192 protein-coding genes, 1 tRNA gene and 5 pseudogenes (2 of these 198 cut by a window edge) are annotated in these 230,686 nt (G+C 63.1%); 97 read left to right on the forward strand and 101 right to left on the reverse strand.

Annotation, left to right across the window (positions count from 1 at the left end; translation table 11 throughout):
* The 4 genes in view from BCV67_RS18285 to pdeM are tightly spaced (each overlapping or abutting the next) and all read left to right on the forward strand, a layout consistent with a single transcriptional unit that may run on beyond the window.
* Window positions 1-656, forward strand: partial view of a ligase-associated DNA damage response exonuclease gene (locus BCV67_RS18285; RefSeq protein ID WP_062171570.1) — the 3' portion only. It extends 340 nt beyond the left edge of the window; 656 of the gene's 996 nt are visible here — the last part of the coding sequence; its start codon lies beyond the left edge, outside the window; the stop codon is at window positions 654-656.
* Complete coding sequence (locus BCV67_RS18290) at window positions 656-2,260, forward strand: ATP-dependent DNA ligase (RefSeq protein ID WP_062167727.1); 1,605 nt, start codon at window positions 656-658, stop codon at window positions 2,258-2,260. Before BCV67_RS18285 ends, BCV67_RS18290 begins: the two co-directional genes overlap by 1 nt.
* On the forward strand, window positions 2,257-4,746 hold the full coding sequence (locus BCV67_RS18295) for a ligase-associated DNA damage response DEXH box helicase (protein ID WP_062167726.1): 2,490 nt from the start codon (window positions 2,257-2,259) through the stop codon (window positions 4,744-4,746). The genes BCV67_RS18290 and BCV67_RS18295 overlap by 4 nt, the downstream gene beginning before the upstream one ends.
* Window positions 4,739-5,377 (forward strand): ligase-associated DNA damage response endonuclease PdeM, encoded by a 639-nt coding sequence (pdeM, locus tag BCV67_RS18300; RefSeq protein WP_062167725.1) that lies wholly within the window; start codon window positions 4,739-4,741, stop codon window positions 5,375-5,377. Before BCV67_RS18295 ends, pdeM begins: the two co-directional genes overlap by 8 nt.
* Window positions 5,378-5,401: 24 nt before the next feature.
* Here pdeM and BCV67_RS18305 read toward each other — a convergent pair whose 3' ends face one another.
* Window positions 5,402-6,670: an amino acid permease gene (locus BCV67_RS18305; RefSeq protein ID WP_062167723.1), complete on the reverse strand. Its 1,269-nt coding sequence runs from the start codon at window positions 6,668-6,670 to the stop codon at window positions 5,402-5,404.
* Between the two features lie 218 nt (window positions 6,671-6,888).
* Between BCV67_RS18305 and BCV67_RS18310 the strand changes: the two genes are divergently transcribed.
* A complete protein-coding gene (locus tag BCV67_RS18310; protein WP_062167722.1) occupies window positions 6,889-8,706 on the forward strand; it encodes a DUF885 domain-containing protein in 1,818 nt (605 codons plus the stop codon).
* A gap of 626 nt (window positions 8,707-9,332) precedes the next feature.
* Window positions 9,333-10,490, forward strand: coding sequence for a metallophosphoesterase (locus tag BCV67_RS18315; RefSeq protein WP_062167721.1), 1,158 nt, complete (start codon window positions 9,333-9,335; stop codon window positions 10,488-10,490).
* A gap of 132 nt (window positions 10,491-10,622) precedes the next feature.
* Here the strand turns inward: BCV67_RS18315 and BCV67_RS18320 are convergent, their stop codons facing one another.
* The 6 genes from BCV67_RS18320 to BCV67_RS18345 form a co-directional block, all read right to left on the reverse strand.
* Window positions 10,623-11,132, reverse strand: coding sequence for an MgtC/SapB family protein (locus tag BCV67_RS18320; protein WP_062167720.1), 510 nt, complete (start codon window positions 11,130-11,132; stop codon window positions 10,623-10,625).
* A 208-nt stretch (window positions 11,133-11,340) separates the two neighbouring features.
* The gene (gene mtnC / locus BCV67_RS18325; RefSeq protein WP_062167719.1) at window positions 11,341-12,039 is read right to left on the reverse strand and encodes an acireductone synthase; all 699 of its coding nucleotides are present in this window, start codon (window positions 12,037-12,039) and stop codon (window positions 11,341-11,343) included.
* 146 nt (window positions 12,040-12,185) lie between these two features.
* Entirely contained in the window at window positions 12,186-12,740 is a 555-nt protein-coding gene (locus BCV67_RS18330) for a 1,2-dihydroxy-3-keto-5-methylthiopentene dioxygenase (RefSeq protein WP_062167717.1), read from the reverse strand.
* A 23-nt stretch (window positions 12,741-12,763) separates the two neighbouring features.
* Window positions 12,764-13,411: a methylthioribulose 1-phosphate dehydratase gene (locus BCV67_RS18335; RefSeq protein ID WP_057628707.1), complete on the reverse strand. Its 648-nt coding sequence runs from the start codon at window positions 13,409-13,411 to the stop codon at window positions 12,764-12,766.
* 295 nt (window positions 13,412-13,706) lie between these two features.
* Window positions 13,707-15,152, reverse strand: coding sequence for an amino acid permease (locus tag BCV67_RS18340; protein ID WP_062167716.1), 1,446 nt, complete (start codon window positions 15,150-15,152; stop codon window positions 13,707-13,709).
* Window positions 15,153-15,229: 77 nt separating this feature from the next.
* Entirely contained in the window at window positions 15,230-16,705 is a 1,476-nt protein-coding gene (locus BCV67_RS18345; RefSeq protein WP_062167715.1) for an amino acid permease, read from the reverse strand.
* Between the two features lie 187 nt (window positions 16,706-16,892).
* On the opposite strand from BCV67_RS18345, the gene BCV67_RS18350 reads away from it, so the two are divergent.
* Window positions 16,893-17,438 (forward strand): NUDIX hydrolase, encoded by a 546-nt coding sequence (locus BCV67_RS18350; protein WP_082746551.1) that lies wholly within the window; start codon window positions 16,893-16,895, stop codon window positions 17,436-17,438.
* 300 nt (window positions 17,439-17,738) lie between these two features.
* Here BCV67_RS18350 and serA read toward each other — a convergent pair whose 3' ends face one another.
* Complete coding sequence (serA, locus tag BCV67_RS18355) at window positions 17,739-18,980, reverse strand: phosphoglycerate dehydrogenase (protein ID WP_057628650.1); 1,242 nt, start codon at window positions 18,978-18,980, stop codon at window positions 17,739-17,741.
* 202 nt (window positions 18,981-19,182) lie between these two features.
* Here serA and BCV67_RS18360 point away from each other — a divergent pair, with 202 nt between their 5' ends.
* Window positions 19,183-20,571 carry an FAD-binding oxidoreductase gene (locus tag BCV67_RS18360; RefSeq protein ID WP_062167714.1) on the forward strand — a complete coding sequence of 463 codons (1,389 nt, stop codon included), beginning with the start codon at window positions 19,183-19,185 and terminating at the stop codon, window positions 20,569-20,571.
* Between the two features lie 63 nt (window positions 20,572-20,634).
* On the opposite strand, the gene BCV67_RS18365 is transcribed toward BCV67_RS18360, so the two are convergent.
* Window positions 20,635-21,702 carry an ATP-binding protein gene (locus BCV67_RS18365; protein ID WP_062167713.1) on the reverse strand — a complete coding sequence of 356 codons (1,068 nt, stop codon included), beginning with the start codon at window positions 21,700-21,702 and terminating at the stop codon, window positions 20,635-20,637.
* Window positions 21,702-22,448 carry a response regulator gene (locus BCV67_RS18370; RefSeq protein WP_082746550.1) on the reverse strand — a complete coding sequence of 249 codons (747 nt, stop codon included), beginning with the start codon at window positions 22,446-22,448 and terminating at the stop codon, window positions 21,702-21,704. The genes BCV67_RS18365 and BCV67_RS18370 overlap by 1 nt, the downstream gene beginning before the upstream one ends.
* Before the next feature lie 177 nt (window positions 22,449-22,625).
* Here BCV67_RS18370 and BCV67_RS18375 point away from each other — a divergent pair, with 177 nt between their 5' ends.
* The 5 genes from BCV67_RS18375 (at window position 22,626) to BCV67_RS18395 (ending at window position 30,256) form a co-directional block, all read left to right on the forward strand.
* Entirely contained in the window at window positions 22,626-23,723 is a 1,098-nt protein-coding gene (locus BCV67_RS18375; RefSeq protein ID WP_231732475.1) for an efflux RND transporter periplasmic adaptor subunit, read from the forward strand.
* Between the two features lie 9 nt (window positions 23,724-23,732).
* Window positions 23,733-26,861, forward strand: a complete 3,129-nt coding sequence (locus tag BCV67_RS18380) for a multidrug efflux RND transporter permease subunit (RefSeq protein WP_065868172.1) — start codon at window positions 23,733-23,735, stop codon at window positions 26,859-26,861.
* A 94-nt stretch (window positions 26,862-26,955) separates the two neighbouring features.
* On the forward strand, window positions 26,956-27,255 hold the full coding sequence (locus tag BCV67_RS18385) for a DUF2388 domain-containing protein (protein ID WP_062167710.1): 300 nt from the start codon (window positions 26,956-26,958) through the stop codon (window positions 27,253-27,255).
* Window positions 27,255-29,132 carry a DUF4105 domain-containing protein gene (locus BCV67_RS18390; RefSeq protein WP_062167708.1) on the forward strand — a complete coding sequence of 626 codons (1,878 nt, stop codon included), beginning with the start codon at window positions 27,255-27,257 and terminating at the stop codon, window positions 29,130-29,132. Before BCV67_RS18385 ends, BCV67_RS18390 begins: the two co-directional genes overlap by 1 nt.
* Window positions 29,129-30,256: a two-component system sensor histidine kinase NtrB gene (locus tag BCV67_RS18395; RefSeq protein ID WP_062167706.1), complete on the forward strand. Its 1,128-nt coding sequence runs from the start codon at window positions 29,129-29,131 to the stop codon at window positions 30,254-30,256. The genes BCV67_RS18390 and BCV67_RS18395 overlap by 4 nt, the downstream gene beginning before the upstream one ends.
* A gap of 177 nt (window positions 30,257-30,433) precedes the next feature.
* Here the strand turns inward: BCV67_RS18395 and yeiP are convergent, their stop codons facing one another.
* From yeiP to BCV67_RS18420, 5 genes are all read right to left on the reverse strand, one after another.
* A complete protein-coding gene (gene yeiP, locus BCV67_RS18400) occupies window positions 30,434-31,000 on the reverse strand; it encodes an elongation factor P-like protein YeiP (RefSeq protein WP_062167704.1) in 567 nt (188 codons plus the stop codon).
* 58 nt (window positions 31,001-31,058) lie between these two features.
* Window positions 31,059-31,829: an SDR family NAD(P)-dependent oxidoreductase gene (locus BCV67_RS18405; protein WP_062167703.1), complete on the reverse strand. Its 771-nt coding sequence runs from the start codon at window positions 31,827-31,829 to the stop codon at window positions 31,059-31,061.
* A 300-nt stretch (window positions 31,830-32,129) separates the two neighbouring features.
* Entirely contained in the window at window positions 32,130-34,682 is a 2,553-nt protein-coding gene (locus BCV67_RS18410) for a sensor domain-containing protein (RefSeq protein ID WP_062167701.1), read from the reverse strand.
* Window positions 34,679-35,572, reverse strand: coding sequence for a hydroxymethylglutaryl-CoA lyase (locus BCV67_RS18415; RefSeq protein ID WP_062167700.1), 894 nt, complete (start codon window positions 35,570-35,572; stop codon window positions 34,679-34,681). Before BCV67_RS18415 ends, BCV67_RS18410 begins: the two co-directional genes overlap by 4 nt.
* A gap of 31 nt (window positions 35,573-35,603) precedes the next feature.
* On the reverse strand, window positions 35,604-36,392 hold the full coding sequence (locus BCV67_RS18420; protein WP_062167699.1) for an enoyl-CoA hydratase-related protein: 789 nt from the start codon (window positions 36,390-36,392) through the stop codon (window positions 35,604-35,606).
* A gap of 125 nt (window positions 36,393-36,517) precedes the next feature.
* Here BCV67_RS18420 and BCV67_RS18425 point away from each other — a divergent pair, with 125 nt between their 5' ends.
* From BCV67_RS18425 to BCV67_RS19810, 16 genes are all read left to right on the forward strand, one after another.
* Window positions 36,518-36,766: a FeoA family protein gene (locus tag BCV67_RS18425; protein WP_057628640.1), complete on the forward strand. Its 249-nt coding sequence runs from the start codon at window positions 36,518-36,520 to the stop codon at window positions 36,764-36,766.
* Window positions 36,763-38,619, forward strand: a complete 1,857-nt coding sequence (feoB, locus tag BCV67_RS18430) for a ferrous iron transporter B (protein ID WP_062167698.1) — start codon at window positions 36,763-36,765, stop codon at window positions 38,617-38,619. Before BCV67_RS18425 ends, feoB begins: the two co-directional genes overlap by 4 nt.
* 1 nt (window position 38,620) lies before the next feature.
* Window positions 38,621-38,881: a DUF6587 family protein gene (locus BCV67_RS18435; RefSeq protein ID WP_062167696.1), complete on the forward strand. Its 261-nt coding sequence runs from the start codon at window positions 38,621-38,623 to the stop codon at window positions 38,879-38,881.
* Window positions 38,882-39,084: 203 nt separating this feature from the next.
* Window positions 39,085-39,591 (forward strand): hypothetical protein, encoded by a 507-nt coding sequence (locus tag BCV67_RS18440; protein WP_062167694.1) that lies wholly within the window; start codon window positions 39,085-39,087, stop codon window positions 39,589-39,591.
* Between the two features lie 50 nt (window positions 39,592-39,641).
* Window positions 39,642-40,373: a 4-hydroxy-tetrahydrodipicolinate reductase gene (gene dapB / locus BCV67_RS18445; RefSeq protein WP_062167693.1), complete on the forward strand. Its 732-nt coding sequence runs from the start codon at window positions 39,642-39,644 to the stop codon at window positions 40,371-40,373.
* A gap of 237 nt (window positions 40,374-40,610) precedes the next feature.
* Window positions 40,611-41,741 carry a glutamine-hydrolyzing carbamoyl-phosphate synthase small subunit gene (gene carA / locus BCV67_RS18450; protein WP_062167691.1) on the forward strand — a complete coding sequence of 377 codons (1,131 nt, stop codon included), beginning with the start codon at window positions 40,611-40,613 and terminating at the stop codon, window positions 41,739-41,741.
* Between the two features lie 50 nt (window positions 41,742-41,791).
* Window positions 41,792-42,181: a DUF6973 domain-containing protein gene (locus tag BCV67_RS18455; protein WP_428999530.1), complete on the forward strand. Its 390-nt coding sequence runs from the start codon at window positions 41,792-41,794 to the stop codon at window positions 42,179-42,181.
* Between the two features lie 8 nt (window positions 42,182-42,189).
* Complete coding sequence (gene carB / locus BCV67_RS18460) at window positions 42,190-45,432, forward strand: carbamoyl-phosphate synthase large subunit (protein WP_062167689.1); 3,243 nt, start codon at window positions 42,190-42,192, stop codon at window positions 45,430-45,432.
* A complete protein-coding gene (gene greA, locus BCV67_RS18465) occupies window positions 45,429-45,905 on the forward strand; it encodes a transcription elongation factor GreA (protein ID WP_062167688.1) in 477 nt (158 codons plus the stop codon). The genes carB and greA overlap by 4 nt, the downstream gene beginning before the upstream one ends.
* Window positions 45,906-45,907: 2 nt before the next feature.
* Window positions 45,908-46,831, forward strand: coding sequence for a hypothetical protein (locus BCV67_RS18470; RefSeq protein WP_062167686.1), 924 nt, complete (start codon window positions 45,908-45,910; stop codon window positions 46,829-46,831).
* Entirely contained in the window at window positions 46,824-48,551 is a 1,728-nt protein-coding gene (recJ, locus tag BCV67_RS18475; RefSeq protein WP_062167684.1) for a single-stranded-DNA-specific exonuclease RecJ, read from the forward strand. Before BCV67_RS18470 ends, recJ begins: the two co-directional genes overlap by 8 nt.
* A gap of 714 nt (window positions 48,552-49,265) precedes the next feature.
* Complete coding sequence (locus tag BCV67_RS18480) at window positions 49,266-51,512, forward strand: type VI secretion system Vgr family protein (RefSeq protein WP_062171566.1); 2,247 nt, start codon at window positions 49,266-49,268, stop codon at window positions 51,510-51,512.
* Window positions 51,513-51,530: 18 nt separating this feature from the next.
* Window positions 51,531-53,150 (forward strand): hypothetical protein, encoded by a 1,620-nt coding sequence (locus BCV67_RS18485; protein WP_062167683.1) that lies wholly within the window; start codon window positions 51,531-51,533, stop codon window positions 53,148-53,150.
* Between the two features lie 146 nt (window positions 53,151-53,296).
* The gene (locus tag BCV67_RS18490; RefSeq protein ID WP_172837763.1) at window positions 53,297-57,787 is read left to right on the forward strand and encodes an RHS repeat-associated core domain-containing protein; all 4,491 of its coding nucleotides are present in this window, start codon (window positions 53,297-53,299) and stop codon (window positions 57,785-57,787) included.
* Between the two features lies 1 nt (window position 57,788).
* Window positions 57,789-58,454 (forward strand): hypothetical protein, encoded by a 666-nt coding sequence (locus tag BCV67_RS18495; protein ID WP_062167682.1) that lies wholly within the window; start codon window positions 57,789-57,791, stop codon window positions 58,452-58,454.
* A 248-nt stretch (window positions 58,455-58,702) separates the two neighbouring features.
* A protein-coding gene (locus BCV67_RS19810) for an IS3 family transposase (protein ID WP_156455811.1) occupies window positions 58,703-59,810 on the forward strand; the annotation gives its coding sequence in 2 pieces (ribosomal slippage) (window positions 58,703-58,959 and window positions 58,958-59,810; 1,110 coding nt in all).
* A gap of 301 nt (window positions 59,811-60,111) precedes the next feature.
* On the opposite strand, the gene BCV67_RS18510 is transcribed toward BCV67_RS19810, so the two are convergent.
* The 5 genes from BCV67_RS18510 to tssJ all read right to left on the reverse strand — a co-directional run bounded on the left by BCV67_RS18510 (window position 60,112) and on the right by tssJ (window position 68,322).
* On the reverse strand, window positions 60,112-60,756 hold the full coding sequence (locus tag BCV67_RS18510; protein WP_156455810.1) for a hypothetical protein: 645 nt from the start codon (window positions 60,754-60,756) through the stop codon (window positions 60,112-60,114).
* On the reverse strand, window positions 60,753-65,342 hold the full coding sequence (gene tssI / locus BCV67_RS19815) for a type VI secretion system tip protein TssI/VgrG (RefSeq protein ID WP_082746549.1): 4,590 nt from the start codon (window positions 65,340-65,342) through the stop codon (window positions 60,753-60,755). Before tssI ends, BCV67_RS18510 begins: the two co-directional genes overlap by 4 nt.
* Window positions 65,343-65,352: 10 nt before the next feature.
* Window positions 65,353-66,144: a type IVB secretion system protein IcmH/DotU gene (gene icmH, locus BCV67_RS20595; RefSeq protein ID WP_062167678.1), complete on the reverse strand. Its 792-nt coding sequence runs from the start codon at window positions 66,142-66,144 to the stop codon at window positions 65,353-65,355.
* Window positions 66,144-67,478 (reverse strand): type VI secretion system baseplate subunit TssK, encoded by a 1,335-nt coding sequence (gene tssK, locus BCV67_RS18525; RefSeq protein ID WP_062167677.1) that lies wholly within the window; start codon window positions 67,476-67,478, stop codon window positions 66,144-66,146. The genes icmH and tssK overlap by 1 nt, the downstream gene beginning before the upstream one ends.
* Before the next feature lie 220 nt (window positions 67,479-67,698).
* Window positions 67,699-68,322, reverse strand: coding sequence for a type VI secretion system lipoprotein TssJ (gene tssJ, locus BCV67_RS18530; protein WP_428999487.1), 624 nt, complete (start codon window positions 68,320-68,322; stop codon window positions 67,699-67,701).
* A gap of 135 nt (window positions 68,323-68,457) precedes the next feature.
* Here tssJ and BCV67_RS18535 point away from each other — a divergent pair, with 135 nt between their 5' ends.
* The 16 genes and pseudogenes from BCV67_RS18535 to BCV67_RS19820 form a co-directional block, all read left to right on the forward strand.
* A complete protein-coding gene (locus BCV67_RS18535) occupies window positions 68,458-69,180 on the forward strand; it encodes a hypothetical protein (RefSeq protein ID WP_231732474.1) in 723 nt (240 codons plus the stop codon).
* Between the two features lie 32 nt (window positions 69,181-69,212).
* Window positions 69,213-69,713, forward strand: coding sequence for a type VI secretion system contractile sheath small subunit (tssB, locus tag BCV67_RS18540; protein WP_057628618.1), 501 nt, complete (start codon window positions 69,213-69,215; stop codon window positions 69,711-69,713).
* Between the two features lie 3 nt (window positions 69,714-69,716).
* A complete protein-coding gene (gene tssC / locus BCV67_RS18545) occupies window positions 69,717-71,207 on the forward strand; it encodes a type VI secretion system contractile sheath large subunit (protein WP_062167676.1) in 1,491 nt (496 codons plus the stop codon).
* 146 nt (window positions 71,208-71,353) lie between these two features.
* Window positions 71,354-71,851: an Hcp family type VI secretion system effector gene (locus BCV67_RS18550; RefSeq protein ID WP_057628616.1), complete on the forward strand. Its 498-nt coding sequence runs from the start codon at window positions 71,354-71,356 to the stop codon at window positions 71,849-71,851.
* Between the two features lie 120 nt (window positions 71,852-71,971).
* Window positions 71,972-72,463 carry a type VI secretion system baseplate subunit TssE gene (gene tssE / locus BCV67_RS18555; protein WP_057628615.1) on the forward strand — a complete coding sequence of 164 codons (492 nt, stop codon included), beginning with the start codon at window positions 71,972-71,974 and terminating at the stop codon, window positions 72,461-72,463.
* Window positions 72,463-74,298: a type VI secretion system baseplate subunit TssF gene (gene tssF, locus BCV67_RS18560; RefSeq protein WP_062167675.1), complete on the forward strand. Its 1,836-nt coding sequence runs from the start codon at window positions 72,463-72,465 to the stop codon at window positions 74,296-74,298. The genes tssE and tssF overlap by 1 nt, the downstream gene beginning before the upstream one ends.
* Window positions 74,262-75,347 carry a type VI secretion system baseplate subunit TssG gene (gene tssG / locus BCV67_RS18565; RefSeq protein ID WP_062167674.1) on the forward strand — a complete coding sequence of 362 codons (1,086 nt, stop codon included), beginning with the start codon at window positions 74,262-74,264 and terminating at the stop codon, window positions 75,345-75,347. Before tssF ends, tssG begins: the two co-directional genes overlap by 37 nt.
* A gap of 66 nt (window positions 75,348-75,413) precedes the next feature.
* Window positions 75,414-78,164, forward strand: coding sequence for a type VI secretion system ATPase TssH (gene tssH, locus BCV67_RS18570; protein ID WP_062167672.1), 2,751 nt, complete (start codon window positions 75,414-75,416; stop codon window positions 78,162-78,164).
* Window positions 78,165-78,185: 21 nt separating this feature from the next.
* Complete coding sequence (locus BCV67_RS18575; protein WP_062167671.1) at window positions 78,186-78,536, forward strand: hypothetical protein; 351 nt, start codon at window positions 78,186-78,188, stop codon at window positions 78,534-78,536.
* Between the two features lie 125 nt (window positions 78,537-78,661).
* Window positions 78,662-81,388 (forward strand): type VI secretion system Vgr family protein, encoded by a 2,727-nt coding sequence (locus BCV67_RS18580; protein ID WP_062167670.1) that lies wholly within the window; start codon window positions 78,662-78,664, stop codon window positions 81,386-81,388.
* Window positions 81,385-82,356 (forward strand): DUF4123 domain-containing protein, encoded by a 972-nt coding sequence (locus tag BCV67_RS20270; protein WP_156455809.1) that lies wholly within the window; start codon window positions 81,385-81,387, stop codon window positions 82,354-82,356. Before BCV67_RS18580 ends, BCV67_RS20270 begins: the two co-directional genes overlap by 4 nt.
* Window positions 82,349-85,849, forward strand: coding sequence for a T6SS effector BTH_I2691 family protein (locus tag BCV67_RS20275; RefSeq protein WP_156455808.1), 3,501 nt, complete (start codon window positions 82,349-82,351; stop codon window positions 85,847-85,849). Before BCV67_RS20270 ends, BCV67_RS20275 begins: the two co-directional genes overlap by 8 nt.
* 52 nt (window positions 85,850-85,901) lie before the next feature.
* Window positions 85,902-86,870, forward strand: coding sequence for a DUF6708 domain-containing protein (locus tag BCV67_RS18595; RefSeq protein WP_156455807.1), 969 nt, complete (start codon window positions 85,902-85,904; stop codon window positions 86,868-86,870).
* A 145-nt stretch (window positions 86,871-87,015) separates the two neighbouring features.
* Complete coding sequence (locus tag BCV67_RS18600) at window positions 87,016-88,110, forward strand: hypothetical protein (protein ID WP_062167665.1); 1,095 nt, start codon at window positions 87,016-87,018, stop codon at window positions 88,108-88,110.
* 460 nt (window positions 88,111-88,570) lie between these two features.
* Window positions 88,571-89,248, forward strand: a pseudogene (locus tag BCV67_RS20280) (DUF6708 domain-containing protein); the annotation flags it as partial.
* A gap of 104 nt (window positions 89,249-89,352) precedes the next feature.
* Window positions 89,353-89,723, forward strand: a pseudogene (locus BCV67_RS19820) (integrase core domain-containing protein); the annotation flags it as partial.
* Here BCV67_RS19820 and BCV67_RS19825 read toward each other — a convergent pair.
* Together BCV67_RS19825 and BCV67_RS18610 are read right to left on the reverse strand one after the other, a co-directional pair.
* A pseudogene (locus BCV67_RS19825) lies at window positions 89,698-90,654 on the reverse strand (formylglycine-generating enzyme family protein). The pseudogenes BCV67_RS19820 and BCV67_RS19825 overlap by 26 nt on opposite strands.
* A 265-nt stretch (window positions 90,655-90,919) precedes the next feature.
* Complete coding sequence (locus BCV67_RS18610) at window positions 90,920-91,405, reverse strand: hypothetical protein (RefSeq protein WP_062167664.1); 486 nt, start codon at window positions 91,403-91,405, stop codon at window positions 90,920-90,922.
* Window positions 91,406-91,861: 456 nt separating this feature from the next.
* On the opposite strand from BCV67_RS18610, the gene BCV67_RS18615 reads away from it, so the two are divergent.
* The 6 genes from BCV67_RS18615 to BCV67_RS18635 all read left to right on the forward strand — a co-directional run bounded on the left by BCV67_RS18615 (window position 91,862) and on the right by BCV67_RS18635 (window position 100,085).
* Complete coding sequence (locus BCV67_RS18615) at window positions 91,862-92,746, forward strand: M15 family metallopeptidase (protein ID WP_062167663.1); 885 nt, start codon at window positions 91,862-91,864, stop codon at window positions 92,744-92,746.
* A 101-nt stretch (window positions 92,747-92,847) separates the two neighbouring features.
* Window positions 92,848-93,108: a PAAR domain-containing protein gene (locus BCV67_RS19830; protein ID WP_082746547.1), complete on the forward strand. Its 261-nt coding sequence runs from the start codon at window positions 92,848-92,850 to the stop codon at window positions 93,106-93,108.
* A gap of 79 nt (window positions 93,109-93,187) precedes the next feature.
* Window positions 93,188-94,576: a hypothetical protein gene (locus BCV67_RS18620; protein WP_065868177.1), complete on the forward strand. Its 1,389-nt coding sequence runs from the start codon at window positions 93,188-93,190 to the stop codon at window positions 94,574-94,576.
* A gap of 15 nt (window positions 94,577-94,591) precedes the next feature.
* Window positions 94,592-98,311 (forward strand): type VI secretion system membrane subunit TssM, encoded by a 3,720-nt coding sequence (gene tssM / locus BCV67_RS18625; RefSeq protein WP_062167660.1) that lies wholly within the window; start codon window positions 94,592-94,594, stop codon window positions 98,309-98,311.
* Window positions 98,308-99,291 (forward strand): type VI secretion system-associated protein TagF, encoded by a 984-nt coding sequence (tagF, locus tag BCV67_RS18630; RefSeq protein ID WP_062167659.1) that lies wholly within the window; start codon window positions 98,308-98,310, stop codon window positions 99,289-99,291. Before tssM ends, tagF begins: the two co-directional genes overlap by 4 nt.
* 2 nt (window positions 99,292-99,293) lie before the next feature.
* A complete protein-coding gene (locus BCV67_RS18635; protein WP_062167658.1) occupies window positions 99,294-100,085 on the forward strand; it encodes an OmpA family protein in 792 nt (263 codons plus the stop codon).
* Window positions 100,086-100,121: 36 nt separating this feature from the next.
* Here the strand turns inward: BCV67_RS18635 and tssA are convergent, their stop codons facing one another.
* Window positions 100,122-101,183, reverse strand: a complete 1,062-nt coding sequence (gene tssA / locus BCV67_RS18640; protein ID WP_062167657.1) for a type VI secretion system protein TssA — start codon at window positions 101,181-101,183, stop codon at window positions 100,122-100,124.
* A gap of 523 nt (window positions 101,184-101,706) precedes the next feature.
* Complete coding sequence (locus tag BCV67_RS20285; protein ID WP_156775327.1) at window positions 101,707-101,964, reverse strand: hypothetical protein; 258 nt, start codon at window positions 101,962-101,964, stop codon at window positions 101,707-101,709.
* A gap of 113 nt (window positions 101,965-102,077) precedes the next feature.
* Between BCV67_RS20285 and BCV67_RS18645 the strand changes: the two genes are divergently transcribed.
* A complete protein-coding gene (locus tag BCV67_RS18645) occupies window positions 102,078-102,638 on the forward strand; it encodes a DoxX family protein (protein ID WP_197430092.1) in 561 nt (186 codons plus the stop codon).
* Between the two features lie 93 nt (window positions 102,639-102,731).
* On the opposite strand, the gene hutU is transcribed toward BCV67_RS18645, so the two are convergent.
* The gene (gene hutU, locus BCV67_RS18650) at window positions 102,732-104,399 is read right to left on the reverse strand and encodes a urocanate hydratase (RefSeq protein WP_062167656.1); all 1,668 of its coding nucleotides are present in this window, start codon (window positions 104,397-104,399) and stop codon (window positions 102,732-102,734) included.
* Window positions 104,396-105,247 carry an N-formylglutamate deformylase gene (gene hutG / locus BCV67_RS18655; protein ID WP_065868178.1) on the reverse strand — a complete coding sequence of 284 codons (852 nt, stop codon included), beginning with the start codon at window positions 105,245-105,247 and terminating at the stop codon, window positions 104,396-104,398. Before hutG ends, hutU begins: the two co-directional genes overlap by 4 nt.
* Window positions 105,248-105,367: 120 nt before the next feature.
* Here hutG and BCV67_RS18660 point away from each other — a divergent pair, with 120 nt between their 5' ends.
* Window positions 105,368-105,931, forward strand: coding sequence for a hypothetical protein (locus BCV67_RS18660; protein WP_156455804.1), 564 nt, complete (start codon window positions 105,368-105,370; stop codon window positions 105,929-105,931).
* A gap of 81 nt (window positions 105,932-106,012) precedes the next feature.
* Here BCV67_RS18660 and hutH read toward each other — a convergent pair whose 3' ends face one another.
* Both hutH and hutI read right to left on the reverse strand, forming a co-directional pair.
* Window positions 106,013-107,560 (reverse strand): histidine ammonia-lyase, encoded by a 1,548-nt coding sequence (gene hutH / locus BCV67_RS18665; protein ID WP_062167653.1) that lies wholly within the window; start codon window positions 107,558-107,560, stop codon window positions 106,013-106,015.
* 22 nt (window positions 107,561-107,582) lie between these two features.
* Entirely contained in the window at window positions 107,583-108,788 is a 1,206-nt protein-coding gene (gene hutI, locus BCV67_RS18670) for an imidazolonepropionase (protein WP_062167652.1), read from the reverse strand.
* A 66-nt stretch (window positions 108,789-108,854) separates the two neighbouring features.
* On the opposite strand from hutI, the gene BCV67_RS18675 reads away from it, so the two are divergent.
* Window positions 108,855-110,219, forward strand: coding sequence for a formimidoylglutamate deiminase (locus BCV67_RS18675; RefSeq protein ID WP_062171557.1), 1,365 nt, complete (start codon window positions 108,855-108,857; stop codon window positions 110,217-110,219).
* Window positions 110,220-110,259: 40 nt separating this feature from the next.
* Window positions 110,260-110,988: a histidine utilization repressor gene (hutC, locus tag BCV67_RS18680; protein ID WP_062167651.1), complete on the forward strand. Its 729-nt coding sequence runs from the start codon at window positions 110,260-110,262 to the stop codon at window positions 110,986-110,988.
* Window positions 110,989-111,079: 91 nt separating this feature from the next.
* On the opposite strand, the gene BCV67_RS18685 is transcribed toward hutC, so the two are convergent.
* The 4 genes from BCV67_RS18685 to BCV67_RS18700 form a co-directional block, all read right to left on the reverse strand.
* A complete protein-coding gene (locus BCV67_RS18685; protein ID WP_062171555.1) occupies window positions 111,080-112,084 on the reverse strand; it encodes a restriction endonuclease in 1,005 nt (334 codons plus the stop codon).
* Window positions 112,085-112,181: 97 nt separating this feature from the next.
* On the reverse strand, window positions 112,182-113,000 hold the full coding sequence (locus tag BCV67_RS18690) for a YggS family pyridoxal phosphate-dependent enzyme (protein WP_062167650.1): 819 nt from the start codon (window positions 112,998-113,000) through the stop codon (window positions 112,182-112,184).
* Between the two features lie 224 nt (window positions 113,001-113,224).
* Window positions 113,225-113,689 (reverse strand): phasin family protein, encoded by a 465-nt coding sequence (locus tag BCV67_RS18695; protein ID WP_062167648.1) that lies wholly within the window; start codon window positions 113,687-113,689, stop codon window positions 113,225-113,227.
* A gap of 79 nt (window positions 113,690-113,768) precedes the next feature.
* Complete coding sequence (locus BCV67_RS18700) at window positions 113,769-114,044, reverse strand: polyhydroxyalkanoic acid system family protein (protein WP_062167647.1); 276 nt, start codon at window positions 114,042-114,044, stop codon at window positions 113,769-113,771.
* A 117-nt stretch (window positions 114,045-114,161) separates the two neighbouring features.
* On the opposite strand from BCV67_RS18700, the gene BCV67_RS18705 reads away from it, so the two are divergent.
* From BCV67_RS18705 to aroA, 4 genes are all read left to right on the forward strand, one after another.
* The gene (locus tag BCV67_RS18705) at window positions 114,162-114,974 is read left to right on the forward strand and encodes an FHA domain-containing protein (RefSeq protein WP_062167645.1); all 813 of its coding nucleotides are present in this window, start codon (window positions 114,162-114,164) and stop codon (window positions 114,972-114,974) included.
* A gap of 141 nt (window positions 114,975-115,115) precedes the next feature.
* Entirely contained in the window at window positions 115,116-116,201 is a 1,086-nt protein-coding gene (gene serC / locus BCV67_RS18710; protein ID WP_062167644.1) for a 3-phosphoserine/phosphohydroxythreonine transaminase, read from the forward strand.
* Window positions 116,202-116,251: 50 nt separating this feature from the next.
* Window positions 116,252-117,490 (forward strand): prephenate dehydratase, encoded by a 1,239-nt coding sequence (gene pheA / locus BCV67_RS18715; protein WP_062167643.1) that lies wholly within the window; start codon window positions 116,252-116,254, stop codon window positions 117,488-117,490.
* A gap of 141 nt (window positions 117,491-117,631) precedes the next feature.
* Window positions 117,632-118,945: a 3-phosphoshikimate 1-carboxyvinyltransferase gene (aroA, locus tag BCV67_RS18720; RefSeq protein WP_062167641.1), complete on the forward strand. Its 1,314-nt coding sequence runs from the start codon at window positions 117,632-117,634 to the stop codon at window positions 118,943-118,945.
* Here the strand turns inward: aroA and BCV67_RS18725 are convergent.
* Both BCV67_RS18725 and BCV67_RS18730 read right to left on the reverse strand, forming a co-directional pair.
* The gene (locus tag BCV67_RS18725) at window positions 118,929-119,429 is read right to left on the reverse strand and encodes a TonB family protein (RefSeq protein WP_082746546.1); all 501 of its coding nucleotides are present in this window, start codon (window positions 119,427-119,429) and stop codon (window positions 118,929-118,931) included. The genes aroA and BCV67_RS18725 overlap by 17 nt on opposite strands.
* 108 nt (window positions 119,430-119,537) lie before the next feature.
* The gene (locus BCV67_RS18730) at window positions 119,538-120,188 is read right to left on the reverse strand and encodes an energy transducer TonB (RefSeq protein WP_062167639.1); all 651 of its coding nucleotides are present in this window, start codon (window positions 120,186-120,188) and stop codon (window positions 119,538-119,540) included.
* A gap of 113 nt (window positions 120,189-120,301) precedes the next feature.
* Here BCV67_RS18730 and serS point away from each other — a divergent pair, with 113 nt between their 5' ends.
* From serS to BCV67_RS18790, 12 genes are all read left to right on the forward strand, one after another.
* Window positions 120,302-121,579, forward strand: coding sequence for a serine--tRNA ligase (serS, locus tag BCV67_RS18735; RefSeq protein WP_062167638.1), 1,278 nt, complete (start codon window positions 120,302-120,304; stop codon window positions 121,577-121,579).
* Between the two features lie 497 nt (window positions 121,580-122,076).
* A complete protein-coding gene (locus tag BCV67_RS18740; protein WP_062167637.1) occupies window positions 122,077-123,069 on the forward strand; it encodes a LysR family transcriptional regulator in 993 nt (330 codons plus the stop codon).
* Window positions 123,070-123,136: 67 nt separating this feature from the next.
* Window positions 123,137-123,226, forward strand: a tRNA-Ser gene (locus tag BCV67_RS18745).
* 227 nt (window positions 123,227-123,453) lie between these two features.
* A complete protein-coding gene (locus BCV67_RS18750; RefSeq protein WP_197430090.1) occupies window positions 123,454-124,992 on the forward strand; it encodes a sensor domain-containing diguanylate cyclase in 1,539 nt (512 codons plus the stop codon).
* 171 nt (window positions 124,993-125,163) lie between these two features.
* Complete coding sequence (locus BCV67_RS18755) at window positions 125,164-125,829, forward strand: hypothetical protein (protein WP_156455803.1); 666 nt, start codon at window positions 125,164-125,166, stop codon at window positions 125,827-125,829.
* A gap of 260 nt (window positions 125,830-126,089) precedes the next feature.
* Window positions 126,090-126,554 (forward strand): tRNA adenosine(34) deaminase TadA, encoded by a 465-nt coding sequence (tadA, locus tag BCV67_RS18760; protein ID WP_231732494.1) that lies wholly within the window; start codon window positions 126,090-126,092, stop codon window positions 126,552-126,554.
* A gap of 89 nt (window positions 126,555-126,643) precedes the next feature.
* Entirely contained in the window at window positions 126,644-127,219 is a 576-nt protein-coding gene (gene orn / locus BCV67_RS18765) for an oligoribonuclease (protein WP_062167632.1), read from the forward strand.
* Between the two features lie 5 nt (window positions 127,220-127,224).
* Window positions 127,225-128,079: an EcsC family protein gene (locus tag BCV67_RS18770; RefSeq protein WP_062167631.1), complete on the forward strand. Its 855-nt coding sequence runs from the start codon at window positions 127,225-127,227 to the stop codon at window positions 128,077-128,079.
* Between the two features lie 104 nt (window positions 128,080-128,183).
* The gene (locus BCV67_RS18775; RefSeq protein WP_062167630.1) at window positions 128,184-128,744 is read left to right on the forward strand and encodes an NADPH-dependent FMN reductase; all 561 of its coding nucleotides are present in this window, start codon (window positions 128,184-128,186) and stop codon (window positions 128,742-128,744) included.
* A 213-nt stretch (window positions 128,745-128,957) separates the two neighbouring features.
* Entirely contained in the window at window positions 128,958-130,388 is a 1,431-nt protein-coding gene (locus BCV67_RS18780; protein ID WP_062167627.1) for a replicative DNA helicase, read from the forward strand.
* A gap of 14 nt (window positions 130,389-130,402) precedes the next feature.
* Window positions 130,403-131,812, forward strand: coding sequence for a cryptochrome/photolyase family protein (locus tag BCV67_RS18785; protein ID WP_062167625.1), 1,410 nt, complete (start codon window positions 130,403-130,405; stop codon window positions 131,810-131,812).
* 137 nt (window positions 131,813-131,949) lie between these two features.
* Complete coding sequence (locus BCV67_RS18790; protein WP_062167624.1) at window positions 131,950-132,648, forward strand: OmpA family protein; 699 nt, start codon at window positions 131,950-131,952, stop codon at window positions 132,646-132,648.
* Window positions 132,649-133,178: 530 nt separating this feature from the next.
* On the opposite strand, the gene BCV67_RS18795 is transcribed toward BCV67_RS18790, so the two are convergent.
* Entirely contained in the window at window positions 133,179-134,180 is a 1,002-nt protein-coding gene (locus BCV67_RS18795) for a GGDEF domain-containing protein (RefSeq protein ID WP_082746545.1), read from the reverse strand.
* 102 nt (window positions 134,181-134,282) lie between these two features.
* Between BCV67_RS18795 and lexA the strand changes: the two genes are divergently transcribed.
* From lexA to BCV67_RS18815, 4 genes are read left to right on the forward strand one after another with little or no spacing between them, the layout of a single operon-like run.
* On the forward strand, window positions 134,283-134,891 hold the full coding sequence (lexA, locus tag BCV67_RS18800) for a transcriptional repressor LexA (RefSeq protein WP_062167621.1): 609 nt from the start codon (window positions 134,283-134,285) through the stop codon (window positions 134,889-134,891).
* Window positions 134,891-135,511, forward strand: a complete 621-nt coding sequence (imuA, locus tag BCV67_RS18805) for a translesion DNA synthesis-associated protein ImuA (protein ID WP_057628156.1) — start codon at window positions 134,891-134,893, stop codon at window positions 135,509-135,511. Before lexA ends, imuA begins: the two co-directional genes overlap by 1 nt.
* A gap of 3 nt (window positions 135,512-135,514) precedes the next feature.
* Window positions 135,515-136,936 carry a Y-family DNA polymerase gene (locus BCV67_RS18810; RefSeq protein WP_062167620.1) on the forward strand — a complete coding sequence of 474 codons (1,422 nt, stop codon included), beginning with the start codon at window positions 135,515-135,517 and terminating at the stop codon, window positions 136,934-136,936.
* Window positions 136,933-140,022: an error-prone DNA polymerase gene (locus BCV67_RS18815; protein ID WP_062167618.1), complete on the forward strand. Its 3,090-nt coding sequence runs from the start codon at window positions 136,933-136,935 to the stop codon at window positions 140,020-140,022. The genes BCV67_RS18810 and BCV67_RS18815 overlap by 4 nt, the downstream gene beginning before the upstream one ends.
* Before the next feature lie 35 nt (window positions 140,023-140,057).
* Here the strand turns inward: BCV67_RS18815 and fliP are convergent, their stop codons facing one another.
* The 5 genes from fliP to BCV67_RS18840 all read right to left on the reverse strand — a co-directional run bounded on the left by fliP (window position 140,058) and on the right by BCV67_RS18840 (window position 143,143).
* Entirely contained in the window at window positions 140,058-140,780 is a 723-nt protein-coding gene (gene fliP, locus BCV67_RS18820; RefSeq protein ID WP_428999531.1) for a flagellar type III secretion system pore protein FliP, read from the reverse strand.
* Window positions 140,781-140,854: 74 nt separating this feature from the next.
* Window positions 140,855-141,265, reverse strand: coding sequence for a flagellar biosynthetic protein FliO (gene fliO / locus BCV67_RS18825; RefSeq protein WP_062167616.1), 411 nt, complete (start codon window positions 141,263-141,265; stop codon window positions 140,855-140,857).
* On the reverse strand, window positions 141,262-141,609 hold the full coding sequence (fliN, locus tag BCV67_RS18830) for a flagellar motor switch protein FliN (protein ID WP_062167614.1): 348 nt from the start codon (window positions 141,607-141,609) through the stop codon (window positions 141,262-141,264). Before fliN ends, fliO begins: the two co-directional genes overlap by 4 nt.
* Window positions 141,602-142,618, reverse strand: coding sequence for a flagellar motor switch protein FliM (gene fliM / locus BCV67_RS18835; RefSeq protein WP_062167613.1), 1,017 nt, complete (start codon window positions 142,616-142,618; stop codon window positions 141,602-141,604). The genes fliN and fliM overlap by 8 nt, the downstream gene beginning before the upstream one ends.
* 9 nt (window positions 142,619-142,627) lie before the next feature.
* The gene (locus BCV67_RS18840) at window positions 142,628-143,143 is read right to left on the reverse strand and encodes a flagellar basal body-associated FliL family protein (protein WP_062171553.1); all 516 of its coding nucleotides are present in this window, start codon (window positions 143,141-143,143) and stop codon (window positions 142,628-142,630) included.
* Between the two features lie 155 nt (window positions 143,144-143,298).
* Here BCV67_RS18840 and BCV67_RS19835 point away from each other — a divergent pair, with 155 nt between their 5' ends.
* A complete protein-coding gene (locus BCV67_RS19835) occupies window positions 143,299-143,820 on the forward strand; it encodes an REP-associated tyrosine transposase (protein WP_231732473.1) in 522 nt (173 codons plus the stop codon).
* A gap of 115 nt (window positions 143,821-143,935) precedes the next feature.
* Here BCV67_RS19835 and BCV67_RS18845 read toward each other — a convergent pair whose 3' ends face one another.
* From BCV67_RS18845 to BCV67_RS19025, 37 genes are all read right to left on the reverse strand, one after another.
* Complete coding sequence (locus tag BCV67_RS18845; protein WP_062167612.1) at window positions 143,936-145,006, reverse strand: flagellar hook-length control protein FliK; 1,071 nt, start codon at window positions 145,004-145,006, stop codon at window positions 143,936-143,938.
* Window positions 145,003-145,455, reverse strand: a complete 453-nt coding sequence (fliJ, locus tag BCV67_RS18850; protein WP_062167611.1) for a flagellar export protein FliJ — start codon at window positions 145,453-145,455, stop codon at window positions 145,003-145,005. Before fliJ ends, BCV67_RS18845 begins: the two co-directional genes overlap by 4 nt.
* Complete coding sequence (locus tag BCV67_RS18855) at window positions 145,452-146,843, reverse strand: FliI/YscN family ATPase (protein WP_062167610.1); 1,392 nt, start codon at window positions 146,841-146,843, stop codon at window positions 145,452-145,454. Before BCV67_RS18855 ends, fliJ begins: the two co-directional genes overlap by 4 nt.
* Window positions 146,840-147,481, reverse strand: coding sequence for a FliH/SctL family protein (locus BCV67_RS18860; protein ID WP_062167608.1), 642 nt, complete (start codon window positions 147,479-147,481; stop codon window positions 146,840-146,842). The genes BCV67_RS18855 and BCV67_RS18860 overlap by 4 nt, the downstream gene beginning before the upstream one ends.
* Window positions 147,478-148,464: a flagellar motor switch protein FliG gene (fliG, locus tag BCV67_RS18865; protein WP_062171551.1), complete on the reverse strand. Its 987-nt coding sequence runs from the start codon at window positions 148,462-148,464 to the stop codon at window positions 147,478-147,480. The genes BCV67_RS18860 and fliG overlap by 4 nt, the downstream gene beginning before the upstream one ends.
* 10 nt (window positions 148,465-148,474) lie before the next feature.
* Window positions 148,475-150,118, reverse strand: coding sequence for a flagellar basal-body MS-ring/collar protein FliF (fliF, locus tag BCV67_RS18870; protein ID WP_062167607.1), 1,644 nt, complete (start codon window positions 150,116-150,118; stop codon window positions 148,475-148,477).
* Between the two features lie 12 nt (window positions 150,119-150,130).
* Window positions 150,131-150,487 carry a flagellar hook-basal body complex protein FliE gene (fliE, locus tag BCV67_RS18875; RefSeq protein ID WP_062171549.1) on the reverse strand — a complete coding sequence of 119 codons (357 nt, stop codon included), beginning with the start codon at window positions 150,485-150,487 and terminating at the stop codon, window positions 150,131-150,133.
* Between the two features lie 231 nt (window positions 150,488-150,718).
* Complete coding sequence (locus tag BCV67_RS18880) at window positions 150,719-154,216, reverse strand: glycosyltransferase (RefSeq protein ID WP_065868180.1); 3,498 nt, start codon at window positions 154,214-154,216, stop codon at window positions 150,719-150,721.
* Window positions 154,216-155,511: a CDP-glycerol glycerophosphotransferase family protein gene (locus tag BCV67_RS18885; RefSeq protein WP_062167605.1), complete on the reverse strand. Its 1,296-nt coding sequence runs from the start codon at window positions 155,509-155,511 to the stop codon at window positions 154,216-154,218. The genes BCV67_RS18880 and BCV67_RS18885 overlap by 1 nt, the downstream gene beginning before the upstream one ends.
* Entirely contained in the window at window positions 155,508-156,638 is a 1,131-nt protein-coding gene (locus tag BCV67_RS18890; protein ID WP_062167603.1) for a DegT/DnrJ/EryC1/StrS family aminotransferase, read from the reverse strand. The genes BCV67_RS18885 and BCV67_RS18890 overlap by 4 nt, the downstream gene beginning before the upstream one ends.
* Window positions 156,639-156,720: 82 nt before the next feature.
* Window positions 156,721-158,235, reverse strand: a complete 1,515-nt coding sequence (locus tag BCV67_RS18895) for a glycosyltransferase (RefSeq protein WP_062167602.1) — start codon at window positions 158,233-158,235, stop codon at window positions 156,721-156,723.
* Complete coding sequence (locus tag BCV67_RS18900) at window positions 158,232-159,512, reverse strand: ATP-grasp domain-containing protein (RefSeq protein ID WP_062167600.1); 1,281 nt, start codon at window positions 159,510-159,512, stop codon at window positions 158,232-158,234. Before BCV67_RS18900 ends, BCV67_RS18895 begins: the two co-directional genes overlap by 4 nt.
* A complete protein-coding gene (locus BCV67_RS18905) occupies window positions 159,509-161,599 on the reverse strand; it encodes a CDP-glycerol glycerophosphotransferase family protein (protein WP_062167598.1) in 2,091 nt (696 codons plus the stop codon). The genes BCV67_RS18900 and BCV67_RS18905 overlap by 4 nt, the downstream gene beginning before the upstream one ends.
* Window positions 161,599-162,051 carry an adenylyltransferase/cytidyltransferase family protein gene (locus BCV67_RS18910; protein ID WP_062167596.1) on the reverse strand — a complete coding sequence of 151 codons (453 nt, stop codon included), beginning with the start codon at window positions 162,049-162,051 and terminating at the stop codon, window positions 161,599-161,601. Before BCV67_RS18910 ends, BCV67_RS18905 begins: the two co-directional genes overlap by 1 nt.
* A gap of 69 nt (window positions 162,052-162,120) precedes the next feature.
* Window positions 162,121-162,756: an acyltransferase gene (locus BCV67_RS18915; RefSeq protein WP_197430087.1), complete on the reverse strand. Its 636-nt coding sequence runs from the start codon at window positions 162,754-162,756 to the stop codon at window positions 162,121-162,123.
* Window positions 162,757-162,833: 77 nt separating this feature from the next.
* Complete coding sequence (locus BCV67_RS18920; RefSeq protein WP_062167594.1) at window positions 162,834-164,312, reverse strand: sigma-54 dependent transcriptional regulator; 1,479 nt, start codon at window positions 164,310-164,312, stop codon at window positions 162,834-162,836.
* On the reverse strand, window positions 164,305-164,685 hold the full coding sequence (locus BCV67_RS18925) for a response regulator (RefSeq protein WP_062167592.1): 381 nt from the start codon (window positions 164,683-164,685) through the stop codon (window positions 164,305-164,307). The genes BCV67_RS18920 and BCV67_RS18925 overlap by 8 nt, the downstream gene beginning before the upstream one ends.
* 14 nt (window positions 164,686-164,699) lie before the next feature.
* Complete coding sequence (gene rpoN, locus BCV67_RS18930) at window positions 164,700-166,109, reverse strand: RNA polymerase factor sigma-54 (RefSeq protein WP_062167590.1); 1,410 nt, start codon at window positions 166,107-166,109, stop codon at window positions 164,700-164,702.
* A gap of 261 nt (window positions 166,110-166,370) precedes the next feature.
* Window positions 166,371-167,003: a response regulator gene (locus BCV67_RS18935; RefSeq protein WP_062167588.1), complete on the reverse strand. Its 633-nt coding sequence runs from the start codon at window positions 167,001-167,003 to the stop codon at window positions 166,371-166,373.
* 78 nt (window positions 167,004-167,081) lie between these two features.
* Window positions 167,082-167,654, reverse strand: coding sequence for a PilZ domain-containing protein (locus BCV67_RS18940; protein WP_062167586.1), 573 nt, complete (start codon window positions 167,652-167,654; stop codon window positions 167,082-167,084).
* Entirely contained in the window at window positions 167,651-167,962 is a 312-nt protein-coding gene (locus tag BCV67_RS18945; RefSeq protein WP_062167584.1) for a hypothetical protein, read from the reverse strand. The genes BCV67_RS18940 and BCV67_RS18945 overlap by 4 nt, the downstream gene beginning before the upstream one ends.
* Window positions 167,962-168,384 carry a flagellar export chaperone FliS gene (fliS, locus tag BCV67_RS18950; protein ID WP_062167582.1) on the reverse strand — a complete coding sequence of 141 codons (423 nt, stop codon included), beginning with the start codon at window positions 168,382-168,384 and terminating at the stop codon, window positions 167,962-167,964. The genes BCV67_RS18945 and fliS overlap by 1 nt, the downstream gene beginning before the upstream one ends.
* Before the next feature lie 93 nt (window positions 168,385-168,477).
* The gene (gene fliD, locus BCV67_RS18955) at window positions 168,478-169,836 is read right to left on the reverse strand and encodes a flagellar filament capping protein FliD (protein WP_062167580.1); all 1,359 of its coding nucleotides are present in this window, start codon (window positions 169,834-169,836) and stop codon (window positions 168,478-168,480) included.
* Window positions 169,837-170,065: 229 nt separating this feature from the next.
* Window positions 170,066-171,253 (reverse strand): flagellin, encoded by a 1,188-nt coding sequence (locus BCV67_RS18960; protein ID WP_062167578.1) that lies wholly within the window; start codon window positions 171,251-171,253, stop codon window positions 170,066-170,068.
* Between the two features lie 355 nt (window positions 171,254-171,608).
* Complete coding sequence (locus BCV67_RS18965) at window positions 171,609-172,835, reverse strand: flagellin (RefSeq protein ID WP_062167576.1); 1,227 nt, start codon at window positions 172,833-172,835, stop codon at window positions 171,609-171,611.
* A 66-nt stretch (window positions 172,836-172,901) separates the two neighbouring features.
* On the reverse strand, window positions 172,902-174,104 hold the full coding sequence (flgL, locus tag BCV67_RS18970) for a flagellar hook-associated protein FlgL (protein ID WP_062167574.1): 1,203 nt from the start codon (window positions 174,102-174,104) through the stop codon (window positions 172,902-172,904).
* Complete coding sequence (gene flgK / locus BCV67_RS18975; protein WP_062167572.1) at window positions 174,104-175,981, reverse strand: flagellar hook-associated protein FlgK; 1,878 nt, start codon at window positions 175,979-175,981, stop codon at window positions 174,104-174,106. The genes flgL and flgK overlap by 1 nt, the downstream gene beginning before the upstream one ends.
* 11 nt (window positions 175,982-175,992) lie before the next feature.
* Entirely contained in the window at window positions 175,993-177,186 is a 1,194-nt protein-coding gene (flgJ, locus tag BCV67_RS18980; protein ID WP_062167570.1) for a flagellar assembly peptidoglycan hydrolase FlgJ, read from the reverse strand.
* Between the two features lies 1 nt (window position 177,187).
* A complete protein-coding gene (locus tag BCV67_RS18985; protein WP_062167567.1) occupies window positions 177,188-178,303 on the reverse strand; it encodes a flagellar basal body P-ring protein FlgI in 1,116 nt (371 codons plus the stop codon).
* Window positions 178,304-178,311: 8 nt separating this feature from the next.
* On the reverse strand, window positions 178,312-179,001 hold the full coding sequence (flgH, locus tag BCV67_RS18990) for a flagellar basal body L-ring protein FlgH (protein WP_062167565.1): 690 nt from the start codon (window positions 178,999-179,001) through the stop codon (window positions 178,312-178,314).
* Between the two features lie 22 nt (window positions 179,002-179,023).
* The gene (gene flgG, locus BCV67_RS18995; protein WP_057628083.1) at window positions 179,024-179,809 is read right to left on the reverse strand and encodes a flagellar basal-body rod protein FlgG; all 786 of its coding nucleotides are present in this window, start codon (window positions 179,807-179,809) and stop codon (window positions 179,024-179,026) included.
* A gap of 300 nt (window positions 179,810-180,109) precedes the next feature.
* Complete coding sequence (locus BCV67_RS19000) at window positions 180,110-180,859, reverse strand: flagellar basal body rod protein FlgF (RefSeq protein WP_062167563.1); 750 nt, start codon at window positions 180,857-180,859, stop codon at window positions 180,110-180,112.
* A 172-nt stretch (window positions 180,860-181,031) separates the two neighbouring features.
* Complete coding sequence (gene flgE, locus BCV67_RS19005; protein ID WP_062167561.1) at window positions 181,032-182,252, reverse strand: flagellar hook protein FlgE; 1,221 nt, start codon at window positions 182,250-182,252, stop codon at window positions 181,032-181,034.
* A 31-nt stretch (window positions 182,253-182,283) separates the two neighbouring features.
* Window positions 182,284-182,958: a flagellar hook capping FlgD N-terminal domain-containing protein gene (locus BCV67_RS19010; RefSeq protein WP_062167558.1), complete on the reverse strand. Its 675-nt coding sequence runs from the start codon at window positions 182,956-182,958 to the stop codon at window positions 182,284-182,286.
* A 26-nt stretch (window positions 182,959-182,984) separates the two neighbouring features.
* Window positions 182,985-183,392 carry a flagellar basal body rod protein FlgC gene (gene flgC, locus BCV67_RS19015; protein WP_057628076.1) on the reverse strand — a complete coding sequence of 136 codons (408 nt, stop codon included), beginning with the start codon at window positions 183,390-183,392 and terminating at the stop codon, window positions 182,985-182,987.
* Window positions 183,393-183,403: 11 nt separating this feature from the next.
* On the reverse strand, window positions 183,404-183,808 hold the full coding sequence (gene flgB, locus BCV67_RS19020) for a flagellar basal body rod protein FlgB (RefSeq protein WP_062167556.1): 405 nt from the start codon (window positions 183,806-183,808) through the stop codon (window positions 183,404-183,406).
* A gap of 280 nt (window positions 183,809-184,088) precedes the next feature.
* Window positions 184,089-185,039, reverse strand: a complete 951-nt coding sequence (locus BCV67_RS19025) for a chemotaxis protein (protein WP_062167554.1) — start codon at window positions 185,037-185,039, stop codon at window positions 184,089-184,091.
* A 114-nt stretch (window positions 185,040-185,153) separates the two neighbouring features.
* Here BCV67_RS19025 and flgA point away from each other — a divergent pair, with 114 nt between their 5' ends.
* The 4 genes from flgA to BCV67_RS19045 all read left to right on the forward strand — a co-directional run bounded on the left by flgA (window position 185,154) and on the right by BCV67_RS19045 (window position 187,805).
* Window positions 185,154-185,798 (forward strand): flagellar basal body P-ring formation chaperone FlgA, encoded by a 645-nt coding sequence (flgA, locus tag BCV67_RS19030; RefSeq protein ID WP_062167552.1) that lies wholly within the window; start codon window positions 185,154-185,156, stop codon window positions 185,796-185,798.
* Window positions 185,799-185,860: 62 nt separating this feature from the next.
* Window positions 185,861-186,163 (forward strand): flagellar biosynthesis anti-sigma factor FlgM, encoded by a 303-nt coding sequence (gene flgM, locus BCV67_RS19035; protein ID WP_062167550.1) that lies wholly within the window; start codon window positions 185,861-185,863, stop codon window positions 186,161-186,163.
* Window positions 186,160-186,498, forward strand: a complete 339-nt coding sequence (locus BCV67_RS19040; RefSeq protein ID WP_062167548.1) for a flagella protein — start codon at window positions 186,160-186,162, stop codon at window positions 186,496-186,498. The genes flgM and BCV67_RS19040 overlap by 4 nt, the downstream gene beginning before the upstream one ends.
* A gap of 86 nt (window positions 186,499-186,584) precedes the next feature.
* Window positions 186,585-187,805: a sensor histidine kinase gene (locus BCV67_RS19045; RefSeq protein WP_062171545.1), complete on the forward strand. Its 1,221-nt coding sequence runs from the start codon at window positions 186,585-186,587 to the stop codon at window positions 187,803-187,805.
* 218 nt (window positions 187,806-188,023) lie between these two features.
* Here BCV67_RS19045 and BCV67_RS19050 read toward each other — a convergent pair whose 3' ends face one another.
* Window positions 188,024-189,760 (reverse strand): EAL domain-containing protein, encoded by a 1,737-nt coding sequence (locus tag BCV67_RS19050; RefSeq protein ID WP_062167546.1) that lies wholly within the window; start codon window positions 189,758-189,760, stop codon window positions 188,024-188,026.
* Window positions 189,761-189,780: 20 nt separating this feature from the next.
* A pseudogene (locus tag BCV67_RS19055) lies at window positions 189,781-190,761 on the reverse strand (ATP-binding protein); the annotation flags it as partial.
* 391 nt (window positions 190,762-191,152) lie between these two features.
* Here BCV67_RS19055 and BCV67_RS19060 point away from each other — a divergent pair.
* Window positions 191,153-193,942 carry a bifunctional diguanylate cyclase/phosphodiesterase gene (locus tag BCV67_RS19060; protein WP_428999488.1) on the forward strand — a complete coding sequence of 930 codons (2,790 nt, stop codon included), beginning with the start codon at window positions 191,153-191,155 and terminating at the stop codon, window positions 193,940-193,942.
* Between the two features lie 379 nt (window positions 193,943-194,321).
* On the opposite strand, the gene BCV67_RS19065 is transcribed toward BCV67_RS19060, so the two are convergent.
* From BCV67_RS19065 to BCV67_RS19090, 6 genes are all read right to left on the reverse strand, one after another.
* Window positions 194,322-194,582 (reverse strand): hypothetical protein, encoded by a 261-nt coding sequence (locus BCV67_RS19065; protein WP_156455799.1) that lies wholly within the window; start codon window positions 194,580-194,582, stop codon window positions 194,322-194,324.
* A gap of 77 nt (window positions 194,583-194,659) precedes the next feature.
* Entirely contained in the window at window positions 194,660-195,850 is a 1,191-nt protein-coding gene (locus BCV67_RS19070; RefSeq protein WP_062167542.1) for a methyl-accepting chemotaxis protein, read from the reverse strand.
* A gap of 127 nt (window positions 195,851-195,977) precedes the next feature.
* Complete coding sequence (gene hflD / locus BCV67_RS19075; RefSeq protein ID WP_062171543.1) at window positions 195,978-196,592, reverse strand: high frequency lysogenization protein HflD; 615 nt, start codon at window positions 196,590-196,592, stop codon at window positions 195,978-195,980.
* Window positions 196,593-196,601: 9 nt separating this feature from the next.
* Complete coding sequence (gene mnmA, locus BCV67_RS19080; RefSeq protein WP_062167540.1) at window positions 196,602-197,723, reverse strand: tRNA 2-thiouridine(34) synthase MnmA; 1,122 nt, start codon at window positions 197,721-197,723, stop codon at window positions 196,602-196,604.
* On the reverse strand, window positions 197,720-198,184 hold the full coding sequence (locus BCV67_RS19085) for an NUDIX hydrolase (protein WP_062167538.1): 465 nt from the start codon (window positions 198,182-198,184) through the stop codon (window positions 197,720-197,722). The genes mnmA and BCV67_RS19085 overlap by 4 nt, the downstream gene beginning before the upstream one ends.
* 2 nt (window positions 198,185-198,186) lie before the next feature.
* Complete coding sequence (locus tag BCV67_RS19090) at window positions 198,187-198,663, reverse strand: hypothetical protein (protein WP_062167536.1); 477 nt, start codon at window positions 198,661-198,663, stop codon at window positions 198,187-198,189.
* 121 nt (window positions 198,664-198,784) lie between these two features.
* Between BCV67_RS19090 and clpS the strand changes: the two genes are divergently transcribed.
* Both clpS and clpA read left to right on the forward strand, forming a co-directional pair.
* Window positions 198,785-199,105 carry an ATP-dependent Clp protease adapter ClpS gene (gene clpS, locus BCV67_RS19095; protein ID WP_062167534.1) on the forward strand — a complete coding sequence of 107 codons (321 nt, stop codon included), beginning with the start codon at window positions 198,785-198,787 and terminating at the stop codon, window positions 199,103-199,105.
* Between the two features lie 311 nt (window positions 199,106-199,416).
* Window positions 199,417-201,696, forward strand: coding sequence for an ATP-dependent Clp protease ATP-binding subunit ClpA (gene clpA / locus BCV67_RS19100; protein WP_062167532.1), 2,280 nt, complete (start codon window positions 199,417-199,419; stop codon window positions 201,694-201,696).
* 306 nt (window positions 201,697-202,002) lie between these two features.
* On the opposite strand, the gene infA is transcribed toward clpA, so the two are convergent.
* The 5 genes from infA to trxB form a co-directional block, all read right to left on the reverse strand.
* Window positions 202,003-202,221: a translation initiation factor IF-1 gene (infA, locus tag BCV67_RS19105; protein WP_005409596.1), complete on the reverse strand. Its 219-nt coding sequence runs from the start codon at window positions 202,219-202,221 to the stop codon at window positions 202,003-202,005.
* Between the two features lie 98 nt (window positions 202,222-202,319).
* Window positions 202,320-203,054 (reverse strand): leucyl/phenylalanyl-tRNA--protein transferase, encoded by a 735-nt coding sequence (aat, locus tag BCV67_RS19110; protein WP_062167531.1) that lies wholly within the window; start codon window positions 203,052-203,054, stop codon window positions 202,320-202,322.
* A complete protein-coding gene (locus BCV67_RS19115) occupies window positions 203,051-204,184 on the reverse strand; it encodes a GNAT family N-acetyltransferase (RefSeq protein ID WP_062167529.1) in 1,134 nt (377 codons plus the stop codon). Before BCV67_RS19115 ends, aat begins: the two co-directional genes overlap by 4 nt.
* Window positions 204,185-204,216: 32 nt before the next feature.
* A complete protein-coding gene (locus tag BCV67_RS19120; protein ID WP_156455798.1) occupies window positions 204,217-205,068 on the reverse strand; it encodes a hypothetical protein in 852 nt (283 codons plus the stop codon).
* 32 nt (window positions 205,069-205,100) lie between these two features.
* Window positions 205,101-206,069: a thioredoxin-disulfide reductase gene (trxB, locus tag BCV67_RS19125; RefSeq protein ID WP_062167524.1), complete on the reverse strand. Its 969-nt coding sequence runs from the start codon at window positions 206,067-206,069 to the stop codon at window positions 205,101-205,103.
* 288 nt (window positions 206,070-206,357) lie between these two features.
* Here trxB and BCV67_RS19130 point away from each other — a divergent pair, with 288 nt between their 5' ends.
* The 8 genes from BCV67_RS19130 (at window position 206,358) to BCV67_RS20290 (ending at window position 215,764) form a co-directional block, all read left to right on the forward strand.
* Window positions 206,358-208,724, forward strand: a complete 2,367-nt coding sequence (locus BCV67_RS19130) for a DNA translocase FtsK (protein ID WP_062167522.1) — start codon at window positions 206,358-206,360, stop codon at window positions 208,722-208,724.
* 93 nt (window positions 208,725-208,817) lie between these two features.
* Window positions 208,818-209,456: an outer membrane lipoprotein chaperone LolA gene (lolA, locus tag BCV67_RS19135; RefSeq protein ID WP_062167520.1), complete on the forward strand. Its 639-nt coding sequence runs from the start codon at window positions 208,818-208,820 to the stop codon at window positions 209,454-209,456.
* Window positions 209,457-209,582: 126 nt separating this feature from the next.
* A complete protein-coding gene (locus tag BCV67_RS19140) occupies window positions 209,583-210,878 on the forward strand; it encodes a replication-associated recombination protein A (RefSeq protein WP_082746541.1) in 1,296 nt (431 codons plus the stop codon).
* Between the two features lie 37 nt (window positions 210,879-210,915).
* Window positions 210,916-211,302: a fluoride efflux transporter CrcB gene (gene crcB, locus BCV67_RS19145; RefSeq protein WP_062167517.1), complete on the forward strand. Its 387-nt coding sequence runs from the start codon at window positions 210,916-210,918 to the stop codon at window positions 211,300-211,302.
* Between the two features lie 89 nt (window positions 211,303-211,391).
* A complete protein-coding gene (locus BCV67_RS19150; protein WP_062167515.1) occupies window positions 211,392-212,432 on the forward strand; it encodes a glucokinase in 1,041 nt (346 codons plus the stop codon).
* 31 nt (window positions 212,433-212,463) lie between these two features.
* The gene (locus tag BCV67_RS19155; protein WP_062167513.1) at window positions 212,464-213,471 is read left to right on the forward strand and encodes a N(4)-(beta-N-acetylglucosaminyl)-L-asparaginase; all 1,008 of its coding nucleotides are present in this window, start codon (window positions 212,464-212,466) and stop codon (window positions 213,469-213,471) included.
* Window positions 213,468-214,205 (forward strand): copper homeostasis protein CutC, encoded by a 738-nt coding sequence (locus tag BCV67_RS19160; protein WP_062167511.1) that lies wholly within the window; start codon window positions 213,468-213,470, stop codon window positions 214,203-214,205. Before BCV67_RS19155 ends, BCV67_RS19160 begins: the two co-directional genes overlap by 4 nt.
* 1,154 nt (window positions 214,206-215,359) lie before the next feature.
* Entirely contained in the window at window positions 215,360-215,764 is a 405-nt protein-coding gene (locus BCV67_RS20290; protein WP_156455797.1) for a hypothetical protein, read from the forward strand.
* Between the two features lies 1 nt (window position 215,765).
* Here the strand turns inward: BCV67_RS20290 and BCV67_RS19170 are convergent, their stop codons facing one another.
* The 9 genes from BCV67_RS19170 to BCV67_RS20300 all read right to left on the reverse strand — a co-directional run bounded on the left by BCV67_RS19170 (window position 215,766) and on the right by BCV67_RS20300 (window position 221,672).
* The gene (locus tag BCV67_RS19170) at window positions 215,766-216,929 is read right to left on the reverse strand and encodes a zonular occludens toxin domain-containing protein (RefSeq protein ID WP_062167507.1); all 1,164 of its coding nucleotides are present in this window, start codon (window positions 216,927-216,929) and stop codon (window positions 215,766-215,768) included.
* Window positions 216,926-217,240, reverse strand: coding sequence for a DUF2523 family protein (locus BCV67_RS19175; protein ID WP_062167505.1), 315 nt, complete (start codon window positions 217,238-217,240; stop codon window positions 216,926-216,928). Before BCV67_RS19175 ends, BCV67_RS19170 begins: the two co-directional genes overlap by 4 nt.
* A gap of 1 nt (window position 217,241) precedes the next feature.
* Window positions 217,242-218,747: a hypothetical protein gene (locus tag BCV67_RS19180; RefSeq protein ID WP_065868184.1), complete on the reverse strand. Its 1,506-nt coding sequence runs from the start codon at window positions 218,745-218,747 to the stop codon at window positions 217,242-217,244.
* Between the two features lie 112 nt (window positions 218,748-218,859).
* Window positions 218,860-219,117 carry a hypothetical protein gene (locus BCV67_RS19185; RefSeq protein ID WP_062167501.1) on the reverse strand — a complete coding sequence of 86 codons (258 nt, stop codon included), beginning with the start codon at window positions 219,115-219,117 and terminating at the stop codon, window positions 218,860-218,862.
* Between the two features lie 203 nt (window positions 219,118-219,320).
* Entirely contained in the window at window positions 219,321-219,611 is a 291-nt protein-coding gene (locus tag BCV67_RS19190; RefSeq protein ID WP_062167499.1) for a single-stranded DNA-binding protein, read from the reverse strand.
* Window positions 219,612-219,624: 13 nt separating this feature from the next.
* Window positions 219,625-220,653, reverse strand: coding sequence for a replication initiation factor domain-containing protein (locus tag BCV67_RS19195; RefSeq protein ID WP_062167497.1), 1,029 nt, complete (start codon window positions 220,651-220,653; stop codon window positions 219,625-219,627).
* A gap of 64 nt (window positions 220,654-220,717) precedes the next feature.
* Window positions 220,718-221,029, reverse strand: a complete 312-nt coding sequence (locus tag BCV67_RS20385) for a hypothetical protein (protein WP_172837765.1) — start codon at window positions 221,027-221,029, stop codon at window positions 220,718-220,720.
* 86 nt (window positions 221,030-221,115) lie between these two features.
* Entirely contained in the window at window positions 221,116-221,313 is a 198-nt protein-coding gene (locus tag BCV67_RS20295) for a hypothetical protein (protein WP_156455795.1), read from the reverse strand.
* A 221-nt stretch (window positions 221,314-221,534) separates the two neighbouring features.
* A complete protein-coding gene (locus tag BCV67_RS20300; protein ID WP_156455794.1) occupies window positions 221,535-221,672 on the reverse strand; it encodes a hypothetical protein in 138 nt (45 codons plus the stop codon).
* 133 nt (window positions 221,673-221,805) lie between these two features.
* On the opposite strand from BCV67_RS20300, the gene BCV67_RS19210 reads away from it, so the two are divergent.
* Entirely contained in the window at window positions 221,806-222,177 is a 372-nt protein-coding gene (locus BCV67_RS19210; RefSeq protein ID WP_062167492.1) for a DUF3693 domain-containing protein, read from the forward strand.
* 761 nt (window positions 222,178-222,938) lie between these two features.
* Here the strand turns inward: BCV67_RS19210 and BCV67_RS19215 are convergent.
* Complete coding sequence (locus BCV67_RS19215; protein ID WP_062167490.1) at window positions 222,939-223,829, reverse strand: DNA-binding protein; 891 nt, start codon at window positions 223,827-223,829, stop codon at window positions 222,939-222,941.
* A gap of 104 nt (window positions 223,830-223,933) precedes the next feature.
* Between BCV67_RS19215 and BCV67_RS19220 the strand changes: the two genes are divergently transcribed.
* Together BCV67_RS19220 and BCV67_RS19225 are read left to right on the forward strand one after the other, a co-directional pair.
* Window positions 223,934-225,022: a site-specific integrase gene (locus BCV67_RS19220; protein ID WP_062167488.1), complete on the forward strand. Its 1,089-nt coding sequence runs from the start codon at window positions 223,934-223,936 to the stop codon at window positions 225,020-225,022.
* Between the two features lie 243 nt (window positions 225,023-225,265).
* Entirely contained in the window at window positions 225,266-226,606 is a 1,341-nt protein-coding gene (locus BCV67_RS19225) for an adenylate/guanylate cyclase domain-containing protein (protein WP_082746538.1), read from the forward strand.
* Between the two features lie 385 nt (window positions 226,607-226,991).
* Here BCV67_RS19225 and BCV67_RS19850 read toward each other — a convergent pair whose 3' ends face one another.
* Window positions 226,992-228,680 (reverse strand): IS3 family transposase, encoded by a 1,689-nt coding sequence (locus tag BCV67_RS19850; RefSeq protein ID WP_231732492.1) that lies wholly within the window; start codon window positions 228,678-228,680, stop codon window positions 226,992-226,994.
* A gap of 286 nt (window positions 228,681-228,966) precedes the next feature.
* Between BCV67_RS19850 and tsaD the strand changes: the two are divergent.
* From tsaD to BCV67_RS19245, 3 genes and pseudogenes are all read left to right on the forward strand, one after another.
* A pseudogene (gene tsaD, locus BCV67_RS19235) lies at window positions 228,967-229,854 on the forward strand (tRNA (adenosine(37)-N6)-threonylcarbamoyltransferase complex transferase subunit TsaD); the annotation flags it as partial.
* Window positions 229,855-229,920: 66 nt separating this feature from the next.
* Window positions 229,921-230,289: a dihydroneopterin aldolase gene (gene folB, locus BCV67_RS19240; RefSeq protein WP_062167484.1), complete on the forward strand. Its 369-nt coding sequence runs from the start codon at window positions 229,921-229,923 to the stop codon at window positions 230,287-230,289.
* Window positions 230,290-230,686, forward strand: the 5' end (the start) of a protein-coding gene (locus BCV67_RS19245) for a mechanosensitive ion channel family protein (RefSeq protein WP_062167482.1). It continues 884 nt past the right edge of the window; only the first 397 of its 1,281 coding nucleotides appear in the window; the start codon lies at window positions 230,290-230,292; its stop codon lies off the right edge, out of view. It begins immediately after the preceding gene.

Genomic DNA, 230,686 nt, shown 5'->3' on the forward strand with positions numbered 1-230,686 from the left:
GCCAGGCAGACCCGACCTGCACGCCCTTCGAGCCGGTTCCCTGTGATGTCTTCATCACCGAGTGCACGTTTGGCCTGCCCATCTACCGCTGGCCGGACGCGGCGCAGGTGGTGGCCGACATCGCTGCATGGCGTGACGAATGTGCAGCACAGGGGGAAACCGCAATTCTGTACTGCTACGCGCTGGGCAAGGCACAACGCGTGTTGGCGGAACTGCTGGCGCTGGGCAAAACCTCACCGGTATGGCTGCATGGCGCGGTTGACGCGGGCGTGCAGGTCTACCGCGATGCCGGCGTGCAGATGGTGGAGACGCATCGCGTCGCCGACGCGGCAGCGGATGTCGATTTCGCCGGGCAGCTGGTGATTGCGCCGCCTTCGGCCGCCGGCAGCCGCTGGCTGCGCCGTTTCCGGCATGCGCAGCAGGGCTTTGCATCAGGCTGGATGCAGTTGCGCGGCAACCGCCGTCGTGGCAACTACGACCGCGGCTTCATCCTGTCCGACCATGCCGATTGGCCGGCCTTGCTGGAAACGGTACGCCAGTCGCGCGCACGGCGGGTGATCGCCACCCATGGCAACACCGATGCGCTGGTCCGCATGCTCAACGAGCAGGGCATCCACAGCACCACGTTTGCGTTGACGCGCGGCGAGGAAGACTGATGCAGGGCTTTGCCGCGTTGTACCAGCGTTTGGATCGCAGCACGTCGCTGTTGGAAAAACGCGCGGCGCTGGTGGACTACTTCAAAAACGCAACCGCAGAGGATGCCGCATGGGCGCTGTGGCTGCTGGTGGGTGGCAAGGTGGGCGGTGCCAAGGCGCGGATCGCCAACAGCCGCGAGCTGCGCGAATGGGTGGCGCAGGAGAGCGGCCTGCCGGATTGGTTGGTGGAAGCAAGCTATGACCAGGTAGGTGACCTGGCCGAGACGCTTGCCTTGCTGCTGGACGAACCGGCCGTGGCCGGCGCTGATACGGGTTTGGCGGAGTGGATCGAACAACGCTTGTTGCCGGTGGCCAACGCCGCGCCTGACGTTCGGCGGGATGTGATCGTCGATGCGTGGCGCCAATTGCCGATGAATGAACGCTTCGTGTTCAACAAGGTGTTGACCGGTGCGTTGCGGGTGGGCGTGTCACAGGGTCTGGTGCAACAGGCATTGGCCCAGTTGTCCGGCTTGGATGTGTCCCTGCTGGCGCAGCGTATGCTCGGTTTCAAGGCGCCCACGGCTGTCTGTTTCAACAGCCTGCTGGCCGCGCAGGGACAGGCCGGCGATGCCGCCTTGCCCTATCCGTTTTTCCTCGCCTCATCGTTGGAAGTACCACCGGACAGTCTGGGTGGCATCGCCGACTGGTTGCTGGAATGGAAGTGGGACGGCATCCGCGTACAGCTGATCCGGCGCGGCAACGACATCGTGTTGTGGTCACGCGGCGAGGAGCGCATGGATGGGCGTTTTCCCGAGATAGAAGCAGACCTTGCGCGGCTGCCGCATGATGCGGTGATCGACGGTGAGCTGCTGGCCTGGGCCGACGGCCAGACCACGCCGATGCCTTTCACCGCACTGCAGACCCGCATCCAGCGGCGCAAGCCTGGGCCGAAGATTCTGGCGCAGACGCCGGCCCGCGTGGTGGCCTACGATCTGCTGGAACTGGATGGACAGGACCTGCGCCAACACAGTCTGCAGCAACGCCGCGCCGCCCTGCAGCAGTTGCTGGACGAACATGGCTCGCCGTTGTTGCAGCTCTCGCCGCAGGTAAGGGTGGCGGATTGGGCGGAAGCAGCGGGCCTGCGCGTGCAGTCGCGCGAACGCGGCGTGGAGGGCTTCATGCTCAAGCGCCTTGACTCACCGTATCGGCATGGGCGCAAACGTGGCGACTGGTGGAAGTGGAAAGTGGATCCACTGACCATCGATGCGGTGCTGCTGTACGCACAGAGCGGGCACGGCCGGCGCAGCACCTTGTACACGGACTACACCTTCGGCCTGTGGGACCAGGACAAGCTGGTGCCGGTGGCCAAGGCGTATTCCGGTCTTGATGACAAGCAGATTCTCGCGCTGGACCGCTGGATACGTGGTCACACCACCGAACGCTTCGGGCCTGTGCGGGCGGTGCAGCCCTTGCAGGTGTTCGAGCTTGGTTTCGAGGCGGTGAATCGTTCTGCCCGCCACAAATCCGGCGTGGCGGTGCGTTTCCCGCGCATCCTGCGCTGGCGGCAGGACAAGCTGGCCGGCCAGGCGGATGTGCTGGAAACCCTGCGCAAGGTTGCAAAATGAGCAGCGCAGGCGGTGCAAGGGCTGCGCGCGCGCAGGCCGATGCCCGTTGGCTGCAATGGTTTGCCAGTCGCGGCTGGAAGCCGGCTGCGTTTCAGCGCGAGGCGTGGCGCCGCTACCGCAACGGCGAGTCCGGTTTGCTGGTCACGCCAACCGGCAGTGGCAAGACCCTGGCCATGATCGGCGGCCCATTGCTGGAGGCCGCGGCGACGTTGCCGCTGGCGGTGGCTGCGGGTGGACGGCGCGCTGCGGCCACGGCACAGGTACGGATCCTGTGGGTTACCCCTTTGCGGGCGCTGGCCACTGACACGGCGCGTGCGTTGCGTGAGCCGATTGCCGCGCTCGGGCTGCCCTGGACCGTTGCCATGCGCACCGGTGATGCCAGTGCGCGCGACAAGCGCCTGGCCCGACAGGGGCGCGCCGAAGTGCTGGTGATTACTCCTGAATCGCTGGCCTTGCTGCTGAGCTATCCGCAGACGCAGGCGCAGTTTGCCGGCCTGCAGGCGATCGTGGTCGACGAATGGCATGAGTTGCTGGACAACAAGCGTGGTGTGCTGTTGCAGCTGTGCCTGGCCAGGATACGCGGCTGGGTGCCGCAACTGCGTCTGTGGGGGTTGTCGGCAACGCTGGGCAACCTTGAGCAGGCGCGGCAGGTGCTGCTTCCACAGATACCCGATGCAGCCCTGGTGCGCGCCGCCTCGCCGCGACGGCTGGTGCTGCAGACGGCATTGCCAAAGGCAGGGGAGCGTTTTCCGTGGGCCGGGCATCTGGGTCTGTCACAGATGCAGGCGGTGATTGAGCATCTGCAGCAGGCGCGCAGCACCTTGCTGTTCACCAACACCCGCGCGCAGGCCGAGCTTTGGTACAAGGCACTGCAATCGGTATGGATGGACGCGCCGCAAAGCCTGGCACTGCATCACGGCTCGCTCGACCCGGCATTGCGTGCCGAGGTGGAGCAGGGGCTGCGTGATGGCGCCATCCGCTGTGTGGTGGCAACGTCCAGCCTGGATCTCGGGGTGGATTTCCCGACCGTGGACCAGGTGATCCAGCTGGGCAGCCCCAAGGGCATGGCGCGCCTGCTGCAGCGTGCCGGCCGCGCCCGCCACCGCCCCGGTGAAGCCGGGCACATCCTGTGCGTGCCCACGCATGCGTTTGAACTGGCCGAATATGCGGCGGCCCGGCTTGCCCTGCGCAGTGGTCACGTGGAGGCGCGGCGCCCGCTGACGCTGTCACTGGATGTGCTGTCCCAGCACTGCGTTACCTTGGCGTTGGGCGGTGGTTTCGATGCCGGTCAACTGTTCGCCGAAGTGCGTTCCACACATGCCTTCGCCGCGTTGAATGCGGAGCAGTGGACACAGGTCTTGCAGTTCATCGAACGCGGCGGCACCGCCCTGCAGCAATATCCGGATTTCTGCCGGGTGAGCCGTGATGCTGACGGTCGGTATGTGGTCAGTGAGCGTCGCGTTGCGTTCCGCCACCGTCTGTCCATCGGCACCATCACCAGTGATGGCGCCATGCTGGTACGGATGGCGCGTGGCGGCAGCCTGGGCAGTGTGGAAGAAAGCTTCCTGTCGCGGCTGCGCCCGGGCGACAACTTCCAGTTTGCGGGCAGAACCCTGCGGCTGCTGCGCCTGCAGGACATGACCGCCTACGTGCGGCCGGCCAAGCAGGGCAGCGGCATCGTGCCGCGCTGGCAGGGCGGGCGCATGCCCATGTCCAGCGAACTGGCAGCACATGTCGCCGCCGTTCTGGCTGACCCGCCGCGGACGCCGGAGCTGCGCGCGTTGGCACCGTTGTTGGCCCTGCAGGCCCGGTTGTCCGCGTTGCCCGCCGCCGGTGGCCTGTTGGCCGAAGTGCTCAAGACCCGCGAGGGTTGGCACCTGTTCCTGTATCCGTTCGCAGGGCGCGCGGTGCATGAGGGGTTGGCGGCCTTGATCGCGCTGCGCTGGAGCCGCCTGTTGCCCAATACGTTCGCCTTCGCGGTCAACGATTACGGCTTGGCCTTGACCGCCGCTGCCGAGGTGGAGCTGGATGTGGCGACATTGCGCACCCTGCTGTCACCCCAGTCACTGTTGCCTGACCTGGCGGCCAGCGTGAATCTTGCCGAATTGGCACGGCGTCAGTTCCGCGACATCGCTCGGGTAGCGGGCCTGCTGCCGCCATCGCTGCCTGGCCGGGCGGCGCGCAGCCTGCGTCAGCTGCAGGCCTCCAGTGGGCTGCTGCATGACGTGCTCAGGCGGTACGATCCGCAACACATGCTGCTGCAGCAGGCCGAGCGCGAGGTGCTGGAGCTGCGTCTGGACCTGCCCTCGTTGCAGCGGGAACTGCAGCGGTGCGCCGATGCCCGCATCGACTTGAAGCGGCCACGCACGCTGACCCCGCTGTCCTTCCCGCTCTGGGCCGAAGCCAAGCGCGGCAGCCTCAGCAGCGAACAATGGAGCGTGCGCGTGCAGCGCGCGGCGCAGCGGTTGGAGCAGCGCTATGGTTGAGCAACTGGAGCTGGAGATCGCTGGCGAACCCGTCATCCTGCTGGCCGACCGCGCGTTGTACTGGCCTGCCCAGCGCCGGCTGGTGATTGCCGACCTGCATCTGGGCAAGGGCAGCATCATGCGCAGAGGCGGCATCCCTGTGCCCGGCGGTGGCACCGCGGCGGATCTGCAGCGGCTGACGGCGTTGTTGGCCGGCACCGGCGCCCATTCCCTATGGGTGTTGGGCGATTTCCTTCATGGCCCGCACGCTGCACGCAGCGACGCGCAATGGCAGCAGTTCCGTGCGGACCACGCCGCGATTGCCATCACGGTGGTGCCAGGCAATCACGATCGCCACTTCGATGCCGTGCAGGCCCAGGTAACGCTGGCGTCGGAAGGCCATCGGGATGGCCCATTTGTCTTCCGCCATGCCCCGGCAGCAGGGCCGGATACAGCGGCGCATGTGATCTGCGGCCATCTGCATCCGGTGGTGAAGCTTCCCGGCATGGGCGCCCATCCCGTGTTCTGGCGGCGCCCGTCGATGACGGTACTGCCGGCGTTCTCACTGTTCAGCGGCGGCATACGCATTGCCCCCGCGGATGGCAGGGGCAGCGTGCTGTGCAATGGCCGCGAGTTGGCGGTGATCGGCTGAGCGGATCTGCCGTGGGCTTGCGGCTCAGCGCCGGCGTAGCCAGAAGTAGATCGGCAGGCCGGCCAGGATCAGGGCCACACCCCACAGCAGCGCTTCGGCGCCGATGCCACCGATGGCATACAGGCTGAAGGCCAAGGCACCTGCGGCGGCAAGCCGCGAGGGGATGCCGCTGCCGCGCCACAACCAGGCGGCAGCGCCAGCGAGGTAGGGCAGCAGGGTGGCCGCAGTGGACAGCAGCACCGAGAATTTGAACAGGTCCACCAGCGAGCGGTTGTAGTTGCAGATCACCAGTACGGTGGCCAGCAGGCAACTCACGATCACCCCGAATACCGGCGTGCCGCGCTTGTTTTCATAGGCAAAAGCCCGTGGCAGCACGCCGTCGCGGGCGGCCGCCATCGGCAGCTGCGCCGACAGCAGGGTCCAGCCGTTGAGGGCGCCAACGCAGGAAATGGCCATCACCACCGCCAGCAGCATGCCGGCGGTCGGGCCCCACAGCGCGGCGGCGGCATCGGCCATCGGCGCGCCGGACCTGGCCAGCACATCAGCCGGCAGCAGGCCGAGCACGGTGGTACAGGCCAGCACGGTGGCGATGCCGGCGATCAGCGTGCCGGTGACCGTGGCGCGGGCGATCGTGCGCGGCGCATCATCAACCGAGTCGGCCGGGACGGTCGCCGCTTCCAGCCCGATCATCGCCCACAGGGTCAGCGCCACGGTGGCGCCGGCCACACTGCCCAGGGATTCGCCGGAAGGGTTGAAGGGCACGTAATGGCTGGTATCCACCAGCCACAGCGCGACCAGGCCGAACATCAGCAGCGGCACCACTTTCAATACGGTGGTCAGCAGCTGCAGGCGGCCGGCCTCGCGCATGCCGACCAGGTTGACGCCGGCACAGGCCCACAGCGCGATCAGGCCACAGGCGGCGGCACGCACCGGGGTGGCGGTGAGTTGCGGGAAGATGGCACCGATGCTGCCGGCAAAGGCCACCGCGATGGCGGCGATGGCACACCACATCGAGATCCAGTAGCTCCAGGCGACCAGGAACCCCGGCAGTTCGCCAAACGCATTGCGGGCGAACACATAGGGGCCGCCGGTCTGCGGCCAACGTTTGGCCAACTGGGCAAAGGTGATGGCCAGCAGCAGTGCGCCGACCAGGGTGATGCCCCAGCCGATCAGGGTGGCAGCGCCATAGGGGGCGAGGGTGGCGGGCAACAGGAAGGTGCCCGAGCCGATCATGCTGCCCACGACCAGGGCAGTAGCGGACCAGAAGCCCAGCGGGCGACGCGAAGTAGTCATAAATACAGCAACGGCAAAGGCTCACGCCGGGAGAGGTGCCCCGGGAGAGCGTGAATACAGGGGAGGCGGACGCCGGTGGCGACCGCAGCAGGGGACGGATTATGACGGTTTGCGGGCCAGGCCGCGATGTTGGTGGCCCGGCAATGACCTTTGGCCCTTACGGCAAGGGGCTGTTGCGCTGACGCTGGCGGCCTTGTTCCCCTTGCTGGAAACCCCTGATGACCGTCCGACCGTTGGCGCTAGCCGTTTCGTTTTCCCTGGCCACCGTGCTGGCCGCCTGTTCACCCTCCTCGCAGCCGGCAGCAGGCGACAGCAGCGCCCAGGCGCCGCAGGCCGACAAGGCCGCGCAGCTGAACCAGCTGTACGCCGACTACTGGGAAGGCGTGCTCAAGCTGAACCCGTTGCAGGCGACCTTCCAGGGTGACAACCGCTACAACGACCAGCTGCCGGATTTCGGCTCGGCCGAATTCCGCAAGCAGAGCCATGACTTCACCCAGGAATGGCTGGGCAAGGCCGAGAAGATCGGCGATGCCGGCCTGGCGGGGCAGGACCTGCTCAGCTACCGCATCTTCGTCGAAGAGCAGAAGCAGTCACTGGAAGGGGAGAAGTTCCCGACCTGGATGATGCCGGTCAACCAGATGGGCTCCACCGTCAGCTATGCGGTGATGCTGGGTTCGGGCCAGGTGGCGCAGCCGTTCAAGACGGTCAAGGATTACGACAACTGGCTGGCACGTGCCGCGCGCATCCCGGTGCTGCTGGAAACCGAAAACGCCAACATGCGCGAAGGCATGAAGGCCGGCGTGGTGCAGCCGCGTGTGCTGATGGAAAAGGTGGTGCCGCAGTTCGACGAGATCATTACCGCCAAGGCCGAGGACAGCCAGTTCTGGGGTCCGATCAAGCTGCTGCCAGCCGATTTCTCACAGGCCGACAAGGACCGCCTGACCGAGGCGTTCCGCAGCGTGATCAACGACAAGCTGATGCCTGCCATCAAGCAGCAGCGTGATTTCATCGCCAACGAGTATCTGCCGGCCACGCGTGACACGGTAGGCCTGGATTCGCTGCCGGACGGCAAGGCGTGGTACGCCTTCAACGCCAAGCAGAGCACCACCACCGCACAGACGCCGGAGCAGATCCACGAGATCGGCCTGAAGGAAGTGGAGCGCATCCACGGCGAAATCCAGAAGGTGATGGCCGAGGTGGGCTTCAAGGGTTCGCTGCAGGACTTCTTCAAGTTCATGCAGAACGACAAGCAGTTCGAGTTCAAGTCCGAACCGGAGCTGCTGGAGCATTACCGCGGCCTGGAAGCCAAGATCAACGCCAATGTGCCCAAGCTGTTCTCGCTGACCCCGAAGGCGGGCTTCGAGATCCGTCCGATCGAGGCGTTCCGCGCCAAGTCGGCCGCCGGCGGCGAATACATGCAGCCCAGCGAAGATGGCAGCCGCCCGGGCATCTTCTACGTGAACACCTATGACCTGCCGACGCGCAAGACCTGGGACGCTGAAGACCTGTTCCTGCACGAAGCCATTCCGGGCCACCACTTCCAGCTGGCGCTGCAGCAGGAGTTGAGCGGCGTGCCGGCGTTCCGCCGCTTCGGTGGCGAGACCGCCTTCATTGAAGGCTGGGGCCTGTATGCCGAAAGCCTGGGCAAGGACCTGGGCGTCTACACCGACCCGTACAGCTACTTCGGCCGCCTGCAGGGTGAGCTGTGGCGCGCGGTGCGGCTGGTGGTGGATACCGGCCTGCATTCCAAGAGCTGGACCCGCCAGCAGGTGCTGGATTACATGTTCGCCAACTCCTCGGTGAGCGAGCCCGATGCCATTGCCGAAGCCGAGCGTTACATCGCCTGGCCGGGCCAGGCACTGGCCTACAAGACCGGCGAGCTGAAGATCCAGGAGCTGCGCAAGCGCGCGCAGGACAAGCTGGGTGCCAAGTTCGACATCCGCGAGTTCCACGCCGAAGTGCTGAAGGATGGTTCGGTGCCGCTGGACGTGCTGGACGAGAAGCTCAACGCCTGGATCGCCGAAAAGGCCAAATAATCGGCAACGCCGGTTACCGGTAGTGCCGAGCTATGCTCGGCAGAGGCATTACCGCAAAAGGCTAACCCCTCCCCAACCCTCCCCTTGGCCGCTGGCCAAAGGGAGGGAGCAGGAGCGTAGTGCCGAGCCATGCTCGGCAGAGGAATTACCGCAAAAGGCTAACCCCTCCCAAACCCCCCCTTGGCCGCTAGCCAAAGGGAGGGAGCAGGAGCGTAGTGCCGAGCCATGCTCGGCAAGGGGCGTTCCCAGCATTGCCGGGAAAGCCCCAACCGACCCAGCATTGCTTGGCAAGCCCCAGCCGAGCATGGCTCGGCTCTACAAGGGGCCTGCTTGTGGGAGCGGCGTCAGCCGCGAAGCTGGCAATAATGAAACTGCAGAAAGGCTCGCAATCAGAACGATTGCGGGCTTCGCGGTGCAGATGGCTTCAAGAATGGTATTGCCTGGAAAGCCTCAGCCGAGCATGGCTCGGCTCTACAGGTGAATTTCCGGCGAGCGCGGCAGTTACGTACTGTTCCGGCAATGACTACGCGATCTGCCATCGCGCCATGGCAAAGTAGCCGGTCTTCGTTCAAACCCTTTGGTGGCGTGCCTGCGGCTGTTCCGCGCGCCCGCCGCTGCTGTCGCCCATGACTCTATTCGTCTCGCTGATCCTGCCGTTGCTGGCCATCTGGTTGTGGTGGCCAGTCACTCCCTTGTCCAAGCGCCAGCGTCGTTGGCGGACCGGTATCAGCGTTGGCCTGGCGCTGGTGGGGTTGGGCTTTGCCACGCTGTGGCGGCTGGATGTCTTCAGCTACTCGGTCGAAGCGTGGATCCAGCTGGTATTCGGTTGGGTGCTGGTGATGTTCGTTTTGCTGCTGGCCTTCCTGCTGCTGCGCGAGGCCGGCTGGCTGTTGTCACGCCTGCTGCCGCGCAGCGCGCGTTTGGCGACGCTTTGGCACGGTGCCGGCTTCAACCATGGCGCGGCGACGGTGATCGTGCTGCTCGCCACGCTGGGCATCTACAACGGACTCAAGCCGCCGCAGGTGCACGAGCGCGACCTTGTCGTTCCGCACCTGCCCAAGGAAATGGACGGGCTGCGGGTAGCGGTGCTGGCCGACCTGCATATCAGCCCGGTCAAGCGCGCCTGGCGTACCCAGCGCATTGTCGATGCAACCCTGGCGGCCAAGCCCGACATGATCGTGCTGCCCGGCGACATGGCCGACGGTGGCCTGGAGGACAGCGGCCGTTTCGCCGAGCCGCTGGCACAGCTGAAGGCGCCTTACGGTGTCTGGTTGGCGCCGGGCAACCATGAGTACTACTACGACTACAGTGCGTGGATGGCGCATTTTCGCCAGATGGGCCTGGGCGTGCTGGAGAACCAGAGCGCGCTGTTGACCATCAATGGGCGCAAGCTGGTGGTCTCGGGCATAGGTGACCTGGCGGCGCTCAAGCCGACATCGTATATGCACGGTGGCCTGGCGCCGGACATGCAGGCAGTCGTTGACGGCGGTCGGGGTGGCGACGTGCATGTGCTGCTGGCCCACCAACCCAAACAGGCACGCGCGGCTGCGGCAACCGGCGCGATCGACCTGCAGATATCCGGTCATACCCATGGCGGGCACATGCTGGGATTTGATCGTTGGGTGGTGGCGCCTTTCAACCACGGCTATGTACGTGGCGAATACCGCGTGCGCGGGATGGCCTTGTTCGTCAGCAGTGGTGTGGGCCAATGGGACGGCTTCACCGCGCGGCTAGGTGTGCCTTCGAGCATCGATGTGCTGGTGCTGCGCAGCCCGGCGTTGTAGGAGCGGCGTAAGCCGCGAAGCTGGTATTGCTCAACGCTGTCACCTTCTTCTATCTGATGATGTACATGCTTCGCGGCTTACGCCGCTCCTACAAGGGTTGGAGCGCTGATGTCGGTGGGTAATGCAGGCCGATCAGGTGTCCAGATCGGCTTCGTTGGCTTCGACGTTTTTGCGCTTTTCCGGCATCAGCTTCGGCAGCGTGCTGACCACTGCAAGCGCGGCCAGCGTGGTGATGAAGGCGACCATTTCCAAGCCCATGCCGGCGGCCATGCCGATCGCGGCCGTCGCCCAGATGCCGGCCGCGGTGGTCAGGCCCTGGATGCGCTCCTCGGCGTCCAGTTTGAGGATGGCGCCGGCGCCAAGAAAACCGATGCCGGAGACGATGCCCTGCATCACGCGGGTGACGTCGGCACCGGAGATTCCCATCTGCAGGGGGGCAAGCACGAACAGCGCGGATCCCACCGAGACCAGGATGTGGGTTTTCAGTCCTGCCGCGCGTCCCTTGCGTTCCCGTTCCAGGCCGAGCAGCCCGCCCAAAATGATGGCGGTGCTCAGGCGCGAGACGATGGCGGTCAGTGTGCGGACATCCGGAATGGCGAATTCGGCGGCCAAGGCCTGGCCGATTTCTGCAGTGATGCTCATGCGGGAACGTTCTCCATTGCGGGATGATCGGCAGCCATCAAGGCTGTGTGACAGCTGGCTGATCCTGCGTTGGTGTCCCTTTACCGGTGGTGATGCCGGTGTGCGATTGGCGTGAAATCCGTAAGTGGTTCAGCCGCCAGCGCATGGCGCGGCGTGCACAGCAAGACGGCCCCATCAGGGGCCGTCTTTGTATGCGCGGGTGAGTCGATCAGAGCGTGATCTGATCGAAGCGCTCGACCCGGGTATGGCCGTGTGTGGCTTCGCCGGTGCGCGGCTGCGGGTAGTCGTTGAGACGGTCCAGCAATACGGTCTGCAGGCCGGCGTCGCGGGCGGCATCCAGTTCTTCGACGATGTCGGACAGGAACAGGATCTCGCCGGGTGCGATGTTGATGGATTTGGCGATATGCGCATAGCTTGCCGCTTCGCGCTTGCCGCCGACTTCAGTGTCGAAGTTGCCGGAAAACAGGCTGTTGAGATCGCCCGCGTCGCTGAAACCAAAGAACAGCTTCTGCGCCGGCACCGAGCCGGACGAGTACACGTACAGCGGCAGGCCACGGGCGTGCCAGCTGCGCAGCACATCGGCGACTTCCGGGTACATATGCGCGGTGTAATCACCATTGCGGTAGCCGCTGTCCCAGATCATGCCCTGCAACGCCTTGAGCGCGGTGTGCTTGCGGTCCTGGTCGATCCAGCCCTGCAGGGTTTCAACGATGACCTCGTCCTCGCAGGCGCTGGCGGCGATTTCGGTGGCCACGGCGTCTAGCCATTGGCGCACCTGCGGCTCTTGGCCGTGGGCCTGGACGAAGCCGGGCAGGGCGTTGCGGGCGTAGGGGAACAGCACTTCCTTGACGAAGGAGATGCTGGAGGTGGTGCCCTCGATGTCGGTGAGGATGGCGTTGATGGTCATGCGTTGGAGTCCTGCGCGGTGCTTATGGGCTCGCGCGTTGTGCGGGTGGTTTGAGGCATGAACTGCGTAGAGCTGCCCTAACCCCAACCCCTCTCCCGCAGGCGGGAGAGGGTCAAGCAGAGCTGGGGCTCCGGGCAAAAGGGGGCTCAGGCCGCGCTGGGCTGGTAACGCGGGAAGCGCTGGGCGATGTCGGTGCCGGTGAAGTGGCCGACCCAGCCGTCCGGCTCGGTGAAAAAGCGGATGGCGACGAAGCTGGGTTCCTCACCCATGTCGAACCAGTGCTTGACGCTGTCCGGTACGGCGATCAGGTCGTCCTTCACACACTCCACTTCGTAGACCTTGTCGTCCACGTGCAGGGTGAACAGGCCAGAGCCGGCAACGAAGAAGCGGACTTCGTCTTCCTTGTGGTAGTGCTCGTCGAGGAACTTCTTGCGGATATCGGCGCGTGCCGGGTTGTCCGGGGCGATCGAGGCCACGTCCACGCTCTTGAAGCCGTGCGCGGCGACCAGGCGGTCGATGTCTTCGCGGTAGGCGGCAAACACCTCATCCTGGCTGGCGCCCGGTGCGACCGGGTGCTTGGCCTGCCAGCGTTCGAAAGTGACGCCGATCTTGTTCAGTTCGGCAGCGATGACCTCGCCGTCGCGGCTGTCGAACAGCGGCGCGTCCGGGGCGGTTTCATTGAAAATGCGCAGTCGGCTCATGGGGGACTCGACGTGGGAAGGGGTCAGGCGTTGCCGCGCAGGCGGCGCAGCTCCAGCTCACAATGCAGCAGAAACTCGAAGGCTTCCAGGTGGCGACGGGCTTCGGCCATGTCGCGGCCCCAGGCGTACAGGCCGTGGCCATCAATCAGATAACCCCACATCGGTCCCTTGTCGAGTTCGGCCTCGACCTGGGCGGCCAACACATCCATGTCCTGGGTATTGGGGAATACCTTCAGGTCCACGGCGGTTTCGTGGGTGGTGTTGCCGTGCAGGGCCTTGAGCAGCTCGTAGCCTTCCAGGCGGATATGGCCGTCGCTGCCATACAGGCGCGAGGCGATGGTCTGCACTGGCGAGTGGGTATGCAGCACGCAGCCGACTTCCGGGAAGCGGGCGTACAGCTGGGTGTGCAGCAGGGTTTCGGCTGACGGGCGCAGCGGGCGGCCTACGGCCTTGCCATCGAAATCCACAACCATGATGTCGCTTTCGATCAGCCGGCCCTTGTCCTTGCCGGACACGGTGATGGCCGCGTGCCGGTCATCCAGGCGGTGCGAGAAGTTGCTGCTGGTGGCAGGTGTCCAGCCGGCGTGGGCCAGCTCGCGGATGTTGTCGATCAGCAGCTGGGCCAGTTCGCTCAGCCGCTGGGCGTCGTAGGGGACAGTAGGCGCGTTCATGGCGCCCATTCTACTAAGAACAGTTGCACGTTCATGCATGCATCCGGATGGAACTGATACCTGTGCGGAATATGGGTGTCATCGCGACGCAGGCGCGGGTGCAAGTGCAGCCGGGTAAGCCGTTGTAGCCCGGGTACGCGCAGCGCACCCGGGAGAGTGGGGCCAGGATTCGCGCGAAAGGCCCCGGGTGCGCATTCGCTTACCCGGGCTACGATTCTACGCGGTTCGGGTATCGCTCTGCAAAAGAAAAGCCCGGGACCAGGCCCGGGCTTCAAGTTGGCTTCTGGCCGGCGACTCAGCCGTTCTTGGCCTTGTTTTCCGCGTTCAGCTTGCTATGGCGCACGCCGTACAGGAAATAGATGATGAAGCCGGTAGCCGTCCAGACGCCCATCAGCATCCAGTTGTGCAGGGTCATGGCGGTCAGCAGGGCGATGCAGCTGAGCACGCCCAGGCTGCAGATCAACCAGGCCATCGGAATGCGGAACGGGCGCGGCAGGTCCGGTTGGGTGCGGCGCAGTACCAGTACGCCGGCGCAGACCGCGGCAAAGGCGATCAGCGTGCCCATCGAGGTCAGCTCGCCGAGGATGTCCAGCGGGAACAGTGCCGCCAGCAGGGCAATGCCGATACCGGTGATGACGGTATTGATGTGCGGCGTGCGGTACTTGGGGTGGATCTTGGTGAACACCGGCGGCAGCAGGCCATCACGGCCCATGATCATGAAGATGCGCGGTTGCCCGATCACCATCACCAGCACCACCGAGGCCAGGCCGATCAAGGCGCCGATCTCGACGATGATGCGCAGCCAGTCCAGCTGCGGGTGGGCAGCTACCGCGGTGACCACCGGCTCGGCCGTGCCCAGCAGCTGGTACGGCACCAGACCGGTCATCACTGCCGCCATGGCGATGTACAGAATCGTGCAGATCACCAGCGAGAGCAGCATGCCGATCGGCAGGTCGCGTTGCGGGCGATGCGATTCCTGCGCCGCAACCGACACCGCTTCAAAGCCGATATAGGCGAAGAACACCATCGCCGCGCCGCGCAGCACGCCCTCGAAGCCGTACTTGCCCGGGCCTTCGTTGGCCGGGATGAACGGGGTCCAGTTGCTGGTGTCCACGTATTTCCAGCCAGCAATGATCACCAGGATGATCAGGCCGGTCTTGAGCACCACCATGGCCATGTTCATCGCTGAGGACTTGCTGATGCCAACGTAGCACAGCCAGGTCAGCAGCAGCACCAGGATCGCGGCTGGGATATTCGCGATTGCCCCGGTCGGCTTGAGCTGGGCGTCCAGCGGCGCATTGACCAGCGCCGCCGGCAGGTGGATGTCGAAGTGGTTGAGGAAGCTCAGGAAGTAGCCGGTCCAGCTGACTGCCACGGCCGACGCCGAAACGCCGTATTCCAGCACCAGCATCCAGCCGATGAACCAGGCCGAAAGTTCACCGAAGGTGGCGTAGGTATAGGTGTAGGCGCTGCCGGACACCGGCACCATCGAGGCGAATTCGGCATAGGCCAGCGCGCAGAAGGCGCAACAGACCGCCGCCAGCACGAAGGACAGCATGATCGCCGGGCCGGCGTGGTTGGCCGCGGCCTGGCCGGTGATGACGAAGATGCCGCCACCGATCACCGCGCCGATGCCCAAGGCGGTCAAGCCCCACGGGCCGAGGGTGCGCCGCAGGCTCAAGCCATTGGCCTCCTGGTGCGCGGCGTGCGGGTGTTTGGTGGCCCAGAGTTGCTTGAACATGTTTCGGGTCTTCGCTCGTCGGTGCGCGGCGGGCGCGCAAAAGAAAACCGGCGCGCGGGGCGCCGGTCGAGGTGGTATCAGGCGCGCTTGTTGAGCTTGCTGTGGCGGATGCCGTAACCGAAATAAATGAACAGGCCCAACACGGTCCAACCGACGAACAGGTGCCAATGCACGACGAAGGCCTGCATGAACAGCGCCAGGCAGGCGATCGCACCCAGCGGGCAGATCAGCCATGCAGCCGGCACCTTGAACGGACGCACGATGTCCGGCTTGGTCCGGCGCAGCACCAGCACGCCGATGCAGACGGTGGCAAAGGCCAGCAGGGTGCCCATCGACACCAGCTCACCCAGCACGTTCAGCGGCACCAGCCCGGCCAGGGCGGCGGCCAGCACGCCGACCACGATGGTGCTGACATACGGAGTACGGAAGCGCGGGTGCACCTTGCCGAACACCTTCGGCAACAGGCCATCGCGCGAGATCGTATAGGCAATGCGCGACTGGCCCATCATCATCACCAGCACCACCGAGGACAGGCCGGCAATGGCGCCGATCTCGACCGCGGTCTTGAGCCAGGAGAGGCTGGGGTAGGCTTCCAGCGCGGTGGCCACCGGCTTGTCGGTGCCCAGCAGGTTGTACGGCAGCATGCCGGTCAATACGGCACAGACGATGATGTAGACCAAGGTGCAGACCGCAAGCGAACCGAGCAGGCCGATCGGCATGTTCTTCTGCGGATCCTTGGTCTCACCGGCGGCGGTGGAGACCGCATCGAAGCCGATGTAGGCGAAGAACACGATGGTGGCTGCGCGGAACACGCCACTCCAGCCGAACTCACCAAAGGTGCCGGTGTTCTGCGGGATGAACGGGTGCCAGTTGGCCGGGTCGATGTACTGGATGCCGAAGCCCACGAACAGGCAGATCACGGTGATCTTGATCGCCACGATCACCGCATTGACCAAGGTGGACTGGGTCACGCCGACATACAGCAAGCCGGTGATGGCAGCCACGATCAGCACGGCAGGCAGATTGAACAGCTTGCCGGAGTTGACGAACTCACTGCCGGTCCAGGCCAGCGGCGCGGCCGACAAGGCGTCGGGGAAGGGCATGTGCAGCGTGGTGGTGATGAAACTGATCAGGTAGGCCGACCAGCCGACCGCCACCGAAGCCGAAGCGAACAGGTACTCCAGCACCAGGCACCAGCCGATGAACCAGGCCATGCCTTCGCCCAGAGTGGCGTAGGAATAGGAGTAGGCGCTGCCGGAGACCGGCATCATTGCCGCGAACTCGGCGTAACACAGGCCGGCCAAGGCGCAGGCAATGCCGGCGAATACGAAGGACAGCATCACCGCCGGGCCGGCATGGTTGGCCGCAGCCTGGCCGGTCAGAACGAAGATGCCGGCGCCGATGACCGCGCCTATGCCCAACAGGATCAGGTGCTTGGCCGTGAGGGTGCGTTTGAGTGTGGCTTCGCCTTGCAGGCTGCCTTCGACAGGCTCACCGGCATCGACATGTGCGGCCGGTTCGACCGGCTTGACCCTCAACAGTGCTTTGAGCATTCCACGATTTCCCGAGCTGTGTGTTGGCCCGGACGCGCTTGCGCGACCGGGGCCGTCTGTATGGCGACGCAATCTGAATGGTCGGCAACCACGCTACCTTGCCAAACACCGCGAAACTCGACAAGCGCATATGCAGCATGGATGGCGATAATGGCGGCCGGATCAGATCGAAGAACGACCCCGCATCATGCATGAACACGACCGGCAGCTGGACCTGGCGCTGCGTAACTACGCAATGGCCCACCCATCGGATGAGGGGGTGACGCGGGAATTTCTGACATTGCTGGCCGAGAAGAGGCAGGACCCCTTTACCCGCGAGCGTGTCGCCGGCCACTTCACCGGCAGTGCCTGGCTGGTCAGCGCCGATGGCCAGCGCGCGCTGCTCACCCACCATCGCAAACTGCAGCGTTGGCTGCAGCTGGGTGGACATGCCGATGGCGACCACGACCTGGCGGCGGTGGCGCTGCGCGAGGCGGAGGAAGAATCGGGACTGCCCGGGCTGAGTTTGGCGTCGGCAGAGATCTTCGATCTGGATCGCCACTGGATCCCCGAGCGCAAGGAGGTGCCGGGCCATTGGCACTATGACGTGCGCTATGTGGTCGTCGCTGGCGGTAACGAGGCGTTTGTGGTCAGCGAGGAATCGCTGGAACTGGCCTGGCGCCCGGTGACCGAGATCGCCGCCGACCAGGATGAGTCCATGCGTCGCATGGCAAACCGGTGGCTGCAGAGATAGATGCGGCGCGCAGCGATATTGCGGTGGGACATTGCCGGTAAGACACATTAAATTGCCGGGAAAGCTTCTGGGTAGAGCCGAGCCATGCTCGGCTGGGGCACTACCGGTAAAGCTTCTGTCGAGCATTGCTCGACACTACAGCTCCCTCCCTTTCGCGTAGCGAAGGGGAGGGTTGGGGAGGGGTTGCTTCTGCCGCGGTGACGTCGCCGGGAAAGCCCTTGCCGAGCATTGCTCGGCACTACCGGTTTGGGGTTGCCGGTAAAGCCTCTACCGAGCATGGCTCGGCACTACGGGGGCGCGTCAGTACAGGATGCGGGTACGCAGGGTGCCCTGGATGGCGGCCAGTTCTTCGCGGATGGCGGCGGCCTGTTCCTCGGTGGCACTGATGTCGATCACCACGTAGCCGACCTTGGGGTCGGTGCGCAGGAACTGGCCATCGATGTTGAGGTTGTGGCGCGAGAAGATCTCGTTGATCTTGGACAGCACACCCGGCACGTTGCGGTGGATATGCAGCAGGCGCAGGCTCTGCTCGTGTTCGGGCAGGGTCACTTCCGGGAAATTGACCGCCGACAGGGTCGAGCCGTTGTCGCTGTAGCGCACAAGCTTGGCTGCCACTTCCACGCCGATGTTCTCCTGCGCTTCCAGCGTGGAGCCGCCGACATGCGGGGTCAGGATCACGTTGTCATGCGCCGTCAGCGGCGACTCGAACAGGTCGCCATTGCCCTTGGGCTCGACCGGGAACACGTCTACCGCAGCGCCGCCGAGATGGCCGGAGCCCAGTGCGGCATCCAGCGCGGCAATATCGACCACCGTGCCGCGCGCTGCATTGATCAGGTGCGCGCCCTTCTTCATCTTGCCCAGCTGTTCGGCACCGATCATCCACTGCGTAGAACCATTCTCCGGCACGTGCAGGGTGACCACGTCCGAGCGCGCCAGCAGGTCGTCCAGGCTGATCGCCGGGTGTGCATTGCCCAGCGACAGCTTGGTTTCGATGTCGTGGAAGATCACGTGCATGCCCAGCGCCTCGGCCAGCACGCCGACCTGGGTGCCGATATGGCCATAGCCGATGATGCCCAGGGTCTTGCCGCGCACCTCGTGGCTGCCGGCAGCCGACTTGGACCAGCCGCCGCGGTGGCATTCAGCGTTCTTCTGCGGAATGCCGCGGGTCAGCATGATCGCCTCGGCAATCACCAGCTCGGCGACCGAGCGGGTGTTGGAGTAGGGCGCGTTGAATACCGGAATGCCGGCCAGCTCGGCCGCTTCCAGATCCACCTGGTTGGTGCCGATGCAGAAGCAGCCCACCGCGATCAAGCGCTTGGCGTGGGCCAGCACCTCGGCGCTGAGGTGGGTGCGCGAACGGATGCCGACGATATGCGCTTCGGCGATGCGCGCCTTCAGTTCGTCCTCGGGCAGCGACTTGCTGTACAACTCGATCTGCGAGTAACCGGCCGCCTTGAAGACGTCCACGGCGGTCTGGCTGACCCCCTCAAGCAACAAAACGCGGATGTCCTGCTTCGGGAACGAGGTCTTCTTGGGCGACATGTCGTGAACGGCGGCGAAGGTGGTAGGCCGCCAACTATGCCAGAAGCTGCCCTGCTTTTGTGCGCTGCGCAACGCGGCAAAGCCTTGATGGCAAAAGGTTTCAGATGAAATCCAGATCGCCCGCGTAACGGCTGCTGGATGACTGGACGGGGCGCGATGGGGCTGTCACGCTTGGCGGCTTTCACGCTGCCGAAGCACCGCCATGACCGATCCGCGCCTGGAATCCCTGCTGCAGTCCTGTCCCGACCTGCGTCTGAAGACCGAGGCCGGCGACCTGGAACACTACGGGCGCGATTGGACCCGGCGCTGGGCACCGGCACCCTTGGCCATTGCCTTGCCGGGTAGCGTCGAAGAGGTGCAGGCCGTGGTTCGCTGGGCCAACACGCACAAGGTGGCAGTGGTGCCGTCCGGTGGCCGCACCGGTCTTTCCGGTGGCGCGGTGGCGGCCAACGGCGAGCTGGTGCTCAGCCTGGAGCGCATGAACAAGCCGCTGGGGTTTGATGCGGTGGACCGCACCCTGGTGGTACAGGCCGGCATGCCACTGGAAGCGGTGCACAACACCGCCAAGGAGCATGGGTTGATTTATCCGGTGGATTTCGCCGCGCGGGGTTCCTGTTCGATCGGCGGCAACATCGCCACCAATGCCGGCGGCATCCGGGTGATCCGTTACGGCAATACCCGCGAATGGATTGCCGGGCTCAAGGTCGTTGCCGGCAACGGCGAGCTGCTGGAGCTCAACAAGGGCCTGATCAAGAACTCCAGTGGCTACGATTTCCGCCAGCTGATGATCGGCTCGGAAGGTACCCTGGGCATCGTGGTCGAGGCCACGTTGAAGCTCACCGATCCACCGCCGAGCACCAATGTCATGGTGCTGGCGCTGCCGTCGTTCGAAGTGCTGATGCAGGTGTTCTCGGCGTTCCGTGAGCGCCTGCAGCTGGAAGCCTTTGAATTCTTCACCGATCTGGCGGTCAAGCACGTCACCGCGCATGGCGCGCAGTATCCGTTCGAGCAGATCCATCCGTACTACGTGGTCACCGAATACGCCTCGGCCGATGAGGCCGGCGAAGCGGCGGCGCTGGCGGCGTTCGAGTACTGCATGGAGCAGGGCTGGGTACTGGATGGCGTGATCAGTACCAGCGAGGCCCAGGCCCAGCAGCTATGGCGCCTGCGCGAAGGCATCACCGAGTCGGTGGCGCGCTACAAGCCCTACAAGAACGACGTGTCGGTGCGCATATCGGCGATGCCGACTTTCCTGGCCGAGACCCAGGCGCTGATCAACGGGGCCTATCCGCACTTCGAGGTGGTCTGGTTCGGCCATATCGGCGACGGCAACCTGCACATCAATGTGCTTAAGCCCGACGACACCAGCGATGCGGAGTTCCTCAGTCAATGCGAGCATGTGACCAAGCTGCTGGCACAGGTGCTGCACCGGTTTGACGGCAGTATTTCTGCCGAGCACGGTATCGGTCTGGTCAAGAAGGCCTATCTTTCCAGCACACGCAGCGAGGCTGAAATCGCGTTGATGCGCGGCGTCAAACGTGCGTTCGACCCGAACTGGTTGTTGAATCCCGGCAAGCTGTTCGATGCCTGACAGGACTGCCCTGATGAGAGCGATGATCAACCCTCTGCTCGATCAGCAGCGCTGAAAGCGGGCTTACTCGCGCGGTAATTCCAGCACGAAGCGGCTGCCGCCTTCAGCGCCGCTGCGGCAGGAAACACGGCCGCCGTGGGCATCGGTAATTGCCTTGACCACGGCCAGGCCGAGTCCGCTGCCGCCACCTTGGCGTGAACGCGAGCTCTCGCCGCGCATGAATGGATCGAAGACATGCGGCTGCAGCTCGGCATCGATGCCGGGACCGTTGTCTTCGACGGCCAGCTGCACGTGGTCCTTGCCGTCCTGGATTGAAATCCGCACCCGCCCTGGGCTGGCGTAGCGGCGCGCGTTTTCAAGCAGGGCGAGCAGGGCCTGACGCAGGCGGGTCGGGTCGCAATACGCAAGGTGTTCGTCGCGGTGGGTTTCCAGCTCCAGTACGGAACCTGCGTTGCGGAATGCCGGGTCGACCATGGTCATCACCGAATGCACTTCCTGCACCACATCGGTACGTGCACGTCGTACGTCGAGCCGGCCGTTGCCGGCCAGCCCAAGTACGCGCAGGTCCTCGATCAGCCGCGACAGGCCTTCCACCTGCGCCAACAGGCTGCGGAACTGCACTTCATCCGGTTGGAACACGCCATCAGCCAAACCCTGCAGACGGCCGCGCAGGATGGTCAGCGGCGTGCGCAATTCATGCGCGATCGCCACGTGCCACAGCGTGCGCTCGCGGTCCATGTGCTGCAGGCGTGCAGCCATGGTGTTGAAGTCCTCGACCAGCAGGGCAACCTCATCCAGCGCATCGTCGCTGGCGCTGGCACGCACACCCAGGTCGCCATCGGTGAGCGCGCGCACCGATTCCACCAAGGTGTTGAGCGGGGACACGATGCGGCGGGTGAGGCGGATCGATGTGGCCAATGCCAGGGCCAAACCGACCACGGTGACACTTGCCATCCAGACCAGCTCGGGGCCGGTTGGCAGCCAGCCTTTCTGCTCCAGTGCGCTGGCGGGAAAGAACTCGACCAGAACCGCCCACAGCAGGCAGGAGGACAGAATCGTCATCACGATGACGCTGAGCACCATCAGCGACATCGACCCGGTGATGTGGCGGTTGAGCCCGGGTCGGCGCATCAGCGATCCGCCGCCAGGCGATAGCCCACGCCGCGCACACTTGCCGGCATGTTGGCCACGCCTACGTCGTCGAGTTTGCGTCGCAGCTTGCTGACATGGCTGTCGACCGTGCGCTCCAGCGCCTCGCTCTCAGGCAGGCATTGGTGCATGAGCTCGCCGCGGCTGAAAATGCGGGTCGGTGCCAACGCCATGCAGTGCAGCAACTTGAACTCGGTGAGGGTAAGCAGCAATTCGTGGCTGTAACCTTCGCCTTCGACGTGCACCGAATGGGTTTGAGGGTCGATCAGCAGCGGCCCTGCTCGCAACGATGCGGCGGCCTGTCGCGGCGCGCTGCGCAGGGTGCGGCGCAGTACCGCACGCACCCGGGCGGCGACTTCGGCCGGGTTGAACGGTTTGACCACGTAATCGTCTGCGCCCATCCGCAACGCGGTGAGCTTGTCCAGATCCTGATCCAGCGCGGTGAGCATGATGATCGGCGTGTCGCTGCTCTGGCGCAGTTGCGAAAGCACGCCCCAGCCATCGATGCCGGGCAACTGGACATCCAGCAACACCAGATCGGGGCGCGCACTGCGGTGCAGCTCCAGTGCGCTGCGGCCGTCGGCGGCGCGCACAACGCGCAGCTGCTCCCGCTCCAGATAGGCAGCGATGATGTCGGCGATCTCGGTTTCGTCCTCGACGATCAGGACAAGTGCATCTGGGGAGCGGTCCCATTGCGCCATCATGGCGGCGGGTAGGTGTGCAGTCATTGCCGGGTCGGGGCCGAAAGGTTCTTGCCTCCATGCTATCTCCACATTGCCTCCATCGAAACCCCATCATCGCCTTGCACACTGCGCACCTGCGTTCCTGCAGGCTTTCCAGTACCACGTGTAGTGATGACCATTCGACGGATTACGACGGCCTTGTGTGTGGCTCTGGTTGTGGCCATGACGGCCTGTTCCTCTCCTGAAACGCCACCGGAAGCGGTGCCAAAGGTCAGCGTGCTGACCGTTGCTGCACAACGCGTGCAGCGCGATGACGAGTTGCAGGGGCGGGTTTCGGCGCTGCGCACCGCGCAGATCCGCGCGCAGGTCGGCGGTATCGTGCGCAAGCGTCTGTTCGAGCAGGGTGCGGAGGTCACTGCCGGGCAGGCACTGTTCCAGATTGATCCGGCCGCATTCCGTGCCGACGTCGATTCCGCGTTGGCTGCATTGCAGCGCAGCGAGGCGGCACTGTCGCGTAGCCGGGTGCAGGCGCAGCGGCTGCAGGCGCTGGCCGACGCGCAGGCAGTCAGCCAGCAGCACCGCGATGACGCCACGTTCGAATATGAGCAGGCACGTGCAGCAGTGGCTGAGGCCAGGGCGATCCTGGCCAGACGTCAGCTGGATCTGCGCTATGCCACGGTCAGCGCGCCGATTGATGGGCGCATCGATCAGGCCATGGTGACGGAAGGGGCGCTGGTGGGTGCTGCCGACAGTGAGCCGATGGCGCTGGTGCAGCAGATAGACCAGGTCTATGTCGACGTGCGCCAGCCAGCCTCGCAGTTGCCGCAGGTGCGCCAGGGTGTGGGCGATGGCGGCGCGCTGCCGGTGGCGATCATCGGCGCCAATGGCCAGCTGCATGAGCAGGCCGGGCAGCTGTTGTTCTCAGGCATCAACGTAGACGCACGTACTGGCGATGTGGTGTTGCGGGTGCTGGTCGACAACCCGAATCGCGAGCTTCTGCCGGGCATGTTCGTGCGTGCGCGTGTGCCGCGTGGTGCGGCCAGCCAGGCGCCGCTGCTGCCGCAGCAGGCGGTGCTGCGCAGCGCCGGTGGCCAGGCGTATGCGTGGGTTGTCGGTGAGGACGGCAAGGCCGTCATCCGCACCCTGGAGATCGACGGCAGCGTCGACCGGCAGTGGATTGTCCGCAGCGGCCTGAAGGCCGGTGAGCGGGTGGTGGTGGAAGGGCAGGAGCGTCTGCAGGAAGGGCGTCTGGTCGAAACCTCGCCTTGGCAGCCGGTGCCCGTACAGGGCAAAGCCGCCGTTGCGTCCAGCAACAACTGAAGGTAAGACATGGCCCGTTTCTTCATTGATCGCCCGGTATTCGCCTGGGTGCTGGCGATTTTCATCGTGCTGGCCGGCGTACTGGCAATTCCGCAGCTGGCGGTTGAACGCTATCCGTCGGTGGCGCCGACCAGTGTCAGCATCTATGCCAGCTACCCCGGCGCCAGCCCGAAAACCCTGGATGACTCGGTAGTCGGCTTGATCGAACGCGAGCTGTCCAGCGTCAAGGACCTGCTGTACTTCCAATCGTCGGTGGATACCTCCGGCGAGGCATCCATTACCGCCACCTTCGCTCCCGGCACCAACCCGGAGATGGCGCAGGTAGACGTACAGAACCGGATCAAGGCCATTGAGCCACGGCTGCCTGCCAGCGTTCGCCAAAGCGGCCTGTATGTGGAAGCGGCTGATTCCGGGTTCCTGATGCTGGTGGGCCTGAGGTCAACCGATGGCAGCGTGGACGAAGCGCAGCTGGGCGACTTCATGGCGCGCAACATCATCGACGAACTGCGTCGCATCGACGGTGTCGGCCGGGTGCAGCTGTTCGGTGCCGAGCAGGCGATGCGGATCTGGCTGAATCCAGCCGCATTGGCCGGTTATGAACTCACCGTAGGTGATGTGGTCGCTGCCATCGAGCAGCAGAACCAGAACATCGCCCCGGGCCGCATCGGTGACTCACCGAGCGTGGTTGGGCAGCGCATCACCGTTCCCTTGGTTGCCGATGGCCAGCTGACCACGCCTGCGCAGTTCGCTGCGATCGTGCTGCGTGCGGGTGCCGACGGCTCGCGGGTGCTGCTGGGCGATGTGGCGCGGGTGGAGATTGGCGCGCAGAGTTACGCCTGGGGTACCCGCGAGGACGGCCAGGTAGCTACCGCGGCTGGCATCCAGCTGCGTTCGGGCGCGAACGCGGTGAGCACGTCATCGGCGGTGCGTGCGCGCATGGCCGAGCTGCAGTCCTTGCTGCCGGCCGGCGTGGAAGCCAGCATTCCGTTCGATACCGCGCCGTTCGTGAAGATATCCATCCAGAAGGTAGTGCAGACCTTGCTGGAGGCGATGCTGCTGGTGTTCGCAGTGATGTTCCTGTTCCTGCAGGACTGGCGCTACACCCTGGTGCCGGCGCTGGTGGCGCCGATTGCGCTGCTGGGTACCTTTGCGGTGATGCTGGCGCTGGGCTTCTCGATCAATGTGCTGACCATGTTCGGCATGGTGCTGGCGATCGGCATCATCGTCGACGATGCGATCGTGGTGGTCGAAGGTGTTGAACGGATAATGGCCGAGGAAGGATTGGAGCCGCGCCAGGCCACGATCAAGGCCATGCGCGAACTGACCGGTGCGGTGGTCGGCATCACGCTGGTGCTGACCGCGGTGTTCATCCCCATGGCCTTCGCCAGTGGCTCGGTGGGTGCGATCTATCGCCAGTTCACCGTGTCGATGGCGGTAGCGATCCTGATCTCGGCATTGCTGGCCTTGAGCCTGACCCCGGCACTGTGCGCAACCCTGCTGAAGCCGGTGGCACATGGACGCCAGCGCGGGCGCGTGTTCGCTGCATTCAATCGTGGGTTCGCGCGCATGAGCGGGCGCTACCACCGCAGCCTGGCCGCCGTGCTGCGTCGCTGCGGACGGGTCATGGGCGTGTTTGCCGGCCTAGTACTGGTGTTGCTGTTGGGCCTGCAGTGGCTGCCGGGCGCGTTCCTGCCGGAGGAGGACCAGGGCTATTTCATGACCTCCATCCAGCTGCCCGCCGAGGCGACCGCCGAGCGCACCCTGGCGGCGGTCCAGGCCTACGAGACCCATATCGCCTCGCGTCCGGGCGTTGCTGCCAACCATGTAATCACCGGTTACAGCTTTGCCGGTTCGGGCCCCAGCGCGGCCATGGCGTACACCATGCTCAAGGACTGGGGCGAGCGCGACGGGGCAACCGCTGCCGGCGAGGTGGCAGCAACCTTGGAGGCGATGGCCGCCAGCGGCGAGGGTCAGGTGATCAGCGTGATGCCGCCGGCCATCGATAGTCTGGGCAACTCCTCCGGCTTCAGCCTGGCGTTGCAGGCGCGTACTGGACAGGCCCAGCCGCAACTGCGTGCCGCGCAGAAGCAGCTGTTGGCGCTGGCGCAGGCCAGCCCGCTGCTGGGTGAAGTGCACGCCGACGGCCTGCCATCGGGTAGCAGTGTGCGGCTGCAGATAGATAGAGCCAAGGCGGAGGCGATGGGCGTCGGATTTGCCGACATCAGCAGTACCTTGTCGGTGGCGATGGGTTCGCAGTACGTCAATGATTTTCCCAACGCCGGGCGCCTGCAGCAGGTGATCCTGCAGGCAGATGCGCCGTTCCGGATGGAGGTTGAGGACGTGCTGCGGCTGTATGTGCGCAATGCCCAAGGCGGCATGGTTGCGCTCGCGGAACTGGTAAGCCCGCAATGGGAGGAGTCGCCGTTGCAGCTGCAGCGTTACCTTGGCTTCCCCGCATTGAATGTGTCGGGTGCGCCAGCCGAAGGCGTTTCCACCGGCCAGGCCATGGCCGAGATGGAGCGGCTAGCGGCGCAGCTGCCGCCGGGTTTTGCCCTGCAATGGACCAGCCAGTCGCTGCAGGAGAAGACGTCCGGGTCACAAGCCCCTTGGCTGCTGCTGATATCGATGCTGGTGGTCTTCCTGGTGCTGGCCGCCTTGTACGAGAGTTGGTCGATACCGATGGCGGTGATGCTGGTAGTGCCGCTGGGCCTGTTGGGGGCGGTGGCGGCGGTATTGCTGCGTGGCATGCCCAACGATGTTTTCTTCAAGGTCGGCATGATCACGGTGATCGGCCTGTCGGCAAAAAATGCGATCCTGATCGTCGAATTTGCCCGGCAATTGCAGCAGCAGGGAATGACTGCGGCGCAGGCTGCATTGCGCGCCGCGCGGCTGCGTTTGCGGCCCATCCTGATGACGTCGATTGCGTTCGCACTGGGCGTACTGCCGTTGATGCTGGCGCAGGGCGCGTCGCGGGAAACCCAGCAGGCCATCGGTACCGGCGTGTTTGGCGGGATGGTGACGGCAACGGTACTGGCGGTGTTCTTCGTGCCGGTGTTCTACGTCGTGGTGGATGGCAGCTGGCGCTGGTTGCGCCAGCGTCTGCCGGATTCGCGCAGTCGTTCCGCTGGCGCGGGATGATGAACGGATCAGGCGGGCAGGGCAGTTGCAGGTTCCAACCGACGGCGGCGGTGGGTACTCTTTGCATCCTTACTGACCCGATGTTGACCTGCCGATGATCCGTTCGATCCTGTTCTGCGCCTTGATTGCCCTGCCGTTGTCGGCATTCGCCTCCAGTTTCGCAGGCACTTCGGCCGGCTCCGCCTCGGGCGCATCGTCCAATTCATCGGGCAGCTCCTCGGGCGACGACAAGGTGCTGCTGGATGCCCGTGAAGACGCCGCCGGCTTTGTCGCCAGCAATGGCGCCATCCGTGGTGCCTGGCTGGAGGCCGCATTGATCCAGCTGCGCGAGCACGACGCTGCCGCCCGTGATGCCAGCGACATGGCACTGGCCCGGAAGATCCTGGCGCTGTGATGCGCCTGCGCCGGCTGCCGCCCGCGCGGTGGCTGGCGCTGCTGCTACTGCTGAGCGTGGTGGCCCCGTTGCAGGCGGCCCTGCGCATCCAGGTGCAGGCACATACGCCGGCGCTGGATGCGGCCCAACTGCAGGCCAGCGAGCATCTGATCGAAGACGTGCTGGCGCGTGTTCCTGCCGCTGTCGCGGAAAAATCTTCCCTGGTGTTGCAGCTGCGCTGGCGCGAGGACCTGCCCGCGTATGTGCAGGGCAGGGCGCGAGGTCGCCAGCTGGGCCTAGACCGGCGCCTGCTCGCGCCATTGCTGGCCGGTGATCAGGCGTCCGCCGCCGCCCCGGCCTGGCAGGCAGCCCGCGCCGCCCTTGTCCATGAGCTGGCGCACGCGCTGGACCGCGGGCCTGAAGGCGGCTGGTCAGCGCAGCCACGGTTCCTGGATCTGGCTGGCTGGCAGCGGCGGCCGCTGTTGCCCTGGCGTGGGGAAAACGCGTTCACCCTGCGCAGCCCTGACCGCTATGAACTGCAGAGCCCGGCGGAGTTTTTCGCGGTAAATCTCGAGCACTATCTGCTGGATGCGGACTACGCGTGCCGGCGGCCGCTGCTGCATGCGTGGTTTGTACAGAATCTGGGCGCGCCCGCCCAACTGGATGCCGCGCAATGCCCGCCGGCCCTGCCGTTCATGCAGGCCGGTGAGCAGGAAGGTCTGGCCGAATTGACGGCGCTGGATCCGGAGCGGGTCTACGAAGTCGATTACCTGCTGGCCGAAGGCAACGAGAAGCTGATGAGCCGCTGGGGCCACAGCATGCTGCGGCTGGTGATCTGCGCCCCGGGCCGTGCGCCCGGTCCGGCCTGCCGGATGGACCTGCGCCATCACCTGGTGCTGTCGTTCCGGGCCTTTGTCGGTGATGTGCAGATATCCAGCTGGCGTGGGCTTACCGGCGCCTATCCCTCGCGCCTGTTCGTACTGCCGCTGAGCCAGGTGGTCGAGGAATACACCAAGGTCGAGTTGCGCGGGGTCTCCTCCACGCCGCTGCGGCTGCAGCGCGAGGAGATCGCCGGCCTGCTGCAGCAGGCGGCCCGCCTGCACTGGGACTATGACGGGCGCTATTACTTCATCAGCAACAACTGCGCGGTGGAAACCGGCAAGTTGCTTGGCGACGGCGCGCCGCGGCTGGGTGCGGCGCGGTTGTTGTCGATCACCCCGACCGGCTTGCTGCAGACGCTGCGCGCCAAGGCGCTTGCCGATCCGCCGCGCGAACGCGCAGCCGCCCTGCGTGGCGGCTATTACTTCGAGTCGGCAGCGGCCCATTACAACCTGGTGTTCGACGTGGCACGCAAGGCCTTGCCGCTGCCGGCCGACAACGTGGGCCAGTGGTTGGCGCTGCCACCTGCACAGCGCAGGCTATGGATGCAGCAGGCCGACGAGCAGGTGTTGGCCGCAATGCTGCTGCTGGAGCAGGCTGCCCGTCGGCAGGCTGAAGTCGCTGCGGGGGACGTGCTCAAACGCAAGCTGTTGGCGGCGGACCCTGCGCAACCAGAGCATGCGGATTTCCATGCCTTGATGGATCGCGCTGGCGGCTTGCTGACGCCAGGAAGCCTGCTTGATGACAGCCCAGGCTATGGCATCCCCGATGCCGGCGAACAGACGCGGCTGCGCGCGGCCAACGCCGCAGGTGCAGGGCAGGCACAGCGGCAATGGCAGGCGCTGCGGGCAGCGGCGTTGGCGGCCTTGCCCGAGACGCAGCGTGGCCAGCTGGCTGACATTGAAGCCAACCTGCTGTACCTGCGCGAACGTCTGCGTTTAGGCTACGGTACGCAGCCAAGGGAGGCGCTGACGTTGCAGCATCGGCGGCTGGTTCAGTTTTCGGGAGAGCACGGTTGAGCAGTACACAACAGCAACAAACGGCCGATGCGGCGGCATTGGCCGAGGATGTATTGAAACTGCAATGCTGCGCCATCCTTCAGCTTGATCCCGACGGCCGCATTCTCAGCGGCAATGCCGGTGTGGCAGCAGTGCTTGGCTACGTCGGCCAGGAGATCCTGACGCAGCCGTTCTCGGTGTTGTTCAGTGCCGCCGATGCGCAGCGTGGTGCTGCCGAACAGGCGGTGGCGCGGGCGCTGGAGCAGGGCATGGAACAGCTCAGCCTGGCGATGGTGCGCAGGGATGGTGTCCGCTTCCGCGCCTCGGTGATGATGGAGCGGGTGCGTGACCAGGCCGGCCCACGGGTGCTCGTGCTGATCCGCGACACCACCGAAATCTTCCAGACCCAGAAGCGTGTCCGCGAGGCGCAGGAAATCGCCCTGCGCGCGCAGCGTCTTGATGCGGTGGGCAAGCTGACGCTGGGGTTGTCGCACGATTTCAACAATCTGTTGTCGGTGATCGGCAACAGTCTGGACATGTTGTCACTGCGGCGCTCCGGCGACGAGAGCGTGCGGCGCATCCTGGATGTCGCGCACCGCGCGGTGGGGCGGGGCACCCAGCTGACGCGGCAGATGCTCGCATTCGGGCGCGGCCAGACGCTGGTGCCGCAACTGAGCCAGGTCGACGAGTTGATCAATGCCTCGCTGGAACTGTATCGACGGGTCTGCGGCGATACCATCCGGCTGGAGGTGGATCTGGCGGCGGGGCTGCCGCCTATTTCAGTGGACGTAGGTCAGCTGGAGGCGGCGCTGTTGAACCTGCTGAGCAACAGCCGCGATGCCATGCATGGTGTTGGCAAGGTGGTGCTTTACACACGTCTTGAAACCATCGTGGTGCCTTCCGGCGGTGGCGAGCGCGGTCAGTTTGTCAGCATCTGCGTGGGCGACAGCGGCCCGGGCATCCAGGCGGAGATCCAGGAAAACGTATTCGAGCCGTTCTTCACCACCAAGAGCGTGGGGGATGGCAGTGGCCTGGGCTTGAGCCAGGTCTATGGATTTGCGGCGCAGTCCGGTGGCACCGCCATCATCGGCACCTCACCGCTGGGCGGAGCCGCGGTAGCGCTGTATTTCCCGGTAGCGGGCTGAAAGCAGGCCTGCAGCGCTGTGGGAGCCAGCTTGTAGGAGCGGCGTAAGCCGCGAAGCAGGCAATGTTTCAGGTGTTGAAAGCCTTCAGTCGTTTCAGTTGGCCAGCTTCGCGGCTTACGCCGCTCCTACAACTGCAATAGCGCACCCTCCCGCTGTTGTGCGGGAGGGTGCGGCTGATCAGTCGGCGCGGCCGCCGAACTCACCGGTGGTGGTGTTCACCAGGATGCGCTCGCCGTTGACGATGTACTCCGGCACCATGATTTCCAGGCCGGTGCTGAGCTTGGCCGGCTTCGGTCGCTTGGTGGCGGTGCCGCCCTTCAGTTCCGGCGGGGTTTCCACCACTTCCAGGGTAACGTGCTGCGGCAGCTGGATGGCGACCGGCTGGTCGTCGATCACCTGCACGAAGATGCCAGTCAGGCCTTCGGTGATGTAGCCGGCGTCATCGCCGATCACATCTGCGTCCAGCGTGTACGGGGTGTAGTCCTCGTCATCCATGAACACGAAGGCATCGCCATCCATATAGGAGAAGGTGGACTGCCGGCGCAGCAGCTCGACTTCGGGCAGGTTGTCATCGGCATCGAAGCTGGCATCGAGCTTGTTGCCGCCCGGCACGCTGTACATGATGAAACGGAAGCGGACGTTGCCGCCGCGGCCCTGCGGTGAGCTGCGCTCGATGTCGCGGATCTGATACACGCCGTTGTTGTACTCGACGACGTTGCCTTTCTTGATGTCGTTGGCTTTCATGCTTGGAAAGTCTATTGGGGTAAACGGAGGCGGGCGCCACTGGGCGCCCGCAGATGGGTCACTTCGGTGCCAGACGCACGGCACCGTCGAGGCGGATAGTCTCACCGTTTAGGTAGGTATTGCCAATGATGTGGCCGACCAGGCTGGCGAAATCGGCCGGCTGGCCCAGGCGCGACGGGAACGGGATGGAGGCGGCCAGCGATTCCTGCACGTTCTGCGGCATGCCATCGACCATTGGCGTCCAGAACACGCCCGGGGCGATGGTCAGCACGCGGATGCCGAAGCGCGACAGCTCGCGCGCCATCGGCAGGGTCATGCCGACCACGCCGCCCTTGGAGGCGGAGTAGGCGGCCTGGCCGATCTGGCCTTCATAGGCCGCCACCGAGGCGGTGTTGATGATCACGCCGCGTTCGCCGTCGGCATTGGCCTCGTTGTGCTGCATCAGTTCGGCGCCGGCCTTGGCGACGTTGAAGCTGCCGACCAGGTTGACCATCACCGTGCTCTGGAAGTTGGCCAGCGGCATGGCCGACTCACGGCCGAGCACGCGACCGGCGCCGAGGATGCCGGCGCAGTTCATCACCACGTTCAGGCCACCCAGGAAGTCCTTGGCGGCGGCCAGGTTGGCGGCGACGCCGGCTTCATCGGTGACATTGGTGGTGAAGTAGCGGGCATTGCCGGCGCCCAGCTCGGCGACCGCTGCGGCGCCCTTTTCATCGTTGAGGTCGAACAGGGCGACCTTGCCACCATTGGCGACCAGGAACTGAGCGACGCCCAGGCCAAGGCCGGAGACGCCGCCGGTGATGACGGCACGAACGGAAGACAGCTGCATTGAACAATCCTGCTGGGTGAGCCGCCGATTCTAGCCGATGCCGATCCGTGCCAAGTTGGCGTGATCAGACCTGTGGCGCAGCTGGGACAGGGTGTCCGGTGGGCCAAGGTAGCCCGGGTAAGCGCAGCGCACCTGGGGTGAGGATAGTGGAGGACTTGGCGTTCCAAGGTAGCCCGGGTAAGCGAAGCGCACCCGGGGAATGAGGATAGTGGAAGACTTGACGTTGTATGCCGAGAGCCCCGGGTGCGCTGCGCTTACCCGGGCTACATGGCTACATGGCACCTGGTCCGCTGGGTCCGCTCAGGCCAGCTGCCGGCTGAAGTCGGTCGGTGACAGGCCGGGGGCGAACAGGAAGCCTTGCCCGACCGGAACGCCCAGGCCCAGCAGGAACTGGCGCTGTGCCTCTGATTCGATGCCCTCGGCAACCAAACCCAGCCCGAGGCTGCGGGCGATGCCGCAGACCGCTTCGCACACCGCCACATCGGAAGGGTTGTCGGGTACGCCGCTGATGAACAGCTGGCTGAGCTTGAGCCCGTGGATGGGCAGGGTACGCAGGTAGTTGAGGGCGCTGTAACCCTCGCCGAAGTCGTCGATGGTCAGCACCACGCCCATGGCGCGCAGCTCGGCGAACGTGCGCAGGGTGGCGGGCGCGTCCTCGATCAAGACGCGCTCGGTGAACTCCAGTTCCAACGCGCTGCCCGGCAGGTGGTAATGATCCAGTACCTCGCGTACCTGCCTGGCCAGGCGGTCGCCGCTGAACTGGCGGTAGGAGACGTTGATCGCCACCCGCATCATGCCCAGGCCTTCGTTGTGCCACTCGCGGATCTGCCGGCAGGCCTGGTGCAGCACCCATTCGCCGATGCGCACGATGTCGCCGGTGTTCTCCGCATGGCTGATGAAGATGTCCGGCCGCAGCTCGCCGAGCTGGCGGTTGCGCCAGCGGATCAAGGCCTCGCAGGCGATGGTCTGGCCGCTGCGAAGGTCCACCTGGGGTTGGTAGACCAGGCGGAACTCGTCACGGTCCAAGGCCTTGCGCAGGCGCCGTTCAATCTGCAGCCGGTCACGCTGGCGCCGTGCCAGTTCCGGTGAGAACACCTGCCACCCGTTGCGGTCGCGGCGCTTGCACTCGTACATGGCCAGATCGGCATTCTGGATCAGCTGCTGCGGGCGCTGGCCGTCCTGCGGCGCGCGGGCGATGCCAATGCTGGTGGTGACCGGGAACTCATCCTTGCCGAACTGGAACGGCGGGATGAAGGCTCGGGTGATCGCTTCGGCCAGTTGTTCGGGGCGCCCGGGCAGGTCGCGCGCGTCGCAGGTGACAACGAACTCGTCGCCGCCAAAGCGCGCCAGCAGGCCCTCGGTGCCAATGGCATCGGCGATGCGGCGGGTGGCTTCGATCAACAGCAGGTCGCCGGCGTTGTGGCCCAGCACGTCATTGACGGTCTTGAAGCGGTCCAGGTCGATGTACAGCACCGCCACGCCGGAATGGGACGGGTTGCTGAGCCGGGCTTCCAGATCGGTGAGCGCGGCATCGCGGTTCATGATGCCGGTCAGCGGGTCGGTGCGGGCCTGGTTCTTGAGGGTCTGCTCGGCGTGCTTGGGTTCGGTGATGTCCTGCAGGGTGCCGGCGATGCGGGTGGACGCCAGATCGCCCAACTCGACCTCGCCGATCATCCGTATCCAGAAGCTGTGGCCGCTGGCGCGCTGGCCCTGCAGTTCCAGCTCGAAACCGGTGCGTTGCTCGATCACCCGTTCCATCGCCTCGCGCAGTTGCTGCCGCGACAGGCTGTTGAGGCAGGCCAGCAGCTGCTCAAGGTCGGTGGGCGCGACCTGCTGGCCGAGGATGCGCTGTGCCTCGCCGGTGAGGTACAGGTGTTGCTGGCCACGGTCCCATTCCCAGCCGCCGATATGCGCCAGCGACTGCGCGCGGTCGAACAGGGCGTGGTCGCGTTTGAGCTCGGTGATGTCACTGAACAATGAAAACACGTGGTCAGGCAGGTCACAGCCGGCCGAAAACACCGGCACAGTGGTGATCGAGATCCAGATCATGCGGCCGTTCGGCCGGTGGTAGAGGCCGATGATGGTGCTGGGAATGGACCGGCCATCGGCAAATGCGCGGGTTACCGGCCACTGTTCGGGCCGCAGCCGGCGGCCGTGTTCGTCCACGCTGATCCACTCATCGTTGTGCAGCGGCACCTTGGCGGGCGCGGAGCTGCCGAGGTTGAAGATGCGGTGCGCGGCCGGATTGGCGGAAATGATGCCCAGGTGGCGGTCGAACAGCATCACTCCCTTGTCGATGGATTCCAGCAGCAGCCGATAGCGGGTTTCGGCCTGCCAGCGCCGGCTCAGGTCGCGGGCGACCGCCACGATGCAGTGCTCGCCATCGTGTTCGAATGCGGCCGAGTGCACTTCCACTGGAAAGCGGCTGCCGTTGCCGCGCATGTTGGTGACTTCCACCACATAAGTCTCACCGCGGTTCAGGGTTTCCCAGACCGGCTCCAGGTGATCGGCCGGCAGGTCGGGGTTGAGCAGTTCGATCGGCTGGCCAACAATTTCCTCGCGGGTGCGGCCATAGGCGCGGACGCCTGCGCTGTTGACGTCCAGCACCACGCCTGTGGCGCTGAGAATACTGACCGGGTCGGGCACCGCATCGAACAATGCGGCGTAGCGGCGCTGGGCCGCCCGCCGCTCGACCATCGCTTCGGCCAACGCATCATGGGCGGCCAGCAGCGCCTGTTGCAGGGCCAGTGGCAGCGGTTGCTGCAGGGCGGTTTCCAGGCCAGCCAGCGCGTCAACATGCGCGGCGCGGTGAGCGCCGTCGTCAGGTGCTGCCTGCTGGCCGGATACGGTCATGACACTGTCAACGCCCTTCCTGTCTTGCTGCCTGTCTGCCGGCCCAGTCGTTCTGCGAGCCAGTTCCCTGTAGCGGCCAGCGCCGGCAGGTCCACGCCGGTGCTCATCCCCATGCCGTGCAACATGTAGATCACGTCTTCGCTGGCGACATTACCACTTGCACCGCGCGCATAGGGGCAGCCGCCGGTACCGGCTACAGCGGAGTCGACCACGCGCACCCCTTCCTCCAGGCAGGTGGCGATATTTGCCAGGGCCTGGCCGTAGGTGTCGTGGAAGTGCACCGCCAGCGCGGCCATCGGCAGCTCGGCGGCCACCGCCTGCAGCATCGCCCGTGCCTTGTGCGGGGTGCCGACGCCAATGGTGTCGCCCAGCGATATCTCATAGCAGCCCATCGCATGCAGGCGGGTGGCCACGCGCACGACGTCGGCCAACGGTACCTCGCCTTGGTAGGGGCAGCCCAGTACGGTGGAGACGTAGCCGCGGACTCTTACGCCGTCCTTGGACGCCCGCGCCAGGATGGGTTCGAAGCGTTGCAGCGACTCCTCGATGCCGGCATTGGTATTGGTGCGGTTGAACTGTTCGGAGGCGGCGGTGAACACCGCCACCTCGGTGGCGCCCACCGCCAGGGCACGTTCGTAGCCCTGTTCGTTGGGGACCAGCACCGGGTAGCTGACCCCGGGCTTTCTATGGATGCCGGCAAATACCTCGGCGGCGTCGGCCAGCTGTGGCACCCACTTGGGGCTGACGAAGCTGGTGGCCTCGATGCTGCGCAGGCCGGTGGCCGTCAGCCGGTCGATCAGTTCGATCTTGTCGGCGGTGGCAACCTGTTGTTTTTCATTCTGCAGGCCGTCACGCGGGCCTACTTCGACGATACGGACGAAATCGTTCATTGAACTGTCTTTGGCTGGAGGAGGGCGCGGATCAGTGCGCGGCCCAACGGGGCGGGCGTTTCTCAAGAAAGGCGGACAGGCCTTCGCGGCCTTCATCGGAGGCGCGCAGGGCGGCGATCAGGCCGGCATTGGCGCGGTCCAGCCCGTCGCGGTCGCCGACGGCGGCATGTACTTCGCGTACCAGCACCTTGGCCGATGCACTGGCGACCGGGCCGGCCTTGCCCAGCAGTTTGAGCTGGGCCTGTACGGCGGCATCCAATGCGTCGGCAGCCACCACTTGGTGCACCAGCCCCATCTGCTGGGCGGTGGCGGCATCGAAGTGTTCGCCGGTAGCGAACCAGCGGCGCGCCTGGCGTGGGCCGATCGCGGCAATCACATAGGGGGAGATCACCGCCGGCAGCAGGCCCAGCCGGCTTTCGGTCAGGCCGAAGCGCGCCTCCTCGGCGGCGATGGCGATATCGCAGCAGGCCACCAGGCCGACGCCGCCGCCGAAGCTGGCGCCATGGACGCGGGCGATGGTCGGCTTGGGTAGCTCATCCAGGGTGCGCATCAGCCGCGCCAAGGCCAACGAGTCGATGCGGTTCTCTTCCTGGCTGGCGCTGGCCATGGCACGCATCCATTGCAGGTCGGCTCCCGCTGAGAACGAGGGCCCGGTGCCGGCCAGAACAACGGCGCGTACCGCCGGATCCGCGCCCAGCGCAGCCAGGGTTTCAGTCAACGCGGCAATCAGAGCGGCGTCAAAGGCGTTGTGCAGATCCGGCCGGTTCATGGAAAGGGTCGCTACTGCGCCCTGGTGCTGCACGAGCAGTGCATCGCTCATAGGTAATGCCTGTTTCAACGGTAATCCGACGAATCATAGCGGTGCACGGGTGGGACGCCATGACGCAGCGCGGCGATGCTACAATCGATAATCATTCTTATCCACTCTACATAGGCGCCCATTCAGTGACGTTGTCAGATTTGCCCCTGCACGCTTCAGCGCGGGTGGAGAGCGTTCAGGACCTGCATGCAAATGACGCCATTGCACGGCGTCTGCGCGAGCTGGGCTTCGTCAATGGAGAAGAGGTGCGTCTGGTCGCGCGCGGCCCGGTAGGCGGTGAGCCGTTGCTGTACCAGGTGGGCTTTACCCGCTTCGCCCTGCGTCGCAGTGAAGCGGCGCGGGTCCAGGTGAGCGCAGAAGGAGCGCAGTCATGAGTACGGCAGTTGCACGGTTGGCCCTGGTCGGCAACCCGAACAGCGGCAAGACCGCGCTGTTCAACCAGTTGACCGGCAGCCGCCAGAAGGTGGCCAACTACAGCGGTGTCACCGTGGAGCGCAAGGAAGGCCGCATGCGCGGGCCGTCCGGGCAGGAATACGCGGTATTGGACCTGCCAGGCGCCTACAGCCTGCAGCCGGCCAGTCTGGACGAGGCGATCACCCGTGACCTGTGCCGTGGCTTCTACCCCGGCGAAGCCGCTCCGGATGCGCTGATCTGCGTCATCGACGCCACCAACCTGCGCTTGCACCTGCGTTTCGCGCTGGAAGTGCGTGAGCTGGGCAGGCCGATGGTGGTGGCTTTGAACATGGTCGATGCGGCGCGCAAACGTGGCATCGAGATCGATGTGCCAGCGCTGGAAAAGGCGCTTGGCGTGCCGGTGGTGGAGACCGTGGCGGTTCGCCACAACGGCGCCCGCGCGCTGGTCGAGCGCATCGATGCGCTGGTGCCGCAACTGGACGCGATGCCGGTGCACCCGGTCGAACCTGGCGCTGACTACCACGTGCAGGTGCGCGATATCCTGGCATCGGCCGTGCGCATGCCCGCGCCGACCGCCAAGGTGGACGACGCGCTGGACCGCTGGTTGCTGCACCCGGTCTACGGCCTGATGACCCTGGCCGTGGTCATGTTCCTTATTTTCCAGGCGGTGTATGCCTGGGCTACGCCGTTGATGGACGGTATCGAGGCCGGTTTCGCCTGGCTGGGGCAGTTCGCGGCGGCCAATCTGCCGGAAGGGCCGCTGAGCAGCCTGCTGGTGGACGGCATCATTGCCGGTGTCGGTGGTGTGCTGGTGTTCCTGCCGCAGATCTTGATCCTGTTCGCCTTCATTCTGGCCCTGGAAGAATCCGGCTATCTGCCGCGCGCTGCTTTCCTGCTTGATCGGATGATGGCGGCGGCGGGTTTGTCGGGGCGTTCGTTCATCCCGCTGCTGTCCAGCTTCGCCTGCGCGGTGCCGGGCATCATGTCGACCCGCTCGATCCAGGACCCGCGTGACCGCCTGGCCACCATTCTGGTGGCGCCGCTGATGACCTGCTCAGCACGCCTGCCGGTGTATGCGCTGCTGATCGGCGCCTTCATCCCGGCGAAGACCGTGTGGGGCGTGTTCAACCAGCAGGGTCTGGTGCTGTTTGCGCTGTACGTGGCGGGCATCCTCAGTGCGCTGGTGATGTCGTGGACGATGAAGAAGTTCCGCCGCGACAAGAGCGAGCATCCGCTGATGCTGGAGCTGCCGTCCTACCGGCTGCCCAACCCGCGCGACCTGCTGGTAGGCCTGTACGAACGCGCGATGATCTTCCTCAAGCGCGTCGGCGGCATCATCCTGTCGCTGACCATCCTGCTGTGGTTCCTGCTGTCGTACCCGGGTGCGCCGGAGAACGCGACCATGCCGGCCATCGATTACAGCTTCGCCGGCCAGATCGGTCATGCGATGGCGGTGATCTTCGCTCCGCTGGGCTTCAACTGGCAGATCTGCATTGCCTTGATTCCCGGCATGGGGGCGCGTGAGGTGGCGGTGTCCTCGCTGGCCACGATCTACGCGCTGTCCGCTGCAGATGACGACGCCGCCATCCAGGCACTGACCCCGGTGATCAGCGACGGCTGGACGCTGGCGACCGGCCTGTCGCTGATGGTGTGGTTCATCTACGCGCCGATGTGCATTTCCACTTTGGCCACCATCAAGCGCGAGACCAACTCGTGGAAGCAGATGGCCTTTGCCACGGTGTACCTGTTTGGCGCGGCCTATCTGGCGGCGTTCGTCACCTACCAGGTGGCAGTGGCGTTGGGAGCCGGCTGAGATGGACAAGAGCCTGTTGCTGCAACTGCAATATCTGATCATCGCCGTGGCGGTGCTGGTCAGTGCCTGGGTGGTGCTGAAGAAGCAGTTCCCGGGTGTATTGCGCAAGCTGCGTGGCGTATTGGCGTTGTGGCTGGTGCGGCCGCAGCGTTCGCCGCGCCTGCAGGCCTGGGGGCGCCGCCTGGCGCCGCCGGCGGCCAGTAGTGGCGGTGCCTGTGGCGGTTGCAGCAGTTGCGGGCCCAGCGAGCCGAAACAACATTGAGCGATACGACGGCGCCGGGTTATCCCGGCGTTTTCGTATCTGCGGCATGCGCCAGTTGATCCGCTGTTGGTCGAGCCGGGATGAGCCGTCATGGGCAAGGCAGTGCAGGGCAGGCGCGGTACGCCGGGGTTTTGGGCTGTGCCTGTCGATAAGCGCCGGCTGTACACTGTGGCGATTGCAGGAAGCAACCGGGGGGTGTTGGCATGAAGTCGTTTATCGGAATTGTGGCACTGGTCGTGGTGCTGGCGGTGTGTGCGTCGGTATATCTGCGTGGTGGCAACAAGATCAATCAGGACCAGGTGCGCGCGCTGTACCAGCGTACTGACCTCGCCATTGCGGCAAGCGATGACAAGCCCTTGTGCGAGATGTTGTCAGAGGACTATGTGCAGACCACGGCGACCAAGACCGAATCCGCACAGGCCGAGGAGAGCCATGATCGCGCGCAATCCTGCGCAGCACTGGCGCAGAGCATGCAGCAGCTGCGTCAGCTGCGCGAAATGTTCGGCGGGCGCATGCCGCTGCGCTACGAGCAGACGGTCGGTGATATCCGCATTGCCAGTGACGGTCGGTCGGCTGAGGTCGAGGTGTCGGCCATTGTTGAAATGGCGGGCGTGCGCATGGTCAGCCGTGGTCGCGATACCGTCGAACGCAGGCGCTGGCGCACCTATCTGACCAGCAGCCGCGCCGTTACCCATGTTGGGCGGATGTAACCATGCAGCGCGCTTGTGTCCGGGACGCTTGAGGCGTTAGCGTTCTGCCCATGAATACGACTCCCACCCGTTTGTTGATCCACGGTGCCTCCGGGCGCATGGGTCAGGCCCTGCTGCGTCTTGCGGCAGAAGATTCCTCGTTGCAGGTGGTTGCTGCGGTAGTGCGCAAACCGCCGATCCAGCGTGTGATCGATGGCATCCCGCACTTTGCCGCCAGTGAGCTGGCCGGCGCGCCGGTCTTTGATGTGGCGATCGACTTCAGCCTGCCCGAAGGGTTTGACCCGATTCTGGCGCTGTGTGCGGAGCGGGGCGTGGGCCTGGTCTCGGGTACTACCGGTATCAGTGACCAACAGCAGGCGGCGCTGGCCGCGGCAGCGGCCAGGATTCCACTGGTTTGGGCGACCAATTTCAGCCTGGGCGTGGCAGTGCTGGCCGAGCTGGTGGAGCGGGCGGCGGCGGCGTTGCCGGGCTGGGACTGCGACATCGTCGAGTCGCACCATGTGCACAAGAAGGACGCGCCTTCGGGCACCGCGCTGACGTTGGGCGAATCGGCGCTGCACGGTGGCGCGGAGCCGCGCTACGCCAGCCTGCGTGCCGGTGACATCATCGGCGAGCATTTCGTGCAGTTCACCGGCCTGGGCGAGCGGGTAGAGCTGGTGCACCGGGCTACCAACCGCGACATTTTCGCGCGCGGCGCGCTGCATGCGGCCAAACAGCTGCGCCAGCGCAGCCCGGGGCAATACCGGGTACGCGACCTGTTGGGAAACGTGACGCAGGCCTGAGAAAGCTGAATGTGGGGCATCATCGCTCCGGAAAATGGTTCGGCTTGTGCCTGAACAGCTGAAGGAAAGCGCACGGGGCGCTGGCGTTGGTGCCCCCTTGCCTTTACAATTCCGGCTCGCCGAAACACGTTAGCCGGACCGGTTCCCAGACCGCCGTCCGCGCTTTTTTGCAACCGGTTTTTGACCGTGAACGCAGGCGTGGCTTCGGAGTCCCCCGGTAGCCAAAGTGAGATTCCCGTGACCCAAGCCGCAATTCTCGTGCTCGAAGACGGCACCGTATTCGAGGGCGAATCCGTAGGCGCGCCCGGCCTATCCGTGGGTGAGGTGGTGTTCAACACCGCCATGACCGGTTATCAGGAAATGCTGACCGATCCGTCCTACGCCCGGCAGATGATCACCCTGACCTACCCGCATATCGGCAACACCGGTATGAACGACCAGGACAATGAAGCCGCCAAGGTATGGGCATCGGGCCTGATCGTGCGCGATGTGCCGCGCCGCCCGAGCAGCTGGCGCAACCAGGTGTCGCTGCAGGATTGGTTGATCCAGCGCGGCGTGGTGGCCATCTCCGGCATCGACACCCGCAAGCTGACCCGCATCCTGCGTGAGCGCGGCGCACAGAACGGCGCACTGATGGCCGGCCCCGGCATCGACGTCGAGAAGGCACTGGAAGCGGCACGCAAGTTCCCCGGCCTGAAGGGCATGGATCTGGCCAAGGTGGTCAGCACCGACAAGCCCTACAGCTGGGCTGACGGCCAGCTGGACTTGGACAGCAATGAATTCGCCCGCGCCGAACCGAAGTTCAAGGTTGTGGCCTACGACTTCGGCGTGAAGACCAACATCCTGCGCATGCTGGCCGAACGCGGCTGCGAGCTGACCGTGGTGCCGGCACAGACCCCGGCGGCTGAGGTGCTGGCGATGAATCCGGACGGCGTGTTCCTGTCCAACGGCCCGGGTGATCCGGAACCCTGTGACTACGCCATCAGCGCGATCAAGACCTTCGTCGAGAAGAAGGTGCCGACCTTCGGTATCTGCCTGGGCCACCAGCTGCTGGGCCTGGCCGCAGGCGCCAAGACGATGAAGATGGGCCATGGCCACCACGGTGCCAACCACCCGGTGCAGGACATCGACGACGGCCGGGTGATGATCACCTCGCAGAACCACGGCTTCGCTATCGACGAAAGCGTGCTGCCGGCCAATGTGCGGGTTACCCACCGCTCGCTGTTCGACCAGACCATCCAGGGCATCGCCCTGACCGACGCGCCGGCGTTCTCCTTCCAGGGTCACCCGGAAGCGTCGCCAGGCCCACGTGACGTGGCCCCGTTGTTTGACCGCTTCATCACCATGATGGAAAAGGCCCAGGCCTGATGCCCGCGCTGGCAGCCGCCTCACGTTTCCGTCGCTGGCAGTGGCCGGTGATGGTTGCCTTGGTGCTGGCTGCCTATCCGAGCTTCGTGCTTGCCAATGTCTACTGGAAGTTTTTCCAGGCCGATCTACCCGGCGGACGTAACGGTCCTGCCGACGCCTATCGGCACAGTCTGGCCAGCGCCATCGTTGCATTCACCTTGTCGCCGCGCTGCGTCGATTGGGTGACGGCAGTAATGGAAGACGACGGTCGGGGCAATGCAAGCCGGGCCATGGATGCCCACAACAATCGGATCGGCGCGCGCTTGGGCGCGGCCGCTCCCAGCTGGGCCGCGATGCAGCGCGACGTACGCGCCGCGGTCGAACACGGAGCGGTCAACGCCGCTTCAACCGATCAGATAACCTGGCTCGCCCCGATGGCGTGGCAGGAACGAATTTACTGAGGATTGTCATGCCAAAGCGCACCGACCTAAAAACCATCCTGATCATCGGCGCCGGCCCGATCGTCATCGGCCAAGCCTGTGAGTTCGACTACTCCGGCGCGCAGGCGTGCAAGGCGCTGCGTGACGAGGGTTACCGCGTGGTGTTGGTGAACTCCAACCCGGCCACCATCATGACCGACCCGGAGATGGCCGACGCCGTCTACATCGAGCCGATCAACTGGCAGATGGTCGCGAAGATCATCGAGAAGGAGCGCCCCGACGCGCTGCTGCCGACCATGGGCGGCCAGACCGCGCTGAACTGCGCGCTGGACCTGGCTGACAATGGCGTGCTGGAGAAGTACAACGTCGAACTGATCGGCGCCAAGCGCGAAGCGATCATGATGGCCGAAGACCGCGAGCTGTTCCGCGTGGCGATGGGCGAGATCGGTCTGGAATGCCCGACCGCTGCCGTCGCCCACACGCTGGAAGAAGCGCTGGAAATCCAGGCCCGCGTTGGTTACCCGACCATCATCCGTCCGTCCTTCACCCTGGGCGGCAGTGGCGGCGGCATCGCCTACAACCGCGAAGAGCTGATCGAGATCGTTGGCCGCGGCCTGGAACTGTCGCCGACCAGCGAAGTGCTGGTGGAAGAGTCGGTGCTGGGCTGGAAGGAATTCGAGATGGAAGTGGTCCGCGACACCGCGGACAACTGCATCATCGTCTGCTCGATCGAGAACCTCGACCCGATGGGCGTGCACACCGGTGACTCGATCACCGTGGCGCCGGCACAGACCCTGACCGACAAGGAATACCAGCGCCTGCGCGATGCCTCCATCGCCGTGCTGCGCAAGATCGGCGTGGACACCGGCGGCTCCAACGTGCAGTTCGGCATCAGCCCGACCACCGGCCGCGTAGTGGTGATCGAGATGAACCCGCGCGTGTCGCGTTCCTCGGCACTGGCCTCCAAGGCTACCGGCTTCCCGATCGCCAAGGTCGCAGCCAAGCTGGCTGTGGGTTACACCCTGGACGAATTGAAGAACGAGATCACCGGCGGCCTGACCCCTGCCTCGTTCGAGCCGTCGATCGATTACGTCGTCACCAAGATTCCGCGCTTTGCTTTCGAGAAGTTCCCGGCCGCCGACGCCCGCCTGACCACCCAGATGAAGTCGGTGGGCGAGGTGATGGCGATGGGCCGCACCTTCAAGGAATCGCTGCAGAAGGCCTTGCGTGGCCTGGAAACCGGCAAGGTCGGCCTCGACCCGACCGAGCTGGATCTGAACAACGAAGACGACATCGCCACCATGAAGCGCGAGCTCAAGGCCCCGGGCCCGGAGCGTCTGTTCTTCGTCGGTGATGCCTTCCGCAGTGGCCTGAGCGTCGAAGACATCTTCGCGATGTCGCATATCGACCCGTGGTTCCTCGACCAGATCGAGGAAATCATCGCCGACGAAAAGCAGGTGCACGCCGAAGGCATCGACTCGCTCAACGCTGCGCGCCTGCGCCAGCTCAAGCGCGCTGGTTTCTCCGATGCGCGCCTGGCCCAGCTGACCGGCACCAACGAAGCAGCCATCCGTGCGTTGCGCCGTGCACACAAGGTGCGCCCGGTCTACAAGCGCGTGGATTCCTGCGCCGGTGAGTTCGCCACCGGTACCGCTTACCTGTACTCCACCTACGAGGACGAGTGCGAGGCCGCGCCGAGCAACCGCGACAAGATCATGATCCTGGGTGGCGGCCCGAACCGCATCGGCCAGGGCATCGAGTTCGACTACTGCTGCGTGCATGCTGCGCTCGCCCTGCGCGAGGACGGCTATGAAACCATCATGGTCAACTGCAACCCGGAAACCGTCTCCACCGATTACGACACCTCCGACCGCCTGTACTTCGAGCCGCTGACGCTGGAAGACGTGCTGGAAATCGTCGAGCTGGAACAGCCCAAGGGCGTGATCGTGCAGTACGGCGGGCAGACCCCGCTGAAGCTGGCACGCGCGCTGGAAGCCAATGGCGTGCCGGTGATCGGCACCTCGCCGGACTCCATCGATCTGGCCGAAGACCGTGAGCGTTTCCAGCAGCTGGTCGACAAGCTCGGCCTGAAGCAGCCGCCGAACCGTATTGCCCGCAACGACCAGGAAGCCCTGCTGTTGGCCCGCGAAATCGGCTACCCGCTGGTGGTGCGCCCGAGCTATGTGCTCGGTGGCCGTGCGATGGAGATTGTTTACAGCGAATCCGACCTGGCCCGCTACGTGCGCGACGCGGTCAAGGTGTCGAACGATTCGCCGGTGCTGCTGGATCACTTCCTGGATGCGGCGGTTGAAGCCGACGTCGACATCATCTGCGACAAGGATGGCAACGTCCTGATCGGCGGCGTGATGGAGCACATCGAAGAAGCCGGCGTGCACTCCGGTGACTCGTCCTGCTCGCTGCCGCCGTACTCGCTGTCTGGCGAAACCCAGGCCGAACTGCGCCGCCAGGTCACCGAGCTGGCCAAGGCGTTGAAAGTTGTCGGCCTGATGAACACCCAGTTCGCGATCCAGGCCGATGCCGACGGCAACGACGTGATCTTCCTGCTGGAAGTGAACCCGCGCGCCTCGCGCACCGTGCCGTTCGTGTCCAAGGCCACAGGCATGGCGCTGGCCAAGATCGCCGCCCGCTGCATGGCCGGCAAGACCCTGGCCGAGCAGGGCGCTACCAAGGAAATCGTGCCGGACTATTACTCGGTGAAGGAAGCCATCTTCCCGTTCGCCAAGTTCCAGGGTGTGGACCCGATCCTCGGGCCGGAGATGCGCTCTACCGGCGAGGTGATGGGCGTGGGCCGCACCTTCAGCGCCGCCTTCGCACGTGCGCAGGAAGCCGGCAGCATCAAGACCCCGCCGGTCGGCAAGGTCTTCATCTCGGTGCGCGACGCTGACAAGCAGCGCGTGATGCCGGCGGTGCAGGGCCTGGTCGAGCGTGGTTATTCGCTGGTGGCTACCCGTGGCACCGCTGCCTGGTTGCAGCAGCACGGTTACACCTGCGATGTGGTCAACAAGGTGGTTGAAGGCCGTCCGCACATCGTGGACAGCATCAAGAATGGCGAGATCGTCTATATCGTCAACACGACCGAAGGCCGTGCGGCGATCAACGACTCGTTCTCGATCCGTCGCGAAGCACTGCAGAACCGCATCACGTACTCCACCACGGTTGCCGGCGCCAAGGCGCTGGTGCAGTCGCTGGAGTTCCGTGGGACCGGTCCGGTGTTGTCGCTGCAGGAACTGCACAAGGAGTTGAATGCATGAGAGCCCCCATCACGATGAAGGGCGCCAAGCGCCTGCGTGACGAGCTGGATCACCTGAAGTCGGAAAAGCGCCCCAAGGTCATCGCTGCCATCGCCGAAGCGCGCGAGCACGGCGACCTGAAGGAAAACGCCGAGTACCATGCTGCCCGCGAAGAGCAGAGCTTCATCGAAGGCCGCATCAAGCTGCTGGAAGGTGAGCTGTCGCACTCGGAAGTGATCGACATCACCAAGCTCAACGCCGGCAGCAAGGTGGTTTTCGGCGCGACGGTGACCTTGGCTGACGTCGAAAACGACGAAGAGAAGCGTTACCAGATCGTCGGTGACCTGGAAGCGGACATCAAGCTGGGCTTGATTGCCATTTCCTCGCCGGTGGCACGCGCCCTGATCGGCAAGAACGAGGGCGATGCGATCGCCATCGCCGCGCCGGCCGGCCAGCGCGAGTACGAAATCATCAGCGTCGAATACCTCGACTGACGATGGCCAAGGCCACACTGCTGCTGCCCGCGCGCAGCCGCTTTCCGGCAGGCGAACTGCCGGCACAGGTGGCCGCGGCCCTGGGCCGTGCCGAGCGTACGCTCGGTGTGGCCGGTGAATCGGCGCAGCTGCGCCGTCACTTCAGCGTGCAGCCGGCCGACTGGTCGGCGGCTGCCTTGACCCGCCAGACCGATGCCGGCGATGCCGCCGGCGGCTTCTGGCTGCGCGCCGATCCGGCCAATATCGCACCGGACATGCAGGGCGCGCGGCTGATGGCTGCAGCGGAAACCCTGCGCCTGGAACAGGCTGACGTTGATGCCTTGCTGCCGGCATTGCAGCCACTGTTTGCTGGCTTCGGCTACCAGCTCGATGCACCCACGCCGGCGCGCTGGTACCTGCGCCTGCCTGATGACACCCCGTTGCCAACGTTTGCCGAGCCCGATGCGGTGCTGGGCGACGATCTGTTCGCGCATCTGCCCGATGGTGAGAACGGGCGCCAATGGCGCAGCCTGTTGACCGAGGCGCAGGTGGTGTTGCACCAGCATCCATGGAACGAGCAGCGTGTGGCGCAAGGCCAACGTGCAGTGAATTCCCTGTGGTTCTGGGGAGCGGGCAGCCTGCCGCAATCGGTGCATACCGCACATGCGCAGGTGCGTAGCCGTGATGCCCTGGTACAGGGCTTGGCCGCACTGGCTGGTGTGCGGCTGGGCGGCGAGCAGAGCGTGGACGCGTTGGTTGACCTGCGCCAGCTGCGCTCGTTGCAGCAACTGGCCAACGATGCCATCACGCCATTGCTTGATGCCCTGGCGCGTGGCGAACTCAGCGAACTGCAGCTCGATTTCGAGGATGGCACCGGCTACCGCCTCAGCCGCGGGCAGCGTTGGTGCTTCTGGAAAAAACCGATAGTGACGCTGGCGGATGAGTGAGAATTTGAGGGTCGTTCGCCGTGACGCCGTTGCTAGCGATGGTTGGGGCGATGAAACCCTGCCACTGTTGCGCCGCATCTATGCCGCACGCGGCGCAACCACGCCCGAACAGGCACAGCCGCGTCTGGCGCAGTTGCATGCGCCGGAGTTGTTGGGTGGCATGCAGACTGCAGTTGCGTTGTTGGCCGACGCGATCGCCAACGACAAACGCATCCTGATCGTCGGCGATTTCGATTGTGACGGTGCCACCGCGTGTGCGGTAGGGGTGCGCGGCCTGCGCATGCTGGGCGCACGCGACGTGGTACATGCGGTGCCGAACAGGATGGTGCACGGTTACGGCCTGTCGCCATCGCTGGTGGAAGAGTTGGCGGTGTTGAAGCCGGATCTGCTGGTGACGGTGGATCACGGCATTGCCTGCCTTGCGGGCGTGCGCGCCGCCAAGGCATTGGGCTGGCAGGTACTGGTTACCGACCATCACCTGCCGGGCGAACAGCTGCCGCCGGCCGATGCGATTGTTGATCCGAATGTGGACGGCGATGCATTCCCGAGCAAGGCGCTGGCGGGCGTAGGCGTCATTTTCTATGTGTTGATGGCGCTGCGCCGGCATCTGCGCGAGCAGGGGGTATTCGGCACCCAGCCGGAGCCCGATCTGCTGAGCTTGCTGGACCTGGTGGCGGTAGGCACCGTGGCCGATCTGGTTGCACTGGACGACAACAACCGCGCCCTGGTATCCGCCGGTTTGCGCCGCCTGCGCGCGGGCAAGGCCAGTGTCGGTTTGCAGGCCCTGATCGAGGTGAGCGGTCGCGATGTGCGCAGGCTCAGCGCCAGTGACATCGGCTATGCGGTCGCGCCGCGGCTCAACGCTGCCGGTCGCCTGCAAGACATGGCGTTGGGTATCGAGCTGCTGCTCACGGAAGACCCGGCACACGCACGGCATATCGCCACCTTGCTGGAGGAGATCAACGCCGAGCGCCGCGCCGTACAGCAGATCATGACCGACGACGCCGAGAAGGCCGTCGCGCGTGCTTTGCTGGATGACGATATGCAGCGGCCGGTGGCGGCTTGCCTGTTCGACGCCGAATGGCATCCGGGTGTGGTTGGCCTGGTGGCGTCGAAAATGAAGGACCGCCTGCATCGGCCGGTGATTGCATTTGCGCCAGCTGAGCCGGGTGGCGATGCATTGCGGGGGTCGGCGCGCTCGATCAGTGGTTTCCATATCCGTGATGCATTGGCGGCGATCAATGCCAATCATCCCGGGCTGATGGAAAAGTTTGGCGGCCATGCGATGGCCGCAGGGCTCAGCCTGCCGCTGGCGAATCTGGATGCGTTCAAGCAGGTGTTCGCGCAGCAGGTACAACGCAGCCTGGACCCGGCCTTGCTGCAGCAGCAGCTGCTCAGCGATGGCGAGTTGTCGCCCGCCGAGCTGGACTTCCAGCACGCCGAAGCACTGCGTTTGGCCGGCCCCTGGGGGCAGGGCTTCGCCGAGCCGCTGTTTGACGGTGAGTTCGAGGTGCTTGAGTGGCGCGTACTCAAGGAGCGCCATCTGAAGCTGGTGCTGCGCCAGCAGGGCAGTACCGCGCGAATCAACGCGATCCATTTCAGCGGCTGGACCGGCGCGGCACCGGCGCAACATGTGCAGGTTGCTTACCGCCTGGTGAGTGATGACTACCGCGGCGGCAAGGCCATCCAGCTGATCGTCGAGCACTGCGCCTCCGTTTGACCTGGAGAGCAGCGGCTGCACGCATCACCTGTAGTGCCGAGCCATGCTCGGCGGGGGCCTCACCGCAGATCCATCATCACGTTCTGGATTCGTGCTCCCGGGTGCGCGCTGGGCTTACCCGGGCTACAGTCCTGCACGCACCGCCTGTAGTGCCGAGCCATGCTCGGCAAGGGCCTCACCGCAGATCCATCATCACGTTCTGGATTCGTGCTCCCGGGTGCGCTGGGCTTACCCGGGCTACAGTAGAGCCGCCTTCTACAGGTGCGCCTTCAGCCCGCAGCCCGGGTAAGCAAAGCGCACCCGGGGCCATTAGCGGGTAACCCGAAAGAACTCCGGATTCCTGCTCCCGGGTGCGCTGCGCTTACCCGGGCTACATTAGAGCCACCTTCTACAGGTGCGTTTTCAGTAGCGCGAGACTGACTTCGCCAGCTGGATTCACCCGCAGCTTTGTGTGATCTACATCGCTAAAGACGGGTTTCGAATGTCCAGACAACAATCACGGATTGGAAGGCAGCGACACACAGGGTTTGCGCAGTTCACAACATGTGCACGCCGTGATTGCGTTAGGGCCACGTGATGAAGCTCGCCCTCGACTAATACTTTCCTACGAATTCAGCCTTTGATCCCCCGATACGGGTGTCAGAAAACTGGCGCGTTTCATAAAGCAATGGCACAGTCGGGTTCTCGATACTGCATGGGACGATGGAACGCCCGATGTTCGCCGAATCACTTTCAGCAGCAGGCGGCTTGCAACGCCTGCATCAAGATCGCCGCCTGGTCCGTATTGAAACTGCGCTTGCCCCGGAAACATTCCTGGTCAAACGTTTCAACGGCAACGAAGCGGTTTCCGCGCCATTCCTCTATCACATCGAGTTGTTGTCGACCCAGTCACGGCTGGAGTTGAAGCAACTGGTTGGTCAGCCGCTGCGCTTGTTGCTCGGCGATGAGTTCGGTGGGCGCAGCGTGCATGGCTATGTGCGCGAGTTCGCCAGCACCGGGCAACAGGCGCAGTTCAACAGCTATCGGGCCGAAGTGGCGCCCTGGTTTGCCTTCCTCGATTACACCAGCAATTGCCGCATCTTCCAGGACAAGAACGTTCTGGAAATCATCGAGGAGGTCTTTGCCGGCTACGAGCAGTTGGCGCGCTACCGCTACGATCTCAATACCGGCAAGCTGCAGCCGCTGTCGTACTGCGTGCAGTACAACGAATCGGATTTCGCCTTCGTCAGCCGCCTGCTGGAAGACGCGGGCCTGTATTACAGCTTCGTCCATGACGACGATGGGCATACGCTGGTCATCAGCGATGACTCCACGCTCAGCGTGGTGCACGGTGAGCCGGGCGCAGTTGCCTATGTCTCCGATCAGGGCACCTTGGCACGTACCGGCCTGCACCGTTGGGGCGCACGACGCAGGGTAGGGCCCAGCGCGCAGACATTGCGCAGCTTCGACTTCAAGCAGCCCAAGCAGCAGCTCGATGGCAACCAGGGCAATCAGGTGCCGATGGGCCTGTTGCCGCCATTGGAACAGTACCGCTACGACGGCGCAGCGCGTTTCGCCAACAGCCGTGTCGGCGAGGCCTTGGCGGCGGTGCGTAATGAGGAAGTCAGCTGGCCGACCAAGTTGTTTGAATGCGCCGGCAACGCCGGCGAGCTGCAGGCCGGCGCCTGTTTCAGCCTGGAGCGGCACCCGGATTTCATCGGCCGAGACGAGGTAGACCGCGAGTTCTTCGTGGTGTCGATGCAGCGCGAAGGACACAATAACTTCGCCAGCGATTTCTCCAGCGCCGAGTCGCCCAGCGTGGAGATGCAGGCGCAGGTATTACGGCGGCGCATTCCGTTCCGCCCATTGCGGCAGACTCCTTGGCCGCGCATGCCGGGGCCGCAGACGGCTACCGTGGTTGGTCCGCCAGGTGAAGAACTGCACGCCGATGCCTATGGCCGGGTGAAGGTGCAGTTCCACTGGGACCGCAAGCTGGATCGGCGCGAAAACGCCTCGTGCTGGATCCGCAGCGCCAGCCCCTGGGCAGGTGCCGACATGGGTGGCGTGTCGCCGCCGCGTATCGGCCAGGAGGTGATCGTCGATTTCCTCGATGGTGACCCGGACCGGCCGATCATCACCGGCCGCGTCTACAACGAACAGAACATGCCGCCCTTCGGCATGGAAGTCAGCGGCCTGAAATCGAAGACGGTGAAGGGCGCGGGTTGGAACGAAGTGACCATGCACGACGGCGCCGGCGGCGAGCTGCTGAACATGCGCGCGCAGCGCGACATGGTCACCACTGTGCTCAATGACCAGACTGCGAGCATCCTCAACAACAAAACCACAAGTGTGACGGTTGACCACGGCATGACCGTGGGCGGCAACCAGACCATCGGCATCACCGGCAACCGTGGGATCACCGTCACTGGCACCGATACCTCTACCGTGACCGGGACGCGCACAACCGATGTCACCGGCGCCGTTGCCGAGACGTATCACACCGGTCAGACCAAGACCATTCTTGCTGCCGGTTATACCGAAACCATCACCGGCCCGTTCACTACCACGTTGACCGGCAACTACATCAGCCAGCGCACCGGTACGTGGAAGCAGACCATCACCTCGACTTCGACGGAGCAGGTGCAGGGGAAGGTGACCGAGGAATATCTTGCCGGGCGCGAGACCACCATCACCGGCCTGGACAAGCGCGGCGTGACTGGCGCGGTCGAGGATGCCAACAAGGGTTCACGCACGATCGGCGTGGAGGGGGCGTTCGAGCAGGGCGTTACTGAAACCCACTCGCAGTTCTCCACTGGCGAGATGACCCTGGCGTCTGCGGCGAAATTGATTGCAGCTGTGGGGGAATCCTCGGCCATCGAAATCACTGCAGGCGAAATCAAGATCAGCGCCGGCGGTTCGGAAGTGGTGATCAACGCCAGCGGAGTCTCGGTCAACGGCAGCGAGATCAAACTCAACTGCTAAGCAGAACGGAGATTCAGCATGCAGGACACCCCCATGTTGCGCGGCCTCGCTACCTTGCGCGAGGCTTGGCTGCAGGCAAGTTCCGATCCCTCCCGGCGACTGCTGATATGGCGCTTGCCGGCAAATGCCAGTCGTCTGTTGGCGGCCTTCTTCGAGATGCAGCGGCATGATGAAGGCCGTGATACGCCGGATTACTTCCTGCGTATCGATACTCGCTACGAGCTCGGCTTCCGCTACAGCCGGCAGATCAAGCAGGATCTGCTGGAGCGTTACCTCGGCAGCCAGGATGAACTGCGCGAGCAGGGCGTGACGCTGGGCTGGCGTGGACCCAACGAAACCCATCCGGATTCCGCCGCAGGTGTGATCGAGGTGCTGGAGAGCTTCGCCGAACATCACGGCGCGCATCTGCGCTTGATGGCGGCGGTGCTGGAGCCCGAGCGCTATGTGCCCGGCGATGGCTTTGAGCGTTGGGTCTCGGCCGCATTGAATGCTGGCCCGAACGCGAACTTGCGCTTGGTATTGGTAGACACCCAGGAAGATCCACGCTGGCAGCCCTTGTTGGAAAAACATGCAGGCGTGGCCGCGTTGATTGGCGCAGACGTCGACATGTTCGGCATTGCGCGTGACACCGCAGCGCAATCCTCGGGGCGCGGACCAGAAGTGTTGTACCGGCAGCTGCTTGCCGACCTGATGTTGCTGATCGAGCGTGGCAGCCCTGCGCAGGTGGTAACACGTGCCGAACGTGCGCAGGCCCTTGCCACACGCAATGGTTGGCACGACCAGCAGTCGGTGGTGCAGATGATGGTGGCCGGTGCCTGGCTCAAGCACGGTGACCACGCGCAGGCCATCACCGCCTACCGCGGCGCACGCACCGCAGCGGAGAGCGCAAGGCTGGGCGGAAACGCCGCCGGCGCGGATCTGGTCATGCAGAGTTGGTTTGGCGAAGCGGGCTGCTGGTTGACCGCCAAACAGCCAGAGCGCGCCGCACAGACCTATCTGCAGGCATCGGCTTCGGCGGCGAGCATTCCGCATCCCATGTTCCAACTGGAAGGGCAGCGCATGGCCGGCTGGTGCCAGCTGCAGGCCGGCAACCGGGAAGTGGCACGCACGCAGTTGCTGGAAGCCATTCGCATTGCCAAGCCCTTGTCGCCGGCGGACCGCAAAACCACAACGCTGCCGCAGGCGCTGTGGGATCTGTTGCTTTTGCAGGACGCACGTCGTTGCCAGAAGTTGCTGGACGTCGCAGCGGAGTATGTGCAAGCCAGCACGCGTGTATTCGGTGATGCTGAGAGCAGTGCCATGGCACTGGGGCCGCGGCCTGCACGATCGGCGCTCGATGCCATCGAGCGGCAGTTGGATACCGCGCTGGAGCAGGGCTTCCATCGCGCGCAGCAGGAGCGCGAGCGGCTGATCCAGGCCGGCGACGAATTCTTCCGCAAGATCGTCGCCGTGGGCCGCGATTTTCTCGATCCGGCCTGGAACGGTATTCCTGCCATTGAACATCCATTGGATCACGAGATTCCGGTATGGAGCGAGCCGCCCGCAATGCAACCCCTTCCGGATCCCTCCGAACTGCTGCAGGCAGCAAGCGTAGCGCGTACTACATCCTCAACAACGGCAGGAGCGGCACTGGCATGACGCCGAGCAGGAAAACAGCGGTGATGGCTGTGGCCATCGTGATTGGAATCATCGTGGTGGCGTGGATCAGTGCCGACTATCGCGATGAGGTCAAAGCCTTTCTGCGTGCGCTGTTGCGCGCCATCTAAGCAACAAGGAGTGTTGCCATGAGCATCGCTGCCAAACATCTTGATCCGCAGTTGGGTATCGATATCCATATGTATGCGGTGCCGCCCAGCCCGCTGCCCACGCCGCATATCGGGCTGGTGCTGGATCCATTCGACTACATTCCGTTCATCGGTTCGACCATCAAGGTCAACGGTGTGCATCGCGCCACCGCCGGTACCGGCGGCCTGGATGTGCATATTCCCTTGGGCGTGTGGGCGCCGCCGCTGGCCGCGCCGATGGGCCCACAGTTCGACGGCGAAGAAATCTTCATGGGCAGCCGCACGGTATCGGCCGATGGCGAGCCGTTCTCGCGCTTGGCCATGCCGGTGCTGGATTGCAACCTGGCCGGCATGATCAACCCGTTCCGGGTGAAGAAACCCAAGAAGCCGTTGCGGGCAATGTCGCTGCCGACCGGCCTGAATGTCGCCATTCCGAGCAGCGTGACGGTGGGCGGCCCTCCGACGATTTCGTGGACGGCGATGGCGTTCCGTGCAGCCTTTGCCGGACTTGGAAAACTGCGCAAGAGCAAGTTCTTCCAAGGCAAGATGGATGCCTTCAAGGTGTGGCGGCAAGGCAAGTGGGGGCATCTGCCCTCGGGGACACTGAAGTGCAAGATCCTGCGCGCAGAGCCGGTGGATACCCGTGACGGCAGCGTGGTGGTCAGCCACCAGGACTTCGAAATTCCCGGTCGCCTGCCGTTTGTCTGGCAACGCAGTTACAGCTCCGCTCAAGCCGAGCGCGGCGGCGCCTGTGGCATGGGCTGGCAGACGCCTGCCGACATCATGCTGGAAGTGTTGGCCGATGGTTCGGTATGGATGTCCGGGCCGGGGCAGGTCGCCTTCTTCCCCGAGCTGCCGCCGGTTGACGGTGAAGCCGCCGCGATACTGGATTTCGTCGATGGTGCACGCTTGCTGCGCCAGCGCGGGCAATTGCAGGTGCGTTTCAAGGGCGGGTTGGAGTATGTGTTCGGCAGCGATCTGCCGGCAGGGATTGCCCCGTTGCCGGCACATGGCAGCCTGGCCCTGCAGCGCATCGAAGATGCCAGTGGTAATTACTGGCGCTTCGAGCGTAACGACGGCCACCTGGTTCGTATTGTTGAAAGCGGTGTCGATGGTCTGCACGGGCGCTTCATCGATGTGGATGCGCGGCACGGCCGTATAGAGCGCATGGCCCTGCACGACCCAGCTACCGGGCTTGTGCACCCCTTGGTGAGCTACCGCTACAGCAATGAAGGCGATCTGGCCGCTGCGGTTGACCCGCTAGGTGCCGCGCGCACGTTTTCCTATGCGCAGCACCGATTGGTGCAGCATACGGACCGGGTTGGCCTGTCGTTCTATTACACCTTTGATGCGCAGGGGCGGGTAGTGCACTCCTGGGGCGACGGAGGCCTGTACGACTACCACTTCGAGTACGACACGCTGCTGCGCGAGACCCGCGTGACCGATTCGCTGGGCCACCTGAGCGTGATCAAGTTCGACGAGAATCAGCTACCACTGTGCGAGATTGATCCGCTCGACGGCGTCACTTTCTTCGAGTACGACGACTTCGGCCGCACGGTGGCGGTAACCGACCCGGAAGGCCTGCGTACCGGGTTTGCGTATGACGCACACGGCAACCTGTGCTGCCTGACGCGGGCAGATGGCAGCAGCTTGCAGATGGAGTACGACGACCACGACAACATGGTCGCGCTGCGCTCACCGGATGGCGCCACCTGGCAGCAGGCCTACGATGGGCGTGGATTGATGGTCGTGCAGACCGACCCATTGGCGGCCACCACGCGTTATGACTATGACGCCAGCGGGCAACTGCTCGCGCAGACCAATGCGCGGCAGGCAGTCACGCAGCTGCGCTACGACCGTCACGGTCTTGTCGCAGCAGTGATCGACGCGCTCGGGCATGAGAGTCGCTACGAGCAGGATGCACTGGGCAATCTGCTGCGGCAGGTAGATCCGCTGGGCCAGGTCAGTCGCTATGAATACGACGCCAAGGGCCGCTTGCTGGCAACACTGACGCCCGATGGTACAGGCGTGCGCTGCGAGTACGACGCGGAAGATCAGCTTGTCCGCTACACCGACGAAGCCGGCGCGCAAACCCGGCTGGAATATGTCGGCATAGGCCAGATCGGACGCCGTCTGCAGGCCGATGGTCATGCGGTGGAATACCGCTATGACAGCGAAGAGCAGCTGATCGCCGTCATCAATCAGCGCGGTGAAACCTATCAGCTGGTGCGTGACCCGCTTGGTCGCATCATCGAGGAAGTCGACTATTGGGGCCAGGCACGACGCTATAGCTATGACGCAGCCGGGCGCTTGACCGCTACCATCGATCCGCTTGGCCAGAAGATAGCCTTCAACACCGACAAGATGGGGCGGATTACCCGCAAGACGCTGCCGGATCTGCGCCATCCGGGGCAGCAGCTACAGGAGTATTTCGTCTACGACAAGCTCGGTCAGTTGCTGGAAATGCGCAATCCCTCACGTACGGTAAAGCGCCGCTACGACCCAGCCGGGCAGCTGTTGGAAGAGCTGCAGGATGGCTTCCGCGTCAGCTATGGCTACGACGAGGTGGGCAACCGGGTGTCACGAGACACCTCGGCCGGTAATCATCTGGCCATCGGTTACGACCTGCGTGATCAGGCAGTGTCGATAGCGATCAACGATGAGTCGCCCATTCTGATGCAGCGCGATGCCTTGGGGCGGACCACGCAGGAGACCCTGAGCCCGCATCTGCAGCGCAACTTCAGCTATGACAGCCGCAACCTGCTGACCTCGCAATCGATCCTGAAGGACGCCGCGCCGCTGTTTGAAACCCGTTACGACTATGACCGCAGCGGCAACCTGACCCGACGCAGTGACAGCGGGCAGGGCGTGGACGAATACCGCTACGACGCCATTGGTCGGCTACTGCAGCACACCGACCCGAAGGGCAAGATAGAACGCTTCTTCAATGACCCAGCGGGCGACCGCCTGCGCACAGAGATCAAGCAGGTGCAGGCACGGAAAGTGATGGGCGGCGACAACGATGAGCTGGTCACCTGGACGCGCGAAGGTACCTATCAAGGCGTGCACTACGTCTTTGACCGGGCGGGCGACCTGATACGCAAAGGCGCACCGCACGGCGACGCTCCTGACGATCTGACCCTGATCTGGGATGCCAATCACCGCTTGGCCGAAAGCCGGCGAAATGGACAAGCCACGCACTATGGCTACGACCCGCTTGGCCGAAGAGTGTTCAAGCGCAACCCGACGCAGACGACATGGTTCTTCTGGGACGGCGATGCGTTGTTGGGTGAAGTGCAGCAGGCGAATGACGCGGAGGAGGCCGCGGCGGTATGGGTGGGGAATGTTGCGAACTTGGTTGAGGTCAAGGCGCGGCAGAAGAAGTTGGCGGCGTTGTATGAGCGCGCTCGGGAGTACTTGTACTACCCAGAGACATTTGTTCCGCTGGCATTGATCACCGGATCAGGCACTGGGAACCTTCCGTTCCCCGATGCTGGGGGGCAAAAGATAGAGGGGGAGGAGGCCGCCTGTCTTCCACTTCCTTCCGTGAGGAATAGGATCGATGAATCTTCCGCATCGGATGTTCATTCAGGTGCCACCACAAACTTAGGTGGTATATCAGGTGGCGGGAGACTTGGGGTGAGTGCTAGCTTGGCCGGAAAAGAAACAACGCTACAGCATGCCTCTGTCGAGGTGGCCCTATCGGAAGGGCGATTGCGCGAAAGGATGTGCCAAGAGGAGATTGTTCGGAACAATTCTGCCCCGCAGGGTGCGCGCTTTGGCGAGCAATGTCCTTCGGTTTACTTTGTACAGGCCGACCCGAACGGTGAGATTTTTCGCATGCTGGACCCTTTGGGAGAGTCACTCGGAGAGCCGCTTGCGGCGCTAAATTTTCTGTATCAGGGCCAGTACCTCGATACTGAGACAGGGTTTGCGTACAATGTACACCGGTATTTTGATCCGGGCTTGGCAAGTTATGTGGGCCAGGATCCGATTGGGCTATCGGGCGGATCCAATCTTTATGCATATGGCTTGAATACGTTGGGTTGGGTTGACCCGCTAGGCCTTTCAAGCACCTATCAGTTGTCGAAGAATTTGACATCTTCTGGTCGGCCCTTGCTGTCCGGTCAGACGGCCCATCATATAGTTCAGCAGAACAATCCAAGTAAATATGCGGCCCTTTCTAGGGATCTCTTGATTCGGAATGGGCTGGACGTGGAGATTGCAGAGAACGGTGCAAGGCTTTGGGGGACTGCTGGGTCTCAAGTTGCACAGAGTGGCCATCCGGGGAGGGCAGCAGCGAGGTCTGCGGGCACTTATCATGCAGGAAAGCATATTCACAGCCCTATAAATGACAAGATGATATACCGGATGCTAAGGACGGCCGAGAAGCGCGGTGGTGCTGATGCAATCAAGGCGACACTTAGCGAGCTGGGTCGTAGGCAGGAGAGTGGTAGTTGGAAGAATTCATTTAAAGCATGTAGGGGTTGAAGTGATAAAGGTTAATCAAATAAGTACGGCTGCGGAATCTGCCAAGCTCGGCGAAATCGATATGGCGGGGTATGTCTTGTCGCGACGCGGTTCCGCGAATGAATTGGATGTCGAACAATACAAGAATCTAAAGGTTCTACTGAGTTGTGAGCACGCAATCTATCCCTCCAGCGGAGTGGAAGATATCGGGTTCTGTCGAGAGCTGCTTGAAGAATTGAAGCCAAGCTACCTCGAATTCACGGTTGTGGATCCAGAAAAGATAGAGTCAAGTCGTGCCCAGTTGAATGCGTTGGCTGCATTGGATGTTCGAAAAATTGCCAATGGACTTTTTCTACTAAAAGATGACATTTCTCTGCTTGACCGAACTGCGCATATGGACGCGCTAGTGCAGTCGGGCGTGGAGATGTTCCAAGTTGAAATTGAATCCTTGGTTGATCCCGAGTCCAAAATATCTTCTAAAGGTCGCGGGAGAATTGCGGAGTTCTTTTTGCGATATCCGACGCTGATTGGAGATTCTTTTGTGGTGAGCACGAAAATCCCTGATGTGCAGCAGCGCGGATTTTATCTAAATCTCTCTCCTGCTGGTGGACGGTCGTACGATTTCTCGCAGCAGCAATACAGCCTCTCTTCGGCAGTGAGGATCATTAAAGGGCTAAGGAAGGTCTGAACAATTCGCCAAGCGTGTCGCTGGAAAGAAGTTTACTTGCCTGCACGCTTTGTAAGTTTTTTGATCGACGAAACAGTAGTTGGGCCGAAATCTTGGATGTCACCGCGTGGGGACGGAGTTGTTCAGGCCTTCCCTAGAGGGTGTGGTTAATGCTTGCAAAAGAAGCTCGCCTAAGTGTCGCCTGCCCGTAAACTTGATCCAGGCATTCTTAGAGGTCTCCGGGCAAACTAGCCCCAAGGAGACCACCGATGCGCAAGAGCAAATTTACCGAGAGTCAGATCGTTACGACGTTGAAGCAAGTTGAGGCTGGAAGGCAGGTCAAGGATGTCTGCCGTGAGCTTGGCATTTCCGATGCGACTTACTACGTCTGGAAGTCCAAGTACGACGGCATGGAAGCTTCGGACGTGCAGCGGTTGCGCGACGTTGAAGCCGAGCACGCAAAGCTCAAGCGGATGTATGCTGACCTGGCGATGGAGAATCATGCGCTGAAGGATCTGATTGCAAAAAGCTTTAGACCCGGCGCATAAGCGCCCGCTCTTGGCCTGGCTGCAGGACCGCCACGGCTGGAGCGAACGCCGGGCCTGTGCAGCGATTGGGATGTCACGGTCGACGGCACGCTACCGCCATCGACCGGATCGGGACGAAGATGTGATCGCGTTATTGGCCGAGCTCTCTGAGCGTTTTCCGGAGCGCGGCTTCGGCAAGCTGTTTCTACTGATTCGTCGCCGCGGTTTGGTTTGGACTCACAAGCGTGTCCGGCGTGTGTACTGCCTGATGAAGCTCAATCAGCGTCGGCGAGGAAAGAAGCGTCTTCCAAACCGGCACCCGATGCCGTTGGTGGCCGGCGAGCAGATCAACGGCAGTTGGTCGATCGACTTCATGTCCGACGCGCTCTGGGATGGACGACGCTTCCGGACATTCAACGTAATCGGCGATTTCAGCCGCGAGGCTTTGGCCATCGAAGTTGATCTGAATTTGCCGGCTACGCGAGTCATCCGCACTTTGGAGCGAATTGCGGCGTGGTGCGGCTATCCCGCAAAGCTCCGCCTAGACAATGGCCCCGAATTCATCGCCTTGGCGTTGGCGGAATGGGCCGAGCGCAAGAACATCGCGCTGGATTTCATCGAGCCAGGACGGCCGATGCAGAACGGCTTTATCGAACGCTTTAATGGCAGCTTCCGACGTGGCGTGCTGGATATGCACGTCTTCCGCAATCTCGGAGAAGTACGCGAACAGGCAGAGCAGTGGTTGGCCGATTACAACACCGACATACCTCACGACAGCCTCGGCGGGCTGACGCCAGCCGAATTCCGCCAGTACCACGAACCGGAAACCTCTAATTTAGCCTGGCATTGAAATACGGGGAGTCGACAAAGATGCTGGTTTGCAAGGCATGGGTTTCGAAGAAATTACGTCGTATACCAAAAGTGACTTCTGGGATTGAGGCCGTAGACGCCTGCTGCCTTTTGAATCGCTGTCCGCAGCATTGATGCACTAGAGAGGGTGAAGAAGGGGTGGGTGCAGGTGTACCTGTTTCCATGGCCAGTCGTTGGCGCCACCTTGGTAAAAGGTGTTCAGTTCCTAAGCTGCCGTCGAGCGTTTTGTCGGCATGATGAAGTGGCGACTCCCCAGCGATTTGCCAACGCCGATTGCGTGGTTATCGCTTATCTGCCAGCTGCAGTTCCAACGTGTAGATCACACTGTCTTCAATGCGGCCATCGACCGCGAAGGCGATGGATAGTTGGTCCGGTGCAAGGTCAGTCCGGTGTGTGAAACAGGTGGCGACACCTTTGGTGCAGCTGAAATCCCAGGCATCACCGCCGGCTGCGCGCAGGTCGCGTACCGTTGTACTGTTGGTGATCGGCAACCCCTGCAAGGACAGGGACTGATCGTAGGTGCGCAGGGGCTCCAGTTCGGTGCCGGGCGCAGCTACTTCAAAGCCAGCCGCTTCGTTGTCCATATGGTTGAGGACAATGGTGACGATGCTGGCGCTGGGGTTCTTGGCGTTGTCGGGGTATACACGAATGCCGAGTTTGTCCCATACCAGAACCGTGAGGCTGGGATTGGGTTGGGTGCTTCGATAGTCGGCGCCAAGCACTGTTACCCATTCGTTCATTGGCGCGCCAAGATTCAGTACCTTGCCTTGGTAGATCAGGCCCGTAGGTGTTGTCTCGAGGAATGGCTTCTCTTTGACGGCCACATCGGCGGCGGCAGCCGACGCCGACTCCGCCCGCGATGAGCTGACATCGCAGCCGATCAGCATCATCCCGAACAGCGTTGCCGCCAATAAGCACTTGTTCACTTCTTGCCGCTCCCTTTGACCTGGTTCTTCTCGCCGAAGAGATCTTCATAGAACTTGGTGATGTAATCCCAGCTGTCGGTGCCATAGCGGCCGACGCGGCGAATGCCCTCGAGTGCGTCCTTGCCATGCTCTTCGTGCAAATGTTCGATCTCGGTCGCCGACGCGGCCCTGCGGATGTTGGCGGCATGGTCCTTGGCCCAGGCCGATACATGCGGGCATTGCCAGCTGCTGTCGTAGGGATGGACCAGGTAGTCCTGGGCGATCTTCACCGGATCGCATTGCCCGTTTCCGTTCCAGCGGGCAAGCATCGCCTTGCCCACCTCGGTCACCGCTTGCTGTGCAAGTTTGGCCGCGAGCGTATGCAGCGGATGGACGTCGTGATCCTTTGCCAGCTGCGAATGGCTGGGGTCGGTTGAGCCGCTCTTGTTCGGGTCGGAATCGAACATGGTCTGGGCATCGTCGACGCTGTTGCCGATCAGCAAAAGCAATTGCTGATAGACAAGGTTGTAACTGTTCAGCACCAGACGCATCGGGGCCGAAGCGATCCAGCCCGCGCGTTCCAGATATTCGTGGCCGGGTATGCTGAGCATGCGGTCGCGCAGCTTCAGGAAGTTCTGGAAGCCGGTGTAATAGCGTTGATCGCTCTGCTCGGAAAGCAGGACGAGCATGATCTTTTCGCTGTCCGAGCGCTCACCTGGCTTGCTGGCCTTGAATTCCCAGCTTTCCACGCTGAAAAGCTTGTGGGCAATGGGCTCGGCCAAGCTGGCAATCACATCGGTAGAGCCGAACATGCCGGTCACTACCGGGTACTTGTGCTTGCAATCGGCCGCCGATGTCCACAGAAGAACATTGTTGTGCCCGATCTTGCGCAGGCTCAGCTCGCAGAAGTTGGAGTGGGCGAAATAGTCTTCCAGCACATGCAGCGCGGAGCCGAAGTGACGCATGCCGTCGGCAGTACGTCCCAGCGAAATCGCCTGCTTCAGCTCCGATGCCATGAAGGCACTGGAACTGGCGATGTAGCGCTTCATCGATGTCGCTTTGTCCACGCCAAGCAACGGGCTGTTGGCAGTGACCCAAGGTTCGAAATCCTTGTCGACCGTCTTGGGGTCTGCGGGGTCCGGCTTCAGGTTTTTAGGATTGTCGATGTGTTCGCTGGGCCGATAGACACCCAAACGAGCGGGTGTCACTTCATAGTGGGCTTTATCGCGATAGCGCAGCTCATGGAACTCGCCGCCGGCGAGAATGTCGACAATCTTGGTCAGTGCCTCGCGCGAGATGTACTTGCCCAGATCCTTGGGCATGTTCGGCGGGCGGACAATCTTTGGATCAAGCAGCTGGGAATAGTCACGCAGCCAGTTGCCGAAGTAGATGGCGGCAAGATCGCTGCGGCTGAAACCCGCCCTGCCAAGAACGGCTTCGATCGAGCGGTGCCCGAATGACTGGCCAGGGTTCTTGGCGTGGTTCTGCCCATCGCCGGCGCTGAATCCTTCGTAGCGCCCGTCCTGTGTCTTGTTGCTCTCCTGGGCAACCGGGCCTTGTTGGCGCAGTGCCGCCTGCACTTCGGCGTAATTGACTTTCAGCGGCCCGCTGAACTCCGGCGAGGTGTAGTTGGCGTAGGTTGTCTTGTGCGTGCCTTCCAGATCGAAGAAGGCAAAGCGATAAGCCATGCCCGTGCCTTCTTCCTGCGCGCTGTCGGTAGCAATGGTCGGCTTGCCGTCGGCGCCTTTTTCAGCGAGATCGTTGCGCAGGACATTATCGACGTGGTGGCCGAATTCATGTAGAAGCACGGCAAGCAGCTCACGCGAGGCTTCAATCGAGGTTGAGGCCTGGTCGGCGGCTGAAGCGTGCACGCGGATCAGGCGCTTGGCATTGTCGTAGTCGGCGGGGTAGGGCCCGCCGCTGAGTACTTCATGCTTGGGCGGCGGGAAGCTACCGTTCTTCAGCGCTTCCTGCAGCTTCATATAGGTTCGTGCTGGCACGTCGAAGCCGAACGTCGGCGCCATCATCATCACGAATTCGATCGGTGTCGATTTTTCGGCGGCGCTGCGCAACTGGTCGTAGGCGAACGTGCTTTCTATCTTGCGCGCAGGATCGGGCTTGATCTTGAACGCGGGCAGCGGCGGCAGCCTGGGCGAAGAACTGCTGCCAGCCATGAACGGGTGCTCGCCGGCCTTGACCTTGAACTCGCCCGGGCAGCTGAAAGTGATGTCGCCGCCTTCCAGGGTGATCGCACTGCTGCCTGCCTGCAGCACCACCTTGCTCTTTGCGAGCACATCAATGCGCGCGTCGGTGGCGGTGACGGTCACGGCTTGGTCGGCCAGCAGTTCCAGTTCACCGTCGTTGGCCTGCAGGCTGACCGGACCATTGGCGGCAATCAGCCGCACCGGGCCACCCTGCGCAAACAGTGAAACCTGACCGCCGGAAACCGCAGCAATGGTTTCGCCGCTGCTGGCATGCAGGTCCTGTTGTACGGTCAGTTGCAGGTTCTGCCCGGCGAACGCAATCGCGCTTGCAGGTGTGGTCCAGGCAATGTGGTTTGGTGCTTCAGCGAGCAATAGCGGCTTGGCAAAGCGCTCAACCGGCTGATCTCCAGGCGTGCGGCCATCGCTGGGCTTGAACTGGGATTGGCCGTTGACCACCGCCTGGAAGCGGCCGTCCGCGGCCGGGTCGATCTGCTGCCGCAATTGACCGGTCTGCTGCCATGCCTTGAGGCCGGGCACCTGCTGTTGCTGCAGGGTCTGTTGCATCTGCTCCAGGCTGCGCTCGGCGCCCTTGAGCTGTGCAACCACCTCGGCATTATCCATCACCGTGGAGGTGGCACGTTCCTGTGTACTGGCTGACAACAGCAGACCTTCGGCCGCGTGCACATTGCTCCAGCCCTGGGTGGCCAGTTCGAAGCCTTCGCCGCGTAGCGCGCCGCGTGCGGTGTCCTGATGCTGTATGAGATAGCCAAGCTCAAGCCGGCTATCAGCCAATGAACTGTGCAGGCGCGTGCGCAGCTGGCCAGGCGTGTCGTCGATTACCCATTGCTGGGTGCCACTGCCGTCGTGGGCCTGTGTATGCAGGCCGCTGAGCACACCCGGGTGCTTGGCGTCTTCATCGATGCCGCCACCAAACGGCGGCGCAACATTGCCGTTATAGAGCTGGCCGGTGATGCGCGGTTGATCGATATCGCCGTGCAGGAACTCCACCAGCACTTCGCTGCCAATGCGCGGCAGGAAGGCGGTTCCCCAGTTGGGGCCTGCCACCCATTCGGCAACGGATACCCAGCTGCCGCTGGTATGGTCACCCGGTGCGTGGCCGGCCTGCGCGCTGCCGGTTTCACTCAGGCCGCCCGAGTTGGGCGCGCTGCCGCGCTGCCAGGCGAACTGGACACGGACCTGATGTTCCCTGTTCGGGCTGAGCGCGGCATCGGCCACGCCAACCACGCGCGCCGTCTGCGGGCCGTGCAGGGAAGGGCGGTCATGTGGCAGGGCGCGGACGGGAACGCTGCCATCGGTGGCCAGAAACTGGTTGCGGTAGCTGCCGCGTTCCAGCTCGCTGTTGCCAAGCAGTTCGGCGATGCCACTGTCGAGATTGTTGACCGCCGCGTGGGCGACTACCAGGATCTGGAACTGGCCGCCTTCGTGTTGTGGGTGCTGGCTGAGCGTGAACCGTGTGCCTGCGGCCATGCGGCGTTCACTGCTGCTTCCGCCATGCAGCCGCTGCGCAACCTGCAGGGCGTCTAGTCGCGCCTGTGCCTCGTCCTGCGCCCAGCGGTTGTCATTGAAGCGGCCCGCGCGCGGCTGCACATACACTTCCAGTGGAACGTCACTGCCTTCCGCGCTGGCTTGTGCGGCGATGGCGTTGAGTTTTTCACTGTGCCAGCTGGCAACCGTGCTGCTGTTGGGGACAAGCTGACGCTGTTCGCCGAAGTGTGTGATGCCGTCACTGGATTCACTGGCGGCAATGCGATGGAAGCGAATGCTGCCGATGTCGGGCAGCTCGGCTTCGGGTTCAAAAACCACCAGGGTGTGCGCGCCATCGCCGTCCTGCGCCTGTTCGATGCGCCAGGCAAGGCCGCTTTCGGCCAGCAGGCGGGTCACGAACTCCCAGTCGGTCTCGCGGTATTGGGTGGTGATCTCGCGTTGCGGCAGCGCCGCTTCAACATCGAAGCGGTAGTCGGCCTGCGGGTAGTCGTCAAAGATCTGCGTGCAGATGGCGCGGACATCCAGCGCCTGGAAGATCACCGCGTTGCGGCGCAGCCTCAGCAGTGCGGTCCAGGGTTCAAGTGCAAGCTGGTAACGCGCCAGGCCGCCATCGCTGCCAAGCTGAGCAACATCGGTGCACAGCCCGTGCCATTGCCGCTGTGAGCCGTCAGCGAGCTGCAGTTGCAGCGTCAGTGGCTGTTCCAGCCAGTTGTCGGTCTGTAGATAGGCGTCGGTGCAGAGGCAGTCGATCTGCAGCCGCATGTCGCCGCACAGGGCCTCCTGGCCCTCGAAGCGCTCAACCACCAGCCCCTCATGTGGGGCCTGCAGTTTGATCAGGCGGTCGCGATGTGAAAGCGCCGCGAGTGCGACAGACAACGAGGAGCTCGGGACGTCCATATCGACAGGCTCATGGCAAGGTGATCGTGATGTGCGCAGTGCGTTCGGGCATCTGCACGACGTTGTTGTAGGCGGCCAGCTGCTGGCGGGTATCGTGGCCCATATAGGTGCGCAGGCCGATGAAGGCCAGCACGCCGAAGCAACCAACCACCGCAGCCGGCAACCACAACGGAATCACCCGGCGCAGCTGGTTGCGGATGTTGTCTGGCGGCAGCGCGTGGGGCGCGAAGCCATGTCGCTTGCCTTTCAGGTAGACGATTTCATCGCCCAGGCGCGCGGTCAGGTAGCCCAGCTTCTCGGTGCCTTCGAGGCGGTACTTGCCCTCGAATCCCATCAACAGGCAGTAGTGGTAAACCTCCAGCGACGGCAGCCGCGGTGCACCCTGACGGCGCAGCTCTTCGAGCTTGTCGAAGAAATGTTCGCCGGCCAGGTGCTCGCCGAACATGCGCAGCTGCAGCGGGTTGCGTTCCCACACTTCATGCAAGGCCGACGGCTGCGAGAGGATGGCCTCATCAACGGCTGCGCAGAAAGCGTACTTGGAGGCGTAGACATCTTCAGCGGCAATGCCAAGGCGCATCGCGTTGCGCTCGACGCTGTCGAGGAACTTCTGCACTGTCTGCACGAAACCTTCGGCATCGTTGGGCAGTTGGCCGCGCTTGAGCAGCAACAGCAGGTAGAAGCCGTCTGACATCAGATCCTGCAGGCTTTGCGGCGCTGCGGAAATCTGTGCGTTGTTGGCCATCGCTGCATTGCCGGTCAGTGACGGCATCGGGCCCGGGGTCGGAGGCAGGTGTGAGTTCATCAGGTGGTCACCGCAACGAGTTCGAGCTTGAGGTCGGCAATGCCGGAGGGGACATAGATCATCAGCGACTGCGATTTGAGCATGCGTTCATACAAAGCACCGCGTGCATCCAACTCGAAATAGTGGCTGCCGGGACGTACCGGAATGGCGGCCGGCACCTGTGCCGCGTGGGTGAGCTTCACGCCTGGCAGCGCGGAAAGCACGCATTTCTCCACGTCGTCGGGTGCGCCGATCTTGAAACGGATAGGCACCGTCTGGATCAGCTCCTGCGCAGGCATGGAGGCAGAAACGGACAGGTAGAACGAAGCTTCGCCATCGATGCGCTGCGAATCCAGCCGGCCCAGATGGTAGGACGGCTTGATCTCGTTCAAGGCGATCTTGAAGTAGCGCGTGGAGATGACGGTTTCCAGCAGCGCACGCACGATTTCCAGCAGCTTGCGGAACGAAGCTTCCGGTTGATCGTGGCGATACACCGGCAGATCGTTGAGCTGGTACGTGTTGGAGAAGGTGAGCAGGGCGCCGGCCATGCGCAGCAATTCCTGATGCAGGCGCTCGGGATGCAGCTGCGGGTGATGCAGCAGATGGGCGAGGGCGCTGAAGGAGGAATTGATGGTGTGCAGCAACCAGAACGACGCGATGTCGCCTGAGCGGAATTCGATGATGTTCTGCGAGGTCTGCCGATGCAGTCCGTACAGCGCGTCTACCTTGGCCTGCAGCGCGTCCAGTACGGCGCGCAACTCGCGATGCAGGAACGGCGATGCCTGCAACTGCGCGCAGGGCGGGATGAATTCATCGTCCAGTTCAAAGCCACCGCTGGATGTTCTGCGCACGCGTGCAACCGGCACGGAGGCGTAGGCATCCTTGGGTTGGTCATCGGTAAGCAGCTTCACCGCTTTGCTGAGATATGCCAATTCAGCTTCGGCAGCATCGGTGAACAAATCGTCCGAAACCCGGTTGGCTTGGCGATAACGCGCAAGCACGCTGCCTTCTGCGTCGGTGCAATTGCGACCGTCGTCACGCAATAGCGGTAATGCAAGATACACAACGGTTGCTTGAACCCCCGGCGGAAGGTCCTGCAGCGATACGGCATCGGGAAGACTGTCATGGACCGGGGCGTCATAGCTTTCACCGTCCGGAAAAACCGCAGACAAGTCCAGCGGGCGCAGCGTGCCACCGGCAAGCGCGTGCGGATCGAAACGCACGCGCCGCGCACCCCATGCGTAAGGATGCAGGGTCTGCGACAGATCGTGCAGGCGCGCCTCGTGATAGGCGTCTTGGCGCTGGAAGTGCTGCGGGCGCAGGAACAAGCCTTCACCCCATAAAACCTTCGACATCCTGCTTACGTAAGCCACATTTCAATCCTTGGAAATTCCGTTGGCGCGTTGCATCGAGCGTCACGCTCAAGTCACATAATCACAGCGCAGGCGTTGTTGCAGCCGATGTGAAAACTCCATTCACATCCTGGTTGCAACCGCCTCATGCGGTTTCAACGCGAAAGATACTAGCGCATGCTTGGCTGGCAATGTTGAAGTGCTCGCGAAAACCACGCGGGGTTCAACGCGCACCCGCGCAGCGCACCGACGCCAGACTGCCCGAGTCGCCGGAGATGCGGCTGCTCAGCGCGGGACTGTCGGTGGTCAATGCACAGGCGTGCACGCCAAGGGTGATGCCGTCGTTGGGAAGATTCTTGGTGCGTGCATCAAAGGCCATGCGCCAGCGGCCTTCGGCGGGCGAACGGAACAACGCCACCACGCCGATGACCGCGGTGCCATCGCTTAGTTGTTCGGACAATTCCTGGCGTACCCCCGGTGTCAGTACCACTTCGTTGACCGACAGCAGGTCCGCGCCCAACGCCGCTTGTTCACCGGCTTGGTCAAGGAAGGCATTGAAGGGAGCCTGTTCAAAACGCTGGCCGCCGCGCAGGTGATAGATCTTCAATACCGCTGCGCTCGCGCGTTTGTCGTTACCGGCATTGAGATTCGTCCCGGCGTAGATCTTGAGCGGAATTACCGGAGGTTTCTCAGGTTTTGCTTCACGCAGACCAACCGCTTGCAGTGTACTGTCCATGGCCTTGCCCAGCTTGCTGCCGGAAGCGCAGCCGCCTAATGCGAAGGTAGTAAGCAGGGAGAAAGTTGTGACTGAAACAACACGCAGAAGTTTGCTCATGTACGCATTCATTTAGTGATGGGCGCCATAGAAACAGCGGGACGAACGACAACATCCGGATGCAAGTGCAGCACGCCGATGTGAAGGAAATGTTCAGAACAAACAGGTCGCGATTTCGAAAATGACTATACCGGCGCGCATTCCCGAATGTACACTGCCGCCGCTGGGACTGGATTCCCGCAAGTTGTATCGGCGGAAATGCGGCTCCCTTTAGGAACTTATTTCGACGAAGGAATCACTATGGATGTGAAGATGTTTGGGGCGGCAGCGTGTCGTTCGATGTTGGCGGTAGCGTTGCTGGCGGGGTTGGGGGCTTGTGCATCCACACCAAAGAAAGCGGCGGAAATTCCTTTCGATGTAACCCTGGCAAACGCAGAGGCGCAGGTCTCGACTGCAGGTGCCGATGCTGCGATCAGTGCATTTGAAGTCGCGGCCAAGGCAGACCCCACACGTAAAGAACCCTGGGTGCGCATTGCCCAGTTGCAGTTCGATCAGGCCCGCTATGCGCGCGCCATTGTTGCAGCGGAAGAAGTGCTGCAGCGCGATCCCGATGACCTTGTTGCCGATGGCGTACTGACCGTCGCAGGTTTCCGTATTGCCAACGAATCGCTGCAGCGCCTGAGTGGGCGCGGCGCATTGGCATCCGAAACCGCACAACGTGAAGCGCAGACGCTGGTCACCACGCTGCGGTCCACCATGGGCGACGCGATCCTGGAGACGGGCAAGCCGAAGCCGTCGCGTGCAACACGGCCGGCGACGCGCTCGACCGCGGCCGGTCGCCGTGCTGCACAGCCTGCAGCAACCCAGCCCGCGCAGGCGCGCCCGGCACGTGACAACGGTGCCGATCCCTTCCAGAACATTGGCAACTAAGCCGGATCAACAGGACCAGTCAGGAGACACCCATGGCCAAGAAGGACAGCGTTCAAAAGCGGTTGCAGAAGATCCGGCCGCCGCGCGTGCAGCTTACTTATGACGTAGAGAAGGGCGACGCGATCGAGCAGAAAGAGCTGCCGTTTGTAGTTGGCGTAATGGGTGACTTCAGCGGCACGCCGGAGAATCCGCTGCCCAAGGTCAAGGACCGCAAGTTCGTCAACGTCGATCTGGATAATTTCGACGAAGTGATGGAAGCGGCCGGCCCGCGCGCAGTCTACCGCGTGCCCAACAAGGTCAGCGAGAGCGGTGGCGAGTTCGGCGTCGAGCTGAAGTTCAACTCGATTGAAGACTTCCGGCCGGAGTCGGTTGTGCAACAGATTGATCCGTTGCGTCGCCTGCTTGAGTCGCGCACCAAGCTGGCCGATCTTCGCAACAAGCTGGCGGGCAATGAAAAGCTCGAAGACCTGTTGACCGATGTGCTCAACAACACCGAGCAGCTGAAGAAGCTCGGCGCGGCAAAGGAGGAGTAAGCGATGGCAGCTGAAGCCACACAACTGTCCGCGCCAGCCGCGGCTACCGAAGAAGTCGACCTGCTTGATCAGATCGTCGAGAAGAGCAAGGTCGCCAAGTCGCGCACCGAGCACGAGCGTGCCAAGGACATCATCTCCGCGTTGGCGCAGGAGGTCATGGACGGCACCGTGGTGGTGTCCGACAACCTCAACCTGACCCTGGACGCGCGTATCGCCGAGATTGACCGGATCATTTCCGAGCAGCTCAGCGCGGTGATGCACGCACCGGAATTCCAGCAGCTGGAAGGCAGCTGGCGCGGCCTGCATTATCTGTGCTCGCAGACTTCCACCGGCCCGAACATGAAGATCAAGGTCTTCAATTCGCCGAAGAAGGATCTGGTCAAGGACTTCAAGTCGGCCATCGATTTCGACCAGAGCGCATTGTTCAAGAAGGTTTACGAAGAAGAGTTCGGCACCTTTGGTGGTGCACCGTTCGGCGCGCTGATCGGCGACTACTTCCTCGGCCGCCAGCCGGAGGACATGTACTTCATCGAGCAGATGTCGCATGTGGCCGCTGCTGCGCATGCGCCGTTCCTGTCCGCTGCCAGCGAAGGCATGTTCGGCCTGGAGTCGTTCACCGACCTGGGCAAGCCGCGTGACCTGGCCAAGGTGTTCGACACTGTCGAATACGCCAAGTGGAAGTCGTTCCGCGAGAGCGAGGACAGCCGCTATGTGGGCCTCACGCTGCCGCGCTTCCTCGGCCGCCTGCCGTACAACCCCAAGGACGGCACCACCGTCGAAGGCTTCAACTTCGTTGAAGAAATCGAAGCGGCTGACCACAGCAAGTTCCTGTGGTGCAACACCGCCTATGCGGCCGGTGCTCGTCTGACCCAGGCGTTCGAGAGCTATGGCTGGTGCGCGGCCATCCGCGGCGTGGAAGGCGGTGGCCTGGTCGAAGACCTGCCTACCCACACCTTCCGTACCGATGATGGCGAAGTGGCGCTGAAGTGCCCGACCGAAGTGGCTATCACCGACCGTCGTGAAAAGGAACTCAGTGACCTCGGCTTCATGCCGCTGGTGCATTGCAAGAACACCGACTATGCCGCCTTCTTTGGCGCGCAGTCGGCACAGAAGCCGAAGAAGTACAACACCGATTCGGCCAATGCCAACGCGATCCTGTCTGCGCAGTTGCAGTACATTTTCGCGGTTTCGCGTATCGCCCATTATCTGAAGGCGATGATGCGCGAGAAGATCGGCAGTTTCGCTTCGGCGGGCAACGTCGAGGAATTCCTGAACCGTTGGATCGCCCAGTACGTATTGTTGGACGACAACGCCAGCCAGGAAGCCAAGGCGCAGTTCCCGTTGCGCGAAGCGTCTGTGCAGGTTTCGGAAGTGCCGGGTAAGCCCGGTGTCTACCGCGCGGTGGCCTTTATCAGGCCGCATTTCCAGCTCGATGAGCTGTCTGTTTCGTTGCGTCTGGTTGCCGAATTGCCGGCTTCCGCGAAGAAGTCGTAACGTTTTGCTGTTGCTGTAGCGTCAGGTAGGGACCTCGGTCCCTACCTCGCGGTGGCGCACATTTCTAGAGGGCGAAGCCCCCCTCAACCGCCAAGCCCCCGCTTGGCAAACAATCTCACGGAAGAACGGAATTTAGGAGACCAGATATGCAACATGCTTTTCTTTCCATTGACACCATCAAGGGTGAGTCGCACGACGACAAGCACAAGGATTGGATCGAGATCCAGTCCTTCTCGCAGGATCTGCTGCAGCCTCGCTCGGCCACTGCCTCCACCTCCGGTGGTACCACGGCAGCCCGTGTGAATCTGTCGCCGATCGAAATCATCAAGTCGATCGACCTCGCTTCCACGGCCCTTAACCAGGCCGCCGCAAACGGCACCACCTTCCCGAAGGCACGCGTTGAGTTCATGCGCGCTGACAAGGACGGCAACGCGATCAATTACTACCTGGTCGAGTTGCTGAACGTGCTGGTACACCGCGTCACCACCACGGTTGACAAGGAAGGTATGCCGCAGGAAGTGGTTCAGTTGAGCTTTGGTGCGATCAAGTGGACTTACCAGCAGCAGAAGCCGGAAGGCGGCGTTGGTGGCAAGACCGTGGCGCAGTGGAGCGCAACCAAGAACATCCCGAACTACACCGTTTGATGATGTGTTCTGCGATGGCGCGTTAAGCGCCATCGCAGTCTCAATCCCGGCATGGCCAGGAAAGGCCCTGCAGTTGCATCGCTGCCTTTACGCACGGATGCCCAGCTACCGGAAACAACGATGAAGGGACTCGAACCCAGCCTGTTGGAAAAGCTGTTTGACGATAACCCGCGCAGCGCGGGTGCCGGGCCGATCTTCAAGTCCGTATCGCTGGAGCAGTACAAGGAATCCATCGCCCGCGACCTGGAGGGGCTGCTGAACTCGCGCGCCGCGTTCCAGGAAAGTGACATGGCGGAGTTCCCGAACTGTCGCCAATCCCTGTTGACCTATGGGCTTGCCGATTTCTCGGCGATGAGCCTGGCCAACGCCTATGATCGTTCCGCCATCTGCCGCTCGCTGGAGCAGGCCGTTGGCCGCCATGAGCGCCGCTTGAAGAACGTCAGCGTGCAGCTTGATGCAGGCAATCAGTTCGCCGGTGGGCTGCACTTCACCATCCACGCGCTGCTGGATCTTGAGCCTGCACGTGAGCCGGTGAGTTTCGATGCAATGCTGCAGCCCTCGACGCTGCAGTATCAGGTCACTCGCGCTCGGCGCACCCAACAGGCGCTCTGATGCAGGACCTGCTGCCCTTCTACGAGCGTGAACTTGCCTACCTGCGCCGTTATGGCCGCGAGTTCGCCGAGCGTTATCCCAAGATTGCCGGTCGCCTGCAGCTCTCCGCTGATGGCAGCCAGGACCCGCACGTCGAGCGTTTGATCGAGGCGTTCGCGCTGTTGACGGCGCGCGTGTCCAAACGCATTGATGATGATTACCCCGAATTCACCGATGCGCTGCTGGACGTGTTGTATCCGCACTATCTGCGGCCGTTCCCGTCGTGCGCCATCGCCTATTTCGACATGGACGGTGTTGCCTCCAAGTTGAGTGCGCCGGTACGTATTCCGCGCGGAACCTCGCTGCAGAGCCGGGCGGTGCGCGGCGTTCCCTGCGATTTCCGCACCAGCTACGACGTGGTGTTGGCGCCGATCACTATTTCTACGGTCGCCTACCGTGCCGTGGCCGATGCACCTATGGCGACGGCCTTGCCAGCTGGCAGCGGCGCGCAGATCTCCTTGGGGTTCCAGTTGTTGTCCGATCAGCTTGGCTTTGGCCAGCTGGGCACCGACAAGCTTCGCCTGTTCCTGGACGGCGAGCCCTCGGTCCGTGCCGCGCTGCGCGATGCGCTGCTGCTGGGGGTGAAGGCGGCGTACGTTGAATCCGATGGTGACGGCCGCTGGCGCCGGCTGGATGCAGCGCCGATCACGCCGGTAGGCTTTGCGGACAATGAGGCGCTGATAGATTTCCCGGCGCGCTCGCATCCGGCCTATCGTCTGTTGACCGAGCTGTTTGCCTATCCGGAAAAGTTCGGTTTCGTCGATCTTGACCTCGCCGCAACCAGTGCCGGCGCTGGTCGTCGTTTCACCTTGCATCTGATCCTGCAGGCCGGTCAGCAGGAGCGCAGCAATGCGATGGTGCTGGAAGATATCGGCACGCATAACGTCCGGCTTGGCTGCACGCCCATCGTCAATCTGTTCAAGATCAACGGCGAGCCGATCCGGGTAACCCATCGCACCGTGAACTACCCGGTGCTGGCGGATGCCCGCCGCGCATTCGCCTATGAAGTGCATTCCATTGATTCGGTGCACCGCATCCGGCAGACGCCGCAGGGTGAGGCGATCCACGAGTTCCGCCCGTTCTATTCGCTGCATCATGGTGAGGATCCAGATCGGACCGGGCAGTACTGGGTTGCCCGCCACGACGAAGACATCGCGCGGCAGAGCCCGGGTTTCGAGATGGAGATCAGCTTCGTCGATCTCTCATTCAATCCGGTGCTGCCGCAGACCGATACCGTCAGCCTCGAACTGACCTGCAGCAACCGCGATCTACCGCATCAGCTTGCCCACGGCGTGGCCGGCGGCGACCTGAGCATCGAAGGCGGCAGTCCTGCGCGCGCAATTACCTTGCTGCGCAAGCCGACCCGGCCGTTGCGCTTCCGTCATGGGCGCAGTGCGCAATGGCGTTTGATCTCGCATCTTTCGCTGAATCAGCTGTCGCTGAGCGGTAGCGGCCTGGCTGCGTTGAAGGAAATGCTGCGGTTGTACGACATGTCCGGCAGCAATGTTTCGGCACGCCAAGTGGACGGTATTCTGGCGCTGGAGCAGGTGCCAGCCACCACCTGGATGTCCGGGCGCCAGTTCGCATCGGTGGTGCGCGGCCTTGAAATTCGTTTGACCATCAATGAGGCTCACTTTGTCGGCACCGGCGTGGCTGCATTCGCGCAGGTGATGGATCACTTCTTCGCACTGTATGTGCATGCCAACAGTTTCACCCGACTGGTGCTGATTTCCGGCGACAGCGGGGAGGAGATCGTCCGATGCCAAGCGCGCAGCGGCGAATCGATCCTGGCGTAGCCCAGCAGCTGCTGGCTGAGCCGCACCGCTTCGAGTTCTTCCAGGCGGTGCGCCTGCTTGAGCAGGTGTTCGAGCGGCAGGGCGTGAAGTCGGGCCAGGCGATTCCGATGCGGGTGCGCTTCCGCAACAACCTGTCGCTGGGCTTCCCGGCGACCGAGTTGTCGGCCGATGGCGAGGTGTATTCGCTGGCCGGTGACCGCCTGCAGGAGCGCGATGCCATCGAGCAGGCGCTGCTCAGCGAAACCCTGGGCGAGGTTCATCTGACGCCGCAGTTCATGGGGCTGCTGGGTACGGCCGGTGCGCTGCCGCTGCATTACACCGAAACCTTGCAGATCCGCGAGTTGTACGAGCGTGATCGCACCGCGCGTGCCTTCTTGGATATCTTCTCCACGCGTGCGGTGGCGTTGCACTACGCGGCGTGGAAAAAGCATCGGTTGGCGCTGCAGTACGAGCTGGACCGCCGTGAACGCTTCCTGCCCTTGGTGTTGTCGTTGCTCGGCATGGGTATGCACGAGCTGCGCGACCGCCTGCACGATGGCGAGGGCGATATCTTCGATCAGGCCGTGGCCTATTACGCCGGCGCCATCCGCCAGCGGCCGGTGTCGGCGGCGCTGATGCAGCGCGTGCTGTCCGATTACTTCCAGGTGCCGCTTGAGGTGGAGCAGTTTGTCGGTGCCTGGTATCGGGTGCCGGCGGGGCAGGCGACGCGGCTTGGCCAGGCAAACGCCGTTCTGGGTGCTAGCGCATTGGCCGGTGACCGCGTATGGCAGCGCGACCTGCGCCTGCGGCTGCGCATCGGCCCGCTTTCAAAGAAGGCGTTTGATGATTTCCTGCCCGGTGGCAACGCGGCCTTGGCGTTGGCCAAGTGGTTGTCGCTGCTGACCGGCGGGACGCTGGAGTACGAAGTGCGGCTGGTATTGCGCGCAGAGGATGTCCAAGGCAGCGCACTGGGAAATGGTGCGCGGCTGGGATGGGACAGCTATATGTGCACACGCGGCCAGACCGGCGCGCGTGACGACACCACCTATGGCATCCATACATTGCAATGACAACGCGCCGCTGGCGGCAACGCCGACGGTAATTGAACGGTTTCAGCAGGGAGTGCGTGGTTCCGCATGAGCATCAACCTCAAAACACTTATCAGCAAGTTGGACGACACCTGCCGCCAGGCGACCCAGCGCGCAGCCAATCTCTGCATGGCGCGCGGCAATTACGAGGTGGATCTGGAGCATCTGTTCCTGGCCCTGCTCGAGCAGCCCAAGAGCGACTTCGTGCTGATTGCCCAGCGCAGCGGCATTTCACCGGAGTCGCTGGAACGCGACCTCAGTGACGAGATCAGCCAGTTCAAGACCGGCAATACCCGCACCCCGGTGTTCTCCCAGCACCTGCCGGCCTTGTTCGAGCATGCCTGGTTGATTGCCTCGCTGGATTCGGAAACCACCCGCATCCGCAGTGGCCACCTGCTGCTGGCGCTGCTGACTGAGCCGGATCTGGCGCAGCTGGCCTATCGCGGTTCCAAATTGTTCGTGCGCTTCAAGCGCGAAGAGCTCAAGCACGATTTCGCCAAACTGACCGAAGGCTCGCAGGAGGCGCAGACCGTGCGCTTCGCCGATGCTTCGGCAACGGGCGAAAGTGCTGGCGAAGATGCAGATGCGGTGCCGGGCGAGGCCAAGGGTGGCCTGTCGAAGACGCCAGCGCTGGACCAGTTCACCACCAACCTCACCCAGCGTGCACGCGACGGCAAGATCGATCCGGTGATCGGGCGCGATGGCGAAATCCGCCAGGTGATCGACATCCTGATGCGCCGCCGGCAGAACAATCCCATCCTCACCGGTGAGGCCGGCGTCGGTAAAACCGCCGTTGTCGAAGGCTTGGCGCGTCGCATTGCCGAAAAGGATGTGCCCGAGGTGCTGCAAGGCGTTGAGTTGCACACCCTGGACATGGGCTTGCTGCAGGCCGGTGCCAGCGTCAAGGGCGAGTTCGAGAACCGTCTGAAGAACGTGATCGACGAGGTGAAGAAGAGCCCGCACCCGATCATCCTGTTCATCGACGAAGCCCACACCATGATTGGCGCCGGCGGTACCGCTGGCCAGAACGATGCCGCCAACCTGCTCAAGCCGGCACTGGCGCGCGGCGAGCTGCGCACCATCGCCGCAACCACCTGGAGCGAGTACAAGAAGTACTTTGAAAAGGACGCCGCCCTGGCGCGCCGCTTCCAGGTAGTGAAGGTGGAAGAGCCCAGCGAAGTGCTGGCCGCCGCGATGTTGCGTGGCATGGTCAGCCTGATGGAAGCCCACTTCGGTATCCGCGTGCTCGACGAAGCAGTGACGGAGGCCGTGCGCCTGTCACACCGTTACATCAGCGGCCGGCAGCTGCCGGACAAGGCTGTCAGCGTGCTGGATACCGCCTGTGCCAAGGTCGCCCTTGGGCAGAGTGCGACTCCGGCCATCATCGAAGACACCCGCAAGCATCTGGATCGGATCGAGGCCGAACTGGCCGCCTTGCAGCGCGAGACTGCCGGCGGCAGCACCCAGCACGAAGAGCGTCTGGCCGAACTGAAGGCGCAGCAGCTTGAAGCACAGGCAGTGTTGGCCAGCAACGAGCAGCGCTTGAGCGTTGAGCGTGAGCTGGCTGGGCGTGTTGCTGCCCTGCGCCAGCAGCTGGAGCAGGGCGTGGCGAGCGAGGGCGATTCGGAAGCAGCTGCGGAAGGTCAGGCAGACGTCGCTGTGGCCAAGGTTGCCGGCAAACGCGGCAAGGCCGCTCGCGAGCTGTCACCGCAGCATGCGGAGCTTGCGAAGCTGCAGGCCGAACTACGCGAACTGCAGGGCGAGACGCCGATGGTGCCGCTGCAGGTGGACGGCACTGTGGTCGCCGAGATTGTATCGGCGTGGACCGGTGTGCCGCTGGGGCGCATGGTCAAGGATGAAATCCGCACCATCCGCTCGCTTGGCACGCTGCTGGAAGAACGTGTCATCGGCCAGGACCACGCACTCGACGCCATCGCCCAGCGCGTGCGTACCGCAACCGCCAAGTTGGAAGACCCGAACAAGCCGCGCGGTGTGTTCATGTTCGTTGGGTCGTCGGGTGTGGGCAAGACCGAGACCGCCTTGGCGCTGGCCGACATCCTCTATGGCGGTGAGCGCAAGCTGATCACCATCAATATGAGCGAGTACCAGGAAGCGCATAGTGTGTCCGGCCTGAAGGGCTCACCCCCGGGTTACGTGGGCTACGGTGAAGGTGGCGTGCTTACCGAGGCTGTACGTCGCAACCCCTATAGCGTGGTGCTGCTGGACGAAGTTGAGAAGGCGCACCCGGATGTTCTGGAAATGTTCTTCCAGGTGTTCGACAAGGGCGTGATGGATGACGCTGAAGGCCGCGAGATCGATTTCCGCAATACCTTGATCATCCTCACGTCCAACATCGGCTCCTCGCAGATCATGCAGTCCTGCCTGAACAAGCCGGCTGAGGAGATCCCCGCTGCGGACGCGCTTGCCGAAGCGCTGCGCCCGATCCTGATGCGCAGCTTCAAGCCTGCCTTCCTTGGCCGCTTGAAGGTAGTGCCTTACTACCCGATCAGCGACGACGTGCTGGTACGCATCATCACCCTCAAGCTTGGCCGCATACGTGACCGCGTCAGTGCCAACCACAAGGCGGCTTTCAGCTGGGATGACGGTCTGGTTGAAGCCGTGCTGGCGCGCTGCACCGAAGTCGATTCGGGCGCGCGCAATGTGGACCACATCCTCAACGGCACCTTGCTGCCGGAGATCGCAGAGAACGTGTTGACGGCCATGGCCGAAGGCACACGCATCAACAGCATCAAAGTCAGCGCCGGCAAGAAGGGCGACTTCAAATACAAAGTTTCTTGATTACGGACGAAGGAGAACAACATGGATTTCTACGGATTTGACCGCAAAGCAGCACTGAGCCACTGCGACAGCCTGGAGCTGGGCCTGGGGCGCGACCTGGACCGCGTACGCGCGTGGAACCGCCTGCGTCCGGAGCACATCATCGAACTGCTGGACAGCGCCGTACCGGCTGCACGACAGGATGCACGCAACGTGGCCGCCCAGATCAGCCGCGGCTCCTGGCGTATCCACATGGACAGCGCACCGGTAGGCAAGCCGCAGCTGGTGAGCAACGTACGTGAAGTGCTGATTGCCGCCGGCGGCCGCGACTACCGCCTGCATATCAGCGAAGGCGTTCGCCTGCGCCTTGAGGAAATTGTGCAGAGCGCTTGATCGTCAGGTAACAACGTCATCCCGGTGCTGGCGGGCACCGGGAATGGCGGCAGCGAATGTTTGCATCAACCGTTTTCAGTCCGGAGCGTAGTGCGCACTGCGCTCCATGAAGGCAGATCAACACCATGGATTTGGTAAACAACGTATTGGCAGCCCTGGCTGGGCCAGCACAGACACAACGCTTCCTGCGGCTGCATACCGCGCTGGGCAGCGAGGTGCTGATTGCCGAAACCCTGGATGGCATCGAGCAGATCGACGGCATCGGCTTTCAATGGACGATCACTGCGCTGTCGGTTGACGCAGGTGTGCAGCTGCAGCCGCTGATCGGTCAGGCTGCGCTGCTGCAATTGCAGCAGGCAGACGGCAGCCATCGGCCATTGCACGGACGCATCACTGCCGCCGAGCGTATTGGTAGCAACGGCGGGCTCGCCCGCTATCGCCTGCGCCTGCAACCATGGCTGGCGTTTCTGTCGCAGCGCGTGGACAGCTATGTGTTCCACGACAAGACCGTGGTCGAGATTGTCGAAGACATCTTCGCGGACTACGAAGGCGTGGCACCGGAGTGGCGCTGGCTGCTGAACGATGCCAGCCAATACGCCAAGCGCAGCTTGACCACGCAGTACCAGGAGAGTGACCTGGCTTTCGTACAGCGTCTGCTGGCCGAAGAGGGCATCTTCTATTGGTTCGAACACGAAGGCAATGCCGATGCATCCGCCTTCGGCAAGCACACGTTGGTGCTAGCTGACCACAGCCACGACGTCACCGATCTGGGCAGCGTGCGCTTTCACCGCAGTGATGAAACCGAGCGAAGCGACAGCATCCAGCAATGGCAGGAGCGGCGCAGCTGGTCCACGGCAAAGGTGGAGCGCGCCACCTGGGACTACCGCAGCCTGGAACGGCGGCAAGCCAGCGCTGAGGCAGAGCAGGGCAGCGGGCTTGGTATCGTCGATCAGGACACCAGCGGGCCATACGGTTGGCAGGACAATGCCCGTGGCCAACGCCGAGCGCAGCAGCATCTGGATGCATTGCGGGTGCGTTCGCACCTGATCGAAGGCGCTGGCCAATGGCGTGCTCTCGCACCCGGCGCGAAGCTCGCGTTGTCGCAGCATCCCCAGGTGGCCGGCGACGCCGGCTTCCTCTGCATTTCGGTACGTCACCAGGCGCGCAACAACCTCGACGCCGAGGTATTCGACGCGCTGGAGCAGACGCTGGGCCCAATCAATCAGCGCTCACTGGCGCTGCCGGCCGCCTTGGCTGGCATCAGCAATGGCGCCGAGCGCAACGACATCGACACCGGCTTCTACGACAACCAGTTCGCAGTAATTCCGGCCGAGGTCATCTACCGCCCGCAGACCGAAGATGGCCACGGCGTGCACCTGCACCCACGGCCCAGCATTACCGGCACCCTGAGCGCGATTGTGGTCAGCGACGGCGCTCCCTTGCTCTCTGATCGCGACCACCGCATCAAAGTGCAGTTCCCGTGGCAGCGCGGCGGCAACGCCAGCAATGGCCTCTCGCACCCCGCAGGTGACGATAATGCGCCCGCCGATGGCAAGGCCTGGACCTGGGTACGCGTGATGACACCGTGGGCAGGTGACAACTGGGGCGGCGTGGTCTTGCCACGGCGTGGTCAGGAAGTGCTGGTTGCGTTTTTGGAAGGCGACATCGACCGGCCGGTGATAGTCGGCGCGCTCTACAACGGCCGCGGCCAACAGGATGCACAACACAATCAGCTCAACAGCGCCGGCGCAAACGCTACCGGCAATGCCGCGGCATGGTTCGAGGGCAACGATCACGCAGCGGTGTATACCGGCTTCAAGAGCCAGGCGCTGGCAGAGAGCCAAAGTGGCACCGGTGGCTACCAGCAGCTGCGCTTCGACGACACGCCCGGGCAAGGCCGCGCTCAGCTGTCGACAACGCAACACGACACGACGCTAACGCTCGGACACATCAAAGGCGGTAGTGACAATGTGCGCGACGGCGAACGCGGTTTCGGTGTCGAACTCTCCACCCAGGCACACGGTAGCCTGCGCGCCGGCCGTGGCCTGCTGCTGACAACAGAGGAAGGCACACCGCAGATGGCGGCGCCGCAGGCCATCGCACAGCTGCAGCAAGGCCACGACCTGCTCAAAAGCCTTGCCGATTCGGCAGCAGATCAAACCGCGCAGCTACCCAAAGATCCCGCCGAACTGCCCATCGATCAAACCCTGGCCGAACTGCAGGAACAACTGAAAGCAACGCACAGTGGCAGCGCTGGCAGCATCAGTGGTGGCGATGGCGAAGCACCCGGTTGGAGCGCGCCGGTATTACTTGGCAGCGGCGTAGCCGGCGTAATGAGCCTGACCCCGGCTGATCAGGCCTGGGTAAGCGGCACCCACACCTTGCTCAGCAGCGGCGTTGCCTTGAACTGGATGACGCAAGGCTCACTCAGCCTGGCTGTCGCCCAAGGCTTGGTGCTTTACACGGTAGGCAGCGAAGCCAGCAAAGACAGCCCGAATCAGGAACGCGGCATCGCTCTGCACGCAGCACAAGGCAAGGTGAGTGCACGTGCGCATGAGAGCCAAGCCACGATCGCAGCGAAAACCAATGTTCGCATCGCCAGCACTGAAGCCAACATCGAGATGGCCGCGCCAAGCAAGCATCTGCTGGCTACTGCGGCCGGTGCTTACATTCGGATTGAAGGCGACAACATCGAGCTGGGCGCGCCCGGGAAGATTGAGTTCAAGGCTAGCCAGAGGGATTGGGTGGGGCCTGCGGGTGCGAGCGCGATGGCACAGGTGCCAAGCGGTCAAGGTAAAGGGTGTGCTGAGCGAATTCGTGAAGCAGCCATTTCAGGCGCAGCTTTGGTATGAGTTTCGCTCTATGTGCCCCCGAAGAGATTGCTGAGCAGGCAACGTTGGCGCTTAGGATTGAACTCGATCTGTCCAAGACCCATACCCTTGCGGTGCTGATTGATCCAGCAATAAGAGACCCTTGGTGCGAATTGGCTCCGTACCTTCCAAGTGACGCCTCGCCAATTTTTCTTAAAATTGGGCACCCAGATATTGATGCTAGCAAACTACCGTACCTCCTCTGGGTTGATGATGAGCGGAATAGAGAGCGAGTAGTAAGTGCATCTCTGACAATCGCTGCTCGCGAGTGCGTAGCAGGCATGAAGGAAAGTCGGGGGGCAAGATCGGTTTGCGCATGGCTACCTATTCCTATCAACGCTAAAAATGATGGGGCTGCTTTGGCTAGAGCGCTGAGCCAGAATGCCACCATCGTTCGATCTGGTGAGCAATCGCTGTACTTTCGTTACTTTGACCCTCGAGTTATGGCTCGGCTTGACAGCATTCTTGACCTGCAGCAACGCGCAGCGTTGATTGCACCGCTATCAAAATGGTTGTTTCTCGATACATATGGTCGTTTTCAGGTGATGAAGGGAATGCCGCGAGATCACGTTGCTGTCGAGGATTTCAAACTATCCGTAGGTCAGCTGAAGGCGTTGGAGCGGGTGGCGTGGTTGCAGCAGTTGCGTCATCAGGCAAAAGCGTGGAGGGGCGACCTGTTGCTAGATGACCAACAGCTGGATGCTGCATTGACCGAGGCACAATCAAAAGGTTTGGTGTCGCAAGAGGATTGTCTTGTCTACGCGTCAGGCTTTTTTTTGTTGGGGTCGGAGTTCCTCAAACATCCATATGTTTCTCAGGCCATTTTAGATGGCGCGAAGCAGATCGGATGTTTTGCATCACGTATGGCTCGTCTGGAAAATATTCAATTGCAAGAAATCCGCGACTTTGCGGAGAAGAACAGCCTAGGGCAGGAATTTCGTCATGACTGAGAAGCAGGGGTCGCAAAATCTTTCCGGCGCTATACGTGCTGCAGCGAATGCTAAGGGTGAGATGCCAGGAAATTGTCGCAACTGCACAGACAAAATCGGCCTGGCAATTCTGCCAGTCTGCTTCGCTCCTGCGCCAAATTACATGACCACTTGGCTCGCTTCTGATCCGCTTGCGTCCGCAGAGGTCACCAGACTTGGCGCGGCACTTAATGCAGTCGACGAAACCGCCACTTGGTACTACATGCGCACCTTGCAGACAGGTTACCTTTACATCTATAAGCCTGACAACACGTGGGATGCGTATGTAGTCGGTGTGGATGGAATGCTCAACAGGACCCCGGTAGACGCGCTTCCAGATTCCCCAGACGGTGAACTTCTGACTAAATGCCGCCGAGAAGGGCATAGCAACTTGAAGCCGCGTTTCATTACCCTGGATGCGACATTAGATAAGGTATGGATTGCTTTTAGCCAACATCGCTGGTCGAAAGAAGTTCGACAGCGCTATGAGAGCAATGCGGAAGGCTGCCGGATGCTGAGAATGACGGAGCTAGACGTGGCGGCGGCTGCTAGAGGCGATGTCGGTTCAGGAAAAACTGTCGGATTTGGCATGAGGGTCACTGATGATTCGCTTCGTGGTGTAGCTGATTTTACTTCCCCTGAGTTTCAAAAGCGTCTGCATGAATTCAGTCCCAGGGCCGTGTTGGATTTGTCAGCGCTACGAGCGGCATTGGCTACGGAAATGGCAGTGGCGTCGAGCGGTGTGCCGTCTAAGCAAGGTGTCGTGCTGGTGATACCTGATCCAGTTGGGTTGGCTGATGATCACAATGCCTTGCGGTTCATGGCGCAACAAAGGTATGACGAATGGAAGGCAGGTGGCGCTACCGTCGAAGGCACTGGTGTCGACAGACTTCGGGGCTGGAAACGTCAGTCTGCTACTCATGTTACGTATATTGAGGCTTGGGTTCATCAGCGGGCCGAGTGGGAGGGTAAGCAGACCGCAGACACCCTAAGGGTTGCGGGTGAAAAGATGCACACTCAGGGGGTGGGGTTGCTAACGGAATCAGATTTTCAACGTCGCTACGGTCGTTATATCAATCAACCGCTCAAGAATGAAAGGGGATTGAACGTCTACCATCGGGCGCGTTGGGTCCCTTTTTCGGATGCTGTATCGGGAAAGCCGCGAATGACTGTTTCTAAGTTCTCGGAGACACTGGAGCCTCGCGATTACGATCCAAATTGGAAATCCGAGCGGCTAGGGTCTTTGCAGCTTTCGGATGAATACTATGCTGCCAATGCTAACTATCATGGCGGAATAAGAGCAGAGCGGAAGTTAAGTCGGTACCGCGAGCGACTTGATGTTAGTGCACTCGGTGACTTCAATTCACTTTACACGACGCAAGAAAATGCGTGGCAAAGTACAATTAAAAAGATTGATGATGACCTGGTAAAGTTTGCAAGAGGAACCTGGCCGGAGATTATTTTTGCAAATGACTTCGGCGTGGGCTTTTCTCCGGGCAAGCCAAAGGACGGGATCCAAGTCGCACAATCGGTTATCGATGCGGTAGCGCGACTTCGGGCCGCGGAGTCATTGTATGGCGGTGGTGCCGTTTCAGAGAGTTCATACAAGCTATTGAATGAACTTTTCGAGCTCGATCCTTCCGACCCAAAAAACTGGTTTGCGGGTGCGCTGCTCACTGGCTTTGATCTGCTCGGGAGCGCGGTTTCGCCGGGAAATGCAGGTACCGTCTACTCTGCTATCGTTGGTGGCGGAATGCTGCCGACATCGTGGTGGCAGCAATTCCGAACCTACCAACAATCTGCAGTGACGGCTGCAGAAAGCTTGGTGACCGGGATGCAGCAAGTTGCTAATGAAGGTAAAACTCGCGCGTTGAAAGCCTCGGCGGGAAAGGGCGGGGCGGCTGCGGCTGCCGCTATAGAGCAGATATCGCAGCGCGAAATCGTCTGGGTTAGAGCCGCGGCGCTATGGGATTTTATTGACACAGAAAAGCAGCATTATTCCGTCAACGTAAAAATGAAAGTTGGTGAGTACCTTGATGCTATTGCGGCGGGCAATCCTGCCTCGGCTGGCACCTTTGAAATGAGAGGGCGCAAAGTTGGTGATAGAACGGCGTCGCGGCAGGCCAATGCCAGTTCGAAGAAAGTGCTAGAGAAGCTGAGTAGGCACCCCGGATTTCAGGCGGAGATTACAGTTCCGCTTATTGTCGAAAAAGAACTATTGGCGAAGGTAAAGGGAAAGCAGGGAACGATTCAGTTGTATAACATTGGCCAGGCGCAAGGCTTTGTGGAGCTGCCCACAGACGTCGCATCACGACTAGTTAAAGGCAACTCGATCTACCGCCCGCGGGCATGGGGGGCGTTTGTTAACAGAGAGGTCGGATTCTCTATGTTGGGCGCGGTTCTTTCAGTGCGTCAGTTTTGGGATGCGATCCAGAAGATTGGTATGACATCTGGATTCAATTTTGCTGATGCTGCGGTAAATGTTGTCGGGGGCATCTCGGGAACTGTTGGTGGTATGCTCGAAATCGGTGCCTTTGCATTCCAAATGGCAGGGCGCCAGGCTGCGCCGGTGGGGGCTTCTGTCCTTGCTGTAAATGTTAATAGAGCGCTTATGCTTCGGTTTCTCGCAGGGATGTCGGCCGGTGTCGGTGCATGTATGAGCGGGATTTCCGCCTATATCAGTGCGATCAGAACCCAATCGAAAGGAGAGATTGCTGCGTCGCACAATTATGTTGTTGCAGGTACGCTTCTTTTGGTTTCAGGTTTCGCAGTGATGGGAGGCTCGTTCCTTACTTGGAAGGCAGCTGTGGCAGCTAGGGTTGGGCAGCAAGTTGCTTTGCGAATTTTGGGTGGCGTGGCGCTGAGAAGTTCGTTAGGCGCGCTATTAGGCGCGAGTCTTACCGGAATCGGTGTGGTACTACTGATTATTGGTATCGCATGGGCGTTGTATGCAGCGAGCCTTGAGCACGATGAAAATGAAAAATTCCTGGATCGGTCTTTTTTCGGTAAGCACGAAAGGACCGAGGGGCGGTTCGGCGGGCCTCCAATGGTTGACGAGGATGTTTGGTCGGGACAGGGAGTCAATGACGAGATGCTTGCTCTTGGAGCGCTTGCGCTTGGTATATCAGCAGTCATTGACAACTGGGAGGACAACATCTTTAGTAAAGATGTGATCCTCGCGACGATAACCGTTGGCAATTTCAAGCCGGCAGAGCAGGAGGTTCACTATCGCCTTGAGGGATATGAAGTCATGCCAAATCTTGCAGTGGAACGCGTGATGTCGGGTGTCGATTTCGGTAGTAGTGCTATAGCACCATTGGTTTTTCAGCAGGATGAAGAGAACGGTGCGGTTCAACTTGCGTCGATCAGACAGGCCGTTCCAGATAAGTTTAGCGTGGTGAGGTTGATTTATTCTTTGCATGAAAAGGGGGGCGAAGAGCCGATAGCGCGAGGTGAGGTCTGGGAGACGGACTAGTATTTAATCTCTGAGGTGCCCGCTGAGTCTTTTTTTTTTTGTTGAAAGTAAAATGAATATTGATGAATCTAGTCGCACGTCGATAATGCACCTCCCGTCGCGCACCAAGGAAGCATCTGCTATAGCGACCACGCACGGTGCGGTGATCGAGGTTTATGAGAATGGCTTGTCGTTTGTCGATCAAGTTGGCTTGATGCGCGGCTACCTGAGCAGTGGAGGGTTCCTCGGATTGGTAGGGGTGGCTCTTGGCGTTTATGTATCAGTAAAGCTAGGGGCGTCTTGGCTGCTCTTGCTCCAGCTATTTCTTTTGTATATTGCCCTGCTGTTTATCCAGATTGACTGGGTTGGTTATCGGTATGAGCCAGTGCTTTTTGACCGCTCATCCGCGAAGGTTCATATCTTCAAGTCAATGGGTCTGCCCTGGTGGCAATGGGGATGGAATATATTTGGTCGACCAAAAAGCGAAGTGCAGTCCTTTGACTGGGACTGTGTTGAAGCTGAAGTTGTTTCCTTCACCATCTTCACAGGACAGATTCCACGGCGTGAATGTTCTCTAGTGCTGTCGATCAAGAACGAGCCGGGAGGGGCTGTCGAGATCCAGCGTGTTGGCGTTGGACCTACTTTCGCTTACGGCGATACTAGTGGCGCAATTGAGCGTTGGGAGTATATTCGCAGGTTAATGGAGAGGTGCGGGCCTGTTTGGACGCCGGATGAGTACCGCTTCAGGGACTTTGGCACTGGGTTCTGGGAGTCAGTCACAATTGGGCAGCCGCTCATAGGTCCTGGGTGTGGGGCGAACTGGCGCAAAGGCCCACTAGTCTGGATGCTCGGTCTGTTGGCGCTGATTGCGTTTCCTATCACTGCTTATGCAGGGATGTGTCGCTACATTAGTTTTAGATTGAAGCGCAGGCCGAGGTGGCCGGAGAGTGTCAAGCTCTCAGTTGGGGCTGGTCCGTTCGACGATGCGACCGCTGCGTCGATTCATATGTCTAACGAGGGTGGCAGAAGAGCCATTAAGTGAATTTGACACTGTTCGTCTTGTGTCGCGATAGCCATTTTTCAATTGGAGATTTTCCGAAATTAAACCGCCTGCCCGCAATTTCTATCCTAGGGTCCGCAGTCCTTCGGTGTTCTTGATTTAAAAAAAAATTGAGGGAGCGAAGTGAATGAAACTGTTTGCCAGTGATTTATTGTCTGGGATGGCTGAACTTCCTGCGAAGAGTGGTGGTTGGGGGACGCTGTTGAATGCCTCCGACGAGGCGCTGCGCCTCAAGCCAGCCTCCGTGAAGGCCATTCAATCCATCAACGATTCGTTTGTGGTCTTCTCGTTGACCAACTCAGCCTCCACCCGCGGATTCGCGTTCGTTCTGGGTTTGGTGATCGGATGCGCAGGCATTAGCATGGTTCTTGCCGACGTCGTGTTAGGCGGGGTGCTTTCTCGGGAGGATTTCTGGCCTCAGCTTGCTGGTGTATACGCGATCCTTCTCCTGATTTCCGGGGTGTTCTTCGCTTGGTCCGTTACGTCCGTCAGGCGCACTCTTTCGCCCCCGGTCGTGCTGAGCAGAAGGCTAAGAAAGTTCTATTGTTGGATGGGCCCTAAGGAAGGATGGGTCGCTCTTGAGTACGACAAAGTGCAACCTGTCTCGATGGTCTCACGAAGCTATAGCCTGGCCGGTGCTGCTACCGGATATGTGCTTGCAGTAGTCGATATGGATGACTGCAGCCGGTCTATCCGATCATATGTGCCGCTGGTGCAACCGCATCGCGATTATCGAGCGCCGGAGATGGTCTGGGAGTTCATTCGCACCTATATGGATGGTGATCCGGAGGATCTGCCGGCGGCAGACCCAATGCCGCCGACCGACGATGCCCGCGCGGTTTTCGCATTGTTGGACAGGAGGCTATTTGGTGATTTGATTGATGATCGACATCGGGTCAAGCCAGGTGTGTTCCCGATGATCTATGTCCATGTGGTTGGCGCGCTCATGTACTGGTTCGAACGAGCGGGTTTCTGGATTTCCCGGGTTGCTGCAAAGCCCGTCTGGCCGCAGGATATCCGGGATGAAATGTCTGCTCCGAGTGTGGGTAGTTCGTTTCGTGTGCGAGATCTCACGGACGCCGAGTGCCTCGCATATGCCGGCAGGCTCGGATATTTGAACCGCCGTTGGCTCGTGCTTGGCGCGATTTGTACGGTAATTTTGTTTATGATGTTTGCAGTGATCGGAGTGCCGCCCTGGTTTTCTGAATTGAATCGCGGGTAGGCAGTGCTTCATTGGTGATCGGCGACCGGCGGATGATTATCAAGATTGGCGCGGAATAGTTTTGTATCGATGGCTATGAACATTAAATCTATATGCCGGAAGCAAGTGTGTGTTCAATTGGGGTAGGTTGATATGCTGACAGGTTGGCATCCAAAGTTGGAGCTTGAGAGAGGGCTCGCTAATCTCGAAAAGACAGAGCGGCTTGCTCTGGGTGTGAGGGGGGATTTGCATCCAGATGATTCCACTTCACTGGTATCGCTTAACTCAACTTATGCGGAGTTCGTAGATCGAACTTTTTCAATGAAGGGCTTTATACCTACGTTAGTGACAGGCACTTTTAGTTTTCTCTGCGTAGTTATCGCTATTTACGCTGTCGTTTCAGTCTTTCCGGCGAGTCCGACATGGGCTGATTTTTTGGCTATATTTTTATTTATACTATTAATGGGCGGTTTGGTGCTTTTTTTGGAACTTGGTGTTGAAGTACGATTTCTTTGCATATCGATACTATCCTGTTAGATTCAATAGATTGACAAGAAAAATTCATATTTTCAGGAATAACGGCGCCACCGGTGAGGTTGTTGTTCCGTGGGGAAGCAATCGCCTGTTCTTCTTTGTGGGATGGGGAACCCAGAACAAAAGTCTGTGCGACCTTCGTTGCCATATTTTAAATAGGAATGGGATCATCACGGATACGTGTACCGTAGGTACTTTTACTGATGACCCTATGCGAGTGCGCGGGCGGTGGGAATTCATCAACAGGTACATGGAAGGCGGGCCCGATCATGCTGTTTCTCACGAATCGGATAGGGTGATTACTCTGTCGATGAAGAACAGCTTCAAAAACTCCTATCGCTGGACATGTTTCTTGCTCGGTCGGTCGCTATTTCCTTTGAGGTATATTCTGTTTCCTTGGTATGGGGTTCTGGCACTGACTCGTTGGTTGGTTATGGCGACATGCGTGGCGCCGCGCTTTTCCCCCGTTACTATTGCGGAAAGTCGGTTCGATCCAGATGATAAGGGGCGCTGGGAAGAACCTGACTATATCGACCAGTTTGGTGAACGACCGGATGTGGTGGCACGAATGAGAGAGCTTCATCGTGAGCGGCAGCGCAGGTCCGGAGCTCCCGACCATCAGTAAGAGGTATCGGGTTCTTTCTTGTCTTGGTCGGGCTCGACAAACCAATCTGCTACCCGAATGATGCACCCAGGAACGAACTACTGCGTGACATGGCTATCCGGCAAAGACTTCGACTAGACACCGGTCCAGAGTTCATCGTTTTGGCGTTGGCGGAGTGGGCTGAGCGCAAGAACATCGCACTGATTTTATTGAGCCAGGACGGCCGATGCATAGCCGTTTCATCGAACGCTTCAATGGCAGGGGCTGTCGGCACGTTTTGGATATGCACGGCTTCCGCAATTTCCGAGAAGTAGGTGAATCGGCAAAACAGTGGTTGGTCGACTACAACACCGAGATGCCTCATGAAGGTCTTCGCGGGCCGACGCACGCTGAGTTCCGTCAGCACCGCGGATCGGAAACCTCTAAATCAGCCTGGCATCGAGCCGCGGGTAGTTGGCAATACCTAACGTCTAGTTATCCAGCGATACACATCTAAACGTATTCGAACTGTTCTGATTCACGGGGATTGTTGAATTTTCGTCGAGCGCCGATTGTTGAGATGGCGGAGAAGGCTTGGAATGGAAGCGTGTAATTGTCATTGAAACTATGGCTAGTGTGTCCCCGCCACGGCTTGAATGACTACGCTGGACTCTTTCGGACCCCGATGCGGGTCCGGTAGGATTGATGGCTTTCGAAGGCTCATAGTTCTGGGAGTACCAATCTCCTACCCACTCGAACCCATGGTCTATCAGGTCATACAAGCCCAAAGGAGTTGCGGGGAACAAACCTATCGAGGAGGAATCGCCTGTTGAGTTATGCTGGCTGCTAAATTCGGCATAGTGAGCGAAATTCGCAACATTTCGCCCGTTTTCAACGACCCCTGTGTCGGTCGGTCATACAATCATCTTTCCGCGATTTCTTGCAGCATATTCCCATTGCGCTTCGGTGGGTAAGTCCATGGGTATTCTTACTTGTTGCCCGATCCACTGGCAATAATTATTCGCTCCTTGCCAATCTACGCCTGCTGCAATATTTGGTAGGGTGCGGTAAGGGCGATCCATTTCTTGCTGGGCAATTTTTTCCCTTCCGGTTGCTTCGGTAAAAACATCGAAGTCTTCATAGGTAACTTTATAAGCTCCTAGTGAGTAGTCACTCAGAGTAACTTCGTGAAGCACGTCGTCGTTTTGATCGCCTGAATAGGGCATGCTTGCGCGGGGGTCAATGGGTCCAAAGTCTCCCATCATGAACGTCCCGCCTTTGATGCTGACCAAGTCCCTTAAGGTTTTAGCTTTAAGAGCTTCAACTTTCCTTTGAATTTCGGCTGGGCTGGATTTGGCTGCTGTCTCTGCGGGTTGCGCATGGCAGTCGGTAGCGAAACTCATCGAGATCAACGCATTGCACAGTAGGAGCGCAGTTTTTATTTTCATGAAAGCGTCGAGCGTTCCCGTCGAAAACTAGGGGCTACCAGCTGGTTGATAGCGGTGCTGTTGAGGCGCCCAAGCCGTTTTCAGTTATGAAGTCGACGGTCTATATGTGCCGGTGGGCATTTACCTCCTGGCTGTTTGACCTTGGCGACTTTTGGATGCAGTGAAGTACTTGGGAGCTAGTGGGCTCGGCAACTTACAGCTTCAATGAGCCCAGCATCAATTACGCTGCAGCGCTTGGTAAGCGTGGTGCCGAGCTCAAAGCTCATCACATCGCCGGGCAAGCCGGATCCTTGCCGCTGAGCCCCGCGCAGATCTTCGCGCGGCACTCCAGGCCCTTGGTCGTGTTTGCACCGGGGCAGGCACGCAGCTGCGTCTGGATGGTGGATTCGGTGGAGGCGGTCTTGCGCGTTGCTACCTGCTCGAACGCAGTGCGTTCGTCGTCCGCGCGCCGCTTGTCGTCGGCTTCGATCTTGGCGATCAGATCATCCATCGTCTGAGGCTGCGGTGCCGCTGCAGCTTTCTTCTTCTTGCTTTCCTCTTCCTTGATGATGCCCAGCAATGTGCCCAACAGGTTCTCGTCCTGGCTTCGGCCTGTTGCTGCAGGGCGCGCCGATGCGGTTGCGCGTTGCGCACGTGCATCTCTTGCCGTAGCGACAGGCGCAGGAGCGGCATTGGCCGCGGTAGATGCCTGCGGTGCCGCTGCGGCATTGCGGCTCTTGGCGTCGGCGGTTTCCGGTGCGTCCACAATCATCGCAGCGCCGTCGTTGGGGGCTGCTGATGGTGCATCTGGGTGGCCTGTAGCACTTCCAGACGAATCTGGATTTGCATCCGGGTTCAATGAGTACTCCGCGCTATCCTGCGATGCACTGCTTGAGAGCCACCACAGCGTTGCTGTCGTGAATGCCAGTAGAAGTGCGCAGCATGCGCCAGCCCATAGCCAGACGCGCCGGCTGTGAACTGGCCGGTCTTTGGTGGCGCGCGATGATGCGGCAACCTGTCGACCTTCCATGTCTGCGAGAATGCGGCCCGTGTTCGGTGCCGGGCCGTTGTTCTGCGCTCCCCCTGAGAGCAGACTCGGCCGATTGATTCCGCCATTATTCAAGTGCTTCCAGCCCTTGGTTTGAGTCGGCTAGTGCCGAAACGAATACGCGCATTTGTAGAGTAAGCCTTTCGATGCGTCAACCAGCTTGGTCGTCATGGAGGACCGGTGACTGTAATTCTCGTTGTAGCCATTGTACTGTTGCTGCTGGTCGCGTTGCTCTGTTGGGGGTTGTTGTTTCCCGAGTCCCTGGGTCCAGTGTTTACGCGCTTGCAGGCGCGTTGGACCGCGGCGCGGCAGCGCGCAGGGCGAGCGGGCGACCGCGCGGGGCAGGGCGCTGCACGCGTGCGCAGTGGGGTTCGTGAAGAAGTTGTGAGTGTGCGTACTTCGCTGCGCCGTCACTGGCCTGTGCTGGCGATCGCGGTAGCCTTGCTGAGCATTCCTCCATTGGTGATTTTGATGTCGCGGCAGACCGTGGTGCTGTCTGATTTCCGTGGTGATGATCTTGCCGAGTCCGGTTCGATGGTTGCCCAATTGTTGCGCGGTGAGCGTTTGACGCCGCCGCCTGCGCCGCCGCCGGAAGTGTTCACCACCACCGAGATACGCCGCCTGCGTCCAGAAATAGTTACAGCTGATCGCAAATGGAATCAGATTGATCCGGATCTGCAGCAACGCGTTCTGGCTATCTACGAAGTGATGCGTCGCCAGTATGGTTACGAGATGGTGTTGATCGAAGGCTATCGAAGCCCGGAGCGCCAGGCGGAGTTGATGGCGGGCGGCAAGGCTACCCGTGCAGGTGCCTGGCAGAGCTGCCATCAATACGGGTTGGGCGTGGATAGCGCGCCAATTCGTGACGGGCGTCTGCAATGGGACATGGAAGATCCGTGGACCCGGCGTGGCTATTTTCTCTATGGCGAACTTGCTGAACAGGCGGGGCTGGATTGGGGCGGCAATTGGCGCAGCCTGAAGGACTACGTGCATGTTGAAGTGACGGATCGCTGCAGGGCAGCACGCAACGCAAAGCGTGATGAACTGCGCCGGCAAGGCTTATAAGCGCCGACAAGTGCTGGTATCGTAAGCCGGTGATGACTCGGGTCGCCGTTGGACAGGGGCGATGGAAAGGCCGGGTCACGGCGAATCAAGGAGCGTGATGCATGGCACGACCGTTTATCGTTGTCGGCGACAAGTTGAGTCATGGCGGTAGCGTGGTGTCTGGCACTGGCCAGACCGACGTCAATGGCAAAGCAGTTTCCCGCATTGGGGACCGCGCAATCTGTGCGGTGCACGGGGCAACTTCAATCATCAGTGGTGACGCTACCGTCGTGATCGATGGGCAGCCGGTTGCACGTGACGGAGATCGCACTGCGTGTGGTGCCACATTGATGGCAACACAGAGCAGCACTGGGTTGGGCTGATTGCGACACGCAGTACAGGAGCAGGCATGGAGCACGGCGACTGATGGCAGGATGGTTGAAGAACGCGGGGAGCGTAGTGATGGTTTTTGTCGCCACCTGGGCGGCGGCCATCATGTACTGGCGTAGCAGTGGTACTACCCCTAGCGGCATGCAGATGCTGGCCTATCTTGGCGTATTGCCGGTGGGCCTGAGTGGCGCAGGCTATATGCTGCGCAGCGCGCTTGCGCGCGGCGTGGACAAGGCGGTTGAAGCTGGGGCAGAGAGTGGCGAAGCGAAGCCCTCCGCAGCGGTGGCACCGCTCGGCGAGGCTGCGCCTTCGGTGTCTATAAGCGCAGCGGCCGTACACCTGGGTGCAACGGCGAGCGCCGATGCGCTTTTGGCGGTTGCGTCTGCGCCGCCACGGCCGCAGCTGGATAGTCGTTTCCGCGACGCCAACAATCTTCCGATACGCGTCAGCGCCGTTGCCGAGCTTGATGAATGGACGGTGCTGTCCGAGCGCGAAGGCGATATCGATACCGCGGCTCATGAGCGGCGGGCGATGGCGTTGTTGCAGCCTGTGCTGGAGCAATTGCTGGATGCCGCCTATGCAGTGATGCCGACGGTGGTTGCTGGCGAAGAAGTCGTTGTGGCCGGCCTTCGTCGGCGCGAGGAAGAACGGGTTGAGAATATTCTCAGTGTCGAGCTGATCATTTCGCCGCAGTGGTCGGACGGTTTGCGTCACTGGGCGCGGGCGTGGCTGCAGGAGCAGGCGGTGCAGGCCGGCCTGGATGCGCGCAGGTTTGATGTGCGCGTGAGCGTATTTGAACGCCCAGGTGATGTATGGGCGCATCTGCAGCGTGTTGTTGATGCTTTGAGCTCCGGCTCGCCGCGCTGGCACCTGCTGGTTTCCTGTTATTCGTCCATCGACGCCGCGGTCATCAACGCGTGGATGGCACGCGGCTTGTTGGCAAGTGCACAGCAGGCCGATGGCTACGTACCCGGCGAAGGCGCCGCGGGCGTGCTGTTGTGCAGCCGCACGCTTGCAGGTGAAGGCGCCGGGCGTTTGTGGCGGCCGCAGCTTGAGCGGCTGGACGCTGCCTATGGCAGCCGCCCGGCCGAAGTCCGTCGCCAACTCGCAACCGCAGCCCAGCAGTGGTTGCAGCCGCTGCTCGCGGATGCTTCGCGGGTGCAGTTCGTGCTGCATGACACCGATCAGCGGCCAGAGTCCATCGTCGATACCGCGGCGGTAACCGCTGCGATCAATCCGGATCTGGACTTCAGTTCACAAAGCCTTGCTCTGGCGTTGTGTTCTGGTGAGTTGGGCCCGGTGTTGCCGGTCGCCCAGCTCGCATTGGCGTATGCGCAATTGCAGCGGCAGTCCGAGCCGGTGCTGTTGCTGGGTGTTGCCGATGCGCAACAACGTCTGTTTGGCCTCGTAGAACCGCTTCCTTCCCCGACCTTGGTGGCTGAAATGCCAGCAGTCAACTAAACCCTGGATTCCTGCATGAGTTTGAGCAATTTCAGCTACTACCTGCGCGACTATCGCCTATGGATGGTGATCGGTCTTATCGGCGCCGCTGGGCTGGCCAAGTATGGCGAGGCGGAGGCCAGGCAGATCGGCATCTGGGCGGCAATCGTACTGGCGGCGTTGTTGCTGGTTGCGTTGATCGTCTGGATCATAAAGCGGATCATGGCGCGGCGGGCAGCACGGCGCGTCGAGGCGATGGTGCAGGGCGAAGCGGACAAGGCCGTGGCCAATGCGCAGCCCTCGCAACGTGCCGATACTGAGGCTTTGCGCAAGCGCATGCTGGATGCGGTGAAGCAGATCAAGTCGTCGCGGATGGGCATGCTCAAGGGCAATGCCGCGCTGTACGAGTTGCCGTGGTACGTGATCATCGGCAACCCTGCCGCAGGCAAGAGCACGGCCATCCTCAACTCGGGCCTGCAGTTCCCGTTCGAGGACAATCGCAGTAACGTCATCCAGGGCATTGGCGGCACCCGCAACTGCGATTGGTATTTCACTACCAATGGCATCGTGCTGGATACGGCCGGTCGCTATTCGGTAAGCACCGAAGACCGCATGGAATGGCTCACCTTCCTCGGCTTGCTGAAGAAGAACCGGCCACGTGCACCCATCAACGGTGTGATCATCGCGGTCAGCATCGCCGAGCTATCTGGCAGCAAGCCGGAATTTGCGATGGAGCTGGCCAAGAACCTGCGCCAGCGCGTGCAGGAGGTGACCGAGCAGTTGGAAGTGTTCGCGCCGGTGTACGTGCTGTTCACCAAGGCCGATCTCATTGCTGGCTTCAGCGAGTTCTTTGGCAACCTTGATCCGGGCGAGCGCGAGAACGTGTGGGGCGCCACCTTGCCCGCGGACGTGCAGCAGCAGAGCGATGCGCTGACCGCCTTCGATACGCACTTTGATGAGCTGGCCGAAGGCATCAAGGAAATGAGCCTGACGCATATGGCAATGCAGCGCGGGCGCGATGTGTCGCCGGGGCTGCTGTCGCTGCCGTTGGAGTTTGTCGGTATCAAGCCGGCCTTGCGCACCTTCATTGCCACGTTGTTTGAAGACAACCCGTACCAGTTCAAGCCGGTGTTTCGTGGTTTCTATTTCAGCAGCGCGCTGCAGGAAGGGCGCTCGGTGCATCACGCTTCCGAGCGCGTTGGCCGCCAGTTTGGCCTGCAACGCGGCTCCAATGTGGACGAGGCACCGAGCGGGCAGACCGCGTTCTTCCTCAAGGATTTGTTCCGCAAGGTGATCTTCGCCGACCGCGGGCTGGTGCGGCAGTACGCAAGCCCGCACCAGAATCGCCTGCGCTATGGCGTGTTCCTTGGCGCGGTGGGTGTGCTGGCGCTGGGCCTGGGCCTGTGGACCTGGTCGTATACGACCAATGCGCAGTTGGTAGCCAATGCCACCAAGGATCTCGACCAGGCCGTGCGCATCCAGAAGGACCGCATGGATCTGAAATCGCGGGTGGACGCATTGCTGCTGTTGCAGGACCGGATGGAGCAGCTTGACCGCTACAAGAAGGACGGTGGCATCACAACCAGTCTGGGTCTGTACCAGGGCGATGCCATCCGCGAGAAGCTGCTGCGCGAGTACAACCATGGCATGCAGCAGGTGATGCTGGCGCCGACTGTCTCCAATCTTGAGAACTATCTGGGCCAGGTGGTTGCCGAACGCGACAAGCTCGGCCAGGCCAACGCCTCGGCAGCGGAAAGCGAGACGCTGTATCAAAACGCGTCGCCCACCAGCACCAACGATGCGTACAACGCGCTCAAGACCTATCTGATGCTGGGCAACCCCAAGTATGTGGAAGGCGCGCATCTGTCGCAGCAGCTGACGCTGTTCTGGCGTAGCTGGCTGGAGGCCAACCGTGGCCAGATGAGCCGCGAGGAAATGGTGCGGGCTGCCGAGAAGCTGATGACGTTCTACGTGGCGCAGGCTGGCAAGCCGGGCTGGCCGCAGGTGCAGAACAAGGTCACCCTGGTCACCGATTCGCGCCAAGCACTGTCGCAGGTGATGAAGGGCCAGCCGGCGATGGAACGCGTATTCGCACAGATCAAGGCACGTGCCGGCGCACGCTTCGGTACGGTAACCGTCGACGGGCTGGTAGGCGAGGAGCGCAATGCGCGCCTGATCAATGGCAGCTATGCCATCTCCGGTGCGTTCAGCCGCAAGGCATGGGAAGACTATGTGCAGGACGCCATCAAGGAAGCGGCCAATACCCAGCTGAGCACCACCGACTGGGTGCTGGGCACCACCGAGCAGAGCGATCTGTCGTTGGCGGGTAGCCCGGAGCACGTCTCGCGCGAGCTTGTCACCTTGTACAAGCAGGAATACGCGCGTGAGTGGGGCAAGTTCGTGCAGGGCCTGAGCATTGCCGAGTTCAATACGTTTGATGAAGCCACCGCGCGCATCAACCGTCTGGGCGACGCCGGCAACTCGCCGCTGCGTACCTTGCTGGAGAAGATCAACGAAGAAACCATCTGGGACAATCCGCCCGCGCAGGCGCGTTCCAGCAAATCCGGCAAGGGCTTCGTGGCTTGGTTCCAGCGCACCATCCTGCGCAAGGATCCGGCCGCTGCGGCTGCCGCCGCGCCGGTTGGGCCGATTGGCAAGGCGTTTGAGGGCATTGCGCGCTTGACCATGCCGCGTGGCGACCAGCCGGCGGTGATTGCCGCTTACTTCGAAACGCTGGGCAAGCTGCGGGCGCGCTTGAACGCCATCAAGTCGCAGGGTGATGTCGGCGTTGGTGCACGCAAGCTGATGCAGGACACCTTCAGCAATGAAGGCTCCGAGTTGAGCGTCGCTTTGGCGCTGGTGGACGAGCAGGTGCTGAATGGCCTGGATGAAAAGCAGCGCGAAGCACTGCGGCCCTTGTTGCTGCGCCCGCTGACGCAGACGTTTGCCGCCCTGGTGCCGCCTACCGAAGACGAGGTCAACAAGAGCTGGAAGGCGCAGGTCTATGATCCGTTCAAGGCACGCATCGGCCAGCAGTATCCGTTCAACCTGAACTCGGACGTGGATGCGGCCGCAAGCGACATCGGTGCCATTTTCGGCGCCAGCGGCAGCATCGCCAACTTCAACAAGGATGCGATGGGTGCACTGGTCATCCAGCGTGGCCCCTTGCTGGAAGCGCGTCGTTGGGCCGGGATCGGCGTCAATCTGTCGGCAGAGCTGGTTGCCAACTACGGCAACTGGGTGAGCGGCGCTGCCGCCGGTGCTGCCCAGGACACTACCATCTTCGAACTGTTGCCATCGCCGGCGACCGGTGCGGTGGAATACACCATCGAGATCGATGGCCAGCAGCTGCGCTACCGCAACACGCCGCCGCAGTGGACCACCATGCAGTACCCGAACGCAGGGCAGATCCCCGGGGTGAAGATCTCGGCAGTGACCGGCGATGGGCGCACCGTGGAGGTGTTCAATGCGCCGGGCTCCAATGGCTTCAAGCGCTTGATGTCCGAAGGCCAGTACGAGCGTCTTGATGATTCCAGCCGCATCACCTGGGAAGGAAACGGCGTCGCGGTTACCGTGGAAATGCGGGTTGTGCGCCGTGCCGGTGCCGGCTCCGATGGCAGTGATTGGCAGCGCGGCCTGCAGTTGCCGGAGAAGGTGGCAGGCGGCGCGCCTGTCGCCGCAGCCACTGCCGCGCCGGCGGCAGTACCTGCAGCCACACCTGCGGCGACGCAGCAGGCAGCGGGAGGTGGCCGATGAGCCGCATAGTCAGTGCCGGGGTTTCCTATTTCGGAAAGGTGCCCTCGCGTGGCGACTTCGTGCGTGCCGCCGACAATCACCAACTGCTGGGCTGGCTGGACCGTTGGGCCGGCGAGTCTCTGGAACTGCTGAGCCAGAGCCCGGATTGGAAGCAACGCTACGACGAAGCCCCGGAGATCAACTACGCGTTTCTCGGATCGCGCAGCAAGATGCTGGTCTGTGGCCATTTCCTTGCCAGCCGCGATGCCTCGGAACGGCGTTTCCCGCTGTTGTCCGCATTGCGCCTGGAAGCTCCCGAGCCGTTGCCTTTCATTGGCCGTAGCCCGTTGGCACTGTCCAACGCCTGGTCCGGACTGGCACGGCTGGCGCGGCAAGCCAATGAGGACGCCGATGCCACCCAGGCATTGAGCCAGCTTGCCGACGCGCGCTTCAGCATCAGCACCGATCCGGCGGACTACAACGCTAGTTTCCATGACTTCCTGGAAAGCACCACCATCGCCAGTTTCGAGCAGCGCCTGCGCGAGGCCGGCCATGGCGATGTGGCCTTGCGACAGGTATTGCCGGCGTTGGGCCTGCTGCTGCAACCCGTGCTGAGCGGCGGCGAAGTGAATATCGACAAGGCACTCGTACTGCCGCTGGTGCGTGATCCGGCGTACCGGCCGCTGGTGGCTGCGTTCTGGCTGGATCTGATTTCCAGCTTCGTCAGCCGCGGTGACTTCGAGCTGGCGGTGCTGATCCGCAATGATGCCAAGCCCAATATGGTGATCGGTTTCAACGGCGCCGACCGCATGGTGCTGCGCGCGGCGTTGGATCCGTCAGAAGCAGGCGACTACCTGATCCACCTGCAGCATTCGGAGTGGGTGGATGACTACCTGCACGGCGACTACAACTTGAACCGCTTCGGCAGCTTCCTTGAGCGTGACGATCTTGCATTGGTCACCGCGCGTCGGCTGTTTGGCGAGACCTTCCTGGGAACCTGACGATGCATTTGTTCAAAGTGAATTACCTCGCTGCGCTGCTGTTGGCGGCAACACCTGCTTTCGCACAGACGGCAGCGCCAGCGCCCACGGCAACCGTACCCGCAGCCGAGCGACCAGTGGTGATCGAAGGCGTGGTCCCGGATCAGGCCACCAAGGCCAAGCTGCTGGGCAACCTGCGTGCGGTTTACGGTGCCGAGCGTGTGGTTGACCGCATCCAGGTGGAAAGCATTGCCACACCGCCCAACTGGGGCGACTACGTTGCCGGGATGATCAATACCGGCCTGAAGCGCGTGTCGCCCGGCAAGCTGGAGGTCAATGGACAGTCGGTCCGTGTGACCGGCGAGGTCGCCAACGAGGCCCTGCGTCAGCAGGTGGCCAGCGATCTCAGCCTGGCCAGCAATACCAGCTATACGGTCAGCAACGCATTGAAGGTGGGCTCACAACAGGGCGTGCTCGACCAGACCCTGGCCAACCGCATCATCGAGTTCCAGAGTGGCAGCGCCAGGCTGACGCCGTTCGGCATGAGCATTCTTGATGAGATGGTCGCCAAGATGGCGCAGATGCCGGACAGCCGCTTCCTGATCATCGGCCATACCGACAATGTCGGGCAGCGCGAGTCCAACCTCTCCTTGAGCCACGCACGTGCCGCAGCGGTGAAGAGCTACATGATGGCCAAGGGCATTCCCAGCACGCATATGGATGTGCTGGGCAAGGGGCCGGATGAGCCGGTGGCGGACAACACCAGCAACGACGGTCGCGCCCGCAACCGCCGTATCGAGTTCAAGATCCAGTAACCGCAGTATTCCGTTGCGGCTAGAAAAACGACGGGCTTAAAGCCCGTCGTTGTCCTGTTTCACATCCAGCATTTCTTCCATCTGCTCCAGCGTGGTGTGGTCCTTGATCACGCGCTTGAGCCAGACATGCAGCGGCATTTCGCCCCAGCTGGCAGCCTTCTCGGCCAGATAGGCGACCGGGCTGTGCGGCTCGGTGCGGCGGAAGAATTCGGCTACCTGGCGCAGCTGTGCGAGTGCTTCCTTGCGGCTGGCAGGTGCGCCCCCGTTGCTGCGCGGAGCGCTGTTGACGGCCGGTTCGGCGGGACTGGCGGCAGCTTCAAAAAACGTTTCGCCCGGCTCTTCAACGGGATCGCCAACTTCGCCGTCCAGCAGCATGCCGGCCTCGCGCGCGAAGCGGCGGACGGTGCGCTGCAAGTGATCCAGTTGCTCGCGTACCGCACTGAAACTGGGGCCGTCCATGCCAAGGCGGCTGTCCACCGCAGCCTGCAGCTGGTCCAGTGCCAAGCTGCAGTCGGGCAGGGCCGTCACCAGCTGGCGATAGGTGTCGTGCGAGGTGCTGCGGCGCGCGGCCTCCAGCAGTTCCAGGCTGGGGCGGCCATCGCCGTGATCGCCGCTGCTGGCGTGTGCATGCTCGAAGTCGGCCAGGCTGAACCGGCCTTGCGGCGCCGAGGTGATCGGTATGGCCCGCAGCCACTGCGAGGTATTGGTCAGCAGCCAGCTGAGGTTGCCGATCCGCTCCTCATAGTCGCCATCATGTGCAATCGGATGGACATCGTCCCAATAGCGCTCGCACAGGCCTGCGGTGACCCGGAAGCCGGCTGCCAGGCCGGGAAAGCCTTCCTGCTGCGTCGCCGCCTCGCACAACCAACCTGCCAGCCGCAGGTCCTTGGTGCGGGTCTGCAGCAGCTGGTTGCAGTCGCGTAGCACGCTGCCCCAGTCGGCATATTTGATGTCGGTCTGCCACGCGCCCTGATCCAGGGTAGGGTCGTCGGCACGACGGTTTTCGATGATCCGATCAAACTCGGACGAGAACGACAGGTCTTCACCCGTCGGCGCGTGTCCGGCAATCGGGGCCAGCAGGGCATCCTGATCCAGCATGGCAAATCTCATTGTGGGTTACCGGGCGATTCTAACGCGGGTACGGCTTGAAGGATGTGGAGGCCGGTTACAGGCTGCAACACCGATGGGACTGGCAGATGAGGATCGGCCTTGTTCAGCTGAAGGGCGGGACCTGCGGGAACGATGGCTGGCCGCGACGGGTGCGCGTCGATCACAGGATTTGAGACATTTCCTGTGCAACTGCGATATCGGCGGTAATGCTTGAGAGACGGCGCTCGTAAATTGGGGGCCAGTATCGCCGCGGGCATGGCAATCAAGGTCGCCGTGATCCTGCCATCTACAGGTGGCTGATCGTTCGGATCGTTCGCCTGTGCAAGTAGGCGCAGAAGCGACGCTTCCATGCGCATAGCAGTCGGCTTTGTCTGTTCGCCGTTTGATGCGTGGTTTTGCGGGCAGTATCAATCTGTCTGTTGTTGCCGTTCTACAAACGATGCGGACGCCGAGAAAGGACATCTCTCCTTGCTCAACGCAGCCGCAAGGTCATGATGCTGCCAATGCGCAATCAACTGTGACTCCACGCATCGGGAAAGCCGATGGCTCGATGCTGCAGCAGCTGTCTGGTTGGACCGTACACTCGATACCGCAGGTACAGCTGCGGCAGCTGTGGTGAATTGTTGCGGAGTCCGGGCAGCATCAAGACGCTGCCGATGGATTGTGCTTCGTGGCCTGCAACAAGCTGCAGATGATGTTTGTCTTTGAGCCGACGCTGCGCAATACAGTTGTTTTGTGAGCTGCATGTGAGGTCGTCCAATTCATGCATGGCGACCAATGATGGCGGCATCATGCGTCTGTGCAGAGCCTCAGATGAAGAGGTGCTGTGCAGATGTACTTAGGCGCCACGCAGCAAAAGAAGCACCAACAAGCGATGCTTTGATGACCAAGGAAATTGAAGTTGGTCTTCAACAGCAGATTTTTTTGCTGGACATGACGGACAGAGTGGAGAGTGCGCACAGGGGCGCATTCAAGGACGGCGGCCTTAGGCCGCCACGCAGTACAGCGATTGGGAGCAAAGGCATGTTGGACAAGCTGGTGGAACGAAACCGCGATGGAATGATTCTGTTTGTACGCATCGTGATGATGGTGATGTTCATGTATTCGGGCTTTGGCAAGTTGACCGACTTTCAGGGAACCGTTGGCTACCTGGCTTCCCTGCACGCTCCTGTACCACAGCTCGCGGCGGCGGTTTCTGTTGCCATGGAGCTTGGCGTGGGTATCGCCCTGATTCTGGGTCTGTGGGTGCGGCCCTTGGCTTTGTTGCTCGCGGTATTCGTACTGTGTGCAAGTTGCATGGGCCATCCGTTCTGGACAATGCAAGGTGCCGACAGAGCAATGAACCTGCTGCAGTTCCTGAAAAACCTGTCCATCATCAGCGGTCTGCTGTTGCTGGTTGTCACCGGCGGTGGCCGCTATGCGCTCACCAGTAGCCGATCGTGAGCGTGCTGGCCCGCAAGCCTTTGCGCTAGTGCAGAACGCAGAACGGGCAGGCGCCAAGCCTGCCCGTTGTGTCTGCAATTGCGGTGATTCCAATCAGCCAATGATGCCGGGCAGGTCCAGGTTCTTTTCCTTGGCGCAATCGATTGCGATGTCATAGCCGGCATCGGCGTGACGCATCACGCCGGTACCCGGATCGTTCCACAACACGCGTGCGATGCGCTGATCTGCCGCTTCACTGCCATCGCAGACGATGACCACGCCGGAATGCTGTGAGTAGCCCATGCCCACGCCGCCGCCATGGTGCAGGCTCACCCAGGTGGCGCCACCGGCGACATTGAGCATGGCGTTGAGCAGCGGCCAATCGGAAACCGCATCGGAGCCGTCCTTCATGGACTCGGTCTCGCGGTTGGGCGAGGCCACGCTGCCGCTGTCCAGGTGATCGCGGCCGATCACCACCGGTGCACTCAGCTCGCCATTGCGCACCATTTCGTTGAAGGCCAGGCCCAGCTTGTGACGCAGGCCCAGGCCGACCCAGCAGATGCGCGCCGGCAGACCCTGGAAGGCGATGCGTTCGCGCGCCATGTCCAGCCAACGGTGCAGGTTGGGATCATCGGCGATGATTTCCTTGACCTTGGCGTCGGTCTTGTAGATGTCTTCCGGGTCGCCGCTCAGTGCTACCCAGCGGAACGGGCCGATGCCACGGCAGAACAGCGGGCGGACATAGGCGGGCACGAAACCGGGGAAATCGAAGGCGTTCTTCAGGCCCTCGTCGAAAGCCATCTGGCGGATGTTGTTGCCGTAGTCAACGGTGGGAATGCCGGCGGCGTGGAAGGCAAGCATGGCCTCCACGTGCACGCGCATGGCCGCCTTGGCGGCATCGCGGACGGTCTCCGGATTGGCCTGTTGTTCTGCCAGCCACTGCTCCACGCTCCAGCCTATCGGCAGATAGCCATGCACCGGATCGTGGGCGCTGGTCTGGTCGGTGACGCAGTCCGGTCGCACGCCGCGGCGTACCAGCTCCGGCAGAATTTCGGCGGCGTTGCCGAGCAGGGCAATCGACTTGGCCTGGCCGGCGGCGGTGTATTTGGCGATGCGCGCAAGCGCGTCGTCGATATCGCTGGCCTGCTCGTCGACATAGCGGGTGCGCAGGCGGAAGTCGATGCTGCTCTGGCGGCATTCGATGGTCAGGCTGCTGGCACCTGCCAACGACGCGGCCAACGGCTGGGCGCCGCCCATGCCGCCCAGACCAGCAGTGAGGATCCATTTGCCGGTGAGGCTGCCACCGTAGTGCTGGCGGCCCATCTCGACGAAGGTTTCGTAGGTGCCCTGGACGATGCCCTGGCTGCCGATATAGATCCAGCTGCCGGCGGTCATCTGCCCGTACATCATCAAGCCCTTCTTATCGAGCTCGTTGAAGTGCTCCCAGTTGGCCCAGTGCGGCACCAGGTTGGAGTTGGCGATCAGTACGCGCGGCGCATCCGGATGGGTGGGGAACACGCCAACCGGCTTGCCCGATTGCACCAGCAGGGTCTGGTTGTCGTCCAGGCGCTTGAGCGTCTCCAGGATCTTGTCGTAGCTCTCCCAGTCGCGCGCGGCACGGCCGATGCCGCCGTAGACGACCAGCGATGTCGGGTCTTCGGCGACCTCGGCATCAAGGTTGTTCTGCAGCATGCGGAACGGCGCTTCGGTCTGCCAGGACTTGCAGTTGAGCGTATTGCCGCGCGGTGCGCGCGGATTGCGGGTGGGGTCGTGACGGGTCATGCATTTCTCCGGGTAGCAAATTCCAGGCAGGCGCCAAGCACTTGTTGCAAGGTGTTGCGGACGGGGGCGGCGTGTTCGGGGTCGTACGGCGTGGGCCAGCTGTGCTCGTCCACGTCCGCCGGTGCGGGTTCGTGCATATAGCCGCGGCAGCCCAGTTCCATCTGCAGCGTGTGCACGCCGCTGGCGGTGTCGCTGTAGTGGCGGGTGATCCAGCCGCCCTTGAAGCGGCCGTTGCGGACGTGGCTCATACCGCTCAGCGCGCACAGGTTCTCGACCACGTCGGTGAGTGCGTTGTCGCAGGAGGTATCGGGCGCACCGCTGGGGCCGGCACTGCCGATATTGAACTGCGGCAACTCGCCGTCGAACAGATGCGGGATCAAGGAACGGATCGAATGCGCGTCGTAGACCACCACGGTTTCGTGCTGCGCGCGCAGGCGTTGGATTTCGTTGGCCAGCGCGGCGTGGTAGGGATCGAACCAGGTCTGTCTGCGGTGCTGGATTTCAGCGTCGTCGGGTTCATGGCCGGGGCGATACAGGGGCTGATTGTCGAATGTCGTCAACGGGCACAGGCCGGTGGTGTTCTGGCCCGGGTAGAGCGTGGCGCCGGACGGATCGCGGTTTACGTCGATCAGTGAGCGCGAGATTGCAGTGCGCACCGTGGTGGCGCCCAGCGCCTTGGCGAAGGCGTAGAGTTCGTGCACCCACCAGTCGGCGTCGCGCCGTGCCAGCCACGGCGAAACGAAATGGTCGACGTGCGAGGCCGGCAGCTCGGTCCCGGTATGCGGGAAGCTGACGATCAAGGGAGCTTGGCCACGGTGGATCTGCAGCCAGTCAGGGAAGTTTGTCATGGGGATTCCTGGGGGCAGGGCGGGGTTTTTTCTGCTCTCAAAGATTGCAGTGCGGCCGGCTTTGGCCTTTCCCGCATGCGGGAGAGGATGCCCGGAAGGTAGGTGAGGGCGCTCTTCGCGATGATGCTGAAAAGCTCTCATCGTCCGTCGCTTCGCGCCACCTTCTCCCGCAAACGGGAGAAGGGACAGGTTCACGACTTGCTGTCGGGCGTGCGTGGTCTGACAGATTGCAGCAATGCGCGCTTTCGCCTCTCCCGCAAGCGGGAGAGGATGCCCGAAGGGCAGGTGAGGGCGCTCTTCGCGATGACGCTGAAAAGCTCCCCTCATCCGTCGCTTCGCGCCACCTTCTCCCGCAGGCGGGAGAAGGGGCAGGTTCACGACTTGCTGCCGGGCGTGCGTGGTCTGACAGATTGCAGCGCTGCGTGCTGTCGCCTCTCCCGCAAGCGGGAGAGGATGCCCGAAGGGCAGGTGAGGGCGCTCTTCGCGATGACGCTGAAAAGCTCCCCTCATCCGTCGCTTCGCGCCACCTTCTCCCGCAGGCGGGAGAAGGGACAGGTTCACGACTTGCTGTCGGGCGTGCGTGGTCTGACAGATTGCAGCGCTGCGTGCTGTCGCCTCTCCCGCAGGCGGGAGAAGGGACAGGTTCACGACTTGCTGTCGGGCGTGCGTGTTCTGACAGATTGAAGCGCTGCGTACTGTCTCCTCTCCCGCAGGCGAGAGAGGGGATGACACGGCTGCTTTTGGCCAGCGCTGCATATGCTTCCGTCAGGCGTTGTCGTTTGTTTCTACGCCAGGCAGCCGCACGCCCAAACCAGCCGTCAATGCACCAGCAAGCACCAACGCAGTGGCAGCAAGCATGTCCGGATGGAAGTAGCGATCGTCCACCAAGGTTGGCACCTGCGCACGCAAGACCGAACGCACCTGCTCCAGTGCCGAACTCGAACGCAGCGGGGCATGGAAATCACAGCCCTGGCCGGCAGCGAGCAGCTCGATACCAATCACATTGGCGGCATTCTCGGCCATTGCAATCAAACGACGTGCGCCATGCGCGGCCATTGATACATGGTCTTCCTGATTGGCCGAGGTCGGGATCGAATCCACGCTTGCCGGGTATGCACGCTGCTTGTTCTCGGAGACCAGCGCTGCAGCGGTGACCTGCGGAATCATGAAGCCCGAATTCAAGCCCGGCTTCGGGGTCAGGAAGGCGGGCAGGCCGGACAGCGCCGGGTCCACCAGCATTGCCGTGCGGCGTTCGCTGATCGAGCCGATCTCGCAGATCGCCATCGCCAGCATGTCGGCCGCAAATGCCACCGGTTCGGCGTGGAAGTTGCCGCCGCTCAGCGCTTCGCCGGTATCAGTGAACACCAGCGGGTTGTCGGAGACACCATTGGCTTCGATTTCCAGCGTGCTCGCGGCCTGGCGCATGATGTCCAACGCCGCGCCCATCACCTGTGGCTGGCAGCGCAGGCAATAGGGGTCCTGCACGCGTACGTCGTTGTCGCGATGCGATTCGCGGATGGCTGAGCCCTGCATCAGCTCGCGCAGGACGGCGGCGGTTGCGATCTGTCCACGTTGGCCACGGATGCTGTGGATGCGCGGGTCGAACGGCGTATCCGAGCCCTTGGCGGCCTCCACCGACAGCGCGCCGGTAACCAGCGCAGCCTGGAAGACCACTTCAATCTCGAACAGTCCTGCCAGGGCATAGGCGGTGGAATACTGGGTGCCATTGAGCAGGGCCAGGCCTTCCTTCGCACCCAGCACCAGCGGCTGCAACCCGGCCTGCTTGAACGCCGCTTCGGCCGACATGCGCACGCCGCCAACAAAGGCTTCGCCCACGCCGATCATCACGCTGGCCAGATGCGACAGCGGTGCCAGGTCGCCGGAAGCGCCGACCGAACCCTGGCACGGCACCACCGGCACCACGTCCTTCTGCAGCATGGCTTCCAGCAGGGCCAAGGTCTGCGGGCGTATGCCCGATGCGCCCTGGGCCAGGCTGGTCAGCTTCAGCGCCATCATCAGCCGCACCACGTTGGCCGGCATCGGCTCGCCAACGCCGGCCGCGTGCGACAGCACGATATTGCGCTGCAGGGTCTGCAGGTCCTCGCGCTCGATGCGGACGCTGGCCAGTTTGCCGAAGCCGGTATTGATGCCGTAGACCGGCTCGCCCTTGGCGACAATGGCATCCACCACCTGTGCGCTGCGCAGAACTGCGGCCTGTGCAGATGCATCCAGGCGCACATCGGCGCCGCGATAGATCTGCCGCCATTGTGCCAACGGGACGTGGCCGGGGAGGAGGGTCAAGGTAGTGCTCATGCGTGCTCCAGCAGTGCGTTGTTCAGATGGTTTGCCCGCGATACACGCGGGCATGCAGGGGGTTGAAGCCGATGCGATAGACCAGATCGGCAGGCGCGTCGATGTCCCAGATGGCGAGGTCGCACTCCATGCCGGCGGCGAGCTTGCCGAGACGTTCGGTGCGTCCCAGCGCGCGCGCCGCTTCGCGGGTGAAGCCGGCGATGCACTCGCTTACCGTCATGCGGAACAAGGTGGCGCCCATGTTCATTGCCAGCAGTGGGCTGGTCAGTGGCGAGGTGCCCGGGTTGCTGTCGGTGGCCAGGGCCATCGGCACGCCGGCATCGCGCAGGGCCTGGATGGGCGGCAATACGGTCTCGCGGGTGAAGTAATAGGCACCGGGCAGCAGCACGGCAACCGTGCCTGCCGCGCGCATGGCGTCGATGCCGGCCTGGTCCAGGTGCTCGATATGATCGGCGGACAGCGCGCCATGCTTTGCGGCCAGCTCCGCGCCGTGTTGGTTGGACAGCTGCTCGGCGTGGATCTTGATGGCCAGGCCGTGCTGCTTGGCGGCCTCGAAAACCTGCTGTGCCTGCGCCGGGGAAAAGGCGATGTTCTCGCAGAATATGTCGACTGCTTCGGCCAGCCCTTCGGCAGCGATGGCCGGGATCATCACCGCGCAGACTTCATTGATGTAAGCCTGCGCTTCGTGACCTGGCGGTACCGCATGCGCACCGAGGAAAGTGGGTACCACTTCGACGTTGCGCAGCACGCCCAACTCGCGCGCCACGCGCAGCTGCTTGCGCTCATCGGCTAGCGCAAGCCCGTAACCGGACTTGATTTCGATGGTGGTGACGCCCTCGGCCAGCATGGCATCGAGGCGCCGCAGGCTGGCCTTGATCAGTGCCGCCTCGTCGGCCTGGCGGGTGGCGCTGACGGTGGCGACGATACCGCCGCCGGCCTTGGCGATCTGCGCGTAGCTCACGCCCTGCAGGCGCTGCTCGAATTCGCCGGCGCGGTTGCCGGCGTAGACCAGATGCGTATGGCAGTCGATCAGGCCCGGGCTGATCCAGCGGCCGTTGCAGTCGATGCGCTCGCCCGCTTCAAATACAGGGGCACCCGTTGCCGGGCCGGCGTACAGGATGCGGCCATCGCTGGCGGCGATGATGCCGTCCGCGACCGTGCCAAGCCCGCCGGCGGCGTCATCCAGGGTCATCAGGTTGGCGTTGTGCCAGAGCGTTTCGCAGCGCATAGCCCCTCTCCGTGCTTATTTGTATATACAATAACGGCGTCCATCGGAGAGTGTCCAGTGACAACGATCAAACCGACCCCATCTGTCCGTTTCCACGCTGCCCATGCGCTCTTGCCGCAGGGCTGGGCACAGGATGTACGCATCGACAGCGTCGCCGGCCGCATCACCGCAGTGACCACCGGCGAAGCCTGGGATGGCCAGGCGCAGCGTCTGGACGTGGTGGTGGCGGGGCTGGGCAATCTGCACAGCCACGCCTTCCAGCGCGCGATGGCCGGGCTTACCGAGGTGGGCGGGCGGTCGGGCGACAGCTTCTGGAGTTGGCGTGAGCTGATGTACCGGTTCCTGGACCGCCTGGATCCGGACACGTTCCAGGCCATCGCCGCGCAGGCCTATATGGAAATGCTGGAGAGCGGTTTCACCCGCGTCGGTGAATTCCACTATCTGCATCACGCCGAGGATGGCCGCCGTTATGCCGATCATGCGGAAATGGCCGCGCGGGTGGCAGCGGCGGCCGACGAAACCGGCCTGGGCCTGACCCTGCTGCCGGTGTTCTATGCCCACAGCGATTTTGGCGGCGCCGCAGCAACGCCTGCGCAGCGGCGGTTTCTGCACGATATCGATGGCTTTGCCGAGCTGCTGGAGGGCTGCCGGCGGGCCTTGGCGACAACGCCGGACGCCGTGCTGGGCGTGGCGCCACACAGCCTGCGTGCCTGCACGCCGCAGCAATTGCAGGCACTGGTGGCCATGGCCCCGGGGCCGATCCACATCCATATCGCCGAGCAGACCCGTGAAGTGGACGCCTGCCTGGCCTGGAGCGGGCAGCGCCCGGTGGAATGGCTGTATGCCAATACCGCCGTCGACCCGCGCTGGTGCCTGGTGCATGCCACCCATGTCATTGACGCCGAGGTCCAGCGGATAGCCGATAGCGGCGCCGTGGTCGGCCTGTGCCCGATCACCGAAGCCAATCTGGGCGACGGGCTGTTCCCGATGCGCGAGTTCGTGCGGGTGGGCGGGCGTTTCGGGGTGGGTTCGGATTCCAATGTGCTGATTGATGCGGCCGAGGAGCTGCGCCTGCTCGAATACGGCCAGCGCCTGCAACTGCGCGGGCGCAATGTATTGTCGCCGGGTGGGTTGTCCAGCGGCCGCTGGTTGTTCCAGCAGGCCGGCGAAGGGGCTGCGCAGGCATTGGGCGTGCAGGCGGGACTGAGCGTTGGGGCCAGTGCCGACCTGCTGGAGCTGGACCGCCAGCACTCGGCGTTGCTGGGCCGCACAGGCGACGCCTTGCTTGACAGCTGGCTGTTCGCCGCACGTAATGGCGCACTTCGCAGTGTCTGGCGCAACGGGCGGGCCTTGGTCCGCGACGGTCGCCACGTGAACCGCGATGCGATCACCACGCGTTACCGTGCCGCATTGGCGCGGATACTGGCGTAAGGTTCGCATCGGCGCGCGCCGTCTCTTTCAGGAAACCCGAGTGAAGGGCAAAAAAGCTCCCACCCTCAATCACCGCATCCGCAGTGAGATAGAAAGCCGCATCCTCAGTGGCGAATGGGAGCCCGGCTTCCGTATTCCGTTCGAGCACGAGCTGATGGAGCAGTACGGCTGCTCGCGGATGACGGTGAACAAGGTGCTTACCGCATTGGCGGAGAGCGGCATGATCGAGCGCCGCCGCCGTGCCGGTTCGTTCGTGGCACGGCAGCCGCCGCATCTGGAGCAGGTGGCGCTGGAGATCCCGGATATCGAGGTGGCGGTCACCGACCGCGGCCACGAGTACGGTTTTCAGCTGCTGGAGCGCGCACATCGCAAGGCCAGGGAAACCGCGGCCGAAGAGCTGCAACTGGTGGGTGAGGGCAAACTGCTGGCGATACGCTGCCTGCATCTCGCCGACGGCAAGCCGTTGGCACTCGAACGCCGCCTGATCAATCCCGAGGCGGTGCCGGAAACGCTGAAGGTGGATTTTTCCATCCATGCGCCGGGCAGCTGGCTGCTGCAGAACGTGTCGTGGACACGCGGCCAGCACCGGATCAGCGCCGTTGCGGCCAACGCCGATGAAGCAACCCTGCTGAAAGTGCCGGTGGGCACTGCGTGTCTGGTCATCGACCGCCAGACCTGGCGCGGTGAACTGCCCATCACCTGGGTGCGGCAGATGTTCCTGGGTGACGCCTACGACCTGATCGCGCGCTTCGCGCCAGGCTCGCGCTGACTGCTACCCGCTGAAACGGGTCCGTTGATGGATCAGCTCTGTTGACCAGCTACCTGGCCGCGCCAGCGGCGCGGCCGAGCTGAAGCCGTTTTTAAATCGTGCTGCACTGGCGCCAGCGCACCGGCTCATCAACGCCGGGGCGGGGGTTGAGCTGCACGCGGGTGGTGCGCAGGGCCGGGTAGCGCTCAAGCTGCTTGCAGATCAAGGGCCACACCTGCGCATCCTCGCCACTGCGTTCCACCGACAGGGTGGAGCGGGTCAGCCAGATGCCGCTGACCACACCCGTGGTGCTGGCCAAGGCCTTGGACACGGATTGCTGGTAACGCAGCAAGGTGGCTGGGTCCGGGTCCTGCACCAGGTCGGCAGGATCTGCCGTCGTCGACGGGCTGCTGTGCTGTTTGGCGGCTTCCGCGGCAGGTTGCGGGTGGCCGGTGTCTGCCGGCGTGCTGCTGGCCGGTGCGGCGGGCGCTGGCGCGACCGGTTCGGCTGCGGGCGGATCACTGCTCAGGGTCATGTAGCCCATGCCTACCAACAGGCCCAGCGTGACTGCGGCCAGGCCGGCGATGCCGGTGTGGCGGACCGCTTCGCGGCGCGCGATGCCGGTCACCGTGTCGCTTACATCGATAGGCATGTAGGGCTTCAGCAGTTGCCAGAGCTGACGCCCGTCAATGACTTCGATGGAATGCTTTTCGGCCTCGGCCAGGCCGTCACGTTCGACATGGCCTTCGGTGATCAGCAGGCCGCCAACCGCACCGGTGAGGCTGATCGCCGAGGCCAGTTCGTGGATCGCGCCGGCGTCGAAACGATAGGCGCGGCCATGCTTGCACGACACCAGCCAGCGTTGGCCGCCGCGCTGAAGCAGGAAATCGCTGCTGGTGCCGCGGTCATTGTCTTCTTCATCCGTCAGCGGATGCAGGTCGCGCTGCTCGGCCATGGCCTGATGCACGATCCGCGAAAACTCACGCCAGCGCATCCCTGCCAGCGCAGCCAGACCATGCTGGCGTTCGGTGCTGCGACGGGCGACCAACCACAGGTACGCCGACGCCAGGCCCCACAAGAGCAATGCAAGTACCAGGGCCAGAATCCACGAGAACATCGACATACCTGGGAAGCTTATGGAAGAGACTCAGTCTATCTGCACTGACGACTGTAAGGATCGGATGAGGTCGCCTTTTTTGAGCGATCTAGACCAATTATTCCGCTGACGTGCCAACCGGCCAGTAGTGACTGTCCGGCACCGTGCGCGCACCGAAAATCGCCTGGCCGACACGCACCACGGTGGCGCCTTCTTCGATGGCGATCTCGAAGTCACCCGACATGCCCATCGACAGCTCGTCCAACTGCATGCCGTCCGGTGCGTGCTGGCGCAGGCGCTCGCGCAATTCACGCAGGCGCACAAAACAGGCGCGCACCTGCTCGGGCTGGGCCGAAAAAAGCGCCAGCGTCATCAGACCACGCACCCTCAGCGCACCAGAGCGCGGCAGCGCCTGCAGGAAGTCGGCAACCTCGTCGGGGGCCAGGCCGTACTTGCTGGCTTCGTTGGAGGTGTTGACCTGTACGAATACGTCCAGCGAGCGGCCTTCGGACTGCAGGCGGCGCTCCAGCGTCTGTGCCAGGCGCAGGCTGTCCAGTGCCTGGAACTCGCTTGCGAAGCGCGCTACCAGTTTGGCCTTGTTGGTCTGCAGGTGGCCGATGACCGACCACTGCAGGTCACCCAGATCCTGCATGGCCTCCCATTTATGGTGAGCTTCCTGCACCTTGTTCTCGCCCAGCAAGCGGCAACCGGCCTGATAGGCCTGGCGGATATGCGCCTCGTCGATGGTCTTGCTGACCGGCAGCAGGCGCACGCTGGCAGGGTCGCGGCCCACGCGTTGGCAGGCAGCGGCGATGCGTTCATGAACCAGGGCCAGGTTGCGGCGGAAGTCGTCCGCGGTTTCGGCGCGCGGGTATTGGCCGTGCAGGGCGTGCCGGGTCTGGGTGCCAGCAGCGGCTTCGGGGAGTGGGGTGTGCATGGTGCCTCCAGCAGTTTCAATGGCCGCAGGGGTGTTGGCATCGGCGGCCCCGAGGGGGCTGGATTATCGCGCGCCCCGGTGTTGCTGGCAGCAACAACAGACCGCCCAGCCGGAAAGGGGGCATGAAAAACCCGCCATCCGGTGCCGTGAGGGGAGGGAGACTTACGGCGCGGTACTGCTGGCGGGTTCAAGGATTCTCACGCAACTAATGCTGCTTTGCAACATTACTGGTCTTCAGCATGCTGCTCGCTGTGCGTTGCGCGGCTTTCGGCGCGGGTGAGGCGGCGATTGAGGGCGTCCAGGCGGTCGTTCAGCGCCTCCAGGTCGGAGCGGGAAGGCACATCCAGGCGCCGCAGCACGCTGTGCACCCGGTCCTCAAACGATTTCTCGACCCGGTCCCAGGTGCCGGCGGCGCGCTCGCGGGCCTGGCCCAAGGTGTTCTCCACCGTATCGCGCAGACTTTCGCCCTTGCTGGACTGCTCGCGTGAGCGGGCTTCCATGGTCTGGCCTTCCTTGACCAGCGTGTCGAACAGCTTGCTGCCCTCGGCCTGCGCGCGCGACAGCGCACCCAGGCCGGCCAGCCAGACCTGCTGCGCCGATTCGGTGACCTTCCTGGTCAGGCGTTCGGCCTGGCCTTGGCTACCTGCGGTGTCGTCCTCGTCTTCCGGGCGTTGCTCGTAAGTGGTCATGACGATGCTCCTGTGCGGGGTTGAAGAGTCCAGCTACACCGTAACGGCTCACGGGCCTGGTTTGTGTGACGGCGGTGGCTCAGCCGAGTTTGTCAGTCAGCACGCGTTGAATTTCTGATTCCACCATGCCTTTCATGGCCGACAGCAGGAAGCCCAGCTCGGCCTTGACCCGCACGGCGCCGGGCAGCAGCTCGATGGCGCCATCCACGCCGGAACGGTTGAAATGCAGCACTGCGCCTTCCCAGCGAGTAACCACGTCAAAGCGCTCCTGCAGTTTTTCGGCGACCTCGGCAATGGCGGTGCGGGCCTTGTCGTCGGACAGGGAATGAGCGTGCTGGATATCAATGGTCGACATGGGTGTGGCCTGTACGGCTGCAAGTAAGAAAGTTGCGCCATTGTGCGGACCCGCGCGGCGTAGTCCAAGCCTCACGAACAGCTTCTGCATGACGGGGCGACCTGCTAGTCTGCTGCGGTGCGTACTCTGCAAGTCCATTTCAGCAATCGTCAGCAGCCCGATCAGTCCTTGATGCCGGGCGTGCAGCGCATTGTCCGGCATGCGTCCGGGCAGGTCCGGCTGGGCGACGGCAGTGTCGGCCCCTTGCTGCTGGCGCAGTTCTGTACCGACCAGCGCGGGGTTTGGCTGCAGGTGGCCAACGGCGGCCGCGGCATCCATGTCAACGGTCGCCCGGTGCGGCGCATGGCGTTGTTGCGGGCCGGCGATTCGGTCTATGCCGACGGTGCGGAAATGCTGCTGCGGGGCGACTGCGAGCAGGTGACGCAACCGCCGGAAGCACCTGCCGAGGGCAGTGACGATCTGCGGGTGCTGCTGCGCGGGGTAGGTGGCCGTCACCACGGCCGCAGTTTCACCTTGGACAAGCCGCGCAGCATCGGCAGCGATCCTGCCAGCGATATTCTCATCGACGACCCGGCCTTCGCCCCGCGTCATGCCCGCTTCGAGCGGCATGGCGACAAGGTATTGCTGCGCGACCTGGGCTCGGCCGAGGGTAGTCAGGTCAATGGCGTGATTACCCGCCACTGCTGGCTGCAGGCCGGTGACCAGGTGGTGTTTGAAGGCAACCACCGGTTCGTGCTGGAGGTGCCGCTGGGTCCGGTGTCCGCGCCAACGGCCTTCCTGCCGAAAGACGACGACGTGCCGGAACGGGTCAAGCCGTCAACGGCGGTGCCTGTCAAACCCGCGCGGCAGCGACGTTGGCCTTGGCTGCTGCTCAGCGCCTTGCTGCTGGGTGCGGCGATCAGCGCGCTGCTGCTGTTCGGGGCGCGCTGAGCACCTGTTGCGACGGCCTAGGTCATGCCGTTCAGGCACGGCTGAAACCGCCATCCACAATGGGTGCAGATGCAACTTTTCCCGGGTGGCCCAAGGCTGTTGCGCTGCGGCATACTAGGGGTTCTGCTCAACAGGTGTGACATGACTCGCGCATTCAATTTCAGTGCCGGCCCTGCGGCATTGCCGGAATCGGTCCTGCGTCAGGCGCAGGCGGAGATGTTGGAATGGAATGGCGTAGGCGCGTCCATTGTCGAGATCAGTCATCGCAGTGCCGATTTCATGGCCGTGGCGGCCCAGGCCGAAGCCGATCTGCGGACGTTGATCGGTATTCCGGATGACTATGCGGTGCTGTTCCTTGGTGGCGGTGCCACCACCCAGCAGGCGCTGCTGCCGTTGAATTTCGCCAGCCCCGGGCAACGCGCTGACTATGTGGTCAGTGGCCACTGGGGCAAGACCGCGATCAAGCAGGCCAAGCCCTACGTGGATGTGAACATCGCCGCCACCGGCGAGGCCAGCGGGTTCCGCGATATTCCGCCGCGTTCGCAATGGCAGCTGTCGGCCGATGCGGCCTATGTGCACATCACCGCCAACGAGACCATCCATGGCGTCGAATTCCGCGATGTGCCGGACGTTGGCGAGGTCCCGCTGATCGCCGATTTCAGCTCGTCGATTGCGTCCGAGCCGATTGATGTGTCGCGTTATGGCGTTATCTACGCCGGCGCGCAGAAGAACCTGGGCCCGGTCGGCATTGCCGTGGTCATCATTCGCCGCGATCTGCTGGCACGTGCTGGCCAGCCGCGCGCGGACATCTTTGATTACCGCTCGCACGTCGAGCGCGATTCCATGTTGAACACACCGCCGACCTGGAACTGGTATCTGGCCGGCTTGATGTTCAAGTGGATGCTGGCCCAGGGCGGTGTGGAAGCCTTCGCCAAGCTGAGCATGGCCAAGTCTTCCGCGGTCTATGAGGCCATCGACGGTTCGGGCGGCTTCTACCGCAATGAGGTGGCTTCGGCCGTGCGTTCGCGCATGAACATTCCGTTCTTCCTGCCCAGCGAAGAGCTCAACGCGCGTTTTGTCAGTGAGTCCAAGGCCGCCGGTCTGCTGGCGCTGAAGGGCCACAAGGCTGTCGGCGGCATCCGGGCTTCGCTGTACAACGCCATGCCGCTGGAAGGTGCGCAGGCGCTTGCAGCGTTCATGCGTGATTTCCAGCAGCGCAACGGCTGAACCATTCCCGCCGTGCGCAGCGCGCCGGCCAGTAACAGGTAGACGATTCCATGGCGACCAAGCCAAGCAAGAACGCCAGCAAGACCCCGCCGGCTGCGGCAACCAAGCCGGTTGCCAAAAAAGCAGCAGCCAACAAGGCGCCAGCCAAGAAGCCTTCGGTCAAGCAAGCAGCTGCCAGCAAGAAGGCGGCCGACAGCTTGACCGTCGCCAAGCCGGTGTTGTCGGACGTGCGCGCCAAGATCGACCAGATCGATCGCAGCATCCAGGCATTGATTGCCGAGCGGGCAAACTTCGCCCACCAGGTTGGCAAGGCCAAGGGCAAGCTGGCTGCGGCCGTCGACTATTACCGCCCCGAGCGCGAAGCGCAGGTGCTGCGCATGGTGGTGGACCGCAACGAAGGCCCGCTCAGCGACGAGGTGCTGGTACATGTGTACCGCGAAATCATGTCGGCCTGCCTGGCCCAGCAGGAGCCGCTGAAGATCGGTTATCTCGGTCCGGAAGGCACCTTCAGCCAGCAGGCCGTGCTCAAGCACTTTGGCCGCTCGGCGATGGGCTTGCCGATGGCCAGCATCGAAGAAGTGTTCCAGGAAGTGGAAGCGGGCAACGCCGATTTCGGCGTGGTGCCGGTGGAAAACTCCGGGCAGGGCACGATCCAGATCACGCTGGACATGTTCCTGACTTCCAATCTCAAGATCTGCGGCGAAGTGGAGCTGCGGGTACAGCAGTTCCTGATGTCGCGCAGTGGGCGCATCGAGGATATCGAGCGCATTTATGCGCATCCGCAGTCGTTCATGCAGACCTCGGCCTGGTTGCGCGCCAATCTGCCCAAGGCGGAGAAGATTCCGGTCTCCAGCAATGCCGAAGGCGCGCGTCGCGCCCGCAATGCGGAAGACGCGGCCGCCATTGGTGGCGAGAGTGCAGGGCACGTCTACGGTTTGAAGAAGGTGGTGACCAAGCCGATCCAGAACGATGCGGACAACACCACCCGTTTCCTGGTGATCGGCCGGCAACTGTTCCCGTCGTCGGGCCATGACCGCACCTCGGTGCTGGTCTTCATCCACGACAAGCCCGGCGCCCTGTTCGACGTGCTGAGCCCGTTCGCGCGCCATGGCATCAGCATGAACCGCATCGAGTCGCGTCCGTCGCACCAGGCCAAGTGGGAATACGGTTTCTTCATCGACCTGGCCGGCCATATCGAAGACGAATCGATGCAGGCTGCCTTGGCCGAATTGAAGGCGCACTCGGCGCAGATCAAGGTGCTCGGCTCCTATCCGGTCGCCGTGCCCTGAGCAATGCGCAGTTCCTTCCCCCGCACGCGGGGGAAGGTGCCCGAAGGGCGGAAGGGGGCGCTTTTCCGTCAGCAGCCCAGCAACCCGCACATTCTTCTTTCCTGCATTCGCGGAAGGAACACAGCAGATCAGAGAGACCGCATGACCTCCCAGCCCTACTGGATTGCACACAAAGGTTCCGCCCTGCAGGGTACGCTCGCCATTCCCGGCGACAAGTCGGTATCCCACCGCTCGGTGATGTTTGCTGCACTGGCCGATGGCGTATCGCATATCGAGGGCTTCCTGGAAGGCGAGGACACCCGCGCCACCGCGGCGATCTTCGAGCAGATGGGCGTGCGCTTTGAAACGCCGTCGCCGTCGCAGCGCATCGTCCATGGCGTGGGCGTGGATGGCTTGAAGGCCCCGCAGGCGGCGTTGGATTGCGGCAATGCCGGTACCGGCATGCGCTTGCTGGCCGGCCTGCTGGCGGCGCAGCCGTTCGACTCCACCCTCATTGGTGACGAATCGCTGTCCAAGCGGCCGATGCGCAGGGTTACCGCGCCGCTGGCGCAGATGGGCGCCAGCATCGACACCCAGGAAGACGGTACGCCGCCGCTGCATATCCACGGTGGGCAGGCGCTGCACGGTATCGACTACGCGTTGCCGGTCGCCAGTGCGCAGGTGAAGTCGGCGGTGTTGCTCGCCGGCCTGTACGCGCAGGGCGAAACCTCGGTGGTCGAGCCGCATCCGACCCGTGACTACACCGAACGCATGCTGCGTGCGTTTGGCGTGGAGATCGATTTCGAACCGGGCAAGGCGCGCCTGCGTGGCGGCCAGCGTCTGCGTGCGACCGATATCGCGGTGCCGGCGGATTTCTCGTCCTCGGCGTTCTTCATCGTCGCCGCCAGCGTCATTCCTGGCTCGGAAGTGCGACTGCGTTCGGTCGGTTTGAATCCGCGTCGTACCGGCCTGCTGGCCGCACTGCGGCTGATGGGCGCGGACATCCGTGAGGAAAACCACGCCGAGCACGGCGGAGAGCAGGTTGCCGATCTGATCGTGCGCCATGCCCAACTCAAGGGCGCGGAAATTCCGGAAGACCTGGTGCCGGACATGATCGATGAGTTCCCGGCGCTGTTCGTTGCCGCTGCGGCGGCGCAGGGCCAGACCGTGGTGCGCGGCGCGGCCGAACTGCGGGTCAAGGAATCGGACCGTCTGGCCGCCATGGCCACCGGCCTGCGCACGCTGGGCCTGCGCGTCGACGAAACCGAAGATGGCGCCACCATCCACGGCGGCGCGTTGGGCAGCGGCACGATCGAGAGCCACGGCGACCATCGCATCTCGATGGCCTTCGCCATCGCTGGCCAGCTCAGTACCGGTGAGGTGCGCATCAACGATGTGGCCAACGTGGCGACCTCGTTCCCGGGCTTTGACAGCCTGGCCAGTGGTGCCGGCTTCGGGCTTAGCGTCCGCTCCTGAATTCCACCGGCACCTGCACCACGCTGTTAATGGCGCGGCCATCCCGCATCGCGGGCTGGAAGCGCCATTGCTGCAAGGCTTGCAAGGCAGCCTGGTCCAAGGCGGCATCAATCCCGCCCTCGTGGCCGATCACCGCTGCGTGGCTGACCGCACCCTTGTTGTCCACCTGCAGCCGCACGATCACGTCGCCCTCGACGCCCGCAGTGAGCGCGCCGGCCGGGTAGCTGGGCATGGGGTTGCCGGGCAACGGATTGGCATCGTTGTTGCCGGCGGTACTGATGACGGAGGTGCTGTCGGCGGTGGTTATCGATACCGGGCCGGTAGCGGCCGGGCCCTGCAGCCCGCGATAACCCAGCCAGCCAAACAAGGTCAGTACGCCGACCGCCAGAGCCACCCACAGCAACGCCGCACTGACGCCATGCGTCTGGACAGGCGCGGCCGGTGCGGGACGATGGGTTGTGGAGTGCTGAGGGATGCTGGACATCGACTTGGGTGCTCTGCGTAACGTCTACGCGGCAAGTCTGGTCCCGCACTCCCAAACGGCGAGTGACTTTGGGCAGAACCCGGCGTCCTTGGGGAGCCGGGGTTCAGTTTACTGAGCGGGTTTGAAATCGAAGGGGATCTCAAGGCTGCCCTGCATCGGCTGGCCATTGCTCTGGGCCGGCTGGAAACGCCAGTTGCGCACCGCCTCCTGGGCGGCGCGGTCCAGATCACGTGAACCGCTGCGCTGCACCAGGCGAACGTCCAGCGGCACGCCATTGGCGTCCACATCCACCCGTACCACCACGGTGCCACTCTCGCCGCGGCGGAGGGCAGCGGGCGGATAATCCGGGGCAGGGCTCTGTCCGGGCAACGGAACCGGCTGATCGCTGGGCGCGGCGGCGGCAGGTGCAGGCGCCGGTGCAGGCTCGGTGGGCGCGGCTTCGGCGATGGGTTGCGGCGGCGGGGCGGGTGCGGTTTCCACCAGCTCCGGTGCCTGCTCCACGGCCTCGGGGCGCGCGGCGGGCATCTCGCTGGCGCCGGAACCGGCGGGCAGGGGCGCAGGCAGCGGTGCCAGTACCGCGTTGCTGGCCTGCGGTTGGGCCGGATCGGCCCGATAGAATTCGTTGTTGCGGCGGGCGTTGAGCCATACCACCAGGAACAGCAATATCCCGACGCCAAAGGCGATGCCGGCAATCTTCAGGCTGCTGCGGGGCAGGTGAAAAGTGAAGTTCTGGTCGGAGCGGGAGCTGGGAGCGGACATGGCCTTGACCGTATGGAACCGGCTGATTCTTGCACAGGAAAGGTGAATCGCGCGGCAGAAAGACGCAGTTCGCGCGATAATCTACAGCTCACACCCGTACACAGTGCCCAGCCATGCTTGATCCAGCCCTTCTTCGCCAGCAGCCCGCCGAACTTGCCGAACGCCTGCGCAACACGCGCGGCTATGTGCTGGATGTGGCCGCCTTCGAATCGTTGGAGGCTGACCGCAAGCGCATCCAGGTGCGCACCCAGGAACTGCAGAGCCTGCGCAACAGCCGTTCCAGGTCGATTGGCCATGCCAAGGCCAAGGGCGAGGACGTGTCGGCGATCATGGCCGAAGTGGCCGCGTTCGCCGATGAGCTGAAGACCTCCGAGGCCCAGCTCGATGTGCTGCGTGAGCAGATCGAAACCTTGTCGATGGGCATTCCGAACCTGCCTGCGGCCGATGTGCCGGCCGGCAAGGACGAGAGCGAAAACGTCGAGCAGCTGCGCTGGGGCACCCCGCGCGAATTCGATTTCCCGGTGCTGGACCATGTCGAGCTCGGCGCGCGCAACCATGGCCTGGACGCGGAAACCGCGGCCAAGCTGTCTGGCGCCCGCTTCACCGTGCTGCGTGGCTCGATTGCCCGCCTGCACCGTGCGCTGGGCCAGTTCATGCTCAATCTGCACAGCAACGAGCATGGTTACGAAGAAACCAACGTGCCGGTGCTGGTCAATGCCGACTCGCTGCGCGGCACCGGCCAGCTGCCGAAGTTCGAGGAAGACCTGTTCAAGACCGCGCTGGGTGAATCCACGCGCTACCTGATCCCGACCTCGGAAGTGCCGCTGACCAATATCGTCCGCGACGAGATCATCGACGCCGAGCGTCTGCCGCTGCGCATGACTGCCCACTCGATGTGCTTCCGTTCCGAAGCCGGCAGCGGTGGCCGCGATGTGCGCGGCATGATCCGCCAGCACCAGTTCGAGAAGGTGGAGCTGGTCAGCGTCTGCACCGCCGAAGACAGCGACGCCGAGCACCAGCGCATGACCAGCTGTGCAGAGGCCGTGCTGCAGAAGCTGGGGCTGCCGTACCGCAAGGTGCTGCTGTGCACTGGCGACATGGGCTTTGCGGCCATCAAGACCTACGACCTGGAAGTCTGGTTGCCGTCGCAGCAGACCTACCGCGAGATTTCGTCGTGCTCCAACTGTGGCGATTTCCAAGCCCGTCGCATGCAGGCGCGCTGGCGCAATCCGGGCGGCAAGCCGGAGCTGGTGCACACCCTCAACGGCTCGGGCGTGGCTGTCGGCCGCGCGATGATCGCGGTGATGGAGAACTATCAGAACGCCGATGGCTCGATCACCATTCCCGAAGTGCTGCGCCCGTACATGGGCGGCGCCGAGCGCATCGCCTGATCAGCGAGATGTAGTGCCGAGTCATGCTCGGCATTGGCGGTGCCATGCAGCAGACGGGCGCTCATTCGTTGAGCCCCCAACGCAGCATGGCTGCGCTGAAAAAAAGAACGCCGCGCTCCCGTCGGGAACCGCGGCGTTTTTGTTGGCCGAGGAAAGGCCAGTCGCCTGCGCACCGCAATGTAGTGCCGAGCCACGCTCGGCAAGCGGCGTCATGCAGTAAGCCGGCAGCCTCCGCCAATTCCCAGGCGCATTTCCATCGCGACTAGCTACAAGGCTTAGCAAGTTCCATCGATCTGCCAGGCGTAGCGCGGCCTTTTTCGGCGAGCAAGCAGATACCGGGAAGGCTCCGAAACGCCGCAGTAGCCACATCCGAAAACCTGAATAGGTAAGCATCTAATCCAGTCGGGCTGGCAATCAGGACTGTTTGTGGTCTGATTTGTAAATACAGGACAAAGGTGTTTAAATTCTCCGGTTCGTTCCAATAGTGGGATCAATCCATGCAGGACCTCAACGACCTGTATTACTTCGCGATGGTGGTCGACCATGGCGGCTTCGCGGCTGCCGAGCGAGCGCTGGGCATCCCCAAATCGCGCTTGAGCCGGCGCATCAGCCAGCTGGAAACCGACCTGGGCGTGCGCCTGCTGCAGCGTTCGACACGCCGCTTCGCGGTCACCGATGTGGGCATGAGCGTGCACCGGCATGCGCAGACCATGCTGGCTGAAGCCCAGGCTGCGCGAGAGGTGGTGGACCGGCTCAGCGCCGAGCCACGCGGGCTGGTGCGTGCCAGCGTGCCGGTGTCACTGGCGCAGATGCAGCTACCCAAACTGCTGCCCAAATTCCTTGAGCAATACCCGAAGGTGCGGTTGCAGCTGAATATCAGCAATCGTCGTGTTGACATCATCAATGAAGGCTATGACGTCGCCCTGCGCGTGCGTTCGCGGCTGGATGATGACGGCAGCCTGGTGATGCGCAGTTTCGGCCAGGTGCAGGAACTGCTGGTTGCCAGCCCGGCCTATCTGGACCGGGCGGGGCGGCCGGCTTCCCCGGAAGACCTGGCCAACCACGTCACCCTGAGCATCAGTGAGGACGAAGCGCGTCAGCGTTGGGAACTGCACGGCCCAGGCGGCGAAGTCCGCCGGGTTGAGCTGCAGCCACGCGTGGCGGGGTTTGATTTCCCGTTGCTGCAATCCATGGTCAAGGATGGCTTCGGCATCACCATGCTGCCGGAAACCGTCTGCGCCGAGGCTGTGCGCAATGGCGAGCTGGAGGTTGTGCTGCCGGACTGGTCGCTGCCGCAGGGCATCTGTCACGCGGTATTCGCCTCACGACGCGGGCTGTTGCCGGCGGTGCGGGTATTCATCGACTTCCTGGCCGAGCACCTGCCCACCGAACTGGAGGCCTCCCGCCTGCATTGCGGCGGCGCCTGCGAGCGGGCCAAGGAGAAGATCCGTGCCTCGATGGCCGGCGCACTGGCAATCGAGGCCGGTTGAACAAAAACGCCGGCAAGCATGCGAGAATGCGCACCCCGGGACGCTATCCGGGGCAACAACGCGTAACGGACAGATGGCCGAGCGGTTGAAGGCACCGGTCTTGAAAACCGGCGAAGGGTCAAACCTTCCGTGGGTTCGAATCCCACTCTGTCCGCCAGACTTGAAAAAAGCCGCTGATCCCAGCGGCTTTTTTATTTGCGGCAAGTTGCCGGGCGCGTACCGGCGAAGGCGGCATGTGTACCAGGCGCGCACCTCTGGTGGTGGTTCCGCTGCTAGAATCGCGCCGGCTTGGGGGAGCTGCGCGCCCGGGTATGCATGGGCTGATCGCGGCAATACCTTCAAGCGCTCGCGTCGGACCCCATGGATTTACGAAAACTCATACTCGTGCTCACGTTGATCGGGGCACTGGTGCCGTTCGCCAACACCTTCTACGCCAGCTATACCGTGCAGCGTCAGCAGCTGGTGGACACCACGCTGGACGGCAACTACGCCTACGCCAACAAGCTGGCCAAAAGCACCGAAGACTTCCTGCAGGCCTCCCAGCTGCAGCTTGCCTACACCGCGCAGCTGCTCGCCATGAAGATGGATGACGTGGCCAAGCTGGAGGAAGAAGCCGCGCGTCTGCGCATGATGAGCAAGAGCTTTAACTCCATCACCATCTTCGATGCGACCGGCAAGGTGCTGGCCACCTCGCCGGAAACCCTGGGCCTGCAGGGCAGGGTGCTCGGCAGTGAGGCGGTGAAGACGGCGCTGCGGGAAAAGCGTCCGCTGATCAGTGCGCCTTATCAGTCGGCGACGGGCAACTTCATCGTCTTCATCAATCATCCCATCGTTTCCGCGACCGGCCGCTATCTCGGTGCGGTGGGCGGCGCGATCTACCTGCAGAAAGAAAACATCCTCGACCGGCTGCTCGGCCAGCACTTCTATGTCGACGGCTCTTATCTTTATGTGGTGGACCGGCAGAAACGCATCATCTACCACCCCGACCCCAAGCGGGTTGGCGATCTGGTGAAAAACAATGTCGTGGTTGACCGCGTCGCGGCCGGCCAGTCGGGCAAGGGCGGCACGGTCAACTCGCAGGGCGTCAGGATGCTGGCGGGCTATGCGCCGGTGACTTCGACGGGGTGGGGGATTGTTGCCCAGCGGCCGGAGGCGGCCACACTGGCACCGCTGGCCCAGCTGATGCAGAGCACGCTGTACAGGGCGCTGCCGGCCACCCTGCTGACCTTGATCCTGATCCTGTGGAGTGCCCGCTTGATTTCGCGCCCGCTGCATCTGCTGGCCGATGGCGCGCGCAAGATGGAGGATCCGTCCTCGGCGAAGGACATCCGCTCGGTGAAGTCCTGGTATTTCGAATCGCGCGAGCTGAAAAAGGCACTGTTGATCGGTATCGACGCCTTCCATAAAAGTTTCACCAAGCTGCGCGAGGACACCGCCACCGATCCGCTGACCCAGCTCGGCAATCGCCGGCGGCTGGACGAGGCGTTGGCCAACTTCGAGCGCCAGGCAACCACGTTCTCGGTAATTTCGATGGATATCGATCACTTCAAGAAAGTGAACGATATCCACGGCCATGCAGCCGGTGACGCAGCACTGCAGCAGCTTGCCCAGCGCATGCGCGAGGCCTGTCGTGCCTATGATGTGCCGCTGCGTGTGGGGGGTGAAGAGTTCCTGATCCTGCTGCCATCCACCACCCTGGCAACTGCGGCCCAGGTAGCCGAGCGTCTGCGCAAGGCGGTGGAGGAAATGAAGATTCCGACCGTCGGCACGATTACCATTTCATTGGGCGTTGCCAATTGGCCGCAGAGCAGTTTTGAGGTGGAGGCCGTGCTCAAGGCCGCTGATGAAATGCTGTATGTGTCCAAGCGCAGCGGCCGGAATCGTGTTTCGGTGCACCAGCGGGAGCTCGGCGCTGCCGGCTAGACCGGCAGGAGTGGGGCGGGGAGCGCAGGCGCGGCGATGGCTTGCAACTGTCTTCGCCGTCTTGTCGTAGCCCGCGCCCTTGGTAGGCGTTTTCCTACATACATGCAGGAAAGCGGATAGCATCATTGGCAGCTTCGCTGCGGGTCAGCAGCTTTGTCCGGGACGAATTGCATGCGCCAGCGGTTGCTCTGTTTTGTAGTGGGTGGTGCGTTGACGTTGTCGCTGCTCAGCGGTTGCGACCAGGAGGGAAATCTCTCCCTCAGCGGCAAGGCCGAGGCGCTGCAGGCGGCCAGCACGTTCGATGCAAGCACGCGCCCGATGCTGAGCGGCACGCAGGCGATATCAACCCTGCTGCAAGGCACTGGCCTTGGCGTGGAGGGGCAGGCATCGCTGCCGGCTTACAGCGATATCGAATTTTTCCCGATCACCCGTGCCGATGCGTTCGATGCATTCAGCGCACCCGGGCTCAGCCGCCGCGCGGAGGCCGAGGTTGATCTGTCCGGCATCGATTTCGACAAACAGTTTGCCTTCCTGGTGGCACACCCCAGTTCCAGTTCCTATGGCGCAGTGACCTCGGGCCAGTACGCCAAGTATTTCAGCAAGGTGCTGCCGTCCTATGAAAAAGACAGGGTCGTGCTGCGTATCGATGCAAGCAGGCTGGGCGATATCGACCCCATGACTGCCATGACCGGCAAGTGGGAAGGCAGCGTCTACGCGGTGGAGCGGCGCGGGCGGGACAAGCTGGAAGTGCGTCTTTATGACGATAGCTATGTCTATTCGCTTGCCGCGGACGCCAATACCGGCATGCCGGTGGGCGCGGTGGCACCTGCGCAATAGGTAGGATGACGCCTGTGCCGTGCCCGATGTGGGGTTGGTAACAGGACGCGTCGAACGCCGCTTGGCGTAAAATGCCCGGGTCGGGCCCCGCCCTGGTCGTCGGAGTTGCAAGCCATGTTTTCACGGACGCGCAGCCTGCCTGCTGCGATGCAGGTGCCGGTCGGTAGCTGCCGTCATTGCCTGCGCAACCAGCAGGGTGGTCTGCAGTGACCGATACCCCGGCCAACGACGCTGCCGAAGCGGTGACGGACGAACACTGGATGCGCCACGCTTTGGCGCTGGCCGACCGCGCCCAGCGTGAGTTCGACGAAATACCGGTGGGCGCGGTGCTGGTGGGTGCCGATGGCGCGCTGCTGGGCGAGGGCTGGAACCTCAATATCGCCAACCATGACCCCAGCGCGCATGCCGAGATCGTGGCGATGCGTGAGGCCGGCAAGGCGCTGGGCAATCATCGGCTGGTCGGCAGCACCTTGTATGTGACGCTGGAACCTTGCGCGATGTGCGCGATGGCGTTGGTGCATGCGCGTATCGCGCGGGTGGTGTTTGCCGCTACCGACCCCAAGACCGGCGCCTGCGGCAGTGTGTTCGACCTGCTGGCTGATCCGCGTCACAACCACCGTGTACAGGTGCTTGGTGGGGTGTTGGCGAAGGACGCCAGCCTGCGCCTGACCAATTATTTCCGTGCCAAGCGCGGCCGTCCGCTGTTGAGCCCCGACGACCTTTGACGCGGCCCGCACCTGTAGCGGGGGTATCATGTGCACCGATATTCCGGCCGGGCGGGCTTTGACCGCCGGCCCCCAGCATGAGGCAGCACATGGCGGACAACAGCGCAGGCAATGACCGGTTGATCTGGATTGATCTGGAAATGACCGGATTGGACACGGACAACGACTCCATCATCGAGATCGCCACCGTGGTCACCGATGGCCAGCTCAATGTGCTGGCCGAAGGGCCGGAATTTGCCATCCATCATTCCGTGGAGGTGCTGGAAGCCATGGACGAGTGGAACCGCAACCAGCACCAGCGCTCCGGGTTATGGCAGCGCGTGCTCGACAGCAGCACCAGCGTAGGCCAGGCCGAAGCCAAAACCATTGCCTTCCTGCAGGAGTGGATCAAGGCCGGCGCGTCGCCGATGTGTGGCAACTCGATCTGCCAGGACCGGCGTTTCCTGCACCGTCAGATGCCGCGCCTGGAGAAGTACTTCCATTACCGCAACCTCGACGTGTCCACGATCAAGGAACTGGCCAAGCGCTGGTCGCCTGCCATTGCCGCCGGGGTCAACAAGACCTCCAGCCATACCGCGCTGAGCGACGTGCACGATTCCATCGCCGAGCTGCGCCACTACCGCCAGTTCATGGGCGCGTTGGCCGGGCTGCCGGAAGCGGGCTGAGGGCGATGAGCGCACTGGTTCCGCGCCTGCACGACAATGCGCAGGACCTGGCCGATCTCCAGCGGGCGGTGGGCTTGTTGGAATCACCCACGCTCACCGCCAAGATGGCCAACCTGATCGGCTCGCCGTTGGAATTCGCGGTGCGCAAGCTGCCCACGGCGGTGTCGTCGCGTATCCAGGGCGTTACCGAGGCGGCCTTGTACAAGGCCGCGCAGACGGCGTTGTGGACGATGGACAACAAGCAACCCGGCAAGGCCGCTTCGCCACGCCTGCACAAGCTGGCAGCGGCCGCGTCCGGGGCGCTGGGCGGTGCCGGCGGTCTGCCGGCGCTGGCGATCGAACTGCCGCTGTCGACCACCATCATCATGCGTGCGGTTGCCGATGTTGCCCGTAGCGAGGGCTTTGATCTTTCGGACATGCTCACCCGCCAGGCCTGCCTGGAAGTGTTTGCCCTGGGTGGCAACTCGGGCAAGGACGATGCCAGCGAGACTGGCTATTACCTGGCGCGCGGCTTCACCACCGAAGTGATGCGGCATCTGTCGGCTGAGTTGGCCGGCAGCGCGGTAAGTGGCGGCCATGGCGTGCTGCTGGGGCTGGGCCCGAAAGAGGCCGGCAAATGGTTGGCCAGGGTGGTGGAGAAAATCGCTGGCAAGTTCGGCGTTGTGGTGTCGGAGAAGTTTGTCGCGCAGGCCGTGCCGGTGATCGGTGCGGTGGCCGGGGCCACCTTGAACACCATGTTCACCGGCTACTACCAGGACATGGCGCGCGGGCACTTCATCATCAAGCGGCTTGAGCAGAAATATGGATTCGAGACGGTGCGCCTGGCCTACGGCGGGGTGACTGGCCGGTTGCACCCCTGAGGCGGTACCGCTCCGCCAGCGCAACGCGCAGACGGGCCGCTGCCTTCACCTGTTGCGAAGCCGATAGCCTCTAGCCTGTATCTTTCTTCCGGAGCGAGGTGACCATGAATCAGTACAAGATCGCGGTTTTCGTCGGCAGTCTGCGCAAGGAGTCCATCAATCGGCGGCTGGCGTTGGCGCTGGAGAAGCTGGCCGGTGACCGCGCCAAGTTTGAATACATTCAGATCGGCGACGTCCCGCTTTACAACCAGGACCACGATACGCAGTTCCCCGCGCAGGGCACGCGCATGAAGAACCAGGTACGTGCGGCCGATGCGGTGTTGTTTGTCACCCCCGAATACAACCGCTCCATTCCCGGCGTGCTCAAGAACGCCATCGATACCGCTTCGCGCCCGTATGGCGACAATGCCTTCGCCGGCAAGCCGGCAGCCGTGGTGGGCACTTCGATCGGTGCCATCGGCAGCGCCCTGGCCCAGCAGCACCTGCGCAACGTGCTGGTATTCGTCGACTTGGCGGTGATGCCACAGCCGGAAGCCTTCCTGCAGTTCAAGGACGGCCTGATCGAGGCTGACGGGACCATCACCAATGACGGCACCCGCAAGTTCCTGCAGGGGTATGTCGACAAGTTCCTGGCCTGGACCGAGCACCAGCAGCACAAGGCATGACCCCGGGCCTGTGGCGGCCGGCGCGGGCGCCGCACATGCGATAATCCCCACCCGGCGCTGCAACGGCGCCGGGTCTGTTTCTGTATGCCAGCCCACTCCCGCGTCGCTGGGCGCTTGGGTTGTGGACAGGTTATCCACAGACTTGTACGTATCCCGGTGGGCCATGCCCACCTACCATGGCCGAACGGCCTTATTGCAGGAAATACGCTTTTCATGTCCGCCCGTACTGGTTTCCGTTCCGACCGCGACCGCGGTGACCGCAGCGACCGCTCTGATCGTACCGAGCAGCGCATTGACGCCTTGCGCGTGCCCCCCCATTCGGTGGAAGCCGAACAGGCCGTACTGGGCGGCTTGATGCTGGCGCCGGAGGCGTATGACCGGGTCAACGAGGCACTGACGGACAAGGACTTCTACCGCCGCGACCACCAGCTGATCTACCGCGCGATCCGTGAGCTCTCCGAGCGCGACCGTCCGTTCGATGCCGTCACCCTGGGTGAGTGGTTCGAATCGCAGGGCAAGCTGGACATGGTCGGCGATGGCGCCTATCTGATCGAGCTGGCCAGCACCACGCCGTCGGCGGCCAATATCGGCGCCTATGCCGAGATCGTGCGCGACAAGGCGGTGCTGCGGCAGTTGATCCAGGTGGGTACGGACATCGTCAATGACGGTTTCCAGCCGGAAGGGCGCGACAGCTCCGAGCTGCTGCAGACAGCGGAAAAGTCCGTGTTCGCCATTGCCGAGCAGGGCGCGCGCGGGCGCACCGACTTCGTGGCCATGCCGGGCGCGTTGAAGGACGCCTTCGAGGAACTGCGCAACCGTTTTGAAAATGGCGGCAACATCACCGGCCTGCCAACCGGTTACAACGATTTCGATGCGATGACCGCCGGCCTTCAGCCGACCGACCTGATCATCCTGGCCGCGCGTCCGGCCATGGGCAAGACCACCTTTGCCCTGAACATTGCCGAATACGCGGCAATCAAGTCGAAAAAGGGCGTGGCGGTGTTCTCGATGGAAATGTCCGCATCGCAGCTGGCGATGCGTCTGATTTCCTCCAACGGCCGCATCAATGCCCAGCGCCTGCGTACCGGCCAGCTGGAAGACGAGGACTGGAGCCGCGTCACCGGCGCCATCCGCATGCTGAAGGAAACCAAGATCTTCATCGACGATACGCCGGGCGTGTCGCCGGAGATCCTGCGTTCCAAGTGCCGCCGGCTCAAGCGCGAGCATGACCTGGGCCTGATCGTGATCGACTACCTGCAGCTGATGAGCGTGCCGGGCAACAGCGAAAATCGCGCCACCGAAATTTCGGAGATCTCGCGTTCGCTCAAGGGTCTGGCCAAGGAGCTGCACGTGCCGGTGATTGCGCTGTCACAGCTCAACCGCTCGCTGGAAACCCGTACCGACAAACGCCCGGTGATGGCCGACCTTCGCGAATCCGGCGCTATCGAGCAGGATGCGGACATGATCGTCTTCATCTACCGCGACGATTACTACAACAAGGAAAATTCGCCGGACAAGGGCTTGGCCGAGATCATCATCGGCAAGCACCGTGGCGGCCCCACCGGTTCGTGCAAGCTGAAATTCTTCGGCGAGTACACGCGCTTTGACAACCTGAGCCACGATTCGGTTGGTTCGTTCGAATAAGCCGGAGCTGCTGCATGTCCACCGCCATTGTCTGGTTCCGTCGCGATCTGCGGCTGCGTGACAACCCAGCGTTGCAGGCCGCGCTTGAGGCTGGCCATGAGTTTGTGCCGGTCTACATCCATGCGCCGCAGGAAGAGGGTGCATGGGCGCCGGGCGCGGCTTCCAATGCCTGGCTGCATCATTCACTGCAGCAGCTGGATGCCCAGCTGCGTGCGATCGGATCAACGCTGGTGCTGCGCAGTGGCGACAGCATGGCCGAACTACAGGCGCTGATCGCCGAAACCGGCGCCGAGGCGGTCTACTGGAATCGCAAGTACGAGCCGGCCACCCAGCCGCGTGATGCGGCGATCAAGCGTGGGCTGCGCGAACAGGGCGTGCAGGTTGAAAGCCATAACGGTTATCTGCTGTTCGAACCCTGGGAGCTGGCCACGCTGCAGGGTGGCCCGTACAAGGTATTCACCCCGTTCTGGCGCAACGCGTTGACCCGCTGGCGGCTGCCGGCCTTGTCCGAGGCGCCGCGCAGCTTGAATGCAGTCACGCTGCGCAGCCTGCCATTGCAGGCCTTGGGCCTGCAACCGCGCTTGGGCTGGGATGCCGGCTTCTGGGAGCACTGGCAGCCGGGCGAGGGCGGCGCGCACGAAGCGCTTGAGGTATTCGCCGAAGGTGCGCTCAACGGCTACCGCGAGCAGCGCGATCTGCCCGATCGCACCGGTACCTCGTTGTTGTCGCCGCACCTGCATTTCGGCGAGATCGCCCCGTGGCGGATCGCGCATACGCTGGAAGGCATGCGCAGCGCCGGCCGCGATGCCGATATTGATGGCTATATTCGCCAGTTGGGGTGGCGCGAGTTCTCCTGGCATCTGCTGCATCACTTCCCGCAGACCAGTGACAGCAACCTCAATCCGCGCTTCGAGCGTTTTGCCTGGGAGCCGGCGCAACCGGCCTTGCTGGAAGCCTGGCAGCAGGGGCACACCGGTATTCCGATCATCGATGCAGGCATGCGTGAGCTGTGGGCCACCGGCTACATGCACAACCGGGTGCGGATGCTGGTGGGCAGTTTCCTGTGCAAGCACATGCGCATGCATTGGCAGCACGGCGCCCGCTGGTTCTGGGACACCTTGGTGGACGCCGACCTGGCCAACAACAGCATGGGCTGGCAGTGGATCGCCGGTACCGGTGCCGACGCGGCACCGTATTTCCGGGTATTCAACCCGGTGACCCAGGCGCAGAAGTTCGATCCGCAGGCGCGCTATATCAGCCGCTGGGTGCCCGAGCTGGCCGCGCTGCCGCTCAAGGCGCGGTTCGCGCCGTGGCAGTTTCCAGAGCTGCTGGCCGAACATGCGCCAAGCTACCCGATGCAGCCGCTGGTGGATCTGGCACAGGGGCGTGATGCCGCCCTGGCCGCTTATCAGCGCTGCCGCTGACACGGGCTTAACGTGCAAGACAGTTAGATGAATGGATACCCGTGAAGCGGGTATGGGTGCACACAGGGAATGCGTCGTGATGTTTATGCTTGCCCGGCAAATCCACGCTGGCCCGTCCGGCTTATCAGGAGACTCAGATGACCACCCTAACTGTTGTTCGCAATCTTTCCCTTGGTCTGGTGACGGCAGCCGTCCTCTCGGCCTGCGCTACCGGTGGCTCGTATGTGCAGCAGGACCAGTACGGCAATCAGACCCAGCAGCAGAACAAGACCGGCAAGGGCGCGTTGATCGGCTCGGCTATCGGTGTTGCTGCCGGCCTGCTCAGCGGCGGCAACGCCACCGAACGTCGTCAGCGTGCAATGGTGGGCGCAGGTATTGGTGCACTGGGTGGCGCTGCGGTTGGCAATTACCAGGACCGCCAGGAGCGCGCACTGCGTGAGCGCACTGCCAACACCGGTATCGACGTGCAGCGCGATGGTGACAACATCACCTTGAGCCTGCCTGATGGCATCACCTTCGACTTCAACAAGACCACCTTGAAGCCGCAGTTCTATGGTGCGCTCAATGGCGTTGCAAGCACCTTGAGTGAGTACAACCAGACCATGATCGAAGTGGTAGGCCACACCGACAGCATCGGTACCGATGCGGTGAACAACCGTATTTCCAAGGAGCGTGCCGATGCGGTTGCGGCCTACCTGACCGCACAGGGCGTGCAGCGCGAGCGCATTGAAACCCTGGGCGCCGGCAAGGCTTACCCGATCGCTGACAACAGCACCGAAGCTGGTCGTGCGCAGAACCGTCGCGTCGAGATCCGCGTGATCCCGCTGCGTTCGTAATCGGAATGCGTGTTTGTTGACGTAAAGAAAGGGCCGCGCAAGCGGCCCTTTCGTTTGCTGGATTTCTTCTGCAAACGGTGTGGAGTTTTGCTCCCTCCCTAGTGCCGCAGATGCCAGGGAGGGCTGGGAAGGGGAGCTTCCCTCCCTTGTGCCGCAGGCACAGGGGAGGGTTGGGGAGGGGTAGCTCCTGCTGTTGCCTGTTCTGCTTTTCATCAATCAGAGCAAAGCCACAGCTAAAGCCAAAGCCAAAGCCAAAGCCAAAGCCAAAGCTCCCCTCATCCGGTGCTGCACACCACCTTCTCCCGCAGGCGGGAGAAGGGAGCAACAAGCCACAGCAACAGCAACAAGCCACAGCAACAGCAACAGCAACAGCAACAGCAACAAGCCACAGCATCAAGCCACAGCATCAAGCAACAGCATCAAGCAACAGCATCAAGCAACAGCAAGAGCCACAGCCACAGCCACAGCAACACCCACAGCAACACCCACAGCAAAACCCACAGCAACCAAAACCAACATCAAAACAGGCGTTACTCCGCTACCACCACGCTGTTTCGCCCTTTCCCCTTGGCCGCATACAGCGCAGCATCGGCACGCGCAAACCAGTCCTGCCAACGCTGCTCGCCTGCATACATCGCCGCGCCTGCCGAGATGGTGATGCGGCCGCCGGGGCCGCGCAGCGATTGATAGACAGCCTTGCGCAGGCGTTCGCTGAAGCGGGCCAATGCTTCCCGGCTGCCGGTGTCAACCAGGATCACGAACTCTTCGCCGCCAAAACGGAATACCTGATCGTTTTCGCGCAGCTCAAAGCGCAGGATGGCGGCCAGGTCGGACAACGCGGTATCACCGGCGCCGTGGCCATAGTGGTCGTTGACCTCCTTGAAGTTGTCGATGTCGATCACCACCAGCGCTTGCCGGAAGCGTTCAGCGCGTACACCGTCGATATGCGCCTGCAACGCTCTTTCCAGGGCTCGCCGGTTGGGGATGCCTGTCAGGGCATCGAGCGATGCCAGCATTTCCAGTCGCGTGCGGTCACCTTGCAGGCGGTGGGAGAAGTGGTAGCCAAAACCGAAGACCAGCACGATCACGATCAGTGCCTGCAGTTGCGAAGGCTGGCCCAGCAGCAGGCCCGGCATCAGCAGCAGGCCCGCCACCAGCAGCAGGTTGAGCGCGGTGGCGATCTGATTGCGAACGATGAAGAAATTCGACATCAATGCCAGGTAGGTCCATGGCAGCGCAGTGCTGCCCAGTTGCCAGGCCGACAGCAGGCAGCCGCCCACCGTGGCCAGGCATAGCAGCGCGCCGCCGATTTCCAGACGGGGCTGACGTTGATGGATCCATGCGCTGGCCAGCAGGGCCAGGCCTGCCAGCAGGCTGCTGATGACGGCTGCAAGCCTGTCCCCGTCAAACCACAGCCAGAACGCAAAGCACAGCAACGCCAGCGTGGTCACCGGCGCAATGGTACGCAGCGGGACGCTGCGCAAGGCCTGCGGCAGTGAGGGATACGGTTTTATCGGGACTTTGGGGTCCATATGGCGCGCAACATAACAGCGCCGCCGTGTTCCCCATATTCACCTGAATGGAGGTGCTTAAGCGCTGGCGGGCTTTGTGTAGATGGAGTACAAATGTACTCCATGACCGACCTCAGCCCCCGCCGTGCCGCCATCCTCCGCTACATCCGTGACCAGGTGAATGGCCACGGGCAGGCGCCGTCCCTGGCTGAAATTGCCAGTGCCTGTGGGCTGGCTTCACGGGGCGCGGCGCGCAAGCATGTGCTGGCCTTGAGCGAGGCCGGGCTGGTCGAAGTGACTGCCGGTCAGGCACGCGGGATCCGCCCGGCGGGCCAGGGCGCACGCACGGAATTGCTGCAGGTACCGGTTCTCGGGCGGGTTGCCGCCGGCGCGCCGATCGGTGCCGATGCCGGTCTGGTCGATACGCTGGCACTGGATGAGCGCCTGTTTGCGGTGCGCCCGGATTACCTGCTGCGCGTGCAGGGCGATTCGATGATCGACGACGGTATTCTGGATGGCGACCTGGTCGGGGTGCGGCGCAGCAGTGATGCACGCAACGGGCAGACCGTGGTTGCCCGGCTGGATGGCGAGTTGACCATCAAACGGCTCGCACGCAGTGGCACAACGCTGCGCCTGCTGCCACGCAATCCGGCCTATGCACCGATTGAGGTGCAGCCCGGTCAGGATTTCGCCGTGGAGGGCGTTTTCTGTGGCCTGGTGCGGCGCGGCTGATGGGCGCGGTTGTTGCCCTTGATAGCCTGCTGCACGAACGCCGGGTCTGGCGCGGCCGACCTGCGCCGTTGCCGGCCAGCCGCCAGCCCACCGGCTATGCGCAACTGGATGCGGCGTTGCCGACGGGCGGGTGGCCAGAATCGGCGCTGAGCGAAATCCTGCTGCCTGCCGAAGGTGTGGGTGAATTGCGCCTGCTGTGGCCAAGCCTGGCGCGGCTGACCCAGGCCGGCGAGCGTGTGGTGCTGGTGGCACCGCCCCATATTCCGTATGCACCGGCCTGGCAGGCGGCGGGCATCGACCTGCGCCAGTTGCAGGTGGTGCAGGCGGCCGATCAGCGCGATGCGCTCTGGGCCACCGAACAATGCCTGCGCTCGGGCAGTTGTGGCGCAGTGCTGTGCTGGCCGCAGCTGGCCGAAGACAAGGCCTTGCGGCGGCTGCAGGTGGCGGCCGAATCCGGGCAGACACTGGGCTTTGCCAGCCGCCCGTTGCAGGCGGCAAAGAATCCTTCACCTGCAGCGTTGCGTATCGCCATCGACGCGCAGCCGGCACAGCTACGGGTGTTGAAGTGCCGCGGTGGCATGGTGCCTTCGCGGCCGCTGCCCTTTGCCCGGGGGCAGTAAGCCATGCGTTGGGCCTGCATTTTATTGCCACATCTGGCCATGGATGGCGTGTTGCGCGCCTGCGCCGAGCCGGCAGCCGCGCGGGTGCTGATCAGCGGGCCGAGCCAGCGCCGGGTAGTGCATGCGGTCAATCCAGCAGCGGCAGCGCTGGGCTTGAAGGCAGGGCAATCGCTGGTGACGGCGCAGGCCTTGGCAACCGGGTTTGAAATACATCCCTACGAGCCCGACGCACAGTCGGAGTGGCATCGTTTTCTTGCCGCCTGGGCGTATCAGTTCAGTTCGCAGGTAAGTCTGCAGTATGCGCAGGCCTTGATCATCGAGATCGAACACAGTCTGGCGTTGTTCGGGCCATGGCCAAAGTTCGAGGCACGCCTGCGGCAGGAGCTGGGCGCATTGGGTTTCCGCCATCGGATCGCCTTGGCCCCCAATCCGGTGGCAGCACGCGCCCTGGCCAATGCCGGTGATGGCATCTGCGTGGATGAGGCAGGGTTGCTGGCATTGCTTGGCCAGTTGCCGGTGGCCCGCGCCGGGTTTGGTGCCAGTGCATCGGCCGCTTTCGCGCGCATGGGCATCCGCACCGTCAAACAGTTGCAGGCTTTGCCACGGGCCAGCATCAATCGCCGCTTTGCGCCCGATGTGCTGCGGCAACTGGATGCCTTGTTGGGCGAGAGACCCTTCGTCCTGCAGCCGTACCAGCCGCCGGATGTGTTCGAGCTGCGCATCGAGCTGGGCTACGAGGTGGAATCCTCGCAGGCGCTGCTGTTCCCGCTGCGGCGTTTGACCTCCGATCTGGCCGCGTTTCTTGCCGGGCGCGACGGCAGCGTGCAGCGTTTTGCACTGTTGCTGGAACACGAGGACCGGCCAGCCACCACGGTGGAAATCGGCCTGCTGGCGGCCGAACGTGATGCCAGCCTGTTGTTCGAGATTGCCCGCAGCCGCCTGGAGCAGGCCAAGCTGCCGGCGCCGGTGCGCCAGTTCGGCCTGCGTGCCGATCAATTGCCGGCCTTCGTCCCGGAGCACCGCGAGCTGTTCGACACCCGCCCACAGCAGAGCATGCCGTGGGAGCAGTTGCGCGAACGTCTGCGCGCACGCCTGGGCGACCAATCCGTGCACGGGCTGCGCGTACATGCCGATCATCGTCCCGAGCATGCCTGGCGTGCTGAGGCAGCCCCAGCGGCAGTTTCAAACGCCGATAGCCTGCCGTCGCCAGTGCGGCCCGGTTGGTTGCTGCGCACACCGCAGCCTTGGCCGGGGGCAAGCCCGGAGCTGTTGTCGGCACCAGAGCGGATTGAAAGCGGCTGGTGGGACGGCGCTGACGTGCGCCGTGATTACTATCGTGTCAGTACCCGCTTCGGCCAGCAGGCCTGGGCCTGGCGCGAGGTGGGCGGCGAGGGCGGTTTCATGCTGCAGGGCTGGTTCGCATGAGTACCGGTTATGCCGAACTGCATTGCCTGTCCGCCTTCAGTTTCCAGCGCGGCGCATCGACGGCGGATGAGCTGTTCGCGCGGGCCAAGGCGCATGGCTACAAGGCGCTGGCCATCACCGACGAATGCACGCTGGCCGGCATCGTGCGGGCCTGGCGCGCGTCGAAGGAAACCGGATTGCCGCTGATTGTTGGTAGCGAAATCCAGTTGGAAAACGGTGCCAAGCTGGTGCTGCTGGTGGAAGACGCTGCGGGTTATCAAACGCTGTGCTGGTTGATTACGCAGGCGCGGCGGCGTGCGGAGAAGGGTGAATATCGATTATTGGCCGAAGATATCGCGGCAGTTGATCGTAGCGGTTTGTTGGCGCTGTGGTTACCGGGCCTGCAGCCAGATGCCGCCGAGGGCATGCAGCTGCGGCAATGGTTCCCGCAGCGCTGCTGGATTGCGGTTGAGTTGCACCACGGTGCAGATGATGAGGCCCGCCTGCAGTTGTTGCAGGCACTGGGCGAGCAGCTGCAACTGCCGCTTGTGGCGGCCGGTGACGTGCATATGCATGCGCGTGGACGACGGGCGTTGCAGGATGTGATGACTGCCGTCCGTCATCGGGTCACCGTTGCCGAAGCCGGGCAGCGCCTGTTTGCCAACGGCGAGCGGCATCTGCGGCCGCTGTCGGCGCTGCAGGCGATCTACCCCGCCGAACTGCTGCAGCAGAGTCTGTGCATCGCCCGGCGTTGTGCCGGCTTTGATCTGAAAGAGGCGGTGGACTACCAGTATCCCAGTGAGGTGGTGCCTGCCGGTTATACGGCGCAGTGCTGGTTGGCAGAGCTTGTGGCGCGCGGCGCGCGCAGGCGCTGGCCGGAAGGCGCGACGCCTGAAGCGCAGGCGCTGATCGAGAAAGAACTGGGCCTGATCGCCAAGAAAAAATACGCCTCCTACTTCCTCACCGTGCATGACCTGGTGGCTCATGCACGCAGCATCGGCATCCTTTGCCAGGGCCGTGGCTCGGCGGCCAATTCGGTGGTGTGCTTCGTGCTGGGCATCACCGAACTGGATCCCTCGCACAGCCACCTGCTGTTCGAACGCTTCATTTCAGACGACCGCGATGAGCCGCCGGATATCGACGTGGACTTCGAACACGAGCGGCGCGAGGAAGTCATTCAATACGTGTTTTCGCGTTATGGCCGCGAACGTGCTGCCTTGGCGGCGGTGGCCACGCAGTACGGTGGCCGCGGTGCACTGCGCGACGTGGCGCGGGTACTGGGCATGCCGGGTGATGTGATCACCCAGCTGACGTCCTGCATCGGCCATTGGTCGGACAGCATTCCCGATGCCGAGCGCCTGCGCGAACATGGCTTCGACCCGGACAGCCCGCTGCTGCGGCGCATCCTGATACTGGCCAACGAGCTGGTCGATTTCCCGCATTACCTGTCCCAGCATCCGGGCGGCTTCGTCATTTCCGAGCGCGCCCTGCACAGCATGGTGCCGGTGGAGAACGCGGCGATGGACGCGCGCACGGTGATCCAGTGGGACAAGGATGACCTGGAAACCCTGGGCCTGATGAAGGTCGATGTGCTGGCGCTGGGCATGCTTACCGCAGTGCGGCGCTGCTTTGACCTGATCGAGCGTTATCGCGGCCTGCACTACACCCTGGCGACGATCCCGCAGGAAGATAAACCCACCTACGACATGATCAGTCGCGCCGATACGGTGGGCGTATTCCAGATCGAATCGCGTGCGCAGATGGCGATGCTGCCGCGGCTGCGGCCACAGACCTTCTACGATCTGGTGGTTGAGGTGGCCATTGTCCGCCCCGGCCCGATCCAGGGTGACATGGTGCATCCCTACCTGCGCCGGCGTACCGGTGAGGAGGAAGTCAGTTATCCCTCAGCCGCCTTGGAGGCGGTGCTTGAGCGCACCTTGGGCGTGCCGCTGTTTCAGGAGCAGGTGATGCAGATCGCAATGGTCGCCGCCGGTTACAACGCCAGCGAAGCTGATGGCCTGCGCCGTTCGATGGCGGCATGGAAGCGCCATGGCGGGCTGGAGCCGCATCGGGTGAAGCTGACCGAAGGCATGCTGGATCGCGGTTATCCGCTGGACTTCGCCGAACGCATCTTCGAGCAGATAAAGGGCTTCGGCAGCTACGGTTTTCCGGAAAGCCACGCTGCCAGTTTCGCGCTGATCGCCTATGCCAGCAGCTGGTTGAAATGCCACCATCCGGCCGAGTTCGCCTGTGCACTGCTCAACAGCCAGCCGATGGGTTTCTACAGTCCGGACCAGTTGCTGCAGGACGTGCGCCGGCATGGCGTGGCGACGCGACCGCTGGATGTGCGTTACAGCGGCTGGGAGTGCTCGCTGGAATGGGAGCGCGACAACCAGCGTCTGGCGATCCGGCTGGGCTTCTGCCTGGTGCGTGGTTTCAATGCCGAAGACGCATTGCGCATCGAGCAGGCCAGGGCGCAGGCCGCGTTCACCGATATCGCCGACCTGTGCCGGCGCGCGGATCTGGATACACGCGCGCGTGCCTTGTTGGCCGATGCCGGTGCCTTGCGTGGCATGGCCGGCAACCGCCATCGGGCACGTTGGGCGATTGCCGGCGTGGAAGACCAGCGGCCGCTGTTCGACGACCAGCCTGCCACGGCCGAGGCCGATGTCGCATTGCCGGTGCCCAGTGCTGGCGAGGATCTCAACGCGGACTACGCGCTGCTCGGAACCACGCTGGAGCTGCATCCGCTTGCCCGCCTGCGTCGGCAACTGAGCGCGCGTCGTTGCCGCAGTTCCAGGGATCTGGAAAGCATGCGCAGTACCGGCAATGTGCTGGTGGCCGGCTTGGTGCGCGGCCGGCAGCGGCCGGCAACCGCCAGCGGGGTCACCTTCATCACGTTGGAGGACGAGTTCGGCCAGATCAATGTGGTGGTCTGGCGGCAGCTGGCCGAGCGCCAGCGGCAGGTATTCCTGGAATCACGGCTGATGCAGGTCAGTGGGCGTCTGGAAGCCGAAAACGGCGTGCGTCATCTGATCGCACGCCGCATGGATGACCTGTCTTCGCTGTTGGGCAGCCTGGACGTGCGCAGCCGCGACTTCCACTGAGGCCGGGCCTGTTTGTTTCCAGGCCCTGGGTACGCTTAGACAGCGTTGAAGCTTGCCGCCAAGGTGCCAACCACCAGCACCCAACCGTCGACCAGCACGAACAGCAATATCTTGAACGGGGCCGAGACCAGCATCGGTGACAGCATCATCATGCCCATCGACATCAGCACACTGGATACCACCAGGTCGATGATGACGAACGGGATGAAGATCAGGAAGCCTATTTCGAACGCGGTCTTCAGCTCGCTGGTGACGAAGGAGGCAACCAGCACCGGGAAGGGGATGGCGTCCGGGCTGGCGTAAGGGCCTTGCCCGGCCAGGCCGGCGAAGGTCATCAGGTCGGTCTCGCGCACCTGCGCCAGCATGAAGGCACGCAGCGGCGCGGTGGTCAGCTGCCAGGCGGTCTGGAAATCGATCTGGCCATCCAGATACGGCGCCATGCCGGTGGACCACGCCTTGTCCCAGACCGGCATCATCACCATCGCGGTCAGGAACAGCGCCAGGCCAAGCAGGATCTGGTTGGACGGGGTCTGCCCGGTGCCCAGTGCCTGCCGCAGCAGACCGAGCACGATGATGATGCGGGTGAAGGCGGTGAGCACCAGCAGCATCGACGGCAGCAGAGTGATCGCCGTCATCAGCAGCAGGGTCTGCAGCGGCAGGCTGACCGGCGCGCCGCCGATCTTGCCGACATTCACGTCGGGCAATGCCGGCATCTGCGGGCCGGGTGCGGCCCATGCAAACAACGGCAATGCCAGCATCGCCAGCAGTAGCAGCAGCTGCCAGCAGGCGCGTGAGTTCAAACCGCTTGAGTTGAAACGTTGGCCCGACATGATCAGGAGTCCTTGCGCAGCTTCTGTGCCAGCAGCTGGGCGAAATTCGGTAATTGTTTGAGATTGGGCAGGGCCGGCGCAGGCGTCTGCGGCAACGGCTCGGGCAGCTGGTGCAGGGTGCTGATGCCGCCGGCGGTGATGCCCAGCAGCAGCTGCTGGCCATTGACGTCGACTACCACCACGCGCTCCTTGGCGCCGACGTTGATGCTGGCCACCACCTTCAAGCCCTCGGCCGGCCGGAACGCGCCGCCTGGCATGCGCTTGAGCAGCCATCCCAGGCCGATGATCAGGCCCAGTACCAGCAACAAGGTGACGAACGCACCAAACAGGCCGGGCCCACTGGCCGCATGCTGGCCGACCGGCACGGCCGCCTTGGCGGCGGCCGGTGCGGCATAGGCGAGCAATGCGATCAACGCAGTCTCCGGATGCGCTCGCTGGGGCTGACCACATCGGTCAGTCGCACGCCGAAGCGATCATTGATGACGACCACTTCGCCATGTGCGATCAAGGTGCCGTTGACGAACACGTCCAGCGATTCACCGGCGCCGCGTTCCAGTTCCACCACCGAGCCCTGGTTGAGCTGCAGCAGGTTGCGGATCGGCAGACGCGCGCGGCCGACTTCCAGCGACAAGGTCACCGGAACGTCGAGAATGACGTCCAGATTCAGATCGGTGCTGATGCCATCGTCGGCCTGCAGGTTGGCGAACTGCGCCGGGGTTGCGGCGATTTCAGCTTCGGGAGATTGGTTGTCATTCATCGGTGTTTTCCTGAATCACGGGGACGCTCGGGCGCTTTCCCGGAGGATGGGTAGCAGTGATCTTGATGGCGTTGCGTTCGTTGGACACGCCAAACTCGCCGGTGAATACCGGGATGCCTTCCACGCACAGCGGCACCTGCTTGGGCATTTCGATCGGCAGCACATCGCCGATCTTCAGCTTGGTCAGCTCGCGCAGGCTCATGCGGCGCTTGGCCAGCACGCTGGATAACTCGACTTCGGCGGTATCCAGCTGCTCGCGCAGCATGATGGCCCAGCTTTCGTCGCGGTCGTTGCGATCGCTCTGGATGCCTGCATCCAACAGCTCGCGGATAGGCTCCAGCATCGAGTACGGCAGGGTGATGTGGATATCGCCGCCGCCGCTGTCCAGCTCGACGTGGAAGCGGCTGACCACCACGTATTCGCGCGGGCTGACGATGTTGGCGAAGTGCGGATTGATCTCGGAGTTGATGTAGTCGAAATCGACATTCATCACCGGGCCCCAGGCTTCGCGCAGATCGGTGAAGGTCTGCTTGAGCATCAGCTGGATGACGCGCATTTCGGTGGCGGTGAACTCGCGGCCTTCGATGCGGGTGGGGTAACGGCCATCACCGCCGAAGAAGTTGTCGACGATGGCAAATACCAGGGTCGGCTCGAACACGATCAGGCCGGTACCGCGCAGCGGCTTGAAGCGGATCAGGTTGAGGTTGGTCGGCACGTACAGCGAGTGCAGGTAGTCGCCGAACTTGATCAGCTCGATGCCGCGCACCGACAACTCGGCCGAGCGGCGGATCAGGTTGAACAGGCCGATGCGCCACAAGCGTGCGAACCGCTCGTTGACCATTTCCAGGGTCGGCATGCGCCCACGGATGATGCGGTCCTGGCTGGCAAAGTCGTAAGAACGCGCTTCGCCCGGTGCCGCCGCAGGCTCGGCGGTATTGACCGAGCCGGAATCCACGCCATGCAGCAGGGCGTCGATTTCGTCTTGGGACAGCAGGTCGTTGATGCTCATCGTGGCGCCTTACTGGGTCACAAAGCTGGTGAACAACAATTCGTCGGCACTGTTCTGGCCGGTCTCGGCCTTCATCAGCTTCTGTACTTCGGCCAGCGCGGCGGCCTGCAGCTTCTCCTTGCCGGCGCGGTCGGCGATCTGGGTCGGCTCGACCTGCGAGAACAGCATCAATAATTTGGCGCGGATGGCCGGCGCATGGGTCTGCAGTGTGGTCAGCGCCAGCGGATCACGGGTCATCAGCTGCACTTCGACCTGCAGGTAGCGCGGGCCGTCGACCGGACCACTGAGGTTGACCACGAACGCCGGGTCCAGCGCGAAGTACTGTGCCGGCGCCGGGGTTTTGGGCGCGGCTGCCTTGCTGGCTGCAGCATCGGCCTTGCCCTGGGTGAAGTACCAGACGCCGCCGCCCGCAGCAGCGGCGGCAAATACGGCGACCAGGGCGGGGACCAACAACGAGCGCCGCGGTTTGCTTGCCGCTTCCTTGGTGGGTTCAGCTTTGCGGTTTTTATCAGCGGCAACGGCCACGTGGAGCTCCTCAGGATTGCTGCCCAAGCAGATGCAAGGGCCGTGCCGGAGGAAGTGAGTGGGCAGATGGCGGGAAATTGACGCGGGTGTGGGGATGGTTTGGTTGTAGGAGCGGCGTAAGCCGCGAAGCCAACACCGGCTCCGCTGACACAGACTTGCCCAACCAACTGACTGCTTTCAGCCGCTGTTGGTCCCAACCTCGGCCAATGCCGCTACAGCCAAGCAATCCTTACAAAGGACACAAATCGCTGCGCAAGGGCCGCGCTTCCGCAGCGGGTCAGCTCTACCTGATCACCTTCACCACAAATAATCGTGTGCCGATATTTCTGGATCATCAGCTTGCAACCGAAATGGCCCGGGCTCTCCATAACCCGAAATTGTGGCGCGACGCGGAATTGATGGCGTGGGTGTTGATGCCGGATCACTGGCATGGGCTTATCCAGTTAGGGGATAAATCCTGCCTTAGTGCCCTTGTTCGAAACATCAAAAGCAACACAGCCCGGTACCTGCCGGATTCAGCGTGCCGACCTGTCTGGGGGCGTGGTTTCCATGATCGGGCAATGCGGAGAGAAGATGACTTAAGGGCTATTGCCCGGTATATCGTGATGAATCCGGTCAGGGCAGGGCTGGTTACTTCGGTTCGCTTTTATGCCTTTTGGGATGCGGTCTGGCTGTGAGGGCCACAATCTTTGTTGCAGGAACCCCGCCTGAGTTGAGAGGTTGGGTATATCTGGCGTTGTCTGCTTCGCGGCTTACGCCGCTCCTACAGCGTGGCGTGGCTTGCTGGGGGCTTCAGGCATAGGCATCGAGCAGGCCGCGCAGGCGCAGGTTCTGGCTGCTTGCGATTGGCAGGTCGGGGCTGTCGTGTGCGCTGCCGGTGGCCAGGCCGCTGCCGGCTTCGCCTTGGTCGTTCTGCTGCTGCGAGCTGGATTGCTGGCCTACGTCGGTATGGCTCAGCTGCAGGCCTTGTTCGCCCAGCATTTCGCGCAGGCGCGGTAGGCTGCTTTCCAGGGCGTGGCGGACGTCGGCGTGGGCGCTGCTGAAACTGGCGTGGACGCGGTCGCCGTCCAGTTGCAGCTTCACATCGATCTGGCCCATGTTTTCCGGGTTGATGCGGATGTGGGCGTGGCCGATCTTCTGCTCCGCCAGCCAGCCGACACGGGCGCCGATGGCCTCGTCGAAGTCGCCAGCATTCAGATCCGGGGTCGGCGTGGGCGCGGTGAGGCTGCTGGCCGGGGCAGTGCTGCGTACTTCCTGCAGGGCCTGGTTGTGCAGCAGCGACGCAAACGCGGCTGGTGCGGGCGTGTCGACATCGACATTGAGCTCGCCGGCATCATCGTTGGCGGCTGTCATCGGCAACGTCAACTCCGCGGTGACGTCGTCGCTGCTCAGGGCCGTCATTGGCGCGGCGCCAGCAACTGCAGCTGCAGCGCCAGGCAGGGCCGGGGTTGCGCCCGTAGCGGGAGCTGCCGGTGCCGCCTGCTGGGTGGCGGCGGCCAGCGCTGCGGGCAATTGCGCTGCCGGTTCCGGAGCTGGCACAACGATTGCCGACAAGCCAAACGGCGGCCAGGGCGCATCGGTGTCCGTGCCTGCTGCCTCGGGTTTGTCGTTATCACCCGCATTGCTGTTGGTTGTGCTGGTCTGCTCGGTGCTGGCCTCGGTGGCGCTGTCGTCGGCGCGGGTTTCCTTGGCCTGCGCTGGGTCATTGCTGGCTGGCTTGCTGGCTGCGGGCTTCTGCGTGGTGGGCTTGCTGTTGAGCATTGCATCGAAGCCGCTGTCGGCGTTCTTGTCGGTGCTGCTGCGCGGCGCGCTGTTGCTGTCGACGTTGCCGGCAGAGGAGAGCGCTGAGGGAAGGACATTCACTGGTTTTCTCCTTCGCCCTCGGTCTTCTTCAGACGTGCGCGGCGGGCGCCGAGATCATCCATCTCGCGTTGATCGCGGCGGTCGGCTACCTGTTTTTCCTGCGCGCGATAGCTGGCAGCGAGCTGTTCCAGCACGGCCTTGTCGCGGCTGGCCAGCAGCAGACGTGCGCGTTCGGCTTCAACGCGCTCCTGGTTGCTGTCCACGGTCTTGCTCTGCGCTTCCACCGCGTTGTCGAGGCGGTCGAGGAAGGCACGGCGGTTGAGCAGCTGGGCGGCGCTGGTGGTGGCCAGCTGCGCGTTGGCGTATTCCTCGGCGTACTGGCGCAGCTCGGAGAGGCGCGACTGATGCATGTCCAAGGCCTGCTGGCGTTCGGCCAGGGCTTTGGCGACTTCATCTTCGCGGTCCTGCGCGCGGCGCAGCAGCGGATCCAGGCGGCGGCTAGGGCTCATGCGGGCGTCTCACTATCTACCAGTTGGTGCAATGCATTCAGGCTATGGCCCAGGTCGGCGGCGTTGTGCACGTCCTGGCCAAGGAATTCCATGATCTCCGGCCAACGATCCAGCGCCTCGTCGGTGAGCGGATCATTGCCGCGCTGGTAGGCGCCGATCGCGATCAGGTCGCGGTTGGCCGTATAGGCCGACACCAGCTGTTTGAGCTTGCGGATGCGGGCGCGCCAGACGTCATCGGCGATGTCCTGGACCACGCGGCTGACCGAGGACTCGACGTCGATGGCCGGGTACAGGCCGCTGTCAGCAACGCGGCGCGACAGCAGGATGTGGCCATCGAGAATGGCGCGCGCGGCATCGGCAATCGGGTCCTGCGGATCGTCACCTTCGGTGAGCACGGTGTAGAACGCGGTGATCGAACCACGGCCTTTTGCGCCGTTGCCGGCGCGTTCCACCAATGCCGGCAGCTTGGCGAATACCGAGGGCGGATAGCCGCGGGTGGTAGGCGGTTCGCCCACCGACAAGCCGATTTCGCGCTGGGCCTGCGCAAAGCGGGTCAGCGAATCCATCAGCAACAGTACGTTCAAGCCCTGGTCGCGGAACCACTCGGCGATGGCGGTGGCACGGTACGCACCGTGCAGGCGTGCCAGCGGCGGCCGGTCGGCCGGACTGGCGACGACCACGGCGCGGCGCAGGCCTTCTTCGCCCAGCGTGGATTCAACGAAGTCGCGGACTTCGCGGCCACGTTCACCGATCAGGCCAACCACGATCACGTCGGCGGCGGTGAAGCGGGTCATCATGCCCAGCAAGGTCGATTTACCGACGCCGGAACCGGCGAACAGCCCCACACGCTGGCCACGGCCGATCGGTAGCAGCGCGTTGATCGCGCGCACGCCCACGTCCAGTGGCTGGGTGATGGGTTCGCGCGCCAGCGGGTTGATGGACACGCCGGCCATGCCGACGACGCCTTCGGCGCGGATCGGGCCCTTGCCATCGAGCGGGATGCCATCGGAGTCGATGACGCGGCCGAGCAGGCCTTCGCCGACTTCAACGCCGCCGCGGCGGTAGGACGGCACCACGCGAGCATTGGGCAGCAGGCCATGCAGTTCGGCGCTGGGCATCAGATAGGTGCGGTCACCGGAAAAGCCGACGACCTCGGCATCGACCCAGCCGCCATCGATGATCTCGACCTTGCAGCTGGCGCCCATCGGCGCTTCGCAGCCAACGGCTTCCAGGGTGAGGCCAACCGCGCGGCGCAGGATGCCTTCGCGGACCAGGCCATGGCCACCGCCAGCATCCAGCGAGATGCCATCCAGGCGCGCGGCCAGGCGCAGATTGCGGGCAGCGGACCAATCGGCAGGAGCGGGCGAGGGGGATTGCGACGGGTTCATTGTGCGGCTCCAGCACGACGCAATACGGTGGCCAGGGCGGCGCGCAGGCGTGCATCCAGCGTGCCGTCGACGCGCACGGCTTCGGCATGCACGCGCAGGTCACCACGGCTGAGGCTGTGGTCAGGCACAAGCCGCTGCCCGTCTGGCAGCGTCAGCAGATTGCTGATGGCGGCGATATCATCCGGGTGCAGGCGCACCTCGACATCGCGGTTGGTGCCGCTGACGGTGTCCAGTGCTTCATCGATAAGATCCTTCAACAGCGACGGGTCCGCCTCGTAAGCACGGCTGATCAGGGCGCCGGCAATACGTACCGACAGTTCGCCGAGTGCGCCGACCACTTCATTTTCCAGCCGCACCAGCGGCCGGCTGAAGTTGTCGAGGATGCCTTCTATCTGTGCGGTCAAACGGCGTACTTCGGCTTGGCCCTGCGCGTAGCCATCGGCGTGACCTTGCTGGAAGCCTTCTTCCTGCGCGGCGTCGCGAATGGCTTGGATCTCCTCCAGCGTCGGCAGCTGCACCGGCGGCGCCGGCGGTTCGGCAACGATGGTTTCCAGCGAGGCCAGATCGATGTCGTCCAGCGCCGGCACGGCAGCGGGCGCGTTGAGATCCGGTGCAAGCCAGCGCACGGCATTGTTCACAGCATGGCCTCCGCAGCGCCGCCGAGGGTGATGGTGCCTTCATCGCCCATGCGCTTGACGATGGCAAGGATTTCGCGCTGTGCACCTTCCACATCGGACAGGCGCACCGGTCCGCGGGCTTCCATGTCTTCGAGCAGGATTTCGGCGGCACGCTGGGACATGTTGCGGGTGATCTTGTCGCGCACCTTGATGTCGGCACCACGCAGGGCCAGGCCGAGGCGCTCGCCGCTGACTTCGCGCAACACCAGCTGCATCTCGCGGTCGTCCAGATCGACCAGGTCGTCGAACACGAACATCAGGTCCTGGATGCGGCTGCCCAGCGGCGAATCGATGCGGGCGATCTCGGTGAGGATGGCCTGGTCCTGGCCGCCGTCCATGAAATTGAGGATGTTGGCAGCACATTGCACGCCACCGATGTTCGACGACTTCAGGTTCTGGTTGCCGGCGAACTGGCGCTCCATGATCTCGTTGAGCTCGTTCAACGCGTTCGGCGGAATGCCGTCGAGGGTGGCGATGCGCAGCAGCACATCAACGCGGGTGCGCTCGGGCAGCAGCTTCAGTGCTTCGGCGGCCTGGTCGGTTTCCAGGTGGGCCATGACGATGGCGATGATCTGCGGGTGCTCGTTGCGCACCAGGTCGGCGACCGCGCGCGGGTCCATCCACTTCAGGGCGTCCAGGCCGGTCGTATTGCGGCCGAGCAGGATGCGATCGATCAGGTTGCTGGCTTTCTCATTGCCCAGCGCCTGCACCAGCATGTTGCGGATGTAGTCGTCCGAGCCAACGCTCAGCGAGGTCTTGTTGCCCAGCTCGGCGCCGAAATCATCCATTACCTGCTGCACCTGCTCGCGGGTGACGTCGCTGAGCGTGGCCATGGCGATGCCGATCTTCTGTACTTCTTTTGGTTCCATGTGACGCAGCACTTCGGCCGCGTCGGTCTCACCGAGCGACAGCAGCAATACGGCGGCACGCTGCACGCCGGTCATCGGCATTGCATCAGTCATTTGACACCCATCCCTTCACTACCTGGGCAACCCGCTTGGAGTCGGTCTTCACTGCTTCACGGGCCATGCGCAGGCGTTCTTCGTAGGCGTCCACCGGCAAGGCCAGTGCCGGGCTGCCGTCCAGATGCAGGCGGTCGGCCGCAAGCGCCGGCATTTCGGTGCCATCGTCCAGAACCTGCACGTCGGCGCGCAGCGGGTCTTCCGCTCCTGGCAAGGCCTTCGGCGTGCCGGTGATCTGGCGCAGGGCAGGGCGCAGCACGCCGAACAGCAGGGCCAGCACCACGATGGCGCCAAGAACCAGACGCAGTGCGTCCCGGACCTGCGGGTTTTCCCACCACTTGGGCGCTTCCACCGGCACTGATTCACGCACGAACGGTGCGTTCATCACCGACACGGTGTCGCCGCGTTCGGCATTGAAGCCCACGGCCTGCTTGACCAGCGCTTCGACGCGGGTCAATTCGGCGGCGCTGAGTGGCTGGTCGGTCTGCTTGCCGTTGGCGCCGGCACGCGGCACGTGGTCCACCAGCACCGCAACCGAGACGCGGTTGACCCGGCCAGGCGGCTGACGAGTGTGCTGCAGGGTGCGGTCCAGCTCGTAGTTGCGGGTGGCGTTCTTGGAGGTTTCAGTCGGCGTGCTGGCGGTTGCCGGCGGCGCGGCGGCCGGGCCCGGCGGGGTATTGCTGGCAGCACCGGGAACGCCCTGCGGGCCGGCGGTGGTGCTGGTGTTCTCGCTGACCTGCTCGCTGCGCACCTTCTGCGGCTCGGCACCGTAGAGCTCACGGGCTTCCTCGGTGACCGAGAAATCCATGTCCACGCTGACTTCCGGATTGACCCGGCCTGCGCCGGTCATCGGTTCCAGCAGTTCGCGGATGCGCTGGTTGTAGGAGCCTTCCAGGCGACGCACCTGGTCGAACTGGGCAGCGTTGAGCGCCGCGTCGCTGTTGGGATCGGCAATGGTGAGCATGCGCCCACTCTGGTCGACCACGGTGACGCGTTCGGGCGCCAGATCGGGAATGCTGGAGGCCACCATGTGCACGATGGCGTCCACCTGGTTGCGTTCCAGCTGCTGGCCGCCACGCAGTTCCAGTACCACCGAGGCACTGGCGACGTCACGCTGGCGAGTGAAGGCGCTGGGCTTGGGGATGGCCAGATGCACGCGGGCATCGCGTACCGGGCGCAGGCTGCTGATGGTGCGCACCAGCTCGGTTTCGAGCGCGTGCTGGTAGCGCGCGGTTTCGACGAACTGGCTCACGCCGAAGCCGGGGTCGCGCTCCATCATTTCAAAGCCCAGGCGACCGCTTTCGGTCAGGCCGGAGCCGGCCAGCTTCAGGCGCGCATCATGCACGTTCTTTTCCGGCACGCTGATTGCGCCGGTTGCGGCATCCAGCTCGAACGGGATCTGCGCCGAGCGCAGCAGGTCGGTGGCCTCGGCGGTCGCCTTCTGGTCCAGCCCGGTGTACAGCGGCATCATCTGTGGCTTCTGCGCCCAGAAGAACACGAACAGGCCGGCCGCGACGGCGACCGTGATCATTGCCATCAAGCCCAGGCGGCGGGTGATCTGCAGGCTTTGCAGGCGGTCGAACCAGGCCCCAGCCCGTTCCGGATTCAGTGATTCTCTGGACAGCGCGAGTGCCATGCGTGCGGATCCTTACAGCGGCATGTTCATCACGTCCTGGTAAGCCTGGACGAGACGGTTACGGACTTCCACGGTGGCGCGGAACGCCAGCGAGGACTGTTGGGAGGCGACCATGACCTTGGCCAGATCGGCGCTGGCATCGCCACGCTCGAAGGCGGCGGCCAGTTGCCCGGACTTCTGCTGGGCTTCGTTGACACCCTTGATGGCGCCCTGCAAGGCCTGGCTGAAGGACGGAGCGGCAACGGCATTGCCCTCGGCCAGCCCCTGGATCGCATTGCTGCGCGGAACGTCGGCGAGGGGCGCGGTCTGCCCGACCTGGTTCTGCAGCGTGCGGATCTGGGAGAGAACGGAGGTGATGGAGTGGGACATCGTGCGGGTTTCCGGGCAACGTGTGGGGAGCTGCTGGAGCAACTGCAAGTTGCGTGCCGGAACCATGAAGGTCTTGATGTTCGTGAATACGTCGCTGTAGGCGCGGAAGCGTGTCGGCTTTCCGACACGGTGACCCCGGGGCGTGGCAATGCCATCGAATTCGCCGCTGCCAGAACGAAAACGGCCGCCGGAGAACCGGCGGCCGTCATGGCGATACCTGGGCAGGCGTGATCAGGGCAGCCAGGCGGCACGCCACTCCTCCAGCCCGGCACCTTCGAGCATCCAGTCGCGGTGCACCACGCTCTTCAATGTATCGCCCGCCTGCCGGCGTGCGCCGGCATCGGCCAGATGGTCACGGATGGCAGACACCCATTCGCGGTGGCGGTTGCGCACGCGGGTGACCGGCAGGCGAGGGTCGCGGTACGGACCGACGTCGCTGCACACCACCGGCACCGCACAGGCGCCGTACTCGAGCAGGCGCAGGTTGCTCTTGCACTCGTTGAAACGATTCTGCTCCAGCGGCGCGATGGCCAGGTCGAGCCGCAGCAGTGCCAAGGCGCGCGGGTACTGCGCAATATCCACGCCGGGATGGAACTCGGCCACATAGGGGCGCAGCCGGTCCGGGCACATGCCGAAGAACACCCAGTCCACTTCCTGCGCCAATTCGCTGACAACATCGGCAATCATTTCCAGATCGCCGGTATGGCCCAGCCCACCGGCCCAGCCAACCCGCGGCTTGCCCGTAGTGTTCAGCGGCACAGCGGGAAGCGGCCGCCACCAGTCTATGGGCAAGCGATTGGGCGCCACGCGGATGTGCTGATGAAATCCGGCGAATGCGTCGGCAAGCATGGGGGTTGAAACCACGAACCGGTCAGCCAGAGAAAGCGCCCGGCGCAGGCTGCGCAGCACATCACGGGGCATATGTTCGCGGTGCACGTTCTTGGCCGGCAGGTTGGGCAGGTAGTCATCCAGTTCGTAGACCTTGAACGCACGCGAGAATCCACGCATGCGCTGCATGCGGCCGAGGTCTTCATCGCCGACGCGCCGCTGCAGGATCACCACATCCGGATCGATCCGCGCCTGTTCAAGCGGGTGCAATAGCGTCGCGTAGAGAACACCTTCGATATGACCTTCGCGTTTCAAGGCCTCGAATGGCTGGATGACACGGTATTGTCCGCTGCCCCAAGGATCGGCGGGTTGCGCCAGGATCCGGGGTTGCGGTCGCGCCGGCAGTGGTTGCCAGGAAAAATCGGATTCGCCAAGGCGGTAGCCGCCTGGGGTGTCCAGACGCAGGCTCGGGTTGTAAGCGATGTCAGCGGCAAGTTCGGGTTGCCAGCGCTGCAGCAGCGTGTCCTCTACGTCCACCTGCAGTGCCGTGGCTTCACGCGAATGCAGCAGCAATGCATGTGGCGTCCAGATGCAGCGCAGGCCGCGCTGGGCAATCCTCAGGCACAGATCCACGTCGGCGCCGTGTTCGGCGAAAACCTCGTGGTCAAAGCCACTCAGCTCGTGGAACAGCCCACGTGCCACCAGCAGGCAGCTGTCGGCGACGGCCGTGCACGCGTGTGCTACCAGCAGGCGATTCATGTAGCCCGCAGCATCCATTGGCAGGCCCGCAAAGGCGAATCCAGCGCTGTTGAACAGCGCCGGCACCAGGCCTGCATGGGTGATCCGGCCTTCGCCGCATATCGTCTTGGCGCCCACCACGCCCACGTCGGGACGCTGGCCATGATCCATCAGCTGATGCAGCCATTCCGGTTGCAGTACCGCCACTTCCGGGCGCAGGAACAACAGGAAGTCGGCGTCGGATTGGGTGGCGGCAAGATTGCATGCTGCTGCATGACGCAGGGAAGGCTCGAGGCGGAATGAGCGGATACGGTCTGCTGCCAGCGCCTCCACCTGCTGCATCCAGGCGCTGATTGCTGGTTCAGCCCCGTTGTCGACCAGCAGTAGTTCGTAATTCGAGTAACGGGTCTTCTCAAGCAGAGAAATGACGCAGCGTTCCAGCAATGCCAAGCGGACATCTGCGGACACGACCACGATGATGCTCAGCGTGGGTTCGCTGCTGTGGCCGTGATCGACCTGCAGTACTCCGCTGGGCAGCGCCGTCACCGATGCCTGCGGGTGACCGCTCTGATGCAGGTGTTCCAGCACGATAGGCTGAAACGCCTGTGCCGGATGACGCGGGGGGTGACAGATCAGCAGCGGCTCGGGCAGGTGGCGGATGGCAGCGTCACCGTGCCGCCCGACCAGGCGCAGTAGCAATCCCAGCTCCGCAGCAGCGCCAGCATCCGCATCGAATCCGCCAGCACCCATCACCGCCGCGCGACGGAATATCCAATGGTGTGCCAAGCTGGCCGGGTCGCCCAACAGCAGATCCAGATCGAACCGGCCCTGCAGCATCGGATGTTGGTCACCGGAGGCGTCACGGTGCCATTCGTCCGCCCGCAACGCGCAGATTTTTTCGTCGATTTCCAGCAACTCGGCAAGCAGCCGCGCGACACCGGAGGCGAGAAGCTCAGTGCCCGCGTTGAGCACCATCAGCCACGGTGCGTTGCCGCGCAGGAGGGCGGCGGCTGAATCAGCTCGTGGTCCGGCAACAGGGTTGCCATCTGTTGCGTGCACTACAGCCGCGACATGGATGTGCCGCATCCCGGGAAGCGGCATCGCTGCATGTACGCTTGCGATCGAGCGGCGCAGCGCCGTCGGCGAGCAGCCATCGTCCATCACGATGATGTCGATCAGCGGCGTTGCGGCGTCGCCAAGCCGTGCACCAAGCCAGGCCTGCTGCGCGACGCTCGGTCTTCTGCGCGCCTGCCAATCCAGAAGCGGAGCCCGGGTATGGGCCACTTCCATGGCGTGTTCCAGCGCCTGCGGAAGATCGATGGGCTGCATCTGTTCCGGCAGTTCAAGCGCAGCAATGCGAACCTTGCTTGTGTCGCCGCCGCGGCACCAACCCAGTTCACGCAGCGCGTTGCGGAACTTCTGGTGCCATTGCTCGCCGATGCCGGGACGGTCACGCCCCTGCTGGCTGAACTGCAGGCGGGAGATGCGGAAATCGACCAGCGGACGCGCAATCATCGCCACGGGCCCTTGACGCAATAGCTTGACGTACATGGCGAGGTCAGCAAGCCAGCGGATCGGTTCGCCATTGAGTGCGGACAGCTGTTCGCCCATTTCCAGCAGCGGGGCACGCCGGCACAGCACCGCACTCGGCTCGCCGAGAAAATTGAGGCTGTGGTCGGCAAAGAAATCGATCAGGTCATGCCCATGGATCAGTACGTCATGGTGGGCAGGAAATGCGGTGGCCGGTTCATCCGGCAACGGGCTGCCGGTTTCATCAACGAGGCGGCGGCGCACGGCTGCCAGCGCCAGCTCCGGCACGCGATCAAAGGCATCGACGAGGCTGGCAATGCAGTCGTCATGCAGTACGTCGTCGTCATGCAGGAACTTGATGTACTCGCCGCTTGCCAAGCCAATCGCGCGGGCGGTACTGCGAACTTCCCATAACCTGTTCGGGTTGCGCGCGTAGCGCACCGGGAAATCGACACGCGCGGCGAAAGCCTCGACCATCGTCTGCACGGCCTGGTCACGGGAGTCGTCGCAGATAACCACTTCGAGCGGTCGGTAGGTCTGGCGACGGATGCTTTCCAGCGCCTGTGCAAGCCAGGTGGCCTTGTAGGCCGGCATTACCACGCTGACCAGCGGCGAGGGGAGGGGTACGGGCATCACTGTTTCTCTCGCGCAACGATGGCCGCCTTCACCCGTTGCACAACACGCTGCGTGTTGTGGCTGTCGAAGTGGCGGAAGAACAAGCGCTGCGCAGTGCGGTAATCGTGGTCGGGCGTAAAACAGGGCCGTGCCAGGACGCTGGCCAGCTGTGACAGAAATTCGTCGAAGGTCGTCGTCATCGGCCCGGGGAATGCCAGATCGAGGTCATACAGCAGCCCGTTCTGGTGCTGACGATAGTGATCCAGATCAAACGCAAAGCCGATCACAGGCAGGTCCAGATAGAGTGCATCGATGTATACCGACGAGTAGTCGGTGACCACGACGGCACTGTGGCGCAGCAACGAGGCGATCTCCTGGAACCGCGCATGGCCCAGGTCCAGCAGGCGCGTGCTGTTCTGCAGGGCGCCTGCGGTCAACGCCGCCGGTGCGTTGACCAGATAGTGGCCACGGTAACCGAGTACCGCATCGTGCCGGGCAAGCAGCGCCTCCAGGCGCATCAGCTCATCGGCGCTGAAACAATAGGTGCGCTGTTCTGCCACGCTGGCATCGCGATACGTGGGTGCGTACAGAACCAGTCGGCGGCCGGCCATCAGTTGTTGCAGATGTGCCATTTCCGCGCGCAGCGGTGCCGGCAGCGCATTTTCCGGCAGGCGCAGGAAGTCGTTCCGTGGCAGACCTGTGGCCCAGACGTTGGCAGGCGGGATGGGATGAAAAATGGCTGTCATCGCCAGCGCGTCGATATCGGATGATGCGATGAGCCCGTCATAGAACCCGCGCTCGCGTCGGCGGCGCTCGTCGCGGTCGCCGTGCCGGCGTTGTTCCGGGTTGGCTAGGGCAAACAGCCGCTTCAGTGGTATTCCATGCCACAGGTTGATCACCACGCGCCGACGCAGCACCGGTGCCAGTGCCGCGTAGCTGCCATCGCGCCAGCCCAGCGACATGTCCAGTGAGGTGGAATTGGTCAGCAGCAGCACACCGCAGCGGCTGAGCCGCCACAGTCCGAGCAGGGTATCCAGCATGAATACGCTGCTATGCGCAGTCTGCTCGATGTCCATCGGCAACCGGCCACCGCGCACGAAGACGTGGCAATGCACGTTGGGGTCGTGTTTGACCTGCTCATGTACGGCCCTGGCGTTCTCGATGAACTGCCCATGTTTCAACGGGTGGTCGAAGAACGCCCAGCGGTCCTTGCTTTTTGGAACCAGCAGATCAAGCAGCCGCCACAGCGCAAGCAGTGGAACGCCCAGCCAGCGCGAGGTGATGCGCCAGCGCCAGGGTACCGCTTCACTCATGCCGCCCGCACCCGGGCCTGCGCGGTGATCAAGCTGCAGACCATCTCCACCTCGGCGTCGCTGAGGTCAGGATGGATCGGCAGGCACAGGACCTGACTGGCGGCAAGCTGCGCCACGGGGAGATTGCTCTCCAGCGAGGAGGGCAAGCCACGGTACATGGGGAACTGGCTGATCAACGGGTGGAAATAGCGCCTGACCAGAATGTTCTCGCTGCGCATCAGCTGGTACAGCGCATCACGCGACAGGGCGAAATCGTCGTTCACCATCACCGGGAAATAGGCGTGGTTGCGTTGGATCCCGGCAGCGGGCGCAAGGCAGTGCAGACCGCGAACACCTTCCAGGCGCTGGCGATACAGTGCGTCGATCCGGGCACGGCGTTCCAACGCGCGGTCGATATGCTTGAGCTGCAACAGGCCGAAGGCCGCGCTGACTTCGTGCATCTTGCCGTTGATGCCCGGCGCAACCACGGTGGTCTCGTTGACGAAGCCGAAATTCTTGAGATGGTCGATGCGTTGTTTGGTGCGCGCATCGGGGCAGATGATCGCGCCGCCTTCAAACGTATTGAACACCTTGGTGGCGTGGAAGCTCAGTACCGACAGGTCACCGTGGCGCAATACGCTGCCCTTGCTGTCACCGACAGCAAACGCGTGCGCCGCGTCATAGATGACTTTCAGGTTGTAGTTGTCGGCGATGCGGCCAATTGCTTCCACATCGCAGGGCGTGCCATAGCAATGCACCGGCATGATGGCGGTGGTCTGCGGGGTGATGGCGGCTTCGATCTTGGCCGGATCTAGGTTGAAGGTGACCGGGTCGATGTCGACGAACACCGGCTTGATCCCGTTCCACAGCAGGGAATGGGCAGTGGCCACAAATGAGTAAGGCGTGGTGATGACCTCGCCGGTAATCCGCAGTGCCTGCAAGGCCGTGACCAGCGCCAATGTGCCATTGGCGAACAGGGCGATGTGCTCCACCCCGAGGTAGGCACACAGGGCTTTTTCCAGCGCCTGATGCATGTCACCGGCATTGGTCAGTATCCGGCTTTCCCAGATCCGCTCCAGATACGGGATGAACTCTTCCAGCGGCGGGAGCAGGGGGCTGGTGACCGGGATCGGCTTCTTGGTAGTCATCGCAAGCGGACCAAAAGGTTGGATTTCGGCGGGTTGCCGGCTTGCAGGGACATGCAATTCCCGTGCCCGGGCGCGGCGCCGCTCAGTTGACGGCCAAGCCCATGCCGCCGGCCTCCGGCGAGAACATCAAGCTGCCCAGTGATGTGCGCAGTGGGAGCGACTCCGCCCAACCCGGTGGCACCATTGCCTGACCGATGCGGTAACGGCCATGGATACCCTCTGCAGTGCGGTAGTGCAGAACCAGCCCGTACAGGGCGCCGGCGTCCCAGTCCGGTGCTTGCAGGTTCAGCCGGTAGCGCCAATGGTGCTCGCCGGTCCTGCCCTCGGACTGGAGCTGCCAGCTGCCTTCGCCATAGATCGAATGCAGTTCGAACCAGACCTCGCATCCGGCCATGATGTTGTCGTGCAGCTCCAGGGTGAGGCACAGGCTGCTTTCGTCCAGCGCGATATCCTTGAGGCGGAAAAAGCCGATGTTCGGGAACTGCAGGCGCATGGCGGCACGTGGCAGTGCGATCTCCTGGTTATCCAGGAACGGCTGTTTCCAGTAACAGGCGCCATCGATCTCTGCGATCCAGCCGCGCTCACTGGTCACCCCCAGCAGGAAGCACAGCCCTTCCACCTCGCCGCGCTTGATCAGCTCCAGGTACAGGCAGCGTCTGGCACCGAGCGCGCGGCAGTCCAGATCGCCATATAGCGCGAGCAGTTCCTGCATTGCTTCGATGAATGCCTGCCGGAAGGTCGGCGAAGCGACAATTCCGGATGCGGCGTGTAGGGCACGTTGCAGGTTGGCAACGGCGATTTCACGGCGGTAGCCAGCAGCTTGCGGGACGTCATCGAAGTCATGCCACTCCAGCTTCATCGAGCGGATGCGGTCGCGGAAGTTGTCGGCGTGGCGGATGTTCTGCGAAATGGAGGCAGTCGCGCCTTCCGGGCGCCGACGCCAGTAGTAGACCAGGCTGGGAATGATCACGGTACGTTTGCTGTACCAGTACGCACGGTGGACGAAGGGACGGTCTGCATACAACAGGCCCGGCACCATTCCCAGGCCGTTCGCGCGGAGGAAGTCAGTGCGGAATACCTTGTTCCAGTAGAAGCAGTCGTGGATGACGTCAGGGAACTCGTCCACCGAACCGAAGCTGCGGCGGCGAGCCCAGACATAGGGCTCGTACAGGAAATCAACCGACGAAATCTTGTCATCCTGCAGCCGCGCGGCACGGCCGATGACGATGTCGGCATCAGTCTGTAGCGCCTGCTCCATCATCATGCGGTAGCCGTCGGCGGTGACTTTGTCATCGGAGTCGACCAACGCGACATAGCGTCCGAGCGCAAGCGATACGCCCAGGTTGCCCGAGACGGCGCCGCCTTCGTTGTGCTTGCTGATGCACCGGAAGTTCGGGTGGCGCTGCTCGTAGTCGCGGCAGATCGCCAGACTCTCATCGGTGCTGGCATCATCGATGGCGATGATTTCGATATTGCGATAGTCCTGCTGTAGCAACGAGTCAAAGCATGCCGGCAGGTACTGTGCGGTGTTGTAAACCAGCACCACGATGGACAGCAGCGTGGGTTGGTCTTCGCTGGCAACGTTGTTCAGCGTCATGCACGCATCTCCCGCAACTGTTCCAGCGCGTCGACGTCGAATACCGGGATGCCGCGTGCCGACGCCACCTCGGCGCGTTCGCTGAAAGCGTCATCTATGAAGATGGCTGCCTCGCCCGGCGTGATGGCAGCACTCTTGGGCGAGCCATCGCGCAGGTGGACGATCCGTTCGAACAGATCGGCACAGATGCGGTGCTGCGCGAGGGTCTGCTCAGGTGTGCTGGCATGGCGGGTGACCAGCACCACGGGTATGTTGCGTGCGCTCCATTGATACAGCAAGGCCATCACCTGCGGTTCGGGCGCGCCGCGCACCAGCAATGTGTCGTCCAGATCCAGATAGACGCGCTCGTAGGCCAGTTCCGCCCGCCAGCGATTGCCCAATGCCCGGTCCATGACCAGCGGGTAGTGCTGCGGCATGACGGTAAAGGTACGCCCCATGTGCGCGTAGATGCTCAGCAATGGGTAGTTGATGCCGCGCATGCGGTTCAGTGCCATGGAGCCGGCAATGCGTGGTGCCACCTCCAGCAGCTTCGGAACACCGTTGTGGTCGCGTCGTGCCTGGAAGAACCAGGCACCCTTCAGCTGCAGCTCGGCAGCGATGCCCCGTGCCATCGCCTCCAGTTCGGCATCCGTTGTCGCAGGTTCGGTACGCACGCTGATTCCGGATTTGACACGCCCACGCAAGCGCGCGGCGGCATGCAGAAGAACGCCGATGCCGCTGGAAATGCAGTCCACGGTGTACTCGGTACCGGGCAGATATTCGCTGAAGACGTACTCGACGCTGCTGTTGGCCAGTTGCCGGTGCCGCGCTTCATCATCCACGCGCTCTGCGCCTTGGCTGCCCTGGCCAACAGCGGGCTTGGCGAATATCGGGTAGCCGGTGGCGCCGGGTTCTACGCCGTGTGGCACGATGCCCAGCCCCTGCAATCGTTCATAGGTCCTGTTCTTGTTGCGGCAGATGGCGGCCACGAGCGGATCAGGCACCATCGCCGTGGCGTGCAACCGCTCCTGGTTGTCGGCAAGGACAGGGATCACGCTGTCATGCGCTGGTATCACCAGATTGATGCCCCATGCATCGATCAGCACGTTGAGCTGGGAAACGAGCTCGGCGGAGTCTGCCTGCGCCGATATCTGCTGATAGCGTGCGTAGACGAACTCACCGTGGTCCGATACGGAAGACGCGCCATGCAGGCGGATATCCTTGGCATGGCACAGGGCGGCATGTATCTCCAGGCCAATTTCGGAACCGCAGGGGAAGACGAGCACGTTCACCGTCATGCTTGCGCGTCCTCGCAGGGCTCGGCCAGCAGCATCGCTTTGGAGCCTTGTGGCAGCTGCACCCATTCGAAGATGTAACGGTAGGCGATGCCAAGTTCGGAGATGAAACGGGGAATGGTAAGCACGTCGTCCCACTTGTGGTGTATGCACAGCGCCAGCTTTGGCTGCAAGCGGCGGATGGTCTGCATTGCGGCCTGCAATGCGGGAATATCAGCGCCCTCGATGTCCATCGTGGCCAGATCGAGGCATTGCGGTCCCTGCGGCCCATACAGGCCAGCGCCGACCTCGATCTGCTCCGCCGGCTGACCGCGACTGCAATCGGCGTCGGCCAGGGCAGGGGCAAGCGCATCAGGGGGAACGCAGTCCATGTCCGCCCAATGCTTGAGGAACCAGATCAGGAAGCGGTGCTGGTCGACGCGGCCGAGGCGCTCATACAGCAACGTTGAAATCGCGTCGGAGCTGGGCAGGTAGCGCTGGATGAGGCTGCGCAGGCGCGCGTCATCGTCGCCAGTGCGGCCGGCAGCCAATGCCACCAGATCGGTCATGAATCGGTTGCGGGCGGGAAACGGGCCGAAGAATGCATCGACCACGCGCTCGGCGGCGCCGCCGTCGTTGAGGGAACAGAAGCGCTCCCTGAAGGCGGTGTACCGATCGGCGTGCGCTGCCTGTACTGCGGGCAGGTCGGCCAGAAGAACTGCCAGTTCATCGGTGGTGCGCGCAATCGGGCCGGGCAGCTCCTGCTGCATATCAAGGTAGAAACCGCGTACCTGCCTGGCGTAGTGCTCCAGGTCGTAGCAATAGAACAGGATCGGCCGGCCAGTGGTGGCGTAGTCGAAGAAGATCGAGGAGTAGTCGGTGACAAGGACATCGGCCACCGCGCAAAGCTCGCTGGCATCGTCCACATGCGACATGTCGCGCACGTTCGCCGGAAGCTCCACGTCCTGCAAACCGGTGCTGATCAAATGGTGGCCTCGCAACAGCAGAATCTGATCCGGGGCCAGCGCCTGGGCGATCTTCACCAAATCCAGCTGCAGGTCGAAGTCGAACTGCCAGTGCCCGACCTGGCGGCTGTCGCGCCAGGTGGGCGCATACAGCACAAAACGATGGTTTGCAGGCAGCGCCAGACGGGCGAGGGCGGCCTCACGCTCCGCGCTTGGCGCGACCAAAGAGTCAGCCAAGGGGTAACCGGCTTCAAGTACAGGGCCCTCATAGCGGAATGCCCGTGGCAACACCTCGCTGGAATAGCGGTTCTCGCTGAGTAGCAGCGTCCATGCACGGGATTCCCGGTACAGATTTTCGCGCGCGTCGACTTCCGGGCCGGTCACGGTGATGTCATAACCCAACCGTTTGAGCGGCGTGCCGTGCCAGGTCTGCAGGTAACGCGTCTCCGGCTTGCGGCCATGTGCGGTGAACAGGATGTTGTTGACCCGGTACTTTGCCTGCGCCAGCAGGCGAAGGTACTCGCAGGAGCCACGGATCACCTGTTGCGGGTTGCCTGGAATCCGTTCGTCACCGTTGTAGGCCCAGACGCAACGCAGATCCGGGCGCATCCTGCGCAACGCTGCGTACACATAACGCGGATTGCCAGCGTAGGCCTTGCCGAAGAAGCTCTCGAACAATACGAGGTCTTCGTCTAGCGGCAATTCTTCAAGCAACGAGGGGAATGCCGCACGCAGGTTCTCGGCTTCCACCGTGGTTGCGTGCTGCTCCAAGGGTGCAGTGAACAGCGCCAGCGAACTGGCGCTGTCGCTCAGGTAGGCCGATATTCCGTGTCCCTGCACTGTGTCACGAAAAAAATGGCGGTCTCTGCCATCGGTGGTCGTGCCGATCAGTTGCTCGAACACACCCGTATCGCCCAGCGCAACCTGCACGTCCCAGCGTAGCGGCGTGTCTTCCAGCAACGCCGAGGCAGGCAACTGGACGCGTACCGCATCGCCCTGCTGATGCAACGCAAGCGCCAGGGTGCGCTTGCCGTCACGGCTACGCAGACGCAGGCCGCTGATGCCATGGGGGGCCGGCTGCAGTTGCAGCCACGGTTCGGTGCCGGCGCTGTTGGCAGGGACCTGGATGTGGAATACCGGCAACATCAGCGCGGCCGGCTGGGAGCTGCAATGGACGGCAGGGAAGTGCCGACGGGCGCCAGTTCAATTCCATCCAGTCGGATGCGCGCCTTGATCGATGAGCTGGAAATGTCCTCGGTCCGGGGGAGGTAACGCACCTCGCAATGGGCGCCGAGTGTGTCGAACTGCCCAGCCCAATCAGAACCCATCACCAGGATGTCGGCGCCGTGGCGACGGATGTCCTCGGCCTTCTGCTCCCATGTGTCCTCGGGAAACACACCATCCACATAACGGATGGCGCGCAGAACGGCTTCGCGGTCTGCATAGCACTGGGTGGAGGTCTTGTTCTTGATGGCGTTGAACCGGTCCGAGGACAGCCCCACGATCAGGCGGTCGCCCAAGGACCGGGCACGGCGCAGCAGATTGACGTGGCCGACATGCAGAAGGTCGAAGGTCCCGTAGGTGAGAACGATCGTCATGAGTGGGGAGTCCGGGCAAGCAGGGTTGAACTGCATCAGGCAAGTTCCGTGCCACGGACTGCCGGCGATTCACTCGCGGGTGGGGTTCCAGTAGCTCGACCGGGGGATACAGTCACCATCGGGCTTGTACGCCGGCTGTGCCATCGACAGGTGCGGGCGCTCCCAGGCAATGTCGCGGCGAGTCACACGTGCTGGCGTGCCAACGGCCACGCAGTTGTTCGGGATTGGGCCGGTTACGACGCTGTCCATGCCAATCACACTGCCATCGCCGATATGCGCACCGCCCAGGCAACGCGCAGCATAGGCCAGCCAGACATGGGCGCCGATCACGATGTCTTCTGCCGGGTTGATGCGAAGGCCGCTATGGATGTCGAAGATTGGATGTGCGTCGTCACCGCGCAGCTGCACGTCCGAGGCGAGCATGCAGTCGTCGCCGACGGTTATTCGCGCCCCTTCGCTGGTGGCGATGAAGGCCCGTGCGGTGGTGGTCACGCCGGCGCCGATCTCGACCACGGAGTCTTCACCCAGGCGGATGGTCGCAGAAAAACTGCCAACCGGGCCGGCAGGGCCTATCCGGCATTGCGCATTGGAACCGTGGAACTCGACGGCCACCGGGCCAAGCCGCGCGAGCGGGTGGATCTCCAGCGTGCAATTGCTGCCTTTGAACAAGGTGGTGAGATTGCCCATCGCGACCGGTGCAAGCACCCTGTTTCCGCGTTCATCGCGCAGTTCGCTGCGTTCAGCGACTGGCGTTGCTGATGTTTCGTTGCTCTCCACGGCGCTTACTCTGCCACCGGTTCGCGCTCGATACCGTACTTGCGCAGTTTCTCGACCAGCGTGGTGCGGCGCAGGCCAAGCAGCTGGGCGGCATGGGCGACCACGCCCTGGGTGCGTTCCAGTGCTTCGTTGATCAGGGTCAGCTCGATGTTGGCCATGTGATCACGCAGATCCATGCCCTCATTGGGCAGCTGACGGGTAGTTTCCGGAGCGGCGATCTTGTTGATCAGGTCCGTAACCGGGTTGGCAGACGTTTCCAGCGTGGCGGGCTGCTTTCCAAACAGCAGCGGACGTTCGTCTTCGACATTGGCAGCAGCCAGGACGGCCTTGTCGCCACGGTAGCGGCTGGGCAGGTCCTGCAGGCGCACGGTGCCGCCGGGATGCAGCACGGCCAGCCGCTCGACCAAGTTGGTCAGCTCGCGCACATTGCCGGGCCAGGCATAGCCGGCCAGGGCCTGCAGTGCCTCGGGAGCGAAACGCACTTCGCCACGGCCGGTACGCGAGAGCTGGGTGGCTATGGTCTCCACCAGTTCGGGAAGATCGCTGGCGCGTTCGCGCAGCGCCGGCACTTCGATCGGGAACACGTTGAGGCGGTAGAAAAGATCCTCGCGGAACTTGCCGTCGGTGATGCTCGATTCCAGGTTGCGGTGGGTTGCGGCGATGACCCGCACATTGCAGCGGATGGTCTGGTTGCCGCCGACGCGCTCGAAGCTGCGCTCCTGCAGCACGCGCAGCAGCTTGACCTGCATCGGCAGGCTCATGTCGCCGATTTCATCGAGCAGCAGGGTGCCACCTTCGGCCATTTCGAAACGGCCCTTGCGTGCACTCAGCGCACCGGTGAAGGCGCCTTTCTCATGGCCGAACAGCTCGCTTTCCAGCAGGTCAGCCGGGATCGCGCCGCAGTTGATGGCGATGAACGGCCCATCGCGGCGCGGCGAGCGCTGGTGGATGGCGCGCGAGACCACTTCCTTGCCGGTGCCGGATTCGCCCAGCACCAGCACGGTGGTATCGAAATTGGAGACCTGCTCGATCAGCTGGCGCAGCGCTACCACCGCCGTGCTATGCCCGGTAGGGCCGCTCTCATCGGCGTTGCCGGCCTGGTGCTCGGCATCCAGCCGCTTCAGGCTGGCGCGGCGCAGCAGCGCTTCCATCTGCGCATGGCGCATGGGCTGTTCCAGCGGCCAGACATTGGCTTCGTGCAGGCCGTAGTGGCGCGAGAACGCAAGCGGGTCGCCTTCAGCCAGCAGGATCGGCGGCGGCAACGAAGTGCCAGCCAACCAGGTGAAGAAGCCGGCAGCGCGGTCGGCATCTTCAAGCGTGCCCACCACCACGGCCATCCAGTCATTGCTGCGGTGGCGGCTGACGTCGATGTCCTGCGCTTCGCTGACCCAGCGCGGGTTGAAATCCATGAATTCCAGCAACGCCAACGTGCGTTCGGCGCGCATGCCGTCGGCATCTATCACGAGAATGCGTGACTCACTCATGTTCCTGCACCTTCAGGCTTTCCAGGATGGGCATGACTTCCTGGATGTAGGACAGTTTGCTGACGAAGTTGTCAGCGCCGGCGCGCAACGCATGTTCGCGGTGCTCGGCGTCATCGAAATGGCTGGCGATGACGATGTACGGTGGCTGGTCCTGGGTCTTGATCAGGCGCGTGGCCTGCAGGCCGCCCATTTCCGGCATGGCCAGATCCATCAGCACCACGTGCGGGCGCAGGGCTTCGGAGCGCTCGATCGCCTCCAGCCCGTTGGCGGCACTGCCGACCACTTCCAGCCAGTCGACCTTGCGGAAATGGCGCATGGCGGCGTTGATGAAGCCTTCATGGTCGTCGACCAGCACTACGGTGAGCTTGTTCATGGAAATCCTTGGTCTCAGCCCACACGGGCCAGCTGGGGCTTGCTGCTCTGGCGGCGACGCTCGCGGGCCGGGGCGATATCAAGCTGTTCGCGGTATTTTGCGACGGTCCGGCGCGCAATGTTCACGCCCTGGCGGGACAACAGGCCGGCGATGGCCTCATCGGCCAGGGGGCGGGCGGGTGGTTCTGCATCGATCAGGCGCTTGACCATGGCCTTGACGGCCTGGCCGGAGACACTGGCGCCTTCCAGGCGAACGGCGAAGAAGTGCTTCAACTCAAAGGTGCCACGCGGCGTCTGCAGGTACTTGCCGGAGGTGATGCGCGACACGGTGGATTCGTGCATGCCGATCAGGTCGGCCACTTCCTTCAGGGTCAGCGGCGCCATGCATTCATCGCCATTGACCAGGAACGCGGCCTGGCGCTCGACGATGACCCGCGCGGTGCGCAGCAGGGTGTCATAGCGCATCGACAGGCCACGGGTCAGCCAGCGGGCTTCCTGCAGCATTTCGCGCAGCGGCTGGGCGGCCTCGCCGCTGCTGTCGGCCACCACGCGCTCATAGCCGCTGTTGATGGCCAGGCGCGGCGTGGTTGCCGGATTCAGTGCAACCCGCCACTGGCCGTCAGCGTGCCAGGCCACCACGTCCGGGACCACGGTCATTTCCTGCTGCGGCAGCAGGGTGTCGCACGGTCGCGGCTGCAGCGAGAGAATCAGCCGGAAAGCTTCCTGCACGTCGGCGACTTCCGCATCCAGTGCGTTCGCCAGCGCGGCGTAATCATGGTTGGCCAACAGCTGCATGTCGGCATCGAGCAGGCGGCGCGCCAGGTGCCGTGCGGGGACATGGCCGGGCAGGGCGGTGAGCTGGGCCAGCAGGCATTCGTGCAGGTCTACTGCGGCCATGCCGGCAGGTTCGCCCTGCAGCAGACGTTGGCGAATGGCTTCGATCTCGATGCCGGTGCGGTCGAGGCGGGCACTGGCCAGCTGGGTCAACTGGGCCACGGGCGCCTGCAGGTAACCGGCATCATCACAATGTTCCAGCCAGAAAGCGGCAACGGCCAGGTCAGCCTCGTCCAGCTCGAAGGCCAGTGCATTGAGGATGCGCAGCTGCGGATCGGTGGATTCGCCGGCCGCGACACGGGCCATGCGGTCCTCGTCATCGGCATTCCAGCTGGCGCCGGGGACATCCCACAGATTACTTTCGGGCAACTCGTCGAACGCAGCGGTGTCGGTCTGAGCGCTGTCAGCGGCAACAGTCACCGGCGCGTCTTCCACCAGTTCCTGCAGCTCCAGCAAGGGGTTGTTCTCCAGCGCCTGGCGGACTTCCAGTTCCAGCTGCATGCCATTGAGCTGCAGCAAGCGGATCGATTGCAGCAACGCAGGCGTGAGGTGAAGTTGTTGTCCCAGCTGGGTAGACAGTGCGGCTTTCATGCAGGTTCCCGTTGCGCCCGGTTGATCGGCGCGTTGTGGAACGCATCTTGCGTGCTTCATGTCGGGGCGGTAATAGGTGCCGACCCGATAGCTGTCGTAATCGCCCTTACTTCATGTAGGTGTAGCCCCTACATGGCGCCGATAAATTGGCGCGTCGCCGCGGCCATGTGCTTCCAACTTGTTGATTTCAATGGCGTGGTGCCAAGCGGTGACGGGTTTCCGATTTCGTGACGCAGCTTCACTTTGCCCGGACTGCTGGCGTCAAACAAGCTCGTTTTCGTGGCGGACGGCCAGCAAAAGCAGGTCATTGGCGCGGCGACAGCCCAGCGCTTCCATCATCCGCGCACGGTGGGTTTCCACCGTTTTGATGCTGATGCCCAGATCCGCGGCGATTTCCTTGGTGGTCTGGCCATTGCCCAGGCGCCGCAGAATCTGCTTCTGCCGGGGCGACAGCGCGCCGATACCGGTAGCGCGTTCCTTGCTCATCAACGGCGCCAGCATTTTTGCCGAAATCTGCGGGCTCAGGAAAACCTGCCCTGCATGCGCTGCGCGCAGCGCCAGTTCCAATTCCGCCGGTGCCGCATCCTTGACCAAAAAGCCAACTGCGCCGCGGTCCAGCGCATCACGGACATGGGCGGCATCGTCGTGCATCGACATCATCACCGCGCGTGCGTGCGGCAGGCGCTGGCGGATGTCGGACAGTGCTTCCAGCCCTGAACGGCCGGGCAGCGACAAGTCGAGCAGGATCAGGTCCGGTACGTGGAAAAGCGCCATTTCCAGTGCCTGGTCGGCGTTGCTGGCTTCGGCCACCACCTGGATACCGTCAAATGTCTGCAGCAGCCGGGCAAGCCCAGCGCGAACCAAGGTGTGGTCGTCGACAATAAGAACGCGCACTGGGGACCGGGTCATATCAGAAGGCTGCACCTTAGCGGAGCGGGGGCGCAGGCGCCAGCACAGCAGACTGGAATGTGCTCACCGGTTGCGGCGACTGTCGGCAATCTGCTTGCGGTGCACGCGGAACAGATGGCGCTCGACGGCTGCCAGCAAGGCTTCGTTCTGCGTGTCCAGCTTTAGCCACAGCTGCACGCCCTGGGCGGTTGCAGCCTCTGCCAGCACCATGACCGGCAGTTCAATCTGGTCGGGCAGCCATTCAGCGGGCTGCAGCTGCACGATGCCCTTGGTGCCAGCTGCGTAACCGGCAAGCTGCGTACGTTGCAGGCGCAGCCCAAGCCGTGACCAGCGCAATGGCGTTGCGGCTGCCGCGGGCGCGTCACGTTGCAGCAGGCGGCCCAGCAGCACCAGCGTCAGGTCCAGGCGTGCCTCCAGCCGTTGCAGTTGCAGGCTGGTGTCACCACGCTCGTCGCTGCCGTCATCCGTGCTGCGCGCGTCTTCCACCAGCGCGATGCTGCGCAAGAGCATCTCGCTGCTGCCGGGGCGCTGCAACTGGGCACCGGCCTGGAACTCGACCGGCAGCGACAACTCGCAACTGAGCGTGTCATCGAACAGCTCGGTTTCTGCCGGATGGTCGATGACGGTGCTGTTCATGCCAGGGTCCCTGCCTGCTGATAGGCGTTGGCTGCACGGGTCGATTGGCGTTCGGCACGCAGATGGGCGGCGGCGTCATCGCGCAGCTCGCGCATCCGCTCGGTCAGGGCGTGCTGCTGTTCCAGCAGCGCCTGCAGGGCATCGGCTGCGCCGGCTGCGCCGTTGTCCTGGATGTAACCGCGCAGGCGTTGATCATGGGCGGCAACAATCTGCTCGGCACGCGCGTGGTCTTCGGCGTCGATGGCGTTCTTCAAGGCATCCAGGTCAGCGTGCAGGGCATCCAGTACCTGGCCGGCGGAATCGGTCATCAACGTGCCCCGCCAGCATTTGGCATGGCGCGCTGCTCGGCAGGAATGGCGTTCCAGGCGGACTCGATCTCGGTCATCAGCGACAAGGACTCCTGCAGGGCATTGACGTCGTTGTTGAGATTACCTTCGGTCAGGCGGTGCAGTACATAGTCGTACAGCGCCGACAGGTTGCCCGCCACGTCGCCACCGGCCTCATGGTCCAGCGAACCATTGAGATGGCCAATGATGGCGCAGGCCTCGCCGATCGCCTTGCCCTTCAGAGCCTGGTCGCCGCTGGCCAGGCAGGCCTCGGCGCGGCGGATGCGCTCGCCGGCGCCTTCAAGCAGCAGCGCGACCAGACGATGGGGGTCCGCATCGATGGCACGGCTGGAAACGCCGACCTTGCGGTACTGCTCGGCATAGTGGCGGTTGGCACCGTACATGTGGATGGGACTCCTTTGTTTCAGCCGCTGCACGAGATGTTCGTCGCAGCGGCAGGTGGTGGATGAAAGTGTCGTGGTACTGCGATGCCGCGCTTACCTGGAACCGGAGCTCAGCTGCTGGCTCAGGTAATTGCTGGTGCTCTGCATCTGGGCGACCAGGGTGTCCATCGCAGTGAACTGCTTGGTGTAACGCTCCGATACCTTTTCCATGCGCGCGTCGAGCGCATCCAGGTCGGATTCGAGTTTCTTGATCTGCTTGTTCAACGAGTTGGTACGCAGGGTCAGCGTGCCCTGGCTGTCCAGGTTGCTCTTGAGCATGCTGGTCACGCCGCTGGAGAAGCTGCCTTTGCTGCCCAGCAGCGCCTGCGCCGCGCCCGGGCTTTCGGCCACGGTCTTGTCGAAGGTGGTGCTGCTGAAGCTGAGCGTGCCGTCCTTGTTGATCGCCACGCCGAGCGCCTTCAGGTCGACGACGTTGGCGCTGAGCAGGCCGCGCATCTGCTGCTGCAGGCCACGGATCATGGAGTCGCCGGTCAGCGTGGACGCCTTGTTGTTGGTGGCGTCGTAGCTGGTGGAGCTCTTGAGCAGGCTGGTGGTCGCGTTGTAGGCGCTGACGAAGGCCTGCAGGTTGATCTTCAGCGGCGAGTTGTCCTGGGCGACGGTCAATGTGCGCGTGGTGCCCACCTCGGCCTTGCTCAGGTTGAGGGTGATGCCGGGAATGATGTCGGTGATCGCATTGCTGCTGGACTCGCGTTCGAAGCCATCAACGCGCACCTTGGCGTTGCTCGCGGCGGTGGTCTCGGCCATGCCGCCGGCAGTGCCGTCCCAGGTGAGTGCGGACAGGCCGCCGTTGCCGCCGCTGGTGGTGACCTTCAGCGCACCGTCGGTACCGGCATTGACGGCGTTCATCACCAGATGCTGGCCATCGCTGGCAGTGATGATGGTGGCGTTGACACCCTTGCCGTTGGCGGCGCTGTTGATGGCAGCGGCGATCTCGGTCAGCGTGGCACCTTGCGGGATATCGACATCAAGCGTCTTGTCATCCCAGGCGAACGTCAGCTTTCCGTCGCCCACCGGCGCATCGGCGGCGAACGCGCCGGAACTGAGCTTCTGGGTCGTGGCCAGGCTGAGCACTTCAACGTTGTAGCTACCGGCGGTTGCCAGGGTCTTGCCGGTGCTTGGATCGGTGATGATGCTGGTGCTGAAACCAGCGCCCTCCGGTACCGTGGCCTTGTAGGACCGGATATCCGCACTCTTGGCCATTGCCTCCAGTGACGCCTGCAACCCACTCAGCGAGCTTTTGATATTGCCCAACGCCGACAGTTTGGCGGTTGCCGCCGTGCCCTGCGAGTTGATGCGATTCTCGGCCGGCTTGCGTTCGGCAGCGACCAGCTTGGCAACGATGGTGGGGATGTCCAGGCCGGAGCCGACGGCAGCGAGAGAGGAGGTGGCCATGTGTTTCCTTGGTCTAGGCGGAAGGACGCCTGTGCAGCTATCCCTTGTATCGGCACGCCTGCCCGGCAACTTTAGGCAGACGGCGACGGTTGCCGTGCAGACCATGCAAGTGGCGTGCCGCAATGGCCCAGACGCACCCAGCAACTGCGCCAAACGCAGAACCCCCGCCTGAAAGCGGGGGTTCTGGAAACGTCATCGTTGGGGCCGGTCCACCGGCCCCGCGAGCTGCTTAGCGCAGCAGGCTGAGCACGTTCTGGGTGGAGCTGTTGGCCTGCGAGAGCATGGCGGTACCGGCCTGCTGCAGGATCTGGTTGCGGGTCATCTCGGCGGTTTCCTTGGCGTAATCGGCATCACGGATGCGGCCACGCGAAGCAGACAGGTTTTCCGAGGTGGTGGACAGGTTGGAGATGGTGGAGCTGAAGCGGTTCTGGATGGCACCCATGTCGGCGCGCGAGCTGTTGACCGAGGTCAGTGCCTTGTCGACGATTTCCAGTGCCTGCTGCGAACCTCCGACGGAGGAGATGTCCAGGTCCTTCAGGAACAGGGTGCCGGCAGTTGCGTTGTCAGCCACGGTCCCGTCTGCGATGCCGGCGCCCGAATAAGCCAGGCCTGCAGCATCGTTCTGGGTGGCGTCTTCGAAGGTGAAGTCCTTGCCAGCCTTGACCGAGGTCATGACCAGCTTGTTGTCCTTGTCCAGGGTTGCATAAACGCCTGACTGGTCCATCTTTTCATTGATGGCAGCGGCAACTTTCTTGCTGACGTCAGCGCCGGTGTCGCCGACGGCGACCTTGACGGTTTCGATGGAGATGCCGTTGACCTTCATGCCGCTGATGGAACCGGCCGAGGTTGCGGCGCCCGATGCCAGCGCTGCGGTCGAAGTAGCGGCGGCGGCGAATCCGGCGCGGCCCAGTGCGTCGATGTTGGAGTCGACGATGCTGTTGATGCCGATGGTCTGGCCAGCGTCAGCGCCAACCTGGAACAGGGCGCCGGAGAAGCTGCCGTCCAGCAGCTTGGTGCCGTTGAAGTTGGTCTGGTTGGAGACGCGATCGATTTCCTTCAGCAGCTGGTTGACTTCCGAGTTCAGCGCTTCGCGGTCGGTCGAGGAGTTGGTGGCGTTGGACGACTGCACAGCCAGCTCGCGGATACGCTGCAGGTTGTTGCCGATTTCGACCATCGCGCCTTCAGCGGTCTGGGCCAGCGAGATGCCGTCGTTGGCGTTGCGGGTTGCAACATCCAGGCCGCGGATCTGGGTGGTGAAGCGCTCGGAGATGGCCAGACCAGCGGCGTCGTCCTTGGCGCTGTTGATACGCAGGCCCGAGGACAGGCGCTGGATCGAGGTGGCCAGGCTGCTGCCGCTCGTGTTCAGGTTGCGCTGAGCATTGAGCGACATGATGTTGGTGTTGATGACTTGTGCCATGGTTTCGGATTCCTTTTTGTCGTTTGATCCGGCAGCTCACCTGACCGGTACTGAGTGCAGTGGGAAGTGCCGTAGGGGCCGCAGTACCGCTGCTGATATCAATAACGGCAGCACCCTCCTGCGCTTTAGGGCTACTACACGCTCGGATTGACAAAAATCGCTGTCCATTGATGGAAGTACCCGGAACCCGGCATGTGGGAGCGGCGTAAGCCGCGAAGCAGTGGGTATTTGAGGCATTAGAGAACCTGTACCTTCAGCAATCTCAGCGTCGCGGCTTACGCCGCTCCCTCATATGGCCCTGCAACGCAAAAACCCCGGCTAGCCGGGGTTTCTGCGTTGAACAGGTGCGGCCGGCTTACTTCAGCAGACTGAGCACGTTCTGCGGCACCTGGTTGGCCTGGGCCAGCATGGCCGTACCGGCCTGCTGCAGGATCTGGGTGCGGGTCATCTCGGCGGTTTCCTTGGCGTAATCCGCATCACGGATGCGGCTGCGCGAGGCGGAAAGGTTCTCCGAGGTGGTGGCCAGGTTGGCGATGGTGGAGGTGAAGCGGTTCTGGATGGCGCCCATCTCCGCACGCGAGCTGCTGACCGCGGTCAAGGCCTTGTCGACGATCTCGATCGCACGCTGCGAGCCGGCGAAGTTGGAGATGTCCAGGTCTTCCATGTGGCGGGTACCGCCGCCATTGGCGGCCACACCGGCGGCTGCGGTGGTTGCAGCCAGGTCGGCGGCCAGCGAGACGGTGATGCCGGTGCCGCCGGTCAGGGTGCCATTGGTGACGCCGCCGAAATCCTGGCCTGCCTTGACCGAGGTCAGCTTCAGTTCGCCAGCTTCGACGGTGGCGTACATGCCGGTCTGGTCCAGCTTGTTGTTGAAGGCCTGGGCAACCTTCTTCTGCACGGCGGCAGCATCGTCGCCGACGTCGATCTTGATGTCGTCCAGCTTGATCTGGGTGGGTGCAGCGGCGCCCGCCGCGGTGACGCTGACGGTGATGCCGCTGATCGTACCCGAGGCGGTGGCCGGGGTACCGGCGATGCCGGCGCCGCTCACGTTGTCGGCAAAGCCGGACTTGCCCAGCGTGTCGATGTTGGCATCGACAATGGCATTGATGCCGATGGTCTGGCCGGAGTTGGCGCCTACCTGGAACAGCGCGCCGGTGAAGCTGCCATCAAGCAGCTTGGTGCCGTTGAAGCCGGTCTGGTTGGCGACACGATCGATTTCCGACAGCAGCTGGTCGACTTCGGCATTCAGCGCCTGACGATCGCTGTCCGAGTTGGTGGCGTTGGAGGACTGCACCGCCAGCTCGCGGATACGCTGCAGGTTGTTGCCGATTTCGACCATCGCACCTTCGGCGGTCTGCGCCAGCGAGATGCCGTCATTGGCGTTGCGAACGGCCACATCCAGGCCGCGGATCTGGGTGCTGAAGCGCTCGGAGATGGCCAGGCCGGCGGCATCATCCTTGGCGCTGTTTATGCGCAGGCCCGAGGAGAGACGCTGGATGGACGTCGCCAGGCTGCTGCCGCTGGTGTTCAAGTTGCGCTGGGCGTTCAGCGACATGATGTTGGTGTTGATGACTTGTGCCATGGGACTTCTCCGTTGTGTTCGGTGACGTGGTGCGTATGAGGAAGTGGAGGGATGCGGATTACGGAATCAGCGGATCATGTTGAACAGCGACATCGACTGCATCTGGGTGAAGATGGTCTGAGCCGCCTGCAAGGCCGCGCCTTCGAGCTGGTACTGCCCGATGGCCTCGGCATAGTTGAGGTCGCGCAACTGCGACAGGGAACTTTCCAGGGTGATGCTGCTGGCTTCGCGCAGCGCCGCCGCATCGTCGATGGATTTGAGTTGTGCACCACCGGCGGCGCGCGCGTCGATCAGGCTTCCCGATGCACGTGCGACGTCGCGCATGCTTGCCTGCAGTGCGTTCTGCTGGGCGGTGCGGCCGGCTTCGGTGGAGGTGTCCATCTGCAGCGCCTGTACCAGCTGGTCGATGGTGCTGAAGACGTCACGGGTACTGGCTTGGCCGGCGGTAAAGGCATCGCCGGTGGCCGGGGTGCCTTCAATGCGCACCCGCAACCCCTGGAAGACGATGTCTTCGCCGGTCTTGTAGGTGCCGGTGCCGACCACGGTATTGCCGGCGTCGACAACTTCATAGGTATCGGTGCCGGTGAAGCGCAGCGTGAAGCTGCCGCCGTTCCAGCTGCCCGAACCATCACGGCTGATATCGGTCAGCACTGCCTTGCCGGTATTGCCGGCGGCGGCTGCTGCATCCACCGTACCGTCGCCGGTACGGATGCGCAGGAACACCTCACTGCCCGGTTGTGCGTCCTTGACGAAGGCGCCGGGTGCGACCTCAACCTGGCGCTGGATCTGGTCACCGTTGTAGGTGACCGTGCCATTGGCCAGGGTGAACGGTGCGGCACCATCGGCGGCGCCACCAAACAGGTAGCGGCCGTTGCCGTCGGTGGTGTTGGCCAGGGCCAGCATCTGGTCCTTGATTGATTGCAACTCGGCGGACACCGTCTTGCGGTCCTCGGCTGACAAGGCGGCGTTGTTGGCCTGCACGGTCAGTTCCGAAACCCGTGCCAACAGTTCGTTGGCCTGCGACAAGGTGTTTTCCTGCAGGCCGAGCCGGTTCTGCGCGGTGTTGGCGTTCTTGCCCAGCTGTTCCAGTTCGGCCAGCACGCGGTCCAGGCCAACGGCGGTACCGGAGGCGACCGGATCATCCTTGGCAGTGACGATCTTCTTGCCGGTGGCCAGCTGCTGCTCAAGATGGTTCATCTTGCTCTGCTTGGACAACATCAGCGAGACCGACTGGTCGTACATCATGTTGCTGGAGATTCGGTTGCTCATCAGCCCACCGCCTTCAAGATCGTCTGGAACATGGTGTCGGCGGTGGAGATCAGCTGTGACGCGGCCTGGTAGGCCTGCTGCAGCCGGAGCATGTCCGCCGCCTCTTCATCAAGGTTCACACCCGAGATCGAATCCCGTGATGCCTTGGCGTTGTCGTTGATCACCTGCTGCGCCTGCAGCGAGTAGTCGGCTGCACGCGCGGCCGAGCCGATCTGTGTCGTCAGGCCACCAAGCGCGCCGTTCAAGGTGACCGTGCCCGCGTTGAATGCCTTGGCATCTTCCACGCCGGCCAACCGCGAGGCATTGCCGTTGTCACTGGAACCTGCAGCGGTCTTGCCGATATCGAAGCGATCACCGGTGGCGGGCTTGCCGTCGAGCACGATGCTCCAGCCATTGGCGCTGATGGTCTGTCCCGGGGTATAGGGATAGGGGCCGACACCGTCGATGGTGTAGTTGTTGGCGTCGGTGAAAGCGATCACCGCCGGGTTGAGCAGGGCAGGGTTGCCAGCATTGAGTACGTCCAGCTTGCCGAGCACGCCGGTGCCGGTATTGCCCAGCACGGCGGTGCCCTTGACCGGATTGGCGGCGGCAATGCGCGAAGGATCGGTGATCGCCACCGACAAGTCGTTGGTTGCGCCAGCGGTGGGCTGCAGCAGGAAGCGGTCATTGGCCGCAGGCGTGCCACCCACCACGAACTGCACGCCGTTGACCACGAACGGGTCAGCCGCGGTGCCGCTGCCGGTCATCGGCACCGCAGCTCCGGAATCGGCGCGTGTGGCCTGCCAACTGGTGCCATCGAACTTGAGCAGCAGGTTCTGCCCGTCCAGCGCGCCCAGGTCACCATAGCTGGCGTTGAGCGTGGCTGTGCCGGTATTGGCGCTGTGCGCGGCAATCTTCGGCGTGCCGAGATTGAAGAAGTTGCCCCCGAGGTTGCCGTACAGGTCCATGCCCTCGGCGTGGGCCTGGTTGAAGGATTGCGCCATGCCTACTGCAATCCGCCCAAGTTCAGCCTGGGCCGGAGTCAGCACGGTCTCGCGGAACTCGAGCAGGCCGCCGATCTGTCCGCCCATTGCCTTGTTGTCCAAGGTGACGGTCATGCTCTGGGTCTTGATGGCCAGTTGCAGACGTTCGGGCTGGTAGGGATTCGGTGCAGTGGTGATCTGCGACGCCGTCGTGCCCACCACCAGTGCATGGCCGCCGGCGGAATAGACGTTCATCACGCCGCCGTCCTGAATTACCGCGGTGCCGCCGGTATAGCCGACCAGCTTGGAGATCAGCTGGTCACGCCGGTCCAGCAGGTCGGGCGCGGCGGCAGCGGCATTGCTGCCGATGGCACCGTTGATCTGCGCGATCTCCTTGGCCAGCCGGTTGACCTCGCTGGCCGCGGAGATCAGGCCGTTGTTGACCTCGCTGTTCAGATTGTCGAGGTTGCTATTGAGCTGCTTGAAGCGGTTCACCAGGGTGCCGGCGTTGTCCAGCACGTCGCGACGGTCGGCGGTGCCGGAGGCGTTGGACGCCAGTCCGTTGACCGCATCGAAGAAGTTTGACCACACGCCGTTGACGTTGGTGGCTGCGTCCGAGAACAGCGCGTCAACGCGGTCCGCCATGCCGGACAGCTGCTGCAGGCGCGCCAGCTCACCGTTGCTGTCGAGCAGGCGCGAAATGGCGAGCTGGTCGGCGACACGACGGATGTCGGTGATCTTGGTGCCGTTGCCGACATCGCCATAGCCCACGTCGCTCGGGTCGCGAGTGGCGAAATCCATCTTCTGCCGGCTGTAGCCGTCAGTCTTGATGTTGGCGACGTTGTGGCTGACCGTGGCCAGCGCCCGTTGGAAGGCGATCAGCGCGCTGGTGCCAGTGGAAAGAACATTAGACATGGACGGCTATCTCAACGACGGGTGATGCCGGTAGCACCGGCGTTACTGGCAATGGTCTGGCCCAGGCGCGCACCGGCATCGCCGATGGCGGCGACAGCGCGGCCGATAGTGGGCCCGGCGGCGATGGCGGCGATCTTCGCCGCGTAGGCCGGATCGGTGGCGTAGCCGGCGCGTTGCAGGCCCTGCGCGAAGCTGCGCACATCGCTGCCGGCGCTGAGCGCGGCCTGGTAGCGGGGGCTGGTTTTCAGCATGCGGACGTAATCGCCGAAGCTCTCGGCCATCGAGCCATAGGCACGGAAGCTGGCGGTTTCGTTGCGCCGCTGACCGTTGACGTATTCGTGGGTGCCGGTGGTGGCGCGTTCGCCGCTCCAGCCGTTGGCCTTGATGCCGAACAGGTTGTGGCTGCTGTCGCCGTTGTCACGTTTGATGTGGCGCTTGCCCCAGCCGGTTTCCAATGCGGCCTGTGCAACCAGTGCGCGCGGGTCCACGCCCAGCTCGCGCGCGGCGCGTTCGGCATGCGGCCAGATGCTGGCGACAAAGCCTTCCGGCGTGTGCTTGCCGAGCTTGTCGGCGGCAAGGTTGGCGGTGGTGGTATCGACAGCGTCACCGCGCTGCGCTGCGGTTGCATTGCTCCAGCGGTCGTTGCCCATCGCCCAGTCGGCGGCGGGTGTGTCGACCAAGGTGTCCTGATACGGGCTGGCGCTGCTCAACGAGGCATGGAAACTGCTGCTGTCACGGCCGGCAATCAGATCCAGCGCCTGCGCCTGCGGTGCCATATAGGTGGATTGGTCGCCGATGTTCAATGACGACAGGGGATCCACGTTGCCTGCCGATGCCGGATCCAGCGGCAGGGCAGGCGCTGCCGGGGCGGTCAATTGATAGGCACGCGCGGCAGCAGCGGGCTTGATGCGGGGATCAACGTTGGGTGTATTGGCTGCATCGCTGCCGCCGAGCTGGCGCGCGATCATCGCCGACAGGCCGAGCCCACGGCCGCGCGTCATCGCCTCGGCAATGCGCTGATCGTACATCTCGCGGAACATCTGGTTTTCGCCCGGGAACAGCGAATCGCCGAAGCTTGCATCACGCATGCTCTTGACCAGCATCTGTGCGAACTGGCCTTCCAGCTGGCGGGCAACCTTGTCGATCTTCGCCGGATCATTGGCGAGGGCCGGGTTCAGTTCCAGCGATGGCGCGGCGATACGCATGTCAGATCACCTCGAGGTCGGCGGTGAGTGCGCCGGCCTGCTTGAGGGCTTCCAGGATGGCAATCAGGTCGCCCGGTGCCGCGCCGACTTCGTTGACCGCGCGGACGATCTCATCCAGGGTCGCACCGCCATCGAAGCGGAACATGCGGCTGCCTTCATTGCTGGCGGTGATGGTGGACTGTGGCGTGACCACCGTCTGCCCGCCACCAAAGGCATTGGGTTGACTGACCTGGGCCGATTCGCTGACGGTCACCGTCAAGGAACCGTGCGAGATCGCTGCCGGGCTGACCCGCACCTGCGAGCCGATCACAACAGTGCCGGTCCGCGAATTGACGACGATGCGTGCCGGTGCCGCGCCTGGCGACAGCTCGACGTTCTCGATGCGTGCGAGCATGCCGATGCGGGCGCCCGGGTCGGTGGGTGTCTGCACCGCAACGGTGCCACCATCAACCGCGCGCGCGGCGCCCTCGCCGAAGGTGGCGTTGAGCGCGCTGACCATCCGCGAGACGGTGGTGAAATCGCTCTGGTGCAGGTTCAAGGTGATGTCGCCGCCAGCGGAGAAAACATCCGGCAGGGCGCGTTCGACGGTTGCCCCGTTGGGGATGCGGCCTGCGCTGGGAATATTGACCGACATGCGCGAGCCATCCTTGCCCTGGGCACCGAAGCCGCCGACCACCAGATTGCCCTGGGCGATGGCATAGACCTGACCGTCTATGCCTTTGAGCGGTGCCATCAGCAAGGCACCGCCACGCAGCGACACCGCATTGCCGATCGAGGACACGGTGATGTCGATGGTCTGGCCGGGTTTGGCGAACGGTGGCAGCTCGGCGTGGATCGCGACGGCGGCAACGTTCTTCAACTGCGGGTTTACATTGGCCGGAACATTGACGCCCAGCTCACCGAGCAGGTTCTTCAGGCTCTGCACGGTGAAAGGTGCCTGGCTGGTGCGGTCGCCGCTGCCATCCAGGCCGACGACCAGGCCGTAACCGACCAGCGCATTGCCACGCACGCCGCCGACCTGGGCCAGGTCCTTGATCCGCTCGGCGTGGGCGGGCAGGGCAGTGGCCAGTGCCAGTACTGCCAGGGCGAGATTGCGCATGCAGGAAAAAGTGTTCATCACGGTGCTCAGAACAGCGCAAGCGCGGAGTTGAAGAAACGGCCCAGCCAGCCCATTGCATTGGACTGGGCTACCGCGCCGCGACCGCCATAGGCGATACGCGCATCGGCAACCCTGCTGGAGGAAATGGTGTTGTCCGGAGCGATATCCGCCGCGCGTACCACGCCCTGGATCTGCACCAGCTCATCGCCTTGGTTCAAGCGCAGGTTCTTCTGACCCTGCACAACCAGGTTGCCGTTGGGCAGGCGCTGGATCACGGTGACGGTCACGCTGCCCTGCAGGCGATTGCTCTGCGCGCTGTTGCCCTTGCCGGCAAAGTCGCGCTCAGCTGCGGCCGAGGCGCCAAGGATGTCCTTGCCGCCCAGCGTGACCGGTGCGCCGAACAGTGTCGGCGTACCGACATCGACGTTGGACTTCTTGCTGATCGCGGTGCTGGCGGTGGTGGTGGCCATGGTGTTTTCGACCAAGGTGATCGTCAACAGGTCACCGACGTCACGCGCGCGCCTGTCGCCGTACAGATTCAAGCCCGGGCCCGCCGCGTAGATCGCACCGGCGGTGGGTGCTGCGGCCTGCACCACGATGGGCTGGACTGGTGCCATCGGCGCGTAGGGGCGCACGTCGCCAGCCAGCGTGCAGCCGCCGATCAAGGCAGCGCACAGGGCGATGGAAAGTTGGCGCAGGAGTGGGGTGCTGCTCATGACGGTATCCCTTGGCGACCAATCAGACGTTGTTGTTGAGGTAGCCGAGCATCGAGTCGGTGGTGGAAATGGCCTTGGCGTTCATTTCGTAGGCGCGCTGGGTTTCGATCATCGATACCAGTTCTTCGACCACGTTGACGTTGCTGCCTTCCAGCGCGCCCTGCACCACGGTGCCCAGGCCGTTGAGGCCGGGCGTGCCGTTCTGCGCGGGGCCTGATGCGGTGGTTTCCAGGTACAGGTTTTCGCCCTTGGCTTGCAGGCCGGCCGGGTTGATGAAATCAGTGAGCGTCAACGAACCGATTTCCACCGAGGCGGCTTCGCCGGCCATCTTCACGCTGATGGTGCCGTCGGTACCGATGGTCATCGACTGCGCGCCTTCCGGGATCTGGATGCCAGGCTGCACCGGATAGCCGCTGTTGGTTACCAGTTCGCCCTGGGCATTAATCTGGAAACTGCCGTCGCGGGTATAGGCGGAGCTGCCGTCGGGCATCATCACTTCAAAGAAGCCGCGGCCGTTGGCCATCACATCCAGGGCGCGACCGGTCTGTTGCTGGCTGCCCTGTTCAAAATGCTTGGAGGTGGCAACCACGCGCACACCGGTACCCAGCTGCAGGCCGGTCGGCAACTGCGTCTGTGCCGAGGACGAACCGCCTGGCTGACGCACCTGCTGATACAACAGATCCTCGAAGCTGGCGCGGTCGCGCTTGAATCCGGTGGTATTGGTGTTGGCCAGGTTGTTGGAGACAACCGACATGCGTGTCTGCTGTGCATCCAAGCCGGTCTTGGCGACCCACAATGCCTGATTCATGATGCGATTCCTTGGTAACTGATGCCGGCCGGTTGGCCCTTGCCTGTGTCAATGCATGGGCCGTGCCAAAAGTGGTGTCGAAATATCGGCGGTGTTCGCGGGCTGCCTTGGTGACGTGCGAGTGGCGCCAAACTCATGACGCCGGACACGACTGCATCGGCCTGGGCTGAACAGGGCGGGCACGGGAAAGGGAGGAACCGAAGTGAGGATGCTGGCAGCGGGGAACGCACCGCTGTGTGTTGCATCGCGCGCCGCGCAGTCGTGCAGGCGCGCGCTATGTACGCGCGACGGGTGGTTCTATCAGCCGTTCAGGCGCAGCAGGCTGTTGGCGCTGCGTGCGTTCTCGTCGCCATGCTTGATGACCTTCACCTGCATTTCGAACTGGCGCTGCAGCTGGATCATCTGCACCAGCGCGCCGGCTGCGTCGACGTTGCTGGATTCGAGCATGCCGCTGTCCAGTGCCTTGCCTTGGCGCTGCGCGAAAGGCTGCTGGGGATCGGTATTGCGCATCAAGCCATCAAGCCGGCGCTCCAGTTGCTCGTTGGGTGCATCGACCACGCGCAGGCGGCCAATCATCGCCATCGTCTGCGGACCTTCGCCCAGCGGGATGATCGACAAGGTGCCATCGTGGCCGATCTCCATCGCCTGGTGCGGTGGTACCGCGATCGGATTGCCGTTGTCATCGAGTACGGCATTGCCTTCGGCGGTGAGCAGTTGCCCGTTCGGCGTCAGCGACAAGGCGCCGCTGCGGGTATAGGCCTCGCTGCCGTCGCTGGATTGCACCGCCAGCCAGCTGCCCGGCTGCAGGGAAAGGTCCAATGCATTGCCGGTGATCTGCTGGGCGCCGACGCGGCGGTTGAAGCCGGCATCCACGTGTAACGCATCCACGCGTGACGGATAGCCCGGGCCCTGGATGCGGAAGGCTTCCGTATTGGCCAGTGCTTCCTTGAAGCCCGGGGTATCCGAATTGGCCAGGTTGTGCGACACGGTGGCCTGCGCCTGCAGCGAGGCACGGGCGCCGGTCATGGCAACGTAGAGGGCTTTGTCCATAAGGCGTGGGTTCGGAAGTGAAGAGGGGTTGAAGCGCAGGGAGCGGGGCGGAGCAACCCGCCGCGCGGCACCTGCGGGCGCGCGACGTCGGTGCAGTGTCGTGCATAAACCGGGGCGCGATCGGTTGGAGGGCTGGTCACTGGCCAGCCATGCACCGTCGCGCCCGACTGGCTTACCTGATGTTGATGATGGTCTGGGTGATCTGGTCCTGGGTGGACACCATCTGCGAATTGGCCTGGAAATTACGCTGGGCCACGATCATGTTGACCAGCTGCTCGGTCAGATCCACCGTTGATGCTTCCAGCGAGCCGGCCTGGATCTGGCCAAGATCCGAGGTGTCCGGTGCGCCGGTACGCGGGTTGCCGGATGAGAAGGTCTCAACCCACAGATTGTTACCGTGGTTCTGCAAACCCTGTGGGTTGTTGAAGGTGGTCAATGCCACCTGGCCCAGCGGTTTGTCATCGCCATTGGAATAACGCGCATACACCACGCCTTCCTCGGAAATGCTGATCTCATTGAGTTTGCCGGCGGCGTAGCCATCCTGGCGGGTGTCGCGCATCGCGAACTTTTCGCCGTACTGGGTGGCACCTGCAACGTTCAAGGTCAGGTTGACCACGCCAGCGCCGGTGCTCGGGGTGAACGGCGCCAGGGTGATGTCGCCGTTTGCCGGGTTGGTCAAGGCACCGGCGTTGGAGAACTGCAGCGTCGAAGGGCCGCCGGCTGGCTGGCCGTCGATGTAGTTACGTACTTCCCATTCGTTGGCATTGGCCGTCTTCACGAAGTACGAAGTCTGGGTGTGGCTGACACCCAACGAGTCGTACACGGTGATGCCACCGGTGGAGTGGTTGTAGGTGTTGGAGTCGGTGGGATCGAACGGCGCCACCGTCGGCTCGGGCGCGTTGCCCGGCAGGGTGAAGGCCATGTTGACCAGCGTGCTCTGCTTGGGCGGGCTGTCGGTGGTAAGCAACTGCAGATCGGTCAGCTGGCCGTCGAAGCGGGTGCCGTCGGCGCTGGGGGCGAACACCTGCAGGCGTGCGCCCTGCGGGTTCACCACATAACCGTTGTTGTCGGTCTGGAAGTTGCCGGCACGCGAATACACGCGCGAACCGTTCATGTTCATGGTGAAGAAGCCTTCGCCGGCCACGGCCAGATCCAGGCTGCGCCCGGTCTGGTTGATGTTGCCCTGCGAGAACTGCTGCGCCACATTGCTCAGCCGCGCGCCGGAACCAATCGCGTTACGCGACAGGCCATAGCTGGTGGCATTGAACAGATCGGCGAACTCGGCGCGCGATTCCTTGAAGCCGGTGGTGTTGACGTTGGCGATGTTGTTGGCGGTGACATTCAGGTCAGCGTTGGCCGCATTGATGCCTGACAGTGAGACGTTGAAGCCCATGGCGATACTCCTGGGAAATCGAAGAGGGGGCTCAGCTGACGCGGAGCACGTAGTCGAGCGGGGCAGTGCCCAGCCCCTTGAGATTCAGGTACAGGCCGTCGGTTCCCACCGTCACGCTTTCCACTTCTGCCTGCACATAGGTGTTGAGCTTGCTCTGTGCGCCGGCGCTGTCGGTATGGGTTGCGGTGACGGTATAGCTGCCCGCGGGCAGGCGTTTGCCATCGGCGTTGGTGCCATCCCACTGGAAGGCGACCTCGCCCGCGGCGTCGGCCGGCACGCTCAGCTGATTGACCTTCAGGCCGTTGGCGTCGGTGATGTCGACGGTGACGAAGCCGGCGGAGGGTGCCGCGACAGTGCCGCTGGCGCCGCCTTCGGCTTCCAGCGCGACCTTGGTTGAAGGCACCATCACTTCGTGGCCCACCAGGGCCGCACCACGCAGCACCTGATCGCTGGCCATGGACTGCTGGAAGCCCTTCACCGAGGTGTTCAGATCGGTGATGCCCTGCACGGTGGACAGCTGCGCCATCTGCGCGACCATCTGGCTGTTGTCCATTGGTTTGGTCGGGTCCTGGTGCTGCAGCTGGGTGGTCATCAGCTTCAGGAAGTCGGCCTGATCAAGCGCGCTTTTGTCCTTGGTTTTTGTGGCGCTGTTCGGGGCAGTAAGCCCGAGCGAGCTGTAGAGATCGGAGTTGACGCTGGTGCTCATATCGGCAGATTCCTGGGGGAGGGGGCTCAGCGGCCCATGGTCAGCGTGGCCAAGGCAAGCTCTTTGGCCGTGCTGAGCATTTCCACACCGGCCTGGTAATTGCGCGAAGTGGAGATGAGGTTGACCATCTGCGCCACCGGATCGACGTCGGGCGAATACACGTAGCCCTCGCCATCGGCCAGCGGATGATTGGGTTCGTAACGTTTGATCGGCGGCGCGTCACTCTGCGCTATCTCCTTGACCTGCACGCCGGTAAGATTCGGATCGGTACGGCTGGTGACGGCCTGGAAGATCGGCTCCAACGGCTTGTAGACCGCCTGCGGCGAACCGGCGATGGAATCGGCGTTGGACAGGTTGGAGGCGATGGTGCTCATGCGCACCGACTGCGCCTGCAAGGCGGAACCGGCAATATCGAAGATGGGGAGGTTGCTCATGGCGCGTTTCCTTATTGACCGGTGATCGCGGTGAGCATGGTCTTCACCTTTGACTCGACGAAGCTCAGCGAAGCGCGGTATTCCAGCGCGGCGCGGCCATAGGCGGCGCGTTCGGTGTCCGGATCAACGGTATTGCCGTCCAGGCTGGGCTGCGCACCCTCGCGCAGTATCTGGAACGGATTCAGCCCGGCGCTGCCGCCGATGGCGTAGTGCTGCTCGGCAGTGGTGTTGAGCAGGCCATTGCCGCTGCTGGCACCCTGTGCATTGCGCAGGGCGGCGTCAAAATCCAGGTCGCGGGCCTTGTAACCCGGCGTGTCGGCATTGCTCAGATTGCTGGCGATCAGCTTCATGCGCTGCTCGCGCAACGGCATCGCCTGCGCGTGGATGCCTAGGTAGTCGGAAAACAGGTTGGCCATGTGGAAGCTCCCACGGAACGTTGCCGGGGAAGCTGCAAAACCTGTGCCAGAACCGAAGGGGATGCCGGGGGTAGGCCGGGCTGTGACCGTTGTAGGAGCGGCGTAAGCCGCGAAGCCGGCAGTCCATCAGCCCGCAGAGAGCCAACCCCTCCCCAACCCTCCCCTTGGCCTACGGCCAAAGGGAGGGAGCAGTGGCGTAGTGCCGAGCCATGCTCGGCAGGGGCTTGCCGCAAAGACCCACAAGGTCCCCGCATCAAACAAACCCCAGCTCAAATCAACCTTAGGCGTACTGCGTCTCAGCAACATGCCGCAGCCGCTGCAGCACGAAATCGGCCAGCTCGTGCGGGCTGTACTTGGCCACGAAGGCATTGGCGCCCACCCGTTCCACCATGGCGTTGTTGAATACGCCCGACAGTGAGGTGTGCAGCAGCACGTAAAGGCCGGCCAACCCCGGGTGGCGGCGGATTTCCGTCGTCAGGGTATAGCCGTCCATGGCCGGCATCTCGATGTCGGAGATGACCATGGCGTAGCGTTCGGCCGGATTTTCTCCCGCCGCGTGGATCTGCAGCAGGTGCTCCAGCGCCTGCTTGCCATCGGAAAGCAGGGTGGCGGTGACGCCCAGCTGATCCAGCACGCTGCGGATCTGCTGCCGCGCCACGCGTGAGTCATCCACCACCAGTACCTGCATCGGCGGGGCGTCGGCGGGTAGCGCCATGGAGGGATCCAGCACCGCTTCACTGCGGACCTGGGCGATATCGGCCAGCACGCTTTCGACGTCGATCACCTGGATCAACTCGCCCTGGAAGCGGGTAACGGCGGTCAGGTATGTCGATTCGGCGCCCAGTTCCGGCGGTGGATGAATGTCTTCCACTGCGATATTGACGATGCGCTCAACCCCGCTGACCAGAAAACCCTGCACCGAGCGGTTGAACTCGGTCACCACTAGGTAGCCGGGCGCGGTATCGGCCTCGGGCTCGCGCTCGGGGTGGCCGATGGCCAAGCCAAGGTCCAGCACCGGCACCGAGCGCCCGCGCACATCGGCCACGCCGGCAAACTGGCTGGGCAGTCCCGGCACCTGGAACAGCGCAGGGCGGCGCAGCACTTCCTGCACCTTGAAGACGTTCACGCCAAAAAGCTGACGGCCGCCCAGGCGGAACAGCAGCAGAGCAAGGCGGTTATGGCCGGCCAGCCGGGTGCGCTGGTCAATTCGGTTGAGCAGGTCTTGTGACATGGATGCTGTATCGGCGGCAGGGGGCGACAACTTGAGCGTTGGTGGCCAGTGGCAATGGCACGGCACTTGCAACAACTCCCGCGAACCTTTTCATGGACCGGGTGGCTGCCGCTGATGCGCTTACTCCTTACCCTCTGCCTGTTGCTGCCTTTGTCGGCCTGGGCCTCGGCCTTCCAGCCCGTGGAGTCGATTCGTGCGGCCGCATTGGCCACGCTGGGTGCCGGCGAGAGCGGCGAGGCGCAGGTGGATGCCAACCTGCGCATGCCGGCCTGCGCGCAGCCGTTGCAGGCCAAGGCCACGGCCAACACCACGGTGGAGGTGGCTTGCCCGCAGGCCGGGGGCTGGCGGCTGTTCGTCCCGGTCAAGGTGCGCCGGGAGCAGCAGGTGCTGGTGTTGGCCCGCGGCGTGGCGGCTGGAGAAGTGCTGGGTGCTGCCGATATAAGCAGTGTCACGCGCGACACCGCGCGGCTGTCCGGCGCGGTACTGCTCAAGCCGGAGGCCGCGGTGGGGCGGGTGGCGCGGCGCGCCCTGAGTGCCGGCAGCCTGCTCTCTGCGACTGATCTGGTGGCGCCGCGTACCGTCCGCCGAGGCGATAATGTGGCGCTGGTTTCACGCCGGGGCGGGGTGGAAGTCCGCATGGCCGGGCGGGCGCTGGGCGACGCAGGCGAGGGCGAGCGGGTCTCGGTCGAGAACCTGTCTTCACGCCGGGTAATGCAAGGTACCGCCACCCCGGACGGGGATGTGCTTGTAAGTCGATAAATCGCTAAAGATCCGCCCGGCACTGCCGTTATCGTTTTTGAACCGAATCAGGACTCCATCACATGAGCCAGAAAATCGACGGTGGTATTGCAGCCGCAGCGCAGCTGCGCAGCGTGGCGATCAACACCAAGGTGGCCGCCGCAGGCGACGCCAAGCCCAAGCCGGTCGAGGCTGCCGACAGCGTGCGCCTGACCGGCGAAGCTACCCAGTTGCAGGCCGTGCAGCGTGAGCTCAGTGCTGCCCCGGCGGTTGATCAGGCCCGCGTGCAAGCGGTGCGTGAGGCGCTGGAAAACGGCAGCTACAAGATCAATCCGGATGCCATCGCCACCCGCATGCTGGGCCTGGACCAGCAGTTGCAGGGATGAACCTGAGCATGGGCGACCCGTTGCAGCGCTTGAGTGAAGCGTTGGACCGCGAGCAGCGCGCCTTGGCCGAGCACGACGTGCCAGCGCTGGTGGCTGCCACCGGCAGGAAGCTGGATGCCCTGCGCGAGCTGGAGCGGCAGCCGCCGCTGCACCAGGCCGAGCGGCTGAAAGAGCTGGCCGAACGCAACCATGCCAACGGGGTATTGCTGGCGCGCCGGCGTCGCGAGGTCAACTGGGCGCTGCGCCAGCTTGGCCGCAGCGAGAACGCCCCTTCGTACGATGCCAAGGGCCAGGCCCAGACGGTGCATGCGCGGCGGCCGCTGGCCATTGCCTGATCGATGGAAAACGCGGCACCCGTGCCGCGTTCGGATGCACGCATCCGGCTATAGTGGCGGTCCGTTCCCACGTTGTATCGGCCGCCGTGACCCAGATCGACAGCTCCATTCTCACGTCCACCCCCTCATCCGCCACGTTGCGGGCGCTGGGCGAACGGGTCCAGCAGGGCATGTTGATATTCAACGGTAAATTCGAGGTCAGCGTCGCCAACGGGCTCGTGCGCGAGCTGTTCGGCGTTGACGCTGCCGGCAGCCTGGGCCTTGGCCACCAGTTGGAAGCCCTGCTGCCGCCGTTCGCGCTGTCGCAGGCACGCGAGACCGGTAGCTGGATCGGCAGCCTGCCGGTCGGCGAACGGCTTATCACCCTGCATCTGCATCAACACAGCAGCGCGGGTGAAGAGGCTTTTCTGGCCCTGTTCCAGCATGTGAACGGCCCGGAGGATTACGAGCGCGAGCTGCAGCAGCGCCATGCCGAATTGCGGCAGGCCTACCTGCGCTTGAACGGCACCCAGGAAAAGCTGCTGCAGTCGGAGAAGATGGCCTCCATCGGTCAGCTTGCCGCCGGCGTGGCGCACGAAATCAACAATCCCATCGGCTACGTCCACTCCAACCTGGGCAGCCTGCAGGAGTATCTGCGCAGCCTGTTCACCGTGATCGAAGCCTATGAGCGCGCCTTGCGCGCGCCCGATCCGAAGGCGTTGATCCCTGAGATCGACGATATCCGCGACCGCCTGGACATCGATTTCATCAGCCGCGACCTGCCGCAGCTGATGGCCGAATCACGCGAAGGCATCGAGCGGGTTACCCGCATCGTGCGCGATCTGAAGGATTTCTCGTATTCCGGGCGTGACGAGTCATGGAAGCTGGTCGACCTGCATGCCGGTCTGGAATCGACCATTAACATCATCTGGAACGAGCTCAAGTACAAGGTCACGCTGGAGCGCCGTTACGGCGAGTTGCCGATGATCGAATGCCTTCCGTCGGAGTTGAACCAGGTCTATATGAACCTGCTGCTCAATGCCGGCCATGCAATCGCCGATCGCGGCAATATCGTGGTCAGCACCGGTGTCAGCGGCGATGAAGTCTGGGTCGAGTTCAAGGACAACGGCTCAGGTATTTCGCCGGAATTGCGCCAGCGTATCTTCGATCCGTTTTTCACCACCAAGCCGGTGGGCAGCGGCACCGGGCTGGGCCTGTCGATCTCCTACGGCATCATCAACAAGCATCACGGCCGCATCGACCTGGAAAGCACGGTCGGCGAAGGCTCCTGCTTCCGCATCGTGCTGCCAACCCGGCAGCCCAAATAAGCCTCCAGCCTTGTGGGAGCGTCGTCAGCCGCGAAGCTGGCGCCGTGTCCGTGGATACGGCGTCTGCAATTTCAAAGGCCCTTTGGGCGGTTCTGCTGCTGTACCGGAATTTGCGGACTGCAGCATCACTGGCTTCGCGGCTTACGCCGCTCCCACACCTGCAGCATCAGCGGCTTCGCGGCTTACGCCGCTCCCACAAATACTGGCCGGATGCTGCTTTATGCCTGTGAAGCACCCACACCCTGTTTTTCATCATGGGTACGGAAGGCCTGGCGGATATGTTCGCGCAGGTCGTCGTCGTTCCATGGCTTGGTCAGGAAACGGTAGATGGCGCCGCGGTTGATCGCGTCGGTGACGGTATTGAGGTCGGTATATCCGGACAGCACCAGTCGGATGGTGTCCGGGTAGAGCATCTTCACCCGGCCCAGGAACTCGGTGCCACTCATGTCGCTCATGCGCTGATCGGACAGGATCACCTGCACGTCATTGATGGCCAGCAGGTCGAATGCATCACGCACATTGCCCGCCGCCAGGATGCGGTAGCCGTCACGGCGGAACAGGCGCACCAGCGAGCGCAGCACGTTTTCCTCGTCATCGAGCAGCAGCAAGGTGCGGTCAGGCCGGGTTTCGGCGAATGCCTCCGGGCGCAGGTAGCGGCGACGCAAGGTCATGCCGGCGGCATCGGTCGACATCGGTTCGCCAAATAGGTAGCCCTGGAACACATCGCAGTCATTGCGGCGCAGGAAGCCGAGTTGCGCCTGCGATTCCACGCCGTTGGCAATGACCGTCATGCCGAGCTGGTGGCCCATGGCGATGATGGCGCGGCTGATCGCCGCCTCACGGTTGGCGGCCGGCGCACTCTTGATGAAGCTGCGATCGATCTTGAGTTTGTCCACCGGGTAGCGGACCAGCGCGCTCAGGCTGGAGTCGCCGGTGCCGAAGTTGTCCAGGCACAGGCTGATGCCTTCGTTGCGCAGGTTGGCCAGCGTTTCATGCACGAAGTTGACGTTGTTGGTCAGCGCGCTTTCGTTGATCTCCAGCGTCAGCATGCGCGCCGGCACGCCGATGGACTGCAGCAGCGCCATCACTTCGGTGAAGAAGTTCGGCCGCAGCAGCTGCAGGGTCGAGACATTGACCGCAACGTTGAAGTCTTCGAAGCCCTGGTCACGCCACACCTTGGCCTGGCGCAGGGTCATTTCTAGTACCCAGGCGCCGATCTGCACGATGATGCCCAGGCGCTCGGCGGTGCGCATGAAGCGCTCGGGCACCAACATGCCGAGGGTAGGGGACTGCCAGCGCAGCAGCGCTTCCATGCCCATCACATGGCCATCGCGGGCGCTGACCAGCGGCTGGTAGCGCAGGCGCAGCTCGCCGTTGTCGATGGCATCCACCAGTTGGCGCGAGATGATGCTTTCGCTGTGCGCGCTGCTGGGCTTGTGCAGCACGTGCACATGCACCGCGTTGCCGCCTTCGCGGCCAGCCTGGTGCAGCGCATCTTCCGCCAGATCCAGCACGCCGGTGGCGGTATTGGAATGCTCAGGGCACAGGCCCACGCCGATCTTGGCGGTCAGGAACAGGGTGTAGGGCAGTACCGACAGCGGCAGCTCGATCTGCTGGCGCACCTGCTCGGCGAAATCTTCCGGTGACGGGGTCTGGCTGGTGCGCGGTACGGCTATCAGGAACTCGTCGCTGCCGTGGCGCCACAGCCTGCCACGGTCGCCGATGAAGCCGCGCAGGCGCTCGGCAATCAATACCAGGGCCTGGTCGCCGACCTCGGCGCTCATGTTCTCGTTGACCGAGGCGAAGTGGTCGATGTCCAGGTGCAGCAGCATCATCGAGGTGCCACTGCGGTTGGCCGCTTCCACCAGCACAGCCAGTTCCGGGTTGCCGGCGCCGAGGCGGGCCGGTCGCGCGTCGGCGCGGTCACCGGCAGAGGCAGGGCTGGCAGTCCACATCGGGCGGGTTCCTTGGGGCATCACGGTGTGCTTACCGCATAGGGTAGGCGCAGATCGATCCGGGTGCCTGCACCCGGTGCGGTTTCAATATGCAGGCTGCCGCCGGCGCTCTGTGCACGTTCGCGCATCACGATCATGCCCAGCCCACGCGGGCCGGCCGGATCAAAGCCTTCGCCATCGTCCACCACCTGCAGGTGCAGGTCGCCCTGGCTGCTGTCATGCAGCGACAGCGATACCTGGCTTGCACAGGCGTGCCGCAGCGCGTTGGTCAGGCTTTCCTGGGCAATACGGAAACAGGCCTGTTCCACTTCGTTGCTGGGCCGTCGCGGCAAGGCGCTCACGTCCAGCAGCAGTTCCACGTCGGTGGAACGGAACAGCAGGCCGGCCTGCCAGCGCAGCGCTGCTTCCAGGCCCAGAGCGTCGAGCTGGGGTGGACGCAGCAGCATCGACAGGTTGCGCAGCTTGATCACGGTGGTGTCGGCCAGCTCGATGATCTGGTCGATGTCATCCTGCCGGCGTGGCGTGTTGTCTTCATCGCGGGCCGCGCAGGCGGCCAGCTTCATTGCGGTGATGGCCTGGCCGATGTCGTCGTGCAGGTCACGGGAAATCGAGCGGCGCTCGTCTTCCTGCAACGAGAACAGGCGCCCGGCCATGGCCTGCAGTTCGCCATTGCTGGCGGCCAGTGCGGCGCGGCCATGCTCCAGCTCGCTGAGGTCGCGGATCACGAACAGCTGGCAGGCGCGGCCTGCGTGGTGGAGCTGCTGGGTGATGACCACGGCATGGAACGGCTCGCCGCCGGTCCGGCACAGTTGCACGGGCAACTCGCCGTTGTTCGCGGGGGGCGTGTGGGCGCTCAGATTTGTCAGCAGCTGTGCGGCAGTGTCGGTGTGACCATCGCCTATGCCCAGGATGCTGCTGGCAGCGGGGTTGGCATAAAGAACCGTGTTGCCGTCGGCCACCATCACGCCATCGGGCAAAACGGCCGCAAGCTGTTCAAATTCGCGCGGCATCCCATGGGCCACGCCATGCCACGCGTTCATCGACCACAACCGCCAGCCCAGCATCGCCAATGCCAGACAAAGTGCGAGCGTGATGAAGATCACTGTTTGCGATTGCCGTTCGACGGAAACGGCGCCGCCCAACAGCACACCCACCGTGGCCAGTGCCAGCAGCATGGCCAGACCAAGCAGCCAGAACAGGCCGGCACGGCGCGGCGGGAGCGGTGCAGGCACGGGCGCGGAAGCAGCGGGGGCCGGATCGGCTTGCATGATTGACTGAGGATTTGGGACGAGCGTCGACGCCATCTTAGCGGCTTGTGCACAAAGCGCGCGACGAAGTGCTCAATTCTGCCGACGCGGTGCCGTTATCGAATGAGTCCCCGGTTTGTCGGGCATGGAGATAGATCGCGTGGATCGCGGCGTCATTGCTAGCCTGCTTCGTCACCCGTTGAACGCAGCTGTCGTGCTGCTGGACACGGATGGGCAGCCTTTGGCTGCCAATGCCATGGCCCGTAATCTGGGCCTGCCCGAACGCCTGTCACGTTATTGCCAGCAGTTGGCCTGCGCACGCCAGCAGCTCACCCACCAGGATGCGGTGGCATGCCCGCTGCCCGGTGAAGGGCGCCGGCTGGAAGGTTGGCTGAGCGCGGTGCAATCGCCGTCGACCGAGCCGTTGGGCTATCTGTACTCCGTGGCCAGCGATACCGAGGCGCGCAATGCGCGCTGGGCCATCGCAATGGAATCGGCGGGCCACAGTCTGTGGGATTGGGACATCGTCAGCGATGCGATCGTGCGCACCACCCCAATCCATGCCAGCTCGCCCGTACCTGCGGGTATGGGGCTGCTGGATGAGGTCCATCCGGAAGACCAGCTGCAGTTGCGCCAGGCCATCGCCACCCACCTGCACGATCCACAGGTCCCGTTCGCCTGCCAGTTCCGCCTGCGTCAAGCTGACGGCAGCTGGCACTGGGTACTCGATCGTGGCCAGGTCATCGCCCGCGCCGGCGACGGCCAGCCCCTGCGCATGGTGGGCACTTATACCGACATCCAGCAGCAGAAAGCGCTGGAAGACGAGTTGCGCTCGCAACAGGCCTTGTTGCAGCGGGCACAGCGCGTGGCAGGCATGGGCAGTTGGGTGTGGGAGCCACAGCGCGGTCGTGTGCAGTGGTCCGAAGAATTTGCCGCATCCATCGGCTGGGGCGATGTCAGCCTGCCCACTGGCCGCCAATGGCTGCGCACGCTAACCAATGACGCGCGCCGGCACCTGTTCGGCAGCTGGCGGCGCCTGCTCGATGATGCCGCCGGTGGCAGTTTCGACCTGACCTGGGGCCGCGACCCGGTAACCCAGCAGCAGCTGCGCATCTGGGTGGAACTCGATTACGACAGCGCGGGCGTGTTGCAGCGGGTGCTGGGCCAGGTGCAGAACATCAGCAACCAGCGCCGCACCGATGCCTTGATCCGCTGGCGCACCGAGCTGCTCAACCGGGTCTCGGCGCTGGGCCGCATTGGCGGCTGCGAGATCGAAGTGGACACGCGGGCGATGCAGTGGACCGAGGAGTGCTATCGCATCCACGGGTTGCGCAAGGCGCCGGTCACGCTTGACCAGGCGCTGGACCTGTACACCCCGGATTCGCGTGACCTCTTCGAGGCTGCGCTGCTGCGCATCGCCACAGGTGGCCTGCCGGAACAATTGGACCTATGTTTCTACCGTCCCTCGGGGCAGCGCGTCTGGGTGCAGGTATTGATCGAGCTGGATCAACGTGAAGGCCTGCCAGAACGTTATGTGGTGCTGTTCCGCGACATCACCCGCGAGCGCGAGGCCGACGAGCGGCTGGAACTGCTGGCCCACTACGATCTGCTGACCGGCCTACCCAACCGCATGCTGCTGCGCGAGCAGGGTGCGGAGGCCATCATCGAAGCCCGCGAACGCGGCGCGGTGCTGGCGATGCTGTTCATTGACCTGGACGGCTTCAAAACCATCAATGACACGTTTGGCCACGCCACCGGCGACATGCTGTTGAAAGCGGCGGCAGCACGCCTGCACCAGAACCTGCGTAATGCCGATCTGTTCGCCCGTTTCAATGGCGATGAGTTCATCGTGATCCTGCGTAATCTGGTGGAACCGGAGGACGCAGGGCATGTGGCGCGCAAGCTGATCGCATCGTTGGCCGAGCCGCTGTACCGCGAGGATGCAACCTTGAAGGTCGGTGCCAGCGTCGGCATCGCCCTGCTGGACGAGGGCCGCAACGACTTCGACAGCCTGCTGCGCGCCGCGGATGCGGCAATGCACGCAGCCAAGGAAGCGGGGCGCAATACTTACCAGTATTACAGCCAGGATGCGCTGGCGCGCACACAGCGCCGGGTCGAGATCGAGCATGCGCTGCATGGCGCGGTCGAGCGCGACGAGTTCAGTCTGGTCTACCAGCCACTGGTGCATGCCAACGGCGACCCGGTTCCGTCAATCGAGGCCTTGCTGCGTTGGAACAGCGGCCGGATCGGCGTGTGCAACCCTGCCGAATTCATCCCCATCGCCGAGAAATGTGGCGAGATCATCCATATCGGTGACTGGGTGCTGCGCGAGGTCTGCCGCCAGGCAGTGGTCTGGCAACAGGCCGGCCTGCAGTTTGATCGGGTGGCAGTGAACGTGTCCGCGCTGCAGCTGCGCGACCGCGGTTTTGCCGAACGTGTTGTCAGCATCTGCCAACAATCTGGCTGGCCTGCACAGCGGCTGGAACTGGAACTGACCGAATCGGCGTTGATCCGCGACACGGACGCGCTGCGGCAGTGCTTTGACGTGTTCGAGCAGCACGGCATCCCGCTGGCCGTGGATGACTTCGGTACCGGTTTTTCCAACCTGCATTACCTCAATCGTTTCCCTGTGCAGCGGCTGAAGATCGACCGCAGCTTCGTGCAGGGAATGCTGCACGATGCCGGTACCGCCGAAGTCACCCAGGCCATCGTGCACCTTGGCCATGCCCTGGGCATGCGCGTGGTGGCCGAGGGTGTCGAGACACTTGCCGAGGCGGCCATGCTCAAACAGCAGGGCTGTGACGAGCTGCAGGGCTACCTGTACTCACGGCCGCTGCGGCCTCGCGAGATGGTGCAATGGCTGCGCAGCGGCCCGGTCGAACTGTTGGATATGCCGCCTGTCACGGCGATCAACGCCATCAGCGCAACCCACTGAGCTCCGCCAACATCATCAAGCCCGGCTACACAACAGGTAGCCGGGCTTTTGTGTATGCGTGGATGTCAGCTGGCGGGCGCGTCGAACGATGCGTGCCCGTGACGTTCCGCCTCGTGCAGCCTGCCGCGGCGTGGCGCGCAGAAACGGGGGCGGCGCAACAACGTAGCCCGGGTAAGCGCAGCGCACCCGGGAACTTCTTCCGGCGCCGGTGATGCCCACAGCGCACCCGGGAAGCGCGGCGCTGCTGGTCTCGCAAGTGTCTGCCTGAAGCCCCGGGTGCGCTGCGCTTACCCGGGCTACGTTGCTGTCCTGGCTGCGGCTTCGGTAGGGTTGGATGCTCGAAGCGCGGAGCGGGCGGCGGCGCGTATGCCCGGAGGCTTTACGGAACCGACAGGTCCCAGTCCACGCTGCTGCTCAGCCATTCGTTGCTGTCGCTGCTGCGGGTTTGCAAGTGCGCTTGCTGCTCGCGCGTCGCACGCAGCAGTGCCAGTTCCTGCTGCGCGCAGTGCTCAAGCTGGGCAAATTGTTGGCGACGATTCAATGCGACGTTCGCCGGCAATGCGGGCCGCGCCTCGGTGCTGCTCGGCTTCGCCGATGACGTCGTCGTAGGGAGCGTGCTGGGGCGGGGCAGGGTGGGCATGGTTCAGTGCGGCAAGAGCAACGGCAAAGCCCCGGCCAAAGGCCGGGGCTGGGGTACGGGCCGGATGCGGGCTGGAATCAGAACAGTTCCACCGTGCCTGCACCCATGCTCTGCTGCGACACCGGCTTGTGCGGCGGACGCTCCCACTCAACCCGCATTTCGCGCAGGCGGCTGCCGGTGCAATGCAGGGCGGTGATCATCTCGCCGTCGAACACGCCGCCATTGCGATGCAGCAGTTCCTGTAGGGCGACCGCTTCGCGGTTGATCGCACCCAGGCGGTCAAGATGGGTGTGCACCCCGCCCAGGGCCTGGGTGGCGATGTCTTCGAACTGCAGGGCGCGCACGGCCTCGGCCACGCTGCCGTCGATGGCACGGCCGCATTCGGAGATCTCGCGCATGCCGTCACCGAGCGAGGCGTTGATGGCTGCCACGCTGTCCAGCATCGAGGCGGCTTCGGTACGTGCTTCACGCGACCGGTCCATATCGCGCGAGGCCATGTGGGTGACGGTTTCGCGCACCTTGGCAATGGCGTCCTTGGAGCTGTGGGCCAGCTTGCGGATCTGCTCGTTGAAGGTGGTTGAGCGCTCGGAAAGGTTGCGCACCTCGTCGGCCACAACCGCAAAGCCACGCCCGGCTTCACCGGCGCGCGCGGCTTCAATGGCGGCATTCAAGGCCAGCAGGTTGGTCTGGTCGGCAATGGACTTGACGTCTTCGAGCAGGGCAAAAATGCCGTCCAGGTGCTGCGCCATCTGGTCGATGTGCTGCACGGTGTTGCTGCTCTGGCCGCTGACCTGTTCCAGCGCCTCGACCAATTGTTCCATCTGGTGACTGGCGTTCTGGGCGAAACGCGCCACATCGACGCCGCTGCCGCCTTCATCGCCGGCACGGTCGACAATGCGGGCCAGTGCCTGGCTCTGCTGGCGCGATTTGCGGCTCATCGCGTCGAAGCTGCTGCCCAGCCCGCCGACGGCCTGCCGGATGAGCTCGCGGGCACGTTCGATCTCGCTGCGCGAGCCGTCGATCTCGTTGCTGACGAAGCTGCGCAGCTCATTGAGCAGCTGATCCTGCTCCTTCAACACCTTGGCGTGCTCGGGCGAGCGCTGGGCTTGCGTATGCACGCTCCACCAGGCGAACACCAGCCAGCTCAGCACCATGGTGGTCAAAATCGCCCACAGCGCTGCCGAAGGCCAGGACAGGGCAGCAGCGACCACGACCAGAAGGGTGAGGACCAACGGGGCTGCCAAACGGATTGCTATACGTGAATACATGGACGTTCTCGGGAGAGTCACGAATGCAGTATCGGCAGTAGCCGTGGGGTCTTTAGCCCGCTGCGGTGAATCCCCGGAGGTTTTGCGATGCAGGCCCGCCGCCGCCGTGGCGGCGGGCCTGCATGGGTCAGCGCAGGCGCCGCTCGATGGCTTCGAGCATGGCTTTGCGCGAGAACAGGAAATCCCAGTAGGCACCGCCCAGCTGGCGCCAGAGCACGGCCGAGCGCACCGCCGCCAGCAGCAACGCGCGGATCTCGGACACCACCATCGCCTGGCCCAGGTAATGCGGGTTGCCTTGCACCATGATGCGCGGCTTGAGCTGGCTGATGGTGTCGGCGTACAGCGCACCCATCGCACTCAGTACGTCCGGATGGCTGCTGTCGCCGCGTTCCTGGGCAATGCTGGCAGCACGCTGGATCCCGGCCTCTACCTTGTCGATGGTGGCGCCTTCCCGCACGAAACGGCGTTCCAGCTGCATCACCGACAACGCCAGCCGTGGCAGCAACGCATCTTTGCCCTGGTTGCGGAAGTAATCACGCAGCAGGCGCAGGCCCGGTTCGAGCTGGGTGGCGCTGCCGTACACGGCCGCCGGCGAGCTGGCGTCGATACGCAGCACGCTGTCCATCGCGGTGCGCACGATGGCGCTTTCCGAATGGCCGGTTTCGGCGATGCGGCGCACCTGCTGCAAGGCCTGGGCAATGCCGGCCAAGGCAAGTACGCGGTCATCGATAGAAAAAGTCATGGTCATCTCTCAAGGGGTAACAGGAGCCGCCAGACGGCGCTCCAAAGGTGCATCGGTTGCGGCGATCACCGCGCCGCCCAGGCATTCCATACCGTCGTACAGCACCAACGATTGACCCGGGGTGACGGCGCGTTGCGGGCGCGCGAAGTGCACATCCAGCGTACCGTCATCGCGCACCGTGACCGTGCAGGCCTCGTCCGGCTGCCGGTAGCGGGTCTGTGCGGTGCACGCGAAGCTGCGTGCGGGCGGGCTGCCGGCAATCCAGTGCATGGTCTCGCTGCGCAGCCACTGTGACTGCAGCCAGGGGCTGTCGTGGCCCTGGTCGACATACAGGATGTTGCGGGCCACATCCTTGCCCACCACGAACCACGGTGCCGCCGGGCGGCCGCGCACGCCACCGATGTTCAGGCCTTCGCGCTGGCCCAGGGTGAAATAGAACACGCCGGGGTGACGGGCGATGACCTGGCCATCGGGGTCCTGGATCTCGCCTTCCCGGGCCGGCAGGTACTGGCCCAGGAACTCGCGGAAATCACGTTCGCCGATGAAACAGATGCCGGTGGAATCCTTCTTTGCATGGGTCGGCAGGCCGGCGTCGCGGGCAATGCGGCGCAGCTCGCTTTTCTCCATGTGGCCGATCGGGAACAAGGTAGCCGCCAGTTGGGCCTGCCCGAGCTGATGCAGGAAATAGCTCTGGTCCTTGCCGCGGTCGGCGCCACGCAGCAGCCGCCAGCGGCCGGCGGACTGGTCCACCTGGGCGTAGTGGCCGGTAGCGATGCGTTCGGCGCCCAGCTCGCGGGCGGCATCCAGGAAGTGCTTGAACTTGACCTCGCGGTTGCACAGCACGTCCGGGTTGGGCGTGCGGCCGGCGGCGTATTCGGCCAGGAAGTGCTCGAACACGCCCTGCCAGTATTCCGTCGAGAAATCGCGGAAGTGGAAGGGGATATCCAGCCTCCCGCAGACTGCCACCGCATCGCGCCGGTCATCCTCGGCGCGGCAATGGCCGCTGCCATCATCGGCCCAGTTCTGCATGAACAGGCCGGCGACATCCAGGCCTTGCTGGACCAGGGTGAGCGCGGCCACCGACGAGTCGACCCCGCCGGACACGCCCACCACGATATTCGGATTGCTCACGGTGCCACCTGTCGCACGATCGAAAGCGGGTAACGCTGCCCGGCCAGCCAATCGGAGATCGTCTGCCAGACCAAGGGGCTGCGCAGTCGCGCCATGTCGGCCTGCAACGCCACCGGGCTCATCCACAGCGCCTGCACGATACCCACATCGAGCGCTTGTTCGGGATGGTGCTGCAGCGGTTCGGCGGCGAAGGCGAAGCGCAGGAACGGCGTGCCATCGGCCGCCGTCCACTGGTAACTGCCGATGAAACCGGTGAGCTGAACGTCCCAGCCGGTTTCCTCGCGGGTTTCGCGCACCGCCGCCTCGAGCAGGCTCTCGCCCGGCTCAAGATGACCGGCCGGCTGGTTCAACACCCGTCGGCCGCCTTTTTCTTCTTCCACCAGCAGCAGCTGCCCTGCGCGGGAGACCACGGTGGCCACGGTCACATGTGGCGCCCATCGCTGGGACTGCAAAGCATTCACGCTCAGTACTCGTCCTTCGACGTCATTTCCAGCTCGATCGCATCGGCGCTCTTGGCGGCCGCGTCGATGGCATCGGAGATGATCTCGGAACTGGCATTGGCGTCCACCTTGACCACGAACATCGCCACGTCGCCCTGCTTCACCCAGCCGCCGAGCTTGGAATCGTTGGAATCCTCCAGCAGGCGGTTGGCCACCAGTGCCGGGAACTGCGGGCTGCTGGACTTGTAGCCCGGCGACCAGATCTCGCGGACCTTGTGGCTGCCATAGGTTTCCACGTTGGAGCGCACGAACACCAGCTGGGTACGGTCGTCTTCCATTTCAAAGACCAGCTGGTAGTCGCCATCGCTGTCCACCTCGTACTTGTACTTGAGGGTGTCCAGTACGCGGCCGACGGCCGGATCCGCCTCGCCGGCGAACGCGGTGCCTGCGGTAGCGGTGGCCAGGGCCAGCAGAGCGATGCTGATTACAGACTTCTTCATGTTTTCCCCAGTTGTAAGGATTTGGTCAGGTAAAGGAGGGTTAGCCAGCAAATTGTGCGGGGGCAGGGGGGGCTGCGTCCAATGCCCAGAGGCTGCCACACAGACCGGCTATAATTGGGCAATGTCCCAGAAGACCCAACACGATAGCGACCATGGCCTGCTGGTCGCCCCCGGCAAGCCCGAGGTGGCGCCCCCGCCGCAGTACCAAGTGATGCTGCTCAACGACGACTACACCCCGATGGATTTCGTGGTGACGGTCCTGCAGAGCTTTTTTTCGATGGACATGGACAAGGCCACCCAGGTGATGCTGCATGTCCATACCCGCGGCCGTGGCATCTGCGGTGTCTATACCCGCGAGGTGGCCGAAACCAAGGTCGCGCAGGTCAACGAGTTCTCGCGCATGAACCAGCATCCGTTGCTGTGCACGATGGAACGCGCCTGAGCCCGTCACAGGTGCCCGGTAGGGGGGGGCTGTCCGGCTGCCTGATCGACCAGACTGAGTGCACGCGCCGCAGCGGCGGCAAAGCCGCTGTGCGGGCGCTGTTTGGGGTCAGCGCAGATGGAACGATTTGTCCTGTAAGTTGCCTGCGTAACGGCTGATCGGCCTGTTCGGGCCTTGAAACTGAATGCAGAATTCACGGTGAGCGCTGTTTTATCGTCATTACTGACGTAGCGTCTACATCATCGTAGTTAGGGTGCTGGAAAAAGCGATCCCAGGCCGCATATTGTCTCCAACCGCAACCGGAGTGCCTTATGTTCAGTAAAGACCTCGAGCAGACCATTGGTCAGTGCTACAAGCGCGCCCGGGAAGCCCGTCACGAATACATGACGGTTGAACATCTCTTGCTGGCCCTGTTGGAAAACGCATCGGCACAGGCTGTGCTGAAAGCATGTGGCGCGGATCTAGAGCGCCTGGGAAGGGAGCTGGAAAAGGCGATCAACGCCTCGGTCTCGCTGTTGGCCGAAGACGACGGCCGCGACACGCAGCCTACGCTGGGTTTCCAGCGCGTACTGCAGCGGGCCGTGTACCACGTGCAGTCCTCGGGCAAGAAGGAGGTTACCGGTGCCAATGTGCTGGTGGCGATCTTCGGCGAAAAAGAATCGCACGCGGTTTATTACCTCAATCAGCAGGATGTGACCCGGCTGGACGTGGTCAATTACCTGTCCCACGGCGTGGGCAAGAGTGGCGACGACCCGGAAATGTCCTCCCCGCTGGAAGGCGAGGGCCGGGTTGAAGGCGCTGATGGCGAAGGCAAGGGCGACTCGCTCAACGAGTTCGCCAGCAATCTCAACGAGCTGGCCAAAGCCGGGCGGATCGATCCGCTGGTCGGCCGTCGCGATGAGATCGAACGCACCATCCAGGTGCTGTGCCGCCGCCGCAAGAACAACCCGCTATACGTGGGTGAGGCCGGCGTGGGCAAGACCGCCATCGCCGAAGGCCTGGCCAAGCGCATCGTCGACGGCGAGGTGCCGGACGTGCTGGCCGATGCGGTGATCTACTCGTTGGATCTCGGCGCGCTGGTAGCGGGCACCAAGTACCGTGGCGACTTCGAGAAGCGCCTCAAGGGCGTGATCACTGCACTGAAGAAGATCCCCAACTCGGTGCTGTTCATCGACGAGATCCACACCATCATCGGTGCCGGTTCGGCTTCCGGTGGCACCATGGATGCGTCCAACCTGATCAAGCCGGCACTGGCCTCGGGCGAGCTACGCTGCATCGGCTCGACCACCTTCCAGGAATACCGTGGCATTTTCGAGAAGGACCGTGCGCTGGCGCGGCGCTTCCAGAAAATCGACATCGTCGAGCCGACCGTTGGCGAGGCCTACGAGATTCTCAAGGGCCTGCGGCCGAAGTACGAAGCACACCACAGCGTGACGTATGCCGACGATGCCTTGCAGGCAGCGGTGGACCTGTCGGTCAAGCACATCGCCGACCGGCTGTTGCCGGACAAGGCCATCGATGTCATCGACGAGGCCGGCGCACGCCAGCGGCTGTTGCCGGAAGGGCAGCGCAAGGAGCGCATCGACATCGAGGAAATCGAAACCATCATTGCCAAAATGGCGCGCATCCCGGCCAAGCAGGTCACTGCCAGTGACAAGGATGTGCTGCAGCACCTGGAGCGCAATCTGAAGATGGTGATCTTCGGCCAGGACCAGGGCATTGAGTCGCTGACCTCGGCGATCAAGCTGTCGCGCTCCGGTCTGGCCAGCCCGGACAAGCCGATCGGCAACTTCCTGTTCGCCGGCCCCACCGGCGTGGGCAAGACCGAGGTGACCCGTCAGCTGGCGTTGCAGCTGGGTATCGAGCTGGTGCGCTTCGACATGTCCGAGTACATGGAGCCGCATTCGATCAGCCGCCTGATTGGTGCCCCTCCGGGCTATGTCGGCTTCGACCAGGGCGGCCTGCTGACCGAGAAAATCGTCAAGACGCCGCATTGCGTGCTGCTGTTGGACGAGGTGGAGAAGGCGCATCCGGACATCTTCAACATCCTGTTGCAGGTGATGGACCGCGGCGTGCTCACCGACACCAACGGCCGTGAGGCCAACTTCAAGAACGTGATCCTGGTGATGACCACCAATGCCGGTGCCACCCAAGCTGCACGTCGCTCGATTGGTTTCACCAAGCAGAACCATGCCACCGACGCGATGGAGGTAATCCGCAAGAGCTTCACCCCTGAGTTCCGCAACCGCCTGGATGCGGTGGTGCAGTTCCAGCCGCTGGGCTTCAGCCACATCCTGCGGGTGGTGGACAAGTTCCTGATCGAGCTGGAGATGCTGCTGCAGGACAAGCACGTTTCGTTGTCGGCCACCCCGGCCGCCCGCGAATGGCTGGCACAACATGGTTTCGACGCGGACATGGGCGCACGCCCGATGCATCGGGTGATCCAGGACAAGGTGAAGCGCCCGCTGGCCGACGAGCTGCTGTTCGGCAAGCTGGCCAACGGTGGCAAGGTCAGCATCGACGTCCGCGATGGCGAGTTGATCGTGGACACCGAGTCCGAGCCGGAGCACCTGTTGCCGGCAACGGTGTAAGGCCGGAGCCTGCGGGCGGTAGGAGCGGCGTAAGCCGCTAAGCTGGCCCGTTGTCCGTACACACAAATCCCGCATCGAAAGGTGCGGGGTTTGTTTTTGCGTGGCTCGTTCGGCAGGGCAGAGGCCCATGTAGTGCCGAGCCATGATCGGCAAGAGGCATTACCGGGAAAGCCCCTGCCGAGCATGGCTCGGCACTACAGAATCAGGCGGGCTTCTGCCGAGCATGGCTCGGCACTACAAAAACCTGCAGGCACGCGAAAAAGCCAGCACGATGGCTGGCTTTCCTGCAACGCTCTACTTACCGCATTACTTCATGCGGTAGGTGATACGGCCCTTGGTCAGGTCGTACGGCGTCATCTCAACCTTGACGCGGTCGCCGGTCAGGATGCGGATGTAGTTCTTGCGCATGCGGCCGGAGATGTGGGCGATGATTTCATGCCCATTTTCCAGACGAACGCGGAAAGTGGTGTTCGGCAACGTCTCGCTGACGGTGCCCTCGAACTCGATGGAGTCGTCTTTCGACATGTAGTCCTGTGCGGTTCTGCGGACGGCCAATAGGCCTAAGGGCGGGCATTTTACGCTTTCGCGGGCCGGGATGCAAAGTTTGCGTTAAACCCCGGCATTCAGGCCAGCGCCGAGGCCGGAAGTTCGCCAAACCTGCGCGCCCAGCTGCTGGCATCGCCCGGCATTTGCACCAGTGCTGCAACGGCGGCCAGAAACTCCGTGCGCGGCAGGTGCTCAGCGCCCATCCGCAGCAGGTGCGGGTTCTCCACCTGCGCATCCATCAAGGGCCAGCCCCAGCGCGCCAGGGTGCCGGCCAGCGCCGCAAGCGCCACCTTCGAACCGCCGCTGCGGCCGCTGAACATGCTTTCCCCGAAAAACATCTGGCCGATGGCGACGCCGTAGATGCCGCCAACCAGTTCCTCGTCGTCAAACACTTCCACCGAGTGCGCATAGCCAAGCTGGTGCAGCTGCACGTAGGCGGCAAGCATGTCGGGGGTGATCCAGGTGCCATCCTGCCCGGGCCGTGGCGCCTGCGCGCAGGCCTGCATGACCTCGGCGAAGGCGGTATCGGCGCGGATCGTCCAGGTGCTGTTGCGCAGGCTGCGGCGGAACCGCGAGGACAGGTGGACCTGATCGGTGCGGAACACCATGCGCGGGTCCGGCGACCACCACAGCAGCGGCTGACCCTGCGAAAACCACGGAAAGATGCCGCTGGCATACGCATTGAGCAGCCGTAAAGGACTCAGGTCGCCGCCAATGGCAAGCAGACCTTCCGGGTCCCTCAGCGCCAGCTCCGCAGGAGGGAAGGGCGCATCGCTGGCGGTATCCAGCAGGAAGGGGCCTTTATTGCTCATTGCGCTGGATCTTCCTGTTTGAACGGCGAATGGCGCAGCAGGTCGGCCTCGTAGTGGGCAAGATCTTCGCGCTCGCGGCGGCACCAGTCGCGCGCCGCATCACGGAACTGGGGATGCGCAAGCCAATGATGGCTTTGCACCCGGGTCGGCAGGAAGCCACGCGCCAGTTTGTGCTCGCCCTGCGCGCCGGGTTCGAAGCGCTGCAGGCCCTCGCGCAGGCAGTAATCGATGCCCTGGTAGTAACAGGTTTCAAAATGCAGGCCGGGCAGGGTGGCACCGCCCCAATAACGGCCGTACAGCGTATCGGTGCCGCGCAGGCACAGCGCGCCGGCGATGGGTTCGCCGTCCTGCAGGGCAAGGAACAGCACCAGCTGGCGCGGCATCTGTGCCGCCAGGTGGCGCAGGAAGGCAAGCGTCAGTGCAGGCGCATTGCCATATTCGGCGAAGGTCTGCAGGTAGAAGCCATGCATCGACCGCAGTTCGTCGTCACTGGTTTCATCACCGTGACGCGTCACGAAAGTAATGCCGGCCTGTGCGACCTTGGCACGTTCCTGACGGATGTTCTTGCGCCGCTTGTGGTCCATCGCGGCGAGGAAATCATCGAAAGCGTTCCATTCAGGGCGGCGCTGCCACTGGAACTGCACATCGTCGCGCTGCAGCCACTGCGCGCCGAACAGCGGGCTCTCTTCGGCCAGATGGAAGTTGATATGTGCCGAGGACAGCGCCTCGTCCTGCACATGCGCAACGATGGCCTGCAGCAGCGCCTGGCGGTCTGCCTCGCTGCGGGCCAGCAGGCGCGGCCCGGTAACCGGCGAGTAGGGCACACCGCCCAGCCATTTCGGGAAGTACTCCAGCCCATGGCGTGCGTAGGCATTGGCCCAGGCGTGGTCGAACACGAACTCGCCGTGCGAGTTCTGCTTCAGATAACCGGGTGCGGCAGCGACAAGTTCGTCATTGCGCCACAGGCTCAGGTGCTGGGCTTGCCAGCCCCATTCCGGGCGCAGGCAGCCATGCTGTTCCAGCCCACTGAGAAAGGCATGGCTGATGAAGGGATTGCTGCCGCCGTGCAGGCCATCCCAAGCAGGCGCACCGACGTCTCGCAGATGGGAAAGGACTCGGAGTTGCGTCATCAATGGAGCCTAACGTATCCGCCCGGCATCGTTCATTTAGGCGCGGGGCTGGAGGGCACGTCAGTCCCCCAACTGATCGTGCGCACTTCCTCTTTGATTGCTGTCATATCGCAATTCCAGACAGGCTCCGGCAGTTGCTGCAAACGCGCGTTTGCAAACGCCGCGACGCGATGGACGCCGCGTGCTTGTCCAGCCGCCGCTGCCACGCTGTTGTTGCAAAAGCGGTACGTCACGGCGGGCTGAGGGACGCCGGCCAATGGCTGAGGCGAGCGCGTGTAATACGACTGGATCGCCGCGTTGATGATGTTGTTGGCGGCAATCTCCTGCATGGCAAAAAGCCCAATGCCGACGCTGTCCGGAGAGATGGTATCGAGTGTCTTGCCCGGCAACTGCTGGAAATAAGTGGCTGCGGCATTGCCTCCGCCTTCCACTTCCTTCAGAAGCGCCAGTGTCATCAGCTGCTCGATGGCGGTGGTTTTTCCCGCCATCGAATCTTCCTGCAGCCAGGTCAACGCCAGTTGCCGACGTTCCGGCGCCATTCGTACGCCGGCAACGAGGCAGCCGGCGAGGGCAGGGGAAAGCATCTCCCTGGTTTTGACATTACCGCCCATGGCGGATGCCAGCATTTCGTCGAGTCCCTTGCGCACATTCGGGTCTGCCGACTGCAGGACAAGTTGCATCGTTGCCAGCGAGCGCTTGCTGCCGCCGAGATAAGCAAGGGCAGGATCCTGCTTCACCAGCTCCGCAACCATGTCCTGCGACAGGCATAGGTTGCGAACCATGGGATTCATCTCTGAAGGAGCCAGCGGCGGCGGAACTGCTTTCGCCGCCGCTGCTGCATTTGCAGCCGCCATGGAAGCTGCGATCAAGACCAGGCGATACATTCAACAATCCTTGTCAGTTCACCAGCAGGCGCTCAGGCGCCCTTTTCGTCCAGGAAGCGTTCGGCGTCCAGTGCGGCCATGCAGCCGAAGCCGGCCGAGGTGATGGCTTGGCGGTAGTGCTGGTCGGCCACGTCGCCGGCGGCGAATACGCCTTCGACCGAGGTCATGGTGGCGTTGCCGCCCAGGCCGGAGCGGATTTCCAGGTAGCCGTTGTTCATGGCCAGCTGGCCGGTGAACAGCTCGGTGTTGGGCTGGTGGCCGATGGCGACGAAGAAGCCATGGGCTTCGATATCGCGGGTGCTGCCGTCCAGCGTGGACTTCACGCGCACGCCGGTGACACCAGCGTCATTGCCCAGCACTTCGTCCACCTGGTGGTGCCACACGGTCTCGATCTTGCCGGCAGCAACCTTGGCGAACAGCTTGTCCTGCATGATCTTTTCTGCCTTCAACGTGTCGCGGCGGTGGACCAGGTAGACCTTGCGGGCGATGTTGGACAGGTACAGCGCTTCTTCGACCGCGGTGTTGCCGCCGCCGACCACGACCACGTCCTGGTCCTTGTAGAAGAAGCCGTCGCAGGTGGCGCAGGCCGACACGCCGCGGCCCTTGAAGGCTTCCTCGGACGGAATGCCCAGGTACTTGGCGGTGGCGCCGGTGGCGATGATCAGCGCATCGGCGGTGTACTGGGTACTGTCACCGGTCAGGGTGAACGGGCGCTTGGACAGATCGGCGGTATGGATGTGGTCGAATACCACCTCGGTATCGAAGCGCTCGGCATGGGCCTGCATCCGCGCCATCAGGTCCGGACCCATCAGGCCGTGGGCATCGCCCGGCCAGTTGTCGACTTCGGTAGTGGTCATCAGCTGGCCGCCCTGCTGCAGGCCGGTCACCACCAGCGGCTTCAGGTTGGCGCGCGCGCCATAGACCGCAGAGGTCCAGCCGGCGGGGCCAGAGCCGAGGATCAACAGGCGGGTGTGCTTGGTCGGGAGGCTGGAAGTGCTCATGTATACTCGCGAAAGTCAGGATTGGTGGCCCGAACGCGGCATTCCGCAACTGTCCGGGCAAGCCAATAGAGTGGCGGTCTGACCCCTGTGAATCAAGGCACGTGAATGGAACTGCGCGGCCCGTTGGATACACCTTCGCTGTTTCCTGCATCGCCGCCGTCATGATCGGGCGGTTTTTGACGCTTTCTGTCTCTCAGCAGTACCGCAATGCGCTACAAGCGGATGAAACCGGGCGATCTGTCGTTTAATATCAATCACTAACCGTGCATTTTTAAGGTCTGGTCAAAGGTGGCGAAACAGGTCCCGGAACGCGACAAGAGCCCCAAGGCTGCCGCTGACGCGCGCAAGCAGGCGGCTGCAGCAGACAATCCGCGTCGACAGAAGTTATGGCGTGACCTGGCGTTGATCGCGATCGCGCCGGCCTTGCTGTACCTGCTGGCCAGTCTGTTCACCTATTCCCCCACCGATCCGGGCTGGTCACAGTCGGGCTCGGTGATTGCGCCCGTGCACAACATGGGCGGCAAGGTCGGCGCATGGATTGCCGATGTGCTGCGCCAGTTGTTCGGCTATGTGGCCTATTTGATTCCGGTGATGCTTGCCGCGGTGGCCTGGATCGCCATGTTCGGCCTGAAGAAGAACGACGAGCGTGGCCAGGATGATCTGGGCCCGGCGTTGCGCCTGGTGGGCATTGTCGGCTTCCTGATTGGTGCCACCGGTTTCCTGTACCTGCGCCTGCCGCCGGGCGACGTGGCCCGCGCGGGCGGCGGCCTGGGCGTGCTGGTGGGCAAATCGCTGCAGACCGGTTTCGGGCCAGTCGGCAGCAACCTGTTCCTGCTGGTGCTGCTGCTCACCTCGATCACGCTGGCCACCGGCCTGTCGTGGTTTGCGGTGATGGAGAAGATCGGCAAGTGGGTACTGGCCCTGGGGCCGGTGCTCAACAAGAAGAAAGAACAGGCCAGCGAGTGGCAGCAGACCCGCGTGCTGCGCGAGGAGCGCGAGGAAGTGCGCAAGGTGGACGCCGAGGTGCGCGCCAAGCGCGAGCCGGTGAAGATCGAGCCACGCCCGGCACCGGTGATCGAGAAGAGCGACCGCGCTAAGCGCGAGACCCAGATCCCGATGTTCCAGGGCGTCAATGGCGACGGCTCGGACATCCCGCCGCTGGCGCTGCTGGACGATCCCAAGCCGCAGCCCAAGGGCTATGACGAACAGACCCTGGAAACCCTGTCGCGGCAGATCGAGTTCAAGCTCAAGGATTTCCGCATCGATGCGCAGGTGGTGGGGGCGTATCCGGGCCCGGTGATCACCCGATTCGAAATCGAGCCGGCGCCGGGTATCAAGGTCAGCCAGATCAGCTCGCTGGACAAGGACATCGCGCGCGGGCTTTCGGTCAAATCGGTGCGCGTGGTCGATGTGATTCCGGGCAAGTCGGTGATCGGCCTGGAAATCCCCAACGTCACCCGCGAAATGATCTTCCTTTCCGAGCTGTTGCGCTCCAAGGAATACGACAAGTCGGCCAGCCCGCTGACCCTGGCGCTGGGCAAGGACATTGCCGGCCGCCCGACCGTGGCCGATCTGGCGCGCATGCCACACCTGCTGGTGGCCGGTACCACCGGCTCGGGCAAGTCCGTGGCGGTCAACGCGATGGTGCTGAGCCTGCTGTACAAGGCCAGCCCGAAAGACCTGCGCATGCTGATGATCGACCCGAAGATGCTGGAGCTCAGCGTCTATCAGGGCATCCCGCATCTGCTGGCGCCGGTGGTTACCGATATGAAGGAGGCCGGCAACGGCCTGCGGTGGTGCGTGGCCGAAATGGAGCGCCGCTACAAGCTGATGAGCGCCGTGGGCGTGCGCAACCTGGCCGGCTTCAACAAGAAGGTGAAGGACGCCATCGACGCCGGCCAGCCGCTGATGGACCCGCTGTTCAAGCCCAACCCGGAGATGGGCGAGGCGCCGCGTCCGCTGGAACCGCTGCCGTTCATCGTCATCTTCATCGACGAATTCGCCGACATGATGATGATCGTCGGCAAGAAGGTCGAAGAGCTGATCGCGCGCCTGGCGCAGAAGGCGCGTGCGGCCGGCATCCATCTGATCCTGGCCACGCAGCGGCCGTCGGTGGACGTGATCACCGGACTGATCAAGGCCAACATCCCGACCCGTATCGCCTTCCAGGTGAGTTCCAAGATCGACTCGCGCACCATCCTGGACCAGTCCGGCGCCGAGGCGCTGCTTGGCAACGGCGACATGCTGTACCTGCCACCCGGCACGGCAATGCCGGACCGCGTGCATGGCGCCTTCGTCTCTGATGAAGAAGTGCACCGCGTGGTTGAACACCTGAAGGCCAGCGGCCCCACCGATTACATCGAGGGCGTGCTGGACGAAGTGCAGACCATGGGCGACGGCGTGGTGGTCGGCGCCAACGGCCTGCCGGAAAGCAGCGCCAGTGCCGGCGACGAATCCGATCCGCTGTACGACGAGGCGCTGCGCATCGTTACCGAAACCCGCCGCGCCTCCATCTCCGGTGTGCAGCGCCGCCTGAAGATCGGCTACAACCGCGCCGCGCGCCTGATCGAGGCGATGGAAGCGGCGGGCGTGGTCACCGCGCCCGAACACAATGGCGACCGCACCGTGCTGGCACCGCCACCGCCGAAGCACTGAACGGAGGGGCGGCATTCAGTAACTGATTGCCGCCCATTCAGTTTGAAAGAGGCAGACTCTGCCTCACCACCAACACCATTATCCCAAGCCGCCATGACTGCATTTCTGCGCCACTCCGTTCTTGCTGTTGCCTTGGCTTGCGCCGGCCTTGCCGCGGATGCCCATGCCGGCGCCCGCGATGACCTGAAATCCTTCACCAATGGCCTGCGTGGCCTTGATGGCCAGTTCGCGCAGCAGGTGGTGGACTTGCGCGGCCGGGTCAAGGAATCCTCCAGCGGCCGCGTGGCGCTGTCGGCGCCGCGCCAGTTCCGCTGGGAATACACCCGTCCGCATCCGCAGCTGATCATCGCGGACGGTAGCAAGCTGTGGGTCTACGAGCCGGACCTGGAGCAGGCTCGGGTCAGCCCGCAGGGCACCGAGGAGCAGAACAACCCGCTTACCGCCCTGATCAACCCGGCGCTGCTGGAGCAGCAGTACGACATCAGCGAGGAAGCCGCGCCGCGCGATGGCATGCAGTGGCTGTCGCTCACCCCCAAGCGCGATACCCAGGCCAGCTTCGATGTGGCGGCGTTGGGTTTCTCCGGCGGCGGGCTGTCGCGGATGGAACTGGTGGACGCCGTTGGCCAGCGCACCATCATCACGTTCAGCGGCTGGAAGAAGAACCCCAGTTTTGCTGCCGGTACCTTCCGTTTCGTGCCGGGCAAGGACGTCGACGTGGTCGGCGAACGCTGAACCCAGCCGCCGGATTTTCGCGGCAAGGGCAGGGGGCCACGCTGTTAGAATGCAGACGTGGCCAGATCCCGAAATATCTTTCTTGATGAAGCTCCCGCCGACCTGCTGACAGCAGACCGGGACAGCATGCGCCCGCTCGCCGAGCGCATGCGCCCACGCACGCTGGACGAGATGGTCGGCCAGAAGCGTCTGCTGGCGCCCAACACGGCGCTGCGCCGCGCGGTTGAATCCGGGCGCGTGCATTCGATGATCCTGTGGGGCCCGCCGGGCTGTGGCAAGACCACGCTGGCCTTGCTGCTGGCGCAGTACGCCGACGCCGAGTTCAAGGCGATATCCGCGGTGCTGTCCGGCCTGCCGGACGTGCGCCAGGTGCTGGCCGAGGCAGCACATCGTTTCGCCGACGGCAGACGCACCGTGTTGTTCGTCGACGAGGTGCACCGTTTCAACAAGGCACAGCAGGATGCCTTCCTGCCGCACATTGAGCGCGGCACGATCATCTTTGTCGGCGCCACCACCGAGAACCCCTCCTTCGAACTGAATTCGGCGCTGTTGTCGCGCTGCCGCGTGCATGTGCTGGAATCGGTATCGCCCGAAGATGTGGTGGAAGCATTGCAGCGCGCACTGGCTGACACCGAGCGTGGCCTGGGCGAGCAGGAAATTACGGTCTCGCCCGAATCGCTGCTGGAAATCGCCCGTGCCGCCGATGGCGACGTGCGCCGCGCATTGACCCTGCTGGAAATCGCCGCTGAACTGGCAGCGGGGGAGGGCGGTGAAATCACCCCGGAAACCCTGCTGCAGGTGCTGGCCGACCGCACCCGCCGTTTCGACAAGAACGGTGAACAGTTCTACGACCAGATTTCAGCCCTGCACAAGTCGGTGCGCAGCTCCAACCCGGACGGCGCCATCTACTGGCTGGCCCGCATGCTCGATGGCGGCTGCGATCCGTCCTATCTGCTGCGCCGGTTGACCATCATGGCGGTGGAAGACGTCGGCCTGGCCGATCCGCGGGCGCTGGAAATGGCGATCAATGTCTGGAACGCCTATGACCGCATCGGTGCCCCGGAAGGCGATATCGCGCTGTCCAATCTGGTCGTTTATCTGGCCAGTACGGCCAAATCCAACGCCGCCTACATGTCCTTGCACGCCGCCCGTGCCGACATTGCCAACTACGGCACCCAGCCGGTGCCGATGCACCTGCGCAACGCGCCCACCCGCTTGATGAAGACACTGGGTTACGGCCAGGGCTACCAGTACGACCATGATGTCGAAGGCGGCATCGCCCTGGACCAGACCGCGTTTCCCGATGACATGGGAGAGCAGGTCTATTACAAGCCGGTGGAACGCGGTTTGGAGATCAAGCTGAAAGACAAGCTTGACCGCCTGCGTCTCGCCCGCGAACAGGCCCGCGCGCAACGCAAATGACCATTGCCGCCCAACCCAGGCCAGGAGCTTGACCGCCATGTGGCTTTCCTTCCTGGCCATCGGCGTAGGCGCGGCATTGGGCGCCTGGTTGCGCTACGGACTGAGCCTTTGGTTGAACCCGCTGCACAACACCGTGCCGCTGGGCACCTTGACCGCCAATCTGCTCGGCGGCTACGTGATCGGCCTGGCCCTGGCGTTTTTCGCCACCCGGCCGGAGCTGTCACCGCAATGGCGGCTGTTCGTGGTCACCGGTTTGCTGGGCGGCCTGACCACGTTTTCGACGTTTTCGGCTGAAGTTGTGTACCTGTTGCAGCGTCAACAGTTGGGCTGGGGCCTGCTCACCATTGGCCTGCACCTGATCGGCTCGTTGTCGATGACCGCCTTTGGCTGGTGGACCTGGCGTGTCCTGCGGCACCTGACTTGAAGCCGCTTTCAATGCCACGGTTGATCCCGCATCATGCGCCCACCACAAATTGAGCGTTCCCTGGATATGCAGCAGAAGCGGGCAAAAAAATGAGTACTCCAGCGTCGGCAGACGCAGCCCGCATCGATGCAATCGCAGGTTCGCTCCCCGCCAGCACCATCATCGGCGCTGATGTCGGCGGCACCTATGCCCGCCTGGGGTGGACCCAGCAGCAGGCCGACGGCAGCCTGAGCGTGAATGGTTTCCGCAAATACGCCTGCGCCGAGCACCCGAGCCTTGCCGCGATTCTGCGTGACTATGCCGATTGGCTGGCGCGCGAAACCGATGCGCCGCCCATCGCGCACGCGGTGGTGGCGATCGCTGGTGTCGTGGATGGCGACAACCTGCTCAATACCAATCTGGCCTGGCCGGTATCGCTGGCCGCAACCCGCAATGATTCGGGTCTGCCGTCGCTGGAGTTCATCAACGACTTCGTTGCCGTGGCCCAGGCCATGGCGCATGCCGAAGCCGATTCGCTGCACCTGATCTGTGGCCAACCGGAACGGGGAGCTGCCGGGCCCGCATTGGTGTTGGGACCAGGTACGGGTTTGGGTGTGGCGGTCTATCTGCCAGGCGGTAGCCCGTCCGTCCTGCCCAGCGAGGCAGGGCATGCCGCGTTGGCTGGTTCCACGGCGTTGGAACATGATGTGCTGCAGCTGCTGTCACAGCGCTATGAGCACATTGACAACGAACGGGTTCTTTCCGGCCCCGGCCTGATCACGCTGTACACCATCCTCTGCGAACTGCGCGGCACTACCCCGCAGTGGCATACGCCCGCCGAACTGGTGGATGCCGCACGCAATGGCAGCGACGCACTTGCGATGGAAAGCGTGGAGGTGTTCTGCGCGTGGCTGGGCAGCCTGGCCGGCGATCTGGCCCTTACCTTTGGCGCGCGTGCCGTCTATCTGACCGGTGGCATCACCGGGCATTTGAGCGGGCCGCTGCATGCAGGTGGCTTCCAGCAGCGCTTCCTCGCCAAAGGCCGGCTGTCCGCAGCACTCAAGCATGTTCCGGTATGGCGCGTTGAGCACGGCGAACTCGGTGTACTGGGCGCCTTGGCCTGGCACGTGGACAAACGCGCAACGCGCTGAGCGCAACCAAGCAAACGAGGAGATTCCAGCGATGACGACCCGCAGACAGTTCCTGCAGACCTCCGCCTTGCTTGGCGCATTGGGCACGACGGCGCCCGGGGTGCTCGCATCACCCGCTGCGGCCAACGGCGCGCGCGTGGTATCGACCTGGGATTTCGGCGTGGGCGCCAACCAGGCCGCGTGGAAGGTGCTGGCCGCAGGTGGCAGTGCATTGGATGCGGTGGAAGCCGGCGCACGCTGGGCCGAGAGCGAGCTGTGCAATTCCACGGTGGGCCATTGCGGCAATCCCGACCGCGACGGCGTGCTGAGCCTGGATGCCAGCATCATGTCTGGTGATGGCCGCTGCGGCTCGGTTGCGGCAATCGTCGATATCCTGCATCCCATCACCGTGGCCCGCGCGGTGATGGAGAAAACCCCGCACGTGATGCTGGTAGGCGAGGGCGCGCAGCAGTTCGCGGTACAGCAAGGCCATGAACGGCGGAACCTGCTGACGCCGGCAGCGGAAAAAGCCTGGCGCGAGTGGCTCAAAACCGAACACTACGCACCGCAGATCAACGCCGAACGCCGCGGTATTCCCGGCGACAAAGACAACCACGACACGCTGGGCATGATCGCCATCGATAACAAGGGCGATATGGCCGGTGCCTGCACCACCAGCGGCATGGCCTTCAAGATGCATGGCCGCGTCGGTGACAGCCCGATCATCGGCGCCGGCCTGTACGTGGACAACGAAGTGGGCGCCGCCACCGCATCCGGCATGGGCGAAGAGATGATCCGCAATGCGGCGTCTTTCCTGGTGGTTGAATTGATGCGGCAAGGCCGCTCACCGGCCGACGCCTGCCTCGAAGCCATCCAGCGCGTGGTTCGCAAACGACCCGAGGCCAGCCGTACCTTGCAGGTCTGCTTCCTGGCAATGAACCGCAGTGGGGAAGTGGGCGCCTACGCGCTGCATCGCGGCTTCGTGTATGCGGTATGCGACAGCAACAAACAGGATGCCTTGCTTGAATCAGCCTCGGTGTACACGAGCACGCAGGCATGAGTTCGCCGTACCTGCTGGAAATCGCCTGCAATTCGGCGATGTCGGCACTGGCCGCGCAACAAGGTGGCGCCAACCGCATTGAACTATTCGAGAACCTGGAGCAGGGCGGCACCACGCCGTCCTCCGGCAGCATCGCCATCGCACGCGACAAGGTGCAGATTCCGCTGTACGTATTGATCCGCCCGCGCCCAGGCGACTTTCATTACGGACCAATCGAAACAGAGATCATGCTGCGCGACATCGCCCACTGCCGGCAGCTCGGCTGCGACGGTGTGGTGATTGGTGCATTGGATGCAGATGGCCAGATCGACGTAGCGCTATGTCGTGAACTGATACGTGTTGCCGGGCCATTGGACATTACCTTCCATCGCGCATTCGACGCCGCACGTGATCTACCTGCAGCGCTCGAGCAGATAGTTGAGCTGGGCATCAAACGCATTCTCAGCTCGGGCGGCCAAACCAGCGCCGTCGAAGGCAGCGCAAGGCTTGCCAAGCTGGTCAAACAGGCCGGATATCGCCTGCAATTGATGGCCGGGGCAGGGTTGAACGCAGCAAACATCGCGGACGTGGCGCGGCAATCGGGCTGCCTGCAATTGCACGCATCAGCCAAGGCGCTACAACGATCAGCGATGCGTTACCGGAATCCGGCATTGAAGGGTTTGGAGAGCAATTGGGTGCAGAGCCAGGCCGAAATGGTCTGCGCATTGCGGCAAGCCTTGGACGCGATCAGCTGAGGCTGGCAGGGTCATCTCTCGGCCAATTAAAGTGACGAATCACTTTAATTGGCGCTATTGAAGATTGTCGGCGGAGCCGAACCTGCCTGGATCAAGATCCATTCGATTCCTTAGCTTGTGCGCCAGATTAAGGTGATTCGTCACTTTAATAAGGGGTCGGGAATAAGGGGGATCGGGCACTCATTGTCCGCAGCAGAACTTTGCGGATGAAGCCTCTGAATTTCATGCCGCGTGGCGGCCCGGAGCCCCCATAACGCGATGCCCAGGGTGGCCCTCAGAGCAGCAGCCTCACAGAGGTGCACAGCCAACAGATGGCATTTAAACGTGACGAGTCACTAAATTGCCGTCGAGCTCGCAATAGCCGGTAAGGGCCGCTCCACGCACAGACTGCCGAGGTTGCGGCTTCAAATCTGGAGCGTTTCCGGGGACTAAGCACGCCAGATTTCAAGGATGTAGACGGAATTGCATGGATCACACGGCTTAGCAACAAAGGAGCTTACGCGCTGCTGCATATCCAGCACGATGTCATGGCACTCGGTGCCAAAGAAAGGCATTGGGCGAAGGCAAGAGCTACAGGTAAATCGCTTTTAGTTCGGCGCCGTTGCTAGAACTTATTTTACATAATATACATTATGCGAAATGGCGTAGTGAAACGCCTGCGCTGGATCTGGCTTTGGATCTCATCTCACCTACCATCCCGGCCTCCTAAGGATCAGGGGGAAATTGAGGCATGAGTGACAACTACAACATCGACCGCAGGCCGCCTTGCTGGCCGACCGGAGAACAATGCCCGAACGCGTGTGCATCAGCGCACCACCGGCACATCATCGAAAACCACGTCGAGCTCCACGGCCCTTGGGCTGGATGGCGACTGGCTGGCCGTGATCTGGTCGCGCCGTCCGGCGAACGAATCCCAGAGCGTCGGCTGCGCGGCCTTCTCTGGCGCGCCGATGCCTCTGATTTACGTGACGCGACACGTAAAAGGAACGCTGCGCGAAAAGCCGGTCAGCGGTCGATGGTAAAGGTCGTTGTCGTAGACCTGGGCGAATGGAGGGAACGCCACTTCGGGACCCGCGCAGGATAAGAGCGCATCCGTAGGGGCCTTGCCCCTACACCCCAGCTACAATCGAAACGGAGGCTACAAGGGGTAAATCATGGAACGAAAAAAACCGACTTTCAGCAAGCCCGACATGGACGAAATTCGATTCCGTGAGCCAGCTCGGCAGCGGAAAAGTGATTCCGGCAACGGCCTCGTTTGGAAAATCGCAATCGGAGTTTTTGTAGGCATGTCGATCTGCCTAATAGCCACGTGCTCGCTAGTTGGCATAGGTGCCGCTGCTGTCGCAGAACAAGAAGATCAAGCCCGTAAGGCTGCAGTAGATGAGTTCCTGCGCACAGCGAATGATCCGGACCCGTTCGGTTTCGAAGCGCGCGCAGCAGAAGAACGCCGTATTGAAATGGAGCGGCGAGCACTTCGACCAGGTCAGCGCTGCATGCAAGGAAAGCGGTTAGAGCGCATCGAAGGCGGTTGGAAAGACGTCCCGAACGAACCATGTTGATTCAAAGCGTGCTCGTGGGCGGTGTGTAGCCTCCGATAGTTCGCGCCGGGTTTTTCGGGAACACATCTCCACGACTGCCAGACGAATAGCCAACCACCGACGATGGTGCACCTGCCTGCGACAAATGCGTCGGCTGCGCGTCCCCTGCCCCATATGGAACCGGACCACCCTGAGGCGGCTGCGCTGGCTGTTTGTATGGATTATATGGCTCGCCCCAACGCGCAATGTCGCGGCAAACGTCATCGCGCAACACTACCCGGGTACTCTGCTCTGTAACGCACCGACAGCTGTTTTCCGATGCCATGCAGTACACATGGGGATCTGATACCACGGCCCGGTCAACGTAAGCGGGCGCTGACCAAGGAACGTCCGCAACCATCGGTGTCAAAGCGGCTATGTACTGCTCGCCAGTTCGCGGGGCTGGACGTTCGCCATCTGACCTGACCGCCGAAGCCGAGGACTGGCCGGGCTGCGCCACAGGCGCAGTCGCGGCCATTTCCTCAGCTTCGGCTTGCCCCCTAATGCCTTTCCAGAACAGCCAACCGAACACGCTCGCAGCCAACAAGATCGCTATGGGGCCGGTGATCAGAACCTTCTTCAGTAGCGCTGGCATCCGGTACTTGACCGTGTGCAGTTCCGCGCTCTTGTAGTACTGGAAATACTTCTGCGGCAGCTTCCATTTCTCGTGATCGTAAAGCCCTTTGATGCGCTTGAGGCCCATGCGGACCTCATCCATGACCTGATGATTTCGGAAGATAAAGGTTTCATCCTTACCCGACTGGCGCAGCAAATGCTCATGGAAGCCAACCAGCCCGCGCAGGTGTGTATCCAGGTAATTCGGCTGCTGCGTTGCCAGCACAAGACGCACGCCAACGTGCCGGATCGTCTCCATTGCGCTGATGTATTCGGGCGGATCACCACCGCGCCGTGCGCGGAAATACTGCTGCGCCTCATCAACAAACAATACCGCACCCGCCGGCAGATCACGCCACCGAGTCGGATCATCCCATGGCGTCACGCCGGGCACAGAAATGCCGTTGATATTGCAGGTATACACATGCTCGCCCTTCTCCACTAGCTCAACAATCCGCTGCGTCATACGCAACGACTTGCCCGAACCGGGCAAGCCAGTGAGAAGAGAAATTGAAGCGGTGTCACCGATCATACTGGCGGCTCATATTTGCGAGAGAGAAAAACACGCTGCACGCCTTGGATGCCATAGGCACTAAGCATGATTGAAATTGCGGTATCCAAACCAAGCGCATGTACCCAATTCGCTGCAATCGCTGGAACGGCGTTCCAAACGTTGACTGCTTGATCAATAAGCGGTTCATAGACGAAATGCTGAGCAGCGAAGCCCAGCCCAAGCGCGCTGAGGGCCTTGCCGATCCACAGCGCAAGTTTGAGTTTGAGCAGCTTGTTGAGCACACCCGCAAGCGCGCCGAGAAAGGGATTGTCAACGGAGAACCACGACATATCAGCGTCTCCACAAAATTGGAAAGGCCGCGATCATGGCCGCAGCAATGATGATCTTCTTGATGATGGCGAGTGCGTCATAGAAGCCCTGAGGCATCACAACTTTAGTGCCCATGATGTCCACGTCAGGAATAACGTTTCCGCCGCCGATGCTCAGCCTATTCTGATTCAGCGTTGGCGTTACCCCATCCCCTGCCCAAAGGCCACCCACTACACCCGCCAGATCATCCCCTGCCCCGTCGGCTGCCCCTGACCGCGCATCACCCTTCGCAGCATCCCTATCGCCCTCAAACGAGCAGCGCTGCTTCCACTGCTGCAACACTTGTGAATAAGCCTCTGCCTTGCAGCTCTTGCCGGCACAGACAGGTATGTCGTTCTCACCGCAGCCAGTACCATTTGTGATTTCGTTGCCCTTGGTATTGCACTCAATTTTCCAAGTGAATTTGAGCTGTAGGCACTTCAATGTGTCTCCAGTGCAGATCGGCGGCGTGTCGCAGTTGCCAGAATCCGTGGCTGAATCACCATCATCCTTATCACCGTCCTTACCATCGCCCTTGGACGGTTTCCCGTTGCCAGATGTGTTACCGGAACCATCTGGCTGATTATCGCCCGTACTGTTCTTGGCGCTCCCTGCAGGAGCTGTTTGGTAATTGGTTACGTTGTAAGTTGTGCAGGTGTTATTAATGCATGCGGTCTGCTGGTGCCCCTCCTTTCGTTGCCAATCTTTGTTATCAATTTTTACATTCGGTGGAGTGACTGGCTCACCCTTCTTGCCCTTTACCTGGGCATCGTCACCATCGATCTTCTTGCCAGTTTCGTTCGGCGTCCAGCAAAAAGTTTTCCCCGTTGATGCTGTAGCACAATGATCACCGTTTGACTTGAAACAGGACGTCTGACCGCCACCCAATGCAGTGCATTCTGGCTCGGTGGGCTTAGGCTGCTCTTCACGAGTGTCGATAGCACCGTTCTGGCTCAGAGATTGAGAAGTACATGTTTCATTGAGGTACGTTGCGTTACGACGCCCATAGAGCATGACGCCGCCTGGCTGACTATATGAAATCTGCTCTTGTTGGATTTTGCAGCCAGCAACACAGCTGGGCCATGGCATTGGACTTCCAGCTGACTTGTCACCTGCTGGAGTCGTCACGTTTCGAGCGGAACACGTTTTTCCGCTCGAGAACCAAAAAGTTTTAGACGAATCGCCGCCATCAGAACCGGAAACCCGGCAACGCGGAGTGCTGGGGCCGGTAGCGTGCACAACACACTCAAACCCGCCATTCCCGTATGAGTCAACAACGGAAGTGCAGTCTTTGGCAATTTTGGGATAACCGCCATAAGGCTCGTAATAAGACATGCTGTTGGAGACAGCAGCCTTGCACTGCGAATACGCTTCGCCCTGATCGCAAATACCGCTAGATGCACATGAAGCAGAAGATTGCGCCTGCACAGGATCGATACCTTGCCACACATACGCAGCGACAAGCAGCAGTGTAAAAAGCCAACGCATCAGATCAGCCCATCCGCGACGATGTAACCGCCGATGATCCAAAGAACAAGAACAAGTAGTCCGGTCATGATGTGCGAAGGGCGGGTTTCCCCGCCCTCCCCTTGTCGATCGCTTACTTGCCGCCAATCAGGCCAAAGGCCTTCATGGTCCACTTACCTACGGCGTAGGCGGTATAGATCAGGACACCGGCAGCCACCATGGCAGCGATTGCGGCCAGAACGGTGGCGCTGTCGAAACCATCAGCGGCGAACGCCAATCCAGGAGCGGCAGCAGCACCGCCAAGCGCCACAGCAGCGCCCACACGGTCACGCAGCGAACGACCAACAGCCTTGGCACGAATCAGTGCAGTTTCACGAGTATTGCGATTCATTCTTCATTTCCTTGTTTTGGGATGATCAAACGGAGTGCAGCGAGAGTTACAAGGCCAACAAAAATCGCTGGACCCACGGTGTTGGCCTGTTCGACCGTGGGAAGCATGTCCACCCAGCTGGGTTGATCCAGCCAAGCGGATTGAGCACACGACCCGTCCTGCAAAGGCACCGGATCGATGCATACGAGGACGCGGGCCATGGGTTAAGCCTTGGCCGGAACGGTTGCGCGGACCAGCGCGGGGAACTTCGACCAGTTGGCCGTGCCCTTGTTGACCTGGATCATGGAAGCGGTGTCCATGACGTATTCGCCAACCGGATAAGCGGTCTGGCCTTCCTCAAGGCGCACGTCATATGGGTAGCCAAAGCCACCGGCTTCCAGCTTCGCTTTCTGCTTGCGCGTGGTGTAGGCGCGTTCCTTGCCGCTGTCGTCTTCGAAGGTGCCTTTGCGCTCGGTTACTTCGGCAGAGAGGATGGTGACCTTGATCAGTTCCATGATTTTTCCTTGGTTATGCCCGCGATTCCGGGCTATCGATATGCCCCGATGGGGCGAAAAGAATTGCGGTAAGCAGCTGAGCGGCGTCTTCTGGACGCGGACACCACGGCGGCAGCTTGGCGCGGGCTGTGCCGACAATCAGGCGTGAGAGCGTTGATTCATCACCACCGGATGCGTGGAGCATCGCGTTGATCATTGGCCCGTACTGGCGACGGAAATGCATGACGGCGCGGGTGCAGTTGGCGAGCAGCTTTTCTGTGGCGATGCGCAGGCGTTGGCCGATGCCATCAACGAAGTCGAGGATGGGGTAAGAGCCAACCAGATACGGGGCTGGATCAGTGAGCATGTCCAGGGGAAGTTCACGCCGATTACTGGCGTGGAACTCGCCTTCATAGCGCACCCATTCGGAAGCCATGTCACCCTGCTCCCTGCCCTTCTCATACACGCGTAGCTGCTGCTCAGACTTGCGGCTACCCACGTAGAAGGTCTTGCCGGTGCGGTTGCCCATGTCATCAATCAGGCGGGCTTTAGGCCGCTGACCGCGACGGTCAAAACCGCCCTCGTTGTAACGATCAACGGCCCACTGCACCGGCCACTGACCGAGGAAATCATCTGCCGCGATATCGACGCGCGTAATGCGTGCATCGGATAGCCCCAGCAGTGAAGCGAGCGACGACCACCGCTGCGCATGGTCATCGCCACTGCTGGCCTCAAATATGCGGCAACCATTGCCAGTAAGTTCCAGACGCGCGGTGTGCACGCCGTCCTTGCGGACCGTGGCAAGGCCGCCGAATTCCAACAGGCCTACATGCTCGCCACCGGCTTGCAGCGATACGCGCCAGTTGTAAAACCGGCCACGCGAAGGATCGCCGAGTTCAAACAGGCCCGGGAAGAAGTGGCCGGCCAATGCCTGGGCCACGGCGCGGACGCAGGAACCTACCGGGCCGTCCAGATCATCAAGGACCGCTTTGCGGTCATCGACCATGCCATACACGTCAAGGACGGAAATAAGATCGAAGGCGGAGGCCAGCCAGTCGATCACTACCCCGATTCGTTCAGTTTCACTGACTCCCCTGTTAGACGAGGGGAGTCCCGAAGCTGCGGCCTCATGCATAGCTGGCGCCCTCCCCGTAAACCACGGTGCGGGTGCTGCCGAGCACAGCCACGACGCGGTAGGAGCGACGGCCACGCAGCAGCGCATTCCACCAGCGAGCGCGGGCGACGGCCCATGCGTCATCCCGGCCATAGCGGCACTTAGGAAGCCATGGACCGTCACCGATGCGGTGTTCAATCTCGTAGTTGGGTTGCGGCATGGCGCGGAGCGCTTCGACTTCCACGTCCAGATGCGACGAGGCCGGAAGCGGCTCGTAGAAGCGCGGATCTACGCGACGGATGCCGTAGGGAACGCGGTTAGCCACGCCGACCACCAGAGCGCAGCCATGCCACGTAAACAGCAAAAATCAGCGACCAGAGGAAAGCCCACAGGAGGTTGTCGAGGAGGAAATCAATCACGGCGCGCCTCCCGAGTAGAACGAAGGCGACGACGACGCAGGCGAAGAAGCACGCGCACGGAATGAGCGATCCGATACCAATCACGCGTGATGAGCCACAAGACCGGGCCGAAACCGCAATAAATGGCAATCACCAGCATCAGCGAGTTCCAGTCGCTGGCGGTGATGACGTAGCAGGAGGGATCAGCCACGGCGCACCCACCGGATGTAGTAGAAGCAACCGAGCAGCGCCAGCGGAACAAGAACGATCACTGGCCTACCTCCGCCCTAGCACAGGCAACAAGGCAAGCAGCGCGGTACGCGGAATCAACACGCGCATCCCGGCGAGCAATCACCCAGCCAAACAAACGGGCGGTGCCGACCGAGAACAGCACGGCGGCGCAGAAAAGGCAGAGCGGAAGAATGACGTCGCTCACTTGGCACCGCCGATGAGAGCGATGCGCTCATCAATGGCGGCTTCAACCTGGACGACCTTGGCCGCATCACCGAGACGCGCCCAGTGGCGGCGAACCGCGTACAGCTGGTGCAGCTTCAATCCGTCGAGTTGCATAGTGCACTCCCCTCCCCTACGCCCTAGATGCCCGCACCCGGCTCTAGGGGAGACCGGGGCGGGAGTATTCCCTGTGGAATACAAGGTCGCAGTATCCTGACGGGGAAACGAAAGTCAACCCACGGGAATACACATGGAAACCATCGCTGATCTGATCGAAGCGGCACGCAAGCGAACTGGCGCCACCTACACGGATATCAGCGAGCGCTTGGATCGCTCCAAACAGCTGATAACGAACTGGAAATCAGGGAAAAAGGTGCCGACAGATGGTGACGTGCTGGCACTGGCAAGGATGGCCGGAGAGAACGCGGACAAATGGCTTGCGATAGCTCAAGCAGCGCGAACCGAGGGCGAAGCTAGGACGCGCTGGGAGCTAATTGCGCAAAAGTTGGGGGCGGTCGCTATGGCCCTAGTGATAGGGGTTGGCCTCGCCTCCCCTGCGCACGTACAGGCGGCAGAACCGGGTAATTCCACGCACGGTGTATACATTATGCGAAATGGGTGATTGGGCGGATCAGCTGGATCTGGCTTTGGATCTCATCTGTCAGTTTTTTTAGTTCGTGTCCTTTTGCTGACGGGACAACTAGAGATGTACTTTTCCGCCAACTAAAGATGTACTTTTTGCTCGACCTGCTGTCTACCGCGGATAATTTCGTCGCGATTAGGTAGATGTTCTTACTCGCCGCGTCCGCCAAACGACAGGCCGGCAATGTGCAACGGGCCAGAGGCGCCCTTTCAAGGCCCCTCCATAGTGTAGCCCAGGGCCTTCTACGGGCCTTGATCGCGTGTTTTTCGTGTCAGGCAGCCGACGGCGGTGAGGTGTCGCTACTCGGCCTCGGAGCCCACAATATTTGGGCTTTGGTGCGGATCAATGAGATTCGAGGGCCAACGTTGGCCTTCATCTGGGTGACACAGAAAACACGCGCATCCGCTGGATTTCCAACTCAACTAGGGGTCTCGGACGTTTGGACCGAAGCATCCTCAACGCGACGCGGCGATCCCCTTCTGCAGATCCTTAGCCTCTCGCTCGCCCCGAGTTCTGTCGATTAGTGCATCTCCATGCCCCGGCGCAGGGGCGTTGGGCCCCTTGACGGCTGTCTACTGCGGACAATTTCGTCGCGCGCAGGTAGATCTTGCTGGTTTGGAAGCAGATAAGTCCGTCACCCTGTGACCGAACGTAGAAATTTGCGTATGTTGTCAAACGCAATACGCTAGACGGCTCAGCGTGATGCCGTAGGAATTCTAGTCAACAGACGTAGACATTGACTATTTTGCCTTCGCCTTCCTAGGGGCTGGCAGCTTACGTTTACCACGCAACGCCGCCTCGATAGCAGCAGGAATTTTGCTCAGTTGTTCCTCCAGGACCTCGGACTTCGCCCGTTGCCGGTCCGCTTCTTTAGAGGAAACCGCCGCTGCGTTCTGGGCAGCCTTCAAAGCACTGGCAAGTGATTGTTCGGTTGTAACGCGAAGCTTCTCTGCAGAAGCCAACTTGGTCTGTAGGTCTTTGATCTGCTGACGGGCTTGGTCGACTTCCCGTGCAGCACGATTTTCGACAGATCTGGCGTGTTCCATCAGGCTCTCGCGTTCAGATCTGGCCAGTTCTCGCTCGTCGTGCAACCGGGCCTCGAGGGTCTGCTTTGCCACATCCAGCTGCTCCAGCCGCTGATCCACAGAAGCACGTTGTTGTGTCGACTCTGTCAGCTGCGATTGAAGTTGATCGACGAGCTGCCGAAGCTCCGTCACTTGGGTCAGCGCCAGGCGTTCTGTTTGGGCTGAGGCTGTCGCCTGGGCATGTAGCGCGGAAGCTTCCTCGGCGAAGTTCTGCTGCTGCACCCGCAGCTCGTCATACTCGGCCGCAAGCGACTGTCTGGCGCCGGCAAGCTCTTCCAAAACCGATTCACGGGCATGCTGCAATGCCAACGCCCACCATTGACCGGCCAACTCGGCTAGGACCGCCGGCGCGTCCTTCAAATCTGGTCGCTTCGACTGCAGTCGAAGACCCAGATTTTTCCACCAAGTGTCCAGCCACCGCGTCACGGTGTTGGGTGATCCTGTGCCCAAGTGCGCGCGGATGCGTTCTACCGTCGGGCGTTCGCCATTGGCAACCAGCGCGTCGGCGGCGGTGTGAACATCGGATTCGGTGATGCCGCGGGCCATGCTGACGTCTCCTGTATCGGTGCCCTACTCTGTTGATTACGTACTTACGATAAGTGATGATTATCGTGGGTATAAGCTCTAATTCGTAGTATACATTACATAGTATGAAAGATAATTCTACGATTCCGGTTCTCGCTGCGACGGCTGCCAGCTTGGTACTGCCCGAACAACTGGCGCAACAGGCGGCCGACGCGGTGCGTGAACTGCTGGCCGAGGCGGCCGCTGAAAACACCACCCGCAGCTATACCAGTGCCTTGCGCTACTGGGCCGGCTGGCATGCGGCCCGTTATGGGATCGAGCTGATGCTGCCGGTGCATGAGGCCACGGTGCTGCAGTTCGTGGTCGACCATGTCCAGCGCCGATCGACCGAGGGCGAGCTGACCTGGGAGCTGCCGCCGGCCGTCGATCAGGCGCTGGTCGCTGCTGGCCTGAAAGCCAAGCTCGGCCCCTGGACCTTGTCGACCGTGCGGCATCGAATCGCCGTGCTGTCCACGGCGCACCGGCTCAAGCAAGTTACCAACCCCTGTGAACAACCGGCGATCCGCACCGTGCTCAGCCGCGCCGCCCGAGCGGCCGTCAAACGCGGCGAGCGGCCACGCAAGAAGACCGCCATCACCCTGCCCGAGCTGGAAGCCATGCTGGCCACTTGCGACGACAGCCTGGAGGGGATCCGTGACCGTGCCCTACTCTGCTTTGGGTTCGCCAGTGGCGGCCGCCGACGCAGCGAGATCGCCGCCGCCGACTTGCGCGACCTGCGCCGGATCGGCGAGGCGGGCTATATCTACCGCCTGGAGCACAGCAAGACCCAGCAGGCCGGCGTTACCGCCACCTCGACCCCGGACAAGCCGGTGCTGGATCGGGCCGCCCTCGCCCTGCAGGAGTGGTTAGAAGCCTCCGGGATCACCGAGGGGGCGATCTTCCGGCGGCTATGGAAACAGCGCGTCGGCCCTGCCCTGTCCCCGGCGGCCGTCGGGGAAATCGTGCAGCGGCGGGCGCGCCTGGCCGGGCTGGAAGGGGATTTTGGCGGGCATAGCTTGCGGTCGGGCTTCGTGACCGAAGCCAGCCGCCAGGGTGTGGCGCTGCCGGCGATCATGCAGCTGACGGAGCACCGGTCGGTGTCGAGTGTCGTGGGGTATTTCCAGACGGGTGGCGCGGCAGACAACCCGGCCGCTCGCCTATTGGATAGCGAGTAGCAAATTGAGAGCCTCGTTTGCTAGAACTGACTAACCAATCATCGCCGCGGCGCCTCAGGGGTTTTGCACGCAATTGAGGTAGCGCATTCGGCATCTCAAATCTCCCCTTGAAACTGCGCCATTTGGTACATACGTGAACATTGAGGGATAGCCATCGCTATGGATGCCTGTGGCTTCTCCCGGGGGAAACCAAAAGAACCGCCATCACAGTGGTCGCCCTCGGCGGCCGTACAGGGAGAGTTTATGAGCTCGAGGACGTGGAACGAGAGCCGTGCCGACAAACGTATACAAGCGACGATCGATGAGGTATCGATTTCGGACATCACGATTAAGCCTTATGTCCGTGACACCGATCTGCGGAGCCTGAGTAACAAAGTGGCCTACCGCGTCGATGGTGTGCATTTGTATGCCGACATCGTGAATCTGGAAGATCTCTTGAATGTCACAATGATCGAAGGCGAGATGTGCCATCGCCGAACCTTGCGCTTCTTGAATCTTCATTACCGCGCAGTCGAGCGGATCCTGGCCAACGAAGACGCCATCCTGGTCGACTTTCACAACCAGCGGCTGCACTCGGTAGTGGCCAAACCTTACGACGACGAAGCCAAGCGTATCCATCGGGCCATTGCCATCGGTCAGATGATCATGGATGTTTTGGCACGCACCGGTGAGGACGCTGATCATCCCGCCGCCAAAGTGCGCATCGGCATCGACAGCGGGCTGGCCCTGGCGGTCAACAACGGGCGCCGCGGCCATCGCGAACCGCTCTTCCTCGGCGAACCGGCCAACCATGCTGCCAAGCGATCGGGCGGCGGAAAGGCGGCGGGCATCTATCTGACCAACAATGCGCGGCAAAAGATCGGTCTGGCTAAAGTCACCTCTGAAGACGCTGCGCCGCTGACGGTCGACGAGATCAAGACCAGTCAGAATGAGGTCAACCTAGTCAGCACGGTCGACAAGGTGGTGAAGGATTGGGAGGCTGATCTGAAAGCGCACCCGATCGGTAAATTCGAATTCAGCGCTCATACCCCGCCCTATGCTGGCCTGGACTTCGAAAGGCTGTCCGTGGCTGCAACACGGCGCCAGGATGCGGCGACCGTCTATGCGGATATCGACGGCTTTACCAAGTTCGTAAGCCGCAACATCGCCGACGATCTGAACGCCAAACACGTCGTTCGTGCGCTGCGGGTGCTGCGTAGTGAGCTGGACGCAGTGCTACACACGGAGTTCAAGGGACGCAAGGTCCGATTCATCGGCGACTGTGTGCACGGACTCTTGATCGAAGGAACCTGCGCGAATACGAACGAGGAAGAGACCATCAGCAACATGGTCTTGTGTGCCGGCGGCATGCGCAGCAGCTTTGCGCTCGCCCTAAAGAAGTTGCATACGGCTGGCACCAACGCCAGTTCTTTGGGTCTACAGATTGGTTTTGAGTTCGGGCCCATGACCGCGACCCGCCTGGGCATGAAGGGTGACCTCATTCGTTGCTCGGTTAGTCGCGGTGTGCTGACAGCGGAGCGCGAGCAGGGGCGCTGCAAAGGCGCTGAAACGGCAATCGGCGCTGAGGCCTTCAAAACCGGATAGGTGAACTATTGGGATAGAGGATGTGAACTATTCCACTGCTGAAGCAGCTGCTGGCCGGCCGACAGATGGCCGAGAGGCGCCGTTGGAGTGGTTCCAATCGCATGGTCCTTTCGCAGAGCATGCTTGCACTTCGTCAACTTTGCTTCAAGTGATCGACCGAGCACGTTTCGCTTTCACAGGACAAATCTGCCGGTTCCCCCCCCTTGGAAACCGCCCAGGGCTTTATGCAGCAATCATCCAAGCTTCACGCGGTCCCGGCGCAGGCGGCCGGAGTCGGGGCGTGACGCCCGGTGCAGGATGATGTGGACCGAAGACAGATCGACACACGGATCAGACTGATGAGCCCGCGCATTGCGGTGCGTGTCAAGATAGTTGTCGCCTGATTTCATGCAGCTAGTCGCTTACTTTCATTCTGTTTGCTTTGTGCCGGCACGACCGTGTCTCGGTCGGGATTGAGCGTGACGGCACCGACGCGACTCCAGTCCCTGATCGTGCCGGTCCAACGCTGCGGATGGCGCTGGCGGGCGAGCTCGTAGACCTGAGTGCGGACTTGGAGCTGGGCGGCGTCCTGGCCCGCGTGTCGCACGGCCGGGGCGACGAAGCGCAAGCCGCTGTGCAGGTGCTCGTGGTTGTACCAGTGAACGAACTGCGCGGCCCATGTCCGTGCATCCTGCAGGTCGGCAAAGCCCCGGATCGGGAAGCCGGGGCGGTACTTTGCGGTGCGGAACAGGCTCTCCACGAAGGCGTTGTCGTCGCTGACCCGCGGGCGCGAGTAGGACGGGGCGACGCCCAGCCACTGCAGCATCGCCAGTACCGTGGTCGCTTTCAGGGCGGCACCGTTGTCGCCATGCAGCACTGGTTTGTTGGTCGCTGCATGGATGCCCTCGGCCAGCGCCGTGCGCTTGAGCAGATGCGCGGCATGCTCGCCGGACTCGACCTCGTGCACCTCGTGGCCGACGATCTTGCGGCTGTACAGGTCCAGGATCAGGTACAGGTAGAACCAGCGCCCGGTCACCTGCGAAGGCAGCCAGGTCACGTCCCAGCACCACACCTGGTTGGGGGCGCGGGCCACGTGCGTGGTCGGCTTGCGGCGGGCCTGCGGTGTCTTGGCGCGACCGCGGTGACTGGCCTGCCCGGCCTGGTGCAGGACCCGGTGGAAGCTCGACTCGCTGGCCAGGTAGCGGCCCTCGTCAGCCAACCGCGGCACGATCTGCGCCGGCGGCAGGGCGGCGTATTGCGGGGCGTTGGCCACCTCCAGGATCGCGGCCCGCTCCTGCTCGCTGAGCGCGTGCGCGGGGGCCGGACGCACCGCTTCGGGCCGACCATCGGCACGGATGCCCGCGCTGTCGGACAGGAACACGGATTCGTCTTCGCCTTCGAGCCAGCCGCGGCGCGACAGGTGCCGGCACACGCGATGCGCGATGGTGTTGGCGAGCTGCGTCAGTTGCGCAGAGGTGGGGGCACGGGCGCGGCGCAGGCGCGGCTTGCGCCGCGGGGGCTCGACGTTCGCGTCGTACACGCCGTCGAGCCACAGCATGTGGAAGTGAACATTCAGGTTCAGCGCGCTGCCGAAGCGCTGGATCAGGGTCACCGCGCCGCATTGCGCGCTGGCGTGGTCGACGCCGACTTGATCGGCTAACCAGCCGGCGATGACGCGCTGCACGATCACCAGCACCGGGCCGATGGCCTCCGGCTTGCTGGCGAACAGGAAGCGCAGCGGGTACGGAAAACTCAGCACCCATTGCCGCACCGGCCGCGGGCCAAACACCTCCTCCACCAGGTGCCGCGCGCTCTCGGCCATGCGCCGCGCCCCGCAGCTGGGGCAGAAGCCGCGCTTCTTGCAGGAGAAGGCCACCAGCCTCTCGGCCCGGCACTGCTCGCACACCACGCGCAGGAAACCGTGCTCGAGCACGCCGCAGCGCAGGTAGGTCTCGAACTCCTCGCGCACATACTCGGGCAGCGAGCGGTCTTGCGCCTCAAGACTTGCGATGAAGTCCGGGTAGTGCGCCTCGACCAGCGCGTACAGCAGCGTGCGCTCGGGAACATGGCGTGCGTAGCTCGGCGCGGCCGCCAGCGCGGTGTTTGCGGCACGGGCGACACGCGGCGCGGCGCGTCCCTCCGGTGCGGTGAGGCACAGCACGGAACGATCCTGCGCATCGACGGCTGCACAGTGTTCCGCGCGGCCTCATCGCCGCCCATCGGCATTTCTCCCGCGCATGGGTAAGACATCGGCGCGGCGCAGCGTAGCAAATCACCTACCTGAGGGCACCTCTAAAAACCCCCGCTCTCGCGCCAGCAGCCCTCAGCAGAGTGCCCCGCTGACGGCATCAGGGTGAGCGACATCGTCAAGGTGAAGGTGGCTGCCGCTGGTGCGGCAGACCCTGGCCGAGGCTGGTCTCAAGATCGATGAGATCGATGGCGTGGCCTATACCGCCGGCCCCGGGCTGGTGGGGGCGCTGCTGGTCGGGGCCGGGGTCGCGCGCGCGCTGGCCTGGGCGCTGGACGTGCCGGCGGTGGCGGTCCACCACATGGAAGGCCATCTGCTGGCGCCGCTGATGGAGGATGATCCGCCGCAGCCGCCGTTCGTCGCCCTGCTGGTTTCCGGCGGCCACACCCAGCTGGTGGCGGTGGACGGCATCGGCCGCTACCGGCTGCTGGGCGAGACGCTGGACGACGCCGCCGGCGAGGCCTTCGACAAGACCGCGAAGATGATGGGCCTGCCCTATCCCGGCGGCCCACAGCTGGCCGCGCTGGCCGAACAGGGCGTGCCGGGCCGCTTCCGCTTCGCCCGGCCGATGACCGACCGGCCGGGGCTGGATTTCAGTTTCTCCGGGCTCAAGACCCAGGTGCTGCTGGCCTGGCAGCAGTCCGACCAGTCGCCGCAGACGAAGGCCGACATCGCCCGCGGCTTCGAGGACGCGGTGGTCGACACGCTCGCGATCAAGTGCGAACGCGCGCTGGACGCGGCCGGCTGCGACGTGATCGTGGTCTCCGGCGGCGTCGGTGCCAACAAGCGCCTGCGCGCGAAGCTGCAGGAGATGGCGGACAAGCGCGGCGGCCGCGCCTGCTTCCCGCGCCCGTCGCTGTGCACCGACAACGGCGCGATGATCGCCTTCGCCGGCGCCCTGCGCCTGCAGGCCGGGCAGCGCGAGGATGCCGCGGTGCACGTGGTGCCGCGCTGGGACATGGCCTCGCTGCCGCCGGTGGCGGCAGAACGGGAATCGGGAATCGGGAATGGAGAATCGTGAAGAGCGGCCATGCGGTTGCTCTTACCATTCCCGATTCCCGATTCCCGATTCCCGATTCCCGCCCTCATGGACAAGGTTTTCATCGAAGCCCTCGAGATCGACGCCCTGATCGGCATCTACGACTGGGAGCGGCGCATCCGCCAGACGCTGGTGTTCGACCTCGAGATGGGCTTCGACAACCGCATCCCCGCCGCCAGCGACGACATCGCGCTCACCCTCAACTACAAGGCGGTGAGCAAGCGCCTCGTGGAATATGTCTCGCAGTCGGATTTCGGGCTGGTGGAGACGCTCGCCGAGCGCTGCGCGGAGATCGTGATGAACGAATTCAACGTCGATTGGTTACGATTGAAGCTGAGCAAGCCGGGTGCGGTGCGCGGTGCGCGCGCGGTCGGTGTCATCATCGAACGTGTACGCACGCCACAAGGGAACGGATAGTTGCAGGAACAGCTGGAGACGCTTCGCACCACGCTCGCGCCCTACCCGGGCGCCTACACCGGGATCGTGATCGCCGCGCTGCTGCTGGCGGCATGGCTGGCCAACTGGCTGACCAAGCGGGTCCTGCTGCGCGGGCTCAGGCGCCTGCTGCGGGCCACTCCACTGGGGGGCGCGCAGCACGACCACGAGGTGCAGCTGCGGGTGATCCCGCGCCTGGCCAACGTGGTCCCGGCGCTGGTGATCGCCGCCGGCATCGCGGTGGTGCCGGATCTGCCGGCGCAGGTGGTCACCGTGGTGCGCGCGCTGTGCCAGGCCTTCATCGTGCTGACCGTGGCGCTGTCGATCTCGCGCGCGCTGGATCTGGCCAACCAGGTGTACGAGCGCCGCCCCGACGCGC

The organism is Stenotrophomonas nitritireducens, from assembly GCF_001700965.1.
GTDB lineage: Bacteria > Pseudomonadota > Gammaproteobacteria > Xanthomonadales > Xanthomonadaceae > Stenotrophomonas > Stenotrophomonas nitritireducens_A.

What these genes read in the sequence shown, in the direction of transcription:
- fliJ (WP_062167611.1), bottom strand. Translation starts at nt 145,455, where the DNA reads ATGAGCCCTAGCCGCCGCCTGGATCCGCTGCTGCGCCGCGCGCAGGAC.
- fliM (WP_062167613.1), bottom strand. Translation starts at nt 142,618, where the DNA reads ATGAGCATCAACGACCTGCTGTCCCAAGACGAAATCGACGCCCTGCTG.
- BCV67_RS18330 (WP_062167717.1), bottom strand. Translation starts at nt 12,740, where the DNA reads ATGAGCCGACTGCGCATTTTCAATGAAACCGCCCCGGACGCGCCGCTG.
- mtnC (WP_062167719.1), bottom strand. Translation starts at nt 12,039, where the DNA reads ATGACCATCAACGCCATCCTCACCGACATCGAGGGCACCACCTCCAGC.
- tssE (WP_057628615.1), top strand. Translation starts at nt 71,972, where the DNA reads ATGAAGGGACTCGAACCCAGCCTGTTGGAAAAGCTGTTTGACGATAAC.
- flgM (WP_062167550.1), top strand. Translation starts at nt 185,861, where the DNA reads ATGAGCCAGAAAATCGACGGTGGTATTGCAGCCGCAGCGCAGCTGCGC.
- BCV67_RS18420 (WP_062167699.1), bottom strand. Translation starts at nt 36,392, where the DNA reads ATGAGCGATGCACTGCTCGTGCAGCACCAGGGCGCAGTAGCGACCCTT.
- BCV67_RS18920 (WP_062167594.1), bottom strand. Translation starts at nt 164,312, where the DNA reads ATGAGTGAGTCACGCATTCTCGTGATAGATGCCGACGGCATGCGCGCC.
- BCV67_RS18780 (WP_062167627.1), top strand. Translation starts at nt 128,958, where the DNA reads ATGTCCGCCCGTACTGGTTTCCGTTCCGACCGCGACCGCGGTGACCGC.
- BCV67_RS20275 (WP_156455808.1), top strand. Translation starts at nt 82,349, where the DNA reads ATGACTGAGAAGCAGGGGTCGCAAAATCTTTCCGGCGCTATACGTGCT.
- BCV67_RS18385 (WP_062167710.1), top strand. Translation starts at nt 26,956, where the DNA reads ATGATCCGTTCGATCCTGTTCTGCGCCTTGATTGCCCTGCCGTTGTCG.
- BCV67_RS18335 (WP_057628707.1), bottom strand. Translation starts at nt 13,411, where the DNA reads ATGAACGCGCCTACTGTCCCCTACGACGCCCAGCGGCTGAGCGAACTG.
- clpA (WP_062167532.1), top strand. Translation starts at nt 199,417, where the DNA reads ATGTTCAGTAAAGACCTCGAGCAGACCATTGGTCAGTGCTACAAGCGC.
- BCV67_RS18770 (WP_062167631.1), top strand. Translation starts at nt 127,225, where the DNA reads ATGAGCGCACTGGTTCCGCGCCTGCACGACAATGCGCAGGACCTGGCC.
- BCV67_RS18910 (WP_062167596.1), bottom strand. Translation starts at nt 162,051, where the DNA reads ATGACGATCGTTCTCACCTACGGGACCTTCGACCTTCTGCATGTCGGC.
- BCV67_RS18855 (WP_062167610.1), bottom strand. Translation starts at nt 146,843, where the DNA reads ATGAACCCGTCGCAATCCCCCTCGCCCGCTCCTGCCGATTGGTCCGCT.
- hutG (WP_065868178.1), bottom strand. Translation starts at nt 105,247, where the DNA reads ATGACAAACTTCCCTGACTGGCTGCAGATCCACCGTGGCCAAGCTCCC.
- hutH (WP_062167653.1), bottom strand. Translation starts at nt 107,560, where the DNA reads ATGAGCACTACCTTGACCCTCCTCCCCGGCCACGTCCCGTTGGCACAA.
- BCV67_RS18965 (WP_062167576.1), bottom strand. Translation starts at nt 172,835, where the DNA reads ATGGCACAAGTCATCAACACCAACATCATGTCGCTGAACGCCCAGCGC.
- BCV67_RS20300 (WP_156455794.1), bottom strand. Translation starts at nt 221,672, where the DNA reads ATGCAACTCGACGGATTGAAGCTGCACCAGCTGTACGCGGTTCGCCGC.
- BCV67_RS18315 (WP_062167721.1), top strand. Translation starts at nt 9,333, where the DNA reads ATGACTCTATTCGTCTCGCTGATCCTGCCGTTGCTGGCCATCTGGTTG.
- BCV67_RS18480 (WP_062171566.1), top strand. Translation starts at nt 49,266, where the DNA reads ATGTTCGCCGAATCACTTTCAGCAGCAGGCGGCTTGCAACGCCTGCAT.
- imuA (WP_057628156.1), top strand. Translation starts at nt 134,891, where the DNA reads ATGGGCGCGGTTGTTGCCCTTGATAGCCTGCTGCACGAACGCCGGGTC.
- icmH (WP_062167678.1), bottom strand. Translation starts at nt 66,144, where the DNA reads ATGAACTCACACCTGCCTCCGACCCCGGGCCCGATGCCGTCACTGACC.
- pheA (WP_062167643.1), top strand. Translation starts at nt 116,252, where the DNA reads ATGGCGACCAAGCCAAGCAAGAACGCCAGCAAGACCCCGCCGGCTGCG.
- tssJ (WP_428999487.1), bottom strand. Translation starts at nt 68,322, where the DNA reads ATGAATGCGTACATGAGCAAACTTCTGCGTGTTGTTTCAGTCACAACT.
- BCV67_RS18340 (WP_062167716.1), bottom strand. Translation starts at nt 15,152, where the DNA reads ATGTTCAAGCAACTCTGGGCCACCAAACACCCGCACGCCGCGCACCAG.
- crcB (WP_062167517.1), top strand. Translation starts at nt 210,916, where the DNA reads ATGTGGCTTTCCTTCCTGGCCATCGGCGTAGGCGCGGCATTGGGCGCC.
- BCV67_RS18730 (WP_062167639.1), bottom strand. Translation starts at nt 120,188, where the DNA reads ATGTCCGCTCCCAGCTCCCGCTCCGACCAGAACTTCACTTTTCACCTG.
- BCV67_RS19190 (WP_062167499.1), bottom strand. Translation starts at nt 219,611, where the DNA reads ATGGAACTGATCAAGGTCACCATCCTCTCTGCCGAAGTAACCGAGCGC.
- BCV67_RS18895 (WP_062167602.1), bottom strand. Translation starts at nt 158,235, where the DNA reads ATGACGCTGAACAACGTTGCCAGCGAAGACCAACCCACGCTGCTGTCC.
- tadA (WP_231732494.1), top strand. Translation starts at nt 126,090, where the DNA reads ATGCGCCACGCTTTGGCGCTGGCCGACCGCGCCCAGCGTGAGTTCGAC.
- flgK (WP_062167572.1), bottom strand. Translation starts at nt 175,981, where the DNA reads ATGTCTAATGTTCTTTCCACTGGCACCAGCGCGCTGATCGCCTTCCAA.
- flgJ (WP_062167570.1), bottom strand. Translation starts at nt 177,186, where the DNA reads ATGCGTATCGCCGCGCCATCGCTGGAACTGAACCCGGCCCTCGCCAAT.
- BCV67_RS18660 (WP_156455804.1), top strand. Translation starts at nt 105,368, where the DNA reads ATGATGCTGAAAAGCTCTCATCGTCCGTCGCTTCGCGCCACCTTCTCC.
- aat (WP_062167531.1), bottom strand. Translation starts at nt 203,054, where the DNA reads ATGAGCAATAAAGGCCCCTTCCTGCTGGATACCGCCAGCGATGCGCCC.
- BCV67_RS19180 (WP_065868184.1), bottom strand. Translation starts at nt 218,747, where the DNA reads ATGCGTTGGCTTTTTACACTGCTGCTTGTCGCTGCGTATGTGTGGCAA.
- BCV67_RS19210 (WP_062167492.1), top strand. Translation starts at nt 221,806, where the DNA reads ATGGAAACCATCGCTGATCTGATCGAAGCGGCACGCAAGCGAACTGGC.
- BCV67_RS18960 (WP_062167578.1), bottom strand. Translation starts at nt 171,253, where the DNA reads ATGGCACAAGTCATCAACACCAACATCATGTCGCTCAATGCTCAGCGC.
- BCV67_RS19040 (WP_062167548.1), top strand. Translation starts at nt 186,160, where the DNA reads ATGAACCTGAGCATGGGCGACCCGTTGCAGCGCTTGAGTGAAGCGTTG.
- BCV67_RS18985 (WP_062167567.1), bottom strand. Translation starts at nt 178,303, where the DNA reads ATGAACACTTTTTCCTGCATGCGCAATCTCGCCCTGGCAGTACTGGCA.
- BCV67_RS18785 (WP_062167625.1), top strand. Translation starts at nt 130,403, where the DNA reads ATGTCCACCGCCATTGTCTGGTTCCGTCGCGATCTGCGGCTGCGTGAC.
- rpoN (WP_062167590.1), bottom strand. Translation starts at nt 166,109, where the DNA reads ATGAAAGCCGCACTGTCTACCCAGCTGGGACAACAACTTCACCTCACG.
- BCV67_RS18370 (WP_082746550.1), bottom strand. Translation starts at nt 22,448, where the DNA reads ATGACTGCACACCTACCCGCCGCCATGATGGCGCAATGGGACCGCTCC.
- BCV67_RS18575 (WP_062167671.1), top strand. Translation starts at nt 78,186, where the DNA reads ATGGATTTCTACGGATTTGACCGCAAAGCAGCACTGAGCCACTGCGAC.
- BCV67_RS18695 (WP_062167648.1), bottom strand. Translation starts at nt 113,689, where the DNA reads ATGACCACTTACGAGCAACGCCCGGAAGACGAGGACGACACCGCAGGT.
- BCV67_RS19220 (WP_062167488.1), top strand. Translation starts at nt 223,934, where the DNA reads ATGAAAGATAATTCTACGATTCCGGTTCTCGCTGCGACGGCTGCCAGC.
- BCV67_RS18415 (WP_062167700.1), bottom strand. Translation starts at nt 35,572, where the DNA reads ATGAACGATTTCGTCCGTATCGTCGAAGTAGGCCCGCGTGACGGCCTG.
- BCV67_RS18375 (WP_231732475.1), top strand. Translation starts at nt 22,626, where the DNA reads ATGACGGCCTGTTCCTCTCCTGAAACGCCACCGGAAGCGGTGCCAAAG.
- serC (WP_062167644.1), top strand. Translation starts at nt 115,116, where the DNA reads ATGACTCGCGCATTCAATTTCAGTGCCGGCCCTGCGGCATTGCCGGAA.
- BCV67_RS18435 (WP_062167696.1), top strand. Translation starts at nt 38,621, where the DNA reads ATGGACAAGAGCCTGTTGCTGCAACTGCAATATCTGATCATCGCCGTG.
- hflD (WP_062171543.1), bottom strand. Translation starts at nt 196,592, where the DNA reads ATGACTTTTTCTATCGATGACCGCGTACTTGCCTTGGCCGGCATTGCC.
- BCV67_RS18365 (WP_062167713.1), bottom strand. Translation starts at nt 21,702, where the DNA reads ATGCGCCGACCCGGGCTCAACCGCCACATCACCGGGTCGATGTCGCTG.
- greA (WP_062167688.1), top strand. Translation starts at nt 45,429, where the DNA reads ATGAGAGCCCCCATCACGATGAAGGGCGCCAAGCGCCTGCGTGACGAG.
- BCV67_RS18305 (WP_062167723.1), bottom strand. Translation starts at nt 6,670, where the DNA reads ATGACTACTTCGCGTCGCCCGCTGGGCTTCTGGTCCGCTACTGCCCTG.
- trxB (WP_062167524.1), bottom strand. Translation starts at nt 206,069, where the DNA reads ATGAGCACTTCCAGCCTCCCGACCAAGCACACCCGCCTGTTGATCCTC.
- orn (WP_062167632.1), top strand. Translation starts at nt 126,644, where the DNA reads ATGGCGGACAACAGCGCAGGCAATGACCGGTTGATCTGGATTGATCTG.
- folB (WP_062167484.1), top strand. Translation starts at nt 229,921, where the DNA reads ATGGACAAGGTTTTCATCGAAGCCCTCGAGATCGACGCCCTGATCGGC.
- BCV67_RS18410 (WP_062167701.1), bottom strand. Translation starts at nt 34,682, where the DNA reads ATGACCGTATCCGGCCAGCAGGCAGCACCTGACGACGGCGCTCACCGC.
- BCV67_RS18350 (WP_082746551.1), top strand. Translation starts at nt 16,893, where the DNA reads ATGCATGAACACGACCGGCAGCTGGACCTGGCGCTGCGTAACTACGCA.
- BCV67_RS19215 (WP_062167490.1), bottom strand. Translation starts at nt 223,829, where the DNA reads ATGGCCCGCGGCATCACCGAATCCGATGTTCACACCGCCGCCGACGCG.
- BCV67_RS18810 (WP_062167620.1), top strand. Translation starts at nt 135,515, where the DNA reads ATGCGTTGGGCCTGCATTTTATTGCCACATCTGGCCATGGATGGCGTG.
- serS (WP_062167638.1), top strand. Translation starts at nt 120,302, where the DNA reads ATGCTTGATCCAGCCCTTCTTCGCCAGCAGCCCGCCGAACTTGCCGAA.
- BCV67_RS18535 (WP_231732474.1), top strand. Translation starts at nt 68,458, where the DNA reads ATGTACACTGCCGCCGCTGGGACTGGATTCCCGCAAGTTGTATCGGCG.
- BCV67_RS20285 (WP_156775327.1), bottom strand. Translation starts at nt 101,964, where the DNA reads ATGCATGAATTGGACGACCTCACATGCAGCTCACAAAACAACTGTATT.
- BCV67_RS19000 (WP_062167563.1), bottom strand. Translation starts at nt 180,859, where the DNA reads ATGGACAAAGCCCTCTACGTTGCCATGACCGGCGCCCGTGCCTCGCTG.
- lexA (WP_062167621.1), top strand. Translation starts at nt 134,283, where the DNA reads ATGACCGACCTCAGCCCCCGCCGTGCCGCCATCCTCCGCTACATCCGT.
- BCV67_RS19010 (WP_062167558.1), bottom strand. Translation starts at nt 182,958, where the DNA reads ATGAGCACCAGCGTCAACTCCGATCTCTACAGCTCGCTCGGGCTTACT.
- fliN (WP_062167614.1), bottom strand. Translation starts at nt 141,609, where the DNA reads ATGAATGACAACCAATCTCCCGAAGCTGAAATCGCCGCAACCCCGGCG.
- BCV67_RS18645 (WP_197430092.1), top strand. Translation starts at nt 102,078, where the DNA reads ATGACCAAGGAAATTGAAGTTGGTCTTCAACAGCAGATTTTTTTGCTG.
- flgA (WP_062167552.1), top strand. Translation starts at nt 185,154, where the DNA reads ATGCGCTTACTCCTTACCCTCTGCCTGTTGCTGCCTTTGTCGGCCTGG.
- pdeM (WP_062167725.1), top strand. Translation starts at nt 4,739, where the DNA reads ATGGTTGAGCAACTGGAGCTGGAGATCGCTGGCGAACCCGTCATCCTG.
- BCV67_RS18620 (WP_065868177.1), top strand. Translation starts at nt 93,188, where the DNA reads ATGGTTTTTGTCGCCACCTGGGCGGCGGCCATCATGTACTGGCGTAGC.
- BCV67_RS18580 (WP_062167670.1), top strand. Translation starts at nt 78,662, where the DNA reads ATGGATTTGGTAAACAACGTATTGGCAGCCCTGGCTGGGCCAGCACAG.
- BCV67_RS19120 (WP_156455798.1), bottom strand. Translation starts at nt 205,068, where the DNA reads ATGTATCGCCTGGTCTTGATCGCAGCTTCCATGGCGGCTGCAAATGCA.
- BCV67_RS18320 (WP_062167720.1), bottom strand. Translation starts at nt 11,132, where the DNA reads ATGAGCATCACTGCAGAAATCGGCCAGGCCTTGGCCGCCGAATTCGCC.
- infA (WP_005409596.1), bottom strand. Translation starts at nt 202,221, where the DNA reads ATGTCGAAAGACGACTCCATCGAGTTCGAGGGCACCGTCAGCGAGACG.
- BCV67_RS18725 (WP_082746546.1), bottom strand. Translation starts at nt 119,429, where the DNA reads ATGTCCAGCATCCCTCAGCACTCCACAACCCATCGTCCCGCACCGGCC.
- BCV67_RS18405 (WP_062167703.1), bottom strand. Translation starts at nt 31,829, where the DNA reads ATGCAGCTGTCTTCCGTTCGTGCCGTCATCACCGGCGGCGTCTCCGGC.
- BCV67_RS18490 (WP_172837763.1), top strand. Translation starts at nt 53,297, where the DNA reads ATGAGCATCGCTGCCAAACATCTTGATCCGCAGTTGGGTATCGATATC.
- BCV67_RS19160 (WP_062167511.1), top strand. Translation starts at nt 213,468, where the DNA reads ATGAGTTCGCCGTACCTGCTGGAAATCGCCTGCAATTCGGCGATGTCG.
- tssH (WP_062167672.1), top strand. Translation starts at nt 75,414, where the DNA reads ATGAGCATCAACCTCAAAACACTTATCAGCAAGTTGGACGACACCTGC.
- hutI (WP_062167652.1), bottom strand. Translation starts at nt 108,788, where the DNA reads ATGCGCTGCGAAACGCTCTGGCACAACGCCAACCTGATGACCCTGGAT.
- fliS (WP_062167582.1), bottom strand. Translation starts at nt 168,384, where the DNA reads ATGTACGGTGCCAACCGCCACTATGCCGAGCAGTACCGCAAGGTCGGC.
- recJ (WP_062167684.1), top strand. Translation starts at nt 46,824, where the DNA reads ATGAGTGAGAATTTGAGGGTCGTTCGCCGTGACGCCGTTGCTAGCGAT.
- BCV67_RS18900 (WP_062167600.1), bottom strand. Translation starts at nt 159,512, where the DNA reads ATGACGGTGAACGTGCTCGTCTTCCCCTGCGGTTCCGAAATTGGCCTG.
- fliP (WP_428999531.1), bottom strand. Translation starts at nt 140,780, where the DNA reads ATGCTGGCATTGCCGTTGTTTGCATGGGCCGCACCCGGCCCGCAGATG.
- BCV67_RS18795 (WP_082746545.1), bottom strand. Translation starts at nt 134,180, where the DNA reads ATGGACCCCAAAGTCCCGATAAAACCGTATCCCTCACTGCCGCAGGCC.
- BCV67_RS20270 (WP_156455809.1), top strand. Translation starts at nt 81,385, where the DNA reads ATGAGTTTCGCTCTATGTGCCCCCGAAGAGATTGCTGAGCAGGCAACG.
- BCV67_RS18290 (WP_062167727.1), top strand. Translation starts at nt 656, where the DNA reads ATGCAGGGCTTTGCCGCGTTGTACCAGCGTTTGGATCGCAGCACGTCG.
- flgL (WP_062167574.1), bottom strand. Translation starts at nt 174,104, where the DNA reads ATGAGCAACCGAATCTCCAGCAACATGATGTACGACCAGTCGGTCTCG.
- BCV67_RS18685 (WP_062171555.1), bottom strand. Translation starts at nt 112,084, where the DNA reads ATGTTCTCGTGGATTCTGGCCCTGGTACTTGCATTGCTCTTGTGGGGC.
- BCV67_RS18440 (WP_062167694.1), top strand. Translation starts at nt 39,085, where the DNA reads ATGAAGTCGTTTATCGGAATTGTGGCACTGGTCGTGGTGCTGGCGGTG.
- fliG (WP_062171551.1), bottom strand. Translation starts at nt 148,464, where the DNA reads ATGACCGGCGTGCAGCGTGCCGCCGTATTGCTGCTGTCGCTCGGTGAG.
- flgE (WP_062167561.1), bottom strand. Translation starts at nt 182,252, where the DNA reads ATGGGCTTCAACGTCTCACTGTCAGGCATCAATGCGGCCAACGCTGAC.
- BCV67_RS18740 (WP_062167637.1), top strand. Translation starts at nt 122,077, where the DNA reads ATGCAGGACCTCAACGACCTGTATTACTTCGCGATGGTGGTCGACCAT.
- BCV67_RS19170 (WP_062167507.1), bottom strand. Translation starts at nt 216,929, where the DNA reads ATGATCGGTGACACCGCTTCAATTTCTCTTCTCACTGGCTTGCCCGGT.
- BCV67_RS19050 (WP_062167546.1), bottom strand. Translation starts at nt 189,760, where the DNA reads ATGTGGACTGCCAGCCCTGCCTCTGCCGGTGACCGCGCCGACGCGCGA.
- tssK (WP_062167677.1), bottom strand. Translation starts at nt 67,478, where the DNA reads ATGTCGAAGGTTTTATGGGGTGAAGGCTTGTTCCTGCGCCCGCAGCAC.
- BCV67_RS18890 (WP_062167603.1), bottom strand. Translation starts at nt 156,638, where the DNA reads ATGACTACCAAGAAGCCGATCCCGGTCACCAGCCCCCTGCTCCCGCCG.
- flgB (WP_062167556.1), bottom strand. Translation starts at nt 183,808, where the DNA reads ATGGCCAACCTGTTTTCCGACTACCTAGGCATCCACGCGCAGGCGATG.
- flgH (WP_062167565.1), bottom strand. Translation starts at nt 179,001, where the DNA reads ATGAGCAGCACCCCACTCCTGCGCCAACTTTCCATCGCCCTGTGCGCT.
- lolA (WP_062167520.1), top strand. Translation starts at nt 208,818, where the DNA reads ATGACTGCATTTCTGCGCCACTCCGTTCTTGCTGTTGCCTTGGCTTGC.
- BCV67_RS19025 (WP_062167554.1), bottom strand. Translation starts at nt 185,039, where the DNA reads ATGTCACAAGACCTGCTCAACCGAATTGACCAGCGCACCCGGCTGGCC.
- BCV67_RS19115 (WP_062167529.1), bottom strand. Translation starts at nt 204,184, where the DNA reads ATGACGCAACTCCGAGTCCTTTCCCATCTGCGAGACGTCGGTGCGCCT.
- tssI (WP_082746549.1), bottom strand. Translation starts at nt 65,342, where the DNA reads ATGGACGTCCCGAGCTCCTCGTTGTCTGTCGCACTCGCGGCGCTTTCA.
- BCV67_RS18940 (WP_062167586.1), bottom strand. Translation starts at nt 167,654, where the DNA reads ATGAACAGCACCGTCATCGACCATCCGGCAGAAACCGAGCTGTTCGAT.
- BCV67_RS19225 (WP_082746538.1), top strand. Translation starts at nt 225,266, where the DNA reads ATGAGCTCGAGGACGTGGAACGAGAGCCGTGCCGACAAACGTATACAA.
- BCV67_RS19175 (WP_062167505.1), bottom strand. Translation starts at nt 217,240, where the DNA reads ATGTCGTGGTTCTCCGTTGACAATCCCTTTCTCGGCGCGCTTGCGGGT.
- BCV67_RS18380 (WP_065868172.1), top strand. Translation starts at nt 23,733, where the DNA reads ATGGCCCGTTTCTTCATTGATCGCCCGGTATTCGCCTGGGTGCTGGCG.
- serA (WP_057628650.1), bottom strand. Translation starts at nt 18,980, where the DNA reads ATGTCGCCCAAGAAGACCTCGTTCCCGAAGCAGGACATCCGCGTTTTG.
- BCV67_RS18790 (WP_062167624.1), top strand. Translation starts at nt 131,950, where the DNA reads ATGACCACCCTAACTGTTGTTCGCAATCTTTCCCTTGGTCTGGTGACG.
- BCV67_RS18885 (WP_062167605.1), bottom strand. Translation starts at nt 155,511, where the DNA reads ATGAGTGAAGCGGTACCCTGGCGCTGGCGCATCACCTCGCGCTGGCTG.
- BCV67_RS19090 (WP_062167536.1), bottom strand. Translation starts at nt 198,663, where the DNA reads ATGAAGAAGTCTGTAATCAGCATCGCTCTGCTGGCCCTGGCCACCGCT.
- BCV67_RS18925 (WP_062167592.1), bottom strand. Translation starts at nt 164,685, where the DNA reads ATGAACAAGCTCACCGTAGTGCTGGTCGACGACCATGAAGGCTTCATC.
- tssA (WP_062167657.1), bottom strand. Translation starts at nt 101,183, where the DNA reads ATGCTGGATCAGGATGCCCTGCTGGCCCCGATTGCCGGACACGCGCCG.
- tagF (WP_062167659.1), top strand. Translation starts at nt 98,308, where the DNA reads ATGAGCCGCATAGTCAGTGCCGGGGTTTCCTATTTCGGAAAGGTGCCC.
- BCV67_RS19150 (WP_062167515.1), top strand. Translation starts at nt 211,392, where the DNA reads ATGAGTACTCCAGCGTCGGCAGACGCAGCCCGCATCGATGCAATCGCA.
- BCV67_RS18485 (WP_062167683.1), top strand. Translation starts at nt 51,531, where the DNA reads ATGCAGGACACCCCCATGTTGCGCGGCCTCGCTACCTTGCGCGAGGCT.
- dapB (WP_062167693.1), top strand. Translation starts at nt 39,642, where the DNA reads ATGAATACGACTCCCACCCGTTTGTTGATCCACGGTGCCTCCGGGCGC.
- tssF (WP_062167675.1), top strand. Translation starts at nt 72,463, where the DNA reads ATGCAGGACCTGCTGCCCTTCTACGAGCGTGAACTTGCCTACCTGCGC.
- BCV67_RS18690 (WP_062167650.1), bottom strand. Translation starts at nt 113,000, where the DNA reads ATGCACACCCCACTCCCCGAAGCCGCTGCTGGCACCCAGACCCGGCAC.
- BCV67_RS18600 (WP_062167665.1), top strand. Translation starts at nt 87,016, where the DNA reads ATGAAACTGTTTGCCAGTGATTTATTGTCTGGGATGGCTGAACTTCCT.
- BCV67_RS19155 (WP_062167513.1), top strand. Translation starts at nt 212,464, where the DNA reads ATGACGACCCGCAGACAGTTCCTGCAGACCTCCGCCTTGCTTGGCGCA.
- aroA (WP_062167641.1), top strand. Translation starts at nt 117,632, where the DNA reads ATGACCTCCCAGCCCTACTGGATTGCACACAAAGGTTCCGCCCTGCAG.
- BCV67_RS18595 (WP_156455807.1), top strand. Translation starts at nt 85,902, where the DNA reads ATGAATATTGATGAATCTAGTCGCACGTCGATAATGCACCTCCCGTCG.
- BCV67_RS19140 (WP_082746541.1), top strand. Translation starts at nt 209,583, where the DNA reads ATGCGCCCGCTCGCCGAGCGCATGCGCCCACGCACGCTGGACGAGATG.
- BCV67_RS18610 (WP_062167664.1), bottom strand. Translation starts at nt 91,405, where the DNA reads ATGATTGTGGACGCACCGGAAACCGCCGACGCCAAGAGCCGCAATGCC.
- BCV67_RS18635 (WP_062167658.1), top strand. Translation starts at nt 99,294, where the DNA reads ATGCATTTGTTCAAAGTGAATTACCTCGCTGCGCTGCTGTTGGCGGCA.
- BCV67_RS18700 (WP_062167647.1), bottom strand. Translation starts at nt 114,044, where the DNA reads ATGTCGACCATTGATATCCAGCACGCTCATTCCCTGTCCGACGACAAG.
- BCV67_RS18815 (WP_062167618.1), top strand. Translation starts at nt 136,933, where the DNA reads ATGAGTACCGGTTATGCCGAACTGCATTGCCTGTCCGCCTTCAGTTTC.
- BCV67_RS18550 (WP_057628616.1), top strand. Translation starts at nt 71,354, where the DNA reads ATGCAACATGCTTTTCTTTCCATTGACACCATCAAGGGTGAGTCGCAC.
- BCV67_RS18755 (WP_156455803.1), top strand. Translation starts at nt 125,164, where the DNA reads ATGCGCCAGCGGTTGCTCTGTTTTGTAGTGGGTGGTGCGTTGACGTTG.
- BCV67_RS18470 (WP_062167686.1), top strand. Translation starts at nt 45,908, where the DNA reads ATGGCCAAGGCCACACTGCTGCTGCCCGCGCGCAGCCGCTTTCCGGCA.
- BCV67_RS20290 (WP_156455797.1), top strand. Translation starts at nt 215,360, where the DNA reads ATGGAACGAAAAAAACCGACTTTCAGCAAGCCCGACATGGACGAAATT.
- tssC (WP_062167676.1), top strand. Translation starts at nt 69,717, where the DNA reads ATGGCAGCTGAAGCCACACAACTGTCCGCGCCAGCCGCGGCTACCGAA.
- clpS (WP_062167534.1), top strand. Translation starts at nt 198,785, where the DNA reads ATGTCCCAGAAGACCCAACACGATAGCGACCATGGCCTGCTGGTCGCC.
- BCV67_RS18295 (WP_062167726.1), top strand. Translation starts at nt 2,257, where the DNA reads ATGAGCAGCGCAGGCGGTGCAAGGGCTGCGCGCGCGCAGGCCGATGCC.
- flgG (WP_057628083.1), bottom strand. Translation starts at nt 179,809, where the DNA reads ATGAATCAGGCATTGTGGGTCGCCAAGACCGGCTTGGATGCACAGCAG.
- BCV67_RS18310 (WP_062167722.1), top strand. Translation starts at nt 6,889, where the DNA reads ATGACCGTCCGACCGTTGGCGCTAGCCGTTTCGTTTTCCCTGGCCACC.
- tssM (WP_062167660.1), top strand. Translation starts at nt 94,592, where the DNA reads ATGAGTTTGAGCAATTTCAGCTACTACCTGCGCGACTATCGCCTATGG.
- yeiP (WP_062167704.1), bottom strand. Translation starts at nt 31,000, where the DNA reads ATGAAAGCCAACGACATCAAGAAAGGCAACGTCGTCGAGTACAACAAC.
- BCV67_RS18775 (WP_062167630.1), top strand. Translation starts at nt 128,184, where the DNA reads ATGAATCAGTACAAGATCGCGGTTTTCGTCGGCAGTCTGCGCAAGGAG.
- BCV67_RS19070 (WP_062167542.1), bottom strand. Translation starts at nt 195,850, where the DNA reads ATGTATTCACGTATAGCAATCCGTTTGGCAGCCCCGTTGGTCCTCACC.
- BCV67_RS18455 (WP_428999530.1), top strand. Translation starts at nt 41,792, where the DNA reads ATGGTTGCCTTGGTGCTGGCTGCCTATCCGAGCTTCGTGCTTGCCAAT.
- feoB (WP_062167698.1), top strand. Translation starts at nt 36,763, where the DNA reads ATGAGTACGGCAGTTGCACGGTTGGCCCTGGTCGGCAACCCGAACAGC.
- flgC (WP_057628076.1), bottom strand. Translation starts at nt 183,392, where the DNA reads ATGAGCAACCTCCCCATCTTCGATATTGCCGGTTCCGCCTTGCAGGCG.
- BCV67_RS19830 (WP_082746547.1), top strand. Translation starts at nt 92,848, where the DNA reads ATGGCACGACCGTTTATCGTTGTCGGCGACAAGTTGAGTCATGGCGGT.
- fliD (WP_062167580.1), bottom strand. Translation starts at nt 169,836, where the DNA reads ATGGCCACCTCCTCTCTCGCTGCCGTCGGCTCCGGCCTGGACATCCCC.
- BCV67_RS19065 (WP_156455799.1), bottom strand. Translation starts at nt 194,582, where the DNA reads ATGCCCACCCTGCCCCGCCCCAGCACGCTCCCTACGACGACGTCATCG.
- BCV67_RS18345 (WP_062167715.1), bottom strand. Translation starts at nt 16,705, where the DNA reads ATGCTCAAAGCACTGTTGAGGGTCAAGCCGGTCGAACCGGCCGCACAT.
- hutU (WP_062167656.1), bottom strand. Translation starts at nt 104,399, where the DNA reads ATGACCCGTCACGACCCCACCCGCAATCCGCGCGCACCGCGCGGCAAT.
- tssB (WP_057628618.1), top strand. Translation starts at nt 69,213, where the DNA reads ATGGCCAAGAAGGACAGCGTTCAAAAGCGGTTGCAGAAGATCCGGCCG.
- BCV67_RS19060 (WP_428999488.1), top strand. Translation starts at nt 191,153, where the DNA reads ATGGAGATAGATCGCGTGGATCGCGGCGTCATTGCTAGCCTGCTTCGT.
- fliE (WP_062171549.1), bottom strand. Translation starts at nt 150,487, where the DNA reads ATGTCCCACTCCATCACCTCCGTTCTCTCCCAGATCCGCACGCTGCAG.
- BCV67_RS18360 (WP_062167714.1), top strand. Translation starts at nt 19,183, where the DNA reads ATGACCGATCCGCGCCTGGAATCCCTGCTGCAGTCCTGTCCCGACCTG.
- BCV67_RS18390 (WP_062167708.1), top strand. Translation starts at nt 27,255, where the DNA reads ATGCGCCTGCGCCGGCTGCCGCCCGCGCGGTGGCTGGCGCTGCTGCTA.
- carB (WP_062167689.1), top strand. Translation starts at nt 42,190, where the DNA reads ATGCCAAAGCGCACCGACCTAAAAACCATCCTGATCATCGGCGCCGGC.
- BCV67_RS18905 (WP_062167598.1), bottom strand. Translation starts at nt 161,599, where the DNA reads ATGTTGCCGGTATTCCACATCCAGGTCCCTGCCAACAGCGCCGGCACC.
- BCV67_RS18945 (WP_062167584.1), bottom strand. Translation starts at nt 167,962, where the DNA reads ATGACCGATTCCGCCGGCCAGGTACTGGATGCCCTGCACGCTGACCTG.
- BCV67_RS18880 (WP_065868180.1), bottom strand. Translation starts at nt 154,216, where the DNA reads ATGCCCGTACCCCTCCCCTCGCCGCTGGTCAGCGTGGTAATGCCGGCC.
- BCV67_RS19185 (WP_062167501.1), bottom strand. Translation starts at nt 219,117, where the DNA reads ATGAATCGCAATACTCGTGAAACTGCACTGATTCGTGCCAAGGCTGTT.
- fliF (WP_062167607.1), bottom strand. Translation starts at nt 150,118, where the DNA reads ATGGCACTCGCGCTGTCCAGAGAATCACTGAATCCGGAACGGGCTGGG.
- tssG (WP_062167674.1), top strand. Translation starts at nt 74,262, where the DNA reads ATGCCAAGCGCGCAGCGGCGAATCGATCCTGGCGTAGCCCAGCAGCTG.